Genomic DNA, 230686 nt, shown 5'->3' on the forward strand with positions numbered 1-230686 from the left:
AATCTTCCACCACTTTAGGATCAAATGTAGCGGCAAAACCTAAGGAACCCGGCCACATGGAGATCGCACCACCCGCACCCGCGTTAAACTCAGCTGTAGCTACGGTACCATGCCGCGGGTCGGAACTGTTATTATTGGGGATGCCCAGACCCAAACCTTCTACAAAAGCCTGCGCGTTATTGTTCCATTGCGCCGCCACTTCGGGGCTCAGCACCGATGTGATGAGCACATGGCGTACATTATCTTTTTCCAGGAACTGCTTTTGCTGATCAGACAGGTCATAAGGTTTGGCACCGCTTTCGGCAAATACTTTACCGCCGTAGGTCCCGGCGAAAGGCCCGGCTGGTGCAGCGGGTATAGGCTGATGTTTACTGTACAGCATCAAACCGGCAATTTGCTCCACGCTCATTTTTGATGCCAGGTCCCTGGCACGTATATCAACCGGCAGGCGCCAGTCCTCGTACTTATCCAGTTTGCCATTTTTGTTCAGGTCTTTAAAGGCCAAGCCATCCACCGTTAATATTTTTACGCCCGATGTGGTAGAATACCCCAGGTTTTGCCCGTTGGTATTGGTCACCCAGGCAATATCGCCCGATCTTTTTTCTGTCCATTTGGTTTGCCCCAGGGCTACGGTTGCAGGCAATAGCCCCAGCAAGGCCAGGAGTTTAAATTGATTCGCCATAAAGTTTTAGTCGTTGGTTAAACTTGGTTTATAAATCACTAATTAACAGCAAATAACAATCATTGTGTCAATATTACACAATAATATGTATTAACTTTTTAAATTGCAAATATGTGTAAGCCGAAATAAGTAGCTATATACACTACAAATCACGTAAATGATGTTTGTTGCCGATGCTAAATCCTTTTTTAAAACTTTCATTTGTTTTTTTGATTTAGTATATAATTCAGTAATCTTGAATAAATAATTCTGGTTACCAATTGTAACGCCGCCCCTTTTTATCCCGGCGCTTAAACATCATTTATTGTAAAAAAGATGGGCATTGCCCCATCCTTTATTGAACCTTGATATACCTATGAACAGAACCAAAGTAGCCATACTCGGAGCCGGTTTTATTACCGATATCCACATGGAATCATACCATCGCTTTATACCCGAAGCCGAGGTAGTTGCCGTATACGCACGTAACCTGGACAAAGCCAAAGCTTTTGCCGAAAAATATGACATCGCACAATGGTTTGATGATATCGACAAACTCATTGCCGAATCGGGCTGTGAGGTGGTAGATATCTGCCTGCCTAATTACCAGCATGCAATAGCTACCATCAAAGCGGCAAAAGCCGGTAAACATATTATTATTGAAAAGCCACTGGCAGTAACGCTGGAAGAGGCTGACGAAATGATAGCCGTTTGTAAAGCCAACAACGTAAAACTGATGTATGCCGAAGAGCTTTGCTTCGCGCCAAAATATGAACGTGCCCGGCAATTGGTAAAAGATGGTGCCGTAGGCGAAGTATTTATGCTGAAACAGGGCGAAAAACATTCGGGCCCGCACAGCGATTGGTTTTATGATATAAACCTGGCCGGGGGAGGCGTTATTATGGATATGGGCTGCCATGCACTGGGTTGGTTTCGGTGGATGCTTAACCACGCCCAAGTGAGCAATGTGTACGCCACCATGAGCACCGTATTTCATAAGGGCCGCACCAAAGGCGAGGACAACTCCGTAATTATTGTGGAATTTGAGAATGGGGTAACTGCCGTAGCCGAAAATAGCTGGGCTAAACATGGCGGCATGGACGATCGTTGCGAGATATATGGTACCGGGGGCGTAATTTATGCCGACCTGTTCATGGGCAATGCAGCCGTTACTTATAGCCGCGAAGGTTATGGCTATGCGATGGAAAAGGCCGATACCTCCAAAGGCTGGAGTTTCACCATTTTTGAGGAAGCCTTTAATCAGGGCTACCCGCATGAACTGAAACATTTTATTGATTGTGTACGTCATGACAAAACACCACTGGTAACCGGCGAAGATGGTCGTGCTGTACTGGAGATCATTTACGCGGCCTATGCTTCGGCGGGACAAGGGAAAAAGATCAACCTGCCCTTCTCGGCCAAAGTAGCTAAACCAATCGACCTTTGGTTAAACCATCAATAAGCGGGCATGACGATTCAACAGTATAAAGATTACGATTCATTATCATCGGCAGCGGCTTATTTGATATGGCGACAGATGAAAAAGAAACCCGATTCACTGATCTGCTTTCCTTCTGGCGATTCGCCAACGGGGATGTTCAAATTCCTGGTACAATATGCTAAAGAGGGAGAAATAGATTTTAGTCATGCGCATTTTGTGGGTTTGGATGAATGGGTGGGTATGGATAAAAATGATGAAGGCAGCTGCAGCCATTACCTGCATGAACATTTCTTTTCTAAACTAAAGATAGCGCCAACGCAGGTTCGCTTTTTCAATGCCAAGGCTGCTGATCTTGATGAAGAATGTAGACAAATGAATAAACACATCAAGGATCTTGGAGGGTTGGATATGATGATCGTGGGTATCGGAATGAATGGGCACGTAGGCCTGAATGAACCCGGTACAGATTTTAACACTTATGCGCATCACTCTGCCTTAGCTCCCGTAACCATCGATGTAGCTAAAAAATATTTTGAACAACAGCCGCAGTTAACTGAAGGAATCACCCTGGGTTTGCGCCATCTGGCCGAAGCACGAACCCCGGTGCTGATTGCCAGCGGCGCAAAAAAGGCGGGCATTATAGCACAGGCTTTAACTGGCTCCATAACTACCGATGTGCCGGCTTCGATCTTTCAAAAGCTGCCAAACGCACAGATCTTTTTGGATCATGGCGCAACAGAAAAGCTCAATAAGCAGTAAAATAAAAGAATAACCACACATTCATATCGATGAAATCTATATAAATAAAATAGCAAATAGTTTTTACATATAACCCTCAATCACCATGCCCGATTCAACAGAAAGACCAATCGCTAACACAGATCATTTAACGTATGATGCCATTGTTATAGGCTCGGGCATTAGTGGTGGCTGGGCCGCCAAAGAATTATGCGAGTTCGGCTTAAAAACCCTGGTGCTGGAACGCGGTCGCAACGTGGAGCATAATAAGGATTATCCCACAGCCACAATGGATCCCTGGCAGTTTAAACATCGCGGACAAATGACACGGGGGTTTTTGGAGGAGAATCCGCTGATCAGCAAAGCGGCCGGTTTTGGTGAAGACGACGCTCATTTTTTCATAAAAGATAAAGATCATCCCTATATACAGGAAAAGCCATTCGACTGGATACGGGGCTACCAGATTGGCGGTAAATCACTTACCTGGGGCCGTGCCTGCCAGCGCTGGAGTAAATACGAGTTTACCAATCCCGAGCGTTTTGGTTATGGCATAGCCTGGCCCATTGGCTATGACGATGTAGCGCCATGGTATTCGCATGTAGAAAAATTCATAGGCGTATGCGGCAATAAGGACGGTATTGAAGCCATGCCCGATGGCGAATTCCTACCGCCTTTTGATATGAATTGTGTGCAGGAAGTGATCAGCAAAAAGATCAGCGAACATTATCCCGACCGTCATCTGGTACATGCTCGCTGGGCCCATCTAACCAAACCCAACCAGCTTCATTTAGACCAGGGGCGCGGTAAATGCCAGGCACGCAACCTGTGTATGCGCGGCTGTCCATTTGGTGGCTATTTCAGTTCAGTAAGCTCAACATTGCCTTGGGCCAAACGCACGGGCAATCTCACCATCAGACCATTTTCAGTGGTGCACTCTGTTATTTATGACGAAAAATTGGGCAGGGCAAGCGGCGTTAAAGTGATAGATACCAACACCAAAGAGGTGATAGAATATAAAGCAAAGATCATTTTCATGAATGCATCAGCGCTAAATACCAACCTCATCCTGCTGAATTCAACCTCGGCCCGCTTCCCAAATGGCCTGGGTAACGATAATGGGCTATTGGGTAAATATGTGGCCTTCCAAAACTATCGCGCATCTGTAACTGCAGGCATGGATGGCTTTCTGGACCGGTATTATTTTGGCCGAAACCCTACAGAGTTAATCCTGGCCAATTACCGTAACCTGCACCAACAGGAAACAGATTATAAAGGCGGTTTTACTACGTTTATGGGGGCTTATCGCAGCCCTATGCCATACGGACAGGTTCATCCATCCATTGGTGGCGATTTTAAAGATGCCTTAACAGAACCCGGACCATGGCAGGTGTACATGTACTTGCAAGGCGAAACCATCCCCAAAGAAAGTAACCATGTACGTCTCAGTAAAGATCAAAAAGATCAATGGGGCATCCCACTCTTGATCACTTCTGTGGAATACGATGATAATGATGAACGCATGATACAGGATTTTTTAACCCAGAGCACCGAAATGCTGGAGAAAGCGGGTTGCACCAACATCCAGAAGCATGAAAACAAACAAGCGCCCGGACTGGATATTCACGAAATGGGTGGTGTACGTATGGGCAAGGATCCCAAAACATCGCTGCTGAATCAATGGAACCAATTACACCTGTGTAAAAATGTATTTGTTACCGATGGTGCCTGCATGACCAGCACCGGCAATCAAAGTCCATCGATATTATATATGGCTTTAACGGCTCGTGCGGTCAACTACGCAGTAGAAGAGATCAGAAAGGGAGACTTATAAATAAGGCTATTGCCAAAAAGAAAAAGGCCGCATCCAGGTGGAGCGACCTTTTAAATTACAAATTAAACGGAAGAGCTTATCTCTTCTTTGTTTTCTACCCTTGGATCATCCTCAGGCTAATACTTTTGATCGGCCTTTATAAACAGCAACAAGCTGATCAAAACCGTCGCTGCGGCAAGCAAAAAAGGCATTCCCGGAAAATAGTTCCCCTGCCCCTGGTGACTGAACGTCGCGAAAATATTGGCAAAAGCCAGCGGTGCTATGATGGTCACCAAACCCTTCAGGCAGCTGAAACTGCCCTGCAGTTCGCCCTGCTCGTTGGCAGGAGCGCTGTTTGACAGGATACCCTGCAATGCCGTCTCGCCGATAGTGCCTATCGCAAAGATCACCAAGGCAGCAAACAGCCCCCATTGCCAGGGCGTTAAAGCAAAACTCAGGTAGGCCAAAAAAGTAAAGAACAAGCCTACGTAGGCTGTGCCTTTTTCTTTTAAAGCTTTCAACGAAAAGCCTACCAGCCAACCCTGTACCACAATAAAAAGCCCACCCATGCAAGCCAATGAAAGGCCGGTAAGGCCGCTGCGCCAATGGAACTTTTCGGTGGTAAAAAATGTCCAGATGGTTTCCATGCTGTGGCTCGCGAACGATAAAAACAGCAAAGAAGCGATCAATACCGCCGCGCCTTTAAAATTGCGCAGGTACTTGATGGCGCCAAGTGGATTGGCCTTTTTCCAGTCGAACGGTCTGCGGTTCTCCAAAGCCAGTGATTCGGGCAGGACGAAGTAACCCAATATCAGGTTTAGCGAGCTTAAAGCTGCTGCCGCTGTAAATGGCGCGTGCAAGCCAAACTGCGCCAGCAAACCGCCAATGGCAGGTCCCAGGATAAACCCAATACCCATGGCGGCGTTAAGCCAGCCAAAGTTTTTGGTACGTTCTTCGCCCGAGCTGATATCGGCCATGTAAGTAGAGCCAACCACATAGCTGGCGCCCGTTATACCGGAGATGGTACGACCAATGAAAAACCAAAAGAAACTGGGTGCAAAGGCCAGGAAAATATAATCCAGGCTAAAACCCAGTAAGGAACACAACAATACCGGTCTGCGGCCATAGGCATCGCTCAGGTTGCCTAATACAGGCGCAAATACAAATTGCATCAGGGCGTAAACAAAGGTGAGCCAGCCGCCATACCGGGCAGCCGTACCCATATCCGCATGACTCATATTGGCCAGCAGTTTGGGTAAAACAGGGAGAATGATGCCTACTCCGGCGGTATCAATTAAAACGGTTATAACAATAAAGATCACTATGGATCGATGATTTGATTTCATACAAAAAATTGAGCATAGCACAACACCCGTGGTGCATGCACGCGATTAATAATAAAAATGATTAAACAGAGAAATCTGCCCGGACCGGTACGATCGGGGAGCTGATTTGAACAGACGGGTTAGCGCCTGGTGCCGGAAGTAAGAAATTACCTCATAGGAGTATTGTTAAACCGCTACAAAAATATAAAAACAAAACACGTTATCAATACTTTATAAAATTCTGATTATAAAAAAACCGTATCCATTTTAAGATACGGCCTCTTGATTACTTATGTTAAAAAGCAGACTTACGAAGTTTAAAAACTTCGTAAGTCTTTATGTGTTCCCGAAATAAATCCGGGATTAGGTCTATTTTTATCGCACAAATAAAACCCAGACCAGATAGCCGGCCCATACCAGTATATTGGCGTAAACGCCGGCCAATACATCGTCCATCATAACGCCGGTACCGCTGGGCAGGGCTTCCATTTTGCGGATGCCCAGGGGTTTTACAATATCAAAAAAGCGAAACAGGATAAGTCCGCCGATAAGGGTATAAATATTCATGGGTACAAATACCACGGCTATCAGCATACCGGCAACCTCATCAATCACCACGCGCGAACTGTCTTCGCCCCAATCAGGTTCAACCTTGTTGCTTACGTATACGCCCAGCAGGGTTATCACAATGGTAATGGCAACCAAATACCAGGGGTTTTGCAACACCGGACTTTGCCATAACAGCCAGATAAATCCGCAGGTTACTATAGCCGCATAGGTACCACCACCTTTTAAAAATCCGATGCCAAATATGGAAGCTATTATTTTATTTAAATTCATCTTTATTAGTTCATTGGTTCACTGGCTCATTAGTTCATTGGTTTTAACAGCATAAACCTGCATTGTTGCCGATTTACTACAAATGAACCAATGAGCTAATGAATCAATAAACAATCATTATTGCTTATCCAGCACATCCTCTGCTGCTTCGGCTACTTCCGGCTCGATGGTGTGCCTTTTGGGAAAGTTAAATAACAGCGACGTTAATACCGGGATAATAAATATGCCTACGGTAAATACTGAAGTGAAAATGTCAGCCTTTTCGCTCTCCATAAATTTAGAGAAGGATGATGTTTCGTTAAAATGCACATACAATGATGCCGATAATTTAATCCCCAGCACACCGATCACTATAAAAGCAACAGTCTCCAGAAAAGTAAATTTCTCCATCAGCTTTACAAAAGCCTGCGCTACAAAACGCATAGCCAGGATGCCGATGAATACACCAATGTATATCAGCACCACGTGATCTGTAAAGGCCACAGCAGCAAACACGTTATCGATAGAAAAGGCAAGGTCCATCAGCTCAACGAGAGCAACAGTAGCCCAAAACACGCCAAATACACCCACCGTTGAGCGGTACAGCCAGTTTTTGCTTTTATCCACCTCTTCTTCTCCGCCATCACTATTGGCCGCTTGTATTTTTCCCTTAAAGTAGTTAAAGCTCAGGTACAGCAGGTATAAGCCGCCAATAGGCTTTAACCACCATATTTTCACCAGCCAGGCTGCTAAAAACAAACATACCCCGCGCAATACATAGGCACCAATGATACCATAACGAAGCGCTTTTTTGCGTTGACTGGGCGGCAAATCCAAAACCATGGTAGCCAGTACCGCGGCATTATCAACAGAGAGCAAACTCTCGATAACAATCAGGTTTAAAATGATGAGCAAGCCGGCTTTAATATCGGGGCCCAGGATGGTGTGCAAAAAGTCCATATAAACAGGGTAAGGAATAAATTTCGGGTTAAATAAACTAAATTAAATCGGTATTCAACATGCTTTTTAAAATATTGGCCTGTACATCAATATTACTAATGTTTTCCATAAAGCTCATGTCTGATATCTTTTTATAATTATCAGCCAGCAGATTTTTGATCTCTGTGGGCATGGCTGCTTTCATGGCGGCGGCATTGCCTTCCAGCTTGTCGTTCTTATCCCGCAACTCATGTACCAGTTTTTCCTTTTTTGATAGGTTATTGGTCATATCAATACCAGCGATCTTAGCGATATCCAGAAACAGGAACAAACTATCTGTTAACAAGTAAATGAAATAACGGTCGTCGTCAACAAACTTATAAACTTCTGCTACCTGTGTGCCGGCCTTCAATCCACAGTAAAACTCGGTTTTAAATTCATATTTACACAAAACGCCCATCAGTTTACGCTGAATGGTAGCATACTCATCGGTGTAAACGTCCTTATCGTTATAGGCAGTTATCTCCTGCAAAAGTTCTGGAGCGACGGGATAAAAAAAGTCGGGCGCGAACCGCGAGCTGAACGCGTTGATATTTTTTGACAGTGGATTATCGGTCGAATTATCTGATAGTACCTGGAACAGTTTCCGCAGTGACAGATTGACCTTTAATGCCTGGCGTTGTTTTTCGAGGTTGAAGTTTGCCTGCGTATAGTAGGGATCATTTAGCCTGTCGATCATTTCCTTATTGATCTGGATCTCGTCAAAAAGCAGGCTTACGTTGGTTTCGTTATTCTTTTTGATCTTGCGGAGCAGATCGATGAGGCTTTGAGTAAACTGCAGGTGAAACAGATCAAGCTTGTTGATATCCAGCTCAGGGTTGGTTTCAAAAAGCTTGTGGATTACCTGGCTGCGCAGGTATATTTTATAAATGATATCATCACCAAAAAAAACAGAAAGCAATTGCAGCTTACTGAGCATCCGGTTTGATTGATTTAAAATATTTAACCTGCTTTCATCCATCAATTTGGCGACCTCAAATTTTGATTAAATGCAAATTTACTAAAATATGAGTGATTCCATTATAAAGCGTCTGTGAGGGCACAGACGATCTGGTAATAAGAAATACGTCATTGCGAGCGCAGCGTGGCAATCCCCTACTTACAGAGCGGATCTGCTTATTGGGGATTGCCACGCTGCGCTCGCAATGACGCGTGTTTTGTATTTTGGGATTATGCGTTGGTCACCGTTTTTTTCAGTTCCACTTCCAGGTTTTGCAGTTCGGTGTTGAGGGTTTTGCGGTTGGCGGTACCTTCTTCGTGAATGCGTTTAACCTCGGTAAGGGTTTCAATAAGCGACGCGGTTGTTTTCTTCAAAGTATCCAGCGATACTACCGTTTTCTCATTTTCCTTAGCTACGTCAATACTGTTTTGTTTCAGCAGCTCGGCGTTCTTTTGCAAAATAGTGTTGGTGGTGTCCGAGATCTTTTTCTGCATCTCCACGTTTTCCTTCTGGCGGTTCAGGGCTACAGCAATAGTCAGCTGGTTTTTCCAAACCGGGATAGTGGTTGATACGATGGACTGTGCTTTTTCGGCAATGGTGGTATTGTTGCTTTGCACCACGCGTATTTGCGCCAGCGATTGCAGCATGATGAAACGTACCACTTTCAAATCGGCCAGGCGTTTGTCTAAACGGTTCACAAAGTCGCGCATATCGGCAATTTCATAATCGTTATAGGCCGATGGATTGGCATCCATTTGCGCCAGCTGCTCGCTCAGTTCGTTGTACTTTAACTGGCCCGATATAATGAGCTCTTCCATCTGGTGGATGTAACCCACGTTGCTGTCAAACATGGTTTGCAGCGAGCTGTTATCCTTTAATGAATTAACGCGACCAGCCTTGATCTTGTTGGTGATCTTGTCAATATTATTAATTACTGTATCGTACTTCTGGAAAAGCTTTTTGGCATCAACCACTAGCTTTTTCATAAAAGGGATGTGCGATATAAAAGAGGTGAACGCGTTCTGGTTCAGCTCATCCACATCAATATAGTTCAGTTCGGTAAGCAGTTCGTTGATGAGGCCGCCAACTTCGCCAGAGTTATAGGTACGTACAGAGGTGAGGAAAGTATTGCTATACTTTTCCATCGAATTTTGCACCTCTGTACCATAATTGAGAATGGAGTTTACATCCTTGGGGTCAAGGGCTTTAGCTACTTCGCCATATTTTTGAACTTCGGCCGAAGTAATGTTAGTTAAATCAACATTACCTTCCTTATCCAGCAATTTTGCCGGTGTATTGGTACTTGTAGCCGGGGCTGGATTAATATCTAAATTAACCGGGGTTATATTTAGTTCGTTATTTCCTGGTGTGCCTTCCATGATTTTATTGAGTTTTAATGTTTTTTAGTTCATGGTTCATAGATCATGGTTCATGGCAAAATTTGCACAAACTACCAATTACTATGATCTATGAACCATGATCCATGAACTATCATTCATGAACTATAAATAATTCTGTGCCATGGTTTTCACCGACTCTTCCAGTTTCCTGTCGCGGGTTGGTTCGCCAATGGCGTTAAATTTCCATTCGCCGTTCTTTTTGTAAAATACGCCCATCGCCATAGATACGTGACCGGCAAAATCTTTGCTATGCGCAATATCATAGGTAGCAAATACTTCGTTTACCCGGGTTGGTGTACCTTCATAAATGCGGATGGACGCAAAAGGAATAGTACCAAAATCCTGCCCGCGGAAGCTGTTGAGGATAAAACCCACATAGCTTACCGAAGCGCTCAGGGCCGAAAGATCAACGGTGATCACTTCGTTGTCCAGACCATCATTTCCCGATAAATCGCCTGTCAAATCGTCACCACTGTGTTTTACCGCGCCATCTTTTGATTTAAGGTGACCAAAGTAAACCACATCTATCAGTTGTTTGTTATCATCATATAAAGCGCAGCTGGCGTCAAGGTCAACCGCTTCTTTGGTAGTGCCAAAACCAAAAAGGCCTTTCTTTTCAATAGCGCCCCAGTTAATGCCTACACAAATCGTTTGCAATTTGCTGCCGTTACTTTTTTCCAGACTTATCCGTTGTCCTTTTTGAAGATTGATAGCCATATGATATTATTGGTATTTTGTTAAATAATCCTTTAAACCGCCTTTCATGCCAACGCCTACAGCTTCAAATTTCCAGTTGTTATCTTTTTTGTAGATCCGGCCAAATTCAACAGCTGTTTCTATCGAAAAATCTTCTTCCAGCTCATATTTTAAAATATCGGCGCCTGTACCCGGGTCAAATATCCGGATGAAAGAATTGCGCACCTGGCCAAAATTCTGTTTACGGGCTTCAGCCTCGTGAATAGTTACCACGATGCATATTTCGGATACTTTAGCATCAATCTTTGACAGATCTACTTTGATCTGTTCATCGTCGCCATCACCGGCTCCAGTCAGGTTATCACCGGTATGCTCAACCGAACCATCAGGTGATTTCAAGTTGTTATAAAAAACAAAATATTCGTCGGCTATAATTTTTTTGTTATCGCCCAATATAAAAACAGAAGCGTCCAAATCAAACGCGCTCCCGGTTGAAGAACTGTTGGTATCCCATCCCAGGCCAATGGTAAATTTGGGGGCATTAATGCTTTCCCGCTGACCTTTTTGCAAGTTAATTGCCATGTTGAATTAAGTTATGATTGTTTAAAAATAGGTTTTCTTTTATAAAGTTCAGGTTAAGTTCATATGCTTCGATGGTATGGTAGCCGTTGCCCAACGCCATATCATAAAGCAAGTTTATAAAATCAAATGTTTGATCCTGAATAAAAATACAAAAACTCTCAAAATCGTAGTTTAAAATATACTTTACGATACGGGTATTGATGCAAAAGTTATTGCTCTTGATGATGCTATCCAGATCAAAGATATTTTTTACCTGGTGATAGTTTAAATAATTCTCGATATTGGGGTGGATGTTTTTATTGATCAGTTCGGCAAAGTACAGCATGAATATATTGTTGCGTAGGCCATACTCGCCCGCCATTTTCATGATCATGCGCTCATGACTTCCGGTTATCTTGATATCATCCAGAAATATCAGCGTTTTGTCCTGTAAAAAATCCTTATCAATATGGAACGAATCATTACCAATCAGGTTCATCCTTTGCTCTGCATCCAGCTCACCATAATCTTCCTTGTAAGTTATGGTGCGGTGCACCTTGGTTTCCTGCACTACCGGGTAACCATGCAGGGCCAGCCAACGGTTAAGTCGGGCCACAAACCAGTTTTTCATGGCGAAGGTAGCCGTCGGGATAAACGAATACGGGCTTGATATCACCACAATTTGCTGTTTGATGGGGTTTTCGGTGAGGTAATCTCTGATAAAGCCATCGGCCAGGTGTGTGCCAAAATGCTTTGCTACAGCATCATCCCCAAACTTAAAACGACTGTAGTCATCCGGATTAAACCCAAATGCCTGCGCATTGCTGATATGATGTAATGAATAGGTAGTGTTCATTCGCCAATTATTGAATTAATGATTTAGTGAATTAGTGATTTCTTTATTCTGTAAGTCAAAAAATCCTTACTCCAAAAATCTTTGTTCTTTGTTCCAAAAATCCTTTTATCTATAATAAGTTAATAATGAAGAAATGGATGTGTTGTTTGAATTGACAAGCAAACTTTTTATGCCTGCCGCCGCGGCACCTTCAATATCGGCCTTGGGGTTATCGCCGATGTGAATGATGCCAGCTAAAGTTATATTTTTTTTTGTATTGATCTGTTTAATATTTTCAAGCATCAAATTAAAAAACTCCAGGTTTGGTTTCGACATGCTCACCTCGTCTGAGTACAGCTGAAAACCAAAGTATTTATCTATCTTTAATTTGGCCAGTACCTTTTTTAATGTTGCTCCTTTTATAAAACCGGTGTTGCTTAGCAAGCTAAACGTAGCACCACTTTTTTGTTTTAGATTATCTAATATCTCAATTGTTACAGGCTCGTAAACCGTAGGCAGGTAGTTAAATACCAGAGCTCCCATATCGGCATAAAGCTTTTGGGTATCGATATCATTCAAATTCAACTGGTTATCATTGATCAGGCTGATCGCCATCAGGAACATTTCTTCGGCATCGATATTTTTGCCAGTACGCTCGTTAATGGCATTACACATCAAGTCGACAGTGCGAAATGCCTTGGCCACTTCATCAATACTTTTACCCGATGGGTTAAAATCACGGTGAAATATCTTAGTACGCTCAGTTTTATAATCAGGATTGGAACGGATCAGTGTTAGCCAAAGATCAAAAGAATAGTGCTGGTAATAAGGCATGGTTCTGGGAAAGAGAGTCAAGAGGAGAGAATCAAGAGATTGGAGTCAGGAATCAAGACAAAAAACCTTTGTCATCCCGAGCGGCAGCGAAGGATCTATTGGTCGGCGATGCCTGACGAATAGATCCTTCATTACATTCAGCATGACAAGGGAGGTCCTAATTCTTGGCTCTTGATTCTAACATCTTGCCTCTTTTTTAATATTGTTTAAGTAATTCTAAAAAATTATCGGTGGTATGCGGCTCGCCGATGGCGCGGAATTTCCAGGTGCCGTCTTTGCGGTAAACTTCGGCAAAGGTCATGGAGCACATGCCGTTGTACGTGGAATCACCGGAGAGGCTGAACTTGGCTATCTCCTTGCCATGATTATCTACCGCGCGGATAAAAGCATTATCCACCATACCAAAGTGCTGGTTATTTTTGCGTCCCTGGTATATGGCTACGATGAAAAGGATACGATCGAATTTTGGGTCGAGGGAATCCAATTTAACGATGATCTGCTCATCGTCGCCATCGCCCGCACCGGTGCGGTTATCGCCGGTAAGCCAGATATTACCCGACGGGTGACGCATAGAATTGAAATAGATCACATCACCTTCGTACAGGCTCACAGTATTACCATTTGGCTTTTGAAACGAACGGCCTCTATCGACTACTCTGCCGTTTTTATCCAGCAGAAAAGCGATAGCATCCAGATCATATTCAGCCTCTTCGCCGCCGCCAAAAAGTTTGCCCAAAAAGCCGCCACCACCACTTTGTTTTACATCCCAGCCCAAGCCAATAGTAACCGACGACAGATCAAAACTCTCGCCTTTATCATTTTTACGCAGGTCAATTGTTTGACCTTTTACTAAATTAATTGCCATAGTTGTATAATTTAATAGCCTCACCCTGCCCTCTCCCAAGGAGAGGGTTTTAAAAAAACCTTTTATTAAAGTCCTCTCCTTGGGAGAGGATTTAGGTGAGGCTCCTTTTACTTAATGATCTGCCCTTTAAAATATTTACTTAAAAAGAAGGCCAGGTCTTCCTTATAGCCCACGCCCGATGCCTCAAATTTCCAGGCGCCGGCGCGACGGTATAACCTGCCGAACTCAACAGCCGTTTCGATCGAAAAATCTTCGCCCAGTTCATATTTACAAACCTCGCTGCCGGTTAGTTCGTCAATGATACGGATGTAGGAGTCGCGCACCTGGCCAAAGTTTTGACGGCGGGGTTGCGCCTCGTGTATGGTTACTACAAATAATATCTCCTGTATTTTGGGATCTACTTTGGTCAGGTCCACATTGATGGATTCGTCATCGCCGCCATCGCTGTTGCCGCCAGACGGATCATCGCCGGTGTGGTGAACGGCCGTGTCGGGCGAGTCGACATTATTATAAAAAACAAAAAATTCATCCTGCGGAACAAAGCGGTTCTCGTCTATCATAATTGCCGATACGTCCAGATCAAAATCGTACCCTGTGCCTTCGTTTGGGTTCCAGCCCAAACCAACTGTCATTTTTGATAAACCGAGATCTATTTTTTGTCCCTTTTGTAAGTTAATAGCCATGTTAAAAGTATTTTATTAAAAACTTCAGCATCCCTATAATATTGCAGGCGCCAAGTTTGTTTTGTTCGTGAATTGATATTTTAAATATTAGTCTAAGATATATCCTTTTTTAATCGGTGCAGCCTAAACAACATAACAATTATGTTAGGTTACATCCAAAGATTGTGACTAAGGAAAATGCGGAATGTTACAGATAAAGTACAGGTTGTACGTAATACGTTGTAGGTTGTACATTCGCTTGTTTTTTGACATACAATGTATAACCTGAAACGCCCCATACGCTCAAATGATTGCTATTGAGCATAGCCAAACGCTGTAATTTTCAAAACTCCTGGAGTGTAATAATTTCTTATCTTTGCCTCCATAATAAAAAACGCTTTAAATCTTGAGCCATGTAATGTCATTTGCATATTTATGTTAAATGACCTTCCCAATCCCGGGAGGGAGTAAAATCCTATTTTCTTTTACTTAATTTTTTATAACATGGCTATTTCACAAAAATATGGCCGTACGTATCATTACCCGTTTTCGCCCGGAACTACCAGCGATGACAGGATACAACACGACTACTGGGATCATCTTAAAAATATCCCGCTTTTAATACATACCGAAAAACTCGACGGCGAAAACAATTGCCTTTCGCGGCATGGCGTTTTTGCGCGCTCACACGCGGCACCAACCATATCACCATGGACCGAAAGCATACGCAGATTTTGGCAGTTGATCAAAAATGACCTGGGTTCGCTGGAAATATTTGTAGAGAACCTATATGCGGTTCATTCTATTGAATACCACAACCTGGAGCATCATTTTTACGTGTTTGCCATACGCGAGCATGATCAATGGCTAAGCTGGGACGAGACCCGGTTTTATGCAGCAATGCTTGGCCTGCCTGTGGTGCCCGAAATTTCGGTATTTACACCACCGGCCGATAGAGAATTGTTTGAGCAACAAGTTATGGACATTACCTGGCAACCCGGCGCGCTGCAACCGCATGATGCGGCAACCGGCAGCCCGGTAACCATGGAGGGTATTGTTACCCGCAACGCTGCGGCTTACCCGGTAACGGCTTTTGCACAAAATATATTTAAATATGTAAGAAAAGGGCACGTAAAAACTGATGAGCATTGGACACGCCACTGGAAACGGGCCAAATTGAATAACGAAGGAGGTACCTATGTGGACCATCAATGAAAATAAAAACTGTAACTACCTGGAGCAGCAATTTGACTGGGTGAAACGCATGAGTGAAGTTCCGCAGGATAAACGCTATCACGCCGAAGGCAATGTGGCCATACATACACAAATGGTATTAACCGCCCTGGAACAGCAGGCATCATATCAGGCGCTTGCAGCACAGGATCAGGAAATATTATGGGCATCGGCATTATTGCACGATGTGGAAAAGTACAGTACTACCGTATTGGAACCGGATGGCAGTATTACATCGCACGGACATGCCCGCAAAGGCGCACTTACCTCCCGACAACTCCTGTACACTACCATTGCTACACCTTTTGCTATACGCGAACAGATCAGCGGACTGGTACGGCATCATGGTTTGCCTTTGTGGATATTTGAAAAACCCGATCCGCTAAAAGCACTGGTCAAAGCCAGCATGGAAGTAAATACCCAATGGCTTGCGCTGCTTGCCCGGGCAGATATGATCGGTCGCATTTGTGACGACCAGGCCGAAATGTTGTATCGCATAGATTGTTTTGAGGCTTTTTGCCAGGAAAACAATTGCTGGGGCTCAAGTCGTCCGTTTGCGACAACCGAAGCGATGTGGTATTACATGCAAAATGATGATGCATATGTAGATTATGTCCCTTTTGAAGAACCTGCTTTTGAGGTTATTTTATTAAGCGGATTGCCCGGTGCGGGTAAGGATACTTTTATTAAAAAGACCTATCCTGATATGCCTGTGATATCTTTAGATAAACTCAGGAACGAACAGGGCGTTTTACCTACTGATCAGGCTGGTAACGGCAGGGTTGTGCAGGCAGCAAAAGAACTGGCCCGGGTGTATCTGCGCAAGCAGCAAAGTTTTGTGTGGAACGCGACCAATACCACTGCCCAGATGCGGATGCAACTGATTGAGCTTTTTAACACATACAAGGCCCGGACCCATATTGTTTATATTGAGGTACCGTATGCACAGCTTCATCAACAAAATCAAGACCGGGATGCCATAGTACCGCATGCGGCCATGGAAAAACTGATCTACAAATTGGAAGTACCCAAGCTTTGGGAAGCTCATCGGGTTACCTATGTAATATAAAAGTAAACCCTGCACTTTTAATAAAGTGCAGGGTTTGATCTGTGTACTATACATAGAAACTTTCCGCTATATGAATAAATAAGTTTTTTCCTATTCCAACACCCGCCTAATATAATTCACCTGTCCCAGATGATAATTCAAATGGGCTAGCAGCTGTATCAATACATAACTCACAGACGTATGCGGCTTGTCGAAAAATATGGGGAACTCCTTCTCCATTTGTTCTGGAGTGAGGTTATTTATGGTTCGATTGATCAGCAAAATCAACTCCTCCAGCCCGCTGGTAAGCTCTTCTCTTTTTACACCTTTGCGGGTAAACTCTTCATCACGGTTTCGGATATAACCACTTTTTGCAAGCGTTGCGCCAATAAGGTGGTTGAGGCCGCCAATGAGGTGCAATACCAGGTTTCCGGCGGGGTTTTTAACCGTGCCCTGGATGCGCCAAAGATCATCTTCACTTTTAAATAAGTTCACTTCCTCTATTAATTTACGAAGATCTCGCCCATAAAAACCGGCCAGTACATCGTTCAGCATAAGCATGTTATTTACTTGTAAAATTAAGTCACCTAAATTTACAAAAACTGATGCTATCCATGCATCAATATTCAAAATGATTACTTTTGAACAATGAGCAACATCCCCATTCATTTATTAAAGGACCGTACCGACTTTGGCCTGCACCTAAAATATTTTAAAAAGGGCGACCCTGTAGAGGTGGATCCGCGGGTGCTTGAGGCGCACCGGGATGATCATTATATTTTTTTTGTGATAGAACAAGGTTCCGGATCTTTGATGATCGATTTTAACGAGGTTCATTTATCCGGCGGTATGTTGTATTACATCCTGCCAACCCAGGTGCATCAACGCATCCGTAACGAACATACAGATGGCTGGTTTATTGGGGTTGATACCTCCTTAATTCCTCCTCAGTGCCGTAATGTATTTGAGGAGCAGCTATTCCTTCAGCAACCTTACACGTTCAATGATACACAGCTCCGGCAATGCAAAAGCCTGCTGACATTGCTCTACGAAAAATATAATGAGGATGATACCGATCCCTTTTATGCGACAACTATCCATGCCTTGCTAAAATCTTTTTTAACCATCGCAGCAGGTTGTTATAACGCATACACCGGTACAAATTTAAAAGTATCGCGCCCTGCTCAGCTTACCAGTCAGTTCAAAAACCTGCTGGTAACCGAATTACGATCAAATAAAAGTCCGGCGGATTATGCCTCCATGCTCAACGTTTCTGAAGCCTACCTGAGCGAAGCGCTGAAGAAGGTTACGGGATTCCCGGTAAGTTACTGGATACAGCAGGAGGTAACTATGGAAGCCAAGCGCCTGTTATACTATAGCCAGCTTACCGTTAAAGAGATCGCCCACACTTTGGGCTTTACAGATCACTCTTATTTCTCCCGTTTATTTCGCAAAGTAACGGGCACTTCGGCAATCGCATTTCGGGAGCAATACCGAAAATAGTCCTATCATTACGCCAAAGCCGCCATTTACTTACACATAAAAAGCCAGTTTCTTTGTACCATCAAAAATATATTACATGGAAACATCTATTTTACAACAAATAAAAAACAAAGCGGTAAAATTCATCGGACCGCAACTGCTCCTGGCCGGGCGGGTGCTGGAAGTGCGTGTTTGGGACTCCGCTACCATCATAGAGATCGACCTGCATTTACCCCTTGTTGATATGCGCCAATGGGTCGAAGTACCCTATATTAAATTCAAAGTGGGCGAGTCATGCTACCGCGATTATACCCCATTTGGCTGGGATGCGGATACCGCCACTTGCTCATTGCTCGTCGATATCGCGCATGATGGCTGCGGAAGCCGCTGGGCAAGGCAGCTTTGTGCCGGCGACACGATTCAATACATCAAGATAGGCACTACACACCAGGCACCGCATCCTACCAACCTGGTAGTAGGCCTGGGCGATGCCAGTAGTCTGGGGCACCTATTAGCCTTACAACAGCTCACTTTGCCTGGAATCCGTTTTGACGGTGCCGTATTACTGGACAGTCCACACACCGGGCAATTAGTTAAGGATTATTTTCATTCACCGCTAAACACGCTAACCAACCAATATGCACTGGCTACCTGGCTAATGGAGCAGGGCTACTGCACACCGCACACCTCATTTTACCTCACCGGAAATCGTGGACTGGTGGTTGAACTACGCAGCTTGTTAAGAAACCTGGGCCATTCCAACATCCAGGCAAAAGGATTTTGGTCGTGATCTGTCCAATTAGGGCAATACCATTCGAATTATCTTAAGAACCCCTATTTATTAAAATCATATACACATATCCTTTATGGAAACCGGATTCAGAAAATGGATCATCGTTATCACCATTATCACTTCAACCATTATTGAGCTGATTGATACTACCATTGTTAACGTATCCATCAATACCATGAGTGGTAACCTGGGCGCTTCTCTTGAAGATACTGCCTGGGTGATCACTTCCTACGCTATTGCCAACGTGATCATCATTCCCATGACCAGCTTTTTAGCCGAAAAGATTGGCCGGAAACAATATTACATCGGCTCTATTTTATTATTTACGCTGGCATCGGCCATGTGCGGGTTCTCTACTAATTTATGGGAACTGGTGGCCTTTCGTTTTCTGCAGGGTATCGGTGGTGGCGCATTATTATCCACCTCACAGTCCATCCTTTTTGAAACATTTCCTCCAAAAGAACGGGCAACCGCCAGCGGCATATTCAGTCTGGGTATTATTATCGGCCCCTCCATCGGTCCGGTAATGGGCGGTTATATCGTGGATAATTTAACGTGGCAATGGATCTTCTATGTCAATATTCCTATCGGGATCGCGGCAGCGCTTTTATCCTACATCTACCTTAAACCTACCCAAAGATCAAATGATGGCCGGAGCATCGACTGGCTCGGTATTTTTCTGCTCACCGTCGGCGTGGGCTCGTTGCAGGTGGTTTTAGAGCGCGGCCAAACCGACGACTGGTTCGCAGCAACTTACATCCTGGTGCTCTGCATTATTTCGGCACTATCAATAGCCACCCTGATCTGGTGGGAGTTAAAAACGCCATTCCCGGTTATTAACCTGCGGGTGCTAAAAAGTACCACCTTATCCATTTCGGCTATTATGACCTTTGTTTTGGGCTTTGGCTTATTTAGCAACGTGTTTGTTTTCCCTTTGTTTTCACAGCGCATTATCGGTTACTCGGCATTCCAAACCGGTACCATGCTGCTGCCGGGTACTTTGATGGCGGCTATGATCTCTCCCTTTTTAGGTAAGATGCTGCAAAGCGGACTACGGCCACAATACCTCATCATTTTAGGGTTTGGCCTTTCGGCGGCATTTGGGTATATCATGTCGGGATCAAACCTGGCCACCGGGGGAGCATACTTTTTTATCCCTTTAATCTTCCGGGGACTTAGTGCGGCCTTGCTGATCGTTCCATTAACAGCCCTGGCTGTTTCGGAATTGAAACCGGCAGAGATACCACAAGGCGCGGCGCTAAATAATATGATGCGGCAAATGGGTGGTTCATTCGGCATTGCTTTAATTAACACCTACATAGCACACCGGGAGGCAGCCAACCGCACTGCCCTGATCACGCATGTTACCGCCTCAGATCCGCAAACTATGATGCGGCAGCAATCGCTTATCCAAAACTTCATGGCGCACGGTTCTAACTACCTGCGTGCTCTGCAGCAATCCATCAACGCGCTGGAGAACATTGTGGTTAGGCAAACTTTTTTATTGAGTTATATGGATGCGTTTTTACTACTGGCTATTTTAAATGCCTGCTGTATCCCTTTGGTTATCATAACTATTAAAAGACGGAAAGAAGCAAAAGCGGTGAAGGTGACTGTACCGGATGCGCATTGAGGGGGAGGGTAAGCTGGTTCGACAATATAACCAAAAGATGTCATTTCGAACGAGGTACGAGGAGAAATCTTCTGCGACTTAAAGCTGAAGCTTTGCACCAAGCAGAAGATTTCTCTTTCGCGCAACGCTCTCACCCACCCTGGCTCTATCGAAATGACATTGGAGAGGGCATTACCCGTTTTTCAAATACTCACTAAAAAAATCAATGGTTCTTTTCCAGGCCAGGTCTGCAGCGGCTTTATCGTAGCGGGGCGTGGTATTGTTATGAAAACCATGGTTGGCATTTTCATAAATATAGGCTTGGTATTTTTTGCCATTTTCTTTTAAGGCGGCTTCGTATGGTGGCCAGCCTTCGGTAATGCGTGTATCCAGTGCCGCGTAATGTAATAGCAATGGTGCTTTTATCTTAGGAACATCGGCAATGGTGGGCTGGGCCCCGTAAAAAGGAACGGCAGCTGCCAGTTCCGGAACGCGCACGGCCATCATATTGGCAATTCCGCCGCCAAAGCAAAAGCCTACAACACCCACTTTGCCATTGCAATCTTTGTGATCTTTCAGGTAATGGAACGCGTCTATAAAATCCTCTTCCATTTCGGCTTTGTCTCGCTTGCTTTGCATCGCACGACCATCATCATCGTTACCTGGATAGCCTCCAAGAGGAGTCAGGGCATCGGGAGCCAGGGTAATAAACCCGGCAAGGGCCGCTCTTCGGGCCACATCTTCAATGTAGGGGTTCAGTCCGCGATTTTCATGAACCACTACTATACCTCCAAGTCTACTTTTGGCATCTGCCGGTTTTGATAAAAGGGCTTTAATTGTTCCGCCACCTTTTGGCGATGTATAGTTGATATATCCCGATTCCAAACGCAGATCATCGGCCTTAACCTCTGCAGTAGTCTGATAATTTGGCATCAGGAAACTCATCAGCGCAGGTACGGTTAAACCGCCCACTGCATACAGAGAAAGTTTTTCAACAAATGCACGGCGATTAAGGCGATTGTGCGCATAGTCGTCATAAAGGTCAAATACTTCCTGCTTGATATCTTCTTTATTAATCTGGCTCATAGGTTTTGAATTTGAAGGCTGTATTCAAATTTAGTTATTCAAGGTAATTGTTTTTGATGGAAGTAGTAACAGTATCGTTACTTAAAAACAAAAGATAAAAACGCGGAAGAAGGTGAATGAATAAATCAAGGCTTTGTTGGTACGGCTTAATAAATTAAATTTTTTTTGAGATATTTAAAAAATGGATGATATCACCATAGAAAAAGCCGACTATATTATAGCCCATTATATGGAGTTGATGAATTGGGAAGAGCGTAAAGCTTTAAGGCATCATGTATCAACCATTAAATTGGAAGGAGCAACAGATGTAAGGCTAACCCGCATGTATTTAAAAACAGGCTGGCTAAGTGATGACCCGCTGATATTAAACTATCTGGGCGAGGGATATATAAAGTTTACGCTGAACTGCGCGGAGCGTATTCTGAAAGATAACCCCGCCGAAGTGTTTTTTAATTTATGCCCTGTATGTAAAAAATTGGCCCGCACGCCGCTGGCTAAGCAATGCAGATGGTGCGGCCACGATTGGCATTAGCGCCACCCGACAGTCAAATGCATAAAATCTCTTATACCAGGAGGCTGAAGAAACAAATCAGGTACCTGACCGTGCCTGTATAAGCATAAATTAAAAAGGGGTGGCCTTTAGAAACAGGCCGGCCCGTGGCTGCTGCCAAATGGATACTTGTTAGCTCTGCCATGGGTGTAATGATCACATACTTTATGATCGCGGTACATTTTGGGTGTAGTGGCTTGGTTGGTGTGCAATTCTGAATGAATAGCTTCAGTCTTATCAGGCTGAGGAACTATCGTAGCTTTTTTCTTCATGACGAATCCTCCTGAAATTAAGGTTTTAGAACAATTGGTTGTATAAATTTAAGTATAAAACCTGCTCATTGCAAGTGTTTTATGAAGAAAATATTATTTATTTATAAAAAATATCCCCTGCACCTTTGCGTTTGCCAGGTAAAAGCTGATCATTACTTTCAAATAATTAACTTTATGGCCAGTACATCCTTATCATGAGATTATTACCCTACGAAAATTTCTATATCGTAACCCAACTAAAGCCCGCAGAGGTACAGGAACGCTTAGCAACCGAAATTGAACCTGTCACACCATTTACCTTTAGAAAATTATTCGTTCGTAAATCTGCTTATTTCTTTAAAGGGTACGTGGAAGATAACCGTTTCAAAATCATACGAATAATTTTTCATCGTAATTCGTTCCTGCCGTTTATTAAAGGTTCTACCGAAAGTTATTTGACCGGCAACCGGGTACATATCATCATGTATATGCACATACTGGTTACTTTGTTTATGTGTATCTGGTTTGGTATGACAGGTTTTGGCGCCATAATATATTTAACAGGGGCTACTCCAAATAAGTTTTCCCCGCCACCACTCATCGCCTTATCGATGTTTCTATTTGGCTATGGTATGATGATAGGTGCATTTAAGTACGAAAGCATCAAAGCAAAAGATAAACTCCTGGAGTTATTCGAGGGCGAAATAGATTACAAATAAAATAATTTCAGAAATTTCTTGATTTTATAAATTAATTGCGTATCATTGTATCATGAAAACAACAACAATACAATGCTGCATACCGCAACCGATTTATCGGATGGGATAGCTATGTATTGAAAAAAATATAATCAAACACGCGAATCCTCTTAGATAAATCTAAGGGGATTTTTTGCTTTAGGGAGAAATTTCAGGGTAGTATATCAATTGGCTAGATTACCTGCTTTGGGAGCAGGAGGCTCCCGGTTCGAATCCGGGTTACCCTAGTGATTACAAAGGAAATATAGCTCAATGGTTAGAGCGTCACCCTTATACGGTGTTGGTTAAAGGTTCAAGTCCTTTTATTTCCACAAGGATTTATTTTCCTATGGTGCAACGGCAGCACATCAGATTCTGGATCTGAAAGTCGTGGTTCGAACTGGCTCTTGAGCAGGTAGTGCCTGGGCTGAGTGAGCGAAAAATCCACGTAGGAAAACAGGAATATTTAAAAGCAACAGCGGTTGTTTTACCCTGATTTGTTTTGCTTAACCGGTGCACGGCCGGGTAGGGTGAAGTGCGCAATAAATTACAGAAATTTCTGTAATTTATTATATAAAATGGCCGGTTGCCCGAGTGGTTCAAGGGAGTCCTCTGCAAAAGGAATGTCCGCAAGTTCGAATCTTGTACCGGCCTCATTTATTTTCCATTGAATAGGTTAATCAGCATGCTGCACACCCTGCTTATGGTATAAACTTAAAAACTTACGAAGTTTTAAAAACTTCGTAAGTTTCACATCTCTTTAAAATTGTTGCCCTTGGCTCGGGGAATTAGTTAATCGTCCACTGGCTGCTTTCGGCAGTAGCTCCAATAGCGGTACACTGGGCAAACCCGCTCTGGTTTTCAAGATTCAGATAGGTATTCTGCCACTCATTACGGAGGCGCTTGTAGCCATTGTAATCTTCCAACACCCAATAGCTGCTATAAAAACTATCCGGAACAGCGGTACTTTCGGCATAACTGTACAGATGTTCAATGTTGAGGTAATGACCGGTACCTACATTTTTGATACGGGTATGTCCGTTAACCTGCTCCAACGTCCATTTACCATTGGCTACAGTGCTTGATGAGCTGTATTTAGCCTGCCCGTTATCCTCGTACAGGTAAGTATTCAGCCACCGGTTTTTGATACTTACACCCGTAGTAACAGGAGGCGTAGTACCACCGCCACCAATGGTGTTCATCAGGTTTTCGGCATCAACGGGCTGCACATTGGCAAAATAGGTAAACACCTGATTAAGCTGGTTTTGCACGCTGGAATTACCTTTGTATTGTTTGCGGTACTGGTATAAACGGTAGATCTGCTCCAACTCATGCTGATGGTAAGGTACACCCAATTTTTGCTGCATGGTGGTTAAAAAGCCATACCCAAATTCAACAGTGGGCTCGATCATGGTACCTTCGCCATAGTCATTCCAGGTGGCAAACTGGATGATGCCTACACTTGATGCCAGGGCTTTATCCAACATGGTACTAAAAGTTGAAGTACCGTTGTAGGCGATTTGCCAGGTTGGCCCACTGGCACCACCAGCTTGGTAAAAGGAGTTGAAGCCCGGGTATACCACGCCTACAGAGATCGGAAAGCTAGATGCCTGTGCGTAATAGTTATTCACCACAGTTGGATGATCCTGGTATATCCACGGGAATTCGCCACCAGCATTGTTGGCACCAACCTGGCTGGTAAAGCCGTACAACGGAATAACTTTGGGTTTCGGATTCAGTCCGGCCAGTATCTGATCCCACTCTGATGAGGAGTGAAATGTTATTGGCCCAAAGTTGAGCACTACCGGTACATTGTTTACCCTAAGGTAATTACTCTGACCAAAGTAGTTGCTTTGCATATAGGTAAAATCGCCATGGGCACCGCTGGTTTGGCCGGCATCCCAGTTACGATCTTCCTCCACAATGGAGAACTGCAAACCTACCGCATTCAGCTTGGCTATCAGCGCATTGGAATTATTGAGATTGTCTGGATAGTCATATTGAACACGGGTACCGGGCCAGTCGATGGTAACGCCATCAACACCTGAGTATTTCATGAGTAATAACTGATACTCAATAATATCGGGATCACTGGAGGCATAGGGCCCGGTCTGCGGGTAGTAATAAGCGGCAATTTGCCGGCGACCGTTGGTAATGATGTCGGGATTTTGGGTGTTCATTTTCCAGTGATAACCCCAGGCGCCTTTTGACTCCGGTGTTTCAAACCAGGGCATCCAGTGCATAAAGATCTTTTTGGAGGTTGATTTGCCTATCGGAACAGCGGCAAGCGTTTTGTTCTTGACAGCATTAGCTTGATCGGAATTGTTTTCCGGCGAGTTTTTCTTACAGCCAAAGCATAGCATAGCCATAAGCATACAAACAGTGAGCTTTCTCATAAGGTAATTGGTTTTTAATTGGTTACAGCATCCGGACTTTCGGATGGCCCGGCATTTAATACAAAGGAGGGAAGTTTATGGCGTAATATGCAGCAAAAGCCAGGCTGCGGAGAGAGAATATAAATCAATAATCAATTTACTTCATACATAACAATCTAAATATCAACAAAATAAATAAAAAGCAAAGACTTATAAAGCGATGAAAAATATAAACTATTAGAATTATAAATAGTGGAAAAATAAGGCTTATTATGGATTAGGATCGTGTTTAGATCCTAATCCTGAAGAGAGACTCGAACCCTCAGGAGGTTTTACAAACTACAGTCTGTATGGCAAACAGGCCCGATAAAGTTTGTCGCATATTGCCTATTCTTTGTCGTGCTTACATCCCTGCCAATTAAATAAAGGATTGTAATTTTATATATTGATTTACCGTAGCGACAATAATTCACATCATCCTTATAATTATGATAACCACCATCACCACAGCATTAGAAAACACAAGGCAGGATCTGTTGCACACCATTTCAGGTTTCACCCAGGAGCAATTTAACAGTATACCTTTTAAAAATAGCTGGACCGCGGGCCAGGTAGCAGAGCATATTGTCAAATTCTCATCGGGCGGGGCAGAAATTTTGGAGGCTCCTGGTACCGATACGCAGCGCAATCCGGAAGAAAAGGTTGAACCTTTGCGTGATCTTTTCCTGAATTTCGATATTAAAATGACCGCGCCTGATTTTATACAGCCGTCAAGCACCCCTAAAGACAAAGGAGCTATTTTACGATCGCTTGAAAATGGTTTCGATCCCATGATCAGTCTGTCAAAAACTACAGATCTGACCCTGACTTATCCGGACTTTGAACTACCCCAATACGGCACTCTGACCCGTTTGGAGTGGCTGTATTTTATTTGTTTTCATACCCAAAGACATATACACCAAATGAAAAATATCCGGGAGTATTTAAACTAAACCATTGCTGGTCTGGTTTAAATATCCGGATGTTGGATTATTTAGCATAATATCCTTTGCCTCTAATCCTCCGGCTTTTCCCTCGGATCGGCCATCCTCACAATGCGGGGCTCAAATTTGGCCAGCACTTCCACCAGGTCGGTTTGGGCGGCCATCACGGTATGGATGTCCTTATAGGCCATCGGTGCTTCATCCACATCTGAGCCCATGAGCGTGATACGTTTATCTACCAGGTTGGCGGCTACCGCGGCACGGTCGATAGTTTTAAAAGCCGCGCTACGGCTCATCAATCGCCCTGCTCCATGTGAGGCAGAATTGATAGAGCGCACATCGCCCTTACCGCGCACCACAAACCCGGGTGTACTCATACTACCGGGAATAATTCCCAGCACGCCTTCTCCCGCAGGAGTTGCACCTTTTCGGTGTACCATCACTTCGGTACCATCGGCCAGCTGCTCTTTCCAGGCAAAGTTATGGTGGTTCTCGATTCGTGTAAGTGGTGTTAAGTTGAGCGCTTTGGCTATTTTGTTATGGATCTCGTGATGGTTAGCGCTGGCATATTCGCCGGCCAGGTTCATCGCAATCCAATATTCCTGTCCTTCATCCTTATCCAGGTCGAGCCAGGCCAGGTGTTTGGCCTCGGGCGGTAACTTGGTTTTGCTCATAGCAATTTTGGAGTAATGATCGGCAATGCTACCACCAAAACCACGTGATCCGGAGTGCGAAAGCAGAGCCAGATAATTACCTGCGGGTATACCTTCCAAAGCACCATCAGCCAGGGTAAGTTCACCCCACTCCACAAAGTGGTTACCAGTGCCAGATGTACCCAACTGGGCGTATGCTTTGTCTTTCAGCATACGGATCACCTTGGTTTCGCCCCAGGTACGGCTATCAAACAGCGAGCTATCATAATGTACCTTAGTAGTACAACCCATACCAAAGTATGTATGATCGGTCAATAAACCTTTTAATTTATCCGTCTCTGTATCCACTGCGGTAGCCGGCAGATCAAAAATGCTCAGGCACATACGACAGGCAATATCCACACCAACAGCAAAGGGTATAATAGTATTGGCTGTTGTTGCCAGCACCCCGCCAATAGGTAAGCCATAACCCTGGTGGGCATCGGGCATCAAGGCACCGGCAACCGCTATGGGTAATTTAACCGCCGTTTTCATCTGCGCCAGGGCGCCTACTTCAATATGTTCTAAACCATAAACCGGAAAATCGGCTATTTCTGTTTTTAAGGTATGTACGGTACGCTGTTGCTTCATGAACTTGCCTTCTTTACGCAAGTCGACAACACTTTCGGCCAGATTTTTAAATTTACCGCCTTTTTTCATGGCGTATGGGATCGGATCATCGATCAATGCCTCCAGATTGGCCAATATGGTGGCTTTATCCATAACACCATATTTCAACAGTCCGTTGGCTACCCGGCTAAAGTTCTCTAATATTTTAACGTCGTTAATACCCAGGGCTTTTAACTCGTTGTTGCTTACTTTTTCTTTTTGCCCCACGGCCCCCTGAAGGGGGAGGTTATGAGCCTCATTTTCTTTTCTCATGATACAAAGTAAAACACCTACTGCGCAACGTATTTGCGCAGTAAAAAATAAAATCATAATTTTCTAAAATAATTCCGAATTCGAACATCTGATATCCGAAATAACAAAGCTATGCCTGTAAATCGCAATGCCCTTATCCGTTACCGTACTATTGATGGTTGCCTGCAAAATCGTCAAAAAAAATGGACGCTCGACGATCTGATAGATGCCTGTGCCGATGCGCTTTATGAATACCAGGGGATAGACAGTGGTGTGAGCCGCCGTACCGTACAGGCCGATATCGAGATGATGCGCAGCAATAAATTGGGCTACGAAGCACCGATCATCGTTACGGATAAAAAATATTATACTTATGCCGATAAGGGCTATAGCATCACCAATATCCCACTTAACCAGCAGGATATGCAGGTATTGGGCGAAGTATCTGACCTGCTGAAGCAGTTCAAAGGCTTTAATCATTTTACCGATCTGAACGAAATGGTGAGCAAGCTGGAAGACAAGATCTATACCCAGAAAACACAGAGCGCGCCGGTAATTGATTTCGAAAAAAATGACAACCTGAAAGGGTTAGACTGGATAGAGACTATACGTAGAGCCATTGTGGCCCGCAAAACGATGGCTGTAACTTATCAATCATTCAAGGCCAGGGCAGCCAGTACCTTTTGCTTTAGCGGGTATTTATTAAAAGAGTACCGCAACCGCTGGTTTGTACTGGGCAGATCACATAACCGTTATTCACCGCTTTTAACGCTGGCGCTCGACCGTATACAGGCTATCGAAGACCATGAAGATACCTATCGTGAAAATAAGGACATCGACCTGGCTACCTATTATAATGATGTACTGGGTGTTACCAAAAGTCTGGGACAACGTGATAATTTGATAGTATTTTGGATAGATGTAGCCAACGCTCCTTACGTAATAACTAAACCCCTTCATCACACCCAGAAGCTATTAAAGGAAGATGAAACCGGCAAAATATTCAGCATTAAAGTGATCATGAACTTTGAGCTGGAGCGTGAACTGCTGGGTTTTGGCGCAAAAATGAAAGTATTAAGTCCGCGGTTACTGGTTAAACAGATCAGGCAGCAATTGCAAAAAACGTTAGATCATTATAAAGTTCCCAATCCCGAATTTGCGCATGAGGATGATGGAGAAACCTCAGAACGATAAATAACCTTAACCAATACTTTCGCAATTTACTATGACTAATTTTTTAACGAAGCTAAAGCTCATCTACCTGCCTTATCTCATTGTCTCCTTGCTGGTGATCAGCACCTATTCGTTCTTAAACTGGTTGTTGATTATACGTCTGGACTTGATATTATTGAACCAGGAGGTAGTTAACCTTTGGATACCTATAGGCATAGGAACTTTAGCCGTAGCAATATGGTTAAGACCCCGTATAAAGTTATTATTATTAAAAGACAAGCGGGATAACCTGCCTTTTTTATACAATTTTGCCGCTGCAATAGCCATTATAGCGCCTACTATAATTGCTCAGGAATATCTTATTACCGCTACGGGTAAATTAACAAGCTTACAAACCATTGAACAGATCGATCTCCACCATTTAACTAAGTATTATAATTTAACCAAACACTTTATTGATAAGCAGCATGCTGCGGCTTATGTTCGAAGTGAGGTAACCGGAAGAAATAGCGAGCATCTTGAATTCTTTATTGACGTTGTTTGCCCTATCCGCAATGATTCGATCAACAAAACCGACCAGCCTGTAGCCTGGCTTGGAACAGAATATCGGAAGGGGGTGAGCAATAATATTAGTCGTGATGAAAAGGAGAGCGCCTACAAAGAATTTACTAAAGCAACAGAAGATGAATTTAAAAATCAAGACCTTAACTACTTCACTTATCTTGACAGAATTGGCTATACCAGTAAACAGCGCGGATTCATAGCTGCAATTAAAACTTCTAAAATATATAAAGGCAATGGAGACCATCTGATTATTATGGAGGCCCAAACAATACCTTTTGAAGACCGGAACGGAGATAAATTACAATGGATATTTTACTCATTTGGAATAGGCGCGAGTATCTGGCTCATCATGATAGCCATTCCAAAACTCAACATGGCGACGTTAAAAAAGTACACCCCTCGTAGCTGGCAAACCGACGTAACTGCGTTTTTCAAACCATTTACTGGTATAAGGTGGCGCAATTTGGGGGTCATCTCTATATTGATCGGTATAAATGTCCTCATCTTTATCATCATGGTTTTCGCTGGCCTGGGTGTCATATCTTTTGATACAGCCGACTTGTACAAATGGGGAGCCAATTATGGTCCTGCTATAAAAAGTGGGGAATGGTGGCGGCTTATTACATGCATGTTTTTACATGCAGGGCTAATGCACCTGCTAATGAACATGTTTGGTTTAATATTGGTTGCTGCTTTTTTAAAATCGCTGCTAGGTAATTTAAAAATGGGGATAGCTTATTTTATATGTGGACTGTTGGCAAGTCTTACGAGTATTTGGTGGCAGCCGTCTATTATAGGTATTGGTGCATCGGGCGCTATATTTGGATTATATGGAGTTGCCATAGCCCTGCTAACAACCAATAAAACCGGTAAAGGAAATAAAAAAGGCGTTTTGCTCAGTTTTCTATTTTTCATAGGAGTTAATTTGCTGTTCGGCCTGGTTGGCAATACAGATAATGCAGCACACATCGGCGGATTAGTATCAGGATTGATCATGGGTTATATCCTATATTTCTTTATAGAGGCACCTAAACCACCAAGAAAAAAACGAATAAAAATAAAACAGGAAATAATAACCCCGGATACCGGGCAAGCCACTGAACCGGTTTAATACCTGCTATCCAAACTTTTGATAAATGCGATAATATCCTTGCTTTCTTTTGCGTTAAGGTTCAGTTTATTAAAAGGCAGGGTCTGATTATCAATTTTTATACCCAGACCGGTACCACCACCCTTGTTGTAAAAATCCATCACCTCGTCAAGCGTTTTGAACGCACCATTATGCATATATGGAGCAGTACGCGAAGCATTACGTACTGTGGTTACTTTAAAAGCATGCTTAAACGAGGGTGTTTGTACTATATTAAACCGCCCCAGATCATTATCTATCACATGCGCCGTTGCCGATTTGGGCACACCGATAACTTCGCTTTCCATTTTCATGAATCGCGGCGGGAGCGTACCATTAAACAAAGGCATATAGTGGCAGGTACCACATTTGGCTTTACCCATAAACAGGTTAAAACCATGCAGTTCATCTTTGGTCATGACGCTATTATCGCCACGCATGTAGTTATCAAACCGGCTGTTTAAAAGGGTAAGACTGCGCACATAAGAGCCGATGGCGTTCATTACCTCAAGCGTATCTATAGTAGTCCGTTTGTTTGTGGGATAGGCTTTGGCAAAAAGTTGCCTGTACGTTTTATTCTGCCATAAGCGTTTGGCGGCTACACCCATCGAGCCATGCATTTCATCGGGGTTTTGTACTACATTACTTACCTGATCTTCCAGCGTATTAGCGCGCAGATCATAAAACTGTGATGGCTGCAAACCGGCGTTTAATAAAGTAGGCGTATTTCGTTTCAACGGTTGTTTACTACTAAGCGCCGTATTTTTGACAAGTCCGTCTGTAAAAGCTTTTTCAGGTTGATGGCAGGAGCGGCAACTTCTGGTTCCAGTGCCTGATAATACCGGGTCGGAAAACAACATTTTGCCCAATAACACCTTTTGTGGGGTTGATACCGCATCATTATTGGGCGCGTAGGCATTTACATCAAAGGCATTAACCTCAAACAGTGTCCTGGCATCCTGGCTCAGTAAACGATTGTACCTGATCACGTGGATATTTAAGTGCTGTTCCAGATCGGCAATACTGCGACTGATGGGGTTGCCATAATGAGTTATAAATTCGGCCCGGTTAAAATTATCAAAACCCGTGTGCGTTTGCAGGTAGGCTACTGCTGCTGAAATTTGCGATGATAACTTTTTTGACTGTTCATCATTGCCCGCATAATACTTTAACGCGCTTTGAATACCTTCTAAACCAACGGCGCTTTCGGCCATGCTTTTCTGTGTTAGCGGATCATCAAACCCGGCTATACCGAGCGTCAATATCCGAAATACTTCGAGCCGGGAAGCATCAAATACCTGCCCATCAAGAATATCAATATTGCCAAAATAGGTTTTGTATCTATTACAGCCATTTTGCAGGGTTTTAAGTTGCTTTATCAGCTCCTTTTGTTTAGAGGTATCATATTTTGGGAACAGATACGCCTCAATTACCTGTAATCCTGCCGGCTCAAATACCTGCCCGCTCCCCACCTCTACTTCAGGTACCGGCGCCCCATTCATAGCTCTTGCGGTGGCCACATCAAAATATTCGGTGGCCCATTCTACTTTTTTATACCGGAGCCTGGCTTGCAAAAACAATTGTTGCAGTTGTTTTTCATTGGGCGACTTGCTTTCGGCCGCTGCCTGTAATTTATTTTTCAAAAAAACAGAAAGATCATTTACCTGTATCAGCAAATCCTGCGCTATGGCCTTAGCTGGAGTTCGCTTTTCTTTTCCGTTTGAAAAAAACGCATAACCTATTACTACGATAAGTATCCCTCCTATAAAAACAACTTTCCTCATGCGCAATAGTAGCTATGCCTGTAAATCACCTTCAAAACCAGGACTTGATAAAAAAGTACAGGGGCAATCCTATCGAACTGTCCCCTGATTAAATATTATTTTATGGATCGTTGTACCTATTCTATAGTTAAAACTCAAACGCGTTAAGCATAGCGTTGGCATTTTTGTCGCGATCATTAAGTGGCTGTAAGCTCCATCTTTTTTCAATAAACGACAAGATACTGATAGTTTCATATTGCGTATGATCAACATATCCTTTTTTAGCAAATGGCGAAATGATCAGCGTAGGCACACGTGTGCCAGGTCCCCATTTTTTATCAATTACCGGTGGAGCCACATGATCCCAGAAACCACCGTTTTCATCATAAGTAATAATGATCACCGCGTCTTTACCGTTAGGCCCGTTTAATACATTGTTTATCAGCTCAACAGTATGATTTTCCCCGGCCAATACCGTAGAGTAGCCCGGGTGTTCGTTAAAATCGCCCAGTGGTTTTACGAATGATACGCTTGGTAAAGTACCCGCTTTGGCCGCAGCAATAAATTCAGTTTCATCTTTCAGATGGTCTTTTTTCAACTGGGTTCCATCTGCATAATTTTTAAAGAAAGCGAATGGCTGGTGGTGGAACTGAAAATTTGCGTCGGGCTTACCAGCCAGGGCATTATCCCAGCCGCCTGAATACCAAACCCATGAAACATTTTTGTCATTTAATCTATCGCCGATAGTGGCCGAGGTTTGGTTAGGCACCAGGGTTTCGGGCTTAGCACTTGCCGGGTGTGGCGCGTTAACTGTATAGCTTGTGTTTACTACAAAGCCGTCAGGCGTAACGGCACCATCGGTAATTACATTGCCTGCACCATCCAACTTAGCTACCATACTGACCGGAGCATTAGGAAATACCGGACTTGCCGCAGCAATAAGCCATTGATGATTTAAAAATGATCCGCCAAATGCACTATGAAAAAAATTATCACACAGGGTATATTTTTGGGCCATGCCCAGCAATGGCAATAAGCTGGTTTTATAATAACCCATAGTCAAACCTGCGGTATTGTTATACAGGGCAAACTTATCCATCTTACCACCATCTATTTGCATTTGTTCCTGGTAGTAGCGGTGTAAAACATCCGGTGTTTCGGTACCTGATGGTACATACTGATCGATATTGAAATAATTATTGGGCAAATTGGTAGGAAAAGCACTGCTACCCGGGATGGCGGGCAATGTGGTATACGCCTTTCCATTGGCATCTAATTGGGTGATATTAGAAGCCGTAGCGTTTGATAAACCATTGGCGCCTGCAAACTGTCCGTATAGGTTATCAAAACTGTGGTTCTCCAGGTAAATAACTACCACGTGACCTACCTTGTTGATATCCGGAGTAGGGTTACTTTTGTTTTTGCAGCTGATAAAGGCCGCGCTAATTGCCACAATGCCAATGGCCGGAACTAATAGTGCACCTATTTTTAAATAGCGTGAGTTGCTTTTCATGATGGAGATGACGGGTTTTATGTTTGTTAAATTTTTCCCGCCGCAAAAAACAACCTTAGCATCAATTGAACATTAGTTTAAAATAATCATTGTGTTAAGATAAAATCCCTCTCTGAATATTTACAAAAAGACTAATCAAAGTAATAAACAGATATTTACCCAAAGTGTAAATCCTCAATTATCAACTTGATATTTAATTTGCCGTTTCCTGTTCAATAACATTTTCAGAAACCTATTCTTTATCCAACACGCCATTTACCAATTACCCCCATATTAATCGTTCGGCCATTTAAACTTAACACTACCGGGACATATCGATAACTTTCATTGAATCAGTACATAATATAAATAATGTATCGATTGATGATTTTATTACAATCGATTGCAATAAAATTTAAAACAAGGCCCATATTAATCAATTATTTATCTTTTATTAATCATCCGCTATTGTTTTGTATGCAATTATAAACCAGTTGTACTCCACTTTTACCAACCCACCGGTAATGAGTTAGTGTACCCGATTAACCGATATAACCATGAATCACTATCAACCGTACCCGCCGTAGGTGTGCTGCCGCATTACACCTATTACCTTAACCAGGTAACCAATCAATTTAAACTTAATCATTAACGAGAAACAGTATGAAAAAACTTAAATACTCACTTATAATACTTCTTCTTTTCCCGCTTAGTTTGTTAGCCCAGCAAATTTCCATCAGCGGAAAAGTAATTGACTTAACCGATGGGTCGACACTTCCGGGGGTAAGTGTAAAAATTAAAGGAACAACCACGGGAGCCATTACCGATGTAGGCGGGAAATTTCAACTCAACGTTCCCAATACCGACGCTATTCTACAGGTATCATTTCTTGGTTATGTAACACAAGAAGTAGCGGTTAAAGACATTAAAGGTGGTACTATAGCCTTAAAAAGTACCAGCAAAAGTCTGGATGAAGTTGTTGTTGTAGGTTACGGTGTGCAAAAAAGGGCCACCATAACCGGCTCTATAGCTACACTGCAAAGCAAAGAGATTGTTACCACCAAAAATGAGAGTGTGATCAATATGCTAACCGGTAAAATACCGGGTGTACGTATTGTTCAAACAACCGCCGAGCCGGGCTCGTATGCCAATAACCTAAATATCAGGGGTTATCAAAGCGCTCCATTAATTGTAATTGATGGGATCATTGGCGGCGACCAATCGACCATTGGCAGAATGGACCCTAATGAAATTGAAAGCATCTCGGTATTGAAGGATGCTGCCGCGTCTATATATGGTATGCGGGCCGCCGGTGGCGCTATACTGATCACTACCAAAAAAGGATCAAAAAATGGGAAGATCAATATTAATTATTCTGTTAACGACGCGATACAAACATTTTTGGGCATGCCAGAGGGTGTAAACGCGGTGGATTATATGATGCTGACCAATGAAAAGGTTAAACGCGATTTTGCTAATAATTTCATATCCAATGTTACTCCTCAATTTTCCTATGCCGATATCCAGCCTTACCTAAATGGAACTCGCAAAACGGCCGATTGGGTGGATATGGTTTTCAGGAAAACAGCCAATCAGATACAGCACAATTTAAATATTGATGGAGGGAGCGATAAAATAAGCTACTTCTTCAATTTTGGGTATCAAAAACAAGACGGTGTTTTTAAAACAGGCGATCTGAATTACAACAAATATAATTTTCGCTCAAACGTTACCGCCAGCATAACAAAAGGGCTTAAAGCGCAGATACTAACATCGGCCTGGATGGATGAAAAGAACCAACCTTATACCGATGAATGGACCGTTTACAAATATACCTGGAACCAAATACCAACGCACCAGATATATGCCAACGATAATCCCTTATACCCTGCTGTAATGGATGATAATATGAACCCATCCATCATCACTGATGCCGACAAAGTAGGTTCAAAAAGATTCAGAAATAAAAATCTTACAAGTCAGTTGAATTTAACATACGATATACCTGGTATAGAGGGTTTAAGCGCTAAAGCTTTGTTCAATATTGATTATGGCACTGCTGATAATAACCAGATCAAAAGGTCATTTTCCTTATATACTTACAACGCGGCCAGCGATACCTATATACCAAGTTTGGTTAATTCGCCGGCAGGTATAACCCGTTCTTATTATACCCACTTTAACACCCTGGCCCAGGTAACGTTAAACTATTCGCACACGTTTCTGGAAGACCATCACATAACAGCCATGGCTACCTATGAGCAAAGCCATGAAACCGCCGATAACTTTAATGCCTACAGAGATATCGAGATCCCTGTTGATTATTTATTCGGAGGTTTACAAAACTCTAATATGTCTGGCGGTATGGATGCAGGGGCTCTGCAGGATCGTGCGCACAAAAGTATTATCGGCAGGTTCAATTATGATTACAAAGGCAAGTACCTGGCCGAGTTCAGTTTCCGTCGCGATGGTAATAACCTGTATCAGCCCGGATCAGATCAATGGGGATTTTTCCCTGGCGGATCAGTAGGCTGGGTATTAACAAAGGAAAATTTCTTCAGGAAGCTTATTCCTGAAAATATCTTAACTAATTTAAAGATCAGAGCATCCTACGGCCAAACCGGCGATGAGGCCAACGCTCCCGCATTCAATTACGTTAACGGGTATACCTACCCTATAAATACCTATATTTTCGGTGCTGGTGCTGTTAACGGTTCTGCTCCTAAATTGGGTAACCCTGGTTTAACCTGGTCTGTAAACACCATCAAAAACATCGCGATGGATTTCAGCCTGTTCGGCGGAAAAATAGATGGAACCATTGAGGTTTTCAGAAACGACAGGACCGGATTGCCAGCTCAACCTTCTGTAGCCCTACCCGGAACTGTAGGTGCAGATGTACCACAGATCAATTATAACAGCGACAGGGTACAGGGTCTTGACTTTAACCTGGCCTACCGTACCACATTTGGAAAGGTTGGCTTAAACCTCGCGGGCAACATTGGTACCACCCGCTTAAAAGCGCTGAACGTTCTTCGGGGCAAATCGGGTAACGAGTACTTAAACTGGAAGGAAAACCAAACCAACAGGTATCAGAATGTTTGGTGGGGACCTGAATATGCAGGGCAATTTACCAGCTACAACCAGATATACAACTACGGTGTTAACACTGGCGGGGGTAACAATAACGTTGTACCGGGCGATTATTACTATAAGGACTGGAACAATGATGGCGTGATAGACGATAAAGACAGTCACCCTATTGCCACTACTGATATCCCTTTGTATAACTACGGCCTTACCATAGGCTTAAGTTATAAAGGCTTTGATATGAATATGCTTTTACAAGGAGCCGCGGGTGTTTACGTTCAGTATGGTGAGCAATTTGCATCGCCGCTGATGTACGGCCGAAGCGCCCTTACACGCTTCCTTGATAGCTGGCACACAGCAGATCCATATGCCAATGTTTTCGATCCTAATACAGTTTGGGTACCAGGATTTTACCCGGCAATGGGTTCGCCCGATGCACAAGGCACAAAAGCAATCCAAAATGCCAGCTACCTGCGTGTAAAATCATTGGAATTTGGGTATTCGTTATCGCCAAACGCGCTGAAAGCCCTCGGTATAAAAAAATTAAGAGTATATGTGAACAGTTACAACCTGTTAACCTTCACCGGACTAAAGAATTACGATCCGGAGCATCAGGGACCTAATCCAAGAGATAATAACAATTTCGGCATAGCCCTGGGAGGATACACCTACCCAATGAACAGGACCTTTAATCTGGGTGCTAATGTTTCCTTTTAAACTATTGACACATGAAAAGTATAAACAAATTAATCATAGCCATCTCTATCACCGTTGGAGCTACCGTAACTTCCTGCCAGAAGTTGAACATCCCGCCAACCAACATATTTACTCCTGATGTTATATATAGCAGCGAGGCGGGTGTTAAGTCGTTTTTAGCAACCATATACCAGAACTTACCTATCGAGGACTTCAAATACAGGCCGGATCAGGGCTTTAAAACCGGGAGTAACGATTGGGAGAACTTTTATAATTCGGCCGGGGTGACAGGCGAAGAAGTAGGCCCATGGGGTGGTGTGGATATTGCCGGTGGTTTCGGGTACTGGCCTTATGGCGATATCCGGAATGTGAACATCCTGATATCTGAACTGCCTAAACACGTAGCTACACTAACCCAGCCTACTGTAAACGCGCTTTTGGGCGAAGCTCACTTTTTACGGGCCTACTATTATTTTGGCCTGGCCAAGCGTTATGGCGGGGTGCCGCTGATTAAAGAGCCACAGGATCCGGCTGCTCCACTGTCAACCCTTCAGGTACATCGTAATAAAGAACAGGAAACATGGGATTTTATTGGATCTGAGTTGGATTTAGGCTACCAGATGATGCCCGAAGCCAGTGACGCCGGCAGGGCCAACAAGTATGCAGCAATCGCCTTAAAATCAAGGGTAATGTTATATGCTGCTTGTATAGCCAAATATGGTTCTGTAAATTTTGTTGACGGCCCGGCACGCGCCGCAGGATTGGTAGGTATTCCGGCCGATCAGGCAACTAAATACTTCCAGGCCGCTTATGATGCCGCCAAAACATTGGAAGGCCATTACTCGCTTTACAATGCCAACTCAGACAAGGTGCAGAACTATGTTGATCTGTTCCTGAAAAGTGGAAGCCCCGAAAACATTTTCATCAAACAGTACTCCATCGCTAATCATACCGCGCATAGCTGGGATGCTACCATGTCGCCACGGTATATGACGGCCAACGCGCTTTCTCGCTCCTATCCAACATTGGATCTGGTACAGCTTTGGGGAAACTTGTCGGTAACCAATGATGACGGAACTCCAAAACGATTTGATAACCGTGCCGACTTAATGCAGGGTCTTGAACCCCGCTTATTGGCTACCGTTTATTTCCCCGGCGCTACTTTAAGAGGACTTACTTTTGATATGCAGCGCGGCATCTACCCATCTTTTAGCGGCACCGCTGCTGCCGAAGTAGCCAAACAGCCCAACTCACGCTCATACGTACTTGCTGGCGATACCAAAACCTTGTATCAGGGCAGGCAGATCATCGGCTTTACCGGCCCATGGACCGGTGGCGACGAGTTAACCCGCACAGGTTTTTATGTACGCAAGTATGTGGATTACAACAAACCACAAGCTGCGGTTGACCTCAACAGAAGCGAACAACCCTGGATCGATCTGCGTTATGGCGAAATATTGCTGAATCGCGCTGAAGCCGCGATAGAATTAGGCAACACTACAGACGCCCTAACCTCTATCAACCAACTCCGGACAAGGGCAGGCGCTACACTTTATTCATCAATAGATCTGACCAAGGTGCGTAACGAGCGCCGTATGGAGCTTGCTTTCGAAAATCAATACTATTGGGACCTGAAAAGATGGCGCACTGCCGATGTGGTGCTTGATCGCGCGCATTTTAAAGGTCTGATGCCTTATTACGTATTCAACGAAAATAAATACATTTTTCTGGCCGAGCCAGAGCTGTTTAACCGGGAATATACCTTCCAGAAACAATTTTATTACGAAGGTATCCCGGGTGGCGAAATCGGCAAAAACCCTAACCTGCTTCCTAACAACCCTAACTATTAAGCATTAAAAATTTTAAATATGAAAAAGCTAATTAGCAATTTTTTAGTGGTCGCAGCTATTCTTACCATCTCTGCTTGTACAAAAACAGATAACTATGATGGACCTAATGCCTCATTCCAGGGCAATATCCTTTCATCTGCGGGTGGTAATTTACAAACATCCAGTGGTAGCACACAAATCAAGTTACAACAGATCGGCTGGACAACGCCGCAAACCATCCCCAGTAAATTTGATGGCACATTTGAAGATACCAAGCTGTTTAAAAGCGCATATAAAGTGGTACCAACCAACGGCGCTTTCTGGCCGGTAACCGATACCATTGTAGTAAATATTGCTCAAGGTACCAAGCATGATTTTACGGTTACCCCATATATCATTATCAAAAACCTGACTACAAGTTTAAGCGGTACAACCTTAACCATCAAGTATAATATCACCGCGCCTATTGCTGCTGGTTTACCAACTATTAAGGACACACAGCCTTATGTTAACACCACAAAACTGGTAGGTGCAGGCGCCTCTATCAGGGATTTTTCGGATGTAAACTCGGTTACCATCAACAAAAACTTCACGGATATGAGTGATGCAGACAAGTCGGTAACCTTAACTGTGCCCAACCTGCTGCCAGGCCGTACATTTTATGTACGCGTAGGGGTACGTTTAAGCGACAGCTTCAATAGCTCCAATTTTTCGGAAATAGTGCAGATAGATGTTCCTAAATAATTTAACCTAAACAAACAGGAAATGAAATTCATAAAAACAACGATGGTATGCTCCATCCTGATCATAGGCCTAATTGCCGGTTGTAAAAAAGAAAAATACACGTCACGTGATACATCTGGCCTTAAACCTCCGCCCGTTGACACAACAACAGTACCGCCGCCAGACCCATCATTAGTGGTATTTGACAATACTGATAAAGCTGATGGATGGCAAACTGTAGGCAGCGTTAATATTGCCACAACAGGCCAAAAAGAGGGCGCAGGCTATATTAAAAATTCCATTGCCAATGGTTCAGACTTCATGCAATTCATCAAGGATACACCAACCCCGCTTGATACCAAACTGACCGAGGCTAATGGCCAGTTCAGATTTTGGTTCTTTGTATCAGACCCTACCATTATCAAAGATGGCTCTATTGAAATTACCAGTTCGGGCAAGTCCGACGATCATGAGTCGGCCTGGGATGTAGCGCCATTAGCTGCTACCTTAAAAAGCGGCTGGAACGATGTAGTGCTCGACTTTAGTAAATCCATTAAAACAGGCGATGGCGGGGCCGATTATTCTGCCATCAACCACTTCCGTATCTTCTTTTCTACCACCAGTAAAGATCACCCGGAACTGGTTACTGGTATAGATTACCTGAGGTTCCAGGCAAAAAAATAAACTCAAAACAACCTATACCTTAATTTTTAAACTAAGTAAGACAGGAAGAAACAATCTTCCTGTCTTCTAAAAAAAGAAACTGTATAACCATGATTATAAAAAATACAATAAATACCTCAACGCGAAAAAGCAGACTCCGATCATTGGTGTGGGCCATTGGTTTAGGTGTGCTATCTATAACGCCGGTTTTAGCCCAAAACAAAGCCGATACCGCTTTGGGTAACCCCTTTATCAGATCAATGTACACTGCCGATCCATCAGCCCATGTCTGGAAGGATGGCCGTTTGTATGTATACGCCTCGCATGATATATCGCCATCACGGGGTTGCGACCTGATGGATCAGTACCATGTTTTTTCGACAGATGATATGGTACACTGGAAAGATCATGGCGAAATACTGCGCGCCAGCCAGGTATCCTGGGGGCGCCCCGAAGGTGGCTTTATGTGGGCCCCGGATTGCGCCTACAAAAACGGAACCTATTATTTTTACTTTCCGCACCCCAGCGATTCCAAATGGAACGATAGCTGGAAAATTGGCGTAGCCACCAGCAAAAGTCCGGCAAGCGGCTTTAAGGTACAGGGCTACATCAAGGGTCTTAAATCCATGATCGATCCATGTGTTTTTGTTGACGATGATGGCCAGGCCTACTTTTACTATGGCGGTGGTGCCAAATGCGAAGGCGGCAAACTAAAAAGCAACATGATGGAAATTGACGGCGAAATGAAACCCATGGAAGGCCTGGAAGATTTCCACGAGGCCAGTTGGGTACACAAACGCAACGGCATTTATTACCTGTCGTACTCAGATAATCATGATGTTGCCGGTAAGCACAACCAGATGCGCTACGCCACCAGTAACAGCCCGCTGGGTCCATGGAAATCGCAAGGTGTTTATATGGACCCTACCGATAGCTATACTAATCATGGTTCCATTGTGAAATTCAAAGGGCAGTGGTATTCTTTTTATCATACCAGTGCTATCTCGCACCAGGATTGGGAAAGATCAGTTTGTGTCGACAAACTTTTTTACAACGCCGATGGTACTATTAAAAAGGTTATTCAAACTTCTAAACCATGAAAATAGCAACCGTATTCTTTATAGGTGCCTTTTTACTGGCCAATACCGCACTATCTGCACAGGAGCTCAACAGCTCCTGGACACCCCTGCTTAGCAAGGATCTTAAAAACTGGGACGTATTTATAGGCGTTCCGCATACCAGTGTTGATTTACCGGGCTATGCCAAAGGCGATGGCATGAACGGTACACCCGTAGGCCTCAACAACGATCCGCTGCATGTATTTACCATCGATGAGGTGGACGGTCAGCCTGTTTTGCATATCTCCGGTCAAATTTATGGCGGCCTGAGCACCAAAAAAGAATATGAGAACTATCACCTTAAAGTTGAATTTAAATGGGGCGAAAAAAAGTATGCCCCCCGTTTGAAGGATAAAAGAGATAACGGCATCATCTATCATGCTACCGAACCGCATGGCCAGTTCTGGAACGTTTGGATGCGCGGCCATGAGTTCCAGGTGCAGGAAGGCGACATAGGCGATTATTTTGCCCTGGTGGGTGTAGGGATGGATGCTCATGCCCGGAAAAAGGATACTTCGGCCAAATCGGGATTTATTTATGACCCTGCAGCACCCATACAACATTTAACCTCCAACAGAACACCGTCAAGCACCTGCTCGCACAGCGCCGATTACGAAAAGCCACATGGCGAATGGAACACCCTGGAGTTATACTGTTTCGGTACCAAAAGCGTACATGTGGTTAACGGGCATGTGGTACTGGTACTGGAAAATTCGCGCATATCGCCCAGCCAGGGACCTGAAACCAGTTTCCAAAAGGGCAAGATCGAGATACAATCAGAAGGGGCAGAAGCTTATTACCGTAACATCATGATCAAAAAAATCGACAAAATGCCCAATCTGAAGATGTAAATAACCAATCACCTTATTTAAACCCTATTAAGTACCGAATCATGAGAAATAATACCATCAGCAGGCTATCCATGATAGCTTTGTTTTCCATAATCAGCAGTTTTTCGATGAGCGGCTGCTCTAAAAAAACAACGGATAATAACACAACACCTCCCCCCCCGTTAGTGGTGCCACCCCCAACTACCCCGGTTGACGTTACCCCTTCGCCAATAGGCGATGTGGTGGGTAAGGTTGTAGTGGGTTATCAGGGCTGGTTTGCCGCTACCGGCGACGGCTCGCCCATCAATATGTTCTGGCACTGGTCAAACGATTGGGCCAAACCGCCATCACCAACCAACAAGGCTATATACGCATGGCCTGATGTGCGCGATTATACGACCACTTTTAAAACCGATTTCGCTAATTTGAACAATGGCAGCGAGGCCCGTGTGTTTTCGTCCTATACCGATCAAACGGTTGATGTACAGTTTAAGTGGATGAAAGATTATGGCATTGACGGCGCCGCCCTGCAGCGTTTTAACCCCAGCGGTTTGGAAGGCCCGGTACGTGATGCCATGGCCGCCAAAGTAAAGATCGCGGCCGAAAAAAATGGTGTAAAATTTTACATTATGTATGATGTAAGCGGCTGGACCAACATGGCCACAGAAATGGAAACCGACTGGACCAATAAAATGTCGGCCTATACCTCCTCGCCGGCCTATGCCAAACAAAATGGTAAGCCCGTAGTGTGTGTCTGGGGTTTTGGCTTCAACGATGATAACCATAATTTTTCGGCAGCAACCTGCCTGGCGGTGATCAACTGGTTTAAAAGCAAGGGCTGCTACGTGATAGGCGGTATACCTACCCACTGGCGTAAGGAGGAAAGCGACTCGCGCCCGGGCTTTCTGGCCACCTATAAAGCCTTTAATATGCTGTCGCCATGGATGGTGGGGCGTATCAGCAACGTGATCGAATCAGACAATTTTTATAATACCATTAATGTTCCGGACGAAGCTTATTGCAAGGCTAACGGCATTGATTATCAACCCTGTGTTTTGCCCGGCGATTTAAGTGCGCAGCAACGGGCTCATGGCGATTTCATGTGGCGCCAGTTTTACAATATGAAACGAGCCGGTGCCCAGGGTATTTACATCTCGATGTTTGATGAATATAACGAAAGCAACCAGATTGCCAAAACCGCCGAAAGCCAGGCCTTTGTACCAGCAGGATCGGGCTTTAAATCGCTCGACGAAGATGGTACACCCTGCTCATCTGACTATTACCTGAGGCTAACCGGCGATGGCGCTAAAATGTTCAAAGGCCAGATCGCCCTGACCACCGTAAGACCAACGGTACCTAAACCATAACTCTACAATCATCTCATAACAAAGCTCTGCTGTTGCTAACAGCAGGGCTTTTATGTTTACCGGGGATATATGTGATATATTTAAGAGACGCATCACATGCGTCTCCCGATAAACACGTTGCAAAAGTGGGTTTACATGGGTTTACATTTTTTGGGGTCAACATGGACTTATTTAATTGAAAATCAAACACTTATAATTATTTATCACCAAAAAGTGTAAACCCACTTTTTGCCAGCTTTTTTAAACAAAAAGCACCAATTATAATAGCCGCGACTTTTGCATGCGTCCTCCACATGTTTCATTCAAAAATCATCTCCACATCTGATATTTGCACATCTGCACATCTGCACATCTAATCGCTTATTTCACCCAAAAGTTCCCCCGCAGCCTGATATCTTCGGATGATGAACCTATCATCACCTTAAATTCGCCGGGCTCTACTACATGTTTCATCTGGCGGTTCCAGATTTTTAATTCCTCCGTGCTTAATTTAAATTGCACTTTGCCGCTTTCGCCGGGTTTCAGCGTGATGCGCCTAAAGCCCTTTAATGATTTTACAGGCGTGGTTACACTGGATATCACATCACGGATGTACAATTGCACCACTTCCGTACCCTCCACCTTCCCGGTATTTTTCACCGTTACACCAACATTCACAACGCCATTAACCGGTATAGTTCCCGGGCTAACTGTTAAATCCGCATAGGCGAAAGTGGTATAACTCAGGCCGTGTCCAAATGGGAACAATGCCGATGTATCCTGATCAACATATACGTGTCTTGAGGTTGGTTTATGGTCATAATAATAAGGTATCTGCCCGGTTGATCGTGGGAAGGTCATTGGTAATTTACCTGAGGGGTTTACCTTGCCCAGCAGCACATCGGCAATAGCCAATCCTCCGGCATCACCCAGAAACCACGATTCTACAATGGCCGGTATTTTTTTAGCCACAAAGTTGATACATAATGGCCTGCCATTAAAAAGCACCACGGCAATAGGTTTACCCGTTTTTTGAAGGGCCTCTATCAAGCGGGTTTGCCGGGCGTTAAGGTCAAGGTTCGACCGGTCTTTTCCTTCGCCCACCTCATTGATATCTTCGCCCAGCACCACTACTGCCACATCCGAATGATTTACCAGGTCGATTGCCTTTTGCAGATCTTCGCTTTGCGTGTCGAGAGATTTATTCTGGGTAGAATAGCCTGCCTCGTACTCAATTTTCATATCGCTGCCGGCTTTTTGTTTCAACGCATCTAACATGGCTACACCTTTACCGTCGGTGTTAGCATAACCACCCAGGTAAGTACTGGTAGCCAGCGGACCAATAACAGCCACCGAATGCACATTAGCATTAAGCGGCAATAGTGCATTATCGTTTTTTAACAGGCTAATACCTTCCCGGGCGGCTTTCAGGGCCACTGCGTGGCTCGCTTCGGTATGAAACACTTTTTTAATGAGGCTTTCATCAACATAAGGATGCTCAAACAGCCCCAGCATAAATTTAACGCGCAGTACATCACCCACGGCCCGGTCAAGTTCGGCCATGCTCAGTTGCTTGGTGACCAGTGCTTTTTTGATGGCGCTCATCAGCTCGGTATGCGAAAAATCATAAAACTGCATATCCAATCCGGCAGTAAGTGTTTGCGCCATGGCATCGGCGGTATTGGCTGCTACCCGGTGATTAACCATCGACATTTTGATAGCCCCCAGATCTGATAGCACAAAACCTTTAAAGCCCCATTCCTTACGTAACACATCTTTCAACAGCCACCTGTTATCTACACAGGGGATACCATCCAACTCGCTATAGGCAGCCATCATACCCAAAGCACCACCCTCTTTAATAGCTTTTTCGAACACATATAAAAATGAGGAGCGGGCTTCGCGTTCACCCATATTTACCGGTGCGGTATTGCTGCCAGCCTCAGGTATGCCATGTACGGCAAAATGCTTGGGCTCGGCCAATACAGCATCAGCATCGCTTACTTTATTACCTTGCAGACCCTTTACCATAGCCACACCGTTGGCGGCGGCCAGGTAAGGATCTTCGCCATAAGTTTCTTCTACACGGCCCCAGCGTGGGTCGCGCGGCAGGCAAAGCACCGGCCCCAGCACCATAGCAACCCCATGCGCGCGCATTTCGGTAGCGATGATGCGCCCTGTTTGATGTACTAAAGTAGTATCCCAGGCTCCGGCCAGCGCCAAAGGAACAGGAAAGGTAGTACTCCCCAAGCCCGAGTAACCATGCAGGCCCTCCTCAATAAACAGTACGGGGATACCCAAACGCGTATGTTCAACCGCGTAGCGCTGTATCTGGTTGCTGATATCAGAAGTTAAGGGATACAAATCATGTACCGAGCCAATACCCTCGGTACCTATGGCGATGCGGGCACTGTCTGAATACGATGCTGACTCATGACCTTTCATGTTGGCTACCTCGTGACCGCTGTACATATCCAGCTGTTTTATTTTTTCGGCAACCGTCATCCGGCTTAACAGATCGGCTACCCGTTTTTCAACCGGCAGAGCGGCATTTTGATAAGGATATTTAACAGGTTCAGGCGACTCAAAAGAGCAAAAAGCCATCATTAAAATAGCCAGCGCACCGGCATACTTTTTCTTCATAAAATGTACGGTTATCAGGTTTAAATAATTTGTATACCAGTAATCCGATCGAATTACCAACAGGGAGCTAAACTATGCGCCGCAAATAATAACGTATTAATAAAACATTAACAACCCCGGTTAGCCTGTGAAAATGTTATAGAATTTGCTAAAATCGATTTACAAAATATTGGGAACCTTATTTTTCTGAAGTATGGAGGAGTAACGCCATATCATTTTTTAAGCTTATTTTTCATCAATACCGGCGGCGGTATACTATCCTGCAACGGAATCTGCTTCCGGAGCATTTTACCCGCATACCCGGTTAAATACAGGTAATAATCATTAGGGATATCATCCTCATATTTTACAAAATTGCTTAAACCTACCGGCGGATTTTTGGATGCTTTGAGTATGGCCGTACCTTCGTCAACCTCATCAAACATGGCTACGTAGAGCATTTCGGCACCGCTGGAGATAGCCCCGGTGATTTGTTTCCAGTAAAACTGTCCGCGGTTACGTGGAATTTGGTTTTGGGGGCTTCTGGGGTTCATATTATGCCAGCTAAAGCCGGGGAAAACCACGGGTACATAATCCAGCTTATTGGCTTTGCACCAGGCTATGTCTTCGGCAATACGGTGTTTGAATGCAGGATAGGATTGCTCGTTATACCGGCCTACAAACCAGGGATGGATAATATCGGCTTTGCGCAATACATCATGCAGATGCGGGTCTTTTTCGGTGTCGTTCCCAAAATCGCGCCAATAGGTGGGCACACCCAGCAGCACAGAACATCCGCCATAAACCGGGTCGTTTTTTAGGAAATCAATGATCTTTTCGGCCTCAGTAAAGCCGTAACGGCGATGATCGTTAAAACCGATTCCCCATACCGCCACCAGTGGTTTGCCATTATGATACAGGTAGGTTTGCTTGTTGCCCCGGTTGGTTAGTTTCAAACTGTCCACCAGATGCTTCCAGTCTTTGATCACCAGCGAATCGCCGCCGGCCTGCATGCCCGAAAGATCATACATTACCGATACAGCCCGGTTATATTTTTGCGCATACTTAAGCACATTACCCAGTACCACATCATTATGGGCCTTGCCACGGCCCCTTTGCACATCGCCAATAAAACGCTGTACAAACACCCCGTCGATACCATATTGCTGCATCCATTTGAAGTGGGTTTCGGTAGAGGATGCATCGTGCGAGCTGTATAGATAGGCATAGCTACTATCAGCATGTTTAAAGGGGGTTTTGTAGGTTTTTTTGTACTCGCTTACATCGGGCCATACATCAATATTGGTGTAGCCGGGTTCAAATTTTCCATGAGAAGTGTAATGATTCCAGCCGCGGCCGCCACCATCATCCGGGGCGTTGAACCAACCCTGGTAGCCCGCCATCACCAGGCCCTTATAACTGGTAAATGCCGAAGTTTGGCTGTGTTTGCTTTGACTGTACACCAGGTGACCGCTAAGCAGCAGCCATACCAGCAATAGGGATTGAAATCTGGAAAAATTAAACATGGGTTTATTATAAATGGTTATAAACCCAAATTTGTTATCAACCCTTAATTAATTCTTAAAAAATTATTAATTGAAAATTTGTTGAACAAAATAATGATCCGAAGTTTTGATACGTGCTTTAGAAAAACTTTTTAAACCTTAAATTTTAACAAATTTCTACCCGAAAATAAACCAAAAACGCCCAGAAATCGGCTCAAAACCATCGACTTTAATGCTTTTAACAAATTCCAATACGATTTTGAGTAGTTTTTAAAACTTTAAAAAGTTTTAAAAAATTGCGAATCGCAAAGCGCTGATTAGACTCACCCCCGACATCGCTGCGCTCGTCACCCCTCTCTCCGCTTCGCGCATAGAGGGGGTTTGAAAGGTTCAATATTACGTTGTCATCCTGAGGAACGAAGGATCTTCTTCACTGGGCATATCGCATAATAGATGCTTCATTCCTCAGCATGACAATCTATTTTTTTGCCACCGCCGTTGTTGGTGTTGTCACCAACATTGGCGGCGAGTAATATCGAATAGTGCATTTTGAATGTCCAACACCGAAGCTTTAACTTCAATATTCGATATTGGACATTCCATGTTCTACATTAAATTGAATGGGCTTAAATCACCCCCAGCTCTTTACCTACCTTGGTAAATGCCGCTATGGCCTTATCCAGGTGATGGGTATCATGGGCGGCCGAGATCTGTACCCTGATGCGGGCCTTGCCCTGTGGTACTACCGGGTAATAAAAACCGATCACGTAGATACCTTCATCCAGCATTTTGGCGGCGAACTCCTGGGCCAGTTTGGCATCGTACAGCATCACCGGTACAATAGGGTGTACGCCTGGTTTGATATCAAAACCGGCATCGGTCATTTTTTTGCGGAAGTATTGGGTATTAGTTTCCAGTTTATCGCGCAGGGCGGTGGTTTCGCTCAGCATATCCAGCACCGCTATAGAAGCGCCGGTAATAGCAGGCGCCAGGGTGTTGGAGAACAGGTACGGGCGCGAACGCTGACGCAGCATGTCAATAATTTCTTTTCGGCCCGATGTAAAACCTCCTGATGCACCGCCCAGAGCTTTACCCAAAGTGCCGGTGATAATATCAATCTGCCCCATTACATTATGGTGCTCGTGCGTGCCTCTGCCGGTTTTGCCCATAAAGCCCGAGCAGTGACTTTCGTCAATCATCACCAAAGCATTGTATTGCTCGGCCAGGGCGCAAATTTTATCCAGTTGAGCGATGGTTCCGTCCATGCTGAAAGCGCCGTCGGTTACGATGATGCGGTGACGCAGATCTTTGGTGGCTTTTAGTTTTTCTTCCAGATCGGCCATGTCATCGTGTTTGTAACGATGGCGCTGGGCCTTGCACAAACGCACACCGTCGATGATAGAGGCATGGTTCAGTTCATCGGATATAATAGCGTCCTGCTCATTGAACAGGGGTTCAAAAACACCGCCGTTGGCATCAAATGCCGCAGCGTATAGTATGGTATCTTCGGTACCTAAAAACTCGGATATTTTAGCTTCCAGCTGTTTGTGGATATCCTGTGTACCGCAAATAAAACGCACGGACGATAAACCATAACCATGATTGTCCATCACATTTTTTGCAGCCTGTATCACTTGGGGATTGCCCGACAGGCCAAGATAATTGTTTGCACAAAAATTGATCACTTCCTGACCACCCAGAACGGTAATATCGGCACCCTGTGCCGATGTAATGATGCGTTCTTTTTTATATAACCCTGCATTTTCAATGTCGGCAAGCTCCTGCTGTAAAACCGGTTTTAGTGTATTGTACATATCTATACTGTTTTAGAGAGGGCAAAATTAAACATTAACAGGCATTTGGCGAGGGGGTGTGCTTAATAATATCGAATAAGGTATTTTGATTGCCGAACATCTGGCTTTTACTCCATTATTTAGTTTGGGCTTTAAAGCTTTTACCCTTTTTATAGGTAGATTTGATAGGCCCCTCAATCTGAAGAACCCTAAATATGATGAACGCAGATCTAACTCCCTTAAAAAAAGCCATTGTCTTCTGCCTTTTGAGCCTGTTCTCGGCAACAGCACTGAAAGCGCAAACTATCAAAAATAACCTTATTCTTATGGGCGTTGTTGATAGCGTTCACTCGAAAATATTGAATGAAACCCGTAAACTCTGGGTGTACGTTCCGGCACGTGATACAACGTTCGCCCAGCAAAAATACCCGGTAGTTTACCTCCTGGATGGCGACTCTCATTTTCCTTCGGTTACGGGTATGATACAACAGCTCAGTGGCTCCGTGTGCCCCGAAATGATTGTTGTGGCCATACCCAACACTGACAGGATGCGCGACCTGACCACCAACAGGATTGCTGCTTTAAAAACTTCGGGCGGCGGCGAAAACTTCACCTCGTTTATCGAGAAGGAACTAATGCCGCACATCGATTCTATTTATCCTACCACCTCCTACAAGATACTCATCGGCCATTCGCTCGGCGGATCGATGGTGATCAACACATTGATCAATCATCCCAATATGTTCAACGGTTATATCGCTATCGATCCCAGTATGTGGTGGGACCGTGGCATTCTGCTAAACCAGGCCCGCGAAGTACTGAAACAAAAAAATTATTCGGGCAAATCCTTGTTCATAGGTATTGCCAACACCATGCCTAAGGGTATGACGGATACCACTCAAGCCAGGAAAGACACTTCGGCTGCAACCTCTCATATCCGGGCGATATTAAAGCTCAGGGATATGATTCAAAGCGATACTGCTGCCAACAAATTAAAGTTTGCGTATAAATATTACCATAACGACACGCATGGTTCAGTACCCCTGATCACGGAATATGATGCTTTACGCTTTTTCTTTAAAAACTACGGCCTTCCCCAGGAAACGATAATGAAGATATTCGGTAAGGATTCAAATCCGGAGGAAGTGCTGGCCGAAATCCAATCGCATTACGATAATATCTCTAAACAAATGGGGTACAAAGTTGCACTACCGGAAGACGTGATCAACAATTTTGGCATTAGCCTGATAACTCGAAGTCCCAAAATGGCCTTCGCTTTCTTACAACTAAACATCAAAAACTACCCCAACAGCTATAACGTTTATGACAGCATGGGCGATTATTATGACGCCGCGAAGGACAAAGCCAAAGCCATTGCCTATTATAGAAAAGCGCTAACACTTAAAGAGTTTGCCGATACCCGTTCCAAGCTGAACAAGCTATTGGCTACGAAAGATTAAAATAACCGCGATTTGGCGCCGATTTGACTCACCCCGACATCGCTGCGCTCGTCACCCCTCTCTCCGCTTTGCGCATAGGGGGGATTTTATTTTCTTTAATTCTCAACCCTCTTTCCGCCAAAGGCGAAGAGAGGGTGGTCCAGCGAAGTGTAGACCGGGTGAGTAGGCTATGCGCAAGGCTATCTTTTGTCTCATTATTCAACATTCGATGTTTAAAAAGCTGGAGCTGTCATCCTGAGCCTGTCGAAGGACGCGCGCAGAGGCCTGCCCACCATGCTTCGACGGAGCTCAGCATGACACCCTATAAAAAAAGTCCGGAGCTGGTGCGATTCCTTCCCTCGGGAAGGGGAGGAAGGGGTTTCTACGCCTTGTAAACTTGCATCGTGCAGATAACCCCTCCCTGCCAGAGCACCATCCAGCCGCACCCCTCCCGTTGGGAGGGAACTAAAAAATGAACTAAAAAAGTCCAGGGCTATTAGCCCCGGACTTTTCACCAAACGAGCAAGTTTAGTTTTTAATGGTACAGATAAGCGTTGTTCATCATAGATACACCACAGGTAGCCTGGAACGCGTTGATCACCTGGGTATCTGAAGTACGGGTGCCCCAGATGTTCCACATGAGGCCGGAGGAGTTACGGATAGACCAGGCCTGCCCGGCATTCAGATCGAGCCAGGCGCCGTAGGTACCGGCTGTGCCGGTATGCTGCACAAACTGACAGGCCCAGCGGGCAAAAATGCTTTTCATACCCTGTGTATCGGCGTTACCGTCTTCGTCTTTCAATATACCGCCAGCCGAATTGCATAAACTGGCCATAGCATAATCCATTGCCTTTTTGCCTATCCCCAGGTAATCAACCGATGGATATTCTGACCGCAGCAGATCACAAGCGCCAATAAAAGTTCCCTGCGTATAGGAAAGCGCGCCCTCGGTAATGGTTCCGTTGGGAATAATAGCGCCCTTAACCTCGCCGGTATTAGCATCGTACAGGTGTGCTATCATCCAATCCATAATTTGCTTGGCCTTTGTTTTATAGGAGCTGTCGCCGGTGGCCTGATATAACAGCATAGCGCAAATGACTGCCGGCGCGTTCACGCAGGTATTTTTGGTGTTGTTATTGGTGTTCCACCACAATCCGCCACCTAATGCCGAAGTGTCCCAGGCACGGTTCCACATCATGTTAAAGTTGTTTTTGGCCATGTCAAGCTGACCGCCATCATTAGTGAGGTGATAAGCCCTTATGCACATTAACGATCCCCAAACTACGTCATCGTTATAAATATTATTTGACCATAGGGTACCGTAGCCATCACGAACACCATTGTACAGATATTGGATCTTGTTCAAAAAATCTGTACTTGGGTTAATGTTGTAGGCATCTATCAGCGTTTCAATGGCTTCCTGTTGCGTCCAGAAATCCATGCGCCCGGCATGGCTGTCATCTTTCCAATAATAGGCCTTGTAGGAGGGCCCATACGTGCCATACTGGTTATAAAAATGATTATTGTAAACCTGCATGGCTACCAGGGCCTCGCTTTTAGTAGGAAAGGGTGCCGCGGTCAGGCCAATATGGGTGGTTGCAGAGTTTACTTTATCATTATCCGTACCAGCTACCTGTGCTTTTTTGCAGCTGGCAAAAACACCGAGGACTGCTATGCTTAAAACTACGGCCAGCTGTTTGCCGCGGTGTAGCAATAGGTTTGCTTTGTGTTGATAAATTTTAAAATAACGGTTGTTGATTCTTCTTTTCATAATGTAGTTGATAATTGGTTATAAGTGGTTTTACTTGCTCGTTCAGATCGGCAAAGGGGGAGGAAAGATCTATTGATCCTTTATTACTTAGGGTTTGATTAATACGTGAAAAAGCTGTGTTGGGTTACCGATGAGCGATTGCCACTATTGGTGCAAGAAATAATATCGACTAATGAATATTGAATTTCGAACACCGAACTTTTTGGTCCGTGTTTAATATTATCAAACGCCGATTCGACTCACCCCGACATCGCTTCGCTGGACCACCCTCTCTCCGCTTCGCGCATAGAGGGGATTTTCATTTTCTTTAACTCTTTTTCTTTACCCTCTTTCCGCCGAAGGCGAAGAGAGGGTGGTCCAGCGAAGCGTAGACCGGGTGAGTCAGCTTTGCGCTATGCTATCCTTTACTTCATTATTCAACATTCGATGTCCCGTGTTCGATATTATATCTTATTGTTAAATATTTATTAAGCACATTTAAAACATTTTGCGGTTAAAACGTATTCATTAGTTATAGAATATGAAAAACTGCATACTATTGATTTTTATCGTGTTATGTGCTATAAATGCCTCGGCACAACAATATTTATTATCGGGCCGGATAACCGATCAGCAAAACAACCTGATCCCGTTTTCGTCGGTATATATCAAGAATTCCACTTACGGTACCACCTCCAATGAGGATGGGGCCTACCAGTTTAAACTGAGCCCGGGTACCTATCGTGTAATTTACCGGGTGGTGGGTTATAATGAAAAAATTGTCAGCGTAACCATAACCGATCATGACGAACGCCTGGACGTGCAGATGCAGGACGAAGTATTTGCCACCAATCGTGTAGCCTCCGTTTATCAAAAAAACCACGATGCCGGCGATACCATCATGAAACAGGTGATCAAAAAACGCAAGTATTATATTGAGGAAGCCACATCATACTCCTGCGCTGTTTATATTAAGGGTGTACAACGGTTGCTGAGCGCGCCAAAATCCTTGTTATCACCGGCGGTGCGGCAAACGCTTGATCTTGATACCAATGGCAGAGGGATCCTTTACCAGTCGGAGTCGTTATCCGATCTCAGTTTCCAGAAGCCTAATAAAGTACGGGAGATCTCCATCGCAAAAAAAATGTCGGGGATAAATACGGCATTCAGCTATAATAAAGCGTCGGATCTGCAGGTGAATTTTTATCAGAATGTATTTGCTATTAATGGATTGAGCACCCGCGGCTTTGTATCGCCGGTAGCCTCGTTCGCGAGTATTTTTTACCGGTATAAACTGCTGGGCACTTCGGTAGAGAATGGCCGCACCATTGATAAGATACAGGTGATACCCCGCCGCGGACATGGCCAGTATTTTGAAGGTAATCTGTACATTGTGGAGGGCGACTGGCGCATATACGCTGCCGATTTATACGTAACCAACCAGAGGAGCAATATCAACCTGATTGATACCTTGCAGATAAAGCAACAATACGTTGCCGTTACCGACAGCGTTTGGATGCCCGCATCGGTACAGTTTAACTTTAAAGGCAAGGTGTTGGGATTTCGGTTTGGCGGCTATTATAATACCATTTACAACAACTATAAAATCAATCCTACCTTCCCCGATAAATTTTTTACCGGCGAAATATTAAAGGTTGATACCACGGCTAATTCAAAAACAGAAGACTACTGGGCATCGGCACGCCCCGTTCCGTTAACTCAAGAAGAGGCACTTGATATTCAAAAAAAGGATAACATAGCCGCTTTTAAAAAAACCAACCAATATCTGGACACCCTGCAGCACCACAAAAATCATATCAATTATCCGGGATACCTGATATTTGGCTATCATGCCAGCAACCGCAGCGAAAAAGACTCGTTATACATATACCCTTTCATCCAAACATTTTATTACAACACGGTAGAGGGTTTTGGCATCAATGCCAAGGTAAAATATACACACGTTTTAGACAGCTTGAGGGCGTACAGCATAACGCCCGATCTGCGGTATGGCTTCTCCAACAAAACACTCAGCGCCAATATGTATGGTGAGTACCGGAACGATCCTTTTCATAATGCCAAGTTCTTTGCTGGTTTTGGCAGCGATGTGCTCGACCTGAACAACGTAGGTACACGGTCGTTATATTTTAATACCCTGAGTACCCTGCTCAGCGAAAACAACTATGTAAAATATTACCGTTCGCACTACGGCATGTTCGGTTACCAGCGCGAAGTACTGAATGGCGTTTTGCTGAACGGCAATCTGAGCTATGCCAGCCGCAGCCAGTTATATAATACCGCTTTCGGGAAATTGAAAGACGTGAAGGACCGGGAATTCACCTCCAATAATCCATTAGCCCCGCCGGGAACACCGCCCCAGGATCATTCGGAATTATTTCCGGATAACCAGGCGCTTGTTTTCACGGCATCGGCTATTATTACTTTTGATCAGCAGTATGAAACCCGGCCAACCGGCAAATTCAATCTGCCGTCAAAATACCCAACGCTAACCGTTAACTATCGTAAGGGTATCAAAAACGCGTTCGGCTCGGATGTGGATTATGATTTCGCCTCGGCAGATATTTCGCAAAATAACATCCGCGTAGGGCTAACCGGTTTCTCATCATTTAAAGTATCTGCGGGTGGCTTTTTTAACAACAACAAGCTGTACTATATGGATTACAACCACTTTTTGGGTAACCAGGGTTTAACCTTCGACCCAACCTATGTGGGCAGTTTCCATTTCTTACCATTCTATACCTATAGCACCAACGGAGCATTTCTGGAGGCACACTATCAGCATAATTTTGCCGGTTCGATATTTAACCGGATACCCCTGCTGCGGAAACTGAAACTGGAAGAACTGATAGGCGCCAATTACCTCACCACCAAAGGCAACACCAATTACCGGGAGTTTTACATAGGTGTACAACGCCTCATTTTCAGGGTTGACTATGGTATATCCTACGCCGGTAACCAGAAATATATACAGGGCTTCAGGATATTTTATGGTATAAGGTAGGGGTTTGGTGAATGGTTGATTGGGTTGATTAAGTGAGTGGTTATATAAAAAGCACCTAATTAATTAATCAACTCAATCAACCGCTTAACTTAATCAACAAATTATTATCTTTGCGCCTCATTTAACACCGTTTGCAGCGGTATCAATGGATTATGGCACAATATAATACACTACTGTACTATTGTTATTCAACAATAGCTGATGCGGAGCAATTTGCTGCCGATCATTTAAAATTTTGTAAAAGTTTAGGATTAACCGGTCGCATTATTGTAGCAGCCGAGGGACTTAACGGCACCGTTTCGGGCACTACAGAAGCTTGCAAAACCTATATGGATACCGTACATGCCGACCCGCGTTTTGCCGGTATCGATTTTAAGGTGGATGTGGTGGACACCCCCTCCTTTGTAAAAATGCACGTGCGGTATAAATCCGAGATCGTACACTCGGGCCTACGCGATCCGAATGTGATCAACCCGCAGCAGCAAACCGGCAAACACCTGGAACCCAAAGATTTTTTGGCGATGAAGGACCGCGACGATGTGGTAGTGCTTGACGTACGCTCGAACTATGAGCATTCCTTAGGAAAATTCAAAAACGCGGTAACGCTGGATATCGAAAATTTCAGAGATTTCCCGGAGATGATCAATCAGCTGGCCCAATACAAGGATAAAAAGATATTAACCTATTGCACCGGCGGCATTAAATGCGAAAAAGCATCGGCCCTGCTGCTGCACGAAGGTTTTAAGGATGTTTACCAGCTGCACGGCGGTATCATCAAATACGGTAAGGAAGCCGGTGGCGAGGATTTTGAAGGCAAATGTTATGTTTTTGATAACCGCCTTTCTGTTGATGTAAACAGCGTGAACCCTGTAGTGATATCTACCTGCCGCAATTGTGGCAAGGTTACGCCCAAAATGATCAACTGCGCCAACCCCGAATGCAATGAGCATTTTACCCAATGCGATGAATGCGGCACCAAATTAGAAGGCTGCTGCAGCGATGCCTGCCAAAGCCATCCCCGCAAAAGGGAGTATGATGGTACAGGCTATTATGTAAAAGTACCGCAGCCTGTAAACGTGCAGAAAAAAGGAAAGATACAGTTGGCTGGCGAATAGACTCCCCCGGTTTTTGCCTCGCTTTTTATCTACACGTCATTGCGAGGAGGAACGACGTGGCAATCCCCGATAGGCAGAGCGTCTCTGTAAGTCGGGGATTGCCACGCTGCGCTCGCAATGACGTGTAAGATGGACAGAATCCACCAAACAAAGAACCCCGGTGAGCATCACCGGGGTTCTTTGTTTATTAAGCTTTTTTCTTAGCCGGGGCCGCTGCCGGTTTGGCGGCTTTATAGCGCTTATCGGGCGTTCCGTCTTTCTTTAATTTTACTTTGTTGGCTTTGTATCTTTTATCGGCAGTACCGTCTTTTTTGGTTTGTGGTAACGCGTAGCTGCTAACGGCGCCAAAGCTCATTACAGCGAGCATCAGCATGGTAAATAGTTTCTTCATGTTTGATAGTTTATCTTTGTTTAAATGCAAGCTAAGCAAATAGCTTAGTATCTGCAATAGCCATTTTATGCTTGTTGTAATTACAATTATATAGCGGCTATTGTTTTTTATCCGGCGCTCAAACTGTATTTTCGTACAACTGATCACATTTGGGTATCTGTTATAAAGCACTATGCGTAAAGCTATTTGGATTGGTTTATACCTGTTTTTTACTACAATTTTTTATTCCGGCGCGGTTGATATCAAGAGCATAGGTGTACCTTATGTGCAAAATTATACCAAAAACATATACCAGTCGGGCAATCAAAACTGGTCAGTCACGCGCGACGAGCAGGGTATTATGTACTTTGGCAATGCCGAGGGCCTCCTAAGTTTCGATGGCAAATACTGGCAGCAGCACCACATGCCTAATGATCTGGTTGTACGCTCCGTTCTGGCCGATGGCAAAGGCAAAATATATACCGGCGCCTTTGGCGAATTTGGCTATTGGCAGGATGATAATAAGGGCTTCTTAAAATATACCTCACTGATCAGTCTCGTGCCCTCAAAATACCGGCCCATTAACGAGGAGATCTGGAAAATATACATCGATGGCGACAGGGTGCTGTTTCAATCGTTCGGCGCCATATTTATTTATGCCAAAGGCAGTATTACTGTTGTTAAAGCATCCAAACCCTACCTGTTCCTGTTGCAGGCAGGTAAACGCTTTTTTGTAGAGCAGGTATCGGCGGGTTTGTTTGAGTTGAAGGGCAACCGGCTTGAGTATGTGCAGGGCAGCAATATTTTGGGCACCAGCGGGGTGTTGTCGATCCTCCCGTTCCAGAACAATAAATATATTATAGGTACCGCGCAAAATGGTTTGTTTATTTATGACGGCATCCATATAACCCCCTGGGCCAACCAGGCAAACGACTTTTTAAAAACCTATCAGCTCAATAACGGGGCCATTATCCCGGGTAAATATTTTGCTTATGGCACCATCCTCAACGGTATTGTAATTGTTGATACCGCCGGGCATGTAGTACAGCACATCAATAAAGCCAGCGGCCTGCAAAATAATACCGTTTTAAGTTTATATACCGATAGCGAACAAAACCTGTGGGCGGGGCTTGATAACGGTATAGACCGTATTGAAGTAAACTCGCCGCTATATTTTTACTTTGATAAAACCGGCAGGTTCGGAACGGTTTATGCCAGTATTATTTTTAACAACAAAATATATCTGGGCACCAACCAGGGCCTTTTTTACAGCGACTGGATAGCCGATAACAACCAGCTTTTTCAATCATTTGATTTTAAGCTGATACCGGGCTCACAGGGGCAGGTTTGGGACCTTTCCTTACAGGATGGGCGGCTGCTTTGCGGCCATAATAATGGCACCTACCAGGTAAATGGTAATACCATTACCAAAATCTCGACAATGACCGGGGGCTGGACCATCAAAAAGCTTAACAACAACCTGCTGATACAAGGCATTTACAACGGCCTGGCGGTGTATAAAAAAGACGCGGCCGGTAACTGGGTATTTAGTCATAAGGTAGAGAATTTTGGTGAGCCCTCGCGCTTTATTGAACAGGACAGCAAAGGGCAAATATGGGTGAGCCATGCCTATAAGGGCATTTATAAACTCACGCTGAGCAGCGATCTAAAAAAGGTAACCTCCAGCGTATATTACGACCGCAAATACGGCCTGCCCGGCAGCTATAACGTTAATGTGTTTGACCTGGACAACCACGTGGTATTCTCGTCCGACTCTGGTTTTTATATTTATGACGATATCACCGACCGCTTTTTTAAATACACCCAGCTCAATAAAAAATTGGGCACATTCGCATCATCGGGTAAGATCATCAAAGCGCTGGGTAAACGGTATTGGTTTATCAATCACGGGCGCGTAGCGCTGGCCGACTTTTCGGTACCCGGCAAAACCAGTATCGATACCAACAGATTCACGGTACTTAACGGGCAAATGGTGCAGCATTATGAAACCATTAACCGTATCAATAATTTAACTTACCTCATCAGTATCGACGATGGCTTTGTGATCCTGAACGATGGCGACGCGCTGTTGCCCAGCTCGGTAAAAATTCCACCGGTGCTGATACGCCGCATTGAAAATGTAACCGATAAGGTTTACGTGATCAGCGATATGAACAGCCCCAATAACACTATCGAGATCCCTTACGCGCAAAACAATATCCGTATCGCCTATTCATTACCTTATTACAAACAGGCCAAGGTGAAGTTTCAATATTACCTGGAGGGATACTCCCGGCAATGGTCTGACTGGACGTCGCAAAGCCAGAAAGAATTTACCAATCTTAACCAGGGTACTTATCATTTTAAAGTGAGGGCCAAAATCAATGATCAAAATATATCGGCCATTACTACACTAACCTTTACGGTGCTTGCTCCCTGGTATGCCAGCAAACTGGCTATCGTTTTTTATGTGCTGCTGCTCATTTTGGCCTATTACCTCATAAGATATTATTACCGCCTCAAATTAAAACGCCACCAGCTGCATATACAGGAGAAACTGCAAAAAGAGAAAGAAGAATTTTTAAAACAGGAGGCTATTGCCAACGAACAGCATATCATCAATATTAAAAATGAACAGCTGCAGGCCGACCTTGCCGGTAAAAGCCGCGAGCTGGCCAACTCGGCCATGAACCTGGTTTATAAAAATGAGCTGCTGCAAAAGATCAGCGAAGAAATAGCACACCTTAAAGATAATTCTGGCAAAAAACTGGCCGACGATCAGTTACGACGCATCCAAAAAGTAATTGACGAGGGCATGAATGATGAGCGCGACTGGAACATATTTGAGAAAAGTTTTAACGAGGCGCATGAAAACTTTTTCAAAAAACTCAAGTCCGGCCACCCGGACCTGGTGCCGAATGACCTTAAATTATGCGCTTACTTGCGCATGAACATGAGCAGTAAAGAAATGGCATCACTCCTGAATATCTCTCTGCGCGGTGTCGAGATAAGGCGTTACCGGCTGCGTAAAAAGCTCAATCTGGAGCATGATAAAAACCTCACAGAGTTTCTGATCGAGCTATAACACTACATCATTACCTCTCAAAGTGTTTATAAATGTTTAACAGACAGCGTTTAATGTTGTAGTACACACACAATCAATCCACAGTTGTTAATAATTTAACAATCAGATTGTTATAAACAAAAACAGCTTCACTTGAGAAAGTGTTTTATTCATGATGTATTAATGTTGAGTTAATTTTTTTGATAAACGGGTAATATCTCCTGAGTTTTGTAGAACTAATAAACCAATTATTCTATTCTATCATTTTATTATTAACCACTATGAAGAGATTTTTTACTATTTCGGGGTTAATGTTATTGTTCTTGTTTTCATATGACGCAGCGTTTGCACAAAACGTTGCAGTAAAAGGAAAAATAATCGACAATACCGGTCAGGCCTTGATAGGTGTAACCGTTTCGGTAAAAGGAACAACAACAGGAACCCAAACAGATGTTAATGGCGCGTTTTCCATTAACGCACCAGCCAATGCAACATTACGATTTACCTATTTGGGATATGCCACACAGGAAACCCCTGTTAATGGCCAAACCAGTATCAATATTACACTGTTACCCCAAACCAACGAACTGCAGCAAATAGTAGTTATAGGTTATGGTACGCAGCGCAAGCTTGATGTTACCGGCTCCATCACCAGTGTTAAAGGTGCAGATGTAGCTAAACAGGCATCGCCAAACGCGGTGAGCGGTTTACAAGGTAAGGTTGCGGGCGTACAGATCACCAACAATGGTACTCCCGGCAAATCACCGGATATTACCATTCGTGGTTTGGGTACTATTTATGGTAATACCAAACCTCTTTTTGTGGTTGATGGCGTGTGGTACGATGATATCAGCTTTTTGAATCCACAGGATATCGAAAGCTTCAGCATCCTTAAAGACGCTTCAAGTACAGCTATTTATGGCATCAGGGCTGCCAACGGCGTTGTGTTGATCAGCACCAAACGTGGCGCAAAAGGCGCTCCGGTTATCAATTATAATGGCTATGTAGGTGTACAGGCCGTTACCAACCAGGTAAAAATGGCCAATGGCACCGAATATGCTACCGCAGTAAATGAACTTGTTGCGCTAAACCCCAAATCGGATGGTACTCCAAATCCTCCTATATTCAGCGATCCGGCCAGCTTTGGAACCGGAACCGACTGGTATAAACAGATCCTGCGTAAAGCTTTTATCACCAATCATGAAGTATCTGTGAGCGGTGGTACCGACAAGTACACTTACAACTATTCTTTCGGGTACCTTGATCAGGACGGCTTGGTACAAACCAATAATTACAAACGTTATACTCTGCACCTGTCGAATGATTTTAAATTGGGTAAAGCGGTAAAACTGGGTTATACCGCCAGTGGCCTGTCCAGCACTTCAAGAGATGTGCCTACCACTATTTTTGGTCAGCTGTTTGGTGCAGCGCCAACTCTGCCGGTACGCAAGGCTAATGGCGGCTATGGCGATCCGAATGATTATGGCACAGGCGATGGTAATAACTACAACCCGCAGGCAACCATCGATTTTTACAACCAGCGCTCCAAAAACAAACGCGTTACCTATAATGTATATGGTGAGGTTTCGATCTTGAAAAACCTGAAATTCAGATCAAGCTTTGGCGGTGATGTAAGTCAGGCCGAAGTAAGAACATTCGTACCGTTATATCAGGCAACCGTTAAACAGTTCAGCAATAAAACTAATTTGAATGTTGACCATACCGATGTGCGTAACTGGATATGGGAAAACACCTTAACTTATGATCTTAAAATCAACAACGACCATAAGTTAACCGCTCTGTTAGGCTACAGCGCCCTTGAAAATGTAACCAGGCAAAACGATGCCCAGGCCGATAATGTGCCCTTTTCTTCAAAAGGCAACCTGCAAACATCATTCCCGGATACGGCCAAGGTAAATTACCTGGCAACCCCGGGCAGGCAGATCCGTTCTCGTGCGTTATCACAGTTTGCACGTGTTAATTACTCCTACAAAGACAAATATTTGTTAAATGCTTCTATCCGTCGAGACGGCGCATCGCAATTTTATGGTGCCCATACCTATGGTTACTTCCCTTCGGTAGGTGCCGGCTGGGTGGTTACCAACGAGGATTTCATGAAAGATCAGCAGGTATTCAGCAATTTGAAACTGCGCGGAAGCTGGGGTAAGGTAGGTAACTCTGTAGTACCTATTAATCCAACTGTTCAGGTGATAGCAACAGACCCGTACCTGACAGCCATATTCGGTAATCCATCAGTGGTTTATCCCGGTGCAAGCATCAACAGTATTGTACCGCCATCTATCGTATGGGAAAAAACGGTATCAGCTGATTTTGGTATAGAAGGCGGTCTGTTCTCCAACAAACTAACCTTTGAGGCCGATTATTACAACCGCGAAACACAGGATGCAATCTTTGCTATACCGGTAGCAGGCTCTTTGGGCACCAACAACAGCTCTATCATTGGTAACCAGGCCAGCATCCGTAACCGGGGCTTTGAATTTTTAGTAAGCTGGAAAGATCAGGCATCAAAAGACTTCTCCTACAGCATCAGCGCCAATCTGGGTATCAACACCAACAAAGTACTTAACGTAATAACCGGAAACAACCCGATTTATGATGGCGGTGCCGGTATTGCCAACGGTGCATTTGCAACACGTACGGTTGTTGGTCAGCCTATAGGGCAGTTTTATGGCTATAAAGTAACCGGAATTTTTCAACAAGATCAACCATCAACCGGTGTAAAACAACCAGGGGCAAAAGGAGGCGATTTTATTTACCAGGATACCAACAACGATGGTATTATTGACAGCCGCGACCGTGTAGCACTGGGTAGCCCGCTGCCTAAATACAACTATGGCATCAATACCTCCTTCACCTATAAAAACTTCGATCTGGCTATTGATTTCCAGGGTGTAACAGGTGTAAGCGTGTACAACGCCAATTTGGCCTACCGCTTTGGTAACGAGAACTTCACGCAGGATTTTTATGACCACCGCTGGCATGGCGCAGGCACTTCAACCACTTACCCTTCTGTTAATATTGGCAAAAACTCCAACGCGGCACCAAATTCATTTTATGTAGAAAGCGGGGCATATTTCAGGGTACGGAACGCGCAGTTAGGTTATACTTTACCGGCCAGTTTGCTCAGCAAATGGAAAATATCAAAAATAAGGGTATTTGCAAACGCTCAAAACCCAATCAACATTTTTGGCTATAAAGGCTTCTCGCCCGAGATTGGCGGAACGGTGGGTGATGGCGGCATTGTTACCGGTCGCGGCATTGATACCAGCGTTTACCCATTGTATGCGATCTATAATTTTGGCGTTAGCGTTACTTTTTAATCAATATAAAGATGAAGAACAGTAAAAATTTATTCGTGCGTAAAGCCTTGGTTTTAGGTCTTATTGCATCCACTATATCCTTTCAAAGCTGTAAAAAAAGCTTTTTAGATGTTAACCCGGCTCAAAATACAGCAGCCACGCAGTTTTTTAAAACACAGGACGATGCTACCAAGGCCGTGAACGCCATGTACGCCAACCTGCACGAGTGGAACAACATCGCGTTTGCCCCTATCGCTGTTGAAAGCATGGGATCTGATGATGTAGAAAAAGGCAGTACCGCCAGCGACGCTACCTTTTTTAATGATTACCATAACTTTACCATTACTGCGGGTGATGCCCAGTTAGGCGGTTTCTGGAAAGGACAGTATCAAACCATCAATTTTGCCAACCAGATACTCACCAATGTACCTGGCATCAGCATGGACGAGGCTCTGAAAGCCCGTTACCTGGCCGAAGCTAAATTTATACGGGCCTATGAATATTTCAGACTGGTGAGGGCTTTTGGCGATGTGCCATTGCGCATAACCCTGCCCAAAGATGCATCGGAATATAACCTGCCGCGCACACCTAAAGACCAGGTATGGGCACAGATAGAGAAAGACCTGACCGAGGCAACCACCGTATTACCGCAAAGCTACGCTGCTGCCGATATCGGGCACGTAACTAAAGGCGCTGCTTTAACCCTGCACGCTAAAGTGGCTATGTACCTCAAAAAATGGAGCGATGTGGCTACTTACACTACCGCGGTGATGGGCATGGGCTATTCATTATATCCTGATTATGAGCAAATGTTCAGAACAACGCACAAAAACAACCAGGAGTCTATTTTTGAGATCCAGTGTGCTCTGATACCGAACAACCCTGCCGCCTCAAACTCCCAATACTCACAGGTACAGGGTGTGCGTGGTGTAACCGGTGGTGGCTGGGGTTTTAACGTACCAAGTCCGGAATTGGCTGCGGCTTATGAAACCGGCGACCCACGCCGTGATGCAACCATCATATTCAGGGGCGAAACCACGCCCGAAGGTGATAAAATCCCGGCAACCGGTGACAATCCTATGTACAACCAGAAATCATACGTGCCATTCGCGCTTTATGTATCGGGCTTTAACGAAGGTTGTCAGCAAAACAAGATCGTTCTGCGTTATGCCGATATATTGCTCATGAATGCCGAAGCCAATAACGAGCTGGGCAATTCAGGCGCGGCGCTTGGCCCGCTTAACCAGGTACGTACACGTGCACGTGGTGTAAACGCGGGTGTACTACCCAATGTAGTTACAACAGACCAGGCGGCTTTGCGTACCGCTATTTATAACGAACGCCGTTTTGAATTTGCCATGGAGTTTGAGCGTTACTTTGACGTGATACGCCAGGGCCGTGGTACCGCTGTTTTTGGCGCACGCGGATGGAAAGCCGGCAAAAACGAAGTGTGGCCCATCCCGCAAACAGAAATTGACCTGAGCGGTGGCGCCTTAACACAAAATCCAGGATATTAATTAGTTCGATTGGTTTATTTACCGGCTGTCTGTTCATGGGCAGGCAGCCATTTTAACCCTCTCCGGGTTTTGTCAGTAAGCAAACCGCATATACAATCTACATGAAAAAAATACTGTTAACCCCTTTTTTATTATGCCTGGCCATATACTGTCTGGCGCAAAAACCGGCAATAGCCAGCACCGATACCATTAAACCCGTTGGCATTATCAAAAACCTGAGCGATAATGCCCTGCTGGATGTGGTGCAGCGCCAAACCTTCCGTTATTTCTGGGATTTTGGTCACCCGGTGAGCGGCCTGGCCCGCGAGCGCAGCAATACTTCTTTTGACTATGGCAACGAGGTGGTAACCACCGGCGGATCGGGTTTTGGCATCATGTCTATCATCGTAGCCGATAGCCGCAAATGGATAACGCATGAGCAGGCGGTTAACCGCATGGTTAAAATTGTAAACTTTTTATATAAAGCCAACTCCTTCCATGGTGCTTTTCCGCACTGGCTCAATGGCGAAACCGGTAAGGTGATTCCCTTCGGCCGTAAGGATGATGGCGGCGACATTGTGGAGTCGGCTTATCTTTTCCAGGGCTTGCTTTGCGCCCGTCAATACTTTACAGCCAATACCCCGCAGGAGCAACGCATCCGCGACGTGATTGGCTGGATGTGGAGTGAAATGGAATGGGACTGGTACACCCGAGATGGCCGCGACGCCCTGTACTGGCACTGGAGCCCCAATAACGGATGGGCCATGAACTTCCCGATACATGGTTTTAACGAATGCCTGATCACCTACGTACTGGCCGCCTCGGCACAGCGCTACCCCGTAAGTGCCGATGTATACCACAGAGGATGGGCCCAGAGCGACTTTTTTAAGAATGGTAAAACATTTTATGGCTTTAAACTGCCTTTAGGTTTTGATTACGGCGGTCCGCTTTTCTTTTCACAATACTCCTTCCTGGGCTTAAACCCAAAAGGGTTAAAAGATAACTATGCCGATTACTGGGAGCAGAACAAAAACCACACCCTCATTAATCACGCTTATTGTGTAGATAATCCCAAAAAATTTAAAGGCTATGGCGAAAACTGCTGGGGACTTACCGCCAGCGATAATTTCGAGGGATACAATGCCCATTCGCCTACAAACGACCTGGGGGTGATCACACCAACGGCGGCGCTGTCGGCATTTCCGTATACGCCAGAGTACTCTATGAAAGCCCTGCGCCATTTTTATTATGACCTGGGCGATAAGATCTGGGGCGAGTACGGTTTTGTAGATGCCTTTAGCGAATCGCATAACTGGTACGCCAAATCATACCTGGCCATTGACCAGGGACCGATCATCGTGATGATCGAAAACTACCGTACCGGCCTGCTCTGGAAACTATTCATGAGCTGCCCCGAAGTACAGCATGGCCTTACCAAACTGGGTTTTGAAAGCCCGGCGATAGCGAAAAAATAAAAAGTAAAAACCGATTGTCATTTCGACTGGAGGGAGAAATCTTATACATCCTGCGAGATTCACCTTGCATATCTTATAAGATTTTTCGCTACACTCAACGTATAAGATTTCTCCTCGTACCTCGTTCGAAATGACATGAGTGATGAAGTAATAAAAAATATTAAAAAAATGTAGATCAAAAGGTATTAAATTTGTTTAACAACTATTGAATTAAACAGATCTTAAACATAGCCCATGATCCACAAAAAATTTATACTGGGAATGCTAAGTTTACTCTTAGCATTTTCTTTTTCGGCCCGTTCCCAAAATCTATCTTCTTTTGACCGCGGCAGCTACGCCTTAAAAGGCGATACTTTACCTTACCGCTTACTGTTCCCCAAACATTTCGACCCTAACAAAAAATATCCGCTGTTATTTGTACTGCACGGTGCGGGTGAACGTGGTAATAATAATGAGTCGCAATTAAAATATGGCCCATCGCGCCTGTTGCAGGACAGTGTGCGCGAAAAATATGAAGCCATTATAGTTTTCCCGCAGTGCCCGGCCAACAGCTACTGGTCAAACGTACAGCAGGAAACCGATCCTGCTACACAAAAACGCAAATTCGTATTCCAGGTAAATGAACAACCCACTATAGCTATGCACTTACTCATGGGGCTGGTCGACCAGTTTTTGGATAAACCTTTTGTTGATAAACACCGCGTATATGTAGGCGGTCTGAGCATGGGCGGCATGGGCACATTTGAAATTATTGGCCGCGAACCCAAGATATTTGCCGCGGCCTTTGCCATCTGCGGTGGCGACAATACGCTGAACGCTAAAAAATACGCCAAAAAGGTACCGCTGTGGATCTTCCATGGCAGTAAGGACAGTGTTGTTCCGGCCGATCACTCCGAAGTGATGGTAGCTGCTATTAAGGAAGCCGGTGGTAACCCTAAGTTTACCCTTTACCCAGGCGTTGACCATAACAGCTGGGATTATGCCTTTAAGGAGCCGGATCTGTTTAGCTGGCTGTTTTCGCATAGTAAATAGAAGCTAACAATCTCTCCACGCGTCATTGCGAGGAGGAACGACGTGGCAATCCCCGATTAGCAGGGAGCCTCTGTAAAGTAGGGGATTATTAATATTGTTAATTGTTTTTTCAAGGTATTAATGAGCTCCCTACGGTCGGTTATCCACACTATGCAATCGCAATGACGCGTGGAGAAAACATACTATCAGTTATTCTTCAGTTGGCTTCGGCGGCGTTTTTTTTACATTAAACCTGGGCTTAAACCCAAGTTTGGGAGCAGGTTCTTCCGCAGGTGGAGGAGTATCCATTTTATCTTCCGGCTTTTCTTCTGGTGCCGTTTCTGCTTCCGCAGGTTTTGGTTTTCCCATACCTGGGTTAAACCTCGGTTTAAAACCTAATTTGGGAGTAGCGGGCTCGGCAGGTGTTGCAGGCTCTTCTTTTATCTCCGGTTTTACTTCCTGCGATTCTTCTGCCGCAGGCTCGCTTTCAGCAGGTTTTGGCTTCATCATGGCCGCGTTAAACCGAGGCTTAAAGGCTGGCTTTGCCGGAGTGTCGGCAAGTGGCGCAGTATTTTCCTCTTTCGCTTCGGGCTCTTTTGGTGATTCAGGCGTTTCCTCAGTTGGTTTCGGCTTCATCATAGCGGCATTAAAGCGGGGTTTAAATGCCGGTTTGGGAGCATCAGCTGGTGGTGTAGTATTTTCTTCTTTCGCTTCGGGCTTTTCTTGCGGCTCTGCGGTAGTTTCATCCGCAGGCTTGGGTTTCACCATAGCGGCATTAAAACGTGGTTTAAATGTCGGCTTTGGAGCGTCGGCTGCTAATGTAATATTTTCTTCTTTGGATTCGGGCTCTTTCTCTGGCTCTGTCGCCCCCTCTTCTGGCTTTGGCTTTACCATGCCTGGATTAAAGCGGGGTTTAAATGCCGGCTTGACAGTGGTTTGATCAGCAGCAGGTGTAGTTTCGTCTGCTTGGGTTTCCGGCTTTTCTTCTGTAGGTTTGGCAATTCCACCAGCCCTGAATTTGGGCGCGAACCCCAGTTTAGGTGATGGCGCCGCTTGCTCTGTAAGGCTTTCGGTAATGGTTTGCTCAGCCAGAGGGTTCTCTATCCTTACCTTTTCTGTTTTTATTTCTGGTGCGGCCGGGAACTGTCGCCTGAGTTTATTGAACCAGTATTTTTTGGTATGGTCGAAACTTTTTTCGCCCATTTGCTCAAAGTGCGTTTTAAATTCAGAAAACAGCGACCGCTCACCCTGTTCAAGGGCCACCAGATCGATCTTCTTTTTTTTAAAAAACTCTTCGAAAGTCATATTCTTTTCAGACTATTAGAAACAAGAATCAGGAATCAAGATAAATATGGAGTTCGTCTTGATTCCTGACTCTTATCTCTTGCTTCTATTTTAAAAATTCACGTCCAGATCAAGTTGATTAAAGTGGATGCCTTTATCGATTTGTTTCCAGTCATCCCGCTCCTCGTCGGTAGCGTTCATCAGTTTCGGGAACCATTCCAGCGGAAACGCCTGTTGCTTGCCATCCGGTTTTTCGACAAAAAGCAAGCCGTTGGCAAAAGTTACTTTTACCTTTTTTTCTTCCTTACGTGAACTGAATAGAGGCATTTTTTAATTAAAAAGTTAAAATTCAAAAGTCAAAAAGACGTCGGCTTCGCTTGGTTCGCGATTGCTTCGTCGCCCCTCCTCGCAATGACATATTTTTTATTTTAAAGCCCTCTCCCTTTAGGAGAGGGTTGGGTGGGGCTTACTCCGCCATATTGTGATAAACCGCCTGTACGTCGTCGTCCTCTTCCAGTTTATCTATCAGTTTCATGATATCGGCCACCTGCTCTTCGGTAACTTCGTGGAATGATTGCGGCACGCGCTCCAGTTTTGCCGATTTTGGTTCGATACCCAGTTCCTCCAATGCTTTTTGCATTTTACCAAAATCCTCAAACGCGGTATGGATCACACCAATGTCTTTACCTTCTTCATCGGCCTCCACAAAAAGCTCTTCCAAACCGGCATCAATCAATTCAAATTCCAGCTCTTCCAGGTCGCGGTCGCCCGGCTCAAAAGTAAATACCGATTTGCGGGTAAAAATAAAATCCAATGAACCGGTTTTACCTAACGAACCACCGGTTTTGGTAAAATAGCTGCGTACGTTGGCTACCGTACGGTTGGTGTTATCGGTAGCGGTTTCCACCAATACGGCTACTCCGTGTGGTGCATAACCTTCGTATACAATTTCTTCGTAGTCTTTTTCGTCGCGGCTCACGGCTCTTTTTATAGCAGCCTCCACACGATCTTTTGGCATGTTTACCGCTTTGGCATTTTGTACCGCGGTGCGCAGGCGCGAGTTGGTCGTAACATCACCACCACCGGCTTTCACGGCCATCACAATCTCTTTGCCTAAACGTGTAAACTGCACGGCCATTTTGGCCCAGCGTTTAAATTTTCTTTCTTTGCGGAATTCAAATGCTCTTCCCATGTTTTTAGTTCATTGTTCATGGTTGATGGTTCATAGATCAACCTGAGTATTTATAACTGCTTACCCAATTGGGGTAAAGTGGTTAAATATAATATTTGTTTTATATAAGTTTCAAACCCTTAGCTTTTTGCTTTACGCTTTCGGCCTTTAGCTTATAGGGTGTTTTTTAAATTAGTTAACATATCATTGGCCATGGCTGCCAAATCATATTCCAGTTTCCAGCCCCAGTCTCTTTCGGCATAACTATCATCAATTGATTTTGGCCAGCTATCGGCAATGGCCTGCCGCGGATCGTTTTCGGCATAGCTGATCTCAAAATCCGGGATCTGTTTTTTGATCTCCTCGACCAGTTGAGTCGGGGTAAAACTGATACCCGCCAGGTTGTAGGATGAGCGGATGGTGAGCTGCTCGGCCGGGGCATCCATTAAGGATATGGTGGCCCTGATGGCATCATCCATATACATCATCGGCAAAGCGGTATCAGCCGATAGAAAGCTGGTATACTTTCCTTTTTTTAGTGCCTCGTGAAATATATGCACGGCATAATCGGTGGTGCCGCCGCCCGGATTGGCCCGCCAGCCAATGAGGCCGGGATAGCGGATACTGCGCACATCGAGCCCGTATTTGGTAAAGTAATATTCGCACCAGCGTTCGCCGGCCAGTTTGCTGAAGCCGTAAACGGTGTTAGGATCCATTACACAATATTGCGGCGTATGGAACTGCGGCGAATTTGGCCCGAATACCGCTATAGAGCTTGGCCAAAAAACTTTGGCGGTTTTAAACTCCACGGCAAAATCAAGTATGTGGATGAGGCCGGTCATGTTCAAGTCCCAGGCCAATTTTGGTTTTTGTTCACCTACGGCCGAGAGTATAGCTGCCAGCAGGTAAACCTGTGTAGGGCGGTGTTTATCAAATATGTGGTGCAGATTGTCCTTATCCAGCACGTTCACCAGCTCATATGGGCCGCTGTGGCGTATGGCATAACCCGGATCATTGATATCGGATGCTATAACGCTTTCGGCGCCGTGTATCTTTCGTAAAGCAACAACCAGTTCTGTCCCTATCTGGCCGTTGGCTCCTATCACTAAAATCTTTTCGCTCATGTATTTTTGAGTTTAGGCAAAGGTAAAAATTTCTTGTTAGGAGAGTAGTTGATTAGGTTAGATTATGTGAGTGGTTAATTTGTGGTTTTGAATAGTTCGGGAGCCGCTCCTGGCCGGGGAGTTGATTAAGATCATTATTGGAATGAATTGTGGTTTTGAATAGTTCAAGACCCACTCTTGGCCGCGGGAGGGCCAGTTACTTTGTGGCCACAAAGTAACCAAAAGGCTTTCAGCAGAGAGGCTTCTTTGCCGCACTTGGCCTTTGCCCTGCAAAGCAGGCAGAACCAGGGCTGCAATTATTTTGCCCTACTTCGTTCGCGCAATCCCAGCGGCGCTTCAGCAAAAACTTGCTATGCCCCGCAGCCGCACAAGCCACCATTGTTCTGCCCGCTTTCGCCCGAAGCTTATCTGCTGACGGGAAAAAGAAGGGAATCTTTTACAATATGTTTGTCATGCTGAACGGAGTGAAGCATCTATTAAACGGTATGCATTTTAAGAATAGATCCTTCGTTCCTCAGGATGACAAATGAGTTTAATCGAATAATGAAGAAATCATGTAATCCTACAATCCGAAAAATCATGGTTCAGACAAAATTCAGTAATTCACTAAATCACTAATTCAATAATTAAACTGCGATAGCAGCGGATACCGGTTTCGTGCCTAATGCCTGCAGCCCTATGAGCGGATAGCGCGGGCCGGAGGCAACGCCATATTGCAGATATGAGAATCAAGAGATAAGAATCAAGACAAAAGGGAAAACCAAGTCCATAATTCAATAAATTGATAATTCAATAATCATATAAACTACCAATCTGATAGATTAAGTTCAATTCCTCGAAAAAAAATCGCATATTTGGAGTTTAACATTTTAATATATAACAATTAAACAAAATGAAACCTCCGATGGAAGCTTCATTATAGATCAAAAACAAATAACAACAAAATGAAAGTCGCAGTAGTAGGTGCTACAGGATTAGTAGGCACCAAAATGTTGCAGGTTCTTGCAGAACGCAACTTCCCCGTTACAGAATTAATTCCCGTAGCTTCAGAGAAAAGTATTGGTAAAGAAATTACTTTTAAGGGTAAGCAGTTTAAGGTGGTTTCTGTTGAGGATGCGATTAAGATGAAGCCGGACGTAGCGATTTTCTCGGCCGGCGGAAGCACTTCATTACAGCAGGCTCCTTTATTTGCGGCCGCTGGTACAACTGTTATTGACAATTCATCGGCATGGCGCATGGATCCTACCAAAAAACTGGTGGTGCCCGAAGTAAATGCCGATGTATTGACCGCTGATGATAAGATTATCGCCAATCCGAATTGCTCTACCATACAAATGGTTGTGGCTTTAAAACCACTGCACGATAAATACAAAATTAAACGCGTAGTAGTTTCTACCTACCAATCGGTAACCGGTACCGGCGTAAAAGCTGTCGACCAGTTATTTAACGAACGTAAAGGTATCGACGGACCGAAAGTTTATCCTTATACTATCGACCTGAACGTGATTCCGCAGATTGACGTTTTCACCGAGAATGGTTATACCAAGGAAGAAATGAAAATGATCCTGGAAACCAAAAAGATCATGGGCGATGATAGTATTAAAGTTACTGCTACCACTGTACGGATCCCGGTTATGGGTGGCCACTCAGAGTCGGTTAACATTGAGTTTGTTAACGATTTTGACCTGGCCGAAGTACGTGAGTTGCTGGCTAAATCGCCAGGTATTGTTGTGGTTGACGATCCTGCCAACCTGAAATACCCGATGCCGCTTGATGCGCATGATAAGGATGAGGTTTTTGTAGGCCGTATCCGCCGTGACGAAACCCAGGACAATACCCTAAACTGCTGGATAGTATCAGACAACCTGCGTAAAGGTGCTGCTACTAACGCCGTGCAAATTGCCGAGTACCTGGCAGCTGCGCATTTGATCGGTCAGCCGGTTGAAGCATAAGTAGAATAATTTAACTTAGATAATATTTTTAATAGGGATGATCGGTTGATTATCCCTATTTTTATTGCCGAATGTTTCCCATGAAAACCATTAAGCTGATAGTTGTTTTCTGCTGTTGTTTAGCTTCAGCCCGTTTGTTTGCACAGGATAGTCCGCAGGCTATTGAAGGCGATCTGCTGCGGATATTGAAGAAAGTAAACTATTACGGCGCGCACAAAAAGGAATGGAAAGCGATGGATTCGCTGTTGAAGCAAAATAAAATATTCGCGTTTAAACTTAAGTATTATACTTCCAAATATCCTGCTACCATTAACCAGCCTTTTACCTCATTGATTAAAGAACGTTTGGTGATAGCTACTTCTGCCGATGGCATTTTCCGTACCTATTCCTGGAACACACAACTGGGCGTTAAAGGTAGCTTTGATATTTATAACGTATTGCAATACAAAAACGCAGGACAAACGGTTTCGCTGTTAAAAATGGATACTATTGGTAAAAAAGGATACGTGTCCCTCTGGTACCCCAAAATATACACTTTTGCTACTGCCGGCAAAGTCTATTATTTAGCTACCTATAATTCGGTTTATTCGGCTACAAAAGCCGGACAGGGCCTGAAAATATTTACTATTGATAAAGGAAAGCTCATCAGTAATCCACCACTGATCAAAACGCCGACCGGGGTGTACAGCCAGCTGCATTATGATTTTGATGTGAGCTCCATAGCCGACTGGCCATCATACCCGGCCATTTATTTTGACAAAGCTACACAAACTATCCGCACGCCACTGGTTGACTATAATCATAAAATGACCCATAAACTGATCACCTATAAATTCAACGGACGCTTTTTTGAGAAGTTAAAATGATAACTTAGCCAAATGATATCCTTTGCTCACCGTGTGTTTATGGAAGTGGCTGCTAACCTGAGTTTCAGTAAGGCTGCACAGGTGCTGTTTATTACACAGCCTGCCATCAGCAAACACGTTAAGGCGCTGGAAGATCAATATAAAGTACCCTTGTTTGAGCGTAAGGGTAACAGCATTTTACTTACCGATGCGGGTAACAAACTCAACGAATACCTGCAACAGGCTACCGAAATTGAACGCAAGATAGAGTATGATCTTTCTGTGCTCAGTAACCTGTCGCAGGCGGCGGGGCATTTGCGTTTGGGGGCCAGTACTACTATCGCCCTGTATATTTTGCCTTCTATACTTTCGGGCTTTCAGCGTGAGTATGCCAATGTGGATGTGCAACTGGTGAACCGAAATTCAGAATATATCCTGAACGCCCTGCTTAACCATGAGGTGGATATTGGCATCATCGAGGTGGATAACAAGCTTACCACGGTATCTTATACGCCATTTATGAGCGATGAGGTGATACCGGTATGCTCGGCTAAAAGTCCGCTGGCGGGTAAATCGCTTACACTAAAACAATTGTTAAAAACGCCATTGGCGGTACGGGAACGCGGTTCAGGCACATTGAATGCGGTGTTAAAATCGCTTTCGGCCCTGCATATCAAACCGGCCGATCTATCGGTAAAGATCCGCCTGGGTGGTACCGAGGCTTTGAAAAACTTTCTCCTGGCCGACCAATGCCTGGGCTTTATGCCGCGCCCGTCCATCATCCGCCAATTGGCCGAAGGTGACCTGGTAGAAGTACCCATTGAAGGCCTGAAGATCACCCGCGATTTCTTCTTCATCCGCCGCAAGGGTACTGAGGATTATGGTCTAACCAGCAATTTTATCAATTTCGCCCTGGGGCATAAGTAGCCCTTCACCCGAGCCCTCTCCAAAAGAGAGGGAGCTAAAACCAGTATTCATTTTTAACCAGCACAAGGCAAAAAGTGGGTTTACATGGTTTACACTTTTTAGGGTCAATACAACCACAAAGTATTCATAGTCAATAAATTAAATCAAATAGCATCCCATAAACTGGGTTTACATGTAAACCATAAAAAATGGCGTTAAGTAGCCGTTACCTGTGACTACTAACGGACATAGGGCGGAGCTCTCCTTTATTTTCAAATAACAAAAACCATCCGCCATTCCACCTGTAATTATATTATACTTAATTTTTATAATTTAAAATTAAATTAATATTTATTATGGCAAGTTTGAGTAACAGAAAAGTAGCGATCCTGACTGAAGAGGGATTTGAGCAGGTAGAATTAACAAGCCCTAAACATGCACTGGAAGCAGCCGGTGCAACCGTACATGTGATATCGCCCAAAAGCGGCACTATTAAAGCATGGGATAAAACCAACTGGGGTATCGAGATAAATGTAGACCGGCAATTGAGCGAAGTTAGTCCGGATGACTATGACGCGCTGGTATTGCCCGGCGGTGTGCTCAATCCGGATAAACTACGGCAAAATAAAGATGCGGTAGCCTTTGCGTCGGCATTTTTAGATGAAGGTAAACCTGTAGCCGCTATATGCCATGGCCCGCAATTATTGATAGAGACTGGGTTGATCAAAGGGCGAAGGTTAACATCCTACCCTTCGTTGCAAACCGATCTTAAAAACGCCGGAGCCGACTGGGTTGATGAAGAAGTAGTGGTTGATCAGGGCCTGGTGACCAGTCGCCGACCGGCCGATCTGGATGCGTTTAATCGCAAGGCCATTGAGGAGATAGGCGAAGGTGTACATCATGACGCTTGATAAGTTAACTTTATCCCTATAAATAAAGGCGCCCTTGATAAACAAGAGTGCCTTTTTAATTTCAATACTTATCATTTAACTTTGGGATAATAAATGTAATAAATCATGATATCGCTTATCCCCGTAAAATATCTGTTGTCATTAGGATTGTTCCTGCTGGCATTAAGCTTTTTTGTTAAATTCATATACAAATCCGAATCAGATGCTCTGGATGGCTTTTTAAAAGGTATCAGCATAGGCATATTACTTTTATACCTTGGCCAAAGTTTAAACAAACGTAAGAAAACAATAACCGATAAATCCTGTTGAGTATTTATACAGGCTTATGATGCCGAGTTTGTCAACCGGGCACGCTGTGAAGCATGTTCCATAATCATTCAGGACAAATTCAGTACAATAACCTAACTGGGGGTAGAATCATTCGTGATTCTGCCCTTTTTTATGACATACGCCAATAATAAAAGTTGCCTCCTTCAGAGGGATATATAGAGAGGGCTTTTTTATCTTTACCCTATGCCTGTAAAAAAAGCGTTGATCATTGGTGCCGGTATCGCTGGTATTGCCACAGCCATCCGGTTGGCAGTAAAAGGTTACCTGGTTGATGTTTTCGAAGCCAATAGTTATCCAGGCGGCAAGCTATCCGAGTTTGAGCAAGATGGCTTTAGGTTTGATGCCGGGCCCAGCCTGTTCACCATGCCACATTATGTGGATGAGTTGTTTGCCCTTGCCGGTAAAAACCCGCGTGATTTTTTTAATTATGAACAACTGGATGTAGTTTGCCGGTATTTTTATGAAGATGGTACCAGCCTGAATGCTTATGCAGATCAGGAACGTTTTGCTGCAGAGGTAAGTCAGCAAACTGCAGAGCCCGTTAATTCCGTTAAAAAATATTTAAAAAACAGCGCGAATATCTATAGTATTACCAATCATGTTTTTCTGGAGCGATCATTACATCGCTTAAAAACCTATTTACAATGGGATACGGTGCGCTCTGTTTTCAGGTTTCCGCAGATAGATGCCTTCCGTGCTATGCACACCGCCAATCAACGTTTTTTTCAGGATAAACGCCTTACACAATTTTACGACCGCTACGCCACCTATAACGGATCAAACCCTTATACCGCCCCGGCTACCCTGAATGTGATCCCGCACCTGGAGCAGCATTATGGGGCCTATTTCCCGCATGGTGGTATATATAGCATCGTGAGTAGCCTGGTAAAACTGGCTGAATCACTGGGGGTAAAATTTCATTACAACGCCCTTGTTGAAGAAATCGTCCTGGAAAAACAAATTGCCAAAGCCATCAAAATAAAAGGAGAATTGATACCCGCCGATATCATCGTATCCAACATGGATGTGTGGTTCACGTATCACAAACTGCTAAAGCAACATCCGCACCTGTTTCCTAAAAAGATATTGAGGCAGGAACGCAGCAGCTCGGCCCTGATATTTTACTGGGGTATCAAGAGGCAATTCGCGCAGCTAAACCTGCATAACATCTTTTTCAGTAAGGATTATAAAGCTGAATTTGATCATATCTGGCAGCAAAAAGATATTTACCACGATCCAACAATATACGTTAACATCAGCTCCAAATACAAGCCCGATGATGCCCCGCAAGACTGCGAAAACTGGTTTACCATGATCAATGTACCCGCCAATACCGGGCAGGATTGGGAAAGCCTCATCAGCACCGCGCGCCAAAATATAATAACCAAACTGAGCCGCCTTCTGGGCGAGGATATAAATCCTCTGATCCTATCCGAAAGTATCCTCGATCCACGCAGTATCGAAAGCAAAACATCATCGTACCAGGGCTCGTTATATGGCACCAGCTCCAATAGCCAGTTCGCGGCATTTTTACGGCATGCCAACCGGTCGTCGGCCATCAAAAATCTGTATTTCTGCGGCGGCAGCGTGCATCCGGGCGGGGGTATTCCGCTTTGCCTGCTTTCGGCCAAAATTGTAAATAATTGGATTGGTTAATTAATTATTGAATTAGTGAGTTGATTTTTCGCTTTTGCCTTGATCCTTGTCTTTAATAAGGGCGTTACCTTCGGCCCGGGCTATCCGCTCATACTGCACAGGCATTAGTCACCGGCCGGTATCCGCTGCTAACGCAGTTTAATTATTGAATTAGTGAGTCAGTGATTTCTGAACCATGATTTTCCTGATTAATGGATTGGTAGGATTTCTTTTTATAGCGCAACAGAACCTTTGATCAATTTTTCTTTTTCCCGTTAGCAGAACAGCTTCGGGCGAAAGCGGGCAGAACAATGGTGGCCAAGCGCCATTGGAGGGGCATAGCAAGTTTTTGCTGAAGGGCGGGGTAAGAGCGAACGAAGTCGGGCAAAATAATTGCAGCCCGTGGTTCTGTCCGGTTTGCAGGGCAAAGGCTTTGTGCGGCAAACAAGCCTCACTGCTGACTTGATTTATTCGTTGTTGTTTGTTTTTTATTGGTACTCATTATCTCGCTACGCTCGGTCTTGGTTACTTTTGTATCAAGACAAAAGTAACAGCCCCAGCGGCAATTGAGCGTTCTACGACTTGCATTATTCGCCCTGTACGGTATAGCGATTATTAATTTTTTTAATTGTTTTTTATAGGTATTAATGAGCTTCCTCCAGTCGGTTGTCTTCGTAACCTCGCAATGACGTGTGGAAAAGGAAGAGTGTAGGTCCCCATAAGTCGATTCATTGCATGATAAAGCAAAAAGCCTTTATCTTTACCCATTCAATATAACAACCTATGAAACTTCAGCTTTTTGACAAACAGGTTTATACCGACAGAAGGAATATATTAAAGCAAACTATCGGGCAGGATGGCATTATCCTGTTGTTAGGTAACGAGGATAGCAGCATGAATTATAAAGACAATTGCTACCCCTTTCGTCAGGACAGCACTTTTCTTTACTACTTTGGTCTGGATGTGCAAAACCTGGCCGCCATCATTGATACCGACACTGGCGAGGAAGTGGTCTTCGGTAACGAATTAACCATTGACGATATTATTTGGACAGGCACCCTGCCTACCGTACACGAAATGGCGGGATTGGTAGGCGTTACCCAAACCAAACCGCTCGACCAGATACTGCATTACGTACATAAAGCGCTGATAGCCGGCAGAAAAGTACATATTTTACCGCCTTACCGTCCCGAAAACCGCATAAAACTGGCTACCTGGTTCAATGTAAGCCTGGCTGATGTGCAGGATCATGTATCGGTTAAACTCATCAAAGCAGTAATTGCGCAACGGGTGATCAAGACACCGCTGGAGATACAGGAAATGGAAAAAGCGGTTGATATTAGTGTGGATATGCAGCTGGCAGTTATTAAAGCCACCCGCCCCGGCATTAAGGAGTATGAACTGGTGGCCATAGCCAATGAAGTAGCATTGGCAGCTAATGGTCGCCTGGGTTATGGGGCCATTATTACCACCCATGGCCAAACACTACATACTCATTATTATGGCAATATACTGCAGGATGGCAACATGGTACTGAGCGATATTGGTGCCGAAAATGATATGCATTACGGCGGCGACCTTACCCGAACCTTCCCGGTGGGCCGCAGCTTTACCAGCAAGCAAAAAGAGCTATACGAGGTGGTGCTTAACTCGATGAACCATGCTATCAGTCTGCTAAAGCCAGGCATACGTTATAAAGATATTCACCTTGCCGCCTGTCAAAAACTGGTGGAAGGACTAAAACAAGTGAACCTGATGAAAGGCGATGCAGCCGAGGCTGTTGCTGCCGGCGCGCATACCATGTTTTTTCAATGCGGGTTGGGGCATATGCTGGGCATGGATACACATGACATGGAGGATCTGGGCGAACCATATGTGGGCTATACCGATACGCTGAAAAAAGAAACCGTGTTCGGATTAAAATCACTACGCCTGGGACGCGAGCTGGAGGCTGGTTATATACTGACCGTAGAACCGGGCATCTATATCATCCCGGAGCTAATTGATCGCTGGAAAGCCGAAAACAAATACGCCGATTTTATCAACTACGATGTACTGAACACCTACCGCGATTTCAGCGGCATTCGTATTGAGGATAACTTTTTAATTACCGATACGGGTAGTCACTTGCTGGGTAAATATTTACCAAAGACTTTGAAAGAGATTGAGGGATTGAGGGGGTAGTATCACTCTTATTTTGTCATCCTGAACGCAGTGAAGGATCTGTTTGCGAGCTATGCAAATCGTAGAATAGATACTTCACTACGTTCAGCATGACAAAGAATGTTGGAGGTTAAAGGAATCAAGGAAATCCTATAATCCGAGAAATTAGGGTTCAGCCAGCAATATGGTTTTCCCTTACCATTTTCTCTAAAGCATCTATCCAGATAGGCGAATCATTCAAACTCTCTACAAGCTGAACTTTTTCGCCGCCAAGGGCTTTAAACTCGTCGCCGTATTCGGTGGTAACTTCATAAACGGTTTCCAGGCAGTCGGCTACAAAAGCGGGGCAAAATACCAGTAAGCTCTTTTTACCTTCCTTGGCCAGTTTGGATACAATTTCGCTGGTGTAAGGCTGTACCCATGGGTCGTTACCCAGGCGCGACTGAAAGCAAATGGTATATTTATCCTGGGGGATATTCAACTTCTCGGCAATTAATTTAGCCGTATGATGCGATTGTGCCGAATAGCAATTTTTATTGGCATCGGTCAGTGTTCCGCAGCAGTCATTAACTTTTAAGCAGTGTTGTTGGGTATGATCGGCTTTAACCAATTGCCTTTGCGGCAAACCGTGGAAGCTGAACAACACGTGATCATAGCTTTCGGGATGGTACTTTTGGGCGTTATCGGCAAAGGTGGCTATCATGCCTTCATTGTCATGAAAAGAGTTTACGAAGGAGATATTAGGCTTGGTGCCCCAGGCTGCCAATAGTTCCATCACCTTATCGTAAACAGAACCGGTACTGGCCGATGCATATTGCGGAAACAGCGCGATAACCTGTATATCATCAACCAAAGCAGCTTTAAGCCTATTCAGTGCCGATTCAATGGAAGGGTTTTGGTAACGCATAGCCAGTTCAACAATGTATTCATCACCCAGGCGCTGTTGCAGGGCTTTTTGCTGTAACAGACTATAATGCATTAATGGCGAACCGGTTTCCTTATCCCAGATAGCCTGGTATAATTTAGCCGATTTTGGAGCCCTGAAAGGAGCTATTAATCCGCGTACTAACAGGGTGCGCGATATAGGGTTGATATCAATTACCCTTGGATCCATCAAAAACTCATTCAGATAAGTACGTACATCGGCCGTTGAAGGGCTATCGGGCGTACCTAAATTTACTAATAAAACTGCTTTTTTACCCATAACTATTTCAGCCGCAAAAATATAAAAATATTACCCCCCTATCCCCCTAAAGGGGGAACAATTTACAAATAAATGATTGGTACGTGTTCCGCAGGTTTGTCATCCTGAGGAACGAAGTATCTATTGTTTAATTATGCTTGTGGATTAATAGATTCTTCACTCCGTTCAGAATGACAAACTATTTTTTAGACTCAGCACCGGGCAAGGCTCGCCATAGTTTCCACCAAGGCACCCAGGGCGCATCATGGTGTTCATAATGATAACCGAAAAAATAACAACTCAAAAACGCCGCTACATGATTGCGCCGCTGGCTCCGGGCAAAATAGGGGTTATCATGCTCGCCTTTGTGGGGCTGATATGTGCCAAAATAAAACAGCTGCAAAGTGCTTAACAATGATGGCACTACCCAAAACATGATCAGATTGGGCTGGGGTATCCACAATTTTAAAATATTGAATACAATAGCCATCACCACAATTTGCCATACCGACAAATAATTGCGAATAAATCGCACATACCAGCTCCAGAAACCACCTTCGTGATAGTCCGGATCATCCGCAGTATGTACATGGCTGTGGTGCTGGTGATGCTTGGTGTATAGTTTGGGATACCAGAACGAGGCGTATAAAAAAGTACAGATATAGCCGGTAAGGTTATTCAGTGTGCGATTGGGAGAAACGGTGCCGTGCATGGCATCATGCGCGGTGATAAATAAACCCGTGTACAGGTGCATTTGAACCAGCACCAACAAATAAACCAGTGGATTGGCAAAGCTGAAATGCCAGCGCATCAATAAAACAATGCTCGCGACCCAGCAGCCAATGACCAGCAGGGCAATAAATAAACCTGTATTTGATAGGCTTTTTGGCATGATGATTATACAACAGCAAAAAGCGTGCTGTTAAAATTGTTCGAGCGCGGCTTTTACGTCCTGCATCAGCCACATGGGGGTTGATGTGGCCCCGGCTATGCCAATGGTATCATTCGGCGAAAACGTGCTTTTATCCAATTCGCTTGCCGATGAGATAAAGTAGGTATTGGGATTATGCTTGCGGCAAACCTCAAATAATACTTTCCCGTTTGATGATTTACGCCCCGATACAAAAACGATCTTATCAAACCTGCTTGCAAATTTGGGCAGGTCCTTATCCCGGTTAGATACCTGGCGGCAAATGGTATCGTTTGCTTTCAGATTGTATCCGCGGGATATCAGCTCGTCCTTGATACCGTAAAACTTTTCCATGCTTTTGGTAGTTTGGGTATACAGCGTAATATTTTCAGGAAGTTCTACATTATCAAGTTCAGCAATATCCTGAAAAACGATGGCCTCGTTATTGGTTTGTCCTTCCAGGCCAATAACCTCGGCATGACCGTGCTTACCAAATATCAGAATCTTTTCGTTGGCATCGTAAGATGTTTTGATGCGATTTTGCAGTTTTAAAACCACCGGGCAGGAGGCATCTATCAGGGTAATATTGTTCTCTAAGGCGATGCGGTAAGTATCAGGAGCTTCGCCATGCGCACGAATCAGTACTTTTTCGTTTCGCAGATTGGCCAGCTCGCTGTGTTCAATGATACGTAAACCTAAGGCTTTCAGGCGTTCTACTTCTTCATCGTTATGCACAATATCGCCCAGGCAATACAGGTAGCCATCCTCGGCCAGTATTTCCTCGGCCATATCAATAGCATACACCACCCCGAAACAAAAGCCCGAATCCTGATCAATAGTAACCTTTAACTGATACTCTCCCATGATGTTGCAAATTTACAGCAAAAATAACCGTTGATGGTAATGATTATGTGATTTCGTTGATTTTTGTTAAAACGATATACCGAAGCTTCGTCATAAATCATCTGCTTAAAATCCCCCTATACAAAACTTGATCCAGCGATAAGCGTAGCATTGCTATTGCTTTAAAGTTACTCCGGAGGAGTAAAAGCTTTGTAGAAAACAAAAGAAGGTATTAAGCATGCCGTAGGTATGCAACCTGAGTACAGTACCTACGGCACTGGTCTTGAAACCGGATGCTTTCTACAAAGCTTAACCCCAATGGGGTTTACCTCCCTTAACTTATGATATTAGGGTGCTGGAGGGACTTCAGTTCAGCAACTCCAGTGCCATAAAAAACACAAACTGCATAATGAGTAGCATAGGAGCTACCATACTTTGCCGCTTAAATTTAAACTGATCAAATAAGAAAAGCAATAGTGCGCTCAAACCAAACCAGCAAACATAATTCTTAAGGGGTATGTGATTATTTGTCCAATGCCAGTAATCAAAATGGATGGCCATAGGCTCTATCAATACATCCAATAACACCAGGATAACAGCACCGGCCAGTATCCGGGCAATGCCGCTTTTGATGCGGCTTCGTTGCAGCAATATTCCTGTGGAGTAGATGAGCAAAAACCAGTTTATGCCTATCATCACGGGTATTTGAAAAAGCTTAAAGCCCAGGGTTTCGCCATAAGTATAATTACCAAACAACCGGCCCGTATGCACACCTATCCATTCGGCCGCAAAACCAATAGCAAAAACCAGCAGAACAAAAAGGAAAAACCGACTTTCCAATTGATGGTGATTGTATACGATTACAATGGTCATGAGCAACAAATGCCAGGGCACCAGTTTTAAAAACAACACATCGGTTGCCGGCAATGAACAGCCTATTAAACCCACTGCATGAAATAATATAATGATGATAATAGATACGCGCTGTGGCCGTGTAGTGGCCGCCTTTAGTGGATTTTTCAAATCCTGCGCCCTTTCCATACCGTTGTTTTGGTGAGGTATTTTTGTATGGATAAAACCGCGATGACGAGCATATTGAACATTTGCACCGGATGCATGATGATGTTGCTTACCGGGTTCTGATCTGACAGCAGCGAGATCATAATGCGGCTCAGGGCTATCAGTCCCAGCATAAACAACAACAGGGGCAAATTCAGGGTCATGGCCACGATCATCGGTCCGCCGATGATGAGTACGATATAAATTAAAAAGCCGATGATACTATAATTAAACGCCGCCAGGAAGTTTTTACTAAACCCGTTGATGGCTTCATTATAGCTTTTGTACATACGGCAGCTGATCATCCCGTTGGCCAACAGAGCTTCGCCATTATAAGCATTGGCTTTAATGAGCCGCATAATCTCTACATCCTCTACCACCTTATTTTTTGCAGCCTGGTGCCATTGGTGCTGGTGGTAAGTGGCGGCATCAAACAGCATAAACTGACCGCTGGCTGCGGCTACCGAAGCATTTTTCACCAGGTATATGAGTCGTACAGGCAACAGGTTTAACAATATAAAATGCATGAGCGGCACTACGGCTCTTTCGCCGGGAGTTTTCATCTGCTGATTGGTAAACAGGCTCAATAAACCCAACTGATGCAGATGCATGCGGTGTACAGCGCTATTGATCAACCCCGGTTTTACCTCTTCATCGGCATCCAAAAAGAGCAGGTATTTACCAGCAGCCTGCTGGGCCAGTTGATGGCAGGCATAGTTTTTGCCTATCCAGCCATCGGGCAATTTGTCGCCCTTGATCACCCGGAAACGGGGATGGTTTTCGGCAAAAGCCTCACAAACCGCATACGTATCATCGGTTGATTCATCATCCAGAATGATCACCTCATAATTTTGATACTCCTGCTGATGGATAGATTGTAGCAGCAAAAGAATATTATCAGCCTCATTACGGGCCGGGATGAGGATGGATACCTTATCCTGATAGGCCTTGCCCACCCGGTGCAATTTAGGGTTGGAAATAAAATTAAACAGGGTTACTGTAAAACGCAGAATAATAAAAAAGAGGGTTATTGATATGGCAATGATCACTTTATAATATTATTTCGGTTTCACGTTGTTTTGCTGAATCATAATGCTGCTGATAGGCCTGTGCCAGTTCATCTATATTTTTGCAAGCCAAACTTTCGTCTATCCCCTTTAAGTAAACGGTAGCCGTAGGCTTTTTGTGTTTTAAGTACTGAATAAATGTTGCAGAAAATACGAGCCTGAACTTATCCTGCGCTTGCTCCATTATCCGCAAAACTCCTTTTTCAAAATTCACCTTGTCAACAAAATTGGAGTACAATTTCCCCTGCGGAAATATCAGTACCAGGTTTTGCGGATCATGAAGCAGCTCTGCAGCGTAATTTATGGTTTGTATGATATCCCTGGAATTTTTATTGATCGAAAAAGCGCCCATATATTTAAAAAAAGATACCCGGCGTACGGTATCTTCCAATATCATGATATGGAATTTTTTACCTATCAGCTTATGGTTTAAATAATACATTAAAAAGCCATCCCACCAGCTAAAATGATTGGCCAGCAGCAAAACTGCTTTGTCACCAGGTACAGATAACCGGTCAAACTGAACCGCATGAAAATTACGCCCGATTATCCGCAGGATATAATGATGAAAAAACCAATGTATCAACTTGTTTTTTTGCGGATAAACCATTGTTATAGTATCAAGTAGTTAGTATCAGGTATCAAGACTGTAGCAACAGTTAAAATGTAAAGATAACTCATATACAAGTGTCAAAATTATCTTATCAAAAATCTTGATACTTGATACTAACTACTTGATACCATCAATGTTCCATATTAGCCTGTTTTTGTAAAGCCTGCTGATGAAAATTGTTAATACGTTGTTTCAGTTCCTCGAACTGCACTTCTCCCGCAACACCACAGTCAAAATGATGGATGTAGGCCCGCGGTTTCAGGCTCTCAAAATAATCTATCAACGTACATTGGTAAATTATCTGGCATGGACCTTTGATCTGTTTGATCAATCGTTCAATACCGTTCTCCACATGAATATAAGTTTCATGATTAGAATATAAAGCTCCCTGCGGAAATATAGTGACCAGGTTTTCCGGATTGTTAAGCAAGCCGGCCGAATAGGTGAGCGACTCCAACATTTCGCGCGAACTTTTTTTCATAGAGAAAGCGCCCAGGTATTTAAAATACCAATGCTTTAAAAAATGATCATGCTGCATCATAATGTAAAGGCGACGCTTTAAGTTATTAAACGCGGCATAGTTTGCAAAAAAACCATCCCACCAGCTAAAGTGGTTGGTAAGCAATAGGATGGAATGCCCGGCGCGCGGCTCAAATGGCTGTATGTTGATCTCCTTAAAATTACGCCCCATCCACCAGCGCATAAAGCGGTAAAACATTCGGCTTAAAGTATCATTCTGGCGCGATGGCAACATAATTTATCGTACTAAATATTCATCCAATGCTTTAATAACCAGCCAATGCCCCAAGGCCAGCTCGTGTACCTCTGCATTATCCAGTTTTTCAATAAAAGGCATCGCTGCCGATTTGGGGAACAACTTATCGTCCTTACCAAATATCAGTTGGCAATTTATTTTATACTGATTGATCCGGGCCGCTATTTTCTCCACATCGGGTTTCAGCAAACGGATCAAATTTAAGGTATAATACGTATCCAGCCGCTTTTGTTCGGTATCAATTTCATTATAAGCAATCTGGTACAGATTCTGGTCTATCAGGCCCGTCCGTTTCACGATTTTCAATACAAAAGGGGCCAGCCATTTACTTTTGGTTACCCTCCGGAACATGAATTTACCCAGCGGGTTGTGCAACAAAAAATGAAACCCTTTATATACCGACAAGCCATCCGGCGCCATTAATATCACATCGTCAATTAAATGAGCATATTCTTCCAATAATATCAGAGCCAGGTTGGCGCCAATGGAATAGCCCATCACCGAGAACCGTTGCTCGCCATACATTTTAAACCACTCATGCATGTAAGTATGTACCATGTTTTTGGGCATGCCCGCGGTGATCTGCTCTTCTGTCCAGCCTTCGAGCTTGCTGCCGCCATGAAAAAAGTGATCGAAGCCGTAAATGTGGTATTTGGGTAGGATAGAGCGCTCCAACACCTGAAACTGTTTCCCCGTCATGCCATAACCATGAAAAGCCAGCAGTGGTTTCTGGCCGGTACCATATTCATGAAAATGCGCTTTACCCAAACCAGGCAGATGTAAAAAACCCATAATTTTTTGATGTGCAGATATGCGGATGTGCAAATGTGCAGATTTCAAATGTGCAAATTTTGTTAATTCGTAAATTCTGTTAATTCCGGTTCAGACAAAAAGCATCCGCACATCTATAATCCTCACATCTGCACATCTATATGGCTCATGATCATTTCCGTGGCACCGGTATGTTCCTGTACGTAATTGTATATCTTTTTGCTGGTTGTGCTGTAAAATGCCTCGTCGCTGATCAAAGTATCTACAATTCCTTTTAGTTGTGCTTCATCGCTAATACTAAAACCTGCTTTCAGCGCTATCAGTTCCCGTGCTTCGTTAAACTTTAAATAATTCGGGCCAAATATCACGGGTAAACCGAAGGCCGCGGCTTCGAGCGTATTATGGATACCCACACCAAACCCACCGCCAATATAAGCTATATCGCCATAGGCATATAAAGACGACAGCATACCAATGTTATCTATGATGAGGATTGGGGGATATTCAGGAGCGGGGTGCGAGGTGCGGGGTAAAGGTAGGTCCGATACCTCTTTTGAGTTTTTCACCAGTTGTTCTTCTTCTGTGGTGTTCAAGAGCGCTGCGCGGTTTTGAATTTTGAATTTTGAATTATCTCCCAGTTGTGAGTATTTTACGGTTGAGCCTGGGGGCAACAGACCTATGAGGTTGTTTATTTTTTCTTCACCAATCTCATGCGGGGCAAAAATAAACTTCCAGTCGGGATACAAAGCGGGTAGGGTGGTCAGCAGTTTTTCATCTTCGGGCCAGGTGCTGCCTGCTATAAAAAGTTTTTTTTCGTTCTTAAATTCACTTACGCCTGCTATTTCCTTCGGATTTTGCGCGTTGGCCCATACCCGGTCAAAACGGGTGTCGCCGCTTACGGTTACGTTGTTAATTCCAACCTCGCTGAGTAATTGTTTGGAGCTTTCGTCCTGCAAAAAAAAATGTGTTACAAAACTCAGCATTTTACGGTGCAAACCGCCATACCATCTAAAAAACACCTGTCCCGGCCTGAATATCCCGGAGACAATATATAATGGAATGCTGCGCCGGTTAAGCTCTTTAAAATAATGATACCAGTACTCATATTTAGTAAATACAACCATATCCGGCTTTATGGTATCAATAAAATCACGGGCGTTGTTTTTTGTATCCAAAGGCAGGTAATAAACCGCATTGGCAAGGGGGGTGTTTTTCCTGATTTCGTAGCCCGAGGGCGAAAAAAAAGTAACCACAATGCTTTTGCCGGGATATTGCTGGCGCACAGCTTCCAAAATTGGCCGGCCCTGTTCAAATTCACCAAGTGAAGCAAAATGGAACCAGATACTACTATTAAATGGTGCTATTTTTTGTTGCCGGCGCCCGTTTATCCATAAACCAGCCTTGGTGTTAAAAAACGAAACAAGCCATACAGCGAAGTAATATAATTTGATTCCAATGTTATATAAAAACATCAATTTAAGTATGAATGATTATCTTAGCCGGGCATAAAAGTAATAACAATAATTACAATATGAGGAGAGTAGTTGATTGAGTGAGTAGTTGATTAAGTTTATAACTGTTTCTATTTAACCATTCACCTACTCACTCAATCAACCACTCACCCGTAATAACGGAACAAGTATGTCAAATCGTAAAAGGATATTAATAACCGGGGCCGCCGGCTTTCTGGGTTCGCATTTGTGCGACAGGTTCATCAAAGAAGATTACCATGTTATAGGCATGGATAACCTGATCACTGGTGACCTGCGTAACATTGAACACCTGTTTAAACTGGAAAACTTTGAGTTTTACAACCACGATGTATCCAAGTTTGTACACGTTCCTGGCGAATTGCATTACATACTGCACTTTGCTTCACCGGCAAGTCCTATTGATTATTTAAAAATACCTATCCAAACCCTAAAAGTGGGTTCGCTGGGTACGCATAACCTGTTGGGGCTGGCCCGTGCCAAAGGCTCCCGGATGCTGATCGCTTCAACATCCGAAGTTTATGGTGATCCTAATGTAAACCCGCAGCCCGAAGAATACTGGGGTAATGTAAACCCAGTAGGCCCGCGCGGCGTTTATGACGAGGCTAAACGTTTCCAGGAAGCCATTACCATGGCTTACCATACTTTCCACGGACTGGAAACCCGCATCGTACGTATCTTTAATACCTATGGCCCACGTATGCGACTGAACGATGGTCGTGTATTACCCGCTTTTATCGGTCAGGCTTTAAGGGGCGAATCATTAACCATGTTTGGCGATGGCTCACAAACCCGCTCGTTTTGTTACGTAGATGACCTGGTTGAAGGTATTTACCGCCTGCTTCACAGTGATTACGCGCAACCGATGAACATTGGCAACCCCGATGAGATCACTATCAGACAATTTGGCGAGGAGATCATCAGGTTAACCGGAACTGATCAAAAATTGATCAGTCTGCCATTGCCGGTTGATGACCCCAAACAACGACGCCCGGATATTACCAAGGCCAAAGCTATTTTAGGCTGGGAGCCCAAAGTATCCCGCAGCGAGGGTTTAAAAATCACACTTGATTATTTTAAATCGCTGCCCGAAAAAGAAATAAACCACAAGGATTTTACGTACTATAATAAACATTAATATACACTGCTTAAAATGAAGATATTAGTAACCGGCGGTTTGGGTTTTATAGGCTCGCATACCGTTGTTGAATTGGTAAATGCAGGTTATGAACCTGTTATAGTTGACGACCTGTCAAACTCAGATCCTAAAATACTGGATCAGATAGCGCGGATAATAGGCTACAAACCTGTTTTTCATAAGCTTGACCTCAGCAACGAACACAGTGTAAAAGAACTTGCCGTTAACGAGCCCGATATTGATGGCATTATTCATTTTGCTGCTTTTAAAGCTGTTGGCGAATCGGTACAAAAACCACTAAAATACTACCGTAATAATTTTTACTCCCTGATTAACTTATTGGATGCTTATTACGGCAAGCCACTGAATTTCATTTTTTCATCAAGCTGTACCGTTTACGGTCAGCCAGATATATTACCCGTTACCGAAAGCGCACCAGTAAAACCTGCGGAATCGCCTTATGGCAATACCAAACAAATTGCCGAAGAGATATTGAGAGATACTATAGCCTCGGGCAGTAACTATAAAGTAATAGCACTAAGATATTTTAACCCGGTTGGTGCTCATGAAACCGGGCTTATAGGCGAACTACCTATTGGTGTACCACAAAACCTGGTACCTTTTATTACACAAACCGCTATCGGTAAACGTGAAAAATTAACCGTATTTGGCAACGACTACGACACCGTGGACGGTAGCTGTGTTCGTGATTATATACATGTGGTTGACCTGGCCAAGGCACACGTGGCGGCGCTGAAACTGGCCGAAAAGGAAAGCTTTACCGGGTACGATGTATTTAATATTGGCACAGGTAATGGCAGCACCGTATTAGAAGTGATACACGCCTTTGAACGCGCTACCGGTGTAAAATTAAACTACCAGATTGGCCCGCGCCGTGCGGGTGACGTAGAAAAGGTTTGGGGTGATGTAACTAAATCAACCAACAAACTGGGATGGAAAGCCGAACTGGGTGTTGATACCATGATGCTATCGGCCTGGGAATGGGAAAAATACATATCACAAAATCCTTTATAAAAAACAAACACGAATTGCTCGAATTTTATCGAACTTCTCTAATTGAACATTTTTGATCGGTACGATTTGATTCGTGTAATTCGATAAAATTCATGTAATTCGTGTCCATTAACATTCTACCGATGAAAAAAATAATTATTACGGGTGGTGCAGGTTTTATAGGATCACATGTAGTGCGTCGTTTTGTAAAAAACTATCCCGACTATACCATTATCAATTTAGATAAACTGACCTATGCCGGCAACCTGGCTAACCTTGTTGATATTGAGCATTCACCCAACTATCGTTTTGTAAAAGGAGATATTGTTGATATAGCTTTTATTAACGAACTGTTTGCCACCGAACAACCCGACGCGGTGATACACCTGGCAGCAGAATCACATGTGGATCGTTCTATTGTAAGCCCGCTGGAGTTTGTGATGACCAATGTTGTGGGTACCGTTAACCTGCTTAATGCCGCGCGCGAAAACTGGAAAGGCCGTTATGACCAAACCCGTTTTTATCATGTATCAACCGACGAGGTTTATGGTACCCTGGGCGATGAAGGTATGTTTACAGAAACAACAGCCTACGATCCGCATTCACCATATTCGGCATCAAAAGCCAGCTCAGATCACTTTGTGCGCGCCTACCAGGATACCTATGGAATGAACACTGTATTATCCAACTGCTCCAACAATTATGGCTCGTATCATTTCCCGGAAAAACTGATACCTTTAGCCATCAATAATATTAAACAAAGCAAACCTGTACCCGTATACGGCAAAGGCGAAAACATTCGCGACTGGCTGTGGGTTGAAGATCACGCCCGTGCTATCGACCTTATTTTTCATAAGGCAAAAGCCGGCTCAACCTATAACATAGGCGGGCATAACGAGTGGAAGAACATTGACCTTATCCAGTTGTTATGCACTATACTGGATAAAAAACTGGGCAGACCCGAAGGGGAATCGGCTAAACTGATCACTTTTGTAACAGACAGAGCCGGTCACGATCTAAGATATGCCATAGACGCCTCTAAACTTAAAAATGAATTAGGTTGGGTACCCGGAATAACCTTTGAAGAAGGTCTGGAAAAAACCGTCGATTGGTACCTGGCTAATGAAGAATGGTTGGAAAACGTCACCTCGGGTCATTACCAGCAATATTATAGTGAACAGTATGCTAACCGATAAGGGTACTATGCTTAGGAGCGTCAGGGAAATAATTATTAACTGCGAATAATTATGTTTGGGTTATTTAAAAAGAAACCGGAAAAAAGGCATACGAACTTTAACTATGATTCCATCATGGTAGATATGCACTCGCATGTGCTGCCAGGAATTGATGATGGTGCCAAAACACCGCAGGACTCTGTTATCCTGATCCGTAAGATGATGGACCTGGGTATAAAAAAGGTGATCGCTACTCCGCATATCATGGTTGATTTTTACAGGAATACTCCCGAAACCATCAATAACGCGCTTAATATATTAAAAGCCGAGCTGGTAAAGGAAAACATTGATATACCTGTTGAAGCAGCCGCTGAACACTATTTCGACGAAACTTTTGAAACCCGGGTAGATGAGGGTAAACTTCTTACTATGGGCGATAATTATGCCCTATTTGAATTTTCGTTCATCAATAAACCACCAAACGCCATAACGGTTATCCAAAAGATGAATGACATGGGTTACAAGCCAATTTTGGCCCACCCCGAAAGATATCCTTACATGGATCTGGAACAGTTTAAAAACCTGCATACCTGGGGCTGTAACTTTCAGTTAAACACCATTTCGCTAACCGGGTATTATGGCCGGGAATCAAAAAAAATGGCCGAAAGTCTGATCGATAATGAACTGATCGATTTTATATCGAGCGATATGCACCATACCAAACACGCCGCGGCGCTAAAGGATGCCCTGCGTACCACTTACATCGAGAAGTTACTTTTTGATTATCCGCTGAAAAATACGTTGCTGCTGTAATTTAAGTGTCAAGTAGTTAGTATCAAGTATCAAGACTTTTTTATTTAGAAATTCAGAAATCTTGATACTTGATACTAAATTCCTATTCATATCTCAAGGCCTCTACCGGGTCAAGCCTCGACGCTTTTTTGGCTGGGTAATAGCCTGATATCAGACCAATAAAAGTACATAGTACCACAGCAAAAAACAGCCATGCCCAGGGCACTACAAACGTTCCGCTAATTTGAACGGCTATCAGGTTACCTATCGCCATTCCTAACAATATACCTGCAGCCCCGCCTATAAGGCATATCACAATAGCTTCAATTAAAAACTGCTTGCGTATAACCGCGGGTGTTGCTCCAATAGCCTTACGCACACCTATTTCACGGGTACGCTCTGTAACCGATACCAGCATAATATTCATGAGCCCGATGGCCGCTCCTATTAGGGTAATAATACCTATGGCAAAACCCGCAATGGTAATGCCCAGCAATTGGCTCGAAAGTTCTTTCTGTACAGAATCACTCCGGGTGATATCAAAATTAGTAGTGTTAGCGATATTGAGCCCCCTGATATTGCGGAATAAAGAGGTGGCCTCACCTATAGATGCATCAAGTGCACCGGGCGTAGCCACTTTAATAGTTATAGTATATGACACATTGCGCGCCGTATCTATCTGCTTGGCTTTTAATATAGGTATAATACAAAACTTATCTCCACCAAAGGAGCTTGAACCTTTTGACGCTATTACACCAACTACACGGTATTTGTTGCCCCCTATAAAAAGCGACTTATTTACGGGATCTTCCTTTTTAAATAGCTTTGTTTTGATCTCGTCTCCAATAAGCACCACATTGGCGCCATGCTCCAGTTCGGACGAAGAAAAGTTACGCCCAAAGGATAATTTTTTACCGGTGGTAGCCAGATAATTTTCATTGGAGCCCGAAATAGAAATATTAGGGTTTGTTTTTTGATTACCGTACTTGGCCACCGCCGTGCCTGTAACATCCAGATTGATGGCCGTTAAAACCGGTAATTTAAATGTTTTTTTAAAGCGTTCGGCCTGTTCATAAGTAACTGCCGGGTAAGCCTTATGGTTTCCACCGTTGCCAAAGTTTAACCCCTCCCCGCGGTTTTGAATAGTGAACGAGTTGGCACCCAGATCGGCAAAGGCATCATTGGTAAATTGCCGTATCCCCTCAATAGCGGTTAAAATACCCACCAGGGCCATAATACCTATAGCGATAATTAACGAAGTTAGCGAGGTACGCAGCCTGTTGCCGGCTATAGACTGTAATGCAATAGAGACATTTTCTTTGTAGGAGGTTTTTACCGGCATGGTATAAAAATAAAAAAACTTTGCGGTTTGACTGTGTACCGCATCATTTTGTTACAGCAAACTCAACCGTTAAACTAAATAAAAATGCATATCAATTAACATGACCATTCACCCGGCATGCAAACACTATAGCAAATAAAAAAAGGCAACCCATAGGCTGCCTTTTTTATAATATCTTCAATCCGGAGGTTATACTGAAAATGAGGTACCGCAGCCACAAGTACTGGCAGCGTTAGGATTATTAAAAGTAAATCCACGGGCATTCAAGCCATCCTGAAAATCAATTTGCATACCTGCCAGGTATAAACCATGGGCCTTGTGCATAAATACTCTTATACCGTCGATATCATATTCCTGGTCGCCATCCTTTTTCTGATCAAAGCCAAGCACATAATTCATGCCCGAACAGCCCCCACCTTCAACGCCAACACGCAGGCCAAAATCATCGCCTATCTCTTGCTGGTCCTTCAATTTAAAAAGTTCTTTAACGGCTCCCGGAGTAAAGGTTACCGGTGCAATTTCAACAGCAGTGCTCATCTTATTTTTATTTAACTATACAAATATAATGTAAAATGTAGATTTTTGTTGCAACCGGTATTTTATGACCTCAGTTTAACATTTTATAAAACATGCAAACATTACCCTATATACTTGATATTTTAAAATACACCGTTGCCGGCATTGGGGTAGTGTGGGTGGCCCTTTATTTATTTAAGCCCTATCTGGATAAAGCCGAACAAATACAGGTGCTCGAATTAAAAAGGGCGGTCAGCAGTCAAACTTTACCGCTGCGGCTGCAGGCTTATGAGCGCGTTATCCTGTTTATTGAAAGGGTAAATCCGGCCAGCATGCTTATCCGCCTTAATGCATCGGGCCTTTCGGCAGCCGAGCTGCACATGATGGTGGTTTCCGAGATCCGGAATGAGTTTCAGCATAATGTTACCCAGCAAATTTATGTAAGCGTTAGGGTATGGAACGTAGTAAAAAGAGTAAAGGACGATACGCTTGCTTTGGTTAATAATACCATGAAGGCATTGCCGCCAGATGCTTCGGCCACCGAGATGAGCAAAACCATACTAATCCATCTGAGCCGCCAGGAGCAGGATCCTTATGAAATAGCTACCGGTTTGGTAAGACAGGATATAGAAGAGTTATTTTAATCTCCTCCTGCCCAACTGTAGAAATCGCTGGTCAATTTTGCACACTCTTGGTAAATAGGAATACAGTGTGTAATTTTTAACAGACGATGATTATAACCCGATGTTGATAAATAAACATAAGGCATTTTTTTATTTGTCAGTATACCAGAACATTAATTTTTAACTGTTGTGCTGGCACCAAATTGGCTCAACTATTGTGGAAAGCCATCGTATAAAAAATAATTATCCCCCTGGTAATTATTCTGATTTTTTATTAAATTAATCGGTTCATATTAATTGGGACTAACGGAAATATAATTGCAATTTTTGCTGTAAAAATCAATATTTAATGAGTTTTTTTCATTAAAAAGCTGATTATCATGCCAGAAATTTATTTGCCAAAAAAGTGAAAATTTAATTTTTTTATAAGCTTTTTTTGGCAATATTCGATGTTCCGTAGCAGGCCCAAAAATTGTTTCGCTGGGGGTTGGAAATCAATATATTACTAATATCTATATGGAAAAAACCTGTACTACTGTTTGGAATAGCTGCCTCCAGATCATAAAAGATAACATCCCAGCACAAAGCTTTAAAACTTGGTTCGAGCCAATAAAAGCTTTACGCATGGAAGGAAGCGTTCTGACGATACAGGTACCAAGTTTATTCTTCTATGAGTGGCTCGAGGAGCACTATGTAGGTTTACTGCGCAAAACAATCAAAAAACAATTAGGCGACGAAGGACGTTTAGAGTATAATATAGTTGTTGAGCAATCATCAAGTAAACCATACACCACTAATATGCCTTCGAACGGAAATGGTGCCGAGTCCAAAAATCAGTCAATGCCGATCCCGATCTCGATCAATAAGGACATTAAAAATCCGTTTGTGATCCCCGGCTTGAAAAAATTAAATGTTGATCCGCAGCTGAACAGGAATTACACCTTTGAAAACTTTGTTGAAGGTGATTGCAACCGTTTAGCCCGCTCTGCCGGTTATGCCGTTGCTGCAAAACCTGGCGGTACTTCTTTTAATCCTTTAATGATATACGGCGGTGTTGGTTTAGGTAAAACCCACCTGGCCCAGGCCATTGGTAACGAAATAAAGCGCTCCCTGCCCGATAAACTGGTACTTTATGTATCGTGCGAAAAATTTACCCAACAATTTGTTGACGCGCTTAAACATAACAACATTAATGATTTTGTGAACTTTTACCAGGCTATTGATGTACTGATCATGGATGATGTGCACAACTTTGCCGGTAAAGAAAAAACACAGGATTTCTTCTTCCACATCTTTAACCATCTACATCAATCGGGCAAACAGCTGATCATCACTTCAGATAAAGCGCCTAAAGATCTGGCTGGTTTAGAGGAACGTTTGCTTTCGCGGTTTAAATGGGGCCTGTCTGCCGACTTGCAGATCCCTGATCTGGAAACCCGCATGGCTATCCTCAAAAACAAAATTTATCAGGACGGCATTGAGCTTTCAAATGATGTAATTGAGTATGTAGCGCATAACATTGACAACAATGTACGTGAGCTGGAAGGCGCCATGGTATCCCTGCTGGCACAGTCGACCCTGAACCGCAAGGAGATTGACCTGAACCTGGCCAAGCAAATGCTCAAGAACTTTGTGAAAAACTCATCTAAAGAAATTTCGATGGAGTATATCCAAAGCCTGGTTTGCGAGTACTTTGAAGTGCCTATTGAAATGGTAAAATCACAAACCCGCAAACGCGAAATTGTACAGGCCCGTCAAATATCCATGTACCTGGCCAAAGCCCATACCAAAAGTTCATTAAAATCAATCGGTCACTTCTTTGGCGGCCGCGACCACTCTACCGTAATTTACGCCTGCCAAACCGTTGAAGACCTTATTGATACCGATAAGAAGTTTAAAGGTTATGTTGCCGACATTCAAAAGAAACTCAAAATGTCGTAACTGACCTATTATCATATTACTATGGGCCCTGCATATTTTTTATGCAGGGCTTTTTTTGTGGTTTTGCTATCGGCCGGAGGCCGGGTAATATCGGTCACTCGGCTGGAGCCGAGCGGTGGCTGCTATTTTTATTCTGTTTTATTGTTTTACTTAATCCTTTGGTCGTCTCTCCTCCGCAGTCGATCGGCTCCAGCCGAGTGACCGTTATTTCCCGGCCTCCGGCCGACGAGCAACAGCATAATCCTATCTCCTGATTCTTATCTCTTACTTCTAACTCCCCACCGGTTCCATCATTTTCAAAATGGCGTCAATGTATTCGCGGTTGTTGGCCAGGCGGGGTACTTTATGCTGACCACCCAATTTACCCTTTTCTTTCATCCAGTTGAAGAAAGTGCCTTCGGGGGCACGACGAACAATAGGTCGGCGCAGGGCCATATCTTTAAAACGCTTGGCATCATAATCGGAGTTGATGCGGCGCAGGGTTTCATCAAGCAGATCAACAAAGCGTTCAAATTCGGCGGGTTTCTTCTCAAACTCAATGATCCATTCGTGCGCGCCACAGTCGTTACCATTAAAATAAACCGGTGCCGCTGTGTATTCTTTGATGATGGCGCCGGTTTGGCGGCAGGCCTCTTCCAGGGCGCGCTCAGCATTGTCAATGATCACCTCTTCGCCAAAGGCGTTGATGTAATGTTTGGTACGCCCGGTTACCTGTATCCGGAAGGGCGACAACGACGAAAACCGGATAGTATCGCCGATCATATAACGCCACAAACCGGCGTTGGTAGTTATAATAAGCGCGTAGTTCTTATCGAGCTCTACCTCGTCGAGCGTAAGCGTTTTGGGGTGCTCATCGTGCAGGTTTTCCAGCGGCAAAAACTCGTAGAATATGCCATAATCCAGCATCAGCAGCATATCACCCGGCTCTTTAGTATCCTGAATGCCAAAGAAGCCCTCTGAGGCATTATAGTTCTCCAGGTAATACATATCATCACTCGGGATCAGCGTTTTAAACTGCTCGCGATATGGGGTAAAATTAACCGCCCCATGAAAGTACATCTCCAGGTTTGGCCATACTTCGAGCAGGTTTTTTTTGCCGGTAATTTCCAGTATACGTTTAAACAGCACCAGGTTCCAGGTAGGCACCCCGCTGATGCTGGTTACATTCACATCCTTGGTGGCCTGAGCTATCTTTTCAATTTTTTCTTCAAAGTTTTCCAGCAGGGCTATGTCCAGGTCGGGCGTGCGGTGAAACTCGGCCCAAAGGGGCAGGTTTTTCATAATCACGGCCGAAAGATCGCCAAATGAAGTATCGGCACTCAGCTGGCTCATCTGGTGACTGCCGCCCAATGTCAATATCTTCCCGGTGAACATGCGGGCATTGGGCTGGTTATTAAAATAAATGGTGAGCAGATCCTTACCGCCTTTAAAATGGCATTCTTCCAGCGCTTCCTCACTCACGGGGATAAACTTGCTCCTGTCGTTAGTAGTTCCCGATGACTTGGCAAACCAGCGGATCTCTGAGGGCCACAATACATTTTTTTCGCCCATAAGCATACGCTCGATATAAGGCTTAAGCGTATCATAGTTCTGTATGGGTACCCGTTCTTTAAACTGATTGAGGTTTTCGATACTTTTATACTGGTATTTGCGGCCCCATTCGGTGCTTTCGGCGCCCGATATTAGTTGTTCAAACCACTCCTCCTGCACCTCATTAGGGTACTTCATAAAAAGCTCTATCTGGTGGATACGCTTTTTCATGAACCAGGTAAATACGGAGTTAAAGATCGTCATAGATAGGGAGAATCAAGATATAAGAATCAAGAGTCAAGATAGGAAAAAAAATAAAACAATTTTAGAGGCAAGATAGTAAGAGTCAAGAATCAAGACGAGAAAAACTCTTACTAAGCGTATTATTATTTTCCTGATTCTTGGCTCTTGATTCCTGACTCTATCATTGAGGGAATACTTTTCTTTTCAAAACAAAATTTGCACCCAGATATACCTTACGTACCATTTCATTTTCGGCCAATACTTCCGGAACGCCCGATTCCAGTATCTTACCTTCAAAAAGCAGGTAAGCACGGTCGGTGATGGATAGGGTTTCCTGTACGTTGTGGTCGGTGATGAGGATACCTATGTTGCGGTGTTTTAACTTGGCTACCATCGACTGGATCTCTTCAACCGCAATCGGATCCACACCGGCAAAGGGTTCATCCAGTAAAATAAAGTTGGGCTCAGCAGCCAGGGCTCGGGCAATTTCGGTACGGCGGCGTTCACCGCCCGATAACAGGTCGCCCCTGTTTTTGCGCACCTTATGTAAACTGAACTCATCAATCAGTTCTTCCAGTTTATCGCGTTGGCGCTCCGTGGTCATTTTACCCATTTCCAGTACCGCCTTGATATTGTCTTCAACAGAAAGCTTCCGGAATACCGAGGCCTCCTGTGCCAGGTAACCGATACCCTTTTGTGCCCGGCGATACATGGGGTCCTGCGTGATATCCTGATCATCCAGGTGAATAACACCCTCGTTAGGTTTTATCAAACCCACGATCATATAAAACGATGTGGTTTTACCCGCACCATTAGGCCCTAGCAAACCTACAATTTCGCCCTGTGATACCTCAAACGATACATCGTTAACAACCGTGCGCTGCTTATATTTTTTTACTAAATGGTCTGCTCTTAATATCATGTTGTAAATTCAAAAGTCAAAAGTCAAAAGTCAAAAAACACGTTTCCAACTTAAGCTTCAACTTACATGTACACTCCAAAAGCCGATCAATTTTTGACTTTTGAATTTTTAATTTTGACTTAACTTAAACCCTTATTCCTTTTATATTCAATTGTATAGTACGTCTTTCGCGCCACACGTTTTCTTCAATGGTATAGCAAATATCAAATGGCACGCCCGGCTTTAACTGCGACAGATATTCGCCATGGTTAAAGGCGATACAATCAAAAGCGGCCGAATTTTCCTGCATCACCGACATTTTGATATGAGCCGAACCTACCAGTGCGGCATTGCCGTTAACATACACATTTTTACTGATAAAAACCGGCGCCATATTTTCGGGCCCGAACGGTGCAAACTGGTTCAGGATCCGGAAAAATTTGGGTTCTATCTGGCTTAAACGTAATTCGGCGTCAATTTGTATCTGCTGTATCAATTGTTCGGGCGATATGGTAGCGCTTACCACTTCTTCAAAGCGCGTTTTAAAAGCTTCCACGTTTTCGGGCTCCATAGTTAAGCCAGCTGCATATTTGTGGCCGCCAAATTGTATGAGCAGATCCTTACATTCGCACAGGGCCTCATAAAGATCATATCCCAATACCGACCGGGCCGAGCCTGCTACATGCCCGTTGGAGCGGGTAAGCACAATGGTTGGCCGGTAATATTTTTCGGTAAGGCGCGATGCTACAATACCGATTACCCCTTTATGCCAGTGTTCGTTAAAAACCACGGTTGATTTACGGCTGATCAGTTCTGCATCGCTATCGATCATATTTAAAGCCTCGCCGGTAATATCCACGTCGTGCCCTTTACGTTCGGCGTTATGGGTATTGATCATCATACCTTTCTCGCGGGCCAGTTTTTCGTCGCAGGCTATCAATAGTTCAACCGCGTGTTTGGCGTCATCTATCCGCCCGGCGGCATTAATACGGGGGCCCAGCAAAAACACCACATCTGATATGGTGAGGCTGCCTGTTCTGCCGGCAATCTCTACCAGGGTTTTCACACCCATGCACGGATCGGTATTGATCTTTTGCAAACCGAAATGGGCCAGTGTACGGTTTTCGCCGGTGATGTGTACAATATCGCAGGATATGCTGATAGCCACCAGGTCAAGATAACGGGCGACCTCTTCAAAGGGTATATCATGTGTTTCGGCATAAGCCTGTATCAGCTTAAAGCCAATACCGCAGCCCGAAAGTTCTTTATAAGGGTACTCGCAATCATTCCGCTTAGGATCAAGTATGGCTACGGCCGCAGGTAGTTCGGCACCCGGAAGGTGGTGATCACAGATAATGAAATCAACTCCCCGGGTATTAGCATACTCAATTTTATCAACCGATTTAATACCGCAGTCGAGCGCTATGATGAGGGTAAAACCATTATCGGCCGCATAATCAATGCCCTGGGTTGATATCCCATAACCTTCTTTATAACGATCGGGGATATAATACTCCAGGTTTTCGTAACGATCCTTAAAAAAGCTATATACCGTAGCAACGGCAGTGGTGCCATCCACATCATAATCACCAAACACCAGTATTTTTTCGCCGGCGGCTATGGCATCTTCAATACGTTCTATAGCTTTTTCCATATCCTTCATCAGGAATGGGTCATGCAGGTGCAGGATATCGGGCCTGAAAAAGTAACGGGCTTCATCAAATGTGCTTATACCCCTGTTAACCAGCAGGGTACTCAAAACGGCATCAATATTCAGGTCGGCAGCTAATTTTTTGACTACTTCATGATCAGCGTTATCCCTTACCGTCCAGCGTTTATTCATACATTTGCAAATAAAAACAGTAAAGATAACTATAGTTAGTATCAAGTAGCGAGTATCAGGTATCAAGATTTTTGAATACTTGAAAAAAGATTTTGTCGTGATACTTGATACTGGCTACTTGATACTATTTCACTATGGAAATTTTCGCGTTAGGTGAGGGCTCTTATTCGGTTGATGCTACCAAAAAATTTATTCCTTTTGACCCGCAAACCGACAATCCCAAAGATCGCCCCGCATCACTATTTATCCACGTTAACCCCTTCCTGATCAAAACCGACAATGACCTGATTGTGCTGGATACCGGGCTGGGTTTTAAAGATACACGCGATGAATTACTGCTGCACCAAAATATACGCAATGCAGGTTTTGACCCGGAGGATGTTACCCTGGTGTTGATGTCGCACCTGCATTATGACCACTCCGGTGGTTTGGTTGTAGAGCGGGCTGGCAAATTGGAGCCCAGCTTTCCGCAGGCAAAGCACGTGATACAACGCCAGGAATGGGAAACCGGTCTGGCGGGCAAATCCTCATCCTATCATAAAGAAATATTCGAGGCGCTCCGCGGAGTCAATATTGCTTTTGTGGAAGGCAGCGGCGAATTACAGCCCGGCATCAGGTATGAGCACTCGGGCGGGCACTGCCCTTATCACCAGGTTTTCTGGATTGAACTGGAAGGTAAAAAAGTGTTTTTTGGAGGTGATGAACTGCCTGAACCTGAGCAGCTGATCAGAAAGTTTATCGCTAAATATGATATGGATGGCCGTAAGGCGATGCAGTTACGCGAAGAGTATGGAAAAAAGGCAGCCGCTGAAGGATGGATCTGCCTGTTTTATCATGCTAAATCATTCGCTATAGGTAAGGTAACGCGTAATGATGAACATTTTAAAGTTGAGCCCGCTTAATTGTGGCTCCTTACTTCAAAAAGTTCTTTTATTTTTTCGACGTTGAGGGGTTTTGATATAAAATCTTTTACCAACGGATATGATTTTGCCTTATTGATATCATTACTAAACACTGATGACGAAATGATATAAATTTTGCTTTTACCTTGCGGGTCGATATTCAGGCGTTTATATTCGTCCAAAAATTCCCAACCGTTCATAATAGGCATGTTAATGTCCAGCAAAATATAATCGGGCATCTTTTCCGGATCTTTCCGTTGTATATCCGATAACTGCTCAATGGCAAACTTTCCGTTTAAACATGCCATGATCTCGGTATTAAGCAACGCTTTTTTTATTAATTTAATGGAGATGAAATTATTTATCTCATCATCATCAATTAATAATACACTCACAGGTTTATCATTAATGGTCATAAGGCATTTAAAATAGATGTGCTTTTTATAGATGTATTTATACGCTACGTGAAATTAAAAAGTTATATTCCTATAAGTTGTTAACGCCGGGATTGTTTTAACCGGGTGTATTAATAACCTCAAAGTGGTATGTTTATTTTATACCCACCCACTTTTCTCAGCAAAAACATCAGGCTAAAGTGTATCGGATTTTCCCAGTAAAGCTTTAGTAAATTTCTTCTCCAACAATAAAAATACTGTTAAAAAAGCTAAAAATCAAATATTTAAAGCTCCGGTATCGCATTTTAATTGCAAAAGAAAAGATTATTGGTGTATTGAAATTTTAAAATACATACAAATAATACCAGAAAAAAAATCAGTGAATGAAATGACCAATAAAAGAGTAAATGACTAAAAAGAAGAGAAACTATTATAAATGTGCAGATATGCAAATGTGCGGATGTGCAGATGATACAAAGATGTACAGATTATAGATATTGGGATATGTAAATGAGATTTCACGGGTATAAAAACTCCCTAATTCAGTCATTAATAAAAATGAGCAGATGGTTTTTAAACCACCTGCTCATTTTAATATTCAACAGCAGATTTCATTTGCACATCCGCACATCTGAAATCTGCACATCTATTTTTACTCAATCACACTTTCTTCAAAAGCGTAATCTTCCAGCGGTGGGCATGAACAGATCAGCGTCCGGTCGCCGTGGGTATCATTAACCCGGCCTACAGATGGCCAGAATTTATAAGCGGCCACATAAGGCAGCGGGAATGCCGCTTTCTGGCGGGTATAGCTATGCTCCCATTCGTTGCCGGTAATTACGGCAGCGGTATGCGGGGCATTTTTTAAAGGGTTATCGGCTTTATCCGATACACCTTCGGCTACATCAGCAATCTCATGACGGATGGCGATCATCGCGTCACAAAAACGATCCAACTCGTGCTTAGGCTCCGATTCAGTAGGCTCCACCATTACCGTACCCGCAACCGGGAACGATACGGTTGGCGCGTGGAAACCATAATCCATCAAACGCTTAGCGATATCAGTCACCTCAATACCAAACGATTTAAATGAGCGGCAATCCAATATCATTTCATGCGCGCAACGGCCATTGGCTCCAGTGTATAATACCGGGTAATGATCCTGCAGGCGTGCTTTGATATAGTTGGCGTTCAAAATAGCGTAACGTGTGGCATTGGTTAAACCATCGCCGCCCATCATCGCTATATAAGCATGTGATATGATCAGGATGGAAGCCGAACCCCATGGAGCTGCAGATACAGCATGGATAGATTTACCCCTGTCGATATCAACCACAGCATGTCCCGGTAAATAAGGAACCAGGTGTTTAGCCACACCGATAGGACCCATACCAGGGCCGCCGCCACCATGTGGTATACAGAAGGTTTTGTGCAGGTTAAGGTGGCAAACATCCGCACCGATATTGGCCGGACTTGTTAAGCCTACCTGCGCGTTCATGTTGGCGCCATCCATATAAACCTGGCCACCATTCTGGTGTATAATATCGCAGATCTCGATGATCGACTCTTCAAATACCCCGTGAGTAGATGGGTAAGTAACCATTAAGCAGGACAGTTCGTCTTTGTATCGCTCGGCACGGGCTTTCATATCAGCCACATCGATGTTACCGTTATCGTCGCATTTTACCACTACGATCTTCATACCAGCCATAGCTGCCGAGGCAGGGTTAGTACCGTGTGCTGATGATGGAATTAAAGCGATGTTACGGTGATGATCTCCACGGTCATGGTGATAAGCGCGAATAACCATTAAACCAGCGTATTCGCCCTGTGCTCCAGCGTTTGGCTGTAAGCTCATGGCGGCAAAACCGGTGATCTCGCTCAGCCAGTTGTTGATCTCATCAAACAGCTGCATATAACCGCCTACCTGGTCGGCAGGGGCAAATGGATGGATCTTGCTGAATTCGGCCCAGGTAACCGGCACCATCTCGGTGGTAGCGTTCAGTTTCATGGTACATGAACCCAAAGCGATCATGGAATGACAAAGCGAAAGATCTTTGGTTTCCAATGATTTGATATAACGCAGCATTTCATGCTCTGAATGGTGCGTGTTGAATATGGCATGGGTTAAGTAAGCCGACTGACGTTGCAGATCAGCTGGAATAACTGTTTGCAGGTTAGCTTTCAGCTCGTCGATATTCACATCGGTAAGCGATTTACCTTTTACTTTGGCAAAAAATCTAACCAGGGTTTTAACATCTTCAACAGAAGTAGTTTCATCAAGCGAAATGGTCACTACCGAACCGTTATAGCTCAGGTTCATTTCGTTATTTAACGCCTCTGAATGGATAGGACCAGCTAAATGAGCAACATCAAACTTCAGGGTATCAAAGTACGATTCGTTCAGTTGCTCGTAACCTAATTCGCCAAGAGCTTTCGCCAATAGCACGGTTAAGCCGTGGATACGTTCGGCAATTAATTTAACCCCTTGCGGACCATGATACACGGCATACATACCGGCCATAATAGCCAGCAAAGCCTGCGCTGTACAGATATTTGAAGTCGCTTTATCACGGCGGATATGCTGCTCGCGGGTTTGCAGCGCCATACGCAGCGCGTAATTACCGGCGCTATCAATAGTAACACCGATTATACGGCCCGGAATAGAGCGCTTATACTCTTCTTTAGTAGCAAAAAACGCGGCATGCGGACCACCAAAGCCCATTGGTACACCAAAACGTTGTGAAGAACCAACCACAATATCGGCACCCCATTCGCCCGGAGGGGTTAACAGCACCAGGCTCATGATATCGGCAACAACGGTTAGTTTAATACCTTTTTCATGTCCCTTAGCGGCAAAGTCGGCATAGTTATAAACCGCGCCGTTACCGGCAGGGTATTGTACAATAGCGCCGAACATTTTTTCGGTTAATTCAACCGTACGGTGATCACCTATTTGCAGTTCGATACCATAAGGTTCCGAACGTGTTTTTAAAATATCAATAGTTTGCGGGAACAGTTCCTCAGATACGAAGAACACATTGGCGTCGCTGTTTTTACGCAGACTGTACTGCATAAACATCGCTTCGGCAGCGGCAGTACCTTCGTCCAGCAACGAGGCATTGGCAATTTCCATTCCGGTAAGATCAACCACCATGGTCTGGAAGTTGAGCAGCGCCTGTAAACGGCCCTGGGCAATCTCGGCCTGGTATGGCGTGTACTGCGTGTACCATCCTGGGTTTTCCAGGATATTGCGCTGAATTACTCCGGGTACAATCACATCGTAATAACCTTTACCGATGTACGATTTGAAAACTTTGTTTTTAGAAGCGGTTTGCTTTAAAGTGTTCAGATAATCAAATTCGCTTTTGGCGGGTGGTAAATTAAGCGGTGCTTTCAAACGGATCCTGTCGGGCACGGTTTGCGCTATAAGCTCATCCAATGATTTTACCCCGATGGTTTTTAACATTTTAGCCGTATCGGCCTCATTTGGAGCAATATGTCTCGACTGAAACTTCTCCTGGTAGTCTGCGTTCAACATCATGAATCAAGTGTCCCTCTAAATTTACCGCAAAGGTACAGTTTTACAACATGAGTAACAATTGTCTAATATATTATTGACAAAGGGTTTACAGGGAGGGAGGGGGATTTCGGAATTTGGGATGTGGGATTTAGTTTCTTTTATCTGAACCTTGATTCATAGGATTATAAGATCACCTTGATTCATATCCACAAAAATCCTTTAATCCTATCATCAGGAAAATCAAGGTTCAGATCTCATTATTCAACATTCGATATTGCGTATTGGATATTCCTTCCAACCTAATATTAAGAATTCGGCCTATCTTTAGATAAGAATTGAATACCTACAGTAAACCATGATAACAATAAAAACACTAAAAGAATTTACTTTGGCCGACCAACATTCTTTTGGCTTTAGCGGTTATCATGCTCATGAGATATACCAGCTCAGCAGAACTCAGCATGAAAATGAGTTTACTATTAAATTAACCAGGGTAAAACTGGAGCAGCCTTATATTAAACGCTGGACTTATACCCAGGAGGACACAGATCATTACGCCGAATTAATTACCGAAAAACTTTCCCTGGGTGCTTTTGAAAACGACCGGCTGATTGGGGTTGCCATTGCCCAAAAACGCGCATGGAATAATTCGCTGTGGGTAGATTATATTGAAGTTGCTGATAGCCATAGAAAAATGGGCATTGGAACATTGCTGTTAAACAGAATGACACTTACAGCTACAGAACAAAAGATACGGCTTATAGAACTGGAAACACAAAGCACCAATACACCTGCAATTGATTTTTATCTTAAAAATGGATTTGAAATTTGCGGTGTCCACTCATTCCTGTATGATCCCGCATCTGTACCCGAGCAAGAAAAAGCGATATTATTGGGAAAGCTGATGGATGGATAACATGATTTCGGAACTCGGATGTTCGATTCGGATTTGAAATTTTCTCTGAACCTTGATTTTCCTGATTATTGGATTTAAGGATTTTCTGTAAATAGAATCAAGGCAATCTTGTAATCCTATAAATCAAGGTTCAGATAAATCCCACATCCGAAATCAAAATCAAAGATCCGTCTCGGCCGGGACCAGTTGCCGCAGGTATTGCTGGATGGTGTTTTCCAGGCCGTAATAAAGGGCATCGCTGATAAGCGCGTGGCCTATGCTTACTTCCTGCAAACCGGGAACATGCTCGGCAAAGTACCTCAGGTTGTGCAGATCAAGATCATGCCCGCCGTTGATACCCAGGCCCGCAGCCTGCGCCGCTTCGGCAGCTTCAATGTAGGGTGCTATAGCCAGTTCGCGGCCCTGGTGGTAATGCGTGGCATAGCCTTCGGTATATAGCTCAATACGGTCGGTACCGGTTTTGGCAGCGCCCTCTACCATTTTGGCTATCGGATCAACAAATATGGATACGCGGATACCGGCTTCCTTAAAAACCGCTATCATATCTTTTAAATAATGATAATTGGTGATGGTATCCCAGCCGTGGTTGGAGGTGATCTGTCCCAATACATCAGGTACCAGGGTCACCTGCTCGGGTTTGTTGGCCAGTACCAGGTCGATAAATTTTTGTTCCTGGCAGTTGCCCTCGATGTTGAACTCGGTGGTTACGATCTTTTTCAGTTCAAAAACATCGTTGTAGCGGATGTGCCTTTCATCGGGGCGGGGATGTACGGTGATGCCCTGGGCGCCAAAACGTTCACAATCTTTGGCTACTTGTATCAGGTCGGGGTTATTACCGCCGCGCGAGTTGCGCAGGGTAGCTATTTTGTTGATATTGACAGATAAGCGGGTCATGGTTCAAAGTTAATACATCATTTATACAATACTAAACCTAATCTTATTTACTAAGTTTTTATCTTTAAGTTATGAAACTTAAACCCATTATCACCGAAGTTATTATTCTAATTGTTATTTATATAGCAACATGGTTATTGGTTTCTATATTGACAGGCAATAACTTGGGGAGCAACGCCAGTTTGGATATTAATATGCATGATACCTATATTGTAATAGCACCGTTTTCTATTACTACGTCTTTTTTTCTAATGTTAGTTACTTTAATTTACATCGTTAAAGAAGGATTTAAAAACTACAAAAGAAATTTCCAGAACCTGATACTCATTACTACTACCTTTTTGTTTCTTGTAAAAATATATTTCCTATCCATATTTGTAAATAGTTTACTTCAACAGGGCTGGATTACCTCTCCACGACGCTTCTATAATTCTCCCAATGCAACACCAATACCTTACCCTAAATTTGGTCAATACGCCGATATCATTAAACACTTTAAGCAAATTACTCCTGCTATTTTTATAGTTTTTATGCTGATATTGGTAATAACCGCTATACTTACCGGCAAAAACTGGAATTCGAATAAAAATGAACAAACCCCTGCTTAAATACCTGCTCGCAATATTAATTTTAAGTGGTTTACAATACAAAGCCGCCGCGCAAGCCAACTATCGTAAAATAGAAAACTACAAACCTTTTTACGGCTGGGCGCATCATGCCCCGCAGGATTGGATGATACTGCGCCAGTTTGAAAACGAAGGCAAAACCTACTATCTGCTGGTAAACCCGCAAACCCTGGTCACCAAAATTGACGAGCCCAATTTTTACCAGGTAAAACCCATGACCATTACCGAGGCGCGCGACTTTTTCAAAAGCACACCTTACCAGAAAGCGCTGCGCAAAGCCGAAAAACAATCCGTAGCCCTGCAAGACGCGGGCATTGAAAGCGGTATCCCTAAAGAAACAGGTATCAGTTTAACCGCTGATCTTTGCCCTTCGCACCGCCCACTCGACCGACGGATTTTTACCGACATTTTTACGGAATTTCAGAAAGTAGAACGCCCGGCGCCCATCGCCCTCTCGGTTACCGGTGTGTGGATGCGCCAGCACCCGCAGGACCTGGAATGGCTCAAGCAAATGCAGGCCAAACGCGAGATCTATATCACCTGGATCAACCATTCTTTCAATCACCGGGTAAATGCCAAAGCCCCGCTCAAAGAAAACTTTTTGCTGGAACCCGGTACCGATATGAACTACGAGATACTGGAAACCGAAAAGGCCATGCTCAAAAACGGTTTGCTGCCGTCGGTATTTTTCAGGTTCCCGGGTTTGGTATCCGATCAGCAACTGGTGTATAAACTCACCGATTATGGCCTCATCCCCATTGGCACCGATGCCTGGCTGGCCAAAGGGCAGCAACCACAAGCCGGCAGTATTGTACTCATCCACGGCAATGGCAACGAACCCACCGGCGTAAATGATTTTATCAAACTATTGAAATCCGAAGCCGGCTCCATCGCCAAAAAACAATGGCTGCTGTATGATTTAAGGGAAAGTGTGGAGGAGGAATTTGAGGGGAGTAATTGAAAATTAGCCACACCGCCTATTTTAAAAAACGCGTCATTGCGAGGAGGAACAACGTGGCAATCCCCAATTGGCAGAGCGTCTCTATAAGTCGGGGATTGCCACGCTACGCAATGACGCCCGAACTTCATCCTCTTCGTTCAACAACGCAAAGCCCCGTCACCAAACCTTACCCCAATTTTCCGTACATTTATATCAACCAACAGCCCGGTCTCCTTTCATCAGGAAACCGGGCTGTTTGGTTTAAGAGAAAAACAGCTCAAAAACCGACTACTTGACATAGAGTTATTTGACAATCAATTATTTCTTACTTTTTAAAGTTTTAAAAACCCATCAAAAATTTGTTAAAAAGTGTTAAAATGGCGTTAAAATTTAGTTAAAATGGTCAAAAGCGAATCGTTTTCACCCTGTTTTTTACTAAAAAAGTGTTAAAATTTGAGGTTTAAAAAGTTTTTTAACAGCCTCCCTCCGGGTAATTCCGTCACCCGTTACTACATCTGTTTTATAAATATTAAATTAGCATCTGCCATCTATCTTACCTAAATAAAAACCTATGAAAATCAAATTCGCTCTGTTCTGCATTGCATGTATTTGGGCCCTGCCCGGATTTTGCCAAACCTATATTACAAATGTAACCCTGGTTGATGTTACTCAAAATAAACTGCTACCTGCACGAACGGTAACCATCACCGGCGATATCATTTCGGGTATCTACCCGGCAACCGTAAAAATTCCCGGAACCGCTACCGTGATCAATGGCGAAGGAAAATTCCTGATACCAGGATTGACCGACTCGCATGTGCATTTTTTCCAAAGCGGCGGCCTGTATGCCCGCCCAGATGCCCTCGCCCTGCAAAAATATACGCCCTATGATCAGGAAATAGCCTGGACTCACCAGCACATGGAAGATTTTCTGCGCCGCTATACCCGTGCCGGCATCACCACCGTTATTGATCCCGGAGCCAATTTTAGCTACCTGGCCCAGCGCGATACTTTCGCTAATAAAAGTTACGCCCCGGCTATCTACATGGCCGGACCATTGCTAACCACCTACGAGCCGGAAGTATACAAGAACTTAAAAAACGAGGAACCATTTAACCTGTTTACCAATGCTACCGAGGCCACTAATTTGCTGGAAGGCCAACTACCTCACCGGCCCGATTTTATCAAGATATGGTATATCGTACTGGGCAAAAACAAAGAGGAAGAAGCAAAAAAATACCAGCCTGCCGTAAAAGCCATTATTGACGAAGCACATAAAAATCACCTCCGGGTTGCTGTGCACGCTACCGAAAGATTAACAGCTCAGCTGGCCGTTGAGAGTGGCTGCGATTACCTGGTTCATGAGATAGAAGACGAAGTGGTATCTACCGATTTCATCAACCTGCTCAAGAAAAACAAAGTAGTGCTTTGCCCCACACTCATTGTGATGGATGGCTACTTCGGTACCTATGCGCAAAAAAAGGATTATTCTTATGCCGAGCTCACCCAGGCCAATCCTAAACAAATTGGCTCTATAAGCGATCTGAAACATTTAGGTGATACCGTTTTGACCGGTCGTTATAAAGCAGTGGGAATAGCCCGAGCAAAAGCCGCCGCGACAACCGATTCTATCCGGATGGTGAACCTCAAAAAAATGGCCGATGCAGGCGTCATCATCGCGGCCGGTACCGACGCGGGTAATATTGGCACCCAACATGCCTCTTCGCTTTTTACGGAGTTAAAGACTATGCAACAGGCAGGTATGAGCAACTGGCAGGTAATCCAGTCGGCTACGATCAACGGCGCCAAAGCTATTGGTAAAGACAAAGAATTTGGCAGTATAGAGAAAGGCAAAAAAGCCGATTTGGTATTATTGAACGGCAACCCTGCTGATCAACTGGACAACCTGCAGAAAATAAGCCTGGTGATCAACAAAGGTCATGTCATTTCGCCGGATACCTTGATCAAAGAAACCCCACTGGCCCTGGTGCAGCGCCAGTTAAACGCCTACAACGTGAGAAATGTTGATGCTTTTTTAGAGCCCTATGCTGATGATGTGGAGCTATATACCTTTCCGGATAAACTTATAGGAAAAGGGAAAGAAAACATGCGCAAACAATACTCTGCGTTTTTTGAACGTGTACCGGCCCTCCATTGCGAAATACAAAACCGGATTATAAAAGGGAACACCATAATTGATCACGAACGCGTAACTGGCTTTGGCAAAGGCAAACAACTGGATGCCATTGCCATTTATCATATTGAAAACAATAAGATAAAGAAGGTTTATTTTATAGAGTAATTGCGAGCTTGGTTAGTTTTTTAACTGTTTCAATAATTCTGGTAAAAGCTTCCCGGTGATTAAGGCTGCTTGCTTAATAGCTGTAGCGTCGGCCACGCTGGAGTTGGTCATGATGACTACTTTTAGGGAAGGGATCACAAACATAAACTGTCCGCCCCAGCCCAGGGCATAGACTATTTCTGTACCCTCGTAATCAGCATGGTACCAGCATAGGCCATACAGGGAGTTATCCAGTCCCCAGGGTGTTTTGTAGGTAACTTCGGGGTTGATGATGGAAGCTATCCATTTAGCCGGGACAATTTGACGGCTATGATATTTACCATTATTTAAAACCAGGTTACCCAATTTCAGCATATCAACCGAGCGCAGGCGGATGCTCAGCAGTCCGCAGCCATCGTAGTAACCGTCGTTCATTTTTTTCCAGTCGAAACGGGTGATACCCAATGGATCAAACAGGGATTTTCTGGCGAATGCGCGGGTATCCATCCCCGTGCTTTTAGTAAGGATGACCGATAGCAAATGCGTAGCCGCGTTATTGTAGCGGAATACTTTTCCTGGCTCGGATACCAGCGGTGCTTTGATCACATAGCCCGATGGATCGGGAATATTCAACAAGGCACCTACATTGATGCCTTCGTGATAAAAACCGGAGGCCTGATTCATAACCTGCCTAATGGTGATATCCTGTTTTCGTTTATCGGTATCGAATTTTAGCTCGGGGAAAAAGTCGGCCACCTTTTCATCTACCGATTTGATGTAACCCTTGTCAATAGCAATACCAATGAGCAAAGCGGTAACACTCTTGGTAAGCGACTGGTCATTAAATAAGGTAGTGCTATCCTGCCCGTTAAAATACTGCTGATGGATAATCTTATTGTTCTTGGAAATAACCAGGGAGTAAATGAGTGGATTGTTTTTGATGTATCCAACAGTATCAACATGTACCTGAGCAAAGCTTTGAACATAGCTGATAAAACACAGAACCAGGAAGAGCGCGATTCTTTTCATAGATTAAAGATAAGCAGTGATTCCCGAAAGTAACATCACGTTTTGACCAATGGGATCAGGGTTTTGACGACTGACGTTTGTATAGGTTTTACACTGGCTAAAGTCATTTAAATGTCCTGAATAAAAATCGCCCTTGTAATTTTCGTACTACTTAGTATGTTTGCATAAAACATACTAAGTAGTATCTTTTATGACTAAAGCAGAAAACACCCGATCAGGTATATTGCGAAGAGCATTTAGCCTGATATACCAAAAGGGCTATCAGGCTACCAGTATTGATGATATACTTGTTGATAGCCCGGTTACCAAGGGGGCTTTCTTTTACCATTTTAAAAATAAAGAAGAAATGGGCCTGGCTATGATTCAGGAGATCATGTACCCCGGGATGTACGACGTTTTGGTAACTCCGCTTAACAACTCGACCAATCCTGTTGAGGAGCTTTATTTAATGATGCATAATCTGCTTTTAAAATCACCTTTTTTTCAGGTCAAATATGGCTGCCCGGCGGTAAACCTGATTGAGGAAATGGCTCCCTTAAATGAGGCTTTTAAACAGGCCTTATCAAAGCTCATATTACAATGGCAAAAAGCAATTATAACCAATGTTAACAATGGCAAGAATACAGGTAGTATTAAACCAGATGTAAATGCCGAACAGGTAGCTTGTTTTATAACCGCGGGCTACGGCGGGGTACGCAACATAGGCAAGCTCTTAGGCACCGCGTGTTATCATTCCTATCTCCATGAACTAAAAAAATACTTAAATCAACTACAGTAAAAATTTTTATCTCAAAACATACCATTTAGTATGTTTTAGTTTATCTCCTTATGAATACACTCCTTTTTTTCCATTCCTTATTCCGTTGGCTTGTTTTGGGCAGTTTATTATACGCCATTTACAGATCGTACCGTGGATATTTTAAACACAGTCCGTTTACCAAAACAGATGATCTGGTAAGGCACTGGACAGCCACCATAGCCCACATTCAACTATTGTTAGGTATTGTTTTATATACCCAGAGCGATACGGTTAAAGCCTTATTCAGGGCACCGGGCAGTGGTGGCCGCATCACAGAACCGGTTTTCTTTGGCATCATTCATATCAGCTTAATGCTAACTGCCATTGTTGTGGTTACCATTGGCTCGGCAAAAGCTAAACGGGTTTTATTTGCCCATGAAAAGTTCAGGATAATGCTTATTAGTTTCAGCATAGCCCTGCTCCTTATTTTCATGGCTATTCCCTGGCCATTTTCACCGCTTGCCCTCCGTCCGTATTTAAGATCATTTTAATTATTCCGTATGAAAAACTTACTCCAATCAAACACCGGCCGCCTACGTATCATTGCTTTTATGGAAGGCATATCACTGCTCATCCTTATTTTTATAGCTGTGCCCTTAAAGTATTTTGGACATGATCCTTCCCTGGTGAAGGCTATGGGCCCTATACATGGCGCTTTATTTTTGCTTTTTGTATTTAACACCCTAAGTGTTGGCGTTGAGCAGCAATGGAAGTTTAAAACAACCACCTGGAAAGTGCTCATTGCCTGCATTATCCCCTTCGGAACATTTTATATCGACAGTAGGATTTTGAGGAAAATAGAAAAGTAAAAATCGGGCCGTGCTAATTCAATTACGCGTTTGTTCCTTTACCGATTGGCTGATTGCACCTATCACAACTACAATAAATAATAGCAAAATGTGTAATATGGTTATTAATATTAACATGAAGCCTTGCCCTCCGGCACCCATGCATGTCCACCCGATCAAGTTATAAACAACCATTACGATTACGTTTATTAAACAAAACCGCCAAAGCCATTTCCCCTTATGGGCAAATCTGGCCAAGAGCAAACAAATTATCAATATCGTGATAGCTATGAGCAGCATATTTAAAGTTAAGGTAAACAAAAAAGGCATGATCCTAAAACCATGCCCTTTTTGACTTTTGAATTTTAACTTTTGACTTAATAACGGTAGTACTCCGGTTTAAACGGACCTTCAACAGTTACACCAATGTACTCGGCCTGATCCTGATCAAGTACTTCCAGCTCCACTCCAATTTTAGCCAGGTGTAAGCGGGCAACTTTTTCGTCCAGGTGTTTTGGCAGGGTGTATACTTTGTTTTCGTAAGCGGCACCATTTGTCCAAAGCTCTAATTGAGCTAAGGTTTGGTTGGTGAACGAGTTACTCATTACAAAGCTTGGGTGGCCCGTTGCACAACCCAGGTTCACTAAACGCCCCTCGGCCAGGATGATCACATCTTTACCGTTGATGGTATATTTATCAACCTGTGGTTTAATTTCAATTTTGGTATTGCCGTAAGCGCTGTTTAACCAGGCCATATCGATCTCGTTGTCAAAGTGACCAATGTTACAAACAATAGCTTTATCTTTCAATGCACGAAAATGTTGCTCACGAACGATGTTCTTGTTACCGGTACAGGTAACCACAATATCAGCCTCGGCAATAGCGGTTGACAATTTTTTCACTTCAAAACCTTCCATAGCAGCCTGTAAAGCACAGATAGGGTCAATTTCGGTTACAATAACACGCACACCTGAATTGCGTAATGAATCGGCAGAGCCTTTACCTACGTCGCCATAACCGCAAACAACAGCTACTTTACCAGCCATCATCACATCAGTAGCACGGCGGATAGCGTCAACCAATGACTCGCGGCAGCCGTATTTGTTATCAAATTTTGATTTGGTAACCGAATCGTTCACGTTGATAGCAGGCATTGGCAAGGTGCCGTTTTTCATACGCTCATATAAACGGTGTACACCGGTAGTGGTTTCTTCTGAAAGACCTCTGATCTCAGCAATCAGCTCAGGATATTTATCCAGTACCATGTTGGTTAAATCGCCGCCATCATCCAATATCATGTTCAATGGTTTGCGGTCTTCGCCAAAATACAGGGTTTGCTCAATACACCAGTCAAACTCTTCGGCATTCATACCTTTCCAGGCATAAACAGAGATACCGGCAGCAGCGATAGCGGCAGCAGCATGATCCTGGGTGGAGAATATGTTACATGACGACCAGGTAACGTCGGCGCCAAGGGCAACTAAGGTTTCAATTAAAACAGCGGTTTGGATGGTCATGTGCAAACAGCCTGCAATACGCGCACCTTTTAAAGGTTGTGACGGGCCGTATTCTTTACGCAGAGCCATCAGGCCAGGCATTTCAGCTTCGGCCAGCTCAATTTCTTTGCGGCCCCAATCGGCCAGTGAAAGGTCTTTTACTTTGTATTTAACGAATGCAGTTTCTACTGATGACATAACATTTCGGGTTTTTATGAGGTACAAAAATAAACCATAAAAACATCAAAATGAAATGAAGCGCCTGGCCGGCTTAATTAGTTGCCATAGGATAATTTTACGTTATACCTGTGAGGTTGCACGTAATACGTTTTGGTTTAAGCATGATAACGTAAAACCTATTACGCTCCTAAAAGCTTTTTATCGCCTTGTTGCATGGTGAGCTTGCCGTTGTACACCCCTCCGGTTTCAACCAGCAGCGTTTGTGTAGTTATTTCGCCGGTAATTTTGCCGGTGGCTTTTATTTCGAGCGATTCCGTTTGAATATCGCCCTTAACAGTTCCGTAAACTACTATTTCTTTGGTATGGATGTTCCCGGTGATCAATCCTTTTTCGCCCAGTATCAGGCCCTCATCAATGGTTACATCGCCGTTTACTTGTCCATCGATACGAACAAAAGCCGGAGCTTTAAGGTTACCATCTAAAATGCCGCCATCACCAATCAGCGTGGAGATAGCCTGAAGATCAAGCGCAACTTTATCTTTTTTTCCGAAAATAGCCATTTGGTGTTGTATGAATTGGTGAGTAGCGAGTGGTGAATAGTGAGTAGTTAACAAAGCCATTCACTACTCTCTATTCACCACTTACCAATTTATTTATTGAGTGTTAAAAAGTTAACCGGATTGATAGGTTTGCCATTTTTACGTACCTCATAATGCAGGTGCGCACCGGTGGAATGACCGGTTGAACCCACGAGGCCTATTTCGTCCCCAACACTTACTTCCTGGCCTACTTTTACTTTGATCTTTGACAGGTGACCGTACACGGTCTCCAGGTTATTGATATGCGCTATGCGGATGCAATTGCCATAGCCACCGCTCCAACCTGCAAAAACCACTTTGCCGCTGGCTGTACATTTTACCTCATCACCTTTGTGGCCTTTAAAATCGATGCCCGGATGAAACTCGGCATGGCCATCATCAAAGGGATCATTACGGTAGCCAAAAAATGAAGTAAAGGAGCTGATACGCGGATATCCCATTGGTGTAAACGCTATGGTACCTACCAAACGGTTCAGATAATCGTTATATAAGGAATACACTTCCTTATCGCTTAATTTTTTTCCCTCGGCATCATTATCACCGCCAACACCATTGGTTGCAAAGCCTTTTAGGCCCCGGCGTTTTAAATAATTGTTAATAGTTTTTAACTTTCCCTCAATAGCCTGAATGTATGATTGGGCGCTGCCTTCTTTACCCTGAACAGATACCACCGGAACGGCTCCTTTCAATTTTACTATCTGTGCAAGTAACTGTTGCTTTTCTTGTTCCTGCCTGGAATTTTGCGCTCTTAAATAAATCACCAAACCTACCAACGCCAACACAACACCCAGTGTACTATATACATAGTGCCGTATTCTGTTTAAATGCTTGGTTTTTATTTGTACCGATTTAGTATGCTGCTGGTTCTTGCTAATGATAACAACTGTGCTAATTTCAGAAGGTTTTTTATTCATCCAATTCATTACTTAGGGGTGCGCAATATACTTATTACAATTTATAAATCAACCCCTGTTTTCAATAAAACAATAACTAATAAGCAATTAGCTGTTGAGGTTTTAGCGAGCTCCATCGTCAGCAAAGTGTTATTATTGTGTTTTTTACATACAAGCTGATAATCATTTATTATTTTTGTTTGAAGTAAATTTTAGTATTAACAAAAAACATTATGTATCCGGAATATTTAGTTGCCCCAATGCGGGAAGATTTGACAAGAGTTGGCTTTGAGGAGCTTAAGGATGCCGATGCTGTAAAGCATGCTATTGAAAGCGAAGGCACTGTATTTGTAATGGTAAATTCGGTTTGTGGTTGTGCAGCGGCTAACGCGCGCCCTGCAGCAAGAATAGCGGCAGCAAATGAAAAACACCCTGATAAATTGGTAACTGTTTTTGCAGGTATGGAAAAAGAAGCTGTTGATGCTGCCCGTAACTATATGTTGCCATATCCTCCATCATCACCAGCGATGGCTTTGTTTAAAGATGGCAAACTGGTACATATCATCGAGCGTCACCAAATTGAAGGCCGTCCGGCTCAAATGATCGCTGATAATCTGATTGGCGCGTTTGAAGAATATTGCTAATTAGGCCGAAGGCTTAAAGCAAAAAGCTGAAAGCCAGTTGGTCAATAAATAAAAAATCCGATATCGAGTGATATCGGATTTTTTTGTTGGGCATATTCCGCACCATATCCGAGACATTTAGTTATGTCCGTATTGTAGCTCAAAGGGAATCATTACAGGCTTTTTGGCATCCATGATAGCGGGCGTCATGTACCTCAGAAATAGCTTTCGGTCGCCCTGTTTGTGGATGTACTCAAACCTGAAGGGATAAAATCCTTTGGCTAATGGCAATATAAATGATTTTCGCTGCGTGTGTATACTATCACTTTGTATCAATAGCTTGTTGCCCAGATATAATTTTGAACCTGGGTCGGCATCCAGCAAGAAAAAGTAATAGCCATCCTCTTTTGTTTCCAGTTGTCCGCTAATAAGTAGGGCGAAATTATCTTGCCGGGGCAGTTTATTGATATCAAGTATTTTGGTGCTCCCGGTTTGTATTGGTGTTAGTTTTTTAAAATCGGGTAGGCTATCCCATTTCCCCTCATAATAAGCGTAATCAAAACCACCTGGCTTTAAATCTTTCTGCTGCGGAGCCAGGCGCAAAGTTTTCCCGATTATAAAATCGCCCGTGGTAACTTTATTATAACGGCTCCGGGAAGCAAAATACTTATTGGTGACCCTGACAGCGCCGGTCAGCGTAATCTCGGACCGCATTTTTGCCGACGAAATTGTTGGCTCGGTTCCATCAAGGGTATAATATACCTTGGTGGTATCATTAAAATACCGTATTTTAATTGGTTTGTCTTTTAAAACAATGCCATTCATGGGATGAAATTCAATATTCCTGTTAAAACCTGAATAGGTAAATTTTAGACCATCGTAAGTGCTTTTTAAGCGTACCGAACCATGTGTTTCATCAGAATAGGCAACACTCTTCCAAACCAGGCCTGCTGGAGCTAATTTTTTCAGGATAGCATCCATCGTATCTATTTTCATCTCCTTAACACCCTGGCCTTCGCGCCCGCTTATAAACAGGCTTGCATTTAAATCGGTCAGCGCAGGTAATTTATCGCCAGCGATTTTGGGGAGATAACTTTTATCCCACCAAAAACTGGGATCTACCGCGATATATGATTTAAAAACTCTTGGTTCATTTAACAACGCGTACATTACAAACAACCCCCCAAATGAATGCCCCCACAATGTGTTATCGCCATCAGAAGGATAGGTTTTTTCAACATAAGGAATCAGCTCATTCTTAATAAAGCTCAGGAATTTATCGGCCCCGCCAGATGTTTTCAAATCGTCTGTATGCGTTGGGGTAAGATCCTTATTACGATCGATACCCAAAACACTGACGATGATAGTTGGTGGCATATATCCATCCCCCTCTAAAAGGTGCTGAAGATCGATGATCAACCCTGTATTCCAGTTACCGCCATCAAGCACGTACAACGCATTATATTTATCGGTGCTCCCGGGTTTATAACCAGGCGGAGTGAACACCTGTATCAACCTTTTTTGCTTTAGTATATCTGAGTTTATGGAATCGAGCTTGCCGTGATAGTTTTTCGTGACAACGGTGTCTTGTGCCTTGGCTACGTTAAGCAAACCGACAATTAAGATTATCGACAGTAATAAAAAAAGGCGAAGCTTATTTTTCATTTTAGAGATCGTTACTCTGTTTTTAAACTTTTTACCGGATTGGCCATTGCAGCTTTAATGGCCTGGAAACTGACGGTAATTAGGGTAATGCTAATAGCCCCTACCCCAGCACATACAAATATCCACCAGGATATGGTAATACGGTACTGATAACCCAGCAACCAGCGCTGCATAAAGTAGTAAGTTAAAGGCGCAGCTATCAATATAGATATCACCACCAGTATCACAAACTCGGCAGAGAGCAGGCGCCACAGGTTAGCCACTGATGCACCCAATACCTTGCGTACCCCAATCTCTTTTGTACGCTGTTCGGCCACAAAGGATGCAAGCCCGAACAGGCCCAGGCATGAGATAAAAATTGCAAGCGTGGCAAATACAGAAGCCAGGTTGCCAATTCGTTCTTCGTCAGAAAATTTGCGGGCATACACATCGTCATTAAATTTATACTCAAATGGGCTGCCTGGGTTAAACTTTTTAAATACGGGTTCAATTTTAAGCAAAGCGTCATGTATAGGCATGGTGGGCTTTATACGCAGAGTTATCAGGTTGGCCCAATCTGGTTTCATCATAAAAACGGTAGCTACCGTTTTGTTGTAGGGTGATTCCATGACCATATCTTTAACAATACCGGTAATCACATGATCTTTACCATTCCAATACATTGTTTTGCCAATAGGGTTTTTGATACCGCTCATTTTTAATGCCGATTCATTAAGTATAAAGGCATCCGTATCTGTAGGGAAGCTTCGGAAAAAATCGCGCCCATTAACTACTTTCCAGCCAACAGTATGGCCAAAATCATAGGTAATGGCAATGCAACCAAATACCGGGTTAAAATCCGCTGGCTTTCCGGCCCAGTTAAAACCAAAGTTATTTGACCGTATTTGTGTGGTGGTGCTGTTTGATTCGGCCATGTCTTCAACGGCACCAGTTTGTATAAGGTCACGCCGCAGTGCCTCATAATGCCCGAATATATCTGGTGTATTCATTTCAACAGTGATCAACCCCTCACGCGAATAACCGACGGGGCGGTTTTTAGCATATTGTATCTGCCGCAAAACAATTATAGTACCTATAATTAAAATAATGGATACGGTAAACTGCACCACTACCAGCACCTTGCGCGGAATTGAAGCTAAACGCCCAACTTTGAAAGTTCCCTTTAATACTTTTACCGGATTAAATGCTGATAAATAAAATGCCGGGTAGCTCCCCGAAACTAGGCCGGTAAAAACCGCAAAGCTTAAAGTAAACAACCAAAATAATGGGTTACCCCACGGGATATCTACTTCCTTATCAGCCAAATGGTTAAAGTAAGGGATAGCCCATAAAGTTAAAACAATGGTTAACAGCAAGGCCAGAAACACCACAAGTAATGATTCGCTCAGGAACTGCCCGATCAACTGGCCGCGAACGGAACCAATAGCTTTGCGGATACCAACCTCTTTGGCCCGCTTCTCGCTCCTGGCGGTACTTAAATTCATGAAATTGATGCAGGCCAGTAACAATACAAACAAGCCAATAACGCCAAATAGCCAAACAAACTGAATGCGCCCGCCAACAGCTGTCCCATTCTGAAAATCGCTGTATAAATGCCATTTGCTCATGGGATGCACCTGCATGGTTTCGTTATTGAGTTTAAAGTACGGCCTGGTAATGTTTCGTATTTTGGCCGATACTGCTTTAAAATCGGCATGATCATTCATCAGCACAAAAAGATGGCAATCATGATTATCCCATGCTGTTTTTTGGGTTGCCCACCAGTTTGCAGGATTATTCCAGGGCAGCATGAACTTAGTGGCATAAAAGGTAGTGTTGTGCGGCAGGTCCTGGTAAATGCCCGTTACCTTCATATCGGTTTTATTATCAATGCGCACTACTTTATTGATAGGATCGGTATCGCCAAACAAAGCTTTAGCAACCGACTGTGCCATCACCATAGACGAAGGATCATTAAAATTGCTATAGCTGCCCTTCACCATGTTTAGTGAAAGTATAGCAGGCATACCCGGCTCTGTCCACATACCATTTTGTGATATCTTTTTATCGCCAACGGCCAATATATGCGTGCCCTCCGAGGTTAAGGCCACCAGTTTAAAATCACCCGCATATTTTGTGCGGAGCTCATTACTTAAGGGCACAACGGTTGAAGGAAATGTACCAGTTTCGCCATTTGCCGTTTGGGTTGTCATCAATTGCCCAATGTGATCATAGTGCCGATGATATTTATTAAAAGAAAGTTCGTCGCCTATCCAAAGACCAATAAGCATAGCTATGGTCATGCCAACAGACAAACCGATCACGTTGATTGCGGAGTGTCCCTTGTTTTTGATAAGGTTTCTCCAGGCGATTTTTAAATAGTTCCTGATCATGATATTTAAAATCTAAATGATAAAACCTAAACTCTAAATCGGAAAACGGCGAAGCCCTCTATGGCGTTAATCCAAAATCAAACTTACTCACTTCGTAAACTCTTTATCGGGTTGATCAATGCCGCCTTAACCGACTGGAAACTTACCGTAATCAGGGCAATGAAAACGATGATAACTCCCGACAGTGCAAACATCCACCATTGTACCGGTGTACGATAGGCAAAACCCTGCAGCCATTTACCTGTAGCATACCACGCAATGGGCGATGCAATAAGCAGGGCGATAACTACCAATATCAAAAACTCTGATGACAGTAAAGTAAATAATGAGCTTATACTGGCACCCAGCACTTTACGGATACCTATCTCCTTAACCCGCTGCTCAGCTGTAAACATGGCCAGGCCAAGCAAACCTAAACAAGAAATAAATACGGCGAGAAAAGCAAACCCATTGGATAGTTTGCCAACTATCTGTTCATTTTGGTATAGCTTCTGATATTCCTGATCCGAAAAATTATAGGTAAACGGGAATGCCGGGTTTAGCTGGTGGCACAGATGTTCCATACTGGCCAGCGCCGCACGGGTTTTACCGGGCTCGGTTCTTACCAGTATACTCCCATACGTTTCGTGTTCTCTTAATCTTAATATCAGTGGTCGTATTTCATCATGCATCGAGTTGAAGTGGAAATCTTTTATCAAACCCACTATCTTTCCCCGTTTTCCCCAAAAGGTGAGGGGCTGCCCGATGGGATCTTTATAACCTATTCTTTTCAAGGCGGCCTCGTTCAGTATATAACCCACCGAATCTGTTGGATATTCCTTTGAAAAATCGCGGCCCGAAAGCACCTGCAGTTTCATGGTTTTCACAAAATCATATCCTACAGAAGCCTGCGTAAACTGAATATTAACCGTGGTATCTTTCCCTATCCAATTTACTCCACCTGTACCATTTTGGATGTTAGTGGGTTCGGTGCTGATACGGGTTACCGACTGTATGCCGGGCATCCGTAAAGCCTCTTCCTTAAATAAGTTGTATTTAGGTAGCAGATCTCCTTCAAGTGGTACGTAGATCATGTTTTCGCGATCGTAGCCCAGGTTTTTTGATTGGATATAGTTCATCTGGCGCGAAATAACTATAGTTCCGGTGATGAGTATAACCGACAATACAAACTGAAATACAACCAGCCCTTTGCGAAAAAGCGTAGTGCCTGCATCCAGTTTCAATGTGCCCTTTAAAACTTTTACGGGGTTAAATGAGGATAAAAACAAAGCCGGATAGCTGCCAGATACCAAACCGGTTACCAAAGTGATGAAACCTAATTTAATCCAGAATGAAGCCTGGTTAAAGGGCAGTTCTATTTGTTTTTGCGTTACCTGGTTAAATACAGGAAGCAATACAACAAGCAGTAGCAAAGCTATACCCACCGAAAGGGTAGTGATCAGCAACGACTCGCTGATAAATTGCCGTATTAAAACCCAGCGTTCAGCGCCAACCACTTTGCGTACACCAATTTCTTTAGCCCGCTTAACCGAACGGGCTGTAGTTAGGTTCATAAAATTGATGCAGGCTATCAACAAAATAAATATGGCCACGATACTAAAAATACGCACGTATTCAATACGGCCACCTACAAATTTATCACCCTCAAAAGTGCCATGCAGGTATCCTTCATCGTAACGCTGAATACCCAGGTCGATAATAAAGGTTGATGTTTTACGATTGGTTCCGTTATAGGGATCTAAGAAATGGGCTATCTTTTTTTCGAATGCCAAAGGGTCAACATTGGGTTTTAACATAATGAAGGTAGCGGGCCCCTGGTTACCCCATTCCCGGGCCCAGCCGTTTTCATCCAAAAAGGCGTACCAGTTAATCAGATAATCAAATTTTTGCGACGAGTTTGTGGGCATATCCTCAAATACCGCGGTTACTGAGAAGTTTTTGCTGTTTTCATAACGGATAGTTTTACCTATCGCCTCCTGGGGGCTTCCAAAAAACGCGACAGCCATTTTACGCGAGATAGCTAAACTCACCGGGGTATTTAATGCGCTTTTGGCGCTCCCCTGCAAAAGTTTATAGCTGAATACGGAAAAATAATCGGCGCTGGCGGCCGATCCGCTTTGCTTCAGGATCTTATCACCTACCTGGAAGGTATTTGTTTGATCGAAGCCGGCACTGGTTGCGTACTCCACTTCGGGCAAAACCTTTTTCATCTGTTCGGCGGTTGGCCCAGGGTTATTATATGAACCATGCATTTTATGGTCATAGTTCTGGTGCTCATATACCGAATACAAACGGGAGCTGTTTTTAAGAAAACCATCTATGCTCAATTCATTTTGTACCCACAATAAAATAAGCAGGCTGCATACCAAACCCACCGACAAACCGGCCACATTAATAAACGTGTGCACCTTGTTTCTGGCAATATTTCTCCAGGCAATTTTTAAATAGCTTTTGATCATGATTCTTTAAAATTCTAAAACCTAAATACTTAAATTTTAAACCCTAATTTCTAAATTCGAATTCAAACATCCGAACTCCAATATCTCCTTACTCGCTCCGTAAACTCTTTATTGGATTAACAAGGGCCGCTTTTACAGCCTGGAAACTAACCGTTAACATAGCTACAATAACAATAATACCACCAGCCATGCCAAACATCCACCATTGCATTGGTGTACGATAAGCGAATGCCTGCAGCCATTTACTCATACCATACCACGAAACCGGTAAAGCCACCAATAAAGCAATAACAACCAGCACCAAAAACTCCATGGACAATAAAGTAAGCAGCGAACCTACGCTGGCGCCCAGCACTTTGCGGATACCGATCTCTTTTAACCGTTGCTCTGCCGTAAACATGGCCAAACCTAACAGCCCCAAACATGATATAAATATGGCCAGGAATGCAAACGCGTTTGACAGTTGGGTTACGATCTGTTCATTCTGATACAATTTCTGATACTCCTGATCTGAGAAATTATAGGTAAACGGAAATGCCGGATTAATTTGCTTAGTCAGGGTTTCCAACCCAGCCAGCGCCTCGCGGGTTTTACCGGGTTGTGTTTTTACCAGTACGCTACCATATTTTTCATCCTCCTTAAGCCGTATTACTAATGGTTTGATCTGATCATGCATAGAAGCAAAATGAAAATCCTTGATCACGCCAACAATCGTCCCTTTTTTATCCCAGAAAGTGAGCGGCTTGCCAATAGGATCGGTGTATTTTATCCTCTTTAAGGCCGCCTCATTGATCAGGTATCCAACCGAATCAGTCGGGAAAGCTTTTGAAAAGTCCCGCCCGGCCAGCATCCTCAGTTTCATGGTTTTCGCAAAATCATACCCAACAGAAACCTGTGTAAACTGAATAATTACATTTGGATCTTTACCAATCCAGCTAACATCACCTGTCCAGTTTTGAATATTGGTGGGGTTATTGGTGATACGGGTAACCGATTGTATGCCAGGCAAGCCGGAGGCTTCATCCTTAAAGGTGCTATATTTGGTTATAAGCTCCCCATTCATCGGGATGTAGATCAGGTTCTCGCGGTCGTACCCCAGGTTTTTTGACTGAATGTAAGCCATCTGCCGCGAAACAATAATGGTGGCGGTTATCAGAATTACCGACAGCGCAAATTGAAATATAACCAGCCCTTTGCGAAACAATGTGGAACTCGTGTCCAATTTTAAAGCCCCCTTTAACACCTTAACCGGATTAAACGACGACAGGAACAAAGCCGGATAACTTCCCGATACCAATCCCGTAATTAAGGTAATACCGGCCAGTTTGAGCCAGAACAAAGGTTGATCGAATGGTAATTCTATTTCTTTATGGGTAATCTGGTTAAATACCGGTAACAGCAGTGTTAACAACACTAACGCAACAATTACCGCCAGCGAAGTAACCAGTAATGACTCGCCGATGAATTGTTTGATTAAAACTGAACGTACCGCACCCACCACTTTCCGCACGCCAATTTCGCGGGCGCGCTTAACCGACCGGGCTGTAGTAAGGTTCATGAAATTGATACAGGCTATCAGTAAAATAAAAATAGCTACAATAGTAAACAAACGAACATATTCCATACGCCCACCCTGCGGTTTCCCATGTTCAAAATTGCCCTGCAGGTAGCCGTCGCCAAACCTTTGCAACCCTAATTCTTCGGTAAAGGTTCCTTTCTTCTGGCTTTTGTTTAAGTTATCTAAAAAGTGAGTTATCTTTTTTTCAACCAGTCCCGCATCCGCATCGGGACGTAACATAATAACTGTTGCAGGCCCGTTATTACCCCAGCTTTTTACCCATTGATTCTCCTCTACATAATTGTACCAGTTCATGAGGTAATCATATTTTTGAGAAGAGGTATTGGGCAGATCTTCGTATACACCGGTGATGGTAAAATTCTTCCGGTTATCATAGCGGATAGTTTTACCGATAGCGGCCTCCGGACTGCCAAAAAATGCCCTGGCCATTTTACGGGATATAGACAGACTTACGGGCGAATTTAAAGCTGTTTGTGCATTCCCCTGCAGTAGTGGGATACTAAACATTTTAAAATAATCGGCACTGGCATCGCTGCCATTCATTTTTAATACTTTATCACCAACCTGGAAAGTATTTTCTTCCCCGTTAATGATTCCGGTGCTGGCTTCAATTTCGGGTATTTGTTTTTTCAGTTCTTCTGGCAGCAGCCCCGGTGTGCTGTACTGCCCCTCTATCTTATTATCAACATATTGCGTTTCATAAACCGAATATAAGCGCTTGCCATTGGTATGATACTGATCCATACTCAGCTCATTTTGTACCCATAATAAAATGAGCAGACTACAAGCCAGCCCTACCGATAAGCCCGCTATATTAATAAAGCTATGCGCCTTATTTTTGATCAGATTACGCCACGCGATTTTTAAATAGTTCTTTAACATGTTGTACGTTTTAAGCTTAAAGCTAAGGCACAAAGCCTAAAGCTTTTTATTATCTTACTTATTACTTTAAGCATTAAGCCTTTGGCTTTTTGCTTATTATTCGCTCCTTAAACTTTTTACCGGGTTAGCCAGCGCCGCTCTGATGCTCTGATAGCTTATGGTGAGCAGTGTTATAACAATGGCTCCCGCACCGGTTATAGCAAAAATCCACCAGGAAAGTTCGGCCCGGTAAGTATAGTGTTGCAGCCAACCATGCATAAAGTAGTAGGCAACCGGCGTAGCTATAAACAAGGCGATAATCACCAGCAATACAAAATCCGTCGACATTAAGCGCCAAAGACCAAATACACTAGCACCCAATACTTTACGCACACCTATTTCCTTTACCCTTTGTTCAGCTACAAAAGATGCCATGCCAAACAAGCCCAGGCAGCTGATAAAAATAGCCAGCAGGGCAAATGAGCTTGCCAGCTTGCCTATCCGTTCTTCGGTGGCAAATTTCCGGGCATAGGCTTCGTCAGCAAAGCGGTACGAAAACGGAACCGACGGCGAATAGGTTTTACACACGGTTTCGATCTTACTGAGCGCATCATGAGTGCTCATATTCGGGTTAATTTTAATGAGGATGTCATCCATAACATCACGGCCAATACGGAAGATGGTTTGCTTAACCGGTTCATAAGGCGACTCCATCACCATGTCTTTCACTACACCAATTACAGTCATATCCCATTTTCCAATACGTACTATTTCACCGATAGGCTTTTTCAGTCCCATATACTTTACGGCAGCCTCATTCAGCACAATCGCTGTAGAATCGGCAACAGACCGGCTTGAAAAATCGCGGCCATTTGTAAACTGCCAGCCCACCGTTTTTCCATAGTTGGTGTTAACCATAATATTACCAAAAAATGAGGTCATGGATGGATCTTTTCCTTTCCAGGAAATATCACCCCGATGATTGTTTATCCCGGTTGTGGAGCTGGATGATTCCGAAATTTCGGCTATGGCTCCCGATTGAAGCAGATCGGCTCGTAGGGCCTCAAAATGTTTATGCAGATCATCGTTGGTTACTTCGATGGCAATAAGGCCGTCACGGCTGTACCCCACCGGGCGGTTCTTGGCAAATTGCACCTGTTTAAAAACTATAATAGTCCCGATGATGAGAATAACAGATACCGTAAACTGAGTTACCACCAAAACCTTACGCGGCAATGCGGCAAACCGGCCCGCTTTAAAAGTGCCCTTCAATACTTTAACCGGATTAAATGACGAAAGATATAAGGCCGGGTAAAGCCCAGAGATTGTACCGGTAAATAATGTAAATCCAATACCAGCTGCCCAAAAGAGCGGGTTGCTCCATAAAATAGTTATTTGCTTATTGGCCACCTCATTAAACCAGGGCAGCGCCAGCCAAACCAGTAATAACGATAAACCGAAGGCCAGCGCAGCGATCAGGAACGATTCGGAGAAGAATTGCCCGATCAGCTGCCCGCGTAATGAGCCTACTGCTTTACGTATCCCCACTTCCTTGGCCCTCTTTTCGCTGCGGGCCGTGCTCAGGTTCATAAAATTAATACAGGCCAATAGCAATACAAATACCCCAATGATACCGAAAAGCCACACATACTGAATAGCCCCCCCGGTATTAACACCGTTTTTAAATTCGGCATATAAATGCCATTTGCTCATAGGCTGAAGAAATAACTGGGGGTTGAACTTTCTATCTTCCCGTTCCAGCTTATTGAGCTTAACATTTTTTATTTTTTCAGATATTTTGGCCATATCCGCATGATCGGCTATCTGCACATACATGAACAGCGAATTATCGCCCCAATCAGTTGGCGACCGGTCATTACCCGGCGCATGGATATAATATTCCCACGGGCCGATAAAAGCGACATCGTGCAAAGTGGTGTTACCCGGCAAATCCTCATAAACGCCCGAAACCTTAAAACTTTCGTTATTATCCAGCCTGATTATCTTGTTCATCGCGTCGGCATCACCAAACAATGCCTTGGCTACCGATTGCGAGATGAGGATAGACGAACGATCTGTCAATCCGGCACGCGATCCCTGCAGCATCCTGAGCGAAAATATCTCGGGGGCCTCGGCACCCATAAAATTCCCTTTAAAGGAAAGCTTTTTATCGGCAACGTTTAGAATATGGCTGTTTGTCCATGACGATAGGGCCAGGTGTTTAAAATCGCTCCCATAGCTTTTGCGCAGCTCCGCATCCAAAGGCAGGGGGATTGGTTCGCCTGTGTTGATCGTGCCATTAAAAACTTCGTTTTGCATTACTATGGCTACACGGTCATAGTTTTCATGATATTTATCAAACGATAGCTCATCATATATCCACAACCCGATGAGCACAGCCACTGCCATACCCACGGCCAGGCCACCAACATTGATAAAGGACGAAGCCTTATTTTTAATCAGGTTTCTCCAGGCGATCTTTAAATAGTTCTTGATCATGATGTCTTTAAATACTAAATCCTAAAACATAAATTCTAAATCCGAAACGTCGAAGACCTCTTGAACACCATTAAAAACAATTAATAGTGAAAATTCGAACATCCCAATTCCGAAATCGCATTATTCGCTCTTTAAACTTTTTACCGGGTTCATCAACGCGGCTTTAACGGCCTGGAAACTTACCGTAAACAAGGCTATAAGCACCGCCAGCGATCCGGCTAAGGCAAACATCCACCAGCTTATATTGATGCGGTATACAAAGGCTTGCAGCCATTTACTCATACCCCACCAGGCTATTGGCGTGGCAATTACCAGGGCTACTACAACCAGTTTTAAAAAGTCTTTTGATAGTAAAGCCACTATACCTGATACACTAGCCCCCAATACTTTACGAATACCGATTTCCTTACTCCGCTGCTCGGCGCTAAAAGCCGCCAAACCAAACAACCCCAAACACGAAATAACAATAGCTACCAATGTAAATGAATTGATGATCTGCGACAGGGTAGCCTCATTTTCATATTGCTTTTGCACCTCTGTATCCAGGAATGAATATTCAAATGGAACTTCAGGAAGATCCTTATGCCATATGGCCTCCATTTTTTTGAGCATAGCTTTATAGTTTGAACTGTTTGCTGAAACTACAATGCAGTTAAGCTCGTTTTGATGGCCATCATAAACCAGCATAAAAGGTTTCACTTCGCTGTGCAGGGAATTATAATTAAAATCCTTCATCACGCCGGCCACTTCAACAAACGTTACCGGATCGGGATCGTATTGGGTATATAACCGGGTACCGGGTGCGGTTTGTGGATTTAATCCTAAACGTTTAGCCAGTGTTTCATTGATGAGTACCCGGCTCGAATCACCGTGCCTGAAATCGCGCCCGGCTATCAGTTTGATGCCATTTGCTTTGGCAAAGTTTTCATCGGTATTTATATTTTGTGCATCTATAGCCGTTGCCATATTACCACCGGCCAGGTAAACACCATGATCATGTGGCACAAACTGGCCCAGGTAGTTATCGGCATTACTAACGGCCTTTACCTCGGCCATTTGTTTCAGGTCGTTTGTAAAAACGGGCATCTTGGCCTGGGTGCCGTTGGTATAAAAATTAAAGATCAATTTTTGGTTCTTATCAAAACCAAGGTCCTTATTTTTAATATAATTGAGCTGCGTGTATATAACAATGATACCGGTAACCAGCACAATGGACAAAACAAACTGAAACACCACCAGCGACCGGCGGATGCCCGCAGCCGAAATATGACTGGTAAAATTGCCCTTGATCACTTTTATAGCCTTAAAGGCCGATAAATAAAATGCGGGATAACTGCCGGCCACCAAACCGGTAATGGTTACCAGGCTTAACAGCATTATCCAAAGTTTGTAATTGGTAAAAAATGACGGGTGTATATCTGACCGGGTTATCTGGTTTAAATAAGGCAACAGCAAGATAAGTAATGGCAATGCGATAGCTACCCCTATCAAGGCCAATAAAAACGACTCGCCCAGGAACTGTTTGATCAGATCGGCCTGGCCGGCGCCAATTACCTTACGTACACCTACTTCCTTGGCTCGTTTGGAGGCGCGGGCGGTGGATAGGTTCATGAAATTGATGCAGGCTATTACCTGTATCAGTACGGCTATCAATATTAATATGTACAGGAAGGATGGATCAAGTGTTTTGGTAAGCTCATGCTCAAACCCGGGTGTTGTATGGATAGTTGATACCTGTTGCAGATGCAGCACTTTTTTCATGCCTATCTCTCTAAATTGCGCGGCGCCATATTTATTTAAAAAATCGGGCAGTTTTTTTTCCAGCGTAGTTACATTAGTGTTGGGCTTTAGTTTAATATAGGCATACAAAAAATTGTTTCCCGCCCAGGTATTGTTTTGCCTGATATATTGGCCTAAGCCTCCGCTATTCATAGCAAGGAACATATTGGCATGGATATGCGTTTTCCCGGCACTTTCATCAACCACACCGGTCACCTTAAAATCATGCTTGCCGAATGAATTATCAATAGATACCATTTTACCCACCGGATCTTCGGTACCAAAAAGTTTATCAGCAACAGGTTTTAAAAGCACAAGCGAATAAGGCTCGGCTAATGCTTTTAGCGCATTACCAGCAACAAAATGATAGCTGAACATATCAAAAAAGGTAGAGTCGACATAAACAGCCTCCTGCTGATAAAATGATTTTTCTTTATAACGCAGCAAATGTTGTTTAGCGCCAAACCCCTCGGTGTTGGCCACCCGGGTAAATTGCTGCACTTCGGCAAAATCATTTTTCATGGCCGGAGTTATGGGCGGCGAACTTGTTGCCGTATGATGCTTATCGCCGGTCAACTCCAGGTCGGTGGTAACACGGTATATGCTGCTTACATCCTGATGATGCTGATCATAACTATACTGATCCTGTACATACAGCAAAATATACAGGCAGCATAAGGTGCCCGTAGCTAAACCAATAATGTTTATAAAGCTGAATGTCTTGTTCTTCAGCAAAAACCGCCACGCCGTTTTTAAATAACTTTTTATCATGACTCTTAAAATTCTAAAAACTAAATTCTAAACCCGAAATCGAACCTCCAAGATTCGAAATTCAATGGTTACTCGCTCCTTAAACTTTTCACCGGGTTTATGAGCGCTGTTTTAGCAGCCTGGAAACTTACCGTCGCCAGGGCTATCAGGATGATCATACCACCGGATAAGGCGAACATCCACCATTGGATACTGGCATGGTAAGCAAATCCCTGTAGCCATTTGTCCATAGCATACCAGGCTATTGGCGAAGCAATGAGCAGGGCAATTACTACCAGCACCAAAAATTCGGACGATAACAGGTTGAAGAGCGAACCAACGCTGGCTCCCAGCACCTTGCGTATGCCAATCTCTTTCACCCGTTGCTCGGCGGTGAACATAGCCAGGCCTAACAGCCCCAAACACGAAATAAAAATAGCCAGCAGCGCAAATACATTAGCCAGCTTGCCCACTATCTGCTCGCTTTGATATAGGTTCTGATATTCTTCGTCAGAAAAAGTATACGTAAATGAAAATGCGGGATTAATTTGTTTGCTTAAAGATTCCAAACTGGCCAAAGCCTCCTTCGTTTTACCAGCCTCTGTCCGAATCAATAGATTGTCGAAATTTTCTGCTTTTCCAGACCACAGGATCAGCGGATTTATTTGCTCATGCATAGAGTTGAGGTGAAAATCTTTAACCACCCCAATGATTTTACCTTTTTGCCCCCATAAACTTAAAGGCTGTCTAATGGGGTTGGTGTAACCCATTCTTTTCGCGGCTGTTTCATTAATGATGTAACCGGAGGTATCTGTAGGGAAATCTTTAGAAAAATCGCGACCGGCAAGCAGCTTTAATTTCAGGGTGCTTATAAAATCAAACCCAATGGGAGTTTGTACAAACCTGATGCTAACGTTAGGGTCTTTCCCTGTCCACTCCACACCAACAGTACCATTATCAATTATAGTAGGGTTTGAACCCGAAATGGTTACCGATTTGATTCCCGGCATCTTTAAAGCTTCGGTCTTGAAAACTTCATAGGCCGAGCTGAGGGCTCCATTTACAGGCATGTATACCAGGTTGTCGCGATCATAACCCAGGTTGCGGGATTGGATAAAGTTCATCTGCCGGGCAACAACAATAGTTCCGATGATCATAACAACCGATAGTACAAATTGAAATACCACCAAACCTTTACGGAATAATGTTGTACCGGAATCTAACTTAAGGGTACCTTTTAAAACTTTAACCGGGTTAAATGACGACAGGAACAGCGCCGGATAGCTACCCGATACCAAACCAGTTATTAGTGTGATGCTGATTAATTTTAACCAAAAACCAACCTGCTCAAATGGCAGCCCGATATGTTTTTGGGTTAGCTGATTAAACAGAGGCAACAGCAACATCAACAATACTAAAGACACTATGACGGCCAGCGCAGTTACCAATAACGATTCGCCAATAAATTGTTTGATCAGCACAGAACGTACAGCACCTACAACCTTGCGTACACCTATTTCGCGTGCCCGTTTAACAGAGCGTGCTGTGGTGAGGTTCATAAAGTTGATACAGGCTATCAATAAAATAAAAACTGCTACTATGCCAAACAGGTGAACATATTCAATTCGCCCGCTATTAAAAGTAGTACCCGAGAAATTACCATACAGATATTTTTGATCGTAACGCTGTATATCAAGATCTGTAGTAAAAATCCCCTTTTTTTGGCCGGTCTGATAATTATTCAGAAAGTGGGTTATCTTTTTTCTAAACACCTCAGGGTTGGCATTAGCTTTTAGCATTACAGTGGTGCGCGGCCAATTGTTATCCCATTGTTTAGCTCCGGGATGTTCTATCTGAAAAGCATCCCAATTAATGATATATTCAAATTTTTCTAATGTATTGGCTTGTAGGTTTTCAAATACAGCACTTATTTTAAAATCTTTTTTGTTTTCAAAACGAATGGTTTTGCCGATAGCTGCCTGCGTGCTGCCATAAAAGTCCTCGGCCATTTTACGTGATATAGCTATGCTTAATGGCGAACTTAACGCAGTTTGCACGTTACCCTGAAGAAGCGGAAAACTAAACATTTTAAAGAAATCAGGACTTGCCGCACCTCCTCTAAGTCTGATTATCTTATCCCCCACCATGAAGGTATTGTTATCATTATATACCCCATTTATGGCATACTCTATCTCTGGAAACACCTTTTTCATTTCAGCTGCGAGTATTCCCGGGGTATTATACTGTCCAGAAATTTTATGATCAAAGTACCGGCGCTCATAAACATTATACAAACGCGCTTTATTTTTATGAAAAGCATCAACGCTTAGCTCATTTTGCACCCAAAGCATAATAAGCAGGCTGCAGGCCAAACCAATGGACAAACCAGCTATGTTTATAAACGTATGCACCTTGTTCTTTACCAAATTGCGCCAGGCGATTTTTAAATAGTTTTTGATCATACAGCAAGCTTATAATATTAGGTACCCCTACTCAGGATAAAATATTGTGCCACATATTTAAAATACTAATAATCAAATATTTAAACAATAAAATCTACTCAAACTGTTCGAATCCGTACAGGTGGTGTTCGCTTTTACGCGGTATATGTTAAAATAAATTATATCTGTCGTAACATATAGTACGCTTAAAACGTCATAGCAACTTTGAGCTAATTTGTTTAAACTGATGGTGTGCTAAATTCACTATTGTGCCTTCGGTTTGTATTTATTGAGTACAAAATACTAATATTGTTATATGACTGATCTGAAACCAATTTCAACGTTGCTGTTATCGTGCGCGCTAACGGCAGCCCTTACCTCATCGTATGCGCAACAGGCGCCAAAACCGGACGATCCGGAAATGAAAATTTACCGTGCGGTACCCACCAAGGTTAACGACCTGATACACACCAAGCTCGATGTTCGCTTTGATTATAAGAAGCGTTACCTGTACGGTAAAGAATGGGTTACCTTAAAACCTCACTTTTACCCAACCGACAGTTTAAGACTGGATGCCAAAGGCATGGATCTTAAAAATATATCCGTGGTGAAAAACGGTAAAAACATTCCTTTGAAATTTACTTATCAGGACAGCCTTTCGGTAGCTATCAAACTGGATAAGGTTTACCATAACAACGAAAATTATACCATTTACATTGATTACACCGCTAAGCCAAACGAATTAAAAGCCAAAGGCAGCGCTGCTATCAACGATGCTAAAGGTTTATATTTTATTAACCCCGATGGTACCGAAAAGGATAAACCAACCCAGATCTGGACACAAGGCGAAACCGAAAGCTCATCGGCCTGGTTCCCGACCATTGATAAGCCAAGCCAAAAAACTACCGAAGAGATCACCATGACTGTGCCTTCCAAGTACGTAACGTTATCCAACGGCAAACTGGTTTCGCAAAAAACCAATGCCGATGGTACCCGTACCGATTACTGGAAAATGGATCTGCCGCACTCTCCATATTTGTTCATGATGGCCGTGGGCGATTTCAAGATCTATAAAGACAAATGGCGCGATAAAGAGGTAAACTATTACCTGGAGCCCAAATACGCCCCTTACGCCAAAGAAATATTCGGGTTTACACCCGAGGCGATCGAGTTTTACTCCAAAACCCTGGGTGTTGATTATCCATGGAACAAATACGCTCAGATTGTAGTGCGCGATTATGTAAGTGGCGCTATGGAAAATACCACAGCTACTTTACATGGCGAGTACGTGCAAGGCACTCACCGTGAACTGCTCGATGCTTACTATAACGACGGCCGCAGCACTATTGTGCATGAACTTTTCCATCAATGGTTTGGTGATTATGTAACCGCCGAAAGCTGGAGCAACCTCACCGTAAACGAATCATTTGCCAACTTTAGCGAAACCCTCTGGGCCGAACATAAATACGGTAAGGATGCTGGCGACGAGCATAACCATAACCAGATGCTGGAGTATTTAAGATCGCCCGACGCTAAAAATAAGGATCTGGTACGCTTTCATTATGACGATAGGGAAGATGTTTTTGATGTAGTTACTTACCAAAAGGGCGGTCGTATTTTAAATATGCTGCGTAACTATCTGGGTGATGCCGCCTTTTTTAAAGGACTAAATATCTACCTCAAAACAAACGCTTTCAAAAACGGTGAGGCCCAGCAACTGCGCCTGGCCCTGGAAGAAGCCAGCGGGCTCGATCTGAACTGGTTCTTTAACCAGTGGTACTATGGTGCCGGTCACCCGGTATTAAGCATCAGCTACAAATGGGATGATGCCACCAAAACCCAAACCGTTTACCTGCAGCAAAACCAGGATGGACAAACCTTTAAATTACCCATGGCTATTGATATTTATGCCGGCGGTAAAAAAGAACGTCATAAAGTTTGGATGAACGACAAGGCCGATACCTTAACCTTCCACGTAGCTACCAAACCCGACCTGGTGAATGTGGATGGCGATAAAATTTTGCTGGCTAAAAAAACCGATAATAAAAGCATAGAGGAGTTCTCTTACCAGTACTTCAACGCCCCTTTATATATGGACAGATACGAAGCTATTGAAGCTGCCGCTGCCAATCAAAAGGAAAAAGCCAATCAAAAAATTATCATAGCCGCCTTAAAGGATAAATACTATGGCCTGCGTATCAAAGCCATCAAAGCATTAAACCTTACTAATGATGATATCCGTACCGCGGCACAACCTATATTAGCATCGCTGGCCCAAACCGATGATAATACGCTGGCCAAAGCAGCGGCTATCTCCGCTTTAGGCAAGCTTAATGCCTCCGGCAATGCAACGCTGTTTAAACAAGCCATCAACAGCGAATCATACGCGGTGCAGGGAGCGGCTTTAACAGCACTTAGCCAGGTAGATGCTCCTGAAGCTTTAAAACAGGCCAAAGCTCTTGAAAAAGACAACAAAGGCGCCTTAACAACTGCCATATTTAGCCTGTACGCTACAAAAGGAGGCGTTGCCGAATGGCCCTATGTATATGATACTTTTAAAAATGCTACGGTTAACAACAAGTTCACCAGTGTAAGAGTATTTGCCGATCTGACCGGCAGAGTTGAAAAACCGGAATACGCCCAACAGGGTATTGCCGAACTTAAAGAGTTTGGTATTAAATACAAAATGTACGGTGCCGATAAGTTTGTAGCTACTTTAATGCAAACTATCAAAACACAACGTACACAGTTAAATGATACCGCATCAGCCACAGCTGCAGATAACGTAGCCAAGGAGCTTGGTGGAGATGCCAAATAATTTTCACCATTATTTAAACAAAAAGGCCGCTATAAATAGCGGCCTTTTTGTTTTATCCCTTCCACTCGTCATTGCGAGAAGGAACTACGTGTGTGTATTTTAGTGTACCAATGTACCTACAGCTTCGCCCTGGGCTATTTTCATAAAGTTGCCAGACTCATTCATGTCAAATACAATGATAGGTAGTTTATTTTCGCGGCAAAGGGTTATGGCGGTCATGTCCATCACATTAAGGCCTTTGTCATAAACTTCCTGGAAGGATATCTCGTCATAACGGGTAGCTGATGGATCCTTCTCCGGATCGGCGGTATAAATACCATCAACACGGGTACCTTTCAGTACCACATCGGCTTTAATTTCAATAGCGCGTAGCGAAGCGGCTGTATCGGTAGTGAAATAAGGATTACCGGTACCGGCGCCAAATATCACAATTTTGCCTACCTCTAAATGGTGCATAGCACGGCGGCGGATATAGGGCTCGCAGATCTGCTCCATTTTGATGGCAGATTGCAGGCGGGTTTCCACGCCAATACTTTCCAGCGCGTTTTGCAGTGCCATACAGTTAATTACGGTGGCCAGCATACCCATATAATCGGCCTGGGCACGTTCCATACCCGATTTCTCGGCACTTAATCCCCTGAAAATATTACCGCCGCCAACAACAATCGCAATTTCAATACCTGCATCATATACGTTTTTAATGTCATGGGCATATTGCAATACCTGGTTGTTATCAATACCGTATTGTCTTGCGCCCATCAGCGATTCGCCCGAAAGCTTGAGTAAGATTCTTTTATACTTCATCTGGTGTGGTTTGTTATGAATAGAAATAGATGTAATAGGAATAGACAGAACTTGCTTGCGTTTATATCATGAATTGATAAAGCTCTGTTCATATAATGGGTAGTCCGGCAAAAATAAAGAATAAAAGCCAGTGTTAAAATTTTATGTTGTCTTTGTTAAAAAAATAGGCACTAATGTGCGCTAATTGAATCGAATTCCATGAATTACTTTCTTAATTTGTGAATTTCGCAAAAATTCGCACTGATTCGTGCTTATTAAAATTCGGTTCAATTAGTGCTTTAATAGTTCTCCCTTCAGTATAGTATCCTTTACTTCATAATCAGCGTTAAAAACAACCAAATCGGCATCAAAGTTTTTCTCAATTTTACCTTTTTTGGCTTGTTTAGCTAATTGTGCCGGATATAGGGATGCCATATTTACCGCTTCGGCAAGGTCAATACCTACCTTTTTTACACAGTTTTCAACCGCTTTGAGCATGGTTAGGGTTGAGCCAGACAGTGTGCCATCGGGCATAGTATACCTGTCACCCCTTAATTCATGCTGATAAGCGCCCTCTTTTGTGCTGGTAACCGCATCGGTTATTAAAAAAAGCTTATCGCCCAGTTCGCGTTTGGCCAAACGGATCATAGCAAAATCAACATGGACGCCATCGGCTACCACGCTGGTATACGGCCGCTCTTCAAAAATAGCGGGGATATAGCCCGGTTCGCGGTGGTGCATTTGCGGCATGGCGTTAAACAAGTGGGTTACGGCCTGCACCGGTTTGTTCAAAAATGATTTTCCTTCGGCATAAGTGGCATTGCTGTGGCCCGATGAAATAATAATGCCCTGGTTAAACAGGTAATCGATCACTTCCTGATCCTGCAACTCAGGCGCAATGGTGATCATTTTGATCACACCATCGGCACGTTCCAACCAGCTTTTCACTTCAGCAAGCGTAGCTTTCTTGATAAACTTTTCGGGATGCGCGCCGCGTTTCGCCGGGTTCAGGTATGGCCCCTCCAGGTGCAACCCCCAAAAAGCGCCTTTACTTTGTGTGCGATATATTTTGGCGGCATCGATACCTGCTTCCACAATATCATTGGTATTGGTACCAATGGTAGCAAACACACCAATGGTGCCCTGGTTTAACAGGTCGTTTTCCAATTGTGCCAACGCTTCAACGGTTGGTTTACCAGCAAACAGCTGTCCGCCGCTGCCATATATCTGCAGATCAATAAATCCCGGGGCCAAATAATAACCCTGTAGATCCTTCTTTACAGCATCCTGTGGGATGGCCGTATCGGCAATAACATCAATGATCTGTCCGCCGGATATTAAAACGGCCTTACCTTCGGTGATCTGGCCACCAGAAATCAATTTAAGATTGTGAAGCGCGATGATAGACATGATTTAAAAAATCAAAATGTTAATCTTAATAAAATATCTTATCCAGAGCGGGGGACTGTGCGATTCCCCTCTTGAGAGGGGTGTAGGGGTGTGTTATCTTTCGCTCGCAAAACACACCCCAGCAAACGCTCAGTCTTACGCGCCCCCTCTCAAGAGGGGATGAGCTAAATAATATTGCAAAAAAAATCCCCCTCGTTAATACGAGGGGGATAAAATATTTAAGCTCCTAAAGCTACTCGCTTAAAGGCGGTTACTGTTAAGCCTTTTTCAATAGTGCTCAGGAACTGAGCAACACTTTTTGAAGAGTCTTTTACAAACTCCTGGTTTAACAGGGTTGAGTCTTTATAGAATTTGTTCAATTTGCCGGCAGCAATTTTTTCAACCATTTCTTCTGGCTTGCCTTCTGCACGGATCACATCTTTAGCAATTTCAAGCTCACGCTCAATTACTGATGCATCTACACCGTCTTTATCAACTGCGATAGGGTTCATAGCAGCAATTTGCATCGCTACGTCTTTACCAGCCTCGTCAGCACCAGCCGGGTTAGCATTTAAAGCAACCAATACACCTAAACGGAAGTTACCGTGGATGTAAGCGATAATTTTTTCGCCGGTGATCACTTCATATTTAGATACACCAATTTTTTCACCAATTTTACCGGTTTTGTCAATAACAGCTTCACCAATAGTAGTGGTAGCCGCATCAACATCTATAGAAAGGGCATAAAGCTCTTCAATAGTTTTTGGTTGAGCTTCAACCGCTTTGTTTGCAATTTCGTTAGCAAAAGCGATAAACTCAGCATTTTTAGCCACGAAATCAGTTTCGCAGTTTAGTTCAATGATCACACCGGTTTTACCATCAGCAGAAGTGCGTGAAATAACAACACCTTCGTTTGATTCTCTGTCCTGACGGCTTGCTGCAACTTTAGCACCTTTTTTTCTTAAAAAATCGATAGCTGCTTCAAAATCACCGTTAGTTTCGGTTAATGCTTTTTTGCAATCCATCATACCGGCACCAGTTTGCTGGCGCAGTTTGTTTACGTCGGCTGCAGATATTTGTACTGTAGACATGTTTTTTTGAATTTTAAGTTTTATGTTATCGGTTGTGAGTTTAGGCTCAAAATTAGTTGGCCTGTATAACCTGCAACTATTTTTAATATTAAAACTATGGACTGTAAATTGCAATTACAAGCATAAACTTATAATCCTGCAGCCCATAAAAGTTAAAAAGTCGTAAGTATGAAGTCCAAAGTCTAAATACTTCAGACTCGCGACTTCGTACTTACGACTTCAATATTACTCTTCTGTTTCGGCAGCAGGAGCTTCGGTATCGGCATCAGCCACAACGTCTGCTACTTCAGCAGTTTTGCGTGCTCTTTTACCACCTTCAGCTCTGTCAGCTACTTCAGGAGCATCAGCTTTTGATTTAGCAGCTGCTGCTTCTTTTTCTGCTTCGTCTTCTTTTTCGCGTTTGCGCTCATCTAAACCTTCTTCGATAGCTTTGATGATAATGCTGGTGATCAATGAAATTGATTTGGTAGCATCATCATTCGCCGGGATCGGGAAGTCGATGTTTGAAGGATCAGAGTTGGTATCAACCATAGCAAATGTAGGGATGTTCAACTTTAATGCTTCAGAAACCGCGATGTGCTCTTTCTTAACGTCGATCAGGAATAATGCAGCAGGTAAACGGTTCAGATCAGAGATACCACCTAAAAGGGTTTCCAATTTAACGCGCTCACGCTGAATCATCAGACGCTCTTTTTTAGAAAGGTTGCTGTAAGTACCGTCTTTAGTCAATTTATCGATGTTTGACATCTTTTTGATCGACTTACGTACGGTTGCAAAGTTAGTTAACATACCACCTAACCAACGCTCGGTGATGTATGGCATGTTTACGCTTTTTGCATAATCGGCAACGATATCTTTCGCTTGTTTCTTTGTAGCTACGAATAATACCTTACGGCCTGATTTTACAATTTGTTTTATAGCTGCAGCAGCTTCTTCAACCTTAGTTAAGGTTTTATTTAAATCGATAATGTGGATACCGTTGCGCTCCATGAAAATGTACTGTGACATTTTCGGATCCCATTTGCGGGTAAGGTGACCAAAGTGTACACCTGCATCCAGTAAATCCTGATATGTTGTTCTTGCCATTTTGTTGTCCTCCTTTGATTAACGTTTACTGAATTGGAATCTCTTACGTGCTTTCTTACGACCTGGTTTTTTACGCTCAACCATACGGTCGTCACGGGTCATAATACCTTTAGCGCGTAGTGAAGGTTTCTTTTCAGGATCAAGTTCAACAATGGCTTTCGCAATAGCTAAACGAACGGCTTCTGCCTGTCCTTTAATACCACCACCTGCAACATTTACTTTAACATCAAATTTTCCGGTTGAACCAGAAACCTCAGTGCTCTGAGTAACGATGTATTGTAATGGCAATGTTGGGAAGTACTCTTTGTAATCTTTACCGTTTACGATGATCGCACCATTTCCTTCTGAAAGGTAGATGCGGGCAACGGCTGTTTTTCTTCTGCCTGAAGTGTTAGTTGTTGGCATTTTTTTTCTCCTTTAAAAATAAAAAGTTAAATGGTTGTTGGGTTTTGTGCTGCATGAGGATGCTCAGAACCTGCATATACATACAGATTACCAAATAATGCTTTACCCAAACGATTTTTAGGTAACATACCACGCACCGCTTTTTCAATTACGCGTGTTGGATGTTTTGCCATTAACTCCTTAGGAGAAATGAAACGCTGACCACCTGGATAACCAGTGTAAGAAACATATTGCTTAGCGCTTAATTTGTTTCCGGTCAACTTTACCTTGTCTGCATTGATAACTATTACATTATCACCGCAGTCTACGTTCGGGGTGAAATCTGGCTTGGTTTTTCCACGAATGATCATTGCGATCTTTGTAGACAAGCGCCCCAAAATCTCGCCTTGTGCGTCAACAACAACCCATTGTTTGTTAACGGTTTTTTTGTTGGCTGAGACAGTTTTGTAACTTAACGTATTCACTTGCTTTAAATTAAATTGTTTAAACGTTTATTATACCCCGCATTTTCGGGACTGCAAAGATACAGCTATTTATGTTATTAACAAATGGTTTTGAGGAAAATATTGCAATGGAAATTAATGTATTGTCTGAACCTTGATCAACTCCGTTGAGGGCTGCGCCGTTTTTAGGATTTAAGGATTGGCATGATTACCCGTTTTCTGAAGATTATACATTTATTAAAGAGCATTATTTTTCAAGAAATCCTAATCCACAAAAAGAACACAAATAAATCCGAAATCAAACATCTTAATTCCGAAATCTGAATTAATGGCGTTGCCTGCGGCCCGGGCTATCCGCTCATACTGCTCAGGCATTAGCCACAGGCCGGTATCCGCTGCGATCCCTAACGCGAGGTTTGTCTGAACCTTGATTTTTCGGATTAAAAGATTACCCTGATTTCCTCTTTATTCGATTAAAGTTTTTGTCATCCTGAGGCACGAAGGATCTATTCTATAATTGAAAAGCTCAATAATAGATGCTTCACTCCGTTCAGCATGACAAAATAATAATAGTATATGATAAATCTTCTTCCCCGTCAGCAGATAAGCTTCGGGCGAAAGCGGGCAGAACAATGCTGGCCTGTGCGGCTGCGGGGCATAGCAAGTTTTTGCTGAAGCGCAGGGCGATGTGCGAACGAAGTAGGGCAAAATAATTGCAGCCCTGGTTCTGCCCGATTTGCAGGGCAAAGGCCTGTGAGCGCAAGGAAGCATTTCTGCTGAAGCCTTTTTGGTTACTTTTGTGGCTACATACGGCGAAGCCTTCTTGAGTACCAAAAAAAACAAACCACAACGAAAAACGTGACTGGCCCTCCCGCGGCCAAGAGCGGGTATACGCTTAGTAAAGCCGCCCTGTATAGCATAGAGATTGCTTCGTTCCTCACTTTTGGTAAGACGCTAAATATTCTTGATTACATTTATCGCTAATATTGTAATAAATGAAATGGATCACCCGTGAACGCCCGAAGATCGACCGCATCGCCTGTCCCTGGCTGATCAGGCGCTTTATTGACGCCGAAGCAGAGATCATTTTTGTGCCGTTTGACCAAGTATTGCTAAAGGCCAATGAGTTGGGCGCAACTCCTTTTGACCTCCCTCATGTGGAATACACCCATTACGAAGATCAATGTACTTTCGACTACTTTATTAAAAAGCACCAGCTTAAAGACGCGGCATTAAACAGGATCGCCGCTATTGTTAGGGGCGCGGATACTGACCGCCATGATTTTGCGCCACAATCTGCCGGGCTGGAAGCGATCTTTTCTGGTTTAGCTTACAATATTAAAAACGACCAGGAATTGCTGGATTTGGGGATGACCATTTATGATGGCTTGTACAGTTGGGCCAAACACCTGCACCAACTAAAACATACACAGGCAGGCCCGGTTGAGCAAATGCTGCTCGAAGTATTTAATAAGTATATCAAACAAAGCAAGTCTAAAAAAGCACCTGAATGGGCTAAAGAGCTCAAAGAGATAATCCAGGATCAGCTGGATACCAATATGACCCTGAGTCTGCAACAGCTATCTGATGAATTGGAGATCAACCCGGCCTACTTGTCACGTGAGTTCTCCAAATATTTTGATAACCTTTCCTTTGGTGATTATATCCGTAAGCTGCGCATTGACAAAGCCAAAAGCTTAATGGATACCACTGATTATTCACTGACAGAAATTGCGTACCTCACCGGCTTTTCAGATCAGAGCCATTTTACCCGGATATTTAAAAAACAGACCGGCGAAAACCCTTCCGTTTACAAAAGGAATAGTGGTAAAAGTAAAAAGGATACTAAATAGTCAAATCCATACAATTTAAAGATTTACCAAGTGGGTAGTATTGCATTTTAACCAATACATCTCATGGAAACAAACCAATACACCCGCAGGCAAGCCTTACAGGCTAGCGCCGTTTTGGGAGCAGCTTTACTATTGCCTGTTAGTTATGCCAATTCAGTTACGCTGCCACCAGGCAAAACCCCGCCTTTAACAGCCGATGAGATAGCGGCTATTGATACTGCTTTAGGTAAGAAAGGCAGCTACAAAGATACCGAGCAGGTTTATACCACACCATTACCACGCAACGACCTCAGGATGAAGATCAAAGGTGAACCAATACCTATTCCCTTTGGTTTCGGCGGCTGGGTATCGTTCAAGAAAACCGTCGACGGCAAATCTGCTATGGTGATGAGCGACACGGTATTACAAATGGAAGAAGTTAACCCGCTGATTTCTGCTGCCCATGCTAACGGTTTAGAGATAGCCGCTATCCATAACCACTTTTTTTACGAAGAACCACGCATCTTTTATATGCACATCCATGGCATCGGTACAGTAGCCGAGCTAGCTAAAAAGTACGCCGATACGATCAGGGATAGTAAATTATTCCCGGCTAACCAGCCCGTGCCAACTGCACCAGCTACCATTACCGGCAAAGAGAACTTTGACCTGCCGGCATTGGATGCCATTGTCAGGTACACGGGAACCGTAAACGGCCCCACTTACAAGTATACCATTGGCAGGGCCGACCTGAAGATTATGGCGATGGGTGTGGAAATGACCACCAACATCGGGTTGAACAGTTGGGCATCCTTTGCAGGCAGGCAGGATGATGCGCATATCGCGGGAGATATAGCCATGCTGCAAGGTGAAGTGAACAGCGTGATCGAAACGTTGCGGGCGCATAACCTCGAAGTGGTAGCCGTGCATAATCACATGCTGGGCGATGATCCCCACATGATCTTCCTGCATTATTATGGCCGTGGTAATGCCACTACACTGGCACAGGGGTTTAGGGCAGCATTAGATGTGCTGGGCAAAAAAAACGGAGACATGAGTAATATGAAAATGTAATGAAAGAGCAGGTTGTTAAACCGGCTTATTCCCTATGGGATATTACTATTTATTTCCTGAAGTTGGGTACCTGGGGCTTTGGCGGGCCGGTAGCTTTGGTTGGCTATATGCACCGCGACCTGGTGGAAGATAAGGGCTGGCTAACCGAGGAAGAATATAAAGAGGGTCTGGCCTTAGCACAACTGGCGCCAGGGCCTTTAGCTGCGCAGTTGGGTATTTATATCGGATTTGTACACTACAGACTGATTGGCGCTACATTAACCGGTTTGGCTTTTGTGTTGCCATCATTTATCATGGTGGTGCTGTTAGGCATGGCTTACCAGTTATATGGTGGTTTAGCCTGGATGCAGGCGGTTTTCTATGGTGTAGGGGCGGCTGTAATTGGTATTATTACCATGAGTGCCTATAAGCTAACCATTAAGTCCATCAGTAAATTTGAACCTGCGGCGATGAAATCCAAGTGGCTGTTATGGTTATTTTATATAACAGGCATAGTCGTTACGGTCATTACGGAACGCGAGGAGATCCTTTTATTCCTGGCCTGTGGTATTTTATATATGGTTATCAAAGCACCACCGCAATGGCTCAAAAAACGCTCCGTTTTGCCAACCGGCATATTGGTCGGTACGGGCTTCTGGAAATACGACGGCAAAAACTTGCAAGAGATCGCCTGGTTCTTCGCTAAAGCGGGGGCATTTGTTTTTGGCAGCGGCCTGGCTATCGTGCCCTTCCTGCATGGCGGGGTGGTTAAAGAGTTTGGCTGGCTGAACGAACACCAGTTTATAGACGCAGTTGCTGTGGCCATGATCACGCCAGGCCCTGTAGTGATCACGGTTGGCTTTATCGGCTATCTGGTGGCCGGGTTTCCAGGCGCCTGTGTGGCCGCTTTAGCTACATTTTTACCATGTTATTTATTTACGGTTGCTCTTGCGCCTTCATTTAAGAAGATAGCGAAGAATACCAGCATCAAAGCTTTTGTAGATGGTATCACGGCTGCCGTGATCGGGGCTTTGGTTGGCTCAGTTATTGTTATCGGCTTGCGTTCCATCATAGATATTCCAACCGCATTGATTGGCTTAGCTGCCGTTTTAGCCCTCATCTATATCAAAAAGCTACAGGAACCTTATATCATCGGGCTCGCCGCAATCATCGGCATCCTGATCAAAACACTTTAATATGCCAAAACGCCTTACCACAACGTTGTTATTATTGATTTTTTTTAGAATAGGTTTCGCCCAGCAGCCCAACACTTATCCAAAAGTAACAGGTTATTTTAGTATCCTCAATCCAGTTGGCAGCTGGACAAAAAATGGGTTTACCAGTAACTTCGGGAATGTTTATACCATAGGTTTTCCCTTTGGCGTCAATATTTTAAAGAGCGATCATTTCGGTGTCAGCTTTGAAGTTGCTCCAGCTATCCGCACGGAAAAGAATATATCAAAGGTGAACACTGTACTATTCCATCCTGGCGCCATGTTCCGTTTTAGGCATGGGTTTACCTTTATCGGACGAATGGCCTTTGAAACCAATGGGCGCTTTGGGATAACGCCCGTATTTAACCAGATTATTAAAAAGGGTAAGGTTGCCAGCTTTTTTATTTCCGTTCCGTTTCCGGTAAGGTTCGGCAATGATCAGCCAACATCAATCGGTACGGGATTACAATTGGGCGTTTCTTTTTAACTTTATTATCCAAGCTCGACACGGCGTTGGTTATTCTCCCTAAATTTTTGTATATCTATATAAATCAGCAGCCCGGTTAGCGTTGAATAAGCTATCCGGGCTGTTTTGTTATGAGTAAAGCTAATCTCAAAGTTGCTATTTCAGGAGAGATAGGTGTGGTTTAGGATGACATGTTAAAAAATTCATTCCCAGGATATTCCTTGTAATCCTACCGGCAAAAATAATCTTCACAACCGTTTTCTATAAACACGCATCGCAAAGAGATAAGCACAAAACATAATTGTAATGCACCATGCCAGGGCTACCCATATCTGGTTGCCTACCGGCTGATTATAAAGCAGTGCGCGGATGGTTTCAACTATTGGTGTCACCGGCTGGTGCTCGGCAAAGGCCTTAACACCCGCTGGCATCGATGTGGTGGGTACAAATGCAGAACTGATTAATGGCAGGAAATGGATAGGATAGGCGATTACTCCTGCACCATCCACCGATTTTGCGGATAGCCCGGCAATCGCCGCGATCCAGGTTAGCGTTAGTGTAAACAGAGCCAGTATTCCGGCTATAGCAAGCCACGATAGAAAACCTGCTGATGAACGAAACCCCATTAAAAGCGCTACGAGAATGATCACCACAAGCGAGATCGCATTGGATACAAGCGAGGTGAGCATGTGCCCCCACAGTGGAGCCGACCGTGCTATCGGCATGGAGTGAAAGCGCTCGAATATGCCCCGTTGCTTATCCAAAAACAGGCGGTAAGATACATAGCCTGCACTGTTTGCAATGGCAACCAGCAGTATGCCGGGCAACAGGTAATTCACATATTTATCCGTACCGGTTTTAATAGCACCACCTAATACGTAAACGAACAAAAGCATCATGGCGATAGGCATAATGGTAACCGTGATGATGGTGTCCAGGCTACGGAAAACATGACGCATAGAGCGGATGAGCATAACGCCCATGTCTATAAAAAAGTAGTTCTTCATCTTAATGGTTTCCATTTTATTTATCCTCCTTTTTATTACCAATGATTTTAAGAAATATGTCTTCCAGTGTCGGCTGTTTTTCAATGTATTCAACCTTTGCCGGTGGAAAAAGCTTTTTCAATTCGGCAAGGGTGCCACTTACAATAATCTCACCCTCGTGAAGAATGGCAATCCGGCTGGCAAGCTGTTCTGCCTCCTCCAAATATTGCGTAGTGAGGAATACCGTTGTACCACTGCCGGCCAGTTCCTTAATAATTTTCCAGACTTCAATACGTCCCTCGGGGTCAAGACCGGTGGTTGGCTCATCCAGGAAAATAATTTGTGGGTTCCCAATTAAACTCATAGCGATATCGAGCCTGCGGCGCATACCGCCAGAATAAGTAGAAGCCCTCCGATCAGCCGCATCACTTAAACCGAAACGTTGCAGCAGATCATCAGTTACCTCGCGCGGCTGGCTTAGATGTCGTAACCGGGCAATCATGACCAGGTTTTCCCGGCCGGTCAAAACTTCATCCACCGCGGCGAATTGCCCTGTCAGGCTGATCGATTGCCGCACGTTGGCGGGCATTGAAGCTACATCAAATCCATTTACGGTAACCTGCCCGCCATCTTTCTTCAGCAGTGTGGTTAGGATCTTAACAATGGTGGTTTTTCCTGCACCGTTGGTGCCAAGCAAGGCAAAAATATTGCCCTTTTCCACCTCAAAATCTACATTTTTCAGGACATGGAGCTGCCTATAGGACTTTTGCAGCCCTTTCACTCGAATTGCATTCTGCATATGATTCTCTTTTAAATAAATGTGACTTTTGACAGATCAGCCCCCAGCCCTTTGAGTGTGGCGTAGGTCAATTTATCCATCATTGCATCGTCGAAACGGATGGTTTTTATTGCACGGTAATATCTGTTGGTGAGTGCGTATGGCGACCGAAACGACACACAATTTAACGTCGCGCCATTAAAACTGACGTCGGTTAACGCGGAATTGTGGAATTTAACACCGGTAAAAACTTGTTTATCAAAACACAACCCGCTTAAATCGGAGTAATTAAAATCTACCCCATCAAAAACACAATTTTCGAATATTGTTTGCCTCAGGTCTGTCTTGGTTAACTTTACATCAATCAATTTAGCATTGCTAAATTTCGCACCGGTTAATGCCGATCTGCTGAATTCTGTTCGCACCAGGATAGCCTTGTTAAAGCGAGCCTCCGTAAGGTCGCTTACAGATAATGTACAATCCGTCAGATTCGCCTCTTCAAAATTGGCTGCACGTATATCGCTACCGCTAAACGAGCTGCCGGTCAAATCAGCTTTTGTAAAGTCAGAACCACGCAGCGCGCTCCCATTAAATTTGCTTTTATGCGCTTTAACACCCGCAAAGTCACTCTTTACTAAATCGCTCCCACTAAAATTTGTCAGCAATTGTAGTTCCCCAGGGTCTGATGGGTCAGCTATCTCTTGTTTTGTTTGATCTACATCACCGTTAGCGGCTACCTTATAAAGTCTTACATCTTCTGGAGGTTGCTGATTTTCTGAAAAATAGTTAAGATCAACGCCCAGGATTTTTGCCAGTTGATTTAGAGTTATAACATCTGGCAGCGACTCTCCGCGTTCCCATTTGCCAACCGCTTGCGCACTTACAAATACATGTGCGGCAAGGCCGGCTTGCGACATGTTGATTTTCTTCCGCGCCACTGCAATTTTGTTACCTATCATTTTTGTGTCCATATACTAATCTTTTGTTTTAGTCTTTCGACATAGCAAAGGTAATCAGCATCTTAGCCAGATTTTGCACAAATCCAGATCATATTAGTTGTAAACCCGCTACTTATGGTTGCTTTTCAGTAACCATAAGTAGTATATAACGCATTCAAATGTTTCGGCTTACAAATTGAACAAAATCACACCGAATACCTTACTTATTGGACATCGAAACAAGTTTGGCATAAGATTGGCCATTCTCCCAAAATTTTCGTATCTTTATATCAATGCCGGCCCGGTTAGCGTTCTACAAGCTAACCGGGCTGTTTTGTTAAGATCAAAACAAGGCCCCAAATTAGCCAATGCCAACACAGCTCATTGATAATCAGAAAATTAATACTTTTTAAAGTTTCAAAAACACGCAAAAATCATGTTGGAATTTTGTTAAAAAATGTTAAAATCGATGTTTTTAAAACATTTATTGAGGCAAAACAGGCCGTTTTTGGTCAAAATTTGTTAAAATTCAAGGTTTAAAAAGTTTTAACGGCTACTGTTTCTTAAAATTTAACAATCAATTATCGGGGTAGTATTTAAATCGTAACCAGATAATTCTATATTAGCTCAACTCTAAATAATTAAACTGATTGACCCCGTCTGTTTACCGCTATGCGCTTATGTTATGCCTGCTGCTCCTGAGCGCGAACATCCTGTTGGCGCAAAAGAGTACTGTCACAGTCGATTCACTGGAAAACCAGCGGGATGCCAATGGCATTTTGAGTTCATTCTTCAGTGGTAAGCCCTCCAAAGTAGATACCGGTAAAAAAAAGAAGCCATCCACCTGGTCGGTATTACCATCAGCAGCCTATAATCCCAGCGTGGGTTTTGCTATAGGGGCTATTACATCGGGCGGCAAGTATTTTGGCAACCCCGAAAATACTACCATGTCGGTAATTAACGCGGGGGCATATATCTCTACCAATAAGCTCTCTACGTTTGAGTTCAAGCACAACGCGTTCTCGTCCGAAAACAGGTGGAACCTGCAGGGGGTGATGCAAATTGGTAAAACTATAGCAAAAGATAATGGCCTGGGTACTGGCCGCCGCAGCTTTGGCGAGGGCGATTTTCATATGGGCGGCCAGCATTACGAAAACAATCCCGATGAATACCCCGTGCGGTATACCTATATCAAGATCAATGAGCGCATATACCGCAAACTGGCCAACCATATTTATGCGGGAGCGGGGCTCAGTTTTAACTTTTACAGTCATATTGACGACGACCGAAAAAACATCCCGATAACAGCCACCCATAACTTTCGGTACAGTATTAAAAACGGCTATTCGCCGGACGCTTATGCGGCCAATGGTGTATTGGTAAACTTTCAGTTTAATAACCGCGATCAGCCCAACCGGCCATTCCGGGGTATTTATGCCGATATTATTTTAAAAGAAAATGAAACCTGGCTCGGCAGCGATCGTAAAGCCCTGCAACTGAGGGTTGAATTCAGGAAATACTGGAGCCTGTCTGACAGTAACCCCGAGAAAGTTTTGGCTTTCTGGCATTGGGCCAATTACCTGCTTAGCGGCTCCCTCCCTTACCTTGATCTGCCTGGTACGGGCAGCGATGCTTATGGCCGTATCGGAAGGGCATTTATTATTGGCCGCTTTAAAGGCATGTCTTTTGTGTATAATGAAGCCGAATACCGCTTCCCGATAACCACCAACAAACTCCTAAGCGGTGTTACTTTTGTCAATATCGAATCGGCCAATAATCAGCGTAATATTAAATTGCTCCGATACTGGGAACCAGGAGCAGGGGTAGGGCTACGTTTGCTGTTCAACAAATATACCCGCTCTAACCTCTGTATTGATTATGGCCGGGGCAGCTATGGCTCGAGCGGCTTCTTTTTGGGGCTAAATGAAGTGTTTTAATATAAAGGCCCCAAACAGGGCCATCAATTTTACGATACAGATACCTGGTAAAACAAAAGAGGCGCAAAATTTGCGCCTCTTTTGAGGAATATTTTAGCTATTGCTTAGTTTTGGTAAAGTGTAGCCAAACCGCCATCATGATGATGAACTGGTGGAGTTGTAAATCTTGAGCCTTTGGTAAATGCACCAAAAATCACCAGTAAGCCACCCATAATAACCTGTGGCCAAAATGTTATGTGAGCATAATCATATATCCATGGTGAACAAAACAGGAATGAGCCACCAAATACATCCAGGAAAAAATGCATCTGTAAAGGGAATTGTTTGATAAAACCAAACTGGTGGTTGCTAAAAATAGCCATGATCAATTGGAACCATCCTAAGATCATAGGTAACAATAAAGCAGCTCCTATTTTATGACCTCCAAAACCAAATAACCATGGCGAAGTCAATAATACTATAGCGATCACGTAGTTAAAAGTCGCATAAAGTGTTGGTGAAATAAAACTTTTCATTTTAAACGAATTGTATAATTTATCTGTATAAATATATGTGTATCAAAAATCGTGTCAAAGCTAAACAATTATACAGGCATTTGGTACTAAAATGTGCATAATATAAAAAGCTATAATCAATTTAAATAAGCTACCTTTAACTGGTTGCCCTAAAAACGCTCAAAGATATACCGTTTTTAAATTAATGCAATCATTTTCTTCTCTAAACCGGACATCAACTGAATTGATCCGGAAAATACCAACGTGAACAGCACTTAATAACAGATGTAAATATCAGCATCCTGTTATAACTAAACATTAAAAAAATATAAAGCTATGAGCAAAGACAAGCAAGCCGTTAAGGAAAAAAAGAAGCCCGCAGCCGAGGGCAGCAAAAAAGCACCATCAGAATACCAATCGGGTAAAAAGGATGTTGTGAAACCAATAGTTGAGGCAGGTAAAAAGAAAAAGTAACCCACTTAAACACAAAAGCCTTTCATATTCAACTATGAAAGGCTTTTGCTTTTGGTTTAGGCTTTATCAATTATTTTTCGGCTGTTCGGATTTATCTTTCTGCTTTTTTAAAGTGACCAGGATGACTCCGTTTGCACCTCTTTTTCCATAAAGTGATGTGGCAGTTGCATCTTTTAATACAGCTACACTTTCGATGGTGCTAGGAATTATGTACTCCATATCAGATTTATCAACCACTTTGCCATCTAATACATATAAAGGATCAGCCTGCAGGACATTCTTGTCACGAAAAGTAATAACTAAAGGATTGCTAAGTGTTTTATTTGTGCTTTGAGCAATAATATTAACTTCATTTTTATTCTGAATTACTCCTGTTGCTCCCAATTTATCCGACCCCGGCTTGCCCGATTTATCATTGTCTAAGGTAAAACTGATCGGAACAGAATACTGAACCCGTACGGCCCTGCCGTTTTGTATACCCGGTTTCCATTTAGGTGATATGTCCAATACCCGTACCGCTTCTGCATCTATAGCTTCGCTAAGGCCACGGGTAACTTTGATATTTGATAGCGAACCGTCAGCCTCAACAATAAAGGTGGCAATAACCCGACCTTTGATGCCTTTTTCACGATCGGCCTTAGGATATTTGACATTATCCCCCAGGAATTTCCCAAAAGCCTCCAGGCCACCCGGAAATTCGGGTACTTGTTCAACGGAAGTAAATACCTGCCCGGTTTGGTCGCTTTTGGGCTTATCATCAGATACTAAAGCAAAACTGATAGGAACAGAATACTGAACCCTTACCTTTTTGCCTTTTTCAATACCAGGAATCCACTTAGGTGAATTTTTCAGTACCCTAAGCGCCTCGGCATCTATCGTTTTACTAACGCCTCTTGTTACTTTTAATCCGGATAGGGCGCCATCTTTTTCGACCACAAAAGTTATAATAACCCTGCCTTGTACATTGTTTTCACGATCAACTTTAGGATATTTGATGGCCTTACCTAAGTATGCACCAAATTTTTCAAGTCCTCCCGGAAACTCGGGCACTTTTTCAACCGAGGTATATACCTGGTTCTTTTTCCGGACGGTATCTATCTCAATTTCGCGAGCAACATGCGCGCTTTCCTTCTTTTCTAAGGCTTTATCTTCACGCAAAACATCCGCTAAAAGCACAGGCGCGGCCGGCGTGGTAAATAATTGGTGAGCGCTTCTATTGATAACGGAAACCGGTTTGCTATTGTTGATGGTTGCTGATGATAAAATAAGCATCAGTATAAACAAAGGAGCAGAGAGACCGTATTTAATGAGCGATATACGTTGTGATTTATTTTTTTGTAACATGATAATACGCTGTTTTAATAAACTGTGATTAAAAAATGGATTAACCAGCTGATGTGCCGGCGATTCAAATGTTTGGCTCAGCAGTAATAAGGCGTATTCGGCTTTGTTGGTGCCAGCTTGTACAGCCTGCCTGTCGGCAATGTATTCATGAATGTGTTTAATAGCAAAACGGTACATATATACTACCGGATTAAACCAGTTAACAATCATAACCAGTTCAATCAGCATTACATCGGCCGAGTGCCATTGCTGCGCATGAACCTGCTCATGAGCCTCAATGATGGTGTTATTTGAACTCGCTTCATCCAGCCGTACCATACCAAAAAAAGAGTAAGCGGCAGTTGCCTGCGGTTGGTTGATCACCCTTTTTAATTTGATAAGCTGCCAGATGAGCCTTACCGATAAAAACAAAATACCAGCGCCATATAAAACGGCCAGTATCTGACCAATACTAATATGACTGGCGGCAACAGGTTTAAAACTGTAAATGATTACCGGACTGCTGTATATCGTATATTTTACCTGTTGCGTGATGAACAGATTTTGCACCCAATCTGCCTGGATCATTGGTATAAAGAACGATAGTAACGCGGCCGTTACCAGGTAGATGCGGTTAAGCTGAAAAAAGGTCTCTTTCCGCAACAGTAAAACATAAAATACATAAAACAATACCAGGTAAATATTTACCAGTAATAAATATTGCCACCAGCTCATAACTATTGGTCTTTAAGTTTTTCAATCAGTTTCATAATGGCATCAGCCTCCTTCAGGTCTATTTTTTCCTTTTTTACAAAAAAGGATAACATCCGGTTCACCGAGTTATCAAAGTAGCCACTTAATAACTTATCGGCAGCAAAATTCTGGTACTGATCTTTGCTTACTATGGGATGATACTGATGGCTTTTACCAAATGCCTCGTGCCCTACAAAACCTTTTGTTTCCAATATCCTGATAATGGTAGACACCGTATTATAAGCGGGTTTGGGTTCGGGCAGTTGATCGATCACATCTTTTACATACCCTTTTTCCAATTGCCATAATACCTGCATAATTTGTTCTTCGGCGCGCGTTAATTCTTTAATTTCCATAGTACATTGTGTAAATTTTCTTGATGCATTAACCAACACTGCATCAAATTATCCAATTGGTTAATCTAAGTTAGATACTATAAACGAAAATAACAACTAAAGTTTTAGTTTTTATTTTTCATCAGAGTAAATTGTTTTTTAAGGTGATGAAGCTATCATGAGTCGTTTTATACATTCCGGTTGCAGAGCTTTAGCTCATGATGGTTTTATCCGCTTTATTGTGCATCTTCGTTAGTAATTTCATACCTATTATAAATGAATATAACTTTTCATGGCGCCGCCCGTAACGTTACCGGTAGCAAGCACCTGATCCGGCTTAAGGACGAAACATCCATTTTATTGGATTGCGGTATGTTCCAGGGTATGGGTGAGCATTCTGAAGACCTTAATGAACATTTGGGATTCAACCCTAAAAAGGTCGATTACCTGATACTCTCACATGCGCATATTGATCATTGTGGGCTGATCCCACGCCTGGTAGCCGAAGGTTTTGATGGCCCCATCTTTTGTACATCGGCAACAATGGATCTGGCCAGGATACTGTTGCTTGATTCGGCTCATATACAAATGCAGGATGTAGCCTATAGTAATAAGCACCGTGCCCGGAAAGGTCAGCCGCTATTAGAGCCGTTGTATACAGATGAGCAGGCGATGGCAGCCCTGCGTTTGTTTAAAATTGTAGAGTATCATGAAGAGTACGAAATAACTCCTCGGGTAAAACTCACCTTTACGGATGCCGGGCATATTTTGGGCAGTGCCGCAGTTCATTTATCTATACTGGAAGATGGCAAGATCACTCATATTACCTTTAGCGGCGATGTTGGCCGTTATGACGATTTGCTGTTGAATGACCCGGAAACATTTGAACAGGCCGATTATATTTTGCTGGAATCTACCTATGGCGACTCGCTTCATAAAGAACAGGGGCCGATTGAAGATGCTTTACTGGATATTATCAGACAAACCTGCGAGATCAAAAAAGGGAAAGTGATCATTCCGGCATTTAGTGTTGGTCGTACCCAGGAATTATTGTATGCCTTAAATGCACTGGAACTACGAGGTGTGTTACCCGATGTAAATTATTATGTAGATAGCCCGCTATCACAAAAAGCAACCGAGGTGCTTATGAACCACCCCGAAGTATATAACAAGGGTGTTAAGGAAGTTCTGAAAGTAGATGCCAATCCTTTTGGGTTTAAGGGCCTACGGTTTGTACAATCGACCGAAGAATCAAAAGCATTGAATAACGACCAGCGCCCCTGTGTTATCATCTCCTCATCGGGCATGGCCGAGGCTGGCCGGGTAAAACACCACATTAAAAACAATATCAATAGCTATAAAAACACTATCTTGATGGTAGGCTACTGCGAACCGAACTCCCTGGGCGGACACTTACTCAATGGCGACCATGAAGTACATATTTACGGTGAATTATATGAGGTAAAAGCCGAGGTAAGGTCGATCAAATCTATGAGCGCCCACGGCGATTATGACGACCTGCTCCATTTTCTGGCTTGCCAGGACGCCGAAAAAGTTAAAAAGATATTTCTGGTACATGGCGAGTATGAAGTGCAGCAGCACTTTAGTACCAAACTAAAAGAGGCGGGATTTAAGAATGTTGAGATCCCTTACCAGCACTTGAAAGTAGAACTGGAATAGTGCAAATAATCCAAATTGTAATTCTGAGCGGAGCGAAGAATCTATCCGCTACCAGATCATGGGGAAGATTAGATTCTTCGCTCCGCTCAGAATGACAAAATTTATATTTTAATTAGCTGGCTGCACTTTCGGCAATACTTTTCTCGGTATCATTTCGGTACGCTCCGAAGTGTTATATACAAAAGACGCAACAATAGTAGCAGCTTGTTTCAGATCGTCTTCGATCAACCTGTCATAAGTATCCTGGTTGCTGTGGTGCGTACGTGAACCATAGTCAATAGCATCCTGGATGAACTGAAATCCGGGAATACCTACGGCATCAAACGAAAGGTGATCCGTTCCACCGGTGTTTCGGATAGTTAGGGTTGTAGCACCAAGGTCTTTAAAAGGCTCAAGCCAGGTTTTAAATATTGGCCCGGCTGCTGAGTCGCCCTGCAGGTAGATGCCCCGTATTTTTCCCGTACCATTGTCCAGGTTATAGTAAGCCGATAATTTGGCCTGTTCTGGTTTCAATTGCATCGTTTTAGGATCGCCAAAGTGGTTCAGTACATATCCGCGTGAACCAAACAAACCTTGTTCTTCCGAGCTCCACAATGCTATGCGTATAGTTCGCTTTGGTTTAAAATTGATGGCTTTTAAAATACGCATAGTTTCCATCATTACCGCGCTGCCTGCCGCGTTATCTGTAGCGCCGGTAGCTGCATGCCATGAATCCAGGTGACCACCTATCATGACCACTTGTTCTTTTAATTTTTTATCGGTACCCGGAATTTCGGCTACCACATCATAACCCTGCAGGTCGTCGGTTAAAAACTGGGTTTTGATATCAGCTTCCAGCTCAACTTTCTGACCTGCCTTTGCCAGGCGTAAAATACGCTGATAATCTTCACTGCTGGTTTCCAGCTCGGGTGATACAGCTTTCGCGGTATCGGCATATGACGCGCCATTGGTGGTGAATACGGTACCATCGGTGCCACGCGCCTGGCTTAGTATCAGCGCGGCTTTCTGGTCATGTATAAATGTTCTTAAAGTAGTCTGGAACGCTCGTAGCTTACGCATAGCGGCAAATTGCGCCGAGTTGGCATCGGGTTGCCTGCGCCCGGCGGCTGGCTGCGCGGTAGCATTGGCCATTTCGGCAAGCTCCTCATCGGTATAACGGGCGGCATCTACTTTAAAGCTGCGTTCAACAAGCGGCTTGGTATCAAATATAACCACCTTGCCCTGTAGCTTACCTTTATATTGATCTAACTCGGCAGCCGAATCGGCTTTTACCACTACCACATCTCCTTTGATCAAACCGCCGGTACCCGGTGTCCAGGCTTTAGGAATGGCGATAATGGCGTGATAGTAAGGCAAAGTAATAGCGGCATAGTTTTTTTGAACTTCCCAGCCTTTACCAAATTTGCCCCAGGCCTCCAGCTTGGCGTTGGCCAGGCCCCACGTTTTCAATTGATTAACAGCCCAATTTTGAGCGCGGCGCAAACCCGGCGAATTAGCCAGACGCGGGCCCGAAACATCTGTGAGATAAAACGCGGTCTCCATTACTTTGGAGTGGTTTAAACCTTCCTCGCGGATCTTCTGAACAATGGCCGGATCAACGGTTTCCTGTGCGAATACAGGTAAGGTAATGCCTGCAGAAATGAGGCATGAAAAAAGTAGTTTTAATTTCATGAATAATAAATTATGTGATCAGTCAATAACAAATCTATTTATTAATCATCAGAAAATGCAGCAATCCGCTCTTAACAAATTTGTTACAAGCAATAGCCAGAGTACAGTTTTCAAAATAATGTCTGGGAAGGTGGGCAATTTTATTAAAAAAGTGGGTTTACAGGGTCTACACTTTTTACGGTTAATATTTTTATATTTAGTTGAAAATCAAATGATTAACTTCAATTTACTGCCAAATATTAGGTTTTTATGTAAACCCACTTTTGGCGTCTGAAACGAGCCTTGAGACGCCCAAAGTTCGGCAATTGGCTACCCCGAACAGATTTGGATATATTTGATCATATTTGAGTTATACCTTAAACTCATACCAAGATTTCCATGAACTTAAAGTTATTCCTGCTGTTAATATTTTCCTCCGTTGGGATTTGCCCTGTTTTTGCTCAATCTAAAACCCCATCATCTGTAACTATTGGCAAAATACCGGAAGCAAGATTTTCATTCACTAAAAACTGGGGCTATAAATGGAATATAATAAAACATAATGACGGGAAATTTGAAAACATAGATGGGAAGCAAATACTACCGGGTGATACTGCCCACCTCTATTATACAGCCAACTGTCAAACAAATGTTCAGGGTGGCTATAGCTTAAATTACTGTAACGCTACAAAAAAGGAAGGAATAATAACGTTGATCTTTACGGGCGGACAACCCGCATATGGCAGCGAGTATAAAGTATCATTGAAGAATAATCAAATATATCTTGATCCCGATATTGTTTATGAAGATGTTATTGAAAATGCTTCCCTAACCTATAAAATCACCAAAAGCAAACTGATCTTCAATCAAAAAAATTATAAAACAGCGAAGGCTCTCAGCGGCTATATTAATATAGAATTTCAGGAGATCGCATCTTTACCCAAAAGAAAACCGGTGATCCTTCAGTACCATTTGCGTGGATACTTTAAGACACCGGTAAAATCCGAATAATTAAACTATGATTTAGCTGCTATTTAATTGATCAGCAGCTTATATCCTCTGCCGTGTACGTTGATGATCTCCACACTCGGATCGTCTTTTAAATACTTGCGTATTTTGCTTAAAAACACATCCATACTACGGCCGTTAAAGTAATTATCATCATGCCAGATGTTCAGCAAAGCTTCTTCGCGGGTAAGTACTTCATTTTTACGCATGCACAGCAAGCGAAGGAGTTCACCTTCCTTGGTTGATAATTTTTGGTGGTGATCGCCAATGGTGATCGTTTGCAGGGTAAAATCAAATGTATACTTGCCAATTTTAAATGAGGTTTGCTTTTCTTCCTCCTTCTTCTCCGTATTCTCGGTTCTCTTCAGCATGGCGTTAATACGCAGCAGAAGTTCCTCAATACGGAAGGGTTTGGTAATATAATCATCACCACCCAGGTTAAACGCCTGCATTTTATCCTCAATCATGCCTTTGGCTGTCGCGAAAATAATAGGTACATGCGGGTTTATCTTCCTGATCTCCTTACCCAGTGTAAAGCCATCTTTTTTAGGCATCATCACATCCAATATCAGCAGGTCATATACCTGTTTGGTAAAGGCGCGCAGGCCTTCTTCGCCATCTTTACACAAAACAACATCAAATTTGCCTTTTAACTGCAGATAATCCTGTAGTAACAGACCCAGATTGTTATCATCTTCAACCAGTAGTATTTTTTTCATTTGCTTTTTTTAGTCCGGATTTCGATAAGTCGGAAAATCCGGAAGATTATTTTTTATTTAAAACCCAAGCCTTAGATTCGACATGTTTTTGCTTTTCCGACTTATCGGATTTCTCTACACACTTATACCAACGCAAATTTAAGTTCAAACTCAGAGCCTTTATCCTTTTCAGATTTTACACTGATGGTGCCGTTCAATCTTTTTACAATAGTATTCACATAGCTTAAGCCTAAGCCAAAACCCTTCACATCATGCAAATTTCCGGTAGGGATGCGATAAAACTGCTCAAATATCTTTGTTTGCTGATCACGGCTCATACCTATGCCTTTATCGGCAACCTGGATAAGTACCTGCCCGTTTTTAACCAATGTGGTTATAGTGATATCGGGCGTGTCTGCACTATATTTTATAGCATTGTCAATCAGGTTATACAGCACGTTTGAAAAATGCAGTTCATCAGCTATGATGGTTGTATTTTCATCTGTAAGATCAAGCGAGGTTTTGGCATTACACTTATGCAGTTTAAGGGCCATGCTATCCAATACCACCGTTACCATATCATTCACATCCAGGGGCTTTTTATCCAGCTTAAAATCGTTCTTTTCAATACGCGCTATATTAAGTACCCGTTCAATGTGGCTACCCAGGCGGGCGTTTTCTTCAAAAATAATATTGGCCAAACGAGACACCCTGCTTTTATCTTCAGAGATCTCCGCATCCTTTAAAGCCTCACTGGCTATCATGATGGTGGATACCGGGGTTTTAAATTCGTGGGTCATATTATTGATAAAGTCGATCTTCATTTCCGAAACTTTTTTCTGTTTAAGTATCGAGAAGATGGTGTAACCAAAGCAAAATATCAGTACCACTAATAGTCCGGCGGTAGTACCCATGGTAGCCGTCATGTTGCGCAATATCAATGAATTTTTTTGCGGAAAAGTAAGTCTGATCTTGCCCGGATCGTTGATCACATCTTTACTAAAAATGGGCGTTTGATAAGTGTTGGCGGCAATAAAAACCGGCTTGTTACCATCATTATCTGTAGCACTCGAAAATATGAGCGAATCGTTGCTGGCGGTTAGCACTTCATAGCTAAAAGGCAAAGGGATGCCTTTATTATGCAGTTCAAAGCGCAGCAGTGAATCTATCCAGAAAGGATTTACACGTTTATTTAAGGGCTCGCCTGTTTTTCGGTATTCTTCGGCAAGGTTCTCGATAACAGTAGTTTTACCGCTGTTGATATTTTGCAGCGAATCTGTTTCCAGCATTTTCTTGATCTGGGCAACCTGGCGTTCCTTTTGCTTACGGATCTGTTCACGTTGCCATAAAGGATTGATACGGGGTAACGAGATCAGCTGTTTTCCAAACTGCGGATCGATATATACATATCTCAGGGTATCATATTTATGCAGTTTTCTGGCGCGCACAGCTCCGCTGATGCGGGTACGTACTATTTGAGGGGTAAAACGGCCATGAACCACGCCAAATTCATCTGTATATTCCTCTACCTTTACCTGAAAATCTACCGTACCTTCCTGCTGCAACAGATTGGCCAGTTCATCATCCATTTTGTTGTGCATGATCATCCGCTCCAAACTATCGCGCAAAAGAGCGATCTTTTTTTCGCGCAGGCTCTGTTTTCTTCTTTTAGGCAGATACAGTTTATTGGCATCGCTTTTTACCACCCGTATCCCGGTATTGTCGCTGCTGGCATTGGCAACATTTTTTTGGGCTTTGTTATTTAAAAAGTTAAGCGCATCCTGTTTGCTCACTTTTGACACCACATTGTTAAGCGCCTCATTTACCGAGCGATCAAACAATTCTGATTGCATCTGGTATGATTGCCGCAAAAAGTATAATTGCATGGCCATTACACCCAGCAGTGCAAAACCCATTAACCCAATTATTAAACCGATGCTTCTTTTCTTCATTTGTTAACAAGCAAAATTATTTTAAAATAACCGTACCACAGCCCCTTTTAACAAATTTTAACAATTAGCTGCCGGCAATAACCTTTTGACCTATAACATTTTGGCTATCATTGATTCATAAACAAACCATATTATACAATATACAAAAATGCAATGAGAAGTGCATACTGGCCGATGGGTGTAGCGCAAATAACAAAACAAAAAAGCCCCTTAAAAGGGGCCTTTCAAAATTGACAATATCTTATCGCACAGCGAAATTAGAACGGCAGATCATCATCATCGGCTGATGAAGCGATATCTGGCGATGGTGCAGCGTACTCTGGTGTTGTGGCACTGCCGGCACCTGCCGCCAATGCATTAACACGCCATAATTGTAATGAATTGAAATAGCTTTTTTTACCTGTTTTGTCAGTCCACGGGCGACCTTTCAGGTTAAAGAATACTTCCACATCGTCACCTACTTTAACAGCGTCAAGCAGGGCGCAACGGTCCTGTATAGCTTCAAACTTTAAATATTCAGGATATTGAGGGTTCTCAATATATTCAAGTATTAGTTCGCGTTTTTTAAGTGATTCAGTAACCTGCACTGTTGGCGACACTTCATATACCTTACCTTTAACTTCCATAATAATCTTCTCAAAAAAATTTAAAATGTAAAGTTAATAGATAAGAAATTAAAATAGGGTGTTTTTAATTTATAAATTCGCAAAATAAATATGCAAGTTTTCCACACCGAGAGTAAAATCGTCATTACATGCAATAAAAGGCTGTCGCCTTATCTGCAGCAGGAAGTTGAGTCCCTGGGTTTTACACCAACCCGTGTTTTTCAGACCGGCGTTGAGCTTAAAGGTACCATAACCGATACCATCGCCCTTAATCTTAACCTGCGCTGCGCCAGCCAGGTACTTTATCTGCTCAAAAGCTTTAAAGCCGATGATCCGGCACAGCTTTACAATGAGTTGGTGACCATTGAGTGGGAAAAACTGATTGATTTTGCTGGCTATTTCTCGGTATCATCAAACGTAAATAACGAACACATCCTTACCCCGCTGTTTGCCAACGTAAAAGTTAAGGACGCCATCGCCGACAGGATAAAATCCATCAAAGGCATACGCCCCAACTCGGGCGCCGAAGCCAATAAAACACTGATACACCTGTACTGGCAGGATAGCGACGCCGATATTTTTATTGATACATCGGGCGAAACACTGGCCAAGCATAGCTATCGCAAAATACCGGGCAAAGCGCCTATGCTGGAAGCTTTGGCTGCATCAACCGTAATGGCTACCCGCTGGGACAGGAAAAGCACTTTTATTAACCCCATGTGCGGATCCGGCACACTGGCTATTGAAGCGGCCCTGCTGGCAACCGATAAATGCCCGGGCCTGTTCAGGATGAACTATGGTTTTATGCATATTTTAGGATATGACGAAACCGTATTTTTTACCGAACGCCGTAAATTAAAGGATAAGGCAAAAAAGGAAACCGGTTTTAAGATCATCGCGACAGATCTATCTGCCGATGCGGTGGACATTGCCCAAAAAAATGCGAAAACCGCGGGTGTAGACCATTTGATAGATTTTAGCGTTTGTGATTTTGCAGACACCGAAGTACCCGAGGATGCAGGCATCGTGATGTTTAACCCCGAATACGGCGAGCGCCTGGGTACACATTCCAAACTGGAGGCTACTTATGCACGCATGGGCGATTTCATGAAAAAGAAATGCCTGGGTTACCGGGGTTATATTTTTACGGGCAATCCAGATCTGGCTAAAAAGATCGGTCTTCGCCCATCGCGCAGAATTGAATTTTACAATGGCAAACTGGATTGCCGCTTACTGGAATATGAGCTGTATGAAGGCAGCAAAAGAGAACCAAAAGAAGTATAAATGAAAAAGATCATATTATTATCGGCTGCTATTTTACTATCAGCTTATTGCCACGCACAAACCGAACTGGCATTTCCGTTTCAGGGCGGAGGTGCCGTAATGACCCGTTTTTTCAGAGACAGCCTGAAAGTAACGCCAGAGATCATCAGCAAGAAAGCAACCGGCACTGCCGTATTTAAATTTACAGCTGATGAAAAGGGCACCATCAAAAAAATAATTGTTTATTATGCCGATGATTACGTGCTCACCCTGCCTATTATTGAGGCACTTAAAAAATCAAACCATAAATGGGTGATTCCTGATCGTGAAAAATTGCACGATTTTATTATCCCCTTCTCTATCAGTTTTAATCCGCCGGCTATGGCCAGTAACGCTACTATCAAGGAAGCTTATAGGTTTTACAGTCAGCGTAAACCCATTATATCCTACAACCAGGTGCCTTTGGAGTATGCCACCCTGTTACCAACGGTTGTTGTAAGCTACGATTTACCAGAATAATAAGTATAGAATAATATATAATAACAAAAAAAGCCCGTGATTATTGAGTTGATCATGGGCTTTTTTCTTGTTATTATATAAAATATTTTTTTCGTCTTTTGTTTAAATATCAAGACAATACACATTCATCAGTTAAAAAAATTCAATTAAAAATAAAAAATAAAAATCCATACGCGTATTAGTTTCGTTAGTTATTAGATAACCAATCTATTACGTGAATGAAAGAGATGCTGAATTTCAAAATAAAGGCTATTGCAGCCAATATCAGGCATACCAGAGAAAGCCTGAACTATACGCAGGAATATCTTGCGGCAAAATTGAGTATATCGCAAAACGCTTATAGCAAAATTGAACTGGGCTATACTAAAATAACGGTGGAGCGCCTTTTTCAAATAGCCGCTATATTGGGCTCAGATGTTCATGAACTGATCGAGACCGAAAAAGTAGTAGCCGCTTGAGAAGCTGAAAGCCGAGGGCAGAAAGCCTAAAGCTTAATGAAGCAACACCCGGTTATAAACTATTAAGTTAAAGCTTTTAGCTTTCTACCCTCGGCTTTAAGCTTTTTAGTATTTTTGGCCGATGGAACACAGTGAACTGATCAACTCGACCGTAGACTTTGTACGCGAAACACTCAAAAATGCCGAAGGCGGCCATGACTGGTGGCACATACAACGCGTTTGGACTAATGCCAAACTAATAGCGCAAACCGAACATGCCGATCTGCTCACGGTTGAACTGGCAGCCTTATTACATGATATTGCCGATAGTAAATTCCATAATGGCGATGAAGAGATAGGTCCGCGTACGGCTGGCAATTACTTACAAAGCATGCATGTGGATGCAGCTGTGATTGAGCATGTACAGCAAATCATTCGGCACATGTCGTTCAAATCAAGTTTTGATAAACCAACATTTCACTCATCTGAACTGGCCATTGTACAGGATGCAGACCGTCTTGACGCCATTGGCGCCATTGGCATTGCCCGGGCTTTTACCTACGGTGGCTTTAAAGGCAGGGAACTGTACAATCCCGAGATCAAACCTAACCTGAACATGAGCAAAGAGGAGTATAAAAACACCACAGCTCCCACCATCAACCATTTTTATGAAAAGCTGCTATTGCTGAAAGATAAGATGAACACCGCCACCGGTAAAAAACTGGCGCAACAACGCCATGATTTCATGGAAGCCTATTTAAATCAATTTTATAATGAATGCGGAATGATAAACTAAATAAAGTTTAGTTTATTTGCGCAAAATTTGAGGTTGATGAAACCATCATGAGCTAAAGGCTCATAAACCGGAGTGGGTAAAACGGCTCATGGATAGCTTCATCATCTTAAAAAACGATTTACGCTGATGAAAAAAACGATACTGCTAACTGCTCTCCTGCTGAATATTACCTTATTTGCATTTGCACAGGATACCCTGAAACAACAGCGTTTTAATCTCCATTTCCAGCAAACTATCATTACCCAATACAAGCCATCATTTGGCGCCGACTATACCGGGGCCAACAGTTTGCTTACCAAATCAGAAACACAAAGCTCCATCACCACCACCCTTTTTGGCGCGGCCCGCTTATGGAAAGGGGCGCAGGCTTTTTTTAATCCGGAACTATCCGGCGGATCGGGCCTGAGCAAAACCCTGGGTGCAGCGGGTTTTCCTAACGGCGAAACTTTTAGGGTAGGCGCTACAGAGCCTAAAATATATATCGCCCGTTTGTATTTTACCCAGAATTTTGAGTGGGGCAAAGAAAAAGACACGCTAACCGATGATAACAACCAATTGGCCGGACTGAAAAGCAAACGCTATTTTTCCGTTACCGTTGGTAAATTTGGCATGGCCGATTTTTATGACGGCAACGAATTTAGCCATGACCCACGTTCACAATTCATGAATTGGGCTTTAATGGATAACGGCGCCTGGGATTATCCGGCTAATACACGGGGTTATGTTTTGGGTAGTCATTTTGAACTTGGACAACCCAACTGGACACTGCGCTTTGCCTTCACTATGTCGACAACTTCGGCTAATGGCGCTATCTGGGATGCTAAAATAGGCAAAGCCAATACCCAAACACTGGAATATGAGCATCGTCATACTATAAATGGCAACAAAGGCACCGTACGGATATTAGGCTTCCGGAACAATGGCAAAATGGGTATTTATAGCGAAGCGCTAGCCAAAAACCCGGTAAACCCGGTAGTGGACACCAACCTTACCTACGGCAAGCATAAATATGGCTTTGGCATCAGTGCCGACCAATACCTGAGTAAAGACTTTGGCGTATTTGCCAAATTAAGCTATAACGACGGCAAAACCGAAACCTGGTATTTTACCGAGATCGACCGTTCATTAAGTTTTGGGGGCGTACTCAAAGGTACTTCCTGGAAACGTAGTGATGATGAGTTGGCTTTAGCTTTTGTAGCAAACGGACTTTCGGCCCCACACCGCGATTACCTGGCTGCCGGAGGATACGGTTTTATCATTGGCGATGGCAAACTGAACTATGGCCACGAGATGATAGCAGAATTATACTATAAGCTAAATGCCTATCAAAAGAAAGTCTGGCTTACGCCCGATTACCAGTTTATCCTAAATCCGGCCTACAATAAAGACCGTGGCCCGGTAAACGTACTATCGTTAAGGGTTCACGTAGAGTTTTAATATCTATCCAAATATCGCCAGCCCCCCAAAATAAAGCAGCATGCAGGCCGAGCTCAAAAAATTCATGCGCATGGCGTTTTTATAATCCGCGTTTTTGGTTGATTGGCCAACTTTGTAAAACCAGTAGTTAAAAAATAAAAATATAGGTAGGGCGCATAGCAGAAAGAAGTAAAAATTCAGCATCATGCCTTGCATCCGCCAGTAATAAAAGGATAGCGCTATCCCTAGGGCAAACAATACTCCCGAAAAAATAAACGAACCTTTATAGCCCAGCAAAAGGCTGATCGTCCGATCGCCGCGACGGCTATCTTCGGCATGCTGATAGATCTGGGTAAGCGGGTATGATGCGCCGATAAGGCAGGAACATATGGCACCGGCAACTATAAAATCCACATCCCAATGCCCGAAAAGACTTGATCCGTTTAAAGCAGAATAAGTGGTATAATAAATAAATGCCCCTTGGAAAAAGAATACCGTTAAAAAACTGATGATCGGATATTTTTTCAACCGTGTAGCCGAGTGGCTGTACAATTTCGACATAATGCCGTAAAGCAATACTGCGAAAGCAAATTCCCAGCTGATCAGAAAACCCAGTAAAAAAGCAACTACCTCCAGCAATATCGAAAAATAATACAGGCTGATATCTACCTCAGGCGGTTTGGCCAGCAGGGCAATACTTTCTTCATCGCGGTCAAAATAACTGTTATAGCCGTTACTGGCCGGGAAAGCCAGCAAATGCCAGATAAAGAAAACCAAGATTGCCGATCCGACATGAACGTCATGCGCCTGACTAAAAGCAAACAGGTATACCGGGAGCAAAAAAACAGAAAACACAAAACGCAGATGCGCCCATGCCGAGCGGGTAGGTATTAACTGTTTCAGGTTCATTTATCAGGCCGTTATGTTAAATATTATTTAAACCATGAAGGCAACCCTTCATAACCTCATTAACGTAATAATAGTAAACATGGTTGCCTTGTGATTACGAATGTAAAAAATGGAGCCTTATAAAATGTTATGTTTGAAAGTACGTTCGTAATTCATGATGAAAAAAATTTATATCGCCGCAATTTTAGCTTTTTTAGTAACAAACAGCTTTGCACAGGTAAAAACAACGATCACCAAATCGGCCATTAGCTTTAAGATTAAAAATATGGGTATCAGTTGTACCGGCACTTTTAGTGGTTTGCAAGCCGATGTGCAATTTAAACCTGCAGATCTTACTGGCAGCAATATCACAGCCACCGTTGAAACCGCCACAATTAATTCAGATAACGAGATGCGTGATACGCACCTCAAAAGCGCTGATTATTTTGATATAGCTACCTATCCAAAGATCACGCTAAAGTCGGTATCATTTAAACATAAAAGCGGAGACAACTATACCGGTAGTTTTAACGTAACTATAAAAGACAAGACAAAATTGATAGAGGTGCCTTTTACTTATACTGAAAAAGGTAATGCCGCGGTATTTAACGGTAACTTTAAAATAAACCGCAGGGATTTTGGCTTAGGCAGTAGCAGTATGGTGCTGGCAGATGAGGCCACGGTTACGGTAAATGTGGAAAGTAGTATCAAGTAGCTAGTATCAAGTATCATGACCGAAGCTGTTTTTCAAGTAGAATTATCAAAAATCTTGATACTTGATACTAATTACTAAATACTAAAAAAATATATAGATGGATAGTTGCATCAGTGCCATTGGGATAGCAAATCCCAATAATCGAATAGCTCAGAATGACATTTACCATTTTATGGTGAATGCTTTTGGCTTGGACGCAACCAACGCCGCCCGGTTGAAAAGTATTTATGATCATTCCGGCATTGATCATCGCTACTCGGTGATCCCTGATTTTGGCGCGGGCGATCCGTCCCAATACACTTTCTTTCAACAATCGGCAGATCTGGAACCTTTCCCTGGTACTAAAGAACGGTTGAACCTTTACGAGAAAGAAGCTATCGCCATTGCAGTTAAGGCTGTACAGAATTGCCTTGCCGGTTTTGATGAGGACATTCTACCACAGATCACTCACCTCATCACCGTTAGCTGTACGGGCATGCATGCGCCGGGTATTGACATTGAGCTGGTGGAAAAACTACCCCTTAACCGCGATACCGAGCGAACATGCATCAATTTTATGGGATGCTATGGCGCCATCAACGCGCTCAAAGTATCCGACTATATTTGCCGGGCTAATCCCGAAGCCAAAGTACTCATAGTAAGTATTGAGCTGTGTACCCTTCACTTCCAAAAAGTTAATACGCTTGATAACTGGGTGGCTAACTCCCTGTTCAGCGATGGCGCAGCGGCTGTTCTAGTGGAGAATACTGCCAATCGCTCGGGTAAAGGAACTTATTTTTCTTTAAAGAATTTTTATACCGAATTTGTGACCGAGGCCCGCGACGATATGGGCTGGCATGTGGGCGATACCGGTTTCGAGATGATACTCACCTCCAAAGTATCCAAGCAGATCAAAAAACATATTGGTGCCCTGATGGAACGCTTTCTGCATAAAGTAAAAATGGGAGCAGAGCAGATCACCGCTTATGCCGTGCACCCGGGTGGCCGTAAGATATTGGAAGCCGTCGAAATTGCATTGGAACTTCCCGAAGAAAGCAATGCCTTTGCTTACCAAACCCTGCAGGAGTATGGCAATATGTCATCAGCCACCATATTATTTGTGCTGCAAAAAATGCTTGCTGCGCAAAATTTGAAGGAACAAAAGATCATGAGCTTTGCTTTTGGACCTGGTTTAACTGTAGAGGGTATGATACTTGAAATGCATTAAACCATGAGCGATGTAATCATAGTAGGTGGCGGTTTGGCTGGTTTATTCAATGCCATTTTACTCAATCGGGCTGGTCTTAAAATTACCGTGATCGAAAAAAAAACGTATCCCACACACCGGGTATGCGGCGAATATATCTCCAACGAAGTAATCCCCTTTCTGAGCGCTTTAGATATCGACCTGGAACCACTACAAGTGGCCCGCATCAATCGTTTGGAAGTAACCGCGGTATCCGGCACCAAACTTTCACAAAAATTAGATCTGGGTGGTTTTGGCCTAAGCCGTTACACTTTTGATAACCTGTTGTACCACAAGGCCATGACCGAAGGTGTAAACGTGATGCCCGGCACGCGGGTTGAAGATATCCGTTTTTTTAATGAACGCTTTGAGGTAGTTACACCCGGCAATATCCTGACCGCCCCATTGGTGATCGGTTCTTTTGGTAAACGATCCAATCTTGATCAAAAACTAAAACGTCCTTTTTTTTATAAACGCAGTCCGTACCTGGCCGTGAAGTTTCACGTGCGGATGGATTTTCCGGATGACCTTATCCAGCTCAACAATTATAAGGATGGCTATTGCGGCGTAAGTAAAACCGATGGCGACCGTTACTGCATGTGTTATATGGCCCACCGGGATGATCTTCGTAAACACGGCACATTGGAAGGTCTTGAGCAGAACGTGATCCGCAAAAACCCCTACCTGGATGATATTTTTAGTAATGCTGAGTTTTTGCTGGACAAGCCCGAGGTGATCAATGAGATATCCTTCGAAAAAAAGGCCCCGGTTGAAGATCATATCCTGATGAGCGGTGATACTGCCGGGATGATCGCCCCGCTTTGCGGCAACGGCATGACCATGGCTATCCATTCGGCCAAGATCCTGTCCGAAAAGATCATCGCCCATTATCAACCCACAAAATTTACTGCCGATAAACGCGCGGCGCTCGAAGCTGATTATACCTATAGCTGGAATAAGGAGTTTGCCCGTCGCCTTTGGGTTGGCCGGCAATTACAGCGTTTATTTGGCAATAACAACACTACAGCACTCACCTTAAATATCCTGAATGGCCTGCCTCCGGTATCCCGGTTTTTGATCGGCCAAACTCACGGCAAACCTTTTGCCTGATAGCCACGTATTCACTATATGCCTGATTTAACTATACGTGCCTTCGATGCCGAAATAATGGACGATTTTGATCTGCCCGCCAGTGAGATCGATCCTGTTTTAGCGGGCCTGGGGCAGGTAAACTCTCTCCTGGGTGGGCATAAAAACATCATAAAAGCATTAAAGAATTTCCCCATTCACACCGGCTATTCCGTCAGCGACTGGGGTTGTGGTGGCGGCGATGCTTTAATTGCCATTGCCAAATGGGGCGCTAAAAACAATTTAAAATTAAATTTAACCGGTATCGACGCCGCGCCAACCGCAGTTAACTTTGCCCGCCGGGAATCAGTCGCGTTTTCAAATATTGATTATGTGCAGGCCGATGTCATCACGGATACAGACCACATTCCAACCTGTGATATCGTTATCAGCAGCCTGTTTACGCACCATTTTGATGATGAACGATGGGTAAGACTTATTAAAAACATGCAGGCATCAGCCCGCAAAGGCATCATCATTACCGATCTGCACCGGCATTGGCTCTTGTACTATGCCATCATCGTGATAACCCATGTTTTTACCCGGAGCAAAATGGCCCGTAACGATGGGCCGCTTTCTGTAAAACGCGCCTTCAAAAAAGCTGAATTGGTTAACTTATTGAAAAATGCAGGAATTGATAACTATAATTTAACATGGCATTGGCCATTCCGCTGGCAGTTAATCATCTACAAATCGTAACTTTACGATATGAATTTGCGTGTACTGGTTTTAATAACCGCCCTGGGCGTGGCAATTACGCTATCTGCCGTTAACTTTTATTTTCAGCACAAGTGGTACGATGTTATGGTAACCTTCCTGGCTACCCTTATTACCAGCTATGTGGTTTTCTATTACCTCATCGAAAAATACATCTATTCGCGCATCAAACTCATCTACAAACTCATCCACAACTTAAAGCTGGGTCGCGATTTGCGTGATGCCCTTGGCGAGCATGTAAGCGCCAACCCTATTAACGATGTAGAATCGGAAGTAAAAGAATGGGCTAAACAAAAAAAGATCGAGATTGACGAACTGCGCAAGCAGGAAAAATTCCGCCGTGATTTTCTTTCCAATATATCGCACGAGTTCAAAACACCGCTTTTTGCCATACAAGGTTATATCGAGGCTCTGCAGGATGATGATTTTGAAGACCGTGAAATGGCCCGTCAGTTCCTGGAAAAAGCTTCAAAAAATGTGGATCGCCTGAGCTACCTGATCAAGGACTTGGATGAGATCTCCAAACTGGAATCGGGCGAGATACCCATCAATTACAGCAAATTCAAGATCAATGATCTCATCAAAGAGGTTTTTGAATCACTGGAGATCAAAGGCAAGCAATACCATATTAAATTAATATTTAAACAAAAATACGATGAAGGCATCCTGGTATACGCCGACCGCGAAAAAATACGCCAGGTACTGGTTAACCTGATAGACAATTCATTTAAGTATGGCAAAGAAGAAGGCAATACCTCGGTAAGCCTTTTTGTACTGCATGACCAGGTGCTGGTTGAGGTAACCGATGATGGTATAGGCATTGAAGAAAAGTTCCTGCCGCGCTTATTTGAGCGTTTTTACCGTACTGATAGCAGCCGTTCAAGGCAGATTGGCGGCTCAGGTTTAGGACTGGCTATTGTAAAACACATTATCGAAGCACACCAGCAAACCATCAATGTACGCAGTACCGAAGGCCTCGGTTCGACCTTTGGCTTTACCCTGCAAATTGCCAAACAAGCCTTACATTTACCCAATATACCCGTGTTGAAAAGTTAACATTAACTTAACATAGCAAACGTACCTTTATCCCAATTTAAAGCATTATGTCACTTAACAGCATATTCCAATACTTTGTACCCAAGGACAAGAAGATATTTTTTCCCTTATTTGAGCAGGCGGCAAGCAATGTAGTTACCATGGCTACCGTATTGGTTGAGGCTGTTAACTCTAACAATGCGGCCACACAGGAAGATCTTTATAAACAGATAGATAAGCTGGAAAACAAAGGCGATGAGCTTACCCACCAGATATACCTGGAACTGGGTAAAAACTTTATCACCCCATTTGATCGCGAAGATATACACGCGCTGGCTACAGCCATTGATGATGTGGCCGATTATATCCACGGAGCAGCCAACCGCATGAGTCTTTACAAGATCGATGACTTTAATGAGCATATCCGCAAACTATCCGACCTGATATTACAGGCCAGCATCGACCTTGAAAAAGCCGTGAAAGAACTGAAAGACCTCAGGAACGTACGTAACATAGCCGATTCCTGCATCAGGATAAATAGTGTGGAAAACCAGGCCGACTACGTGTTTGACCGTGCCGTGGCCGATTTGTTCCTGTATGAAAAAGACGCTATCCGCCTCATCAAATACAAAGAAATACTGGCCGCACTTGAAACCGCTACAGATATGTGCGAAGACGCTGCCAACGTTATGGAATCAATTTTAGTTAAAAACGCTTAAGCATACTTAATCATCACTAAATGGTTACCTCCCTACTTGTTGTTGTTGTTGTTCTTGCCCTTCTGTTTGACTATACCAATGGTTTTCATGACGCTGCAAACTCCATCGCCACTATCGTATCTACCAAAGTACTGACGCCTTTCCAAGCGGTGCTGATGGCTGCGGTATTTAATTTCGCGGCTTACTTTTTTATCAAAGATCATAAGGTAGCCAATACCGTTTCAAAAATTGTTTTGGAACAGTTTGTGACCATTCATGTAATACTTGCAGGCTTAATTGCCGCTATATCCTGGAATCTGATCACCTGGTGGTTCGGTATACCGTCTAGCTCATCGCATACGCTTATAGGCGGCTTTGCAGGCGCGGGTATGGCCAATGCCATTTATATGCACGTTAACCCGTTAAATGCGGTTGAAATGCATTACGTTTTAACTATTATAGCCTACATTGTACTGGCCCCTTTTATTGGTTTGGCCATTGCTTATGTGATCACTATTTTAATATTACACATCTGTAAAAGAGCCAGGCCTGCTGCTGCAGAGCGTTGGTTTAAAAGATTACAGCTGGTATCTGCCGCCGCGCTAAGTTTTGCACATGGTGGTAATGATGCTCAAAAAGTAATGGGTATTTTATACGTAACCCTGATCACCTCCGGTGTGATCAAATCCGGAGCGCCGATGCCCGAGTGGATCCCGCTGGCCTGCTATACCGCTATTGCCGCCGGAACCATGTCTGGTGGCTGGAAAATTGTAAAAACCATGGGTTCCAAAATCACCAAGGTAACTCCCTTAGAAGGCGTAAGCGCCGAAACTGCCGGTGCAGTTACCCTGTTTATCACAGAAAGATTTGGTATCCCAGTTTCAACTACGCATACTATCACAGGTTCTATCATAGGTGTTGGTTTAACAAAACGGGTTTCGGCCGTACGCTGGGGGGTTACTATCAACCTGGTTTGGGCCTGGATCATTACCATCCCTATATCAGCGCTTATTGCCGGTGGGGTATTTGCACTGATACACCTGATAGGATAATCTTTTTCACGCCTGCATTTTTTTACTAAATTTAAATCAATTATGAGAGCAAAGTTTTTAGTAATTACAGGGATGCTGGCGTTTATAACAGTGGCCAGCGTTGATACCCTGAATCAAACAGCACAGGCGGCCGTACAACCCGTACAAACCACGCCAAGTAATTCCGAAATCAATAGCGGCCTTAAGCAGGCACTTGAAGTAGCTACAGGTAAAAGCTCAGATCAGCTATCGGCGGTTAACGGCTTTTTTGGCAATGCCGCGGTTAAAATACTTTTCCCGCCGGAAGCTCAAAAAGCCGAAAAAACCTTACGCAGCCTGGGTATGGGTAAATTGTGTGACAATGTGATATTATCACTCAACCGTGCTGCCGAAGATGCCGCTAAACAAGCTAAACCCATTTTTGTAGATGCCATTAAAAAAATGACACTGCAGGATGTAACCAATATTTTATTGGGTAACCAGGATGCTGCAACACAGTATTTCCAACGCACCACCACCCCACAGTTAACGGCCAAGTTTAAACCGATGATACAAACCAGCCTGGACAAGGTAAATGCCACCAAGTACTATGCCGATGCTGCCAAGGCCTACAACAAAGTTCCTTTTGTAAAAAAAATGAACCCGGATATCAGCGATTATACTACCCAAAAAGCTATCTCGGGATTGTTTATTGAAATAGCTAAGGAAGAGCTGAATATTCGCTCTAACTTAGGTGCCCGCACCACGCCTCTATTACAAAAGATATTTTCTTTTGCTGATAAGAATAAGAAGTAAAAAAGAGATTTCAATAAACAAAAGAGCGATGGGAAAACTTGTTGCTCTTTTTTGTTTTATAGCTATGCGAGGCCTATTTCAAAGATTTGTCATCCTGAGCAACGAAGGATCTATTCATGAACTATACCATTGGAAAATAGATGCTTCACTATCGTTCAGCATGACAATTTAAATTAACCAAAGACTATTTCTGAAATTTCACCTTCACCGATACTGTTTCGGGCTTATGATTATTATTTCCAACCCAGGAAGGGCCGTTTTTGATCAGGTCGATAGCTTTCTGATCGGCTACCGCGTTCAGACTTTTTTTGATCTTAAAATCGCTTAATGATCCATCAACACCAACAGTAAAACTCACATTTACGTTGCCAATGGTACCATCAGGTAAAACCGCATTACTTTGCAGGTATTTTTTAAAATTGCTCCAGCCATTTTGAGGGTGGGCGCTTTCGGGTAGAGGCTCATCATCAGCATCTGTTTTATGGCCACGGGAAACAACAACCTCGTTGAGCGAGTTTGAGGCATCGTTGAGCTCAACCTTTAAACTATCACCCACTTTGGCGCTTACCTGTTTACGCTCAAAACCTATAGATGCGATATCCAGGGTTTCATTACTTGCAGGCGAGGCTGATAAGGCAAATTTGCCATTAACATCTGTAACCGTTGATTTGTTGGTTCCTTTAATACGTATAGCAGCGCCAATCACTGGCGAACCATCGCCTTTTGAAAGAATGATACCTGTTATCCTACTGGCTTCCGCCTGTGATTTAGGATCTGCAGGAATCACTGTTAAGCCATCCACTTTTCCGGGCAAGACAGACGATCCATAGGTTTTGGCCTTCTTTGATCTTCTTAAGGCTATAGCATTATCCAGGCTATCTTTTTTAGTTTGCGAAGTATAACCCATTACAACCGTTTCGCTTAGTTGCTGTGTATTATCTGTTTTATTGGCCGGCGATTTAAACTGTAATGGCGCCGCAGCCGGTACTTGTTTAGCTAAATTATCTGCTGAAGATACCGAACCAGCAACAGCCTGTTTATCAGTTGCTGATATCTCCTGCTGATAAATGGCATTATCAGTTGGTTTGGCAACAGGCTGTTTGATTGATTTTAATACCGGTGCAGGTTTTATGTTTTGAGCCACCCGCGTCTCAACAGGTTTGGCAGGCGGTGTAGATGATACTACCGTATCTTTAGATGCTATTGATTGTTTTTTGTCGGTTCGTGGGGTAACCACTACATCTGCAACTCTTTCTTTTTGAGGTGTAGGCTCTGAATTTCTCATCCACAATCCACCAATGGTTAATACCACTAAAACCGACGCAGCTATCGCCCATACCTTCCAGGGGGTCACCCGGCCTCTTTTTTCGGCTGTACGTTCCTGCAGGCGATCTGCCAGTTCGTTCAGGTTTCCCTGCTGATCTTTCCCTATAGCTTCGTAACCTTCCAGGGCATCCATCAAAAACGGATCGTCAAGCGCTTCCTGCTCCAGCTGGTGCATAGCGGTAGCATTAAGCTCCCCGTTAAGGTACTTCCTGATCTGCGATATGTCGGCCTTTTTATTGCTCACTGCTTCTCTCCAGGCAAATTTTTAAATTTCGTTTGCCATTTTGTATATAACTTTTCACCTCATTTAAACTAAACCCGGTTATATCAGCCACCTCTTTGTAGCACTTCTCTTTTAAGTAAAACAGATCGATGCTTTGCTGCTGCGCGCCGGTTAGTTTTTCAATACAACGTTCCAACGCTTTATAGGCTTCTTCACGGTTATTATCATCAGGATGCAAAAGCGGGGTAAATTCCATAACCTCATCCAAAGCAACTACTTCTAATTTTTTACCGCTCCTTAACTGCATCAAGCAATAATTGCGCCCCAATACATACAACCAGCTTCTGAATATGGCTATATCATGCTGTTTTACCTTAATAACCAATTCCTCAAAAATGCCCATAACGGCATCTTTAGCCAGCTCTTCGTCTTTCAGATATTTTAAGCAAACACCGTAAACAAGGGGCATATACCTTTCATACAATTGTCCCAAAACAGCAATATCACCGCTATTACGGTAAACAGATAGCAGTTCGGCATCAGTTGATGAACTTAATTTATTTGGTTTGATAAAATTGGTCATTAAACAGCGCCAAAATAAATTTTTTAAATCGTTTATGGAAATTAAGCTGCTGTAACATCCTTATTAAAATGAAAGCAAATACGCAGATTTCAGATGTGCAAATATGCAGATGAGGTTCTGTAGCTATAAAAATCACTAATTCACTAAATCAGTAAATCAATAATTATCAAATGAAACAGCTACTATTCATTTTAATACTCGCAGGCTTAACCGGATTTAAGCCTGCCTCCGCACGCCACATCAGCGGAACGGTTTATGACGATAAAAACCAGGCTCTGCCCGGCGCACAGGTAATCGTAACAGGCGGTCATCAAGGTACGCAGACCGATATCAAAGGGCATTATACTATTGATCTACCCGAAGGCAAAAGCAAACTTACTTTCAGTTTTGTAGGCTTTGAGTCGCAAACTATAAAGATCGGCAAAAGCAATACGCTGGACGTTCATCTGAAAGCATCAAGCCAAGCTTTAAACGAAGTGGTAGTTGTAGGTTATGGCGTGCAGCACAAAAGCAGTGTAACCGGGTCTGTAGCCACGATCATTGCGCCGCAAGCCGATAAAAAGTACTCGGCCCCGGTAGCCGGGCTTGCTGTTAGCAAGACCACAAGGCACTCCAACAAGGCTTTTCAAATTATGAATGCACCGGTAGCACCCGCTCCTGCTGCTGACAATGAAAGCTATAAAGGCATCAATGAAAATGGTTTCAAAACCGTTGAAAGCGAGCCTCTATCTACTTTTTCCGTTGATGTTGACGCGGCCTCCTACAGCAACGTAAGGCGTTTTATCAACAACGGGCAACTGCCTCCTGCTGATGCGGTTCGGGTTGAAGAAATGATCAATTATTTTCATTATAACCTGGCTGGGCCAACCAATAACGAGCCGGTTGCAATCCATACCGAACTTTCTGCCGCACCATGGAATAGCAATCACCGCTTGTTACGTATCGGTTTAAAAGCAAAAACCATCGCTAATGATAAACTGCCCGCCTCCAACCTGGTATTTTTGATAGATGTATCGGGATCGATGTATGAACCCAACAAATTGCCATTGGTACAATCGTCCTTAAAAATGCTGGTTAACCAATTACGTCCGCAAGACAGAGTGGCCATTGTAGTATACGCCGGCGCAGCAGGGGTGGTATTACCGGCTACATCGGGCGACAAAAAGACCACCATTAACAACGCTATTGATAACCTGCAGGCAGGCGGCTCAACAGCTGGTGGCGCTGGCATTAAACTGGCCTACAAAATTGCCATGGAAAACTTCATGAAAGGTGGTAATAACCGCGTAATGCTGGCTACCGACGGTGATTTTAACGTAGGCGCATCCAGCGATGACGATATGGAAAAACTGATTGAGAAAGAACGCGAAAGCGGTATATCCTTATCCGTTTTGGGCTTTGGCATGGGTAACTATAAAGACAGTAAAATGGAAACCCTGGCCGATAAAGGCAATGGCAACTATGCTTATATCGATAATATTACCGAGGCCCGCAAAACCCTCATCAGCGAATTTGGTGGTACCCTGTTTACCATTGCCAAGGACGTAAAACTACAGGTAGAATTTAATCCTGCCAAAGTACAGGCTTACCGTTTACTGGGTTACGAAAACCGCGCCCTGAACAAGGAGGATTTTAACAACGATAAAAAAGATGCAGGCGATATGGGATCTGGCCATACCGTAACCGCTTTTTATGAGTTAGTGCCTGCCGGTGTTAAAGATGATTACTCGGGCAGTGTTGATCCGCTTAAATATCAAAAACCAAAGTCCGTAGCTTATACCAGTTCATCTGATGAAATGCTGACCATCAAGTTCCGGTACAAACAGCCAACCTCATCCGTTAGTAAAATGAGCCATGTGGAAGTTTATGATAAACCTGTAGCCTTAAATTCCACCTCAACTGATTTTAGGTTCGCGGCCGCTGTAGCTGAGTTTGGGATGTTGCTGCGCGATTCGCAATTCAAACAGCATGCCACCTATGATCAGGCTATTAAAATGGCCCGTGCAGCTAAAGGCGACGACAGTGAAGGCTATCGGGCCGAGTTCATTAAACTGGCCGAAAGCGCCAAACTGCTGAGCCCAAACAACAAGGTTTTAGCAGCGGAAGAGTAGATTGCAAATGTGCAAATATGCAGATGTGCGGATTGTAAATGTGGTAATAATGGATTTGAGGTCATAATTCGTCTTTCAAATCCGAAATCGGGGCATTTGCACATCTGAAATCTGCATATTTGCACATCTACATATTTGCACATCTGAATTCTGTGAAACTGTACATCAAAAACATGGTATGTAACCGCTGCAAAATGGCGGTGCAAACCGAACTCGAAAAAGCCGGTCTGGAACCATTAAGCATAGAACTTGGCGAAGTATCACTGAAGCAAAACCCGGAAGCACAACAAATCAAGGAGCTGGAAAAATCCCTTACATCGCTGGGTTTTGAACTGATCGACAACCAGAAAAGTCGACTGATAGAACAGATAAAAACGGAGATCATTAAACTGGTGCATTATACCGATACTACCAAAACACTAAAGCTCTCGGCAATATTGGCTGATCATCTGCATCATGATTACAGCTACCTGAGCAACCTGTTTTCGTCTGTAGAGGGTACCACCATCGAAAAATATTACATTGCCCAAAAAACTGAAAGGGTAAAAGAACTATTGATCTATAACGAGCTGAGCCTGTCTGAGATCTCCTACCAATTAGGTTACAGCAGCGTGGCGCACCTTTCGGCCCAGTTTAAACAGGTAACCGGGCTAACGCCATCGCAATTTAAGGGGCTGCAAAGTCATCACCGCAAAAATATCGATGATGTATAAGCGGACTCTTCTACGATAAAAATCTTATAACATCCATCCATAATTCTGTAAGGCCAACCAGCCGTGCTGTGGGTAAATTTGTGTTATCAATTTAATCACACAAATCATGACACATACTTATCAAATAACCGGCATGACCTGCGGCGGTTGTCAAAATAAAGTACAAACCCTGCTATCCCAACTGAAAGATGTGCAAAAGGTAGATATTTCTCTTGCAGAAGGTACCGCGGATATCACCATGGCTCAACATATTCCAACTGCTGCTTTACAGGATGCCCTGAAAGATTACCCCAAATACCAGCTCAGTGAAGTACAAAATACTCATCAAGCCATGCCTATGGATATGGACGGGGAAAACCACAGCTGGCTGGCCACCTACAAACCCATTCTGCTCATTTTCGCCTATATTTTAACCATCGCTATTATAGCCGGGTATATGGAGCACGGCTTTATGACCATGACGGCCATGCGCGTGTTTATGAGCGGCTTTTTCCTCACTTTTTCCTTTTTTAAACTACTTAACCTGCAGGGATTTGCCGATAGTTACTCCATGTATGATATTGTAGCCAAACGCTTTAGGGCATGGGGTTATATTTATGCTTTTGTGGAGCTGGGACTGGGTTTAGCCTTCGCCCTGGATATTCTGCCTTTGGCGGTGAATGTAGTCACTTTTGTGGTGATGACCATGAGTTTGATCGGCGTGCTGCAAAGTGTACTAAACAAACGCAAAATTCAGTGTGCCTGCCTCGGAGCAGTTTTTAATCTGCCCATGAGCACCGTTACAATCGTGGAAGATGCCCTGATGATCGTGATGAGTGGGGTAACGTTGGTGACCCTCCTTTAAGAAACCTGCAGGTTACCCAAAAAACTTTTTAAACCTTAAATTTTAACACTTTTTTTGCCCAAAACAGGATAAAAATGGCTCAAAAACACTCGAAAATTCGCTCCAAACCATCGATTTTAACACTTTTTAACAAATTTTTGACGGGTTTTGAAAGGTTTAAAAAGTCTTAAAATATTGACTATCAAAAAACCACACCCCAAACGATTGGTTTTTGGGCTCTATTCTCACTTAACAAAACAGCCCGGCTTTCCTCTTTTGACGGAAAACCGGGCTGTTTATACATACAAATATACGCAATATTTTGCGGAATTATCTGCTTGAATATTATTGAACCACTTCGCTGATCTGGATAAGTGGCGTAACATTGGTGTACTTAGGAAAATCGGCTCTGATCTCGTCCAGATGCTTTGCAAGGGCAGTTTCATAATCAGAAAGCTTATCAAAATACAGGTAACCAATGGCCAGGAACGGAACCGGAGTGCCAGGTGTTCCGCTTGATATCCCTTTATCAATAGCGTAAATTTTCAGGTTAAAGAATTTTGCCATCAGCGGCATATGGTTCTTGGTGTAGTAGTCCATGTCAAACGTTTTTCCTTCGCCGTTGGGGTAAAGGACCGTTACTTTGATCATGCCTTTTTTTACTTTGGGTGCATCTGTAGTTTGAGCTTGCAGGCAACTTACAGAAAGACCCAAAAACAGGAGCAATAGAATTGTTTTTGCTTTCATTTTATGGTTTTTAAGGTTAATTTTAAATATATTGAAAAAAGTGAGGATCAGCCTAATTTTCAGCAGCATTCAATACAATTGATCTGCAAAATACCGGTTTTTAGGTATACGCACAGACGCCCGGAAACATTACACCTTAAGGGCTGATCAGCTTTTATTTATGAATCAACTGGGTAAAAATCTATTTTAAAACTACCCACTATATGTCATTTTTTTGCATGTAACCAGCATTATACATTTAAAAACCATCTTATTATCTAACTTTGCGGTTTGCTCCGGGTATAAAATAACAGGGGCTTTGGTTAATAAAAGGGGAATTTCATGTACGATATTTGTTGCATAGGGCATATTACTTTGGATAAAGTGGTGACACCACAGGCGGTTAAACACATGGCCGGCGGTACATCTTTTTACTTTTCGAGCGCCATCCGTAATATGGATGTGAGCTATACGCTGGTAACTTCGCTTGCCGAAAATGAAATGCCAACCGTTGACGCTTTACGCGCCAAAGGGACCGAAGTACATGCATCAACCTGCGCCCATACCGTATATTTCGAGAATATTTACTCCGGCAATCAGGACCACCGCACCCAGCGCGTGTTGCAGAAAGCCGATCCTTTTACTGTTGAACAACTGCAGGGGATCGACGCGCAAATATTTCACCTCGGTCCGCTTTTGGCTGATGATATCCCCGTTAGCCTCATCAAAGAACTGAGCAGCCGCGGCAGGGTATCATTAGATGCTCAAGGCTATTTACGTAAGGTAGAAGACAAAAACGTGATCCCGGTTGATTGGCCTGCCAAAAAAGAAGCCCTGCAATACATCGATATTTTAAAAGTTAACGAGCATGAGCTGGAAGCCCTCACCGGCCTTACAGATATTAAAAAAGGCGCGTTGGTACTGGCCGACTGGGGCGTGAAGGAAGTAGTGATCACCCTGGGCAGCATGGGTTCGGTAATTTATGCCGGCGGTTTGTTTTACAGTGTACCCGCCTACATCCCCACAGCGGTTGTTGACGCCACCGGCTGCGGCGATACCTATATGGCCGGATACTTATATCAACGCATCAAAGGAGCTGCATTCCAGGAAGCCGGCGAATTCGCGGCAGCCATGGCCAGCTTTAAAATAGAATCATCGGGACCATTTACCGGCACTAAAGAGGATGTACTGAATTTGTTGGAAGTGGGCGAGAAAAACATTTGCTGTTTATAGTTGATGGTCGATAGACCATGGACCATAGTCGATGGTCTATAACTAATAAATCATGGTCGAGTTGCAATAAAACCATGGTCTATGGTCCATCGACTATGGACCGCCATCTCCTTATATCTCCCTGATATCTGTAGCGCTTATCCAGCCTTCGTTGCCGTTGGATAGCCTGATCTTTACCCAATCGTTACTATGCTCCAGGATATCTACCTTGGTGCCATCGTGTAGTACAAACAGATCTTTCGACTTCAGGGTAGGTTCACTTTTGATGGTTACCGAACCGCTGAAAACAATAGCCTCGTGATGACTGTCGAAATAATCAGCCTGCCTACCGGCCACAAAAATGCAAGCCAGTCCTAAAAACACCAACGCTATAGCCGAGTAAAAGGATACTTTCTTAACCGTAACTGATAAAGTGAAACGGTAAAGGATCAACAGGCCCGAACCAGCCAATATCAATAGCACGCTCAGTACAGCCAGTGTACCGAGGGAGCAGGCCAGGATAAAGCCATGCCACCATTTGGTAATAAAAAACTCAGGTGCTTCTTCCAACTTATCAGTAGTTTTCAAATTGGCCAGCTGAAGGTTGATATGGATATCTTCATCGCCCGGCGAAAGTTTGTGCGCCTTTTCATAATACAGCAGTGCCGATGGTATATCGCCGTTTTTGTAATAGGCATTACCCAAATTAAAGTAAACCGCTACCGAGCGATACCCCCCATCAACCAGTTTCTGGTAGGAGGCTATGGCCGCCGGGTATTGCGCTTTGGCATATTCGGCATTACCTTTTTTAAATAGCGCAGATGTAGCATCATCGCCGAAAGCCAACAGGGGCGATATGATAAGCAATAACAAATAAATCATGCGTAATAAAGTGCGTGAAACCGGTTTCGTGTTGCCAGACACATTTGCACATCCGCACATTTGCACATCCGCACATCTATACATCCTTAATAATTTATGAATTAGTGATTCATTTGCACATCCGCACATCTGCATATCTGCACATCTATAGTTTATCTTCAATGTCATTGATCATGCTTTTAGCTTTGTCAAATACCTGCTGTTCTGATACACTCGATACCGGGGCGTAACGTGCCATATCGCATAAGTCGAGCGTATCCAGCAGCTCGTTGATCAGTCCTTCATCCAGCGATCGTGCTTTCAGCTCCGAAGCTATTTTTTCGCGATTCAGATCAGCAGCAGCAATATTCAGCTTGTCGCTTAAATACCCATATAAGCCCCTGAACACACTTTCATAAAAAGCTTTGGAGTTTTTGGCCGTTAACTGCGCCTGCGCGCTGGCCAGGTGTTTGGCTGCAATTCTTCCTGCTTTACGTTTTTTCACCTCTACAACATCGCTGTTATGCCTTTCGTACCATTTACCATATATCAAGGCACCCACAAACAACAGCGGACCAAAAGCAAGTAAGCTGTAGTACAAATCTGAGTCATAAAAACCTTCGCCGTTTTTGGTGATATCACCGCTGGTTTTTATATAGCGGATATCCTTGTTCAGCAATTTTACATCCTGCTTATCGCTACCCGAAAAGGCGGTCACATTGTTTTCCAATGTCCCTTTGTTCACCTTTATTTTGAAGCCCTGGGTTGGCAGCGATACATATTTGCCGGTAGCTGGGTTAAAGTATGCAAACTTAACCGGGTCGATGCTAAAATTGCCCTCGTGCCGCGGTATCAGCAAATAATTGTAGATACGGGTGCCCGTTTCGCCGCTTTCCTTTTCGGCAATGGTATCCTCGGTTTTGGGATCATACTTTTCAAAATCTGCGGGGAATACGGGGCTCAATGGCTTTAATAGTTTCAGGTTCCCTGTACCCGAAATTTTAATGCTGTAATTGAGTGGGTCATTAGCCTTGAGCTCCTTTTTATCCAGTGATGTACTGATGGAGAATTTGCCCACCGCCCCGGCAAAGCCATCGGGTTTTCCCGGCGGTAACGGTTTTACATGAATAACTGTAGGTTCGCTTTTGATCTTGTATTTAACATCATTATAGGCGCCAAACATCTGACCGAACATGTCGTCGTCGCTTGCCTTGGCGGCCTCCCGTATCACAAACAGCATGGATATGGGGTCAATATTGATGTTACCGGTATGTTCGGGGAACAGGATATTTTTTTTCATCTCGGCCACATTGAACTTTACGCCTTTGTAAGTTTCCACATGCCAATTTGGGTTCTGACTCGGATTTTTAATTTCCTGGCTGAAAAAGCCATTCAGATCGGGAAGTTTATCAGGTTCGCTGCCTACAATAGCTACCCTGGTGTACAATTTGTAAGTTAAGGTGATCTGCTCGCCCAGGTATACGTTGCTTTTATCAACCTCGGCCCTGATAAATAACGACTTAGCAATATCGGTGCCTGGCCTTTTCATGGTAACCCTACTGTCGGGCGCACTTTGCGATTGGGCAGCTGCGGCGGCAGCATTATTATTTTGTTGAGATGAAGAGCCTTTTACAACTTTTATCTTTAGTGGCTTAGTACTTAATTGCTTTCCGCCCGAAAAAATAGTTGCCGGGCCAATAGTATAAGTCCCTTCTTTTACCCCGATCAGTACGTAGCTAATAGCCATGCTTGAAGATGAGTTACCATTGATAACCTCCATACTGGTAGACACATTTGGCCCCGATACTACCAAAAAACCAGTAAACGAAGGCGGTGTAAAACGGTCGCCGTTATTATTAACCATAAAAGTTACTTCAAACTGCTCCGTTGTGCCCACTTCCGTTTTACTTGCCGATGCAGTAAAATGAATATCGGCAGCAAAAAGCATGCTTGTACTCAGCAGTAGTAATAACAATATGAAGTATTTTCTTTTCATTCTTTCTTTTATCTGATCCAGGTGGCGGGGAGCGTGATTCCGGTGTAAGAGCCAGATTAACCCATCTTACATCCAACCCCGTTCTGGCAACTCGCTCTCACTCCTCAATTACCATTCCTTTTCTATGTGCACTTTGGCACCTTTTTGTTTTTTATTTTTTAGCTTATCCTGCGTTTGCTTTTCGTCGTTGTTCAGCGCTTCCAGCATCCGCTCGGCATCTTCTTTGGATACGTTATTTGGATCGGGTTTCTGACCGCCGTTGTTTTTGTTCGGATCGTTTTTATCCTGTCCGTCTTTGTTATCTTTATTATCCTTGTTCTTATCGTCGTTCTTTTTATCCTGATCCTTCTTATCCTTGTCCTTCTTATCCTTGTCCTTATTGTCTTTGTTATCTTTATTCTTGTCTTTGTTGTTCTTGTTGTTTTTATTCTTATCCTTATTTTGTTTTTGTTTCAGCTTCTCCAGCGCATAGGCCAGGTTATAGCGTGTTTCCTCATCCTGTGGATTGTTGAGCAATGATTTTTTATACGCCGTAACACTTTCTTCCAGTTTGTTTGACTCCAGCATGGAGTTGCCCAGGTTATGATAGGCTTTGGCAAGCACTTCTTTGTTTTTGCTTGATGCGGCTATCTTGGCAAACTGTTGCCCGGCATCGGCATATTTCTTTTGTTTATACAAGGCATCGCCCAGGTTAAAGTTACCGGCCACAGTTTTACCCTGTTTGCCGATGGATACCCGGTAGTTGCTTTCGGCATCCTTATAATTTTGCTGCTGATACAATTGATTCCCCTGCCTGATATACTTTTTTTCCTGCTGGGCAAAAAGTATCGAAGCCTGCAGCACTAATACAACTATGATGATATATTGCTTCATGACTTTTTAACCTCAAATAATTTTAACCCGCTTAACCGCATGTTTTTACGGTTTGATATAAAAAACTCCACCACCAATAAAGCCAGGGCTATAGCCAGGAAAAACTGAAAGCGGTCTTCATAATCTTTGAACGATTTATTATCATATTCCTTACGCTGTACCTTGGCCACCTGATCCATCACGATGCTTAAACCGCTGTTTGAGTTATTGGCTCTTACATAGATGCCGCCGCCTGCAACGGCAATGTCCTTACCCATTTGTTCATTCAGTTTGGTGATCACCTTATTACCGGTTTCATCGGTACGGAATGTGCTATGCGGATCATTCGGATCAAGGGGAATAGGAGCGCCTTCTGCCGAGCCCACACCGATAACATTCATCATTACGCCCTTACTTTTAGCTGCTGCCGCGGCCTCCATGGCATTATCTTCATGGTTTTCGGCATCGGTTATCAGGATCATGGCTTTACCAGTTCCGTTTTTAAAGTCGAGTGACCTTACACCCAGGTCAATAGCCGCACCTATGGCCGTGCCTTGTGTAGGTACCATACTGGTGTTTACGGTATTTAAAAACAGTTTGGCTGCCGAGTAATCGGTAGTCATGGGTAATTGTACATAGGCCTGGCCCGCAAAAACAATCAACCCTATACGATCGTCATGCATCCTGTCGATCAGTTGTGAAATGGCACGTTTGGCGTTTTCCAGGCGGTTTGGCGCAAGGTCCTGCGCCAGCATACTGTTAGATACGTCGAGCAGTATCATCAGATCGGCGCCTTTGCGTTTTACTTCTTCGGTTTTTGAACCCAGCTGCGGATCGGCCGCGGCGATGATCAGCATGGCATAGGCCACCACAAAAAAGATAAACTTAAGCCATGGCCTTGATAACGAAACCTGCGGCATCATGAGGCGTACCACATTTTTATCGCCCAATGAGGCAATGGCCTTCCTTTTCCAGCGGCTTACCAAAATAAACAGCAGAATCAATACCGGAATAACCAGCAATCCCCATAAAATATCTGTATGTGCAAAACGTAGCATCTTTTTTTATTATTTGGTATCAAGTAGTTAGTATCAAGTATCAAGACTTTCTTCCTTTTAGGAATATCAAGAAAACGAGGCATCTTGATACTTGATACTAACTACTTGATACTGAAACTTATGTCAACGCCCCCTTAAATAGGGTATTTTTTAATAAAAACTCGAGCGCCAATAGTCCAAGCGCGATGATGGCCCAGGGCAAAAACATTTCTGTTTTGCGGCGGTACTGGGTTACATCAATCTTGGCTTTCTCCAGCTTATCTATTTGTGTGTATATCTGTCTCAGTGTTTCGTTATTGGTGGCCCTAAAATACTTGCCACCGGTAATAGTAGCTATCTTTGACAGCGTGCCCTCGTCAATATCAACTTTCATACGCTGATATTGGATGCCCATTGGTGTAGGCACAGGGTAAGGCGCATAGCCATTGGTACCCAAACCTACGGTATAAACCCTTACTCCAAACTGTTTGGCTATCTCGGCAGCGGTAATAGGAGGAATGGACCCTGAATTGTTTGAACCATCGGTCAATAAAATAACTACTTTACTTTTGGCGGTGCTGGTTCTTAAACGGTTTACGGCTGTGGCCAGGCCCATGCCTATGGCCGTTCCATCCTCTATCATCCCGTTCTTGATGTCAGCGAATACGTTGATCAGTACATCATGATCAATTGTCAAAGGACACTGCGTAAAACTTTCACCGCTAAAGATCACCAGACCAATACGGTCGTCGGGACGGTTCCGGATAAAGTCAATAGCGATATTTTTACCGGCTTCCAGGCGGTTGGGCTTAAAATCTTCGGCCAGCATACTGCCTGATATATCCGAGGCGATCATAATGTCGATACCCTCGGTGGTACTGTCTTGCCAGCTTAATGACGATTGCGGCCTTGCCAGCGCCACAACTATGGCCGCAATGGCTAATGACCTCAGTACGATACCCACATGCCTGAAACGGGCCATGTTGCTTTTTTTAATGGCGAAACTTTTCAGCGTAGGTACGCCCAATGTACCCTGCAGCTGGCGCTGTTTCCAAACGTACCAGGCCACCATTAACGGGATGGTTAAAAACAACCAGAAAAATCCTGGGTGGGCAAATTCTATTCCTTTAAACCAGCTCATTTGTTATCCTCTTGCTTTACAATGGGTGGCTGAATGGCTTGCTGCGTTCTGTTCACAAAGGCTACGGCGTTATCCATACTTTGTTCGTTATCCTGCGGCGTTGGTTTCTCCTTCGCAAATTTCACCAAATCGGCCAGTATCAGTACCTGGCGCAGCGCGTTGCGGTTCTCGTCGGTAATATCCATATACCGCAAACTGGTAAATATCTCATCAGAAGTTTGCTCATGTGCTTTGATCACATAGCGATTTTCCAGGTAATCACGCATAATATCGGTAAGCTCGGTATGATATTGCTTGGTTTGCTCCTGCTGCCATAGCTTGCGGTTACGCAGTTCGGTTAGCTTTTGAAGCGCTATAACGTGGATAGGTACAATAGGTTTGGGCTCTTCAACCACCACCTCTTTTTTATTCTTCCTCCTCAGGTAAATGATCAGGAAGATCACCCCACCGATGATGATAGCTGCTTCTATACCGATCACCAGCGCCAGGTGGTCAGCCAGCCAGTCTAAAAAAGTATACTGAACAACCAGCGGCTGCTTAATGTCATAAGCGGCTTTTGTGGTATCCACCGCCACGGTGGCCACTATCAGTTTCAATGGCTGGGTTTTAAGTTCGCCACCCGCGGTACGGAACGCGTACGAAGGGATCACATACTCACCGCTATCAAATGAAGTAATGATATAATGATGCCCTATAGTTTCGATACCGGCATTATTTTTATCTACTACGGTATCGGCTTTACCGCTTACTATTAAAACTTTACTGGCGATGCTGTCTGCCAGTGTCGGAAACTCAACTTGAGCGCCATCCTTCACCGGCATGCGGGCAGTAAGGTGCAGTTGTATTTGCTCGCCTATTTTAATAACCTTACGGTCAATCCTGGCGTCAACTTCTACATTTTGGGCACTGCTTTGGTAAACAAACCCGGTAAGCAGTATAGTTAACAATAGCAGGTGTTTTATAAAGCACTTTATCATCTTTTGCCTTCCCGCTTTTTAAATAATGTCATCAGTGGTTTAACGTATGATTCATGGGTACCTATGCTGGTAAAATCAACACCAGAGCGGTTAAAGGTTTCCTTTAACTGTGCATTTCGCCTTAGCCCTTCGGCTTTAAAAGCTGTGCGCACGGCTTCATCGGAGGTATTGATCCAAAGCAGCTCGCCGGTTTCTTCATCCTGCATCGGGATGAGGCCCAGGTTCGGGAACACTTCTTCATGTTTATCATACAGGCGCAGGGCAATCAGGTCGTGCTTTTTATTGGCGATCTTCAATTCGTCCTCAAAAGCCGGACTAATAAAATCGGAAATAATAAAGGCGGTACATTTTTTCTTGATAGCCCGGGTAAAGAATTTTAGCGCTTCGGCAACATTGGTTCCTTTGCTTTCGGGCTTAAAGTCGATCAGTTCACGAATGATCATCAGGATATGACTGCGGCCTTTTTTGGGCGGGATAAACTTCTCGATCTTATCGCTAAAAAACAATACCCCCACCTTATCATTATTCTGTATAGCCGAAAACGCCAGCACCGCGCAAAGCTCGGTAGCTATATCCTGCTTTTGTTGATTTTGCGTTCCAAAGTTTTCGGAGCCGCTCACATCAACCAGCAACATAAAGGTAAGCTCGCGTTCTTCGTCAAACACCTTTACGTAAGGGTGGTTAAAACGGGCGGTAACGTTCCAGTCGATGGTACGGATCTCGTCGCCCAGCTGGTATTCGCGCACCTCGCTAAAAGCCATACCACGGCCCTTAAAAGCCGAATGATACTCGCCCGAGAATAAGTGGTTACTTAAACCCCGGGTCTTGATCTCGATCTTCCTTACTTTTTTCAGCAGTTCTTTGGTATCCTTAGCCATAGCGTTTGGGGGGAGAAGGAATCAAGATATCAAGAGTCAGGAATCAAGACAAAATCTTAAACTCCCGCCGCAATTCATTTACTGCTTCTTATTTCTTGATTCCTGACTTTTAATATCTTGATTCTTTTATCCTGGTTCTTATCTCTTGATTCTTTTCTTACGGTACTTCTACCACGTTCAATATCCCTGTAATAATATTTTCTGAGGTGATGTTCTCTGCTTCAGCCTCGTAGCTTAAGCCTATACGGTGACGCAGTACATCATGACAAATAGCACGCACATCCTCAGGGATCACGTAACCTCTGTGTTTGATGAACGCGTAAGCTTTTGCGGCCAGCGCCAGGTTGATACTGGCCCTTGGCGACGCGCCAAAAGTGATCAGGTTTTTATAATGCGCCAGTTTAAATTGCTCAGGGAAACGGGTAGCGAAAACAATATCCACAATGTATTGCTCTATTTTTTCGTCCATGTACACTTCCCTTACAATTTTGCGGGCACGCACAATTTCCTCGGGTTTGATAACGGCCGTTGGTTTTGGCATGCCGCCTGGTAATATATTGGCGCGGATAATTCTTTTTTCATCCTCCTTCTCGGGGTAGCCGATCACTACTTTAAGCATAAAACGGTCAACCTGGGCTTCGGGCAGCGGGTAGGTACCTTCCTGTTCAATGGGGTTCTGGGTAGCCAGCACCAGGAACGGGTTTGGCAGCGGGAAGGTATTATCGCCAATAGTTACCTGGCGTTCCTGCATCGCTTCCAGCAGCGCGCTTTGTACTTTGGCAGGTGCACGGTTAATCTCATCGGCCAGGATAAAGTTAGAGAACAGCGGACCTTTACGCACGATGAACTCTTCTTTTTTCTGGTTGTATATCATCGTTCCCAGCAAATCGGCGGGTAACAGATCGGGCGTAAACTGGATGCGGCTGTAATCGGCCTGAATAGCTTTTGACAGCGTGTTGATGGCCAGCGTTTTCGCCAGTCCCGGAACACCTTCCAAAAGGATATGCCCGTCGGCCAGCAAACCGATCAGCAATCGCTCCACCATATATTTTTGTCCAACGATCACCTTATCCAATTCCATTCTCAGGATATCGATAAAAGCGCTTTCTTTTTGTATCATTTCATTCAGCGCCCTGATATCGGTTGAATATGATACGCTACCCGTAACAGCGCCTGATGAAACGTTTTCGGTATTACTTTTTAATTCTTCCATGCTTCTTTTTTGTTCGGTAGGCAAACTTACTCACACTAACATTTTTTCGCCAAAAAAAATGCCCTCTTAAATGTTAAAATTTGTTAAATTTTTGTCGATTGCCGTAAATATATAAGTTTTCCTGAGCCTAAAGCTCAAAGCAGAAAGCCTAAAGCTATTATTATATAAAAAGAAGCTTTAGGCTTTGCGCCTTGGGCTTTTAGCATCGCCTTTGCATTTTTAAAACTAAACGATTTGGCTACCTTTAAACATCCATTTAAAATATTCATGTATAAAAAATATCTATACCTCACGTTGTTCATCAGCATAGTATTTTTACCAGCCATTGCTCACAGCCAAAGCACATATAAAAACATCCCTCTTCCGCTAAATATCAACAGTGTAAACGAAGAATTTTCGGGCATGACGCTATATGCCGGACGGGTTTACCTGGAACCGCAATATGGCAGTCATAAAGAAACAAAACTCGACGGCGACTTTTTCATTTACAGTCTACTGGCTGATAGCATTGGCCGGGTGATTAACGGTAAAGATACTTCCTTAACCGCTTACCGGACCGTCCGCGTTAAAAACCTCAATCAACTGCCCGATTCGGTAAAAACTTACTACGAAGGTTTTGAAGCGATAAGCATCGTTAACAACACCGCCTATTTATCTATCGAAACCAATGATACTTACGATTATTGCTTTCTGCTCAAAGGCAAACTGGATACCCTGCAAAATACCATCACTATTGATCCCATGCATTTCGCTACTCTTAAAAGACCATTACGCGTTAATAACGCGGGCTTTGAAAGTGTAACCTGGCTGCCTAAGGAGAAAAAACTGCTGGCTTATTACGAATATAACGGCATGCCTGGTGGCGGCAAAGGCTATCTCATTGATACCTCCTTTAACAAAAAGCCACTGCTCATCAAAGCACCTTTCCTTTATTTCAGGATAACGGATATCACCGCTACCCAGGACGACAAGATCTACGGTATCAATTACTTCTGGAATGGCGACTATGATGCTTACCTCAATAACGACCAACTTAAAAACCAGGAAGAAAATATAAAAACAAGCATTCCGGATCTGGGAGATAATATCAGCCAAAACCCGGATTACCTGAAAAAGAAAAGCACCAGCTATGGCCGCATTATGATGCTCAACAACCGGAAAGATAAAAACTGGAAACAGGTGACATCTGCATTCCCGGCACCAAAAAATAACTGGGAAGGTATAACCCTTTACCGGGATGGTGCGCTGATCATTACAGATGCTAACCGCAGCAGCAAGCAGTTAACAACGTTTGGATATGTGAAATTTTAGGTAGCGTCAGTGATTTAAGCCGAACTTGTCATCCTGAGCACAGTGAAGGATCTAATCTTCAATATGCACGTCTGCGAATAGATTCTTCGCTTCGCTCAGAATGACAAACTATATTTTTTAATCATCTACATATTGCACATCCGCACATATAACTCAATGCTTATCCCCAAAGCCAAACTCTTTATAGGTATTCGGCAAGCTATCCGCATTTCTGAAGGCGAAGGTGAAAGTGGCGCCCCAGCTTTCAAAGTCGGCATTTTTATCGGTCGAGGCTTCCACATGTACCGAGCTGATCATGTATATACCTTCGCGGCTCAGTTTAAAATAAACCTGTCCCTGGGCATCGGAGCTCAGTTTTTGCGGGAACACATTACCGTTTACTGTCCGGGTGTATACAATAACCACGGCATCTTTTAAGGGTTGGCCTTTAAATAATATTTTAGCGGTTACATCATCGCCATAGCTGGCTTTATATGGGTTTTGCTGTATCACTATTTCATAGGTCTCGCCCAGTGGTTTATCAAAATCTTTTCCATTAGGCTTATCAACGGAAATCAGCGTTTTCAGATACCGGTTTGTTTTTTCGACAAAGTACTGCTGGTTGCTGTTCTTGGCATCCTCGGCTATTTTATCCAGACCTTCGTTGTCCAGATATTTCAGAAATTTATTCCTTTCAGATTCTACGCTTTCGCTTTTCACCATCTCGATGAGGGCGATCCCGCTGTTCTCTAATTTGTAATTCAATATATTGGATGCTGTATCTTTGGGTGCCTGGGTCAGATCGGTTTTTTTTGATCCCTCATACAACATGAATTTGGTGAGCTTGGCATCCTTATACCGGTATTCCGCGTCTTTTTGAAACTCATTACCGCTTAACAGGTGCAAGTTCAGCTTGTCGCCTTTTTTCATATAGAAAACTTCGGGCAATAAAAAATAATCCTGTGAGCTGGCGGCAAACCCAATGATCAATAATAATGCGAGGAGTAAAAATCCGTTTCGTTTCATAGTTATCTGATAGGATTACCAAACATACAAAGTTTTAAAAACTTCAGTAGTTTTACATTATGATTTTTGACCGTAAAAGCCTGAATAACGAAAATTTAATTTTTTTTTACAAAAAACTGTTGCTGCCGCGCCTCATCGAAGAGAAGATGCTGATCCTTTTACGTCAGGGTCGTATCGGCAAATGGTTTTCGGGAATAGGACAGGAAGCTATTGCTGTGGGCAGTACCCTGGCCATGCAAAACGACGAATATATTTTGCCCATGCACCGCAACCTGGGTGTTTTTACCACCCGCGATATCCCGCTTTCCAGATTGATGGCGCAGTGGCAGGGCAAGCCCTCAGGTTTTACCAAGGGGCGCGATCGTTCCTTCCATTTCGGTACGCAGGAATATAAGATCATCGGGATGATATCGCACCTGGGGCCGCAACTGGCCCTGGCTGATGGTATTGCCCTGGCCGATGTTTTAGCCGAACGGAAAAGATCGACCCTGGTATTTACAGGCGAAGGCGCAACCAGTGAAGGTGATTTTCATGAAGCGCTGAACATCGCATCCGTTTGGAAACTGCCGGTTATATTTTTGATTGAGAATAACGGATATGGTCTGTCGACCCCGGTAAATGAGCAATACAACTGTTTAAAACTGGTGGATAAGGCTGTAGGCTATGGCATAGAAGGTCGCCGTATTGATGGCAACAACATACTGGAAGTTTACCATACCATTAAAGAGATCAACGAAAGCATCCGTGAAAACCCGCGACCTGTATTGCTGGAATGTATGACCTTCCGGATGCGGGGACATGAGGAAGCTTCGGGAACCAAATACGTTCCGCAAAATTTATTTGAATGGTGGGCAGGTAAAGACCCGGTAGCTAATTTCGAGAAATATTTACTGGACGAAGGCGTGATCCGCCCGGAATGGATCCCGGTATTTAAAAAAGAGATCACCACCCTTATCGAAACCGAGTTTGAAAAGGTTTACAATGAGGTAGACATTATACCAGATATAGCAACCGAAGTGCGTGACATGTATCAGCCTTACCAGTTCCCGGTAAGCCAACCTGCTGCTATCCCCGCAACGCATAAACGTTATATTGATGCCATAAGTGATGGCCTGCGCCAGGCCATGCGCAAACACCCCAACCTGGTGATCATGGGGCAGGATATTGCCGAGTACGGCGGCGCCTTTAAAATAACCCAGGGCTTTGTGGAAGAGTTTGGCAAACCCCGCGTGCGCAACACGCCTATTTGCGAATCGGGCATTGTAGGCGCAGGTATGGGCCTGGCCCTGAACGGCTACAAGGCTATTGTTGAAATGCAGTTTGCCGATTTTGTAACCTGCGGCTTTAACCAGATCATTAACAACCTGGCCAAAACACACTACCGCTGGGCACAGGCCGTTGATGTGGTAGTGCGGATGCCAACAGGGGCAGGTACTGGCGCCGGACCTTTCCACTCGCAAAGTAACGAGGCCTGGTTTACCAAAACCCCCGGACTTAAAGTGGTTTATCCCGCTTTTCCGGCAGATGCTAAAGGTTTACTATTGGCCGCTATTGACGATCCAAACCCGGTTATTTATTTTGAACATAAATACCTGTACCGCAGCATCAGCGGCGATGTGCCCGACAATGATGTGCTGATTGAAATAGGCAAAGCCAATATAGTAAAGCAAGGCACACAAGCCAGCATCATCACCTTTGGACTGGGTGTACACTGGGCTTTGGAATATGCCGAAAAACATCCGGAACTATCCCTTGAGATCATCGATCTGCGCAGCCTGCTGCCCTGGGATCATGAAGCGGTAGAAGAAAGTGTAAAGAAAACCGGCCGTGCCCTGGTATTGCACGAAGACACGCTCACCAGTGGTTTCGGCGCCGAGATAGCTGCCCACATAGCCGAGCATTGCTTTAAATACCTGGATGCACCTGTAATGCGCTGTGGCAGCCTGGATACCGCTATCCCCATGAACAAAGCTCTGGAAGACCAGTTTTTGGCGAAAGCCAGGCTGGATGAAACGGTGGAGAAATTGCTTGCCTATTAATCAACCGGGATGTCATGCGGAGCTCCGTCGAAGCATGGTGGGCGGGCCTCTGCGCACGTCCTTCGACAAGCTCAGGATGACAGGCCTTCTTTTTTCCAAAATGATTTGTCATGCTGAACGAAGTGGAGCATCTGTTGTGCAACATGCATACCGAAGAAGATCCTTCGCTCCGCTCAGGATGACAACTTTAAATTTTTGTCTTACCTCTTGATTCTTATCTCTTGCATCTATCCTACTTCCATTTAAAACTCTTGATCATCACAGCAATATCCTGTTTGATAAAATTAAGCACGGGTTGAATAGAATCCAGGCGGGGTTCGGAGTTGAAGTAGAGGGCGCCGCGCAGGTAATTTTTGGTGCTATCCGTGAGGAAAAACTGGGCCGATGATGCCGCGTTACCATCAATGGTGTAATAGATGCCGTAAACCTTACGGTCGGCATATCCAATTACGCCTTCGTCAATAGAAGTGGCTTTTACCGTATGTTTAAAGGCGAAGGTGCGGGCATCTTCTACCAGCTCATTAAATACTTTTTTTGATGTTACCGGTTGATAGCTTAAATGCAGCGTAGCATGAAATTGCGGAAACTGCATATTCACCCAGCATGGTTTGGCCCCTTTGGTCCTGTCGGGTTCAATAACCGCGTATTTGGGATAGCTGAAAGAATAAGGGCAGCCCGCGCTATAATCCTGGTATTCTTTTTTAGGAAAAGCGATGCGGTAATATCCCCTTGGTTTTGGCGAATAATCATGATTACCGCCACATGCTGCAAAGAACAACAGCGTGCTAAGTAACAAGCTTACATATTTATATTGAGATTGCATATTCAACAGCCGCTTGCGAATGAATAATTGTTGTGTCAAAAACAGGTATTAAAAAGTCTGTTTGGCCAATTAATAACGGGATTTCGGTGCATCCTAAAATGATACATTCTGCTCCCTCTTGAATTAAATCATTAACAACAGAAATAAATTTTTCTTTTGATGTCGATTTTATTATTCCTCTGCCAAGTTCTTCTTTTACAACATACTGAATTAAATCTCTTGTTTCTTGCTTTTCAGGAATCAAAACCTCCAATCCATGTTCTTCCAGTTTTTTCCTGTAAAAGTCCATTTCCATTGTAAACTTTGTGCCTAATAGTCCTACTTTTTTAAATCCTTGTTTATTTACTGCTTTTGCAGTTTCAACGCCTATATGAATGATGGGCAACTGGATTGTCTCCTGAAGTTTGTCTGCAAACAGATGGGCGGTATTAGCACATAAAACAATACTGTCGACTCCGCTTTTTTTTAAAGACTCGCAAGCATTAAGTAGTAATTCAAAACTACCAACCCAACTTTTGGCTTGTATGTCGCCAAAGTTTAAGGAGTAAATAACACATTCAGCAAAATTCAGTCCGCCTAATTTCTTATTAACCCCTTCGTTTATATAGCGGTAATAATCTAAAGTTGATGTCCAGCTTATGCCGCCAACTAATCCAATTTTTTTCATACCCGGTTATCTTTAGCGTTCCAGATCTCCCATGATCTTTCGGCTTGTAATACCAGCATCTCATAACCGTTTTTGGTTGCGGCGCCTTGTTCCCGGCCTTTTCTTAAAAACAAAGTTTCTTCAGGGTTGTAGATCAGATCGTACAGCAAATGCTCATCCGTTATGCCCTCGTAAGGTATCGGCGGACATTCATCAATTTTGGGCGAAGTACCTATGGGCGTAGTATTGATAATGATCTTATGCCGTTTGATATCGTGCGGTTTCAGATCGCTGAACAAAATATGATCGGGATGCGGTTTGCGGGTAACCGTTTTAAAGGCAATGCCCATGTTTTCCAGTACACATTTTACCGCTTTTGCCGCGCCACCATCACCCAACACCAGAGCCTCTGCTTCAAAATCCTTAATGAGCGGACGAATAGACATCTCGAAACCGTACAGGTCGGTATTATATCCTTCCAGCCTGAAATCATGCCCTCCGATGCCAACTTCGCCGGTAAAGGCTGCCTGCAGTGGGCTTTCGGCAATTACGCAGATACAGTTAACCGCCCCGGCTTTGCGGGCATCATGCTCAATCCAATCCAGGAAGGGCAACACAGCAACTTTATGGGGAATGGTGATATTAAGGCCGCAGATGTCGGGGTGTTCATCCAGCAGATCCTGCAGATCTTTGATATTTTCCAGCGGATACAGCTCGTAAGCGGCATCAGTGATACCCTCGTTCTTGAATTTTTCGGCAAAATATTTCTTTGAAAAAGAATGTGAAAGGGGGTAGCCTATAAGCCCGTATTGTTTCATGGCGTAATATTAGCAACATTTCATAAGTTATGGAAACTATTGAGCAGTGGGAGGCAGATTCCTCTTATTTAAAATATAAAACTTTTGCTTTTTGCCTGCGCCAGCAAATAACGAATGCGATGAGCAAAGTACCCGCGGGTATAAACAAGGCATAATCATGCATAGGTTTGGTAGTTAAGGCAGCCAGGATAGCGCCTGCCAAAAAACAAACGCAAACAAAGCCAAATAGCCTGGCTTCGCGCAAGGCAACCGGGTTACGCGAGGGCATCGTTCCCCGAAAAAAAGCTTCGGCAAAGCGGCGCAGGTTGCCAGTGGTCATTACGGAGTTATAGGTCCATTGTTCCAGTTTGGTAAAGCTTGAATTTTGCATGGCCGCCACCAGCGATATGGCCAGCACCAGGGGAATATCCGGAAAAGAATCTGATAGGAAAGAGCAAGCTATGAGTACAACGATCTCAAATCCCAAACAAGTTAAGGCGGGCTTAGGCAAATATCTTAATACCGATGGCAGGTGCATCCGGTAGGCAATAAACACCCCGATCAAAAATGCTATAATAGGCGGAATATGGTGCATGGCCTGCTGCCAGTCGCCCTGAGCAATATACATCCCCAGGAACACCACGTTACCCGTCATGGAATTGGCAAATACCCCGCCATGCCCTACATAGGTAAACACATCCAGGAAACCGCCAGACAGCGTAAGCAATGCCGCAACTTCTATAGAGTTATCGGAGTACACCTGTACAGGTAACTGATCCGGATTGGCTATTGATGGGTTTTCCGCTTCCGTGGCCATTGCTGCTGTTTTATAATTTATAGCTCAAATGATATTCATGCCCAAGATAAAAAACAAATTAATGAGAAAGACATAAAAACGAATAAGCCGCGAGATTTCGCGGCTTATTTACAATTTACTGCGGGTTATTTAAAATAGGGGTTTTTATTGACTGACGGCCCATTCACTCAACTGAAAATCGGGGCTTCCGTTGTTAGCTGTGACGTACAGGCGATAATACTTGTAAGCGGTAGTATTGCTAAACGTATAACTTTTGGTTTGATTTCGGGACGGGAAGCTTTCGTTAGTACGCACATCAAGTTGGGTAAACACAACGCCATCATTGGAGCCTGCTAATTTCCAGCTTTTAGGGTCACGGTCAGGGGCATCATTACCGGATGTTAGCGCGTATCCTTTTAATACTACTGCCGTTGGGTAATTTAACTGCGCCCAGAAACCGGTGTCATAACCAGCCACAAAAAATTTAGAGTTAAGGTTGTTATCGATCAATTTTAAGGAACCCTCGGCTGCACCCGGGCCACCGCTGTTTTCTTTACTAACGGTAAGGGTAAGATTTGTTGGCGTACTTCCGGGATAAGTTACGTTGGGAAATGTGGCTTTGGCTTGTTCCAACTGTATGGTCCAGTCGTTACCCTGCTCGTCCTTGTTTCCAAAGGCGGTAAGGGCCAGTTGTTTCAGATCAGCACCGGCGGCACCACTCCAGAAGTGTACAAACTCGCCAAAACTCAAATCGCGGGAATACTCATTGATATTGGTTACCCCATTTGAAACAACATGCTTTGGAAAATTAGCAGCCAGCAAAGTAAAATACTTATTAAGCACTGCAGTTCCTCCGTGTTGGGTATAAAGTGGGTACCACCAATCTTTAAACCAATGGGTATTGGCACGCGGATAGGGATCTGAACCGCCTAAAACCAGGTTGTACCAACGTTGGGCATCATCGTTTCTGCCCAGGCCAAGATACACGTCATAAATATACATCTCCATCCATTTGCTATCGTGCCAGATATTAAATGCGGGTGAGCCATGCACATTTTTGGAAGCGCCTTCAACAATGTGCCCTACTTCGTGGGTGGTAAGGTCAAGATCGTTGCCGGTTCCGGCAGTCCAGGCTGTCAGGCTTGATGATCCGCAGTCGATCACGTTACGGTAATCGTGACTGCCATCCATATATGTACTGGGGTGACCGCCACTATATTTACCGGCATGCAATATCACATACAACTGTGATTCGGCACCGAAAGATCCGTAGGTTTTTTTGGTATAGTTCCAAACCTGGGCCAGGTAGGTTTTAGGCCATACAATGCTTGGATTAACATCGTTATCATAATAAACGGCAACGCTGGTATCGTTGGCTACATTATGTACTATCTGATTGTGTTCAAACCAATGTTCCTGCCAAAGGACAGGGGCAGCATTGGTAGTTTGATTTTTCTTTGCATCACTGTCAGGCTGATCATTCCCGATTAATTGATTTTGCTTTGAACAGGACATAACAGCCCCAAGCAGCAGCGCGCTCAAAAACGTAGTTTTGATTTTCATAGTGTGTTTTATAAGGTTGATTAATAAGTTTCAATTAATACACGCCATACGGCCAAATCATAAAAGCACTTTCCCTATCGCCTAACTCAGCTTCACAAATCATATATTGATAAAACGATTTACTAATATATATAATTATTAAATCATTTATATTATTTCTCCGAAAATTTATTTCCAGTGGCTTAATAATTATATTATTGATTAAATATGTAGATAATGTATAGATATTGGAGACTATAATGTATAAGGGATATTTTATAGTTTTCGCATTATTGCGCCAGCCTTGGTTACTTTTTGCTGCCGCGGGCTTTCAGCCCGTGGTAATCATGGCTTCAGCTTTCAGCTGATACTAAAGCTGAAAAGCTTTAATCATGTCACCTACCAGATACGCTGCGCTTAATCTCGCGGGAGCGTGGTGTTTGTTGAAATTACGTGAAGCGAGCTTTATGCCGAACTTATACTACTTAAACGGGTTACCTGTAGCGTATTGGCTAAAAGCTATTTCCAATCCCAATGCTGCCATACGTTTAATACTTAGTTTATCTATATACGGTCCTCCGATAAGACCATTCCCGTTATGAACATCCTGGTCAACCTGGATATAGGCTTCTGCATGATTGATCAGTTTTTCAACTCCCGATACATCCTGCTCCAGATGGCTAAGTAAGTTTTTTAGCTTGTTTTCAAAAGTATCCGGCCCCGGGCTGGGTTCATAAATGGCACAGCTATATTTATATAAAGCCTTACCAAATGCCCTTTTATCATCTTTGTTAAATGTTTCGCTGGGCTTTAATAAGCTCATAGCGGCTATTTGCAGCCAGGTAAGGTTTTCGGAGGTAGCTCGCAAATAAACTTTATGATGGCTTTCAGTACCTATATATCTGATGGCGATATCCGGCGAAGTGTCAAAATAAATGGCCAGGTAAAACTTCTCTCCTGCTACCTGCAGATACACTATAGCGGTATTTTCCTCGCTTTCCAGGTCAACCTTTACTATTTGCGGTATACTATCAAGTCGTACTACATCATGAATTTGCATATATTGTTCGGTAGCTCCCCAGGTTTGTTGTTCAATTTCCCGTAAAGCGGCCCGGATAAGCTGGTCTGTAAAATTCATTATATGATTATTGATATGATAAAGCTATACAATTGGCTCTAAACAAAAAAAGCCTCCAGCAATTAACCCGGAGACTTCTTAATTCATATAGTAAGATCAGTTATAAATTCAAAAAATGGTCGAAAGTATCACTGCGGATACCTAATCGTAGCGTTTCCAGCGGGATAATATCTGTTGGCGCGATATTGCCCAAGCTAACATTAGCGCCAATTAGTTTTATAAACCATACCTGCTGCGCTTTTTGCGGGGCCTCCCAAATAATCGTGCCTTCGGGTATCTGGGTCAGGATCTCATCAACAAGGCCCTGCCTTACCTCACCCGAATCGCGGTAAATGCCTACGTTGCCACTTTCGCGGGCCTCGGCTATCACTTTCCAGGAGCCGGCCTCAATTTCGGCCTGCATCAGTTTGATCCATTTATAAGGCGCGAAGATCTTTTGCACATCCTTGGAGCCCACTTCTGATATTACCGTAACCTGTTTAGCCAACCTACTGATGTAATCGCATTTAACCTCATGCTCAATAGTGATAGATCCGTCAGAAACTTCACAGTGCTCCAGCTTGTATTTATCCAGTATGCGGCAGTAATCATCAAACTGGTTGCGTACTATGAAGGCCTCGAACAAAGTACCGCCAAAATATACGGGAATGCCCGCGTCCTGATAAAGTTTTATTTTTTCGGTTAAGTTGGGGGTAACGTATGAAGTTGCCCAACCCAGTTTAACAATATCCGTATAAGCTGCACCTATTTCCAGAAAATCCTCTACCTGCCTTAAACTCAATCCTTTGTCCATCACCATGGTGATGCCTTTGTCACGGGGTTTTGCTGTGCGTTCGGGAAGATCATTGATCATATAATTCATACAATAGATGGTTATAGCCTATAACTAAAAGTTCTAACGATACAAATATCCGAAAAAAAACTGACTCAATACTGCAATTGTGCTAATTTCAGATGTGGAAATGATGAAGTTTTTGTAAAATTTATATGGCGATTAAAGGAAGCATTGATCATGGTGTAAAAAGGGATGTCAGTCTGAGCTCAGTCGAAGACTCGCGCGCTGAGGCCTGCCCACCGTGGTTCGACGGGGCTCACCATGACACCCTGCTCACCTTAAACAAAAAATGGCGACTGATACTGAGATCAACCGCCATTCATTCATTCGCCCATCTGTTTATTTCGTATACTTATTTATAATATCCACAATCACTTTGTTCTTCTGCAATTGCGGCAGGTAATCAAAAAGAATATAATGCTTATCCGGATCGCTGGTTAGGGCCATCTCCAGATGGTTCAGGGCCTCATTGTATTCGCCTTTGGCAAATAAATAAGCCACCATGCGGTAATAAAGTTCGGCCGCTTCGGGGTTGTTTTTAATAGCCTCCGAAATGATCTCGATAGCGCCGGGCAACCTGTCCTGCTCATATAAGATGGATGAGTAATCCAACCAGGCATCAATATCCAGCGGATTAAGCTCTACCACTTTTTCATAAGCCTGCTCAGCTTCGGGCATGTGGCCCAATTTATATTCGGCATCGGCTATGGCAAACCAATAGTCGGCATTGGCGATATCCAGGTCGAGCGCTTTTTTATAAAAATGCAGGGCTTCAAAATAGCGCTCCTCAAAATCAAGCGTAACACCTATGCCAAACCAGGCGTCGGCCAGCTTAGGGTCCATCTTAACCGATTTTTTATAAAAGGCACGCGCATCATCCATCTGCTCCAGCTTTTCGTAGCATTCGCCAATAGCGCAGTAAGTATCGGCATTAGGCTGTTCGTACTCAAAGGTGTGGCGGTATACTTCAATAGCTTCGGCATATTTTTCCAGGTTAACCAGGGCATTACCCTTGTTAAAGTAGGCCGATGCAAAGCTGTCTTTGATCAGTATGGCGTAGTCGTAAGCGTCGATAGCCTTTTCAAACAGGCTCAGCTTGGTGTAAGCATTACCCAGGTTATACCATGCAGCATAACTGTAAGGTTCGTTATCGATATACTGCTGATAAAACTGTACGCTCTCCTGCTGGTTGTCCATTACGTCATAGCAAAACGCCAGTTCATAAAGGGCATCCTGATTTTCCATATTCTGCTTAAGGCAAAGCTTAAGGTAGGTTATGGCTGTGTCATAGTCGCCCATGTTCTGGTACACATAGGCAATATGCAATAGGATCTCGTCGGTTTCCTCTGCCAGGCCCAATGCTTTTTCATAATTTTCCAGGGCTTCGCCATAGCGCTCCATACTTTCGTACAGATTACCGCGAATAATATAGATATCCGCGTCGGAAGCCTCCAGCATAGCCGCTTTTTCCAAAGCCGCGAATGCCTCGGTCACTTTATTGGTAACAACCAGTAATTGTGCCTGTTTAATTAAAAAAACCGCTGCAAAAGGGTGCTGGTTACGCGCGTATTCTGCTACTTGCAGTGCCTTGGCCGGATCATTTTTCTCTATGTAATAGTCGATAATGTTCTCAAACGCCTGGGCATCAAAAAAGTACTGGTCGTGATTACGGATCATCTCCTCGTACCGTTCTACCGAAAACTTTGGATCTTCGGTAAAACCAAATTCAAATTCTTCTTCCATTCAGTTTTGTTTGCAGAACATCCGCTTTAGGTTAACAATTGTTATTGCCTTCGTAAAGACTTATTGAGTTCAAATTACAACAAGTAAGCCTCCAATAAACAATTTAGTTTTCAACATTCGCACATTTTTAACATGATTTGTGTGCAAAGTATTGATAATTAACCACAATCAATTCGCGTGCGAAAGGTGGATAAACTAAAAATTGCCTCAAGATTTTTACCTTTGACAAAAGTAACAATTATGAACCTCGATATTTCAGACATTCTAAAACGTTTACATATAAACGATATTAATGATGCTTTTAGTACAGGAAACCACTGGGGCAGCAGCGCAGGCGCTACCGTAAAAGATATCATATCGCCGGTTGACGGCAAAAAAATAGCCTCCGTAAAATTTGCTTCCGAAAACGATTATAACCAGGTAGTTGAACAAGCATCTAAAGCTTTTAAAACCTGGCGCAATACCCCTGCCCCCAAGCGCGGCGAGATCGTTAGGCAGATAGGCGAGGCTTTACGTGCCCATAAGCACGACCTGGGCAGCCTGGTATCTTACGAAATGGGCAAAAGCCTGCAGGAAGGTTTGGGCGAGGTTCAGGAGATGATAGACATTGCCGATTTTGCCGTTGGTTTGAGCCGTCAGCTGTACGGATTAACCATGCACTCCGAAAGGGCCAATCACCGCATGTACGAGCAATACCATCCGCTGGGCATTGTGGGTATCATCTCGGCATTCAACTTCCCGGTAGCAGTTTGGAGCTGGAATTCCCTGCTGGCCTGGGTTTGCGGCGACGTTTGTATCTGGAAACCATCAGAAAAAACACCGTTGACCGCCATTGCCTGCCAGCACATCGCGCAGGAAGTATTTAAAAAGAACAATATTGAAGAGGGGGTATCCAACCTCATCATCGGCGACCGTAACATTGGCGAGCTGATGGCTGCCGATACCCGGGTACCTTTAATATCAGCTACCGGCTCAACACGTATGGGTAAGGCGGTTAGCGCGGCTGTGGCTGCCCGTTTGGGTAAAAGCCTGCTGGAGCTGGGCGGCAACAACGCTATCATCATCAGCGAAAACGCAGATCTGGACATGTCGCTTATCGGCGCCGTATTTGGCGCGGTGGGTACTGCCGGCCAGCGTTGTACCAGCACGCGCAGGCTCATCATTCATGAAAGTGTTTATGAGGCCTTTAAACAAAAGCTGGTGAACGCTTATAAACAGATCCGCATTGGCAATCCTTTGGATGAGCATAACCACATGGGGCCGCTTATTGATCATGATGCGGTAAACCTGTACTTGGACTCTATCGAAAAATGTAAAGCCGAAGGCGGGAAATTTGTAGTAGAAGGCGGCAAGCTCGAAGGCGACAACTATTCATCGGGCTGTTACGTAAAACCTTGTATAGCTGAGGTGGAGAACCACTTTAAAATAGTGCAGCACGAAACCTTTGCCCCGATACTTTATTTGATAAAATACAGCACGCTTGATGAGGCCATCGACCTGCAAAATGGTGTTCCGCAGGGTTTATCATCGGCTATTATGACTAATAATTTGCGCGAGGCAGAACAATTTTTATCCTACGCTGGTTCTGATTGTGGTATAGCTAATGTAAACATCGGCACATCGGGTGCAGAGATAGGCGGCGCGTTTGGCGGTGAAAAAGAAACCGGCGGCGGTCGCGAATCTGGTTCTGATGCCTGGAAAGTTTACATGAGGCGCCAAACCAATACTATTAATTATTCAAAAACGTTGCCTTTAGCACAAGGCATCAAGTTTGACCTTTAACGAGGTTCGAGGATCGTGTTGCGCGGATCGGGATATTAATACTTTATAAGAAAAGATCACCGAACCTCGCAACACGATCCCCGAATCCATTTAATGATTTTTTTATTTTCTAATTTTTGTACATGTTCAATTACCGCAATTTATTAATCACCGGCACCACCTTATTAACTGCATTAACATTAAGTCAAACAATTTCTGCACAAGTAATTCCTCCGGCAGAACCCGAGCCGCCCAAAGGCTGGCAACTGATGGACCTGAAAGAAAACGGTTTTTATGGCATCAGCCTTAAACCCGCTTATCTTTTTTTACAAGGCAAAAAAAGCAAGCCTGTGGTGATAGCTACGATAGATAGCGGTATTGATACTTTACAAAAAGACCTGAAAAGTATCCTTTGGACCAATACTAAAGAAATTCCCGGTAACGGCATCGACGATGATCATAACGGTTATGTGGATGATATACATGGCTGGAATTTCTTGGGCGGCCCCGATGGCAAAGCCGATTTTAATGAAACCACCGAAGAGGTACGTGAATACAATAAGCTGAAAGGTAAATTTGAAAACCTAACAGATACCAACGCTGTTGATAAAAAACAATACGCCTACTGGAAACGTGTAAAAACCACTTACGATAGCACAGTAAACAAATCGCGCACCGAGACCGAGCAATTACAACCCATCATGAATGCGCTGATGGTAACCAGCGGCTATATCAAAAGAGGGCTTAGCCTGCCTGCCAACGGCACATTTAAACAGGCCGACCTGGTAAAACTTAAACTGGCTAATGACACCCTTACCCAAAGCAAATATGTTTGGGATTCTATTTTCTCGCAGGAAGGCATTAATAAAACCAATGCCGCCATTATCAAAGATCTGAGCGAGTACCTGGCCAAATTAAATAACGACCTGTCCCCCGATTTGGAAGCCCGCAAACGCATAGTTGGGGATAATGTGGACAGCATGGATCATAAACCTTATGGCAACAACCTGCTTAAATTCACAGATGCCTCACACGGTACCGGCGTAGCCGGCTTGATTGGGGCGATCCGTAACAATGGCTATGGTATCAATGGCGTTGCCGATAACGTACGTATTATGGCCATCAAAGCGGTGCCTAATGGTGATGAATATGATAAAGATATCGCCAACGCTATCCACTATGCTGTTGATAATGGCGCTCGTATCATCAACATGAGCTTCGGCAAAAAAATATCACCACATAAAGAGTGGCTGGATGAAGCCTTTAAATATGCCGCATCTAAAGACGTACTGCTGGTACAAGCGGCTGGCAACGATAACCAGGATGTTGATATTACTCCCGATTATCCAAACGATACTTTCCTGGATGGATCAACCGACGCGGATAATGTGATCAATGTTGGCGCATCGGGCCCTAAACTAGGCGAGCACCTGGCTGGCGATTTCTCCAACTATGGCAAAAAGAATGTAGATGTATTTGCCCCGGGTGTTAAAGTAACTACTGTTGACACCGATGCCGAGTTTATGACCGAAGACGGTACCAGTTTTTCATCGCCCATAACAGCAGGTGTAGCAGCTCTACTGCTGGAGTATTATCCAACGCTGAGCGCTAAACAGTTGAAACAGATCATCCTGCAATCGGCCACACCTTTAACCGGCACTACGGTGTTCAGACCGGGCAGCAAAACCATCAAAGTTGATTTTACTACCCTTAGCAAAACCGGTGGTATTGTAAATGCTTACAAAGCCGTACAAATTGCCTCGAAAATGAAGGGCGAGCGGGCCAATTGATAAACCGCTCTTTATCATCCTGTGGAACGAAGGATCTTCTTCGAGAGCCTCGCAACCCAACACGCGTAATGAAGAAGATTTTTCACTTCATTCAGAATGACAGAGGGATATGAAATAAAAAAAGCCCGGCCGATAAACGGCCGGGCTTTTTTATTGATCACTTTATTTAATTCTACTATTCAATTCCGACAGTGGCATCGTAACCATCCGCCCAATTGGTTTTTTACCCTTGTAGGTGATCACCCGCAGCGTTGTGGCATCCTTTGGCGCATCAATAGGTTGCGTATATTTTGGATAGAAATTATCCGGGAACGAATTATCAAAACTGTAATAGGTATCCAGGCCATCCACCTCATTGGTCAGCGTTATTTTTAGTGTACCATCAGCATTGCGTGTGGCATTAAATGAGGGATCATAAGCGCTTGGCGCGTATTTAGTTTCGGCAGCGTTAAAGCGGTCGAACTGTTTCTCTACTTTTCCAAAGAAGTAAGGCCAGCTTTTCTTTTCCTTTGGCGACCATACCGACTCGGCAATGGCCATACCCCTTGGCCAGGTCATGTATTCGGCCTGGCGAATGTTGTACACCTGCTCGGTCCATAAATTAGCCTGCCCGCCTTTGATCAGCCTGGCATCAACACTATCAGGCACGGGTTCAAACTCGTACGATTTGCTCAGGCGCAGTGTGGCGTAAATTTTGGTTTCGTTAACACGGTCGCTTTGCATATAATCCAGGTAGGCAAAAGTTGTTGGGCTCATCACTACCTCATGGCCCTGTTTAGCGGCTTCAATACCGCCTTTTATCCCTCTCCAGCTCATTACCGCGGCGTTCGGACCAAGGCCGCCTTCAATGATCTCATCCCAGCCCATAAACTTTTTACCTTTTGATTCTACTATTTTTTCTAATCGTTTCTCAAAATAGCTCTGTACCTCCTGCTGCGTTTTCAGTCCTTCTTTAGCCATCAGGGCTTTTATAGCATCGCTTTGCTCCCAAAAGTTCTTAGCGCACTCATCACCGCCCATATGGATATAAGCAAAGGGGAAGAGTTGCGCCACTTCGGTCACTACCTTATCCAGAAAAGTGTATACATTTTCATTGGCCGGGCAAAGGGTGTTATCCACAATGGCCCTGTTGTGCGGGCCGCTCCAATCCATAAAAGGCTCGCCGGAGTTAACCACATATTTATCGGCGCCGGGCGTGCAGGATAGTTCCGGATAAGCTACAACAGCAGCAAGGCTATGCCCCGGCACATCTATCTCCGGTAATATATTTACAAAGCGGTCTTTGGCGTATTGGACAAGTTCGCGGATATCTTCCTGGGTATAAAATCCACCGTAAGTACGTGGTTCATTCGCGGCAGGTGGCGTAAACGTTCCAAACTGGCCCACCTTTTTAACGTTATAAGCGCCAACTGTGGTCAGCTTCGGTAAACTTTTGATCTCTACGCGCCAGCCTTCATCGTCGGTTAAGTGCAGGTGCAACAGGTTCAGCTTGTACTTCACCATGGCATCTATATATTGTTTTACTTCGGCTTTTGTAAAAAAGTGGCGTGCCACATCAAACATTAACCCCCTCCAGGCAAAGCGTGGATAATCGGTGATTTCCACACAAGGCACCGTCCACTTCACATTTTTCGCCAGCTGCTTGCTTTCAATATCGGCGGGTAATAATTGCATCAGCGTTTGCACACCATAAAACAAACCCGCAGCCTCATTGGCCCTGATCACGATCTTTTTAGCCTTTACCGATAAGGTATATCCTTCGGTACCTATAGCGGCATCAACAGTTTTATTTAAAACAAGCCGGATAGAAGCCGTGGGGGCCGCACTTTTAATGGTCACGGATGATCCCGGCGCTGTAGTCAGTTTCTTTTTCAGATAACTGGTTACGGGCGCTAATTCGGACTGGCTACCCGCCTCCACTATAACGCTTTTGGGCAGCAGGAACTGACCCGCCGTACGCGTGGTTTTTACCGGTTCGGGAATAATGGATAAGCCGCTTTGGGCAACCTGGCCAAACGATAGGGCGTGCGCAAGGCAACAGCAAAGCAATAAGGATAATTTTTTCATACAGAAGAGATATGTTTTAATTGGGAAACGGTATGCAAATTAAACTTTTTAAATAAAATTAAAAAGTTGCAAGCTAAATTTTGTTGTTTTAAATTGCATATCAATACATCCGTAGCTGCGCCTGTAGTATATAACTGATCGTACAAACCAATTATTCATTTACCTGACCTAAAACCAGATACCTATGGCAACTGACAGAAGAAAGTTTTTAAAACAATTTGGCACCTCTGTACTCCTCACTTCGGCATCGCTCACCAGCCTGGCGGCCAAAGAAGAGCATGAAAAAAGAATTTTACAGGCCGAAAAACGCGTAAGTCCTAATGATAAGATCAGGATAGCCACCATAGGCATGGGCATTATGGGCTTTAATGACACCCACGCCGCGCTTACCGTGCCGGGTGTGGAGCTGGTGGCCGCCTGCGATTTGTACAAGGGCCGGTTACAACGCACTAAGGAGGTATATGGATCCAATATTTTCACCACCGATAATTACCACGATATTTTAAACCGCAAAGATATTGATGCCGTTATTGTAGCTACCAGCGATAACTGGCACAGCCCCATATCTATCGAAGCCATGCACAAGGGCAAAGCCGTTTACAGCGAGAAACCGATGGTGCACCACATTAGCGAGGGGTTGAATGAAATAAAAGCCCAGCAGGAAACCAAAGCGGTTTTCCAGGTAGGCAGTCAGCGGGTGAGTGGTATCGCCTTTAAAAAGGCAAAGGAGCTTTACCAGGCGGGCGCTATTGGTAAGATCAACGCAGTTGAGGCTTCTTTTAGCAGGCAAAGCGCGCTGGGTGCATGGCAATATACTATTCCGCTGGATGCATCGCCGCAAACGGTGGGTTGGGAGCAATACCAGGCCAACAGCAAGGTGAAACATGCTTATGACAGTAATCGTTTCTTCAGATGGCGCAATTACCGCGAATATGGCACCGGTGTAGCCGGCGACCTGTTTGTACACCTGCTTTCGGGTATTCATTTCATCACCGGATCCAAAGGACCAGATAAAATATTTGCCATTGGGGGCCTCGACTACTGGAAGGATGGACGTAATGTTCCTGATGTGATGAGCGCCGTGATATCCTATCCAGAATCACCGGAGCACCCGGCTTTTCAGGCTACCCTGAGAGTAAATTTTGTGAGTGGTGAAGGTGACCGCGCTTCAACCAAGATCGTAGGTTCTGAAGGCGTTATCGACATGAGCGATGGCGGCGGCTTTACCATACATAAAAGCAAAATGCCGGTAGCACCAGGTTACGGAGGCTGGGATTCGCTCGGCACCTATCCCGAGGCCATGCAAAAAGCCATTATTGAGGAATACAATAAAAAATATTCGGCTGCCGATCAGCAAACACCCAAGCTGGATGATGTAGTTTACCATGAGCCCGAAGGCTATAGCGATTCCAACGAGCATTTCGCCAATTTTTTTGATTCGATGCGTACAGGCAAACCCGTGGTTGAGGATGCGGCTTTTGGCTTCCGCGCCGCGGCGCCTTGCCTGGCCTGTAACGATAGTTATTTTGAGAACCGGGTGATCAAATGGGATCCGGTGGGGATGAGGCTGGTGTAGGGATTAATGCAATCAACCGGTCATGCCGAACTTGTTTCGGCACCCCATTAGCAAGGTGAGCAACATACAGGTTAGCCTGTCCTATGGGATCCTGAAACAAGTTCAGGATGACATTAGCCTTTATGTCATTGCGAGGAGGAACGACGAAGCAATCTCCTCACTTGCATATTGAACGCGAGGAGATTGCCACGCTTCGCTCGCAATGACATATTAATATAAAACAAAAAAGCCGCTTAACGCGGCTTTTCATATGTATAGTAAAATTTAAATCTTTTATTCTTCCACCATTTCACTGTTGGGACTGTTCACTTCGGGAACTTCGTGTTTGAAATAGTGTTTCTGAAATACCAGTATCAGGATAACACCTACGCAGATAGAGGCATCGGCCAGGTTAAATACCGGTCTGAAAAACTCAAAAGGCTCATTACCCCAAACGGGTACCCAGGCCGGGAATGTACCCCGGAACAATGGGAAATAAAACATATCAACCACACGCCCGTGAAATAGCGGGGCATAATTGTACATGATACCATAAAAGGTAGAGTCGATGATATTACCAACAGCTCCGGCCAAAATGAGCGCCACATTCATAATGAGGCCACGGTGGTATTTATGCTTTATTAAATAAATAAGCGTATAAACAATACCGCATACCGCAAAAATGCGAAACAGCGTCAATGCAAGTTTTCCTGCGTCACCTCCCCATTCCATGCCAAATGCCATACCGTTATTCTCGGTATAGTGCAGCATGCCATGGCTACCAAAAAAGCGGATCTCTTCGCCCATGAACATATGTGCCCTTACCCAGGTTTTAATGATCTGGTCAAAAAGAATAATAAATATAGCAGTGAGAAAAGGTTTGGTGTAAGCAGCCTTCATTTATTGCTTTAATTTAGCTTCCATAGTTAAGGTGGTGTGCGGCACGGCGCGCAAACGCTCCTTTGGTATCAGTTTACCGGTTTCGCGGCAAATACCATAAGTTTTGTTTTCAATACGCACCAGGGCGGCTTCCAACTGATCAATAAATTTTTTCTGACGGGCAGCTAACTGGTTAATTTGTTCTTTTTCCAGTGTGGCCGAGCCATCTTCCAAGGTTTTATAAGTACCGGCAGTATCATCAGTTCCGTTCGCGTTTGGCGAGCTTAACGAAGTTGCCAGCGAGTTTAACTCTTCTTTGGCAATACGCAGTTTATCAAGAATAAGAGTTTTAAACTCTTGCAGGTCCGATTCAGAATATCTGGTTTTTTCGTTTTCTACTTTCATTTATACTTTACTAATAACAATAAAAATTTCATTTCCGTCAATCTCTACTTTGTCACCTTCATGTAACTGAGCGTCAAGCACTATGCTCTCTGCTAAAATTTCGGCGCAAATATAGGATAAATTATTTTTTACCGCTTCGCTGATATAAGGGTGCTCGCTAATGCGAACGTCAATTTTATCAGTAACCTCAAAACCTTTTGTTTTACGCAGGTTCTGGATACGGTTTATCAACTCTCTCGCAATCCCCTCCTCTTTTAATTCGTTGGTTATGGTAACATCTAAAGCTACAGTTAGTTTTCCCAAATTTGCAACTTGCCATCCGGGAACGTCTTCTGCTATAATCTCTACATCCGCAATTTGTATTAAGTACTTGTTATCAAGAACATTAACAGCGCCATCACTTTCCAGTTTGGCTATATCATCCTGTGTAAAATTATTTATAGCCTCGGCCACAGCCTTCATATCCTTACCTACTTTTTGACCAAGAGCCTTAAAATTCGGCTTTATTTTCTTTTTAATAATGCCCGCGGTATCGGTAATATATTCAATATCCTTGATGTTGGTTTCGGATAAGATCAATTCTTTTACCTGCTCCACATGCTTCTTAAAGCCCTTGTCCAATATAGGTAATAATATTTTGCTTAGCGGCCTGCGCACCGGAATCTCGATCTTTTTACGCAATGATAATACCAATGATGATACATCCTGTGCCAGTTTCATGCGCTCTTCCAGGTCGGCATCAACCAGCTCATCATGATAGGTTGGGAAATACGCCAGGTGTACCGATTCAAATTCCTCTTTACCGGTAACCTTATTCAGATCTTTGTATAAACTATCGGCAAAAAACGGAGCTATTGGCGCCATTAATTTACTGATGGTGATTAAGCAGGTATACAATGTTTGGTAAGCCGACAGCTTATCATCGGAGTTATCTGATTTCCAGAAACGGCGGCGACTTAAGCGGATATACCAGTTGCTGAAATGCGCATCTACAAACTCCTGTATAGCACGGGCGGCTTTAGTCGGCTCATAATCGGCATAAAAAGCATCCACCTCACGGCTCAGGGTATTGAGTAATGATATTACCCAACGATCAATTTCCGGGCGTTGTTCCAATGCTATTTCGGGCTCGCTATATTTAAACTGATCGATATTGGCGTAAAGCACAAAGAAAGAGTAAGAATTGTACAGCGTACCAAAAAACTTACGACGAACTTCATCAATACCTTCTTCGTTAAATTTAAGGTTGTCCCATGGCGCGGCATTGCTGATCATGTACCAGCGAGCGGCGTCGGCTCCATATTGTTCAATAGTGGTAAAGGGGTCAACAGCATTGCCCAACCGTTTCGACATCTTGTTGCCGTTTTTATCCAGCACCAAACCATTTGAAACCACGTTTTTGAAGGAGATACCTTTATTGCCCACTTTGGCATTCACCGCTTTTACTTCGTCGCTGCATTCGCTCAGCATTACGGCTATAGCGTGCAGGGTAAAGAACCAGCCACGGGTTTGGTCGACCCCTTCGGCAATAAAATCGGCAGGGTAGGCCGCAGCAAACTCTTCTTTGTTTTCAAAAGGGAAGTGCCATTGCGCATAAGGCATAGCGCCTGAATCAAACCAAACGTCGATCAAATCGGGCTCGCGAAACATTTTATTACCGGCAGCCGAGGTCAGGATCACATCATCCACATAAGGGCGGTGCATATCTTCCAGCTTAAAGCCTGCAGGCATAAAACCAGCTGCTATCGATTTTTCGATCTCGGCATTCAGCTCGGCAATAGAGCCAATACATTTTTCTTCAGATCCGTTCTCCTCTCGCCAAATAGGTAACGGTGTACCCCAGTAGCGTGAACGCGACAGGTTCCAATCTACCAGGTTTTCCAGCCAGTTACCAAAACGACCTGTCCCCGTTGATTCCGGTTTCCAATTGATGGTTTTGTTGAGCTCCACCATTTTATCCTTTACCGCGGTGGTACGGATAAACCAGCTATCGAGCGGGTAGTATAATATCGGTTCGTCTGAGCGCCATGAGTGTGGGTAGCTGTGCTCATATTTTTTAACGTCAAACGCCTTATTGTCTTCTTTCAGTTTAATGGAGATCAGTACATCCGTTGCCTTAAAACCTGGCTCGGCACGCTCTGCATCACTATAGTATTCTTCTTTAACGTAGCGACCGGCAAAATCGGTCACTTCATCAACAAAACGCCCCTGTTTATTAACCAGTGGAACTTCCTTGCCTGTTTCATCCAATACCATTACCGATGGTACGTTTTGTTCTTTACAGGCCCTGAAGTCATCCGCACCAAAAATAGAAGCAGTGTGTACGATACCTGTACCGTCTTCGATGGTTACAAAGTCGGCCGGGATCACGCGGAAAGCGTTTTTCTCCAGGTTTTCATTACTTACGTAAGGCATCAGCTGGTGGTAACGCAAACCGATCAGCTCAACGCCTTTAAATTCAGCTCTTATTTCCCATGGAATAACTTTATCGCCCCCTTTATAATCCTGGAACGAGGCGTTTTGGCCTTCGGCTTTAAAGTATTTGCCTACCAGGGCTTTGGCCAGCACTACACTTACCGGCTCATAGGTGTAAGGGTTAAAAGTGCGGATCTTTACGTAGTCGATATTTTCGCCAATGGCCAGGGCGCAGTTTGATGGCAGTGTCCATGGAGTGGTTGTCCAGGCCAGTATCGCAGTATCCTCGTTTACATCTTCAAATAAAACAGGGATAAGGGGATGCTGCTGATCGTTCTTTAAATGGAACTGAGCTACTATCGAAGTATCCTTTACCATTTTGTAGGTGCCCGGCTGGTTTAGCTCATGCGAGCTTAAGCCTGTACCCGATTTTGGCGAATATGGCTGTACCGTATAACCTTTGTATAAAAGATCCTTTTTATAAAACTCCTTCAGTATCCACCAAAGGCTTTCAATGTATTCGTTTTCATAGGTGATATACGGATCGTCAAGATCAACCCAATAGCCCATTTTTTCGGTCAGGTCGTTCCAAACGTCTGTATAGCGCATCACCTCCTTGCGGCAGGCATCGTTATACTCTTTAACGCTTATTTTTTTACCGATATCATCTTTGGTTATCCCTAAAGCTTTTTCAACAGCAAGCTCAATGGGCAGGCCATGGGTATCCCAACCGCCTTTACGCTTTACCTGGAAACCTTTTAGCGTTTTGTAACGGCAAAAAATATCTTTAATAGAGCGCGCCATCACGTGGTGAATACCGGGCATACCATTAGCGCTCGGCGGCCCTTCGTAAAACGTGTAGGGGTTACTTGCCGGACGACTGCTGATACTTTTGCCAAATATGTTGTTCTGCTTCCAAAACTCCAGTATCTCTTTGCCTGTTTGCGATAGGTTTAACTGCTTATATTCCTTATACATGTATATAGTTCACCTCAATTTTTAGAGGTTGCAAAAATACGGAAATTATAAATGATTTTTTTAATTTGGACGAATGAAAAATAAAGTAAGGCGTACAGTATTGATGTTGTTGATTGCCGTAATCCTGTTTTCGGCATCAATGGCTATCCCTGCTTTATTCCATTCGGGGTGGAAAGACCTTGTTCAGGGTGCTGCTCTGGGCCTCACCATAGCCGGCATCATCAGTATTATTACCCTGGTTATTGATTACCTGCGCGAAACAAAAAAAGGAGCCTGATCTGTTATTTTTAAGACAGTTAAAATTTATATCTTTATATATACTTATAAAAAGCGCCAAATGAGATCTAAAGCATATATCATTATTTCGGGAATATTATTTATTGCAGCTTTAATCATCAGCCTGCAAAGTGCAGATCATTCAACCGCCGACAAATGGGCCAGCTTTGTGATGGGCCTTACATCTGTTACGTTCATAGCTGGTCTGATATCGCTTTTTACAAAAAACAAGCCAGCTAAAAACGAGCAGGCCTTGAATTAAAAGATGCTCCTGCTGGCCCCGCCATCTACCTGTATGGTTGTGCCGGTGATATAAGCCGCCTGCTCTGATGCCAGGAAGGTAACCAACGCTGCCAGTTCCTCGGGTTTGCCAATGCGGCCAAGCGGTATGCTTTTGGCCCTGTCTTTTATGGCTTGTTCCGGATCTACATCTTTGGGTAAGGTATGTTTTATCCTGTCGGTCAGGATCAATCCCGGAGCCACATTGTTTACAGTAATATTGTACGGACCAAATTCATCGGCCATGAGTTTGGCCATCCCCACCACGCCCATCCGCATAGCGGTCGACAGTACCGAACCACCCAGCACGGCTTTTACCGAAACACTAACAATATTGATGATGCGCCCGCTGCCTGTTTTTTGCATGTGCGGCAATACCAGCTTGCTCAAACGTGCAACACTTAGCAGGTTAAGATCAAAAGCTTTTTGCCATTGCTCGTCGTCAAAGTTCTCGAATTTATCAAAAGGAGGTCCACCGGCATTGTTCAGCAAGATATCTATCCGTCCAAAAGCGTCCCCTGCTTTGTTAACGAAAGCGTCTATCTCGTCGGCTTTGGAAACATCAACTGGTATCGCGATCACCTCGTTCCCGGTGAGCTGATTTATTTCGGCGGCTGTTTTATTTAATTCCACCTCATCTCGCGAGCCAATGATCACTTTTGCGCCCTCGGCAGATAAAGCTGTGGCTACAGCCTTGCCTAATCCTTTACTGGCCGCTAATATTACGGCTACTTTGTTGTTGAGTTTAAGATCCATAATACCCCTCCCTGCCCTCCCCATCCCGATAGCTATCGGGAGAGAATGTTCTGATTTGCGTGATTAAAGTTTATTTACACTCCCTCTCCCGATAGCTATCGGGATGGAGAGGGCCGGGGTGAGGCTCTTACTCCTCTATATCCGGTCCTTTTATTTTTTTACGATCAACGCCGCCATCCAGGCTTAGTAAAAAAGCGGGCAGCAGCGTAAGATTGCTGATCATCGCTACCAGTAACGTGATAGACAACAATACCCCCAGGGCTACGGTTCCGCCAAATTTGGATACTGCGAATATGCCGAAGCCAAAAAACAGCACCGTGGCTATAAATATCATACTCACCCCGGTTTCACGAATGGTATCAGACACAATGCGCGATATGCTTTTACGGGTATAGCGCAGCTCATGGCGGTAGCGGGTGATAAAATAAATAGTTTGATCGGACGAGATACCCATCGCGATACTGAATATCAGTATGGTTGATGGCTTGAGCGGGATACCGAAAAAGCCCATAATGCCCGCCGTGATGATGAGCGGAACCAGGTTAGGCACCAGTGAAATAGCTATCATTTTTACACCCCTGAACAAGATCCACATTACCCCGGCTATCAGCACAATGGCCCAGGCCAGACTTTCGTACAAATTTGTAAGCAGGTAATTGGTGCCCTTGATGAAAATAATGCTGGAGCCAGTAAGCTCCACATGAAATTTTTTGGGATTAAATATCGAGTCGATGCGGGGCTGTAGTTCGGCCAGTACCACGTTCATTTTTTTTGAACCGGCATCAACCATTTCAAAAGTTACCCGGGTTATACGGTGATCTTTATCCAGGTAAGTGTTCAGCGCCCCGGATGAGCTTTTGCCCGAATTAGCGGCATAGTTCAATATAAAATTCTGCTCCAGACCATCGGGTAAACGATAGTATTCCGCATTGCCGCCATAAAATGCCTGGGTAGAAAATTTCAACACCTGGATGAGGGAAATAGAACGACTGAACTGCGGGTACGAAGAAATCAGCTTTTCCAGTTTTTCTACTTTGCGGATCACCGTTTGGTTCACCACTCCGTTTTTTCTTTTGGTATCAATACTTACCTCCAAAGGCAATACCCCGTTAAAGTTCGATTCAAAGAATTTAAGGTCTTCCAGGGTATTGTTATGCTGAGGCAGATCGTCGACCACGTAGCCATTGATATTGATACGATAAATGCCCACTGCCGAAATAATCACCAATACAAGCGTGGTAATATAAATGGCTTTCCGTTTTTGATGCACCAGGGTATCCAGCTTAACCAGCAAGGCTTTCATCCATTGGCTGTCCTTAATACCGTTTTGTTTGGCTTTCGGAGCGGGTAGATAGCTGAATACGATAGGCACCAATATCAGGCTCAAAGCAAATGTGGATAATATGCCCAGCGAAGCCACCAAACCAAACTGGGTAAGCAACTCGCTGTTGGTAAAACACAACACACCAAAACCAATGGCGGTAGTAATGTTAGCTATAAAAGTGGTAATACCGGCCTTTTCGAGCGCTATGGCTAATGCCTCCATTTTATTGCCCGATATATCAAACTCGTGGTAGTATTTATTAAGGATAAAAATAGTGTTCGGGATGCCGATAACCACCACCAGCGGCGGAATGATGCCGGTTAAAATGGTCATTTCGTAATGCATCATGTATAGGATGCCCAGGCTCCATACTACCCCAAGAACCACAATAAGCACCGGGAATATTACCGGGAAAAACGACCGGAAAAAGATAAGCAGGATAACAGCCGTAATCAATATAGACAAGCCCAGGAACATGGAAAACTCATGAGCCACCAAGTCGCCAACAACAGTACGGATCAGCGGCAGGCCCGAGTAATGTACCTTGATGCTATGCTTTTGTTCAAACTGTTGGCCCAGTTTAAGCATTTTGTTAATGATGGGCACACGGTATGGCGTATTGATGATCTTATCATCAAACGTTATCGCCATTAAGGTCGATTGACCATCGTTGCTCCATATTAAACCTTTGTAAAATGGCAGGTTTAACAAATGCTGCTTTACGCTATCAACCGCCTGCGCGGTGGGCAGTACCCCGGTAACCAGTGGCTTTACCACAAAGCGGTGCTGCAGGGTATCCTTTTGCAGATCATAAACATTGGCGATAGAAACCACTGCCTTTACCCCTTTGATCTGCTTTAGCTGGGTACCTATCTGGTACCAATCGTTAAACACATTTTTATCAAATATTTTGTCCGATTTGATACCCAAAACCATCGATGAGGCATCCTGGCCAAAGGTTTGTTTAAACTGGTTATAGCGGATGTAGGCCGAATCGGTAACGGGCAGCACTTTGCCCCCGTTAAAGGTTATTTTTACTTTCGACGCTTCAAAACCCATAAAAGCGCTCAGTGCTAAAACGCAGATAAATACGATGAGACGGTTTTTAAGGATAAAAGAAGCGGTATGTTTCCAGAACATTTGAGTGACTTTAAGGGCACCGCTAAACTACGAAATTTGATTTACCCACCGGCCCAAGATATTGACATTGTGACAAAAACTTAACCTACAACGTCATTTATAGCGGGGGGGGAACAGATAATTTTAGCTTATGGATGGACATTACCCGGCAATAAGCACCAGCTGCTCCCGAAACTCCTGCAATGTTATTTTGCCGGATGCAAAGCGGTTTTCCAGTAACAATTTCTCTTCTTTCGGGGTAAAAGGCCTATTGTAAATAGTTTGCACCAGGTTATGCTCATAAGGCAAAGGTGCTGTAATGTGCGCCCGCGTGTTAAATGCTTCAAAATAACGTATACCCAGTATCCTTTGGGATACCGCGTTAAAATGAATCTGATCTTCATTGGCCGTTAAGCCCGCTGCGGTCACAAAATAACAATGGTTACGCGTTTGGGCATATTGCAACAACGCCTCATTAATTAATGGATAAGCAGTAAAATAACTGCCGTACAAACCGGCCGTTAAAAAATCTCCCAGTCCCCCCACAATCAGAGGAACATCCGGCACATTTAATTCAGTACGCAATCCATTAATTATCCGGTCAAATTTTTGGGCATATGCTGCGGCGCCATCCGCAGAACAATCATTTTCGCCCTGGTGCCATAAAATACCCGATAGCCGGCTGCTGCGCTGCGCCAGTTTTGCCTGGGCCAGGGCGTTGTCAAAAAGTACACCACCAACCGCCCAGTCGTCCAGGCTGGTGCCGCCATCGGCACAGGGGATCAGGCCTATTTCTTCTGCCGGATTATTCAAATGCCAGGCAGCGGCAAAGGATGCCGCCAAACCAACGCCTGCCGAGGGGCGGTCGTTATGGATAGGTTCTGTCATGATCTGCCAGCGACCGTTGCGCAGCATTTTAACAGATTCATTAAAAACTGGTGGAACTTCCTGTATAAAACCACGCCCGGCTATATTTGACTGACCTATTAATAAAAAGGAGTGTATCATCATTAATCTTTGTAATCACTTAACCCAATACCCAACAGCACTTATAGCAAACCTATGCTTCGGCTAAAAGAGTACCAGGCGAATTTTTTAATATCATTCGGAGCAACATCTCCCGATCGCAATGCTTGTATAGTAGTATTGATCATGTTCACAAACAGCATGCGGATCCAAGCGACTGACAAGCTGTCGCTGATCAGCTTTTGACGCTGCAGTTCCGGAACAAGGCTAAACCAGTTGTTTTTTGCCTGTTCGTAAGCTTCATTTTCAACGGCTCCCGCTTTCTCGTTCAAGTATTTTGTTTGAAGCGTATTCAAAAACGCGTATTTCACCCCGCAATCAATACCCGCATATAACATCTGCTCCAACTGCACCACAGGATCGGTACTGCTATGATAAGCCGCGAGCATCGCCCGATGCCAGGTTTGCATCATATCGGCCCAACAAGCGTCTATCAATGCGGCCCTGTCTTTAAAATGCCGGTGCAGGGTTCTTCTGTTTACGCCTGCCTGCCCGGCAATGATATCCAGCGGGGCATAAAAATCCTCATTCAAAACCGCTATGGCGTTGTCTATAATTTTCTGACTTGTCATGCTGGCGCAAATATAAGACAAATGTCACACACATGAGACATTTTTATTTTAACCCCTCTTATCAATGCAGGGCCGTTAAAACCACTCGAACTATTATTCGTCACATTTTTTAAAGGGTTTATCACATTTCAATTTTAACATCGCCGGGCTTTTGTACTATTGTAGCCGTAAACCAAGCATTCAAAATCTAACCTGTCATGTACAAGCAATTAAGTATAAAACTAAAAGGAGCTTCCCTTATTGAATTCTGGATAGTTACCGGCTGCCTCATCTTATCCTTTATCTTATCGCTTATTGATGAGATCCGTCTTAACGATATTCATCACACTTATTTTGTGGGCATACTGGCCCCGGTGTTGTTTAACCATATTATGGTATTTATTTGTTATGCTTTTATTTGTTTTTATATGGTGCCTGTGTTTGAAAACCAAACGCATATTTCGCCGGGCGGCACTTTATTTATTTTAATTTTCATATATGCCTGCATTACATTGGGCATCATTAACCTATATTTCGCCGTATTGCTGGCTATCAAGCTACTACTCACATTTTTTAACCGCGATAGCCGTAACACTGCAAACGTGCTGTATTACGATGCGGCATTGCTCACCGCATCCTGGATATTGCTCATTGTAGCCGCCCTTTATTTGGGATCGCCCGAAGGAGTTAAATTTTTTATCGCCTTTACCGTACCAGCCATGATCACTGTTTATTTATACTCGGTACACCGGCTGCTGCCCGCCACATTTTTACCCAAAAGGAGCTATGCGCGTTACTATGGCCGCATGATGGGCTTAACACTGCTGTCATGTATAGCGTTGTGGATACTGGGCCTTTGTTTTAAAGGGGGTAACCGTCTGTTAGGCCCAACATCACACGTGTTTTCCATCGAGGCCAATACCGACGAAGAACAGATAGCCGTCATTGTGATCAGCAATTTCTTTGCACAGCTTATACTCGTAGCCCCGTTTTCATGGAGCATTTTTAAAAGGCGCAATGCCAAAAAAGACGAAGAGATCAAAACCCTGAAAACGGAATTGGGTAAATCAGATGCCAGTCTTAACTTTTTAAAATCACAGATAAATCCTCACTTTTTATTCAACGCCCTGAACACCCTTTACGGCACCGCCCTGCAGGAAAATGCCGAACGCACAGGCGAGGGCATCCAGAAACTGGGCGATATGATGCGTTTCATGCTGCAGGAGAACATCCAGGACAAGATCGCTTTATCCCGCGATACCGATTATCTGAAAAACTATATCCTGCTGCAAAAGCTGCGTACCTCAACCTCGCCGGCTATCGTTATCGAAACACAGATAGAAGACATTACATCCGATTTGACCATAACGCCCATGCTGCTGATCCCCTTTGTGGAGAATGCCTTTAAGCACGGCATCAGTTTGATCAATCCATCGCATATTAAAGTAACGCTTAATACCAGCGGCAATACCCTTTATTTTGATGTACATAACAGTATCCATATCAAGCCGGATAACGACCCGGAAAAGGGCCAAAGCGGCATCGGGCTCGACAACGTAAAACAGCGCCTGGCACTCCTGTATCCCGACAGGCACGAGCTGGTTATTCGCCAAAACGCAACGGAGTTTTTTGTTCATCTTACCTTGCAACTGGATAATTAATTACATTTAAAGAATGATAGCCATTGCCATCGACGATGAACCCATTGCGCTGAACATTGTGCAGGCACACGCCTCCAAAGTGCCTTTTGTGGAGTTGAAAGCCATATTTACCAATGCTTTTGAGGCCCTGGATTATCTGCGGCAAAACAAAATCGACCTGATGTTCCTGGATATCAAAATGCCCGACATCAGTGGTCTTGATTTTTTAAACAGCATCAGCAATCCGCCCCTGGTCATCTTCACCACAGCCTATTCAGAACATGCCGTAAAAAGCTTTGAGCTGGATGCCGTGGATTACCTGTTAAAACCATTTTCGTTACCTCGTTTTTTAAAAGCCTGTAACAAGGCCCATGAGCTATATACTTTACGCAACAGACCTAATACTGCTAAAGTGGCAAGCTCCATATTTATAAAAGATGGCTACGAGCAAATTAAAGTGGAGCTGAACGAGATATTGTTTATTGAAGCCGCGGGCAATTACACCCGCATCCACCTGGAGGGCGACCGTTCTTTAAGTACCCGGGTAACCATAAGCGATATGCTGATGCTGCTACCGCCCAAAAAGTTTATCCGTACCCACCGGGCTTATATTGTAGCACGCAGTAAGGTAAATAAGTTCGACCGTACACAGGTACAGATAGGTAGCCACAGCATCCCCATCGGCGCCACCTATGCCCAATGTTTACAGGAACTGGGTTGAATAATGCTACCGCAAGTGCATTAGCATTAAATTAAGTAATACTCCGTAAGAGTAAAAGCTTTGTAGCAAATAAACAATAAATATTTAGCATGCCGTAGGTATGCAACCTGGGTGCAGTACCTACGGCACTGGTTTTGAAATCAAATTCATTTCTACAAAGCTTTAGCCCCGATGGGGCTTACAAAACCCCATCGCTACCGCGAGCGTCCCGCTTGTGGTTCACAGGACAAGACTAAATATTCATTGCATATGCCCACAAGCGGGGCGCTTGTGGTAGCATTAGGTATAAATATTAGTAGGGTTAAAAAAGGTGTCATTTCGAACGAACCGAGATGGGAATTGTACACAAGGGTGAGGAGAAATCTTCTACGCCAAGCAAGCTAAAATAGCAGATCGAAGAAGATTTCTCCTCGTACCTCGTTCGAAATGACATGTCAAAGATATTCATACACAAACTATAATTGCTGGAAACAAGACATAACAAACACGCCTCACTACGCGGCGAAAGCAGCCGTAGGGTTATAGCCAAACTGCTTTTTAAACGCGAAGGAAAAGTGCGACAGGTTTTCAAAACCTACATCGAAATAAACATCAGATGGTTTTCTTTTTTGTTCGGATATCAGGTAATGTGCCAGTTCCAGGCGTTTTTTAGTGAGCCACTTCTCTGGGGTATTGTTAAACGTTTTTTTAAAATCGCGCTTAAACGTGGTCAAACTTCTGCCTGTTAAGTAGCCAAATTTGGCAGCGGTGAGGTTAAACATATAATTCCGTTCCATAAAGTCCGCAAGGTCTATCTTTCCCGGCTCATCAAGCTGGCCCAGCAACTGATCTACATTTTTATCAATGGCGCGTAGTACCCTTATGGCTTCCTCCATTTTAAAAGCAGCCAGATCAGCGGGCAAGGCATCAGCCAGTTTAAAATAAGGCGTGAGCGAATTGAACAAACTTTCAAGCAAAGGGTGATCGGCCAGCTGTATCAGGCCGATGGCTTGATGCGGCTGCGGATCGATAGGATGAGCCGTATAATATTGACTTAAGATTTCCTGCCTGAAAACGATAGATACGGCAATACAGGGTTCGCCGTTCAGGGGTAACTTGCTCATCCGCCCCAGTTGATTTCGGGGAAACAGCACCGTATCGCCTGCAAAAAAACTGAAATGCCTGTGGGCACCGGCAATCCTTACCTCGCCAGACATTACCCTTACCAGCGCGGGCTGCGGCAGCACCAGTTCACGGCTGTAATGCGCTTCTTTTTTGCAGGATATAAATATCTCCGGTACAATGGTAGGCGTTAATGGTTCCATATATTAAAATTATCGAATTTATCCTGATAATGACGAATAGCGATATTGTTCATTAACCGGTTGTCGCCCCCATTTTTCGCTACGTCGATCAGGCAGGCGGCCAGGGTTGTCACCTTAATGCTGAAAGCTTCTGAAAATAGATCAAGCAAGTTGGTAACATACCTGGCGATGGTTGGTATGAGCGGTCTTGGGGTATGTTTGTCCCCAGGTTTGATAAATGCCGGCCTGAACAGGAAAACATTGTTGCTCAGCTTGGCCAGTTCCCTCTCGGTGCGCCCCTTGATGCGCCCCTGCAAAGAAATGCCTTTCTCTTCCTGGCTGGCCGAAGCGCCACTTACAAAGCAGAAGCGCAACCGCGGGTTTAACGCCAGCATCTGCCCGGCTGCCTGCATGGCATAATCATAGGTGATCCGGATATATTCTTCTTTCGTAACTTGCCCCTGCGGCACACCCAGGCACCAGATACAGGCATCGGCCTCCATATCGGCCGCTATCGCGGTATAATCCAAAAAATCATTCAGCACCAGCTCTTTCAACTTAGGATTGGTGATACCGGCCGGCCGGCGAACCAGCGAAACCACTTCGGTAACAGCTGCATCAGCCAGTAGTTGTTTTAGTACTTCCTGGCCTAAAAAACCCGTAGCTCCCGTAATGACGATTTTCATTATGCGTTTATTTGTTTTGAGTGGATTGTAATCGCGTTTATACTAATTTAAGTTTTATGTTATCGAACCAGGGTGTCATGCTTATTTTTATGATAAAAGCAAAAGTTTTTTAATTCCCTCCCCACGGGAGGGGGGCGTTGGGCTGGTGTAATGGCGGGGAGGGGTTTCTGCGCGCGATGATTATCCTGTTCCATAAACCCCTTCCTCCCCTTCCCGAGGGAAGGAATCGTACAAAGCCCTGCCACTTTTGATGGGTGTTGTGCCGAGCTCCCTTCAATGGCTCAGGGTGACAGCCCCTTTTCCGTCCCCCTTAGGATCTCCTGAAAGGGGCTCCTGAGTTTCTTTCCGGCACAACTCCAAACGCAGGGCGCTCTCAAAGAGACCCCGCGTGGACAAAATTAAAAGCAATATTTACTTCACGATACCCAAACGAATGAGGCTTTCGGCAGTAGCCACTATAGCCTCTTCGGTTGAACGGGGCGACCAACCCAGCATACTTACCGCTTTTTGATTGGTCGTGTTCATCACCACGCCCAAAAAAGGGATGATGGCTTTGGCCATCGGGTTTTTCAACGCCGCCATACGTACCAGGGTATTCGATAATTCTTTAACGCTCACCTTTTCTGCCAATGCGCCCATATTTTGTTTGAGTATTTTGGCCACTTCTACCATCCAGATACTTTCGCCCGCGGTGGCAATAAAGCGCTGCCCTTTGGCCGCCGGATCGGTCATGGCCCGCAAATGCAGATCGGCCACATCGCGCACATCCACATAGGAAGAATTGACCTTTGGATTCCCCGCCATTTTCCCTTCCATCAGGTTCTGCAAAAAATGGATGGAATGTGAATAATCTGTACCCAGCACTGGCCCCAAAACACCAACAGGGTTCACCACCGAAAGCTCCAGCGTGCCGCCTTCTTTTTCGATAAACTCCCAGGCTGCGCGTTCGGCCAGTGTTTTTGATTTTTGGTAGGCAGGTGTGTTTCCGGTAATCACCGTCCAGTCTTGTTCGGTATATGGCGCCGTTTGAGGTTTGTGACCGTAAACCACCGCGCCAATAGCCGATGTAAGTACCACACGCTTAACCCCGGCATCACGCGCGGCACGCAAAACGCGTAGCACGCCTTCACGGGCCGGGATGATCATTTCATCCTCGTGTTTATATTCATTTAAAGGTGTTGGCGAAGCAACGTGTATCACGTAGGTACAGTCGGCTACAGCTTCGTTCCAATTGGCATCGGAGCCTAGCTCCGCGGTTATAAATGATAAGCGATCGCCCGCATCCACGCCGCCTTCTTTCAGCATGGCCCGTACTTCGGGTTCACGCGTCAACGACCGAACGGTAGTTTTTACCCGGAAACCTGCATTGAGCAGTTGCAGTATACAATGCACTGCTATAAAGCCCGAACCGCCGGTTACAAGCACTGTTTTTTCATTATTTGAAATTGTTGTCATCTGATTAATAATTTGATGCAACAAAGTTCGATGTAATAACAAAACAGCGTTTTGTTTAAAAGACCTGATTTGCTTTGTTTAAAGGCCCAGTCAAATCCTGACGGGTAGAAGTTACTTGATTATTGTTACTCCAACATTAGTACTTACTGCAGGCGCTCATATGACATGTGTATATTTTGAAGAAGCTATACCCTTGGTAAAAAAATTCACTAAATCAGTAACTCAGTCATTCAATAATTATTGGTATATTTGTATATATACAACGGCCCGGTTTTCTGTAAAAAGGAGAACCGGGCCGTTGTGTTAAAGAATAAAAAGCAAAAAAACAGGCTGTTTTTAATTTAGTTATTTGACAATCAAAAATTTAATACTTTTTAAACTTTTCAAAACCCATCAAAAATTTGTTAAAAAGTGTTAAAGTGGCGTTAAAATTTAGTTAAAGTGGATAAAAGCAGCGCTTTTTCACCCTGTTTTTGACTAAAAATTTGTTAAAATTCAGGGTTTAAAAAGTTTTTAGGCTACCAAATTCATAAGTGCCGATAACAATGTATTTTTGTATATGAGAAGACTGATACGCAGTTTTGGTTTTGCCTTTAAGGGATTGCAATACGCCACCAGTACCCAGCCCAATTTCCGGATACACCTGGGGGCTACCGTGGTGGCTATTGGCCTGGGCATAGCGCTGCACCTATCCACCGCCGAGTGGCAATGGATAGCTATCAGTATAACCCTGGTACTGGTTACCGAGCTCGTCAATACAGCCATCGAAACCCTCACCGACCTGGTTTCGCCTACATACAATATCAAAGCCGGGCATGTAAAGGATGTTAGCGCCGGCGCTGTGGTTATAGCTGCCGTGTTTGCGCTGGTTACAGGCTGTATAATTTTTATACCCAAACTTATTTTACTGGTATAATATGCTGCATAAAACCCGGGGCATTGTATTTAAAGCAACCGACTATGGCGATACCAGTGTTATTGTACAACTATTTACCGAAAAGTTTGGTTTGCAATCATACATCATTAACGGCGCCAAAAAACCCAAGGCCAAAATAGGCCGCAATATGCTGCAGCCCCTGCACCTGCTTGACCTGGTTGTTTATCATAAAAACTCCGGTAGCGTACAGCGCATTTCAGAGCTTAAAAATTCGCCTGTGTTGCAAAGCATCCCTTATGATGTGATCAAAAGCTGCATCGCTATTTTTTTGAACGAAGTGCTATACAAAGCTGTAAAGCAGCAATCGCCCGATGAAAGTTTGTTTGATTTTGTATTTAGCGCCATTGAGTGGCTTGATCATCAAACAGGGAGTGTGGCTAATTTTCACCTGCTGTTTTTGGTTCAGCTTACCCGTTACCTGGGTTTTTACCCGGATAGATACCAGGCAGGTCAGGCTGATTATTTTGATATGAAAAACGGCACATTCAGCAACTATAAGCCTGATAGCCTTCTATATCT

At 43.8% G+C, this 230686-nt stretch carries 191 protein-coding genes and 3 tRNA genes (2 of these 194 cut by a window edge); 90 read left to right on the top strand and 104 right to left on the bottom strand.

Features of this window, described 5'->3' with window-relative positions:
- Nucleotides 1-682 carry the 5' portion of a glycoside hydrolase family 3 protein gene (locus ACTJKG_RS00465; protein ID WP_440738044.1) on the bottom strand. Its footprint begins 1658 nt before the window's first position, so 682 of the gene's 2340 nt are visible here — the first part of the coding sequence; it begins with the start codon at nt 680-682; its stop codon lies off the left edge, out of view.
- 355 nt (nt 683-1037) lie between these two features.
- Here ACTJKG_RS00465 and ACTJKG_RS00470 point away from each other — a divergent pair, with 355 nt between their 5' ends.
- The 3 genes from ACTJKG_RS00470 to ACTJKG_RS00480 all read left to right on the top strand — a co-directional run bounded on the left by ACTJKG_RS00470 (nt 1038) and on the right by ACTJKG_RS00480 (nt 4671).
- Entirely contained in the window at nt 1038-2123 is a 1086-nt protein-coding gene (locus tag ACTJKG_RS00470; protein WP_172337671.1) for a Gfo/Idh/MocA family protein, read from the top strand.
- 6 nt (nt 2124-2129) lie between these two features.
- Nucleotides 2130-2861 carry a 6-phosphogluconolactonase gene (locus tag ACTJKG_RS00475; protein WP_440738045.1) on the top strand — a complete coding sequence of 244 codons (732 nt, stop codon included), beginning with the start codon at nt 2130-2132 and terminating at the stop codon, nt 2859-2861.
- A gap of 85 nt (nt 2862-2946) precedes the next feature.
- Nucleotides 2947-4671 carry a GMC oxidoreductase gene (locus ACTJKG_RS00480; protein ID WP_440738046.1) on the top strand — a complete coding sequence of 575 codons (1725 nt, stop codon included), beginning with the start codon at nt 2947-2949 and terminating at the stop codon, nt 4669-4671.
- Nucleotides 4672-4787: 116 nt separating this feature from the next.
- Here ACTJKG_RS00480 and ACTJKG_RS00485 read toward each other — a convergent pair whose 3' ends face one another.
- From ACTJKG_RS00485 to ACTJKG_RS00535, 11 genes are all read right to left on the bottom strand, one after another.
- Nucleotides 4788-5996, bottom strand: a complete 1209-nt coding sequence (locus ACTJKG_RS00485; RefSeq protein WP_440738047.1) for a TCR/Tet family MFS transporter — start codon at nt 5994-5996, stop codon at nt 4788-4790.
- A 354-nt stretch (nt 5997-6350) separates the two neighbouring features.
- Nucleotides 6351-6815 (bottom strand): phosphatidylglycerophosphatase A family protein, encoded by a 465-nt coding sequence (locus tag ACTJKG_RS00490; RefSeq protein ID WP_172337675.1) that lies wholly within the window; start codon nt 6813-6815, stop codon nt 6351-6353.
- A 117-nt stretch (nt 6816-6932) separates the two neighbouring features.
- Nucleotides 6933-7754 (bottom strand): TerC family protein, encoded by an 822-nt coding sequence (locus ACTJKG_RS00495; protein ID WP_172337676.1) that lies wholly within the window; start codon nt 7752-7754, stop codon nt 6933-6935.
- A gap of 37 nt (nt 7755-7791) precedes the next feature.
- Entirely contained in the window at nt 7792-8754 is a 963-nt protein-coding gene (locus ACTJKG_RS00500; RefSeq protein ID WP_440738048.1) for a hypothetical protein, read from the bottom strand.
- Between the two features lie 209 nt (nt 8755-8963).
- A complete protein-coding gene (locus ACTJKG_RS00505) occupies nt 8964-10112 on the bottom strand; it encodes a toxic anion resistance protein (RefSeq protein ID WP_172337678.1) in 1149 nt (382 codons plus the stop codon).
- A 123-nt stretch (nt 10113-10235) separates the two neighbouring features.
- Entirely contained in the window at nt 10236-10850 is a 615-nt protein-coding gene (locus tag ACTJKG_RS00510) for a TerD family protein (RefSeq protein WP_172337679.1), read from the bottom strand.
- A 6-nt stretch (nt 10851-10856) separates the two neighbouring features.
- A complete protein-coding gene (locus ACTJKG_RS00515; protein ID WP_172337680.1) occupies nt 10857-11411 on the bottom strand; it encodes a TerD family protein in 555 nt (184 codons plus the stop codon).
- Nucleotides 11401-12246, bottom strand: a complete 846-nt coding sequence (locus ACTJKG_RS00520; RefSeq protein ID WP_440738049.1) for a phosphoribosyltransferase family protein — start codon at nt 12244-12246, stop codon at nt 11401-11403. The genes ACTJKG_RS00515 and ACTJKG_RS00520 overlap by 11 nt, the downstream gene beginning before the upstream one ends.
- Before the next feature lie 105 nt (nt 12247-12351).
- Entirely contained in the window at nt 12352-13059 is a 708-nt protein-coding gene (locus ACTJKG_RS00525; RefSeq protein WP_440738050.1) for an HAD family hydrolase, read from the bottom strand.
- A 196-nt stretch (nt 13060-13255) separates the two neighbouring features.
- Nucleotides 13256-13924: a TerD family protein gene (locus ACTJKG_RS00530; RefSeq protein WP_440738051.1), complete on the bottom strand. Its 669-nt coding sequence runs from the start codon at nt 13922-13924 to the stop codon at nt 13256-13258.
- A 107-nt stretch (nt 13925-14031) separates the two neighbouring features.
- On the bottom strand, nt 14032-14607 hold the full coding sequence (locus ACTJKG_RS00535) for a TerD family protein (protein ID WP_440738052.1): 576 nt from the start codon (nt 14605-14607) through the stop codon (nt 14032-14034).
- 483 nt (nt 14608-15090) lie between these two features.
- Between ACTJKG_RS00535 and ACTJKG_RS00540 the strand changes: the two genes are divergently transcribed.
- Together ACTJKG_RS00540 and ACTJKG_RS00545 are read left to right on the top strand one after the other, a co-directional pair.
- Nucleotides 15091-15801 (top strand): RNA ligase family protein, encoded by a 711-nt coding sequence (locus tag ACTJKG_RS00540; protein WP_440738053.1) that lies wholly within the window; start codon nt 15091-15093, stop codon nt 15799-15801.
- Nucleotides 15785-16888 carry an AAA family ATPase gene (locus ACTJKG_RS00545; protein WP_440738054.1) on the top strand — a complete coding sequence of 368 codons (1104 nt, stop codon included), beginning with the start codon at nt 15785-15787 and terminating at the stop codon, nt 16886-16888. The genes ACTJKG_RS00540 and ACTJKG_RS00545 overlap by 17 nt, the downstream gene beginning before the upstream one ends.
- Nucleotides 16889-16978: 90 nt before the next feature.
- On the opposite strand, the gene ACTJKG_RS00550 is transcribed toward ACTJKG_RS00545, so the two are convergent.
- On the bottom strand, nt 16979-17428 hold the full coding sequence (locus ACTJKG_RS00550) for a DinB family protein (protein ID WP_440738055.1): 450 nt from the start codon (nt 17426-17428) through the stop codon (nt 16979-16981).
- A gap of 87 nt (nt 17429-17515) precedes the next feature.
- On the opposite strand from ACTJKG_RS00550, the gene ACTJKG_RS00555 reads away from it, so the two are divergent.
- The 3 genes from ACTJKG_RS00555 to ACTJKG_RS00565 all read left to right on the top strand — a co-directional run bounded on the left by ACTJKG_RS00555 (nt 17516) and on the right by ACTJKG_RS00565 (nt 20775).
- A complete protein-coding gene (locus tag ACTJKG_RS00555; protein WP_440738056.1) occupies nt 17516-18370 on the top strand; it encodes a helix-turn-helix domain-containing protein in 855 nt (284 codons plus the stop codon).
- Nucleotides 18371-18446: 76 nt separating this feature from the next.
- The gene (locus tag ACTJKG_RS00560) at nt 18447-19139 is read left to right on the top strand and encodes a hypothetical protein (protein WP_172337687.1); all 693 of its coding nucleotides are present in this window, start codon (nt 18447-18449) and stop codon (nt 19137-19139) included.
- 76 nt (nt 19140-19215) lie between these two features.
- Nucleotides 19216-20775 carry a DHA2 family efflux MFS transporter permease subunit gene (locus ACTJKG_RS00565; protein WP_172337688.1) on the top strand — a complete coding sequence of 520 codons (1560 nt, stop codon included), beginning with the start codon at nt 19216-19218 and terminating at the stop codon, nt 20773-20775.
- 171 nt (nt 20776-20946) lie between these two features.
- Here ACTJKG_RS00565 and ACTJKG_RS00570 read toward each other — a convergent pair whose 3' ends face one another.
- Complete coding sequence (locus ACTJKG_RS00570; protein WP_440738057.1) at nt 20947-21840, bottom strand: dienelactone hydrolase family protein; 894 nt, start codon at nt 21838-21840, stop codon at nt 20947-20949.
- Between the two features lie 181 nt (nt 21841-22021).
- On the opposite strand from ACTJKG_RS00570, the gene ACTJKG_RS00575 reads away from it, so the two are divergent.
- Nucleotides 22022-22372 (top strand): hypothetical protein, encoded by a 351-nt coding sequence (locus tag ACTJKG_RS00575; protein ID WP_440738058.1) that lies wholly within the window; start codon nt 22022-22024, stop codon nt 22370-22372.
- Nucleotides 22373-22479: 107 nt separating this feature from the next.
- Here ACTJKG_RS00575 and ACTJKG_RS00580 read toward each other — a convergent pair whose 3' ends face one another.
- Complete coding sequence (locus ACTJKG_RS00580; protein ID WP_172337691.1) at nt 22480-22662, bottom strand: hypothetical protein; 183 nt, start codon at nt 22660-22662, stop codon at nt 22480-22482.
- A gap of 194 nt (nt 22663-22856) precedes the next feature.
- On the opposite strand from ACTJKG_RS00580, the gene ACTJKG_RS00585 reads away from it, so the two are divergent.
- The 4 genes from ACTJKG_RS00585 to ACTJKG_RS00600 all read left to right on the top strand — a co-directional run bounded on the left by ACTJKG_RS00585 (nt 22857) and on the right by ACTJKG_RS00600 (nt 24032).
- A complete protein-coding gene (locus ACTJKG_RS00585; RefSeq protein ID WP_440738059.1) occupies nt 22857-23360 on the top strand; it encodes a hypothetical protein in 504 nt (167 codons plus the stop codon).
- Nucleotides 23361-23552: 192 nt separating this feature from the next.
- Nucleotides 23553-23626: transfer RNA gene (locus ACTJKG_RS00590), tRNA-Pro, on the top strand.
- An 11-nt stretch (nt 23627-23637) separates the two neighbouring features.
- Nucleotides 23638-23710: transfer RNA gene (locus ACTJKG_RS00595), tRNA-Ile, on the top strand.
- A 248-nt stretch (nt 23711-23958) separates the two neighbouring features.
- Nucleotides 23959-24032: transfer RNA gene (locus ACTJKG_RS00600), tRNA-Cys, on the top strand.
- Between the two features lie 134 nt (nt 24033-24166).
- Here the strand turns inward: ACTJKG_RS00600 and ACTJKG_RS00605 are convergent.
- On the bottom strand, nt 24167-25774 hold the full coding sequence (locus tag ACTJKG_RS00605; protein ID WP_172337693.1) for a glycoside hydrolase family 71/99-like protein: 1608 nt from the start codon (nt 25772-25774) through the stop codon (nt 24167-24169).
- Between the two features lie 467 nt (nt 25775-26241).
- Between ACTJKG_RS00605 and ACTJKG_RS00610 the strand changes: the two genes are divergently transcribed.
- Complete coding sequence (locus ACTJKG_RS00610) at nt 26242-26745, top strand: DinB family protein (protein ID WP_440738060.1); 504 nt, start codon at nt 26242-26244, stop codon at nt 26743-26745.
- A 62-nt stretch (nt 26746-26807) separates the two neighbouring features.
- Here ACTJKG_RS00610 and ACTJKG_RS00615 read toward each other — a convergent pair whose 3' ends face one another.
- Nucleotides 26808-28310, bottom strand: coding sequence for an RtcB family protein (locus ACTJKG_RS00615; protein ID WP_440738061.1), 1503 nt, complete (start codon nt 28308-28310; stop codon nt 26808-26810).
- Nucleotides 28311-28421: 111 nt separating this feature from the next.
- Between ACTJKG_RS00615 and ACTJKG_RS00620 the strand changes: the two genes are divergently transcribed.
- Both ACTJKG_RS00620 and ACTJKG_RS00625 read left to right on the top strand, forming a co-directional pair.
- Nucleotides 28422-29483, top strand: a complete 1062-nt coding sequence (locus tag ACTJKG_RS00620; RefSeq protein WP_172337696.1) for a helix-turn-helix transcriptional regulator — start codon at nt 28422-28424, stop codon at nt 29481-29483.
- Nucleotides 29484-29514: 31 nt separating this feature from the next.
- Nucleotides 29515-31137 carry a rhomboid family intramembrane serine protease gene (locus tag ACTJKG_RS00625; protein WP_440738062.1) on the top strand — a complete coding sequence of 541 codons (1623 nt, stop codon included), beginning with the start codon at nt 29515-29517 and terminating at the stop codon, nt 31135-31137.
- On the opposite strand, the gene ACTJKG_RS00630 is transcribed toward ACTJKG_RS00625, so the two are convergent.
- Entirely contained in the window at nt 31134-32939 is a 1806-nt protein-coding gene (locus tag ACTJKG_RS00630; protein ID WP_172337698.1) for a cytochrome-c peroxidase, read from the bottom strand. The two genes, ACTJKG_RS00625 and ACTJKG_RS00630, sit on opposite strands and share 4 nt — an antisense overlap.
- A gap of 127 nt (nt 32940-33066) precedes the next feature.
- The gene (locus tag ACTJKG_RS00635) at nt 33067-34431 is read right to left on the bottom strand and encodes an alkaline phosphatase family protein (protein WP_440738063.1); all 1365 of its coding nucleotides are present in this window, start codon (nt 34429-34431) and stop codon (nt 33067-33069) included.
- 642 nt (nt 34432-35073) lie between these two features.
- Here ACTJKG_RS00635 and ACTJKG_RS00640 point away from each other — a divergent pair.
- From ACTJKG_RS00640 to ACTJKG_RS00670, 7 genes are all read left to right on the top strand, one after another.
- Nucleotides 35074-38214, top strand: a complete 3141-nt coding sequence (locus ACTJKG_RS00640) for a SusC/RagA family TonB-linked outer membrane protein (protein WP_440738064.1) — start codon at nt 35074-35076, stop codon at nt 38212-38214.
- A gap of 11 nt (nt 38215-38225) precedes the next feature.
- Nucleotides 38226-40043, top strand: coding sequence for a RagB/SusD family nutrient uptake outer membrane protein (locus ACTJKG_RS00645; protein WP_172337701.1), 1818 nt, complete (start codon nt 38226-38228; stop codon nt 40041-40043).
- Between the two features lie 18 nt (nt 40044-40061).
- Nucleotides 40062-40766, top strand: a complete 705-nt coding sequence (locus ACTJKG_RS00650; protein WP_440738065.1) for a DUF3823 domain-containing protein — start codon at nt 40062-40064, stop codon at nt 40764-40766.
- A gap of 21 nt (nt 40767-40787) precedes the next feature.
- Nucleotides 40788-41429, top strand: coding sequence for a hypothetical protein (locus ACTJKG_RS00655; RefSeq protein WP_440738066.1), 642 nt, complete (start codon nt 40788-40790; stop codon nt 41427-41429).
- Nucleotides 41430-41518: 89 nt separating this feature from the next.
- A complete protein-coding gene (locus ACTJKG_RS00660) occupies nt 41519-42508 on the top strand; it encodes a family 43 glycosylhydrolase (protein WP_440738067.1) in 990 nt (329 codons plus the stop codon).
- Nucleotides 42505-43377, top strand: coding sequence for a 3-keto-disaccharide hydrolase (locus ACTJKG_RS00665; protein WP_172337705.1), 873 nt, complete (start codon nt 42505-42507; stop codon nt 43375-43377). The genes ACTJKG_RS00660 and ACTJKG_RS00665 overlap by 4 nt, the downstream gene beginning before the upstream one ends.
- 41 nt (nt 43378-43418) lie before the next feature.
- Nucleotides 43419-44723 (top strand): glycoside hydrolase family 71/99-like protein, encoded by a 1305-nt coding sequence (locus tag ACTJKG_RS00670; RefSeq protein WP_440738068.1) that lies wholly within the window; start codon nt 43419-43421, stop codon nt 44721-44723.
- 360 nt (nt 44724-45083) lie between these two features.
- Here ACTJKG_RS00670 and ACTJKG_RS00675 read toward each other — a convergent pair whose 3' ends face one another.
- The 3 genes from ACTJKG_RS00675 to kbl form a co-directional block, all read right to left on the bottom strand.
- Nucleotides 45084-47345: a glycoside hydrolase family 3 N-terminal domain-containing protein gene (locus ACTJKG_RS00675; RefSeq protein ID WP_440738069.1), complete on the bottom strand. Its 2262-nt coding sequence runs from the start codon at nt 47343-47345 to the stop codon at nt 45084-45086.
- A gap of 212 nt (nt 47346-47557) precedes the next feature.
- Nucleotides 47558-48850: a glycoside hydrolase family 71/99-like protein gene (locus tag ACTJKG_RS00680; protein WP_440738070.1), complete on the bottom strand. Its 1293-nt coding sequence runs from the start codon at nt 48848-48850 to the stop codon at nt 47558-47560.
- A 605-nt stretch (nt 48851-49455) separates the two neighbouring features.
- Nucleotides 49456-50643, bottom strand: a complete 1188-nt coding sequence (gene kbl / locus ACTJKG_RS00685) for a glycine C-acetyltransferase (RefSeq protein WP_172337708.1) — start codon at nt 50641-50643, stop codon at nt 49456-49458.
- A 194-nt stretch (nt 50644-50837) separates the two neighbouring features.
- On the opposite strand from kbl, the gene ACTJKG_RS00690 reads away from it, so the two are divergent.
- Nucleotides 50838-52082 (top strand): alpha/beta hydrolase, encoded by a 1245-nt coding sequence (locus tag ACTJKG_RS00690; RefSeq protein ID WP_440738071.1) that lies wholly within the window; start codon nt 50838-50840, stop codon nt 52080-52082.
- A gap of 514 nt (nt 52083-52596) precedes the next feature.
- On the opposite strand, the gene ACTJKG_RS00695 is transcribed toward ACTJKG_RS00690, so the two are convergent.
- Nucleotides 52597-53832, bottom strand: a complete 1236-nt coding sequence (locus ACTJKG_RS00695; protein WP_172337710.1) for a glycoside hydrolase family 76 protein — start codon at nt 53830-53832, stop codon at nt 52597-52599.
- A 520-nt stretch (nt 53833-54352) separates the two neighbouring features.
- Between ACTJKG_RS00695 and ACTJKG_RS00700 the strand changes: the two genes are divergently transcribed.
- Nucleotides 54353-56833 carry a DUF5686 family protein gene (locus ACTJKG_RS00700; RefSeq protein WP_172337711.1) on the top strand — a complete coding sequence of 827 codons (2481 nt, stop codon included), beginning with the start codon at nt 54353-54355 and terminating at the stop codon, nt 56831-56833.
- Between the two features lie 152 nt (nt 56834-56985).
- The gene (gene trhO / locus ACTJKG_RS00705) at nt 56986-57948 is read left to right on the top strand and encodes an oxygen-dependent tRNA uridine(34) hydroxylase TrhO (RefSeq protein ID WP_440738072.1); all 963 of its coding nucleotides are present in this window, start codon (nt 56986-56988) and stop codon (nt 57946-57948) included.
- A gap of 187 nt (nt 57949-58135) precedes the next feature.
- Here the strand turns inward: trhO and ACTJKG_RS00710 are convergent, their stop codons facing one another.
- On the bottom strand, nt 58136-58339 hold the full coding sequence (locus tag ACTJKG_RS00710) for a hypothetical protein (RefSeq protein WP_172337713.1): 204 nt from the start codon (nt 58337-58339) through the stop codon (nt 58136-58138).
- A gap of 172 nt (nt 58340-58511) precedes the next feature.
- On the opposite strand from ACTJKG_RS00710, the gene ACTJKG_RS00715 reads away from it, so the two are divergent.
- The 5 genes from ACTJKG_RS00715 (at nt 58512) to ACTJKG_RS00735 (ending at nt 68705) form a co-directional block, all read left to right on the top strand.
- Entirely contained in the window at nt 58512-61403 is a 2892-nt protein-coding gene (locus ACTJKG_RS00715) for a ligand-binding sensor domain-containing protein (RefSeq protein ID WP_440738073.1), read from the top strand.
- 260 nt (nt 61404-61663) lie between these two features.
- A complete protein-coding gene (locus tag ACTJKG_RS00720; protein ID WP_440738074.1) occupies nt 61664-64723 on the top strand; it encodes a SusC/RagA family TonB-linked outer membrane protein in 3060 nt (1019 codons plus the stop codon).
- 11 nt (nt 64724-64734) lie between these two features.
- Nucleotides 64735-66219, top strand: coding sequence for a RagB/SusD family nutrient uptake outer membrane protein (locus ACTJKG_RS00725; RefSeq protein WP_440738075.1), 1485 nt, complete (start codon nt 64735-64737; stop codon nt 66217-66219).
- Nucleotides 66220-66320: 101 nt separating this feature from the next.
- On the top strand, nt 66321-67673 hold the full coding sequence (locus ACTJKG_RS00730) for a glucoamylase family protein (protein ID WP_440738076.1): 1353 nt from the start codon (nt 66321-66323) through the stop codon (nt 67671-67673).
- 234 nt (nt 67674-67907) lie between these two features.
- Nucleotides 67908-68705: a prolyl oligopeptidase family serine peptidase gene (locus tag ACTJKG_RS00735; protein ID WP_440738077.1), complete on the top strand. Its 798-nt coding sequence runs from the start codon at nt 67908-67910 to the stop codon at nt 68703-68705.
- A 189-nt stretch (nt 68706-68894) separates the two neighbouring features.
- On the opposite strand, the gene ACTJKG_RS00740 is transcribed toward ACTJKG_RS00735, so the two are convergent.
- The 4 genes from ACTJKG_RS00740 to ACTJKG_RS00755 all read right to left on the bottom strand — a co-directional run bounded on the left by ACTJKG_RS00740 (nt 68895) and on the right by ACTJKG_RS00755 (nt 72263).
- Complete coding sequence (locus tag ACTJKG_RS00740; RefSeq protein ID WP_440738078.1) at nt 68895-69989, bottom strand: hypothetical protein; 1095 nt, start codon at nt 69987-69989, stop codon at nt 68895-68897.
- A 90-nt stretch (nt 69990-70079) separates the two neighbouring features.
- Nucleotides 70080-70295 carry a DUF2442 domain-containing protein gene (locus ACTJKG_RS00745; RefSeq protein ID WP_440738079.1) on the bottom strand — a complete coding sequence of 72 codons (216 nt, stop codon included), beginning with the start codon at nt 70293-70295 and terminating at the stop codon, nt 70080-70082.
- Between the two features lie 139 nt (nt 70296-70434).
- Nucleotides 70435-71160, bottom strand: coding sequence for a YebC/PmpR family DNA-binding transcriptional regulator (locus tag ACTJKG_RS00750; protein ID WP_172336157.1), 726 nt, complete (start codon nt 71158-71160; stop codon nt 70435-70437).
- Between the two features lie 152 nt (nt 71161-71312).
- Nucleotides 71313-72263, bottom strand: coding sequence for an NAD-dependent epimerase/dehydratase family protein (locus ACTJKG_RS00755; RefSeq protein ID WP_440738080.1), 951 nt, complete (start codon nt 72261-72263; stop codon nt 71313-71315).
- A 944-nt stretch (nt 72264-73207) separates the two neighbouring features.
- Here ACTJKG_RS00755 and ACTJKG_RS00760 point away from each other — a divergent pair.
- The 7 genes from ACTJKG_RS00760 to ACTJKG_RS00790 all read left to right on the top strand — a co-directional run bounded on the left by ACTJKG_RS00760 (nt 73208) and on the right by ACTJKG_RS00790 (nt 81026).
- Nucleotides 73208-74215 carry an aspartate-semialdehyde dehydrogenase gene (locus ACTJKG_RS00760; protein ID WP_172336155.1) on the top strand — a complete coding sequence of 336 codons (1008 nt, stop codon included), beginning with the start codon at nt 73208-73210 and terminating at the stop codon, nt 74213-74215.
- Nucleotides 74216-74295: 80 nt separating this feature from the next.
- Nucleotides 74296-75081 carry a hypothetical protein gene (locus ACTJKG_RS00765; protein WP_440738081.1) on the top strand — a complete coding sequence of 262 codons (786 nt, stop codon included), beginning with the start codon at nt 74296-74298 and terminating at the stop codon, nt 75079-75081.
- Between the two features lie 12 nt (nt 75082-75093).
- Entirely contained in the window at nt 75094-75987 is an 894-nt protein-coding gene (locus tag ACTJKG_RS00770) for a LysR substrate-binding domain-containing protein (RefSeq protein WP_172336153.1), read from the top strand.
- Between the two features lie 335 nt (nt 75988-76322).
- Nucleotides 76323-76877 (top strand): type 1 glutamine amidotransferase domain-containing protein, encoded by a 555-nt coding sequence (locus ACTJKG_RS00775; RefSeq protein WP_440738082.1) that lies wholly within the window; start codon nt 76323-76325, stop codon nt 76875-76877.
- A gap of 105 nt (nt 76878-76982) precedes the next feature.
- Nucleotides 76983-77186 carry a hypothetical protein gene (locus tag ACTJKG_RS00780; RefSeq protein WP_440738083.1) on the top strand — a complete coding sequence of 68 codons (204 nt, stop codon included), beginning with the start codon at nt 76983-76985 and terminating at the stop codon, nt 77184-77186.
- Nucleotides 77187-77390: 204 nt separating this feature from the next.
- Nucleotides 77391-78863 carry a 1-hydroxycarotenoid 3,4-desaturase CrtD gene (gene crtD / locus ACTJKG_RS00785; protein ID WP_172336150.1) on the top strand — a complete coding sequence of 491 codons (1473 nt, stop codon included), beginning with the start codon at nt 77391-77393 and terminating at the stop codon, nt 78861-78863.
- Nucleotides 78864-79625: 762 nt separating this feature from the next.
- On the top strand, nt 79626-81026 hold the full coding sequence (locus tag ACTJKG_RS00790; protein ID WP_440738084.1) for an aminopeptidase P family protein: 1401 nt from the start codon (nt 79626-79628) through the stop codon (nt 81024-81026).
- Between the two features lie 151 nt (nt 81027-81177).
- On the opposite strand, the gene hemH is transcribed toward ACTJKG_RS00790, so the two are convergent.
- From hemH to ACTJKG_RS00835, 9 genes are all read right to left on the bottom strand, one after another.
- Nucleotides 81178-82209: a ferrochelatase gene (gene hemH, locus ACTJKG_RS00795; protein ID WP_440738085.1), complete on the bottom strand. Its 1032-nt coding sequence runs from the start codon at nt 82207-82209 to the stop codon at nt 81178-81180.
- Nucleotides 82210-82387: 178 nt separating this feature from the next.
- Nucleotides 82388-83080 (bottom strand): fatty acid desaturase, encoded by a 693-nt coding sequence (locus ACTJKG_RS00800; RefSeq protein WP_440738086.1) that lies wholly within the window; start codon nt 83078-83080, stop codon nt 82388-82390.
- Between the two features lie 30 nt (nt 83081-83110).
- The gene (locus ACTJKG_RS00805) at nt 83111-83962 is read right to left on the bottom strand and encodes a 4-hydroxy-3-methylbut-2-enyl diphosphate reductase (RefSeq protein ID WP_440738087.1); all 852 of its coding nucleotides are present in this window, start codon (nt 83960-83962) and stop codon (nt 83111-83113) included.
- A gap of 345 nt (nt 83963-84307) precedes the next feature.
- Nucleotides 84308-84982: a carotenoid biosynthesis protein gene (locus ACTJKG_RS00810; RefSeq protein ID WP_172336145.1), complete on the bottom strand. Its 675-nt coding sequence runs from the start codon at nt 84980-84982 to the stop codon at nt 84308-84310.
- The gene (locus ACTJKG_RS00815; protein WP_172336144.1) at nt 84961-86049 is read right to left on the bottom strand and encodes a glycosyltransferase family 2 protein; all 1089 of its coding nucleotides are present in this window, start codon (nt 86047-86049) and stop codon (nt 84961-84963) included. Before ACTJKG_RS00815 ends, ACTJKG_RS00810 begins: the two co-directional genes overlap by 22 nt.
- Nucleotide 86050: 1 nt before the next feature.
- Nucleotides 86051-86677, bottom strand: a complete 627-nt coding sequence (locus ACTJKG_RS00820) for a lysophospholipid acyltransferase family protein (protein ID WP_172336143.1) — start codon at nt 86675-86677, stop codon at nt 86051-86053.
- A 133-nt stretch (nt 86678-86810) separates the two neighbouring features.
- Nucleotides 86811-87434 carry a lysophospholipid acyltransferase family protein gene (locus ACTJKG_RS00825; RefSeq protein WP_440738088.1) on the bottom strand — a complete coding sequence of 208 codons (624 nt, stop codon included), beginning with the start codon at nt 87432-87434 and terminating at the stop codon, nt 86811-86813.
- A gap of 3 nt (nt 87435-87437) precedes the next feature.
- Nucleotides 87438-88247, bottom strand: coding sequence for an alpha/beta fold hydrolase (locus ACTJKG_RS00830; protein ID WP_172336141.1), 810 nt, complete (start codon nt 88245-88247; stop codon nt 87438-87440).
- Nucleotides 88248-88369: 122 nt separating this feature from the next.
- Nucleotides 88370-89698, bottom strand: coding sequence for a 3-deoxy-D-manno-octulosonic acid transferase (locus tag ACTJKG_RS00835; RefSeq protein ID WP_440738089.1), 1329 nt, complete (start codon nt 89696-89698; stop codon nt 88370-88372).
- 169 nt (nt 89699-89867) lie between these two features.
- Between ACTJKG_RS00835 and ACTJKG_RS00840 the strand changes: the two genes are divergently transcribed.
- The 4 genes from ACTJKG_RS00840 to ACTJKG_RS00855 all read left to right on the top strand — a co-directional run bounded on the left by ACTJKG_RS00840 (nt 89868) and on the right by ACTJKG_RS00855 (nt 93856).
- Entirely contained in the window at nt 89868-90854 is a 987-nt protein-coding gene (locus tag ACTJKG_RS00840) for a UDP-glucuronic acid decarboxylase family protein (protein WP_172336139.1), read from the top strand.
- A gap of 15 nt (nt 90855-90869) precedes the next feature.
- Nucleotides 90870-91889, top strand: coding sequence for a UDP-glucose 4-epimerase GalE (gene galE, locus ACTJKG_RS00845; protein WP_172336138.1), 1020 nt, complete (start codon nt 90870-90872; stop codon nt 91887-91889).
- 122 nt (nt 91890-92011) lie between these two features.
- Nucleotides 92012-93064: a dTDP-glucose 4,6-dehydratase gene (rfbB, locus tag ACTJKG_RS00850; protein ID WP_440738090.1), complete on the top strand. Its 1053-nt coding sequence runs from the start codon at nt 92012-92014 to the stop codon at nt 93062-93064.
- 51 nt (nt 93065-93115) lie between these two features.
- Nucleotides 93116-93856 (top strand): tyrosine-protein phosphatase, encoded by a 741-nt coding sequence (locus ACTJKG_RS00855; protein WP_172336136.1) that lies wholly within the window; start codon nt 93116-93118, stop codon nt 93854-93856.
- Nucleotides 93857-93938: 82 nt separating this feature from the next.
- Here the strand turns inward: ACTJKG_RS00855 and ACTJKG_RS00860 are convergent, their stop codons facing one another.
- Together ACTJKG_RS00860 and ACTJKG_RS00865 are read right to left on the bottom strand one after the other, a co-directional pair.
- A complete protein-coding gene (locus ACTJKG_RS00860) occupies nt 93939-95177 on the bottom strand; it encodes an ABC transporter permease (protein WP_440738091.1) in 1239 nt (412 codons plus the stop codon).
- Between the two features lie 189 nt (nt 95178-95366).
- Nucleotides 95367-95714, bottom strand: a complete 348-nt coding sequence (locus ACTJKG_RS00865; protein ID WP_166092793.1) for a HesB/IscA family protein — start codon at nt 95712-95714, stop codon at nt 95367-95369.
- 92 nt (nt 95715-95806) lie between these two features.
- Between ACTJKG_RS00865 and ACTJKG_RS00870 the strand changes: the two genes are divergently transcribed.
- Nucleotides 95807-96337 (top strand): hypothetical protein, encoded by a 531-nt coding sequence (locus ACTJKG_RS00870; RefSeq protein ID WP_440738092.1) that lies wholly within the window; start codon nt 95807-95809, stop codon nt 96335-96337.
- Between the two features lie 495 nt (nt 96338-96832).
- Nucleotides 96833-98257 carry a chromosomal replication initiator protein DnaA gene (gene dnaA / locus ACTJKG_RS00875; protein WP_076371801.1) on the top strand — a complete coding sequence of 475 codons (1425 nt, stop codon included), beginning with the start codon at nt 96833-96835 and terminating at the stop codon, nt 98255-98257.
- Nucleotides 98258-98527: 270 nt separating this feature from the next.
- Here dnaA and ACTJKG_RS00880 read toward each other — a convergent pair whose 3' ends face one another.
- The 3 genes from ACTJKG_RS00880 to recJ form a co-directional block, all read right to left on the bottom strand.
- Nucleotides 98528-100051: a GH3 auxin-responsive promoter family protein gene (locus ACTJKG_RS00880; protein ID WP_440738093.1), complete on the bottom strand. Its 1524-nt coding sequence runs from the start codon at nt 100049-100051 to the stop codon at nt 98528-98530.
- 160 nt (nt 100052-100211) lie between these two features.
- Nucleotides 100212-100952, bottom strand: a complete 741-nt coding sequence (gene lptB / locus ACTJKG_RS00885) for an LPS export ABC transporter ATP-binding protein (protein ID WP_172336132.1) — start codon at nt 100950-100952, stop codon at nt 100212-100214.
- 124 nt (nt 100953-101076) lie between these two features.
- Nucleotides 101077-102774 carry a single-stranded-DNA-specific exonuclease RecJ gene (gene recJ / locus ACTJKG_RS00890; RefSeq protein WP_440738094.1) on the bottom strand — a complete coding sequence of 566 codons (1698 nt, stop codon included), beginning with the start codon at nt 102772-102774 and terminating at the stop codon, nt 101077-101079.
- Nucleotides 102775-102908: 134 nt separating this feature from the next.
- Between recJ and ACTJKG_RS00895 the strand changes: the two genes are divergently transcribed.
- A complete protein-coding gene (locus tag ACTJKG_RS00895; RefSeq protein WP_440738095.1) occupies nt 102909-103676 on the top strand; it encodes an MBL fold metallo-hydrolase in 768 nt (255 codons plus the stop codon).
- On the opposite strand, the gene ACTJKG_RS00900 is transcribed toward ACTJKG_RS00895, so the two are convergent.
- Nucleotides 103673-104071 carry a response regulator gene (locus ACTJKG_RS00900; RefSeq protein WP_440738096.1) on the bottom strand — a complete coding sequence of 133 codons (399 nt, stop codon included), beginning with the start codon at nt 104069-104071 and terminating at the stop codon, nt 103673-103675. The genes ACTJKG_RS00895 and ACTJKG_RS00900 overlap by 4 nt on opposite strands.
- Before the next feature lie 652 nt (nt 104072-104723).
- Complete coding sequence (gene gcvP / locus ACTJKG_RS00905) at nt 104724-107615, bottom strand: aminomethyl-transferring glycine dehydrogenase (protein ID WP_440738097.1); 2892 nt, start codon at nt 107613-107615, stop codon at nt 104724-104726.
- A gap of 334 nt (nt 107616-107949) precedes the next feature.
- Between gcvP and ACTJKG_RS00910 the strand changes: the two genes are divergently transcribed.
- Nucleotides 107950-108510 carry a GNAT family N-acetyltransferase gene (locus tag ACTJKG_RS00910; RefSeq protein ID WP_440738098.1) on the top strand — a complete coding sequence of 187 codons (561 nt, stop codon included), beginning with the start codon at nt 107950-107952 and terminating at the stop codon, nt 108508-108510.
- 159 nt (nt 108511-108669) lie between these two features.
- Here ACTJKG_RS00910 and ACTJKG_RS00915 read toward each other — a convergent pair whose 3' ends face one another.
- Nucleotides 108670-109404 carry a pyridoxine 5'-phosphate synthase gene (locus ACTJKG_RS00915; RefSeq protein ID WP_172336126.1) on the bottom strand — a complete coding sequence of 245 codons (735 nt, stop codon included), beginning with the start codon at nt 109402-109404 and terminating at the stop codon, nt 108670-108672.
- Nucleotides 109405-109475: 71 nt separating this feature from the next.
- Here ACTJKG_RS00915 and ACTJKG_RS00920 point away from each other — a divergent pair, with 71 nt between their 5' ends.
- From ACTJKG_RS00920 to ACTJKG_RS00930, 3 genes are all read left to right on the top strand, one after another.
- Entirely contained in the window at nt 109476-110012 is a 537-nt protein-coding gene (locus ACTJKG_RS00920; protein WP_172336125.1) for a hypothetical protein, read from the top strand.
- The gene (locus tag ACTJKG_RS00925) at nt 109993-110991 is read left to right on the top strand and encodes a polysaccharide deacetylase family protein (protein WP_440738099.1); all 999 of its coding nucleotides are present in this window, start codon (nt 109993-109995) and stop codon (nt 110989-110991) included. The genes ACTJKG_RS00920 and ACTJKG_RS00925 overlap by 20 nt, the downstream gene beginning before the upstream one ends.
- 550 nt (nt 110992-111541) lie before the next feature.
- Nucleotides 111542-113272, top strand: coding sequence for an amidohydrolase family protein (locus ACTJKG_RS00930; protein ID WP_172336123.1), 1731 nt, complete (start codon nt 111542-111544; stop codon nt 113270-113272).
- A gap of 12 nt (nt 113273-113284) precedes the next feature.
- On the opposite strand, the gene ACTJKG_RS00935 is transcribed toward ACTJKG_RS00930, so the two are convergent.
- On the bottom strand, nt 113285-114280 hold the full coding sequence (locus tag ACTJKG_RS00935) for a serine hydrolase domain-containing protein (protein WP_172336122.1): 996 nt from the start codon (nt 114278-114280) through the stop codon (nt 113285-113287).
- 190 nt (nt 114281-114470) lie between these two features.
- On the opposite strand from ACTJKG_RS00935, the gene ACTJKG_RS00940 reads away from it, so the two are divergent.
- Genes ACTJKG_RS00940 through ACTJKG_RS00950 form a run of 3 tightly spaced genes read left to right on the top strand, consistent with a single transcriptional unit; the run spans nt 114471 to nt 115888 of the window.
- A complete protein-coding gene (locus tag ACTJKG_RS00940; protein WP_172336121.1) occupies nt 114471-115058 on the top strand; it encodes a TetR/AcrR family transcriptional regulator in 588 nt (195 codons plus the stop codon).
- Between the two features lie 50 nt (nt 115059-115108).
- Complete coding sequence (locus tag ACTJKG_RS00945) at nt 115109-115570, top strand: hypothetical protein (RefSeq protein WP_172336120.1); 462 nt, start codon at nt 115109-115111, stop codon at nt 115568-115570.
- A 9-nt stretch (nt 115571-115579) separates the two neighbouring features.
- Nucleotides 115580-115888, top strand: coding sequence for a DUF3817 domain-containing protein (locus tag ACTJKG_RS00950; protein WP_172336119.1), 309 nt, complete (start codon nt 115580-115582; stop codon nt 115886-115888).
- 356 nt (nt 115889-116244) lie between these two features.
- Here the strand turns inward: ACTJKG_RS00950 and ahcY are convergent, their stop codons facing one another.
- The 3 genes from ahcY to ACTJKG_RS00965 form a co-directional block, all read right to left on the bottom strand.
- Nucleotides 116245-117561, bottom strand: coding sequence for an adenosylhomocysteinase (gene ahcY / locus ACTJKG_RS00955; protein WP_172336118.1), 1317 nt, complete (start codon nt 117559-117561; stop codon nt 116245-116247).
- Nucleotides 117562-117722: 161 nt separating this feature from the next.
- Complete coding sequence (locus ACTJKG_RS00960) at nt 117723-118103, bottom strand: bactofilin family protein (protein ID WP_172336117.1); 381 nt, start codon at nt 118101-118103, stop codon at nt 117723-117725.
- An 89-nt stretch (nt 118104-118192) separates the two neighbouring features.
- Nucleotides 118193-119056, bottom strand: a complete 864-nt coding sequence (locus ACTJKG_RS00965; RefSeq protein WP_440738100.1) for a peptidoglycan DD-metalloendopeptidase family protein — start codon at nt 119054-119056, stop codon at nt 118193-118195.
- A gap of 212 nt (nt 119057-119268) precedes the next feature.
- On the opposite strand from ACTJKG_RS00965, the gene ACTJKG_RS00970 reads away from it, so the two are divergent.
- Nucleotides 119269-119679: a BrxA/BrxB family bacilliredoxin gene (locus ACTJKG_RS00970; protein WP_166092758.1), complete on the top strand. Its 411-nt coding sequence runs from the start codon at nt 119269-119271 to the stop codon at nt 119677-119679.
- Nucleotides 119680-119796: 117 nt separating this feature from the next.
- On the opposite strand, the gene ACTJKG_RS00975 is transcribed toward ACTJKG_RS00970, so the two are convergent.
- The 7 genes from ACTJKG_RS00975 to ACTJKG_RS01005 form a co-directional block, all read right to left on the bottom strand.
- Nucleotides 119797-121323, bottom strand: a complete 1527-nt coding sequence (locus ACTJKG_RS00975; RefSeq protein ID WP_440738101.1) for an alpha/beta hydrolase-fold protein — start codon at nt 121321-121323, stop codon at nt 119797-119799.
- An 11-nt stretch (nt 121324-121334) separates the two neighbouring features.
- Complete coding sequence (locus ACTJKG_RS00980; protein ID WP_440738102.1) at nt 121335-123695, bottom strand: ABC transporter permease; 2361 nt, start codon at nt 123693-123695, stop codon at nt 121335-121337.
- An 83-nt stretch (nt 123696-123778) separates the two neighbouring features.
- On the bottom strand, nt 123779-126154 hold the full coding sequence (locus ACTJKG_RS00985; RefSeq protein ID WP_440738103.1) for an ABC transporter permease: 2376 nt from the start codon (nt 126152-126154) through the stop codon (nt 123779-123781).
- Between the two features lie 88 nt (nt 126155-126242).
- The gene (locus ACTJKG_RS00990) at nt 126243-128615 is read right to left on the bottom strand and encodes an ABC transporter permease (protein WP_172336112.1); all 2373 of its coding nucleotides are present in this window, start codon (nt 128613-128615) and stop codon (nt 126243-126245) included.
- 96 nt (nt 128616-128711) lie between these two features.
- Entirely contained in the window at nt 128712-131093 is a 2382-nt protein-coding gene (locus tag ACTJKG_RS00995; protein WP_172336111.1) for an ABC transporter permease, read from the bottom strand.
- A 120-nt stretch (nt 131094-131213) separates the two neighbouring features.
- Nucleotides 131214-133643 carry an ABC transporter permease gene (locus ACTJKG_RS01000; RefSeq protein WP_172336110.1) on the bottom strand — a complete coding sequence of 810 codons (2430 nt, stop codon included), beginning with the start codon at nt 133641-133643 and terminating at the stop codon, nt 131214-131216.
- Between the two features lie 68 nt (nt 133644-133711).
- Nucleotides 133712-136084, bottom strand: coding sequence for an ABC transporter permease (locus ACTJKG_RS01005; RefSeq protein WP_440738104.1), 2373 nt, complete (start codon nt 136082-136084; stop codon nt 133712-133714).
- 295 nt (nt 136085-136379) lie between these two features.
- Between ACTJKG_RS01005 and ACTJKG_RS01010 the strand changes: the two genes are divergently transcribed.
- A complete protein-coding gene (locus ACTJKG_RS01010; RefSeq protein WP_440738105.1) occupies nt 136380-138881 on the top strand; it encodes a M1 family aminopeptidase in 2502 nt (833 codons plus the stop codon).
- 99 nt (nt 138882-138980) lie between these two features.
- Here the strand turns inward: ACTJKG_RS01010 and pyrH are convergent, their stop codons facing one another.
- The 6 genes from pyrH to rplM all read right to left on the bottom strand — a co-directional run bounded on the left by pyrH (nt 138981) and on the right by rplM (nt 144099).
- Nucleotides 138981-139685, bottom strand: a complete 705-nt coding sequence (gene pyrH / locus ACTJKG_RS01015) for a UMP kinase (protein ID WP_172336107.1) — start codon at nt 139683-139685, stop codon at nt 138981-138983.
- Nucleotides 139686-139955: 270 nt separating this feature from the next.
- Complete coding sequence (gene nagA, locus ACTJKG_RS01020) at nt 139956-141074, bottom strand: N-acetylglucosamine-6-phosphate deacetylase (RefSeq protein ID WP_440738106.1); 1119 nt, start codon at nt 141072-141074, stop codon at nt 139956-139958.
- A 218-nt stretch (nt 141075-141292) separates the two neighbouring features.
- Nucleotides 141293-142144, bottom strand: a complete 852-nt coding sequence (gene tsf, locus ACTJKG_RS01025) for a translation elongation factor Ts (protein ID WP_172336105.1) — start codon at nt 142142-142144, stop codon at nt 141293-141295.
- A gap of 225 nt (nt 142145-142369) precedes the next feature.
- Nucleotides 142370-143230: a 30S ribosomal protein S2 gene (rpsB, locus tag ACTJKG_RS01030; RefSeq protein WP_440738107.1), complete on the bottom strand. Its 861-nt coding sequence runs from the start codon at nt 143228-143230 to the stop codon at nt 142370-142372.
- 18 nt (nt 143231-143248) lie between these two features.
- Nucleotides 143249-143635 carry a 30S ribosomal protein S9 gene (gene rpsI / locus ACTJKG_RS01035; protein ID WP_076371737.1) on the bottom strand — a complete coding sequence of 129 codons (387 nt, stop codon included), beginning with the start codon at nt 143633-143635 and terminating at the stop codon, nt 143249-143251.
- A gap of 26 nt (nt 143636-143661) precedes the next feature.
- Complete coding sequence (gene rplM / locus ACTJKG_RS01040) at nt 143662-144099, bottom strand: 50S ribosomal protein L13 (protein ID WP_166092725.1); 438 nt, start codon at nt 144097-144099, stop codon at nt 143662-143664.
- A gap of 974 nt (nt 144100-145073) precedes the next feature.
- On the opposite strand from rplM, the gene ACTJKG_RS01045 reads away from it, so the two are divergent.
- From ACTJKG_RS01045 to ACTJKG_RS01060, 4 genes are all read left to right on the top strand, one after another.
- A complete protein-coding gene (locus ACTJKG_RS01045; protein ID WP_440738108.1) occupies nt 145074-145931 on the top strand; it encodes a chromate resistance protein ChrB domain-containing protein in 858 nt (285 codons plus the stop codon).
- Between the two features lie 63 nt (nt 145932-145994).
- Nucleotides 145995-146984, top strand: a complete 990-nt coding sequence (locus tag ACTJKG_RS01050; RefSeq protein ID WP_440738109.1) for a DUF1259 domain-containing protein — start codon at nt 145995-145997, stop codon at nt 146982-146984.
- Nucleotides 146984-148159: a chromate transporter gene (locus tag ACTJKG_RS01055; protein WP_440738110.1), complete on the top strand. Its 1176-nt coding sequence runs from the start codon at nt 146984-146986 to the stop codon at nt 148157-148159. Before ACTJKG_RS01050 ends, ACTJKG_RS01055 begins: the two co-directional genes overlap by 1 nt.
- Before the next feature lies 1 nt (nt 148160).
- Entirely contained in the window at nt 148161-148664 is a 504-nt protein-coding gene (locus ACTJKG_RS01060; RefSeq protein ID WP_440738111.1) for a hypothetical protein, read from the top strand.
- Between the two features lie 227 nt (nt 148665-148891).
- Here the strand turns inward: ACTJKG_RS01060 and ACTJKG_RS01065 are convergent, their stop codons facing one another.
- From ACTJKG_RS01065 to ACTJKG_RS01075, 3 genes are read right to left on the bottom strand one after another with little or no spacing between them, the layout of a single operon-like run.
- A complete protein-coding gene (locus ACTJKG_RS01065) occupies nt 148892-149665 on the bottom strand; it encodes an ABC transporter permease (RefSeq protein WP_172336098.1) in 774 nt (257 codons plus the stop codon).
- Nucleotide 149666: 1 nt separating this feature from the next.
- Nucleotides 149667-150428 (bottom strand): ABC transporter ATP-binding protein, encoded by a 762-nt coding sequence (locus tag ACTJKG_RS01070; RefSeq protein WP_172336097.1) that lies wholly within the window; start codon nt 150426-150428, stop codon nt 149667-149669.
- An 11-nt stretch (nt 150429-150439) separates the two neighbouring features.
- Nucleotides 150440-151378: a pentapeptide repeat-containing protein gene (locus ACTJKG_RS01075; protein ID WP_440738112.1), complete on the bottom strand. Its 939-nt coding sequence runs from the start codon at nt 151376-151378 to the stop codon at nt 150440-150442.
- A gap of 617 nt (nt 151379-151995) precedes the next feature.
- On the opposite strand from ACTJKG_RS01075, the gene ACTJKG_RS01080 reads away from it, so the two are divergent.
- Nucleotides 151996-153282, top strand: coding sequence for a BamA/TamA family outer membrane protein (locus ACTJKG_RS01080; protein ID WP_172336095.1), 1287 nt, complete (start codon nt 151996-151998; stop codon nt 153280-153282).
- Nucleotides 153283-153386: 104 nt separating this feature from the next.
- Here the strand turns inward: ACTJKG_RS01080 and ACTJKG_RS01085 are convergent, their stop codons facing one another.
- On the bottom strand, nt 153387-153797 hold the full coding sequence (locus ACTJKG_RS01085; protein WP_440738113.1) for an SPW repeat domain-containing protein: 411 nt from the start codon (nt 153795-153797) through the stop codon (nt 153387-153389).
- A gap of 315 nt (nt 153798-154112) precedes the next feature.
- On the opposite strand from ACTJKG_RS01085, the gene ACTJKG_RS01090 reads away from it, so the two are divergent.
- Nucleotides 154113-154250, top strand: coding sequence for a hypothetical protein (locus tag ACTJKG_RS01090; protein ID WP_440738114.1), 138 nt, complete (start codon nt 154113-154115; stop codon nt 154248-154250).
- 66 nt (nt 154251-154316) lie between these two features.
- On the opposite strand, the gene ACTJKG_RS01095 is transcribed toward ACTJKG_RS01090, so the two are convergent.
- Nucleotides 154317-156308 (bottom strand): M56 family metallopeptidase, encoded by a 1992-nt coding sequence (locus tag ACTJKG_RS01095; protein ID WP_172336092.1) that lies wholly within the window; start codon nt 156306-156308, stop codon nt 154317-154319.
- A 2-nt stretch (nt 156309-156310) separates the two neighbouring features.
- On the bottom strand, nt 156311-156682 hold the full coding sequence (locus tag ACTJKG_RS01100; RefSeq protein ID WP_076371720.1) for a BlaI/MecI/CopY family transcriptional regulator: 372 nt from the start codon (nt 156680-156682) through the stop codon (nt 156311-156313).
- 255 nt (nt 156683-156937) lie between these two features.
- Between ACTJKG_RS01100 and ACTJKG_RS01105 the strand changes: the two genes are divergently transcribed.
- Nucleotides 156938-158341 carry an MBL fold metallo-hydrolase RNA specificity domain-containing protein gene (locus tag ACTJKG_RS01105; protein WP_440738115.1) on the top strand — a complete coding sequence of 468 codons (1404 nt, stop codon included), beginning with the start codon at nt 156938-156940 and terminating at the stop codon, nt 158339-158341.
- Between the two features lie 108 nt (nt 158342-158449).
- On the opposite strand, the gene ACTJKG_RS01110 is transcribed toward ACTJKG_RS01105, so the two are convergent.
- Complete coding sequence (locus tag ACTJKG_RS01110) at nt 158450-160012, bottom strand: M28 family metallopeptidase (RefSeq protein WP_172336090.1); 1563 nt, start codon at nt 160010-160012, stop codon at nt 158450-158452.
- Between the two features lie 378 nt (nt 160013-160390).
- On the opposite strand from ACTJKG_RS01110, the gene ACTJKG_RS01115 reads away from it, so the two are divergent.
- Entirely contained in the window at nt 160391-161002 is a 612-nt protein-coding gene (locus tag ACTJKG_RS01115; protein WP_172336089.1) for a hypothetical protein, read from the top strand.
- A gap of 23 nt (nt 161003-161025) precedes the next feature.
- Here ACTJKG_RS01115 and ACTJKG_RS01120 read toward each other — a convergent pair whose 3' ends face one another.
- The 3 genes from ACTJKG_RS01120 to ACTJKG_RS01130 form a co-directional block, all read right to left on the bottom strand.
- Entirely contained in the window at nt 161026-161718 is a 693-nt protein-coding gene (locus ACTJKG_RS01120) for a response regulator transcription factor (RefSeq protein WP_172336088.1), read from the bottom strand.
- Between the two features lie 122 nt (nt 161719-161840).
- Entirely contained in the window at nt 161841-163649 is a 1809-nt protein-coding gene (locus tag ACTJKG_RS01125; protein WP_440738116.1) for a sensor histidine kinase, read from the bottom strand.
- A 257-nt stretch (nt 163650-163906) separates the two neighbouring features.
- The gene (locus ACTJKG_RS01130; RefSeq protein WP_166092703.1) at nt 163907-164275 is read right to left on the bottom strand and encodes a DUF3127 domain-containing protein; all 369 of its coding nucleotides are present in this window, start codon (nt 164273-164275) and stop codon (nt 163907-163909) included.
- 90 nt (nt 164276-164365) lie between these two features.
- On the opposite strand from ACTJKG_RS01130, the gene ACTJKG_RS01135 reads away from it, so the two are divergent.
- The 5 genes from ACTJKG_RS01135 (at nt 164366) to ACTJKG_RS01155 (ending at nt 168706) form a co-directional block, all read left to right on the top strand.
- Nucleotides 164366-165538 carry a THUMP domain-containing class I SAM-dependent RNA methyltransferase gene (locus ACTJKG_RS01135; protein WP_172336086.1) on the top strand — a complete coding sequence of 391 codons (1173 nt, stop codon included), beginning with the start codon at nt 164366-164368 and terminating at the stop codon, nt 165536-165538.
- Nucleotides 165539-166036, top strand: coding sequence for a hypothetical protein (locus ACTJKG_RS01140; protein WP_172336085.1), 498 nt, complete (start codon nt 165539-165541; stop codon nt 166034-166036).
- Nucleotides 166037-166254: 218 nt separating this feature from the next.
- On the top strand, nt 166255-166494 hold the full coding sequence (locus ACTJKG_RS01145; protein ID WP_172336084.1) for a helix-turn-helix domain-containing protein: 240 nt from the start codon (nt 166255-166257) through the stop codon (nt 166492-166494).
- 121 nt (nt 166495-166615) lie between these two features.
- A complete protein-coding gene (locus ACTJKG_RS01150; RefSeq protein WP_172336083.1) occupies nt 166616-167269 on the top strand; it encodes an HD domain-containing protein in 654 nt (217 codons plus the stop codon).
- Between the two features lie 126 nt (nt 167270-167395).
- On the top strand, nt 167396-168706 hold the full coding sequence (locus tag ACTJKG_RS01155; protein WP_440738117.1) for a carbohydrate porin: 1311 nt from the start codon (nt 167396-167398) through the stop codon (nt 168704-168706).
- Between the two features lie 3 nt (nt 168707-168709).
- Here the strand turns inward: ACTJKG_RS01155 and ACTJKG_RS01160 are convergent, their stop codons facing one another.
- Nucleotides 168710-169594 (bottom strand): UbiA family prenyltransferase, encoded by an 885-nt coding sequence (locus tag ACTJKG_RS01160; protein ID WP_440738118.1) that lies wholly within the window; start codon nt 169592-169594, stop codon nt 168710-168712.
- Between the two features lie 154 nt (nt 169595-169748).
- Here ACTJKG_RS01160 and ACTJKG_RS01165 point away from each other — a divergent pair, with 154 nt between their 5' ends.
- From ACTJKG_RS01165 to ACTJKG_RS01200, 8 genes are all read left to right on the top strand, one after another.
- Nucleotides 169749-170288 carry a YceI family protein gene (locus tag ACTJKG_RS01165; RefSeq protein WP_440738119.1) on the top strand — a complete coding sequence of 180 codons (540 nt, stop codon included), beginning with the start codon at nt 169749-169751 and terminating at the stop codon, nt 170286-170288.
- A 97-nt stretch (nt 170289-170385) separates the two neighbouring features.
- A complete protein-coding gene (locus ACTJKG_RS01170; RefSeq protein ID WP_172336079.1) occupies nt 170386-171495 on the top strand; it encodes a type III polyketide synthase in 1110 nt (369 codons plus the stop codon).
- 3 nt (nt 171496-171498) lie between these two features.
- Nucleotides 171499-172623 (top strand): NAD(P)/FAD-dependent oxidoreductase, encoded by a 1125-nt coding sequence (locus tag ACTJKG_RS01175; RefSeq protein WP_440738120.1) that lies wholly within the window; start codon nt 171499-171501, stop codon nt 172621-172623.
- A gap of 18 nt (nt 172624-172641) precedes the next feature.
- The gene (locus tag ACTJKG_RS01180; RefSeq protein ID WP_440738121.1) at nt 172642-173340 is read left to right on the top strand and encodes a methyltransferase domain-containing protein; all 699 of its coding nucleotides are present in this window, start codon (nt 172642-172644) and stop codon (nt 173338-173340) included.
- A gap of 9 nt (nt 173341-173349) precedes the next feature.
- Complete coding sequence (locus ACTJKG_RS01185; protein ID WP_172336076.1) at nt 173350-174414, top strand: sensor histidine kinase; 1065 nt, start codon at nt 173350-173352, stop codon at nt 174412-174414.
- 47 nt (nt 174415-174461) lie between these two features.
- Nucleotides 174462-175112, top strand: a complete 651-nt coding sequence (locus ACTJKG_RS01190; protein ID WP_172336075.1) for a DUF47 domain-containing protein — start codon at nt 174462-174464, stop codon at nt 175110-175112.
- A 20-nt stretch (nt 175113-175132) separates the two neighbouring features.
- Entirely contained in the window at nt 175133-176143 is a 1011-nt protein-coding gene (locus ACTJKG_RS01195) for an inorganic phosphate transporter (protein WP_172336074.1), read from the top strand.
- A gap of 42 nt (nt 176144-176185) precedes the next feature.
- Nucleotides 176186-176917: a DUF4197 domain-containing protein gene (locus ACTJKG_RS01200; protein ID WP_440738122.1), complete on the top strand. Its 732-nt coding sequence runs from the start codon at nt 176186-176188 to the stop codon at nt 176915-176917.
- Nucleotides 176918-177101: 184 nt separating this feature from the next.
- Here ACTJKG_RS01200 and ACTJKG_RS01205 read toward each other — a convergent pair whose 3' ends face one another.
- Nucleotides 177102-178487: a carboxypeptidase-like regulatory domain-containing protein gene (locus ACTJKG_RS01205; RefSeq protein ID WP_440738123.1), complete on the bottom strand. Its 1386-nt coding sequence runs from the start codon at nt 178485-178487 to the stop codon at nt 177102-177104.
- Nucleotides 178477-179049, bottom strand: coding sequence for an RNA polymerase sigma factor (locus ACTJKG_RS01210; RefSeq protein ID WP_172336071.1), 573 nt, complete (start codon nt 179047-179049; stop codon nt 178477-178479). Before ACTJKG_RS01210 ends, ACTJKG_RS01205 begins: the two co-directional genes overlap by 11 nt.
- 170 nt (nt 179050-179219) lie before the next feature.
- On the opposite strand from ACTJKG_RS01210, the gene ACTJKG_RS01215 reads away from it, so the two are divergent.
- From ACTJKG_RS01215 to ACTJKG_RS01225, 3 genes are all read left to right on the top strand, one after another.
- Nucleotides 179220-181160, top strand: a complete 1941-nt coding sequence (locus tag ACTJKG_RS01215; RefSeq protein WP_440738124.1) for a YfbK domain-containing protein — start codon at nt 179220-179222, stop codon at nt 181158-181160.
- Nucleotides 181161-181312: 152 nt separating this feature from the next.
- Nucleotides 181313-181873 (top strand): helix-turn-helix domain-containing protein, encoded by a 561-nt coding sequence (locus ACTJKG_RS01220; protein WP_440738125.1) that lies wholly within the window; start codon nt 181313-181315, stop codon nt 181871-181873.
- A 106-nt stretch (nt 181874-181979) separates the two neighbouring features.
- Complete coding sequence (locus ACTJKG_RS01225) at nt 181980-182717, top strand: heavy-metal-associated domain-containing protein (RefSeq protein ID WP_172336069.1); 738 nt, start codon at nt 181980-181982, stop codon at nt 182715-182717.
- A 324-nt stretch (nt 182718-183041) separates the two neighbouring features.
- Here ACTJKG_RS01225 and ACTJKG_RS01230 read toward each other — a convergent pair whose 3' ends face one another.
- On the bottom strand, nt 183042-183443 hold the full coding sequence (locus ACTJKG_RS01230) for an EthD family reductase (protein ID WP_172336068.1): 402 nt from the start codon (nt 183441-183443) through the stop codon (nt 183042-183044).
- Between the two features lie 321 nt (nt 183444-183764).
- On the opposite strand from ACTJKG_RS01230, the gene ACTJKG_RS01235 reads away from it, so the two are divergent.
- Nucleotides 183765-184655: a PfkB family carbohydrate kinase gene (locus ACTJKG_RS01235; RefSeq protein ID WP_172336067.1), complete on the top strand. Its 891-nt coding sequence runs from the start codon at nt 183765-183767 to the stop codon at nt 184653-184655.
- 111 nt (nt 184656-184766) lie between these two features.
- On the opposite strand, the gene ACTJKG_RS01240 is transcribed toward ACTJKG_RS01235, so the two are convergent.
- The 8 genes from ACTJKG_RS01240 to ACTJKG_RS01275 all read right to left on the bottom strand — a co-directional run bounded on the left by ACTJKG_RS01240 (nt 184767) and on the right by ACTJKG_RS01275 (nt 193589).
- Nucleotides 184767-185516 (bottom strand): tetratricopeptide repeat protein, encoded by a 750-nt coding sequence (locus ACTJKG_RS01240; RefSeq protein ID WP_253952247.1) that lies wholly within the window; start codon nt 185514-185516, stop codon nt 184767-184769.
- 145 nt (nt 185517-185661) lie between these two features.
- A complete protein-coding gene (locus tag ACTJKG_RS01245; protein WP_440738126.1) occupies nt 185662-187491 on the bottom strand; it encodes a BatD family protein in 1830 nt (609 codons plus the stop codon).
- Between the two features lie 108 nt (nt 187492-187599).
- Nucleotides 187600-188364 (bottom strand): tetratricopeptide repeat protein, encoded by a 765-nt coding sequence (locus tag ACTJKG_RS01250; RefSeq protein ID WP_440738127.1) that lies wholly within the window; start codon nt 188362-188364, stop codon nt 187600-187602.
- Entirely contained in the window at nt 188361-189401 is a 1041-nt protein-coding gene (locus tag ACTJKG_RS01255; protein ID WP_172336064.1) for a VWA domain-containing protein, read from the bottom strand. Before ACTJKG_RS01255 ends, ACTJKG_RS01250 begins: the two co-directional genes overlap by 4 nt.
- Before the next feature lie 118 nt (nt 189402-189519).
- A complete protein-coding gene (locus ACTJKG_RS01260; protein WP_172336063.1) occupies nt 189520-190521 on the bottom strand; it encodes a vWA domain-containing protein in 1002 nt (333 codons plus the stop codon).
- A complete protein-coding gene (locus ACTJKG_RS01265; RefSeq protein WP_216650589.1) occupies nt 190518-191498 on the bottom strand; it encodes a BatD family protein in 981 nt (326 codons plus the stop codon). The genes ACTJKG_RS01260 and ACTJKG_RS01265 overlap by 4 nt, the downstream gene beginning before the upstream one ends.
- Complete coding sequence (locus ACTJKG_RS01270; RefSeq protein WP_172336062.1) at nt 191495-192376, bottom strand: DUF58 domain-containing protein; 882 nt, start codon at nt 192374-192376, stop codon at nt 191495-191497. Before ACTJKG_RS01270 ends, ACTJKG_RS01265 begins: the two co-directional genes overlap by 4 nt.
- Nucleotides 192377-192533: 157 nt before the next feature.
- Nucleotides 192534-193589 (bottom strand): AAA family ATPase, encoded by a 1056-nt coding sequence (locus ACTJKG_RS01275; protein WP_172336061.1) that lies wholly within the window; start codon nt 193587-193589, stop codon nt 192534-192536.
- A gap of 267 nt (nt 193590-193856) precedes the next feature.
- On the opposite strand from ACTJKG_RS01275, the gene ACTJKG_RS01280 reads away from it, so the two are divergent.
- Complete coding sequence (locus ACTJKG_RS01280; RefSeq protein ID WP_440738128.1) at nt 193857-194900, top strand: hypothetical protein; 1044 nt, start codon at nt 193857-193859, stop codon at nt 194898-194900.
- Nucleotides 194901-195053: 153 nt separating this feature from the next.
- Here ACTJKG_RS01280 and ACTJKG_RS01285 read toward each other — a convergent pair whose 3' ends face one another.
- Complete coding sequence (locus ACTJKG_RS01285; RefSeq protein WP_172336059.1) at nt 195054-195905, bottom strand: DUF4198 domain-containing protein; 852 nt, start codon at nt 195903-195905, stop codon at nt 195054-195056.
- Between the two features lie 59 nt (nt 195906-195964).
- Between ACTJKG_RS01285 and ACTJKG_RS01290 the strand changes: the two genes are divergently transcribed.
- On the top strand, nt 195965-197944 hold the full coding sequence (locus tag ACTJKG_RS01290) for an alpha-ketoacid dehydrogenase subunit alpha/beta (protein ID WP_440738129.1): 1980 nt from the start codon (nt 195965-195967) through the stop codon (nt 197942-197944).
- Nucleotides 197945-198176: 232 nt separating this feature from the next.
- Here the strand turns inward: ACTJKG_RS01290 and gldD are convergent, their stop codons facing one another.
- The 8 genes from gldD to ACTJKG_RS01330 all read right to left on the bottom strand — a co-directional run bounded on the left by gldD (nt 198177) and on the right by ACTJKG_RS01330 (nt 206264).
- Complete coding sequence (gldD, locus tag ACTJKG_RS01295) at nt 198177-198767, bottom strand: gliding motility lipoprotein GldD (protein WP_172336057.1); 591 nt, start codon at nt 198765-198767, stop codon at nt 198177-198179.
- On the bottom strand, nt 198751-199434 hold the full coding sequence (locus ACTJKG_RS01300) for an aspartate/glutamate racemase family protein (protein WP_172336056.1): 684 nt from the start codon (nt 199432-199434) through the stop codon (nt 198751-198753). Before ACTJKG_RS01300 ends, gldD begins: the two co-directional genes overlap by 17 nt.
- Nucleotides 199431-200231, bottom strand: coding sequence for a shikimate dehydrogenase family protein (locus ACTJKG_RS01305; protein ID WP_172336055.1), 801 nt, complete (start codon nt 200229-200231; stop codon nt 199431-199433). The genes ACTJKG_RS01300 and ACTJKG_RS01305 overlap by 4 nt, the downstream gene beginning before the upstream one ends.
- 64 nt (nt 200232-200295) lie before the next feature.
- Complete coding sequence (locus tag ACTJKG_RS01310; protein ID WP_440738130.1) at nt 200296-201027, bottom strand: YoaK family protein; 732 nt, start codon at nt 201025-201027, stop codon at nt 200296-200298.
- A 144-nt stretch (nt 201028-201171) separates the two neighbouring features.
- A complete protein-coding gene (locus tag ACTJKG_RS01315; protein ID WP_172336053.1) occupies nt 201172-202569 on the bottom strand; it encodes a discoidin domain-containing protein in 1398 nt (465 codons plus the stop codon).
- Between the two features lie 460 nt (nt 202570-203029).
- On the bottom strand, nt 203030-203686 hold the full coding sequence (locus tag ACTJKG_RS01320; protein ID WP_172336052.1) for a DUF4279 domain-containing protein: 657 nt from the start codon (nt 203684-203686) through the stop codon (nt 203030-203032).
- A 100-nt stretch (nt 203687-203786) separates the two neighbouring features.
- On the bottom strand, nt 203787-204548 hold the full coding sequence (locus ACTJKG_RS01325) for a phosphosulfolactate synthase (protein ID WP_172336051.1): 762 nt from the start codon (nt 204546-204548) through the stop codon (nt 203787-203789).
- 312 nt (nt 204549-204860) lie between these two features.
- The gene (locus ACTJKG_RS01330) at nt 204861-206264 is read right to left on the bottom strand and encodes a tetratricopeptide repeat protein (RefSeq protein ID WP_172336049.1); all 1404 of its coding nucleotides are present in this window, start codon (nt 206262-206264) and stop codon (nt 204861-204863) included.
- Between the two features lie 240 nt (nt 206265-206504).
- Between ACTJKG_RS01330 and amaB the strand changes: the two genes are divergently transcribed.
- Both amaB and ACTJKG_RS01340 read left to right on the top strand, forming a co-directional pair.
- Nucleotides 206505-208046 (top strand): L-piperidine-6-carboxylate dehydrogenase, encoded by a 1542-nt coding sequence (gene amaB, locus ACTJKG_RS01335; RefSeq protein WP_440738131.1) that lies wholly within the window; start codon nt 206505-206507, stop codon nt 208044-208046.
- Between the two features lie 122 nt (nt 208047-208168).
- Complete coding sequence (locus ACTJKG_RS01340; RefSeq protein ID WP_440738132.1) at nt 208169-209815, top strand: S8 family serine peptidase; 1647 nt, start codon at nt 208169-208171, stop codon at nt 209813-209815.
- Nucleotides 209816-209977: 162 nt separating this feature from the next.
- Here the strand turns inward: ACTJKG_RS01340 and ACTJKG_RS01345 are convergent, their stop codons facing one another.
- A complete protein-coding gene (locus ACTJKG_RS01345; RefSeq protein ID WP_440738133.1) occupies nt 209978-211882 on the bottom strand; it encodes a beta-N-acetylhexosaminidase in 1905 nt (634 codons plus the stop codon).
- Nucleotides 211883-212066: 184 nt separating this feature from the next.
- Between ACTJKG_RS01345 and ACTJKG_RS01350 the strand changes: the two genes are divergently transcribed.
- A complete protein-coding gene (locus ACTJKG_RS01350; RefSeq protein ID WP_172336045.1) occupies nt 212067-213458 on the top strand; it encodes a Gfo/Idh/MocA family oxidoreductase in 1392 nt (463 codons plus the stop codon).
- Between the two features lie 273 nt (nt 213459-213731).
- On the opposite strand, the gene ACTJKG_RS01355 is transcribed toward ACTJKG_RS01350, so the two are convergent.
- The 3 genes from ACTJKG_RS01355 to ileS are packed head-to-tail and all read right to left on the bottom strand — an operon-like array spanning nt 213732 to nt 218114.
- Nucleotides 213732-214337, bottom strand: coding sequence for a lipoprotein signal peptidase (locus ACTJKG_RS01355; protein WP_172336044.1), 606 nt, complete (start codon nt 214335-214337; stop codon nt 213732-213734).
- The gene (locus ACTJKG_RS01360; RefSeq protein ID WP_166092596.1) at nt 214338-214721 is read right to left on the bottom strand and encodes a TraR/DksA family transcriptional regulator; all 384 of its coding nucleotides are present in this window, start codon (nt 214719-214721) and stop codon (nt 214338-214340) included.
- Nucleotides 214722-218114 (bottom strand): isoleucine--tRNA ligase, encoded by a 3393-nt coding sequence (ileS, locus tag ACTJKG_RS01365; protein ID WP_172336043.1) that lies wholly within the window; start codon nt 218112-218114, stop codon nt 214722-214724.
- Nucleotides 218115-218187: 73 nt separating this feature from the next.
- Between ileS and ACTJKG_RS01370 the strand changes: the two genes are divergently transcribed.
- Together ACTJKG_RS01370 and ACTJKG_RS01375 are read left to right on the top strand one after the other, a co-directional pair.
- Nucleotides 218188-218391, top strand: a complete 204-nt coding sequence (locus ACTJKG_RS01370; RefSeq protein ID WP_166092591.1) for a hypothetical protein — start codon at nt 218188-218190, stop codon at nt 218389-218391.
- 60 nt (nt 218392-218451) lie between these two features.
- Nucleotides 218452-218652, top strand: coding sequence for a hypothetical protein (locus tag ACTJKG_RS01375; protein ID WP_172336042.1), 201 nt, complete (start codon nt 218452-218454; stop codon nt 218650-218652).
- Here the strand turns inward: ACTJKG_RS01375 and ACTJKG_RS01380 are convergent.
- The 4 genes from ACTJKG_RS01380 to ACTJKG_RS01395 all read right to left on the bottom strand — a co-directional run bounded on the left by ACTJKG_RS01380 (nt 218649) and on the right by ACTJKG_RS01395 (nt 223466).
- Complete coding sequence (locus tag ACTJKG_RS01380) at nt 218649-219425, bottom strand: SDR family oxidoreductase (protein WP_440738134.1); 777 nt, start codon at nt 219423-219425, stop codon at nt 218649-218651. The two genes, ACTJKG_RS01375 and ACTJKG_RS01380, sit on opposite strands and share 4 nt — an antisense overlap.
- Nucleotides 219426-219552: 127 nt before the next feature.
- On the bottom strand, nt 219553-221889 hold the full coding sequence (locus ACTJKG_RS01385) for an efflux RND transporter permease subunit (protein ID WP_172336040.1): 2337 nt from the start codon (nt 221887-221889) through the stop codon (nt 219553-219555).
- 141 nt (nt 221890-222030) lie between these two features.
- Entirely contained in the window at nt 222031-222879 is an 849-nt protein-coding gene (locus tag ACTJKG_RS01390) for a sialate O-acetylesterase (RefSeq protein ID WP_216650588.1), read from the bottom strand.
- Nucleotides 222880-222917: 38 nt separating this feature from the next.
- A complete protein-coding gene (locus ACTJKG_RS01395; protein WP_172336039.1) occupies nt 222918-223466 on the bottom strand; it encodes a TetR/AcrR family transcriptional regulator in 549 nt (182 codons plus the stop codon).
- Between the two features lie 197 nt (nt 223467-223663).
- Between ACTJKG_RS01395 and ACTJKG_RS01400 the strand changes: the two genes are divergently transcribed.
- A complete protein-coding gene (locus ACTJKG_RS01400; protein WP_216650587.1) occupies nt 223664-225106 on the top strand; it encodes a sensor histidine kinase in 1443 nt (480 codons plus the stop codon).
- A 13-nt stretch (nt 225107-225119) separates the two neighbouring features.
- The gene (locus tag ACTJKG_RS01405) at nt 225120-225806 is read left to right on the top strand and encodes a LytR/AlgR family response regulator transcription factor (RefSeq protein WP_440738135.1); all 687 of its coding nucleotides are present in this window, start codon (nt 225120-225122) and stop codon (nt 225804-225806) included.
- A gap of 494 nt (nt 225807-226300) precedes the next feature.
- Here ACTJKG_RS01405 and ACTJKG_RS01410 read toward each other — a convergent pair whose 3' ends face one another.
- The 3 genes from ACTJKG_RS01410 to ACTJKG_RS01420 form a co-directional block, all read right to left on the bottom strand.
- A complete protein-coding gene (locus tag ACTJKG_RS01410) occupies nt 226301-227110 on the bottom strand; it encodes a helix-turn-helix domain-containing protein (RefSeq protein ID WP_440738136.1) in 810 nt (269 codons plus the stop codon).
- Nucleotides 227098-227775, bottom strand: coding sequence for an NAD(P)H-binding protein (locus tag ACTJKG_RS01415; protein ID WP_172336036.1), 678 nt, complete (start codon nt 227773-227775; stop codon nt 227098-227100). The genes ACTJKG_RS01410 and ACTJKG_RS01415 overlap by 13 nt, the downstream gene beginning before the upstream one ends.
- A 411-nt stretch (nt 227776-228186) precedes the next feature.
- Nucleotides 228187-229230 carry an SDR family oxidoreductase gene (locus ACTJKG_RS01420; RefSeq protein ID WP_440738137.1) on the bottom strand — a complete coding sequence of 348 codons (1044 nt, stop codon included), beginning with the start codon at nt 229228-229230 and terminating at the stop codon, nt 228187-228189.
- A 559-nt stretch (nt 229231-229789) separates the two neighbouring features.
- Between ACTJKG_RS01420 and ACTJKG_RS01425 the strand changes: the two genes are divergently transcribed.
- Complete coding sequence (locus tag ACTJKG_RS01425; protein WP_172336034.1) at nt 229790-230146, top strand: diacylglycerol kinase family protein; 357 nt, start codon at nt 229790-229792, stop codon at nt 230144-230146.
- A gap of 1 nt (nt 230147) precedes the next feature.
- Nucleotides 230148-230686: the 5' portion of a DNA repair protein RecO gene (gene recO, locus ACTJKG_RS01430; RefSeq protein ID WP_440738138.1), read on the top strand. 187 nt of this gene lie beyond the right edge of the window; the window shows 539 of its 726 coding nt (coding positions 1-539); it begins with the start codon at nt 230148-230150; its stop codon lies off the right edge, out of view.

The sequence above is a fragment of the Mucilaginibacter sp. 22184 genome (genome assembly GCF_052045695.1).
Classification (GTDB): domain Bacteria; phylum Bacteroidota; class Bacteroidia; order Sphingobacteriales; family Sphingobacteriaceae; genus Mucilaginibacter.

Bases quoted from the DNA above. Each gene is read 5' to 3' on its own strand.
- ACTJKG_RS01405 (WP_440738135.1), top strand. From the start codon at position 225,120: ATGATAGCCATTGCCATCGACGATGAACCCATTGCGCTGAACATTGTG.
- ACTJKG_RS01360 (WP_166092596.1), bottom strand. From the start codon at position 214,721: ATGAAAGTAGAAAACGAAAAAACCAGATATTCTGAATCGGACCTGCAA.
- ACTJKG_RS00985 (WP_440738103.1), bottom strand. From the start codon at position 126,154: ATGATCAAAAGCTATTTAAAAATTGCCTGGAGAAATATTGCCAGAAAC.
- ACTJKG_RS01120 (WP_172336088.1), bottom strand. From the start codon at position 161,718: ATGAAAAAAATACTACTGGTTGAAGATGATAACAATCTGGGTCTGTTA.
- ACTJKG_RS00690 (WP_440738071.1), top strand. From the start codon at position 50,838: ATGATGAACGCAGATCTAACTCCCTTAAAAAAAGCCATTGTCTTCTGC.
- ACTJKG_RS00620 (WP_172337696.1), top strand. From the start codon at position 28,422: ATGCCTGTAAATCGCAATGCCCTTATCCGTTACCGTACTATTGATGGT.
- ACTJKG_RS00675 (WP_440738069.1), bottom strand. From the start codon at position 47,345: ATGAAGAAAAAGTATGCCGGTGCGCTGGCTATTTTAATGATGGCTTTT.
- ACTJKG_RS01225 (WP_172336069.1), top strand. From the start codon at position 181,980: ATGACACATACTTATCAAATAACCGGCATGACCTGCGGCGGTTGTCAA.
- ACTJKG_RS00615 (WP_440738061.1), bottom strand. From the start codon at position 28,310: ATGAGAAAAGAAAATGAGGCTCATAACCTCCCCCTTCAGGGGGCCGTG.
- ACTJKG_RS01215 (WP_440738124.1), top strand. From the start codon at position 179,220: ATGAAACAGCTACTATTCATTTTAATACTCGCAGGCTTAACCGGATTT.
- ACTJKG_RS00860 (WP_440738091.1), bottom strand. From the start codon at position 95,177: ATGCCGGTAAAAACCTCCTACAAAGAAAATGTCTCTATTGCATTACAG.
- ACTJKG_RS00700 (WP_172337711.1), top strand. From the start codon at position 54,353: ATGAAAAACTGCATACTATTGATTTTTATCGTGTTATGTGCTATAAAT.
- ACTJKG_RS00470 (WP_172337671.1), top strand. From the start codon at position 1,038: ATGAACAGAACCAAAGTAGCCATACTCGGAGCCGGTTTTATTACCGAT.
- rpsB (WP_440738107.1), bottom strand. From the start codon at position 143,230: ATGGCAAGAACAACATATCAGGATTTACTGGATGCAGGTGTACACTTT.
- ACTJKG_RS00555 (WP_440738056.1), top strand. From the start codon at position 17,516: ATGAGCAACATCCCCATTCATTTATTAAAGGACCGTACCGACTTTGGC.
- ACTJKG_RS00915 (WP_172336126.1), bottom strand. From the start codon at position 109,404: ATGACCCGCTTATCTGTCAATATCAACAAAATAGCTACCCTGCGCAAC.
- ACTJKG_RS01280 (WP_440738128.1), top strand. From the start codon at position 193,857: ATGTATAAAAAATATCTATACCTCACGTTGTTCATCAGCATAGTATTT.
- ACTJKG_RS00820 (WP_172336143.1), bottom strand. From the start codon at position 86,677: ATGGTTTATCCGCAAAAAAACAAGTTGATACATTGGTTTTTTCATCAT.
- ACTJKG_RS01200 (WP_440738122.1), top strand. From the start codon at position 176,186: ATGAGAGCAAAGTTTTTAGTAATTACAGGGATGCTGGCGTTTATAACA.
- ACTJKG_RS00565 (WP_172337688.1), top strand. From the start codon at position 19,216: ATGGAAACCGGATTCAGAAAATGGATCATCGTTATCACCATTATCACT.
- ACTJKG_RS00720 (WP_440738074.1), top strand. From the start codon at position 61,664: ATGAAGAGATTTTTTACTATTTCGGGGTTAATGTTATTGTTCTTGTTT.
- ACTJKG_RS00990 (WP_172336112.1), bottom strand. From the start codon at position 128,615: ATGTTAAAGAACTATTTAAAAATCGCGTGGCGTAATCTGATCAAAAAT.
- ACTJKG_RS00480 (WP_440738046.1), top strand. From the start codon at position 2,947: ATGCCCGATTCAACAGAAAGACCAATCGCTAACACAGATCATTTAACG.
- ACTJKG_RS00520 (WP_440738049.1), bottom strand. From the start codon at position 12,246: ATGAACACTACCTATTCATTACATCATATCAGCAATGCGCAGGCATTT.
- ACTJKG_RS00975 (WP_440738101.1), bottom strand. From the start codon at position 121,323: ATGAAAAATAAGCTTCGCCTTTTTTTATTACTGTCGATAATCTTAATT.
- lptB (WP_172336132.1), bottom strand. From the start codon at position 100,952: ATGATATTAAGAGCAGACCATTTAGTAAAAAAATATAAGCAGCGCACG.
- amaB (WP_440738131.1), top strand. From the start codon at position 206,505: ATGAACCTCGATATTTCAGACATTCTAAAACGTTTACATATAAACGAT.
- gcvP (WP_440738097.1), bottom strand. From the start codon at position 107,615: ATGATGTTGAACGCAGACTACCAGGAGAAGTTTCAGTCGAGACATATT.
- ACTJKG_RS01400 (WP_216650587.1), top strand. From the start codon at position 223,664: ATGTACAAGCAATTAAGTATAAAACTAAAAGGAGCTTCCCTTATTGAA.
- ACTJKG_RS01375 (WP_172336042.1), top strand. From the start codon at position 218,452: ATGAGATCTAAAGCATATATCATTATTTCGGGAATATTATTTATTGCA.
- ACTJKG_RS00670 (WP_440738068.1), top strand. From the start codon at position 43,419: ATGAGAAATAATACCATCAGCAGGCTATCCATGATAGCTTTGTTTTCC.
- ACTJKG_RS00830 (WP_172336141.1), bottom strand. From the start codon at position 88,247: ATGGGTTTTTTACATCTGCCTGGTTTGGGTAAAGCGCATTTTCATGAA.
- ACTJKG_RS00530 (WP_440738051.1), bottom strand. From the start codon at position 13,924: ATGGCAATTAATTTAGTAAAAGGTCAAACAATTGACCTGCGTAAAAAT.
- ACTJKG_RS01105 (WP_440738115.1), top strand. From the start codon at position 156,938: ATGAATATAACTTTTCATGGCGCCGCCCGTAACGTTACCGGTAGCAAG.
- ACTJKG_RS00840 (WP_172336139.1), top strand. From the start codon at position 89,868: ATGTCAAATCGTAAAAGGATATTAATAACCGGGGCCGCCGGCTTTCTG.
- ACTJKG_RS00680 (WP_440738070.1), bottom strand. From the start codon at position 48,850: ATGTTTAATTTTTCCAGATTTCAATCCCTATTGCTGGTATGGCTGCTG.
- ACTJKG_RS00660 (WP_440738067.1), top strand. From the start codon at position 41,519: ATGATTATAAAAAATACAATAAATACCTCAACGCGAAAAAGCAGACTC.
- ahcY (WP_172336118.1), bottom strand. From the start codon at position 117,561: ATGTCATCAGTAGAAACTGCATTCGTTAAATACAAAGTAAAAGACCTT.
- ACTJKG_RS00505 (WP_172337678.1), bottom strand. From the start codon at position 10,112: ATGGAAGGCACACCAGGAAATAACGAACTAAATATAACCCCGGTTAAT.
- ACTJKG_RS00585 (WP_440738059.1), top strand. From the start codon at position 22,857: ATGAGATTATTACCCTACGAAAATTTCTATATCGTAACCCAACTAAAG.
- ACTJKG_RS00650 (WP_440738065.1), top strand. From the start codon at position 40,062: ATGAAAAAGCTAATTAGCAATTTTTTAGTGGTCGCAGCTATTCTTACC.
- ACTJKG_RS00800 (WP_440738086.1), bottom strand. From the start codon at position 83,080: ATGCCAAAAAGCCTATCAAATACAGGTTTATTTATTGCCCTGCTGGTC.
- tsf (WP_172336105.1), bottom strand. From the start codon at position 142,144: ATGTCTACAGTACAAATATCTGCAGCCGACGTAAACAAACTGCGCCAG.
- ACTJKG_RS01270 (WP_172336062.1), bottom strand. From the start codon at position 192,376: ATGGCTAAGGATACCAAAGAACTGCTGAAAAAAGTAAGGAAGATCGAG.
- ACTJKG_RS00935 (WP_172336122.1), bottom strand. From the start codon at position 114,280: ATGAAAAGAATCGCGCTCTTCCTGGTTCTGTGTTTTATCAGCTATGTT.
- ACTJKG_RS00970 (WP_166092758.1), top strand. From the start codon at position 119,269: ATGTATCCGGAATATTTAGTTGCCCCAATGCGGGAAGATTTGACAAGA.
- ACTJKG_RS01345 (WP_440738133.1), bottom strand. From the start codon at position 211,882: ATGAAAAAATTATCCTTATTGCTTTGCTGTTGCCTTGCGCACGCCCTA.
- ACTJKG_RS00715 (WP_440738073.1), top strand. From the start codon at position 58,512: ATGCGTAAAGCTATTTGGATTGGTTTATACCTGTTTTTTACTACAATT.
- ACTJKG_RS01160 (WP_440738118.1), bottom strand. From the start codon at position 169,594: ATGAACCTGAAACAGTTAATACCTACCCGCTCGGCATGGGCGCATCTG.
- ACTJKG_RS00515 (WP_172337680.1), bottom strand. From the start codon at position 11,411: ATGGCAATTAACTTGCAAAAAGGTCAGCGGGAAAGCATTAATGCCCCC.
- ACTJKG_RS01165 (WP_440738119.1), top strand. From the start codon at position 169,749: ATGATGAAAAAAATTTATATCGCCGCAATTTTAGCTTTTTTAGTAACA.
- ACTJKG_RS00645 (WP_172337701.1), top strand. From the start codon at position 38,226: ATGAAAAGTATAAACAAATTAATCATAGCCATCTCTATCACCGTTGGA.
- ACTJKG_RS01260 (WP_172336063.1), bottom strand. From the start codon at position 190,521: ATGAGCTGGTTTAAAGGAATAGAATTTGCCCACCCAGGATTTTTCTGG.
- ACTJKG_RS01100 (WP_076371720.1), bottom strand. From the start codon at position 156,682: ATGGAAATTAAAGAATTAACGCGCGCCGAAGAACAAATTATGCAGGTA.
- ACTJKG_RS01055 (WP_440738110.1), top strand. From the start codon at position 146,984: ATGAAAGAGCAGGTTGTTAAACCGGCTTATTCCCTATGGGATATTACT.
- ileS (WP_172336043.1), bottom strand. From the start codon at position 218,114: ATGTATAAGGAATATAAGCAGTTAAACCTATCGCAAACAGGCAAAGAG.
- ACTJKG_RS01410 (WP_440738136.1), bottom strand. From the start codon at position 227,110: ATGGAACCATTAACGCCTACCATTGTACCGGAGATATTTATATCCTGC.
- ACTJKG_RS01340 (WP_440738132.1), top strand. From the start codon at position 208,169: ATGTTCAATTACCGCAATTTATTAATCACCGGCACCACCTTATTAACT.
- ACTJKG_RS01290 (WP_440738129.1), top strand. From the start codon at position 195,965: ATGATTTTTGACCGTAAAAGCCTGAATAACGAAAATTTAATTTTTTTT.
- ACTJKG_RS00910 (WP_440738098.1), top strand. From the start codon at position 107,950: ATGATAACAATAAAAACACTAAAAGAATTTACTTTGGCCGACCAACAT.
- ACTJKG_RS00735 (WP_440738077.1), top strand. From the start codon at position 67,908: ATGATCCACAAAAAATTTATACTGGGAATGCTAAGTTTACTCTTAGCA.
- ACTJKG_RS01155 (WP_440738117.1), top strand. From the start codon at position 167,396: ATGAAAAAAACGATACTGCTAACTGCTCTCCTGCTGAATATTACCTTA.
- ACTJKG_RS01045 (WP_440738108.1), top strand. From the start codon at position 145,074: ATGAAATGGATCACCCGTGAACGCCCGAAGATCGACCGCATCGCCTGT.
- ACTJKG_RS00920 (WP_172336125.1), top strand. From the start codon at position 109,476: ATGAAACTTAAACCCATTATCACCGAAGTTATTATTCTAATTGTTATT.
- ACTJKG_RS00510 (WP_172337679.1), bottom strand. From the start codon at position 10,850: ATGGCTATCAATCTTCAAAAAGGACAACGGATAAGTCTGGAAAAAAGT.
- ACTJKG_RS00490 (WP_172337675.1), bottom strand. From the start codon at position 6,815: ATGAATTTAAATAAAATAATAGCTTCCATATTTGGCATCGGATTTTTA.
- ACTJKG_RS00665 (WP_172337705.1), top strand. From the start codon at position 42,505: ATGAAAATAGCAACCGTATTCTTTATAGGTGCCTTTTTACTGGCCAAT.
- ACTJKG_RS00550 (WP_440738055.1), bottom strand. From the start codon at position 17,428: ATGCTTATGCTGAACGATGTACTGGCCGGTTTTTATGGGCGAGATCTT.
- ACTJKG_RS00930 (WP_172336123.1), top strand. From the start codon at position 111,542: ATGAAAATCAAATTCGCTCTGTTCTGCATTGCATGTATTTGGGCCCTG.
- ACTJKG_RS00855 (WP_172336136.1), top strand. From the start codon at position 93,116: ATGTTTGGGTTATTTAAAAAGAAACCGGAAAAAAGGCATACGAACTTT.
- ACTJKG_RS00865 (WP_166092793.1), bottom strand. From the start codon at position 95,714: ATGAGCACTGCTGTTGAAATTGCACCGGTAACCTTTACTCCGGGAGCC.
- ACTJKG_RS01110 (WP_172336090.1), bottom strand. From the start codon at position 160,012: ATGAAATTAAAACTACTTTTTTCATGCCTCATTTCTGCAGGCATTACC.
- ACTJKG_RS00765 (WP_440738081.1), top strand. From the start codon at position 74,296: ATGAAAACCATTAAGCTGATAGTTGTTTTCTGCTGTTGTTTAGCTTCA.
- ACTJKG_RS00635 (WP_440738063.1), bottom strand. From the start codon at position 34,431: ATGAAAAGCAACTCACGCTATTTAAAAATAGGTGCACTATTAGTTCCG.
- ACTJKG_RS01090 (WP_440738114.1), top strand. From the start codon at position 154,113: ATGAGCAAAGACAAGCAAGCCGTTAAGGAAAAAAAGAAGCCCGCAGCC.
- gldD (WP_172336057.1), bottom strand. From the start codon at position 198,767: ATGCAATCTCAATATAAATATGTAAGCTTGTTACTTAGCACGCTGTTG.
- ACTJKG_RS00725 (WP_440738075.1), top strand. From the start codon at position 64,735: ATGAAGAACAGTAAAAATTTATTCGTGCGTAAAGCCTTGGTTTTAGGT.
- ACTJKG_RS00925 (WP_440738099.1), top strand. From the start codon at position 109,993: ATGAACAAACCCCTGCTTAAATACCTGCTCGCAATATTAATTTTAAGT.
- rfbB (WP_440738090.1), top strand. From the start codon at position 92,012: ATGAAAAAAATAATTATTACGGGTGGTGCAGGTTTTATAGGATCACAT.
- ACTJKG_RS01305 (WP_172336055.1), bottom strand. From the start codon at position 200,231: ATGAAACAATACGGGCTTATAGGCTACCCCCTTTCACATTCTTTTTCA.
- ACTJKG_RS00500 (WP_440738048.1), bottom strand. From the start codon at position 8,754: ATGGATGAAAGCAGGTTAAATATTTTAAATCAATCAAACCGGATGCTC.
- ACTJKG_RS01095 (WP_172336092.1), bottom strand. From the start codon at position 156,308: ATGAGCTGGTGGCAATATTTATTACTGGTAAATATTTACCTGGTATTG.
- ACTJKG_RS01125 (WP_440738116.1), bottom strand. From the start codon at position 163,649: ATGAAGAAAAGAAGCATCGGTTTAATAATTGGGTTAATGGGTTTTGCA.
- hemH (WP_440738085.1), bottom strand. From the start codon at position 82,209: ATGGGTAAAAAAGCAGTTTTATTAGTAAATTTAGGTACGCCCGATAGC.
- ACTJKG_RS01245 (WP_440738126.1), bottom strand. From the start codon at position 187,491: ATGAAAAGAAAATACTTCATATTGTTATTACTACTGCTGAGTACAAGC.
- ACTJKG_RS01240 (WP_253952247.1), bottom strand. From the start codon at position 185,516: ATGATTTATTTGTTATTGCTTATCATATCGCCCCTGTTGGCTTTCGGC.
- ACTJKG_RS00540 (WP_440738053.1), top strand. From the start codon at position 15,091: ATGGCTATTTCACAAAAATATGGCCGTACGTATCATTACCCGTTTTCG.
- trhO (WP_440738072.1), top strand. From the start codon at position 56,986: ATGGCACAATATAATACACTACTGTACTATTGTTATTCAACAATAGCT.
- ACTJKG_RS01310 (WP_440738130.1), bottom strand. From the start codon at position 201,027: ATGGCCACGGAAGCGGAAAACCCATCAATAGCCAATCCGGATCAGTTA.
- pyrH (WP_172336107.1), bottom strand. From the start codon at position 139,685: ATGAAGTATAAAAGAATCTTACTCAAGCTTTCGGGCGAATCGCTGATG.
- ACTJKG_RS00770 (WP_172336153.1), top strand. From the start codon at position 75,094: ATGATATCCTTTGCTCACCGTGTGTTTATGGAAGTGGCTGCTAACCTG.
- ACTJKG_RS00995 (WP_172336111.1), bottom strand. From the start codon at position 131,093: ATGATCAAGAACTATTTAAAGATCGCCTGGAGAAACCTGATTAAAAAT.
- ACTJKG_RS00790 (WP_440738084.1), top strand. From the start codon at position 79,626: ATGAAACTTCAGCTTTTTGACAAACAGGTTTATACCGACAGAAGGAAT.
- ACTJKG_RS00730 (WP_440738076.1), top strand. From the start codon at position 66,321: ATGAAAAAAATACTGTTAACCCCTTTTTTATTATGCCTGGCCATATAC.
- ACTJKG_RS01255 (WP_172336064.1), bottom strand. From the start codon at position 189,401: ATGCTACGTTTTGCACATACAGATATTTTATGGGGATTGCTGGTTATT.
- ACTJKG_RS00880 (WP_440738093.1), bottom strand. From the start codon at position 100,051: ATGACGATCTTTAACTCCGTATTTACCTGGTTCATGAAAAAGCGTATC.
- ACTJKG_RS00710 (WP_172337713.1), bottom strand. From the start codon at position 58,339: ATGAAGAAACTATTTACCATGCTGATGCTCGCTGTAATGAGCTTTGGC.
- ACTJKG_RS01170 (WP_172336079.1), top strand. From the start codon at position 170,386: ATGGATAGTTGCATCAGTGCCATTGGGATAGCAAATCCCAATAATCGA.
- ACTJKG_RS01420 (WP_440738137.1), bottom strand. From the start codon at position 229,230: ATGACAACAATTTCAAATAATGAAAAAACAGTGCTTGTAACCGGCGGT.
- ACTJKG_RS00655 (WP_440738066.1), top strand. From the start codon at position 40,788: ATGAAATTCATAAAAACAACGATGGTATGCTCCATCCTGATCATAGGC.
- ACTJKG_RS00960 (WP_172336117.1), bottom strand. From the start codon at position 118,103: ATGGCTATTTTCGGAAAAAAAGATAAAGTTGCGCTTGATCTTCAGGCT.
- ACTJKG_RS00625 (WP_440738062.1), top strand. From the start codon at position 29,515: ATGACTAATTTTTTAACGAAGCTAAAGCTCATCTACCTGCCTTATCTC.
- kbl (WP_172337708.1), bottom strand. From the start codon at position 50,643: ATGTACAATACACTAAAACCGGTTTTACAGCAGGAGCTTGCCGACATT.
- recJ (WP_440738094.1), bottom strand. From the start codon at position 102,774: ATGAATAAACGCTGGACGGTAAGGGATAACGCTGATCATGAAGTAGTC.
- ACTJKG_RS01415 (WP_172336036.1), bottom strand. From the start codon at position 227,775: ATGAAAATCGTCATTACGGGAGCTACGGGTTTTTTAGGCCAGGAAGTA.
- ACTJKG_RS01385 (WP_172336040.1), bottom strand. From the start codon at position 221,889: ATGTTCTGGAAACATACCGCTTCTTTTATCCTTAAAAACCGTCTCATC.
- ACTJKG_RS00745 (WP_440738079.1), bottom strand. From the start codon at position 70,295: ATGCCTCTATTCAGTTCACGTAAGGAAGAAAAAAAGGTAAAAGTAACT.
- rpsI (WP_076371737.1), bottom strand. From the start codon at position 143,635: ATGCCAACAACTAACACTTCAGGCAGAAGAAAAACAGCCGTTGCCCGC.
- dnaA (WP_076371801.1), top strand. From the start codon at position 96,833: ATGGAAAAAACCTGTACTACTGTTTGGAATAGCTGCCTCCAGATCATA.
- ACTJKG_RS00740 (WP_440738078.1), bottom strand. From the start codon at position 69,989: ATGACTTTCGAAGAGTTTTTTAAAAAAAAGAAGATCGATCTGGTGGCC.
- ACTJKG_RS01390 (WP_216650588.1), bottom strand. From the start codon at position 222,879: ATGATGATACACTCCTTTTTATTAATAGGTCAGTCAAATATAGCCGGG.
- ACTJKG_RS00560 (WP_172337687.1), top strand. From the start codon at position 18,447: ATGGAAACATCTATTTTACAACAAATAAAAAACAAAGCGGTAAAATTC.
- ACTJKG_RS01010 (WP_440738105.1), top strand. From the start codon at position 136,380: ATGACTGATCTGAAACCAATTTCAACGTTGCTGTTATCGTGCGCGCTA.
- ACTJKG_RS00605 (WP_172337693.1), bottom strand. From the start codon at position 25,774: ATGAGAAAGCTCACTGTTTGTATGCTTATGGCTATGCTATGCTTTGGC.
- ACTJKG_RS00485 (WP_440738047.1), bottom strand. From the start codon at position 5,996: ATGAAATCAAATCATCGATCCATAGTGATCTTTATTGTTATAACCGTT.
- ACTJKG_RS01070 (WP_172336097.1), bottom strand. From the start codon at position 150,428: ATGCAGAATGCAATTCGAGTGAAAGGGCTGCAAAAGTCCTATAGGCAG.
- ACTJKG_RS01135 (WP_172336086.1), top strand. From the start codon at position 164,366: ATGCAAGTTTTCCACACCGAGAGTAAAATCGTCATTACATGCAATAAA.
- ACTJKG_RS00575 (WP_440738058.1), top strand. From the start codon at position 22,022: ATGGATGATATCACCATAGAAAAAGCCGACTATATTATAGCCCATTAT.
- ACTJKG_RS01425 (WP_172336034.1), top strand. From the start codon at position 229,790: ATGAGAAGACTGATACGCAGTTTTGGTTTTGCCTTTAAGGGATTGCAA.
- ACTJKG_RS01065 (WP_172336098.1), bottom strand. From the start codon at position 149,665: ATGGAAACCATTAAGATGAAGAACTACTTTTTTATAGACATGGGCGTT.
- ACTJKG_RS00805 (WP_440738087.1), bottom strand. From the start codon at position 83,962: ATGGGAGAGTATCAGTTAAAGGTTACTATTGATCAGGATTCGGGCTTT.
- ACTJKG_RS00495 (WP_172337676.1), bottom strand. From the start codon at position 7,754: ATGGACTTTTTGCACACCATCCTGGGCCCCGATATTAAAGCCGGCTTG.
- ACTJKG_RS00630 (WP_172337698.1), bottom strand. From the start codon at position 32,939: ATGAGGAAAGTTGTTTTTATAGGAGGGATACTTATCGTAGTAATAGGT.
- ACTJKG_RS00895 (WP_440738095.1), top strand. From the start codon at position 102,909: ATGGAAATTTTCGCGTTAGGTGAGGGCTCTTATTCGGTTGATGCTACC.
- ACTJKG_RS00610 (WP_440738060.1), top strand. From the start codon at position 26,242: ATGATAACCACCATCACCACAGCATTAGAAAACACAAGGCAGGATCTG.
- ACTJKG_RS01315 (WP_172336053.1), bottom strand. From the start codon at position 202,569: ATGAAAATCAAAACTACGTTTTTGAGCGCGCTGCTGCTTGGGGCTGTT.
- ACTJKG_RS00535 (WP_440738052.1), bottom strand. From the start codon at position 14,607: ATGGCTATTAACTTACAAAAGGGACAAAAAATAGATCTCGGTTTATCA.
- ACTJKG_RS00965 (WP_440738100.1), bottom strand. From the start codon at position 119,056: ATGAATAAAAAACCTTCTGAAATTAGCACAGTTGTTATCATTAGCAAG.
- ACTJKG_RS01250 (WP_440738127.1), bottom strand. From the start codon at position 188,364: ATGAAGCAATATATCATCATAGTTGTATTAGTGCTGCAGGCTTCGATA.
- ACTJKG_RS01275 (WP_172336061.1), bottom strand. From the start codon at position 193,589: ATGGAAGAATTAAAAAGTAATACCGAAAACGTTTCATCAGGCGCTGTT.
- ACTJKG_RS01150 (WP_172336083.1), top strand. From the start codon at position 166,616: ATGGAACACAGTGAACTGATCAACTCGACCGTAGACTTTGTACGCGAA.
- ACTJKG_RS00580 (WP_172337691.1), bottom strand. From the start codon at position 22,662: ATGAAGAAAAAAGCTACGATAGTTCCTCAGCCTGATAAGACTGAAGCT.
- nagA (WP_440738106.1), bottom strand. From the start codon at position 141,074: ATGTCTATCATCGCGCTTCACAATCTTAAATTGATTTCTGGTGGCCAG.
- ACTJKG_RS00950 (WP_172336119.1), top strand. From the start codon at position 115,580: ATGAAAAACTTACTCCAATCAAACACCGGCCGCCTACGTATCATTGCT.
- ACTJKG_RS01145 (WP_172336084.1), top strand. From the start codon at position 166,255: ATGAAAGAGATGCTGAATTTCAAAATAAAGGCTATTGCAGCCAATATC.
- ACTJKG_RS01320 (WP_172336052.1), bottom strand. From the start codon at position 203,686: ATGAATTTTACAGACCAGCTTATCCGGGCCGCTTTACGGGAAATTGAA.
- ACTJKG_RS00695 (WP_172337710.1), bottom strand. From the start codon at position 53,832: ATGAAAAGAAGAATCAACAACCGTTATTTTAAAATTTATCAACACAAA.
- ACTJKG_RS00945 (WP_172336120.1), top strand. From the start codon at position 115,109: ATGAATACACTCCTTTTTTTCCATTCCTTATTCCGTTGGCTTGTTTTG.
- ACTJKG_RS00825 (WP_440738088.1), bottom strand. From the start codon at position 87,434: ATGTTGCCATCGCGCCAGAATGATACTTTAAGCCGAATGTTTTACCGC.
- ACTJKG_RS01330 (WP_172336049.1), bottom strand. From the start codon at position 206,264: ATGGAAGAAGAATTTGAATTTGGTTTTACCGAAGATCCAAAGTTTTCG.
- ACTJKG_RS01185 (WP_172336076.1), top strand. From the start codon at position 173,350: ATGAATTTGCGTGTACTGGTTTTAATAACCGCCCTGGGCGTGGCAATT.
- ACTJKG_RS01210 (WP_172336071.1), bottom strand. From the start codon at position 179,049: ATGACCAATTTTATCAAACCAAATAAATTAAGTTCATCAACTGATGCC.
- ACTJKG_RS00640 (WP_440738064.1), top strand. From the start codon at position 35,074: ATGAAAAAACTTAAATACTCACTTATAATACTTCTTCTTTTCCCGCTT.
- ACTJKG_RS00475 (WP_440738045.1), top strand. From the start codon at position 2,130: ATGACGATTCAACAGTATAAAGATTACGATTCATTATCATCGGCAGCG.
- ACTJKG_RS01195 (WP_172336074.1), top strand. From the start codon at position 175,133: ATGGTTACCTCCCTACTTGTTGTTGTTGTTGTTCTTGCCCTTCTGTTT.
- ACTJKG_RS01050 (WP_440738109.1), top strand. From the start codon at position 145,995: ATGGAAACAAACCAATACACCCGCAGGCAAGCCTTACAGGCTAGCGCC.
- ACTJKG_RS01060 (WP_440738111.1), top strand. From the start codon at position 148,161: ATGCCAAAACGCCTTACCACAACGTTGTTATTATTGATTTTTTTTAGA.
- ACTJKG_RS01285 (WP_172336059.1), bottom strand. From the start codon at position 195,905: ATGAAACGAAACGGATTTTTACTCCTCGCATTATTATTGATCATTGGG.
- ACTJKG_RS00760 (WP_172336155.1), top strand. From the start codon at position 73,208: ATGAAAGTCGCAGTAGTAGGTGCTACAGGATTAGTAGGCACCAAAATG.
- ACTJKG_RS01175 (WP_440738120.1), top strand. From the start codon at position 171,499: ATGAGCGATGTAATCATAGTAGGTGGCGGTTTGGCTGGTTTATTCAAT.
- ACTJKG_RS01235 (WP_172336067.1), top strand. From the start codon at position 183,765: ATGTACGATATTTGTTGCATAGGGCATATTACTTTGGATAAAGTGGTG.
- ACTJKG_RS01265 (WP_216650589.1), bottom strand. From the start codon at position 191,498: ATGATAAAGTGCTTTATAAAACACCTGCTATTGTTAACTATACTGCTT.
- ACTJKG_RS00750 (WP_172336157.1), bottom strand. From the start codon at position 71,160: ATGGGAAGAGCATTTGAATTCCGCAAAGAAAGAAAATTTAAACGCTGG.
- ACTJKG_RS00775 (WP_440738082.1), top strand. From the start codon at position 76,323: ATGGCAAGTTTGAGTAACAGAAAAGTAGCGATCCTGACTGAAGAGGGA.
- ACTJKG_RS00755 (WP_440738080.1), bottom strand. From the start codon at position 72,263: ATGAGCGAAAAGATTTTAGTGATAGGAGCCAACGGCCAGATAGGGACA.
- ACTJKG_RS01130 (WP_166092703.1), bottom strand. From the start codon at position 164,275: ATGGAAGTTAAAGGTAAGGTATATGAAGTGTCGCCAACAGTGCAGGTT.
- ACTJKG_RS01350 (WP_172336045.1), top strand. From the start codon at position 212,067: ATGGCAACTGACAGAAGAAAGTTTTTAAAACAATTTGGCACCTCTGTA.
- ACTJKG_RS01325 (WP_172336051.1), bottom strand. From the start codon at position 204,548: ATGAATTATATGATCAATGATCTTCCCGAACGCACAGCAAAACCCCGT.
- crtD (WP_172336150.1), top strand. From the start codon at position 77,391: ATGCCTGTAAAAAAAGCGTTGATCATTGGTGCCGGTATCGCTGGTATT.
- ACTJKG_RS00570 (WP_440738057.1), bottom strand. From the start codon at position 21,840: ATGAGCCAGATTAATAAAGAAGATATCAAGCAGGAAGTATTTGACCTT.
- ACTJKG_RS01395 (WP_172336039.1), bottom strand. From the start codon at position 223,466: ATGACAAGTCAGAAAATTATAGACAACGCCATAGCGGTTTTGAATGAG.
- ACTJKG_RS01300 (WP_172336056.1), bottom strand. From the start codon at position 199,434: ATGAAAAAAATTGGATTAGTTGGCGGCATAAGCTGGACATCAACTTTA.
- ACTJKG_RS00870 (WP_440738092.1), top strand. From the start codon at position 95,807: ATGCAAACATTACCCTATATACTTGATATTTTAAAATACACCGTTGCC.
- galE (WP_172336138.1), top strand. From the start codon at position 90,870: ATGAAGATATTAGTAACCGGCGGTTTGGGTTTTATAGGCTCGCATACC.
- ACTJKG_RS00525 (WP_440738050.1), bottom strand. From the start codon at position 13,059: ATGCCTTATTACCAGCACTATTCTTTTGATCTTTGGCTAACACTGATC.
- ACTJKG_RS01115 (WP_172336089.1), top strand. From the start codon at position 160,391: ATGAACTTAAAGTTATTCCTGCTGTTAATATTTTCCTCCGTTGGGATT.
- ACTJKG_RS01380 (WP_440738134.1), bottom strand. From the start codon at position 219,425: ATGGATCTTAAACTCAACAACAAAGTAGCCGTAATATTAGCGGCCAGT.
- ACTJKG_RS01355 (WP_172336044.1), bottom strand. From the start codon at position 214,337: ATGAAGGCTGCTTACACCAAACCTTTTCTCACTGCTATATTTATTATT.
- ACTJKG_RS01370 (WP_166092591.1), top strand. From the start codon at position 218,188: ATGAAAAATAAAGTAAGGCGTACAGTATTGATGTTGTTGATTGCCGTA.
- ACTJKG_RS01140 (WP_172336085.1), top strand. From the start codon at position 165,539: ATGAAAAAGATCATATTATTATCGGCTGCTATTTTACTATCAGCTTAT.
- ACTJKG_RS01000 (WP_172336110.1), bottom strand. From the start codon at position 133,643: ATGATAAAAAGTTATTTAAAAACGGCGTGGCGGTTTTTGCTGAAGAAC.
- ACTJKG_RS00810 (WP_172336145.1), bottom strand. From the start codon at position 84,982: ATGGAAAGGGCGCAGGATTTGAAAAATCCACTAAAGGCGGCCACTACA.
- ACTJKG_RS01005 (WP_440738104.1), bottom strand. From the start codon at position 136,084: ATGATCAAAAACTATTTAAAAATCGCCTGGCGCAATTTGGTAAAGAAC.
- ACTJKG_RS01085 (WP_440738113.1), bottom strand. From the start codon at position 153,797: ATGAAAAGTTTTATTTCACCAACACTTTATGCGACTTTTAACTACGTG.
- ACTJKG_RS00780 (WP_440738083.1), top strand. From the start codon at position 76,983: ATGATATCGCTTATCCCCGTAAAATATCTGTTGTCATTAGGATTGTTC.
- ACTJKG_RS01075 (WP_440738112.1), bottom strand. From the start codon at position 151,378: ATGGACACAAAAATGATAGGTAACAAAATTGCAGTGGCGCGGAAGAAA.
- ACTJKG_RS01190 (WP_172336075.1), top strand. From the start codon at position 174,462: ATGTCACTTAACAGCATATTCCAATACTTTGTACCCAAGGACAAGAAG.
- ACTJKG_RS00835 (WP_440738089.1), bottom strand. From the start codon at position 89,698: ATGTTTTTATATAACATTGGAATCAAATTATATTACTTCGCTGTATGG.
- ACTJKG_RS00940 (WP_172336121.1), top strand. From the start codon at position 114,471: ATGACTAAAGCAGAAAACACCCGATCAGGTATATTGCGAAGAGCATTT.
- ACTJKG_RS00980 (WP_440738102.1), bottom strand. From the start codon at position 123,695: ATGATCAGGAACTATTTAAAAATCGCCTGGAGAAACCTTATCAAAAAC.
- ACTJKG_RS00545 (WP_440738054.1), top strand. From the start codon at position 15,785: ATGTGGACCATCAATGAAAATAAAAACTGTAACTACCTGGAGCAGCAA.
- ACTJKG_RS01230 (WP_172336068.1), bottom strand. From the start codon at position 183,443: ATGAAAGCAAAAACAATTCTATTGCTCCTGTTTTTGGGTCTTTCTGTA.
- ACTJKG_RS01180 (WP_440738121.1), top strand. From the start codon at position 172,642: ATGCCTGATTTAACTATACGTGCCTTCGATGCCGAAATAATGGACGAT.